Genomic DNA, 229,224 nt, shown 5'->3' on the forward strand with positions numbered 1-229,224 from the left:
ATAGCCGCGGCCCTCGTTGCCGGGGCTGACCCCGTCGCCGATGATGATCGCCGCTGTGCGGGCGTGGTCGCCGATGACGCGGTAGCGCACGTCGTCCTCATGACTGCCCTGCCCGTACCCGCGCGGGGCAACCGCTGCCACACAGTCGATGACCGGGCGCACCAGGTCGGTCTCGTAGACGTTGTCGACACCCTGCAGCAGACACGCGATGCGCTCGACACCCATGCCGGTGTCGATGTTCTGGCGCGGCAGCGGGCCGAGTATCTCGAAGTCGGTCTTGGAGGTCCCCTCGCCGCGCTCGTTCTGCATGAACACGAGATTCCAGATCTCGATGTAGCGGTCCTCGTTGGCCTCCGGGCCGCCTTCGATGCCGTACTCGGGGCCGCGGTCGTAGTAGATCTCCGAGCACGGACCGCAGGGACCGGGGATGCCCATGGACCAGTAGTTGTCGGCCATGCCGCGGCGCTGGATCCGGTCCAGCGGCAGCCCGGCGATGTCCTGCCACAGCCCGATGGCCTCGTCGTCGTCGAGATAGACGGTGGCCCACAGCCTCTCTGGGTCGAAGCCGTAACCACCTTCGGACAGCGGGTTGGTCAACAGCGTCCAGGCAAGCCGGATCGCCTCGCTCTTGAAGTAGTCGCCGAAGGAGAAGTTCCCGGCCATCTGGAAGAACGTGTTGTGCCGGGTGGTGATGCCCACCTCATCGATGTCCGGGGTGCGAATGCACTTCTGGACACTGGTGGCCGTGTTGTACGGCGGCGTGCGCTGCCCCAGGAAGAACGGCACGAACTGGACCATGCCGGCGTTGACGAACAGCAGGTTGGGGTCGTCGAGGATCACCGAAGCGCTCGGTACCTCGGTGTGACCGGCCTTCACGAAGTGGTCCAGGAATCGCTTCCGGATCTCGTGTGTCTGCATGTCGTCCTTGCGTGTAGCTGGGGAATCTGACCGGACCACCCTACCGGTGTGTCCACCTACCGCCGGTATACGCCAAGGTCACCAGGGCCCGCCACCAGGTATCTGCTCCGTCACAATTCACCGAGCTAACCGCGAACAGTCCCTCCACATGGACAGACGGGCTCCGGCTTGCCTCACAGCAATCGCGGTCCGGCTCTAGCCGTACGGAGCGTCGCGGATCGAGCTGTCGACGGCTCCGCCGATCGGCGCGGTTGCCAGCCCGGTGAACGGTCCCAGGAACGGGCTCAACAGGATGCCGGCTCCTGCCTCGGCGGCATTACCGGCGGCACCCGCGCCCACGTCGCGGCCGTACTGCTCCACCCACGGATCAACCGGTGCGGGTAGCGGCGGGCCTGGATCTTCGAGGATTGGCTCGGGGCCCGGTTCGGGTTCCGGGTCTGCCCACACGCCACGGCGGGCGCTGCCATCACAGCGAGCGACGCCAGTAGTCCGCCCGCGGCCACACGCATACGTAACGCCATGCCATTCAGTATGCCGAGTGTGCGATTTGTGTCGGTTTTCTGGCCAGAACCGACAGAATCCGCACACTCGATCAGAACTCAGGGCCTTTTCAGCCCACGCCGGATGATGGCGCGCAACTTGTCCAGCCGCGATCCGATGTCACGCTCGGTGCCGTGATCGGTGGGCTGGTAGTAATCGGTGCCGACCAACTCATCGGGCGGATACTGCTGTGCCACCACCCCGTCGCGGTCGTTATGCGGGTACACGTAGCCGACGGCGTTGCCGAGTTTGGCCGCCCCGCTGTAATGGCCGTCACGCAGATGAGGCGGCACCAGCCCGGCCTTGCCCGCGCGAATGTCACCCATCGCCGCCCCCAATGCCGCGGGCACCGCACCCGACTTGGGCGCGGTTGCGAGGTGAATGGTGGCGTGAGTCAGCGTCAGCTGCGCCTCCGGCATCCCGATCAGCTGGACCGTCTGGGCCGCCGCCACCGCCACCGGCAATGCGGTGGGATCGGCCATCCCGACGTCCTCGCTGGCCAGGATCATCAGTCGCCGGGCGATGAAGCGTGGGTCCTCCCCCGCGATCAGCATCCGCGCCAGATAGTGCAGCGCGGCATCCACGTCTGACCCGCGGATGGATTTGATGAAGGCACTCACCACGTCGTAATGCTGATCGCCGTCGCGGTCGTAGCGCACGGCAGCGCGGTCCACCGACTGCTCCACCACCTCGACGGTCACGGTGCCGCCCGCTCCTCCCGCGGTCTCCGCGGCGACCTCCAGCGCAGTCAGCGCGCGTCGTGCGTCACCCGCGGCGAGTTGCGCCAGCAGGCTCAGCGCCTCGGGATCGACGGCCACCACGCCGCCGAGCCCACGTTCATCGGCGATCGCACGCGTAAGCACTTCCCGAATATCGTTGTCGCCCAATGGCTGCAGCTGAAGGATCAGCGAGCGCGACAGCAGCGGTGCCACCACGAAAAAGGAGGGATTCTCGGTGGTAGCGGCCACCAACAGCACCACCCGGTTCTCCACGGCCGCAAGCAGAGCGTCTTGTTGCGTCTTGGAGAACCGGTGCACCTCGTCGATGAAGAGCACCGTCTGGCGGCCGTGGACGGCCGCGCGGCGTGCATCATCGATGACGGCCCGCACCTCTTTGACGCCGGCGGACAAGGCGGACAACGCCCCGAACCGGCGCCCGGTGGCACCCGAAATCAAGGATGCGAGAGTGGTTTTCCCCGTGCCCGGAGGTCCGTACAGGATGACCGAGGCCGCACCCGAGCCGTCGACAAGGCGGCGCAACGGCGAACCCTGTTTGAGCAGGTGCCCCTGCCCCACCACTTCATCGAGCGTGGCGGGACGCATCCGGACAGCCAGGGGCGCGTTGGGCGGCACCCCGGCATCCGCCGGGGCCGACTCGAAAGCGCCCCCGGGCACGTCGAACAGGCTGTCTGACACGTCTCAGGCTTACCACGTCGGGCCGACGGGTTCAGCCCGCCGGTTGGGTCACGAAATCGATCAGCTCCTCAACACGGCCGATCAGGGCCGGCTCCAGGTCGGTCCAGGTGCGCACCTTGCCGCGGATCCGCCGCCAGGCCTCGGCGATCTCGGTCTGGCTGCCGTGCGGCCAGCCAAGCGCCTGGCAGATGCCGTGTTTCCACTCGATGTCCCGCGGCACGCTGGGCCAGGCATGCAGTCCGATCCGCGCGGGCTTGACCGCCTGCCAGATGTCGACGAACGGATGCCCCACCACCAGGGTGTGCTCGCCATAGGGACCCTTTTGCACCGTTTCGGCGATACGTGACTCCTTCGACCCCTTCACGAGGTGGTCGACCAGAACGCCGAGTCGACGGCCCGGCCCCGGCTGGAATTCCTTCACGATGGCGGCCAAGTCATCCACCCCGCCCAGGTATTCGACGACCACACCTTCAACGCGCAAGTCATGGCCCCACACCTGTTCGACGAGCTCGGCGTCGTGACGACCCTCGACGTAGATCCGGCTGGCCAACGCCGTTCGCGCCTTGAGCCCGTGAACCGCAACCGATCCCGACGCGCTCCGGGTCGCCTTGGTGGGGGTGTGCCGCAACGGCTCCTTGAGAATCACCGGCTTACCGTCGATCAGATATCCGGGACCTACCGGGAAGCCGCGAACACGCCCGTGCCGGTCCTCCAAGTCCATCCGGCCGTACTCGATGCGCACCACCGCGCCCACAAAACCCGTCTGGGCATCCTCCACGACCAAGCCTTTTATCGCCGCGACCTCGGTGGATTGCGGACGCCGCGGAGCGTGCGGGTTGTTGGACAAGATGTCAGTGCCATAGCGATCAGCCACCCGGCGATCGTAGGAATGCGTCGAGATCCCAGCGCGTTACGACGCGCCCGCGTGATTAGACCGTGACCGTAACCGCATGGGTCTGGGTGCGGCGGAGAGCACCAGCAAGTCGTGCGGTGTACACCGTTCAAAGGCAACTTTCGGTGGACATTCTTCATTTGCTGATTCATAGTGCACGAGATGGCTGCGCGTTGGTTCTGGGATCACTGCCAAGCGGTGGAGCTTCTGGTCCTTGCCTTTGCCGCACCAGCTGTTCTGTACCGCGGGTGGCGATGGTGGACAGGTAGACCATCGCTTGCATTAGCGGCAAGTGCAATTTTTGCAGTGTCCATATGGCCGTGGGCGCTGTGCGATATCGAGCCAATATGGGCGGCGTTATCTCCGGAAGCACAGGCCTTTCACGCTGCGGGAGGGATCGGTGTCGTGGCGTCGGCAAGCGCCTGGGTGCTTGTGGTTGAGGCATGCGGTCAGGCCGATCGCTCGATTCGTCGCAAGAAGATCCAGAGACTCGTTGCGGGAGCGACGATTACGTTCGTAGCCGTTGCAGCGTTGACCGTTTCGACGGTATCAACACCGGGAGGGAGTGACTTCTTCACCTACCTGACTGAGCCCCGCCGCGACTCACTCAGCCTCTTAGCAGCCACCCTTATCGGCCACATCTTTGCCGCGGCAGTGTTAGCCCATCTAGCCCTGCTCGCGATGCGACGGATGGACCACACGCCCGCCGGCCAAGGCCTGGGCTTGCTTGGAGCGGCCGGCGGTGCGGTCGCGATTGCGGTCGTAACTCGCGGAATCTGCGCCGAGCTTTTCCAGTGGAATGGATATTCACCTCCGGCATGGTGTGGGCTAACCGTGCAGACGAGCGCCATCACGGCAGGTGCGGTACTTGCCATTTCGGCCTTGACATGGCCCCCCACGGCGCTACGCCGCCAGGTGCGTCACACGCTGCGCCGACTTCAGCCCTTACGTGAAGCATTGATCGAACTGTTCCCCGGGCTGGCTCCGCCGCGGCAGTTCCGGGTAGGCCTAACGGCGGTGCCACCGGAATGGATTGGCCAAATTCAGGATGGACTAAGCCTACTCGCGCAGTACCGCGATCTGCCACGTGAAGCTTCTTCACCACCTGAAAATCGCACGAAACATATTCAGGCAGTTATTGATTGGATCCATGGACAATCGCCATTAGGCATGAGCACCGTATGGCTTCACGCGCCACCACAGCTGACGAACACCGAGTGGATCCAGGCCCTCGCCGATGCATTTATGCCGAGGCACCCAGTTCAATAGCCAAGCGCCAGAACCATTCAGCAGAATATGTCGTCAATGCGACGCCGAGACGAGGGCTCCCCGGCCGCACCCGCTCGTTCCAGACGGCGTAAAACCAGACCCGCGAAACGTTCGGCATCGATTTCCTCATCGGGCCACGCGCGGGTTTCGTCACACGAGCGCTGCAGCATGAAGGCCACCAGATCTATCGAGGCAGCCTCCATGTGCGCTGTCGCGTACTCGGTGATCGCCTGCCCACGGTGACCTAGGACCATATGACCGAGTTCATGAGCAATAGTCCGCTCTCGCGACAACTCCTCTGATCGAACCCTCAGCACGTCCCGGTCCGGGAAAGATAACCACTGCCCAAAAACCCCGACCGGCAACCGCCCGTCCTCGATCGCAATTGGTCTGCCGCGCTGCAGGCCCCACGTCTCGACGAGCGTCATCAGCGAGGATGTGCCTGCCGGCGCAACAGCGAACACTCCATCGACAGCGGTTTTGATTTCTGCGTTTCTCGACCGGCGCGCAAGCACGCCAAAATGGGATATGCCTAAACCCCGCCGACTATGCATCCGCAGAAAATAACAATCCTCGACTCACCCAGCAAGACATGGCATATCCGCTACCTCCATACAGAGGCCCTGAGAACTCAGTCCTCCATGAGAGATTCGCCGCGCAGCGCCGCGATGACGTCGGTGGCATGACCGGCGACAACGGGGTCGCCCACACGCTCAGCGGCCGCATGTAGCGCTACCCATCGCCCCAGCAGCGCGGCATGGCTGGGCGCAGGATTCCCGAAGGCCACAGTGTCGTCGTCGAGATCGACGTCGATGGTGAAGTACTCGTGCGTGGCGAGCCACACCCACATCAGTCGCGCATCCAGGACGCGCCGCGCAAGCGTCTCGTCGTCGGCCAGCCCGGGGGCGATCGACACCACATCGGAGCGCCAGGCTTCGGTCATCGCATCATCGAGCTCGGCGACTTCCTCACGCTCGGCGGCACCGAGAAACTCCGGGTAGACGGTGAGTGCGTGGGCGATGTCCAGCACGATGTCGCGGAATCCGCCCCATTCGTAGTCAAGAATCCGGACACCGTGCTCGGTGACGAGGATATTGTCGGGGGCGACCTCAGAGGGGCTGAAGGCGCGAACGCCGCCCTTTCCGAAAAGCTCAGCTGTTTGCTGTAAACGAGAAATCAGTGCAGGCGACACTTCGAGGGCGTACTCGCTTCTGAGGATCTGCTGCAGTGGGTCGATGGTTTCCGCCCCGCCGATGCGCTGCTGCGACGGGTCGACATCGGTCTTCTTCACATCGATGCGCCTGAGCAGCGCAGCAAAGTCGCCTTCACGCCCCACGGTGGCTACGTGCATCCGCCCCAGGGCTTGCGCCCACGCCATCAGCGCATGGTTGATCGCGGCACGATTACGCTCTGCCAACAGCTCTGACATGGTCGGCGCAGAACCCAGATCGGTAAGCACGATGAGCCGTTCGGCAATCGAGTAGGCAACCAGCTCGGGGCCGGGCCGATGCTTGGCCGTCAAGGAGTTTGCGAACTGATACGACACAACCTCGCGGAGCACGGCGGCCTCGGATCCGCCTTCGGGGACCTGCTTGATCACCATCGACTTGGGCAACGCGAAAGGGTTCTGCACCGCGCGGACCCGAAGGACGATCGCAGGCCCGCTGCCACCGAGATCCTCGGGTTCAGCCAACGTGACGGTTGCCCCCGCGCGCTTGGAGAGCAACTCCTCGGCTGTGGCGATAACCTGCGCGACGGGGTCTGCCAATAGTGTCGTCATTACCGCCTCACCTTACCTCGTCTTTATAAGACTGTGGGGCGGCACACATTCCTCCCGGTATTCACCTCCACGCATTTGCCGATCAACGCGGCGGGTATCGCCCTTGCACGTTCTGACCGATCGGTCTAATTTAAGACCATGCGGTCTGAAGAGACGTTGACGTTCACAGAACGGGCCCGACGAGCACAGATAGTGGCCGGGGCCATCGAAGTGCTCGCCGGTGCCGGCTATCCGCAGACATCGCTGGCGAAAATCGCCGAACACGTGGGGGTGGCCAAGAGCGCGGTGCTCTACCACTTCACATCGAAAACCGAGGTCATCGAATCCGTCATGGTTGAGGTCTTCACCCGGGCGGCCACCACAATCGTGCCTGCCGTACACGCAGAGTCCACCGCGACCGCACGCCTCGCCGCCTACATCAGAGCCAACATCGCGTTCATCGTGAGCAATCGAGTGGCCGCGATAGCCCTATTGGAGATCATCACCGGTTATCGCAGCGCCGAGGGCCTCCGGTTCGACCAGGCCGCGTCCGGCACAGCGCCACCTGCCGAGTTCGCCGCCATGGACCCCGAGGCGATCTTCGTCGACGGCATCGCGACCGGCGAGTTCCAGCAGGTATCACCCCGGTTCATGAAGAACGCCTTACGAGCCGCGTTGGATGGCGCCGTATGGGAGTTGGGCCGCGACGCGAACTACGACGCGATCGGATACGGGGAGCAACTGGTCGACATGTTCACCAAGGCCGTCGGTGCAGCGCGATGACGACGATCGTGATCTCCGCGTATGGCACCCGCGGAGATGTCGCACCGCTGACCGGGCTGGGAACTCGGCTGCGCGACAGCCTGTCTGCGCATGTGGTCATCGCCGCGCAACATCCCTACGCACAGCTGGTGCGCGCCTCCGGCCTGGAATTTCGACCATTGCCTGGCGATACCGAGACAGCAACGCGGGACTCCCAACATGGTCAGGCACTCGTGGACGGCGCCCGGATGCGCCCCTCGGGTGCAGCTCTCGCCGAGATGCGCGCCGGACTTGTGGGCGTCGGCGAGGCGATGGCCAGCACCGCACACGACGCCGATCTCCTGTTGGCAGGGGGCCCCGTGGGCACCCTGCTCGGGTATCACGTCGCCGAGGCCCTGGGCATACCCAGTGCGGGGCTCGCACTCCAACCAGCTTGCCCCACTGCCGAATTTGCACCCCCACCGCTCACCATCCGCTCGTTCGGTGGGTACGGCAATCGGTTGATATGGCGTCTTGCCCAGTCGGGTGAACGGATCTACACCCCACTCATCAACGATTTGCGCCGCCACCTCGGACTGGCCCCGGCGTCGCTGCGTCGATATCACGGGGCCCGCGCCAACAGCTGGCCCATCGTGCACGGATATAGCCGGCATGTCGTCACTCGTCCCCGTGATTGGCGCGCGCACTGGCACCAAACCGGCTACTGGTGGCCCGCCCCTGACGAAACCTGGCTACCGCCAACAGAGCTGGACGAATTCCTGAAGAACGGACACGCACCCGTGTTTTTCGGTTTCGGCAGTACTGCCACGTCCCGGGGGCCCAAACTCTCGGAGATCATTGCCACCGCGACACATACCGCTGGAGTCCGAGCGGTCGTGCAACGCGGATGGGCCGGACTTGCCGGTCTGAGCGATGACGTCCTCACCATCGACGATGTTCCGCACTCCTGGCTGTTTCCGCGGATGGCCGCTGTCGTCCACCACTGTGGCGCCGGTACGGCCGCGGCTGCGCTGCGCGCCGGTGTCCCCTCAGTTCCCGTGCCCGGCATCATGGACCAACCCTTCTGGGCCGCCCGCCTGTCTCAAGCCGGTGCAGCCACCAGTGCGCTACCGCGCGTGTCGCTTCGGGCCGAGGAGCTGTCGGCATCAATTACACAAGCGATCACTGAATCACGGTATCGCCAAGAAGCCCAACGCCTCTCGCGACTGATTAACGATGAGGACGGTATCGGGTCAGCGGTGAAGATCATCGCTGCGATGTTGGACGCCACAACGATGAAAGGTGCACATCATGGCTACTGATCTACTCATGGGCAACGCACTACTGGCCGGAGCGATAACGCTCGCCGGCGGCGCGATCGGCGCCGGTATCGGTGACGGCATGGCTGGTGCACAGCTCATTGCCGGGGTGGCGCGCCAGCCGGAATCTCAGAACCGTTTGTTTACACCATTTTTCATTACCGTGAGCCTCGTGGAAGCCACCTTTTTCATCAACGTGGCGTTCATGGCACTCTTCGTATTTGCCACCCCTGGCGGGTAGTTAGGCGGCAACATCCCCCGCCGCCACGACAATCTCGTGGATCAGCCGCATCTTCTCCAGCACCGGACCGGGCAGCACGAAGGGGTACAGGTCATCGCGCCCCATGGAGCGGTTGACCATGTTGAGCGACCACGCCAGCGGCAGCCACATCTCGATGATGGTGTCGAATCCGCTGGGACCCAGAACCCGGCGATCGAAGGTGCCGCCCGCCGGCGCCAGCGCGAAGGAAGCTGCGGTGTCCAATGTGTCGCGGATATGCAGGTAGTGCGCGAAGGTCTCCGCCCAGTCCTCGGCGGGATGCATGGTGGCATAGGAGGAGACAAAATTGGCCTCCCACCCCTCGGGCACGCCTTGCTGATAGTGGCGATCCAATGCGGCCTGGTAGTCGGCATCCGCATCACCGAACAGTGCACGGAATCTCTCGACATAGTCCGCAGAAACCCCGACGAGCCGGTAGTAGAAGTAATGCCCGATCTCGTGACGGAAATGTCCGAGCAGGGTGCGATACGGCTCATCCATGGAGATGCGAAGCTGCTCGCGATGCACGTCATCACCCTCGGCGAGATCCAGGGTGATCAACCCGTTGTGATGTCCCGTCATTACCGGTTCCTGCTCGCTGGAGAGCAGATCGAAGGCCAGCCCGAACTCGGTATCGACATCACGCCCCGTCACCGGTAGCCGCAGCTCTGCGAGTTCGGCGATGAGCCGGCGTTTAGCCTTCTCCGCCTCCGCGAACGCAGGCAGGGCCGTGCTGTCAGAGTCATTGGGCCGGGTGCGTGTGAGCTCACAGGATGCGCATAACGTGCCCGACGCCGTGCCGTACACCAGCCAATTGCATTCGGCCACATGAAGGTTCGCACACAGGCGGTGATCATCGGAGTCGACGAACCCGGGTCCGTCGTCGTTGGCGATCACCAACAGCGCCTTGTCCTGGAGTGAAAACCCGACGTGACTGCCACAGGACAGGCACACCGAATTTTCGAATGCCAGGTGCTGACCACACTGCGGGCAGATGAAGTCACGCATGCGCGGGGCTCTCCTCACACGGTGCGACGTCCACCGACACTTTGATCGTGCTGCTTTCGGAGTCGGTGTAGATGATGCCGCGCAGCGGCGGTACATCGGCGTAGTCGCGACCCCACGCCACGGTGACGTATCGCTCGTCGGCGACGGTGTCATTCGTCGGGTCGAACGCGACCCATCCGTCGGGCGGAACCCACACCGCCGCCCAGGCATGGGTGGCGTCCGCACCGACGAGGCGGGGCTGCCCCGGCGGCGGATTCGTCGCCAGATAGCCGGAGACGTAACGTGCCGCGAGCCCCTGCGTGCGCAGCGCCGTGACCGCCATGCGCGCAAAATCCTGACAGACGCCTTCCCCCGCGGCTAGCACCTCGCTGACCTTGGTGGAAATGGTGGTCGATCCCGACCGGTACTGGAAATCGCGATAGATCCGGCCCATCAGATCCACGACGGCCTCCCCGAGCGGCCGTCCTGCTGTGAAACTCACTGCGGCGTAGGCCTCTACGTCGTCGGTAATCTCCGGAGGCACCAAATCCAGCACGAACTCGGTGGCCAGCGCTCCCGCCCCCGACGATTCCGCATAGGCCGGACGGGCCAGCTCCCATGCCTGATCCCACCCCGCGCCGGGTGTTGACGGGGCACTGACGTCGACGATGGAGCGGGCCGTCACGCTCAGCTCACGGTGTGGCGTGGTGACGTGGAAGTACGAACTGAGGTTCCCATAGAGGTCTCTACCGGTGGAACTGTCCGAGGGCTCCGGCTCGACGATCAGCTCGTTTGATTCGCAACGCTGCCAATCGGTGTCACGTGGCGTGAGATAGCCACGGCCATAGGAGCTTGTGACGTCGTCGGAGTATTGGTACAGGGTGCGATGCGTCACCTGATACCGGGTGACCGCTGAGCCGCTTGGGCCAAGACCGTCGGTCACGGCAACCTCCGCGTCGTGTCGGGTCCCCACAATGGCTGCATTCCGGTCGGCATGGACAAGTGTGTCCTCGTGACCACGGTGGACAACTCGCGCAATGCCTGATGCACGTTGTCGAGAGTTTCGGCAAGCGTATCGCGCTGCCCATCCTCACCGGCGGCATCCAGATCGGCCGGATCAATCCGCCGCAACTGCGTCACCAGATCCTCCACCAGCCGCTCGGGACGCGAGGTCCCCGAGGCGCTCGGCAGTGACTTGAGGTCGGTGCGCAGCGATTCCACCTGATACAGAAGCGATCTCGGGTTCACAGCATCGAACAGCAGCAGGTCGGCCACCGCCTCCAGGCTGATCTTGCCGCGGGTGCGGCGGCGGTACATCACCGAGGACTCGCAAGCCACCAGCGTGGATTCAGTGACCGACTGCTCGGCCGCGCGGCCGCGGACCGCCGTCAGCGTGGAACGCAACAGCGCCGTCAGGCCGAGGCCACGCTCGATGCGCTTGCCGATATCCATGATCGTCCAGCCGATGTCGTGAACTGTCGACTCCGCCGCCAGGCCTGATAGCGCGAGAAGCCCTGCCAATACTTGCGTTTGGGTGGCGGCGAGCACTGTGTCATCGGCGCGAGTGGAGTTGCCTCCCGAACGCGTGCTGTCGTCGTACTCGGCCGCCGCCGCGGCGATGGCCCGGTCCATGCCACCGAGCACCATCCAGGTGTCGTTGGACATCTGGTCGCGAACCGCGCGGGCGGCCAGGCCGAGGCGCTCCACCGATTGGGCCAGGGAACCGACCCGCTCCTTGTCCACCGTCAGTGACCACAGTTGGGTTCCCAGATCTTCGGATCCGGTGTCGGTGCCGGTGATGTCACCGAGCGCCTTCAGCAGCACCGGGACGCATTCACTGGCCTCCATGAACTGCCGATACCGATACTCGTGGAACCGTTCCCGGGTAACAGACAACAGCCGAACGAGATTCTCGGCACGCTCTCCGTATCGCCCGAGCCAGAACAGATCCGACAACACGCGCGGCGAGCTGACCGCGTCGGCGCCCGCCAATCGCCCGGCGGGCAGATCCAGCGGCGCGACGGTCAGTGCCCGCTCGGTCTGATCGCGATCCGGCTGCTGGACCCAGATATCTTTGGCGGCAAGGCTGTTGAGTGTCGATCCCGAGTACCCGGAAGCAGCGACATAACCGAGACCACCGATCATCGGCGCATACCCGCCGCGCTGCGCGACGGTGAACAGCCGCATGCCGATCGGTGCCGCGGTGAGGGCGCCCGGCCGCAGATAGGTGGGGGCCACCGACAGTTCGGGAAGTTCCTGACCGACCCAGCGCCAGGGTGCCGCCTCGATGCGTGCCCGCAATGTCTCCAGTGTCTCCGAGGACTGCAACGGTCCGGTATAGACCTCGTCCGACACTGTCGATTTGACCAACAGCGTGCCCAGGTTCGCGAGCAGGTGCGAACGCTCCGCATCGATGCCGCCCCACCAGGTCTGGACGCCCGGCAACGCGAGCGGCTCCTCAAGCAGGCGATACGACAACTCCGGCAGGAAACGGGCCAGGCCCGGGTTCTCCAGGATCCCGCTGCCCAGCGAGTTGACGACGGTGACCGCACCCCGGCGCAGCACCTCGACCAGGCCAACAACCCCCAGACGCGAGTCTGCCCGCAAGTCCAGCGGGTCCGAGTAGCCGGCGTCGACACGGCGTAGCACCACATCCACGCGGCGCAGGGTGCCCAGCGATCTCATCCAGAGCTTGCCGTCGCGTACCACCAGATCCGCGGACTCCACCAGCGGAAAACCCAGTACCGACGCGAGGTAGGCCTGGTCGAATGATGTCTCGGAGTGGATGCCTGGGCTGAGCACGACCACCGTCGGATCCTCGACCGATTCGGGGGCGACATCGATGAGCGCCAGGCGCAGCGCCTGCGCGAATGATGAGGTCGGCCTTGGCGCGACCTTCTCGTAGAGATCGGGAGCGGCGTGCGCGACCACGCGGCGATCCGCCATCGCATACCCGGCACCCGAGGGCGCCTGTGTCCAGTCGGCGTTCACCCGGAAGTCGCCAACGCTCGTGCGGCCGATATCGCATCCGAGCAGAAAGAGCTGATGTCTACCGGGCAGGGCGATGCCGTGGGCGGCCCGCACATAACCGGGATGGGCGAAGAGCAGCTGCGGTGGCAACGCGCCGGACCTGATCAGTTCCTGAGGCCCGTACAGGTCGCTGAGAACGGCGTCCAGCAGCGTGGCCCGCTGGGTGAGACCAACCTCCAACACGTTCCAGTCAGCGGGGTCGAGTAATAGCGGGAGCCCATCCAGACGCCACGGCACCGGATGGGTGGGCGCATCGGGCCCGGACGCAGATCCCGCGACGCGCCGGGGATCCATGTAGGTGATGCCGTCGCTGTCGATCAGAGTGCGGACGCGATCCAGCAGACGGTCCAAACCGGGACGGCCGCGTTGCGCGATGGCGTCGGCCAAGTCGGTCCACGCCGGGCGGACGTTCCCGTCGGGCGCCAGGAACTCGTCGTACCCAGCCTGACTGCCCCGCCGGCCGACCTCGAACAGTGCTCCCTGGGCGCGCGCGCTGCGGTACTGCGCGATCAGCGGGTTATCGGTCAACGGGTAGCCGGGTCCGGCGGGAGCCCCCGAAGCAGGTGCTGCCACCGTCGCTACCTTCCTTCCTGTTCCGCTCTCTCACCTGCGCCCCACCGTCCTCGCACGGCGTAAATCCAGGATGCCGGGCGCGACCGCATCGGTGGACATGCGGGCTTGTTTCTCGCGCAAGTCTGACAAATCGACACGACCGGTGGTGTAACCGGTGGCATCGAAACGCCGACCGCGGCGTGCTTCGGCCGCCACCGCATTGACCGGAGGATCGTCATACGCACGGCCGCCCGGGTGCGATACGTGGTACGTACAGCCTCCGCGAGACAGGGCGTTAGCGGTGTCGATGAGCTCGAATCGCAGCGGGTCATCGACGGTGATGCTCGGGTGCAGAGCGCTGGGCGGCTGCCAGGCCCGATAACGGACTCCGGCCACCTGCACATCCGGGTTTGCCGTCGAGAGCAGCGGGATGGGCTGACCGTTGCAGGTGATGACGTACCGGGATCGGTCGGCGCCGATGACCCGCACCTGCACGCGTTCGATGGAGGAATCGACGTAGCGCGCGGTGCCTCCTGCGGTCGCCTCCTCCCCCAGCACCCGCCACGGTTCGATGGCCCCGCGCAGTTCGACCTCGATACCGTCGAACACCGCGGTGCCGATCCGTGGGAACCGGAACTCGGTGAAGGGATCAAGCCAGCTTGTCTCGAAAGCGATGCCGTGTGCGCGCAGATCGGCGGCAACCTGAGCGATGTCGTGAATGATGAAGTGTGGCAACAAGTAACGGCCATGAAGATTTGCACCGTGTCGTATCAGCGGCGCCCGTAGGGGTTGTTCCCAGAACTTGGCGACCAGCGCGCGCACCAACAGAGACTGGACCATCGCCATCTGGAAATGCGGAGGCATCTCGAATCCCCGCAGCTCCAACAGGCCCAGACGCCCGCGCGCACTGTCGGGGCTGTACAGCTTGTCGATGCAGAACTCCGCACGGTGGGTGTTCCCGGTGATGTCGGTGAGCAGGTGCCGCAGCGCCCTGTCCACATGCCACGGCGCGGCGTCCGCAGCACGGTCGGGGCCGGGCGATGTCGTCAATCTCTCGATCTCCGCGAAGGCGATCTCCAACTCGTACAACGCCTCTTCGCGCCCCTCGTCGACACGTGGGGCCTGCGAGGTGGTGCCGACGAATCGTCCCGAGAACAGATACGACAACGCGGGATGATGCTGCCAGTAGGTCAGCAGCGAGACCAGTAGATCGGGCCGCCGCAACAACGGCGACGTCGCCGGGGTCCGGCCCCCCAACGTGATGTGGTTACCCCCTCCGGTCCCGGTGTGGGTGCCGTCGGTGTCGAACGATTCGGTGGTCAGCCGGGCTTTCCGTGCCTCCTCGTACAACACCTCGAGCTGGCGGGACTGCTCGGCGAAGCTGCCGGTGGGTGTCACGTTGACCTCGATGACACCCGGGTCGGGAGTCACGCTCATGGCTTCGAGCCGAGGGTCCGGCGGCGGCCCATACCCTTCGATCACCAGTGGGCAGGTGGCTGCCGCCTCGACGCGGGCGATGAGATCTACGAAATCGTCGAGGCTCTCCAGGGGCGGCAGGAACAGGTACAGCAGCCCGTCGCGGATCTCGGCAACCATGGCTGTGGTGGGTACACCGTCCGCGGGCACGACGGCCGCGGATCCGGATCGCTGTGTATCGAGTTCGGCTGCAGCGCTGAGCGGATCCGCCTCGGTCGGGTGTGGGGCCGGCTTCCAGGAGACGGCGGCCAGTGGGAGCCGCAGACCTGCCGGAGACCGTCCTTCCGTCAGCACGATCCGGCCGCGACGCAGTTGCCAGTCTGCGCTTTCCCAACCGCTGCCGTCCTCACCGCGGTGCAGGGGCAGCAGATGCGCGGCCGGCCGGGTCACCTGTTCGTCCAGGCCTGCCAGCAGCTCCGAACGCCGCTCTTCCGAATCTTCCTGCGGCGCTATGTCATCGGCCGTTGATACCGGATCTCCGGCCGGGCGCCGAACCGACGCGGCCAGTCGGGTCAGCGGATCCTCGTATGCCGCGCGCACCTGACTCTCGGGCAGCCCGAGATCGCCGGCCAGCGCGATCAACAACGCACGGTCGGCACCGTCCGGCGTGGACCATTCCCGGTCCTCGGCCCACGGGTCCGCCAGCAGATCGGGGTCAGACCACAGCGGCTGGCCGTCGCGGCGCCAGTACAAGCCGATCTGCCATCGCGGCAACGGTTCACCCGGGTACCACTTTCCCTGACTGCGCTGCACCAAACCGGTTGGTGCCCAGAGCGATTTCAGGCGGGCAGTCAGATCGGAGGCACGGACCCGCTTCTGGGGTCCGTCGGCCTCGGTGTTCCATTCCTCGGCAACCTGGTCATCGACCGAGACGAAGGTTGGCTCGCCGCCCATCGTCAACCCCACCCCAGCGCTATCAAGCCGGACATCGATCTCCGCACCCAGCGCGGTGACCGCCTCCCACGCCGATGCCGTGTAGGGCAGCGTGACTCGGGGGTCCTCATGCACACGAGTGACCGTGTTGGAGAAATCGAGCGTCGACTCGCACACGTCGGTGGCGCCGGAGATTGCGGCCGATGTCGACGGATGCGGTGTCGCCGAGAGCGGAATGTGCCCTTCCCCCGCGAGCAGCCCCGATGTGGGGTCCAGACCGACCCACCCCGCGCCGGGGATGTAGACCTCAGCCCAGGCGTGCAGATCGGTGAAGTCGGCCACCGGACCGGAAGGCCCGTCGATTGCGGCGATATCCGACGTCAGCTGGACCAGGTACCCGGACACGAAGCGAGCGGCAAGACCCTTCTGCCGCAGAATCGAGACCAGTAACCAGGCAGTGTCACGGCAGGAACCGATACCCACCGCCAGGGTGGTGTCGGGGCTCTGGACCCCGGGCTCCAAGCGCACGGCGTAGCCGACATCCGAGCACAGCGCCTGATTGATGGTGACGAGGTAGTCGATGATGCGTGTGTCGGGCGCCATCGTGAAATTGGCCACCCACGCGCGGGCCAGCTCACCGGGCCCCGAGCCGGGAATCGATTCGTCCACCGGCTTGAGATAAGGCTCGAGATCGGCGGCCAACGCGGGCGGGTAGGCGAAACCGATGTGTTCGGCCCACTCCTCGATGAAGAAGTCGAACGGATTGACCGACTTCAGGTCGGCGATGAGCCCCACGGTGATCGACAATCGACGGGTCCGGTTCGGAAAGACCACGCGGGCAAGGAAATTCCCGAAGGCATCCTGTTGCCAGTTGATGAAGTGATCGTCGGGGGCGATACGCAACGAGTACGCCTCGATCGGTGTCCTGGTATGCGGCGCGGGGCGCAATCGAATCTCGTGCGGATGCACCTGCACGAGTCTGTCGAATGCGTAGCTGGTCCGATGCTCCAGCGCCACCTTGATGCCCATCGGCTGATCCCACCATAACCTGGCCTCACCCGCAGGGCCTGCGAATCGGCACACAACCAACCCGCAGGCCCGCAGAGGCCGCGCAGACGCTCTACCGGTAGCTCATCGGCGACCGCTCTCGGCTAGTGACGTCGCAGTTCAAAGATCGGAATCGCCCGGTCGGTCTTCTCCTGATAGTCCGCGAACACGGGAACCTGCTCAACAACCTTCGGGTACAGCGCATCGCGCTCGCTGAGTGAAAGCTCATGGGCTACCACGTCGTAACCGTCAGTTCCGATGTCGATATGCGCATGCGGATGTGCCCGCAGGTTATGCACCCATGCGGGGTCCTTGTCCGCACCACCGAAGGAACCGACGATGTAGATCTTGCCGTCGATATCGAAGTAGGCCAGCGGATTCAGACGCTCCTTTCCGCTCTTGGCACCGGTGTTGGTCAGCAGCAGGATCGGAACGCCGGCGAATTGACCACCGACCTGTCCACCGTTGGCGCGGAATTCCTGAGTTACGCCGTCATTGAATTCGTTGATCACCGCGGCGGGCTGCTCATTGAAGGGTGTGTCATCAGTCACCTCACCAGAGTGCCACCGCTGCGCCGGGTTCTCAGGTTGCACTGTCAGGATGACTGGATGACGTTGGCCGCCTCCCGGGAACGACGCTGGTTCGGCTCGACCGAGGTCTTGGTGGTGGCTCTGATCCTGATGGCCCTGGCTGCCAGCCGGTTACGCGGGATCGTCGACGCCAACGAGAAGCTGGCCACCGCCGGAACGGTGTTCTGCGGGGTGTTCGTCCAGGCCATCCCCTTCCTTGCACTCGGCGTGATCGTGAGCGGGCTCGTCGCGACGTTCGTCACCCCGGAACGTCTGGCGCGCTGGCTGCCGAACCGGTCCGTTGCCGCGGTGGCGGTGGCGGGAGTCAGTGGCGCCGCGCTGCCCGGCTGCGAATGCGGATCGGTGCCGGTGGCACGCCGGCTGTACGGGCCGGGATCGGTCGGTGCCGCCGCACTGACCTTCATGTTGTCGGCGCCGGCGATCAACCCGGTAGTACTGGTCGCTACCGCGGTCGCGTTCCCCGGCCAGCCGAAGATGGTGCTGGCCCGTGCGGTGGCCTCACTGCTCACCGCGATGATCATGGGGATGGTGTGGTCGCGGTGGGGGCGGGACAGCTGGGTCACCCGCAAGCTGCCCACGGCCCACGCCGGATCCGGCTCCCGCTGGACGACATTCACCGAGGCGGCCCGCCACGACTTTCTACAGGCGGCCTCGTACCTGGCGATCGGGGCGGTGGCCGCGGCGGCCTTGCACGTGCTGGTACCGGCCTGGGTTTTCGAGCATCTGGCGGGCAACCTTGTCGTCGGTGTGGTGACCATGGCGCTGATGGCCGTGGTGCTGGCGTTGTGCTCGGAAGCCGACGCCTTCGTCGCCGCCAGCATCACGATGATGCCGCTGATCCCACGCTTGGTGTTCCTCGTGGTCGGACCGGCTGTCGATGTGAAGCTGATCGCGATGCAGTCGGGGATGTTCGGGCGCGCGTTCGCCGCCCGGTTCGCACCGGTGACATTCGTGGTGGCCACCGCCGTCGCGACAGCCGTCGGACTGGCTGTGCTGGGAACCTCATGAGGCGCGATACGGAGAACACCCTGCTGATCCTGTTGGGGGTCAGTGTGGCCATGATCGCGGTGACCGGAACCTTCACGCGCTACGTCAAACCCGGGCTGCTGCCGTGGCTCGCCTGTTCGGCGGTCATCGTGATCGGACTGGGTCTGGCCGCGATCATCCGCGACGTGCGCCGCGGCCACACCGAGCATGACCACAACCACGAGGGTCACGGAGACCACAGCCACAAGCACGGCGCCACATGGTTTCTGGTGTTACCAATCGTCCTGCTGATCTTCATCGTGCCGCCGGCCCTGAGCGCTCGATCCATCGCGCCGGCCAACATCTCCGCCTCGGCCAACACGCCCCGGCGAGCATTTCCCCCACTGCCACCCGGCGACGCACCGTCGGTACCGCTGCCAGAGATTCTGATGCGCATCGCCGCAGGGTCCTCGGACACGTTGAGCGGACGCACAATCACTGTTACTGGCTTCACCTTCAAGGACGGTGAACGCACCGACCTGGCCAAGATAGTCATCGTCTGTTGTGCCGCCGACGCCCAGTTGGCCCGGTTGCACATGACAGGACCCGCTGCCGCATCGGCATCAGCGCTTCCCGAGAACACCTGGATCTCGGTGACCGGCACCGTACCCGGCGGACAGAGCTATCGCGGCCCGTCGTCGATTCCGGCGATCGAGGTCGCAGGCATCACCCGCACCGACCCGCCCAAGAGCACCTACTGAACGGAGTCACGTTGCGGTACAAGGCATACCTGTTCGATGTGCAGGGCACGCTGCTGGACTTCTTTGAGCCGGTGTCGCACGCGGTTGCCGAGTACGACCCCGACATCGACGCCGCCGCCTTCACCCGTGCCTGGCGCGCTGACTATTTCGACCGCGTCGCCAACCTGGCACAGTCCGTCAATGGCTGGACGCGGGTACAGGATCTGTACGCACACGGCTTTGCCGATGTCTGTGAGAGCTTCGGACTGCGGCGCCCCGACTCTGCGACTGCCGAGGTAGTCGCATCGGGCTGGCAGCGCCTCGTTCCCTGGCCGGACGTACCCATCGGACTGTCTGGTCTGCGTTCGCGGGCCGTTATCGCCACGCTGTCCAACACCGACATGGCCACCATGGTCAATCTGTTCAAACGCCTGGGCATTTCGTGGGATGCGGTGCTCACCGCAGAGGTGTTCGGCAGCTTCAAACCGGACCCGATGGTCTACCGGCGCGCGCTCCGTTACCTCGGGGTGGAGCCCCACGAGGCCGCGATGGTGGCCGCGCATCCGTACGACCTGCGTGCCGCACAAGAGATCGGCATGGGTACCGTCTTCGTCTCGCGGCCTTACGAGTACGGAGATCCCGCGCTGGCTCACGACGACCCCGACCGGGAATTCGATCAGCGGGTCACCGATATCGGCGCTATCGCCTAGCGCAACCTCCGCGGCCGCACCAGCAGTACCAGTACCCCGGCCAGGACGATGCCGAAGAGGTTGACCGCCAGTTGCAAAGCGGACAGCCCCGCGATCTCCCATTCCCCCACGGTCGCTGCCACCACTGCGAAACCCGCAGCGGGCACGGTGGTCACCGAGATGAAGACACCCACCAGCGCGGCCGATTTCGCGGACATCAACGACAGCATGCCGGCCGCACCCGCCAGCAGCGCGACCACCAATGAGAACGGCCCCACCTGGAAGATGAAGTCGACCTGCTGCAGTTCACGCACACTCTTCAAGGTCACCCACCCTGCACCCTCGGCGGCCAGCGCCCCGACGGCAGTCACCGCCATTGCCACCGGGAATCCCACCACCAACGCCAGCAGCGAACGCCGGGCAAGCGACCATTTCCGGCGCACAATCGAAACTGCCAGCGCGGCAAGCGGACCGAACTCCGGACCGACCACCATGGCACCGACGATGGTGACCGGCGAATCAGTAACCACGCCGACCGCGGCGATCAGGCAGGCCAGACACAAGAAGGCCAGAAAGGTCAGATTGAGGGTGGATTCCTCGCGGGTGCGCCCAATCAGCTCATCCCAGATGACTGCGTCGGCGGGGTCGCCTTCGGCGTCGTCCTCGGCCTCGTAGGCGGTCTGCGAGATCACCGTATCGAGCACTTCGGCGGTGATCGATCCCCGCTTGTCGATATCGACTGCCTTGAGCCCGTTGAGCACGTCGTTGGCCGTCTCCCGAGCCACATCGGCGGTGATCACGTCACCCGCCGGGCTGATCGCCGCGCCGGTCACCCGCACGATGTGCGCGACTCCCGCTGTGGTGGCGAGGAACTCCACCACCTGATCGGAGAGATCAGCAGGTGCGATGACCCGAACGTGCAGCACGTGCGCTACGCGTCCGGCGTAGTCGGCTTGTCCGCCTTCTCAGGTTTGGCGTCCTTCTCGGGTTTGGCGTCGATGCCCGATTCCTTGCGCTGGGCTGCCGTGATCGGCGCCGGAGCATCCGTGAGCGGATCGACACCGCCACCGGACTTCGGGAAGGCGATGACTTCGCGGATCGAGGGTGTACCCGCCAGCAATGCGGTCACCCGGTCCCACCCGAAGGCGATGCCGCCGTGCGGGGGTGCACCGAACGCGAAGGCGTCCAACAGGAAGCCGAACTTGTCCTGCGCCTCTTCATTGCTGATGCCCATCACCTTGAACACGCGTTCCTGCACGTCGCGGCGATGGATACGAATCGATCCGCCACCGATTTCGTGTCCGTTGCACACGATGTCGTAGGCGTAGGCGAGGGCTGTTCCCGGATCGGTGTCGAAGGTGTTCTCCGACTCCGGCTTCGGCGAGGTGAAGGCGTGGTGTACGGCGGTCCAGGCACCCGAACCGACAGCCACATCACCGGCCGCCGTCGCCTCGTCGGCAGGCTCGAACAGTGGGGCGTCGACCACCCAGGTAAATGCCCAGGCGTCCGGGTCGATCAATCCGAGACGCTGCGCGACCTCGCCACGCACCGAGCCCAACAACGCGCGCGAGGACTTGACCCCGCCTGCAGAGAAGAAGATGCAGTCGCCGGGTTTGGCGCCGACGTGGGCCGCTAATCCGTCGCGTTCGCCGTCGGTCAAGTTCTTGGCGACGGGACCGCCGAGGGTGCCGTCCTCCCCCACCAGCACGTAGGCCAGACCCTTGTGCCCGCGCTGCTTGGCGAACTCCTGCCAGCCGTCCAGGGTGCGGCGCGGTTGATCTGCGCCGCCGGGCATCACCACCGCACCCACATAGGGCGCCTGGAATACCCGGAAGCTGGTGTCGGAGAAGTACTCCGTGCATTCCACCAGCTCCAGTCCGAATCGCAGATCCGGCTTGTCGCTGCCATAGCGGCGCATTGCTTCGGCGTACGTGATGCGGGCGATCGGGGTCGGCACGTGATAGCCGATCAGATCCCACAGCGCGACCAGAATCTCCTCCGCCAGGGTGATGATGTCGTCCTGGTCCACGAAGCTCATCTCGATATCGAGCTGGGTGAACTCGGGCTGACGGTCCGCCCGGAAGTCCTCATCCCGGTAACAGCGCGCGATCTGGTAGTACCGCTCCATACCCGCGACCATCAGCAACTGCTTGAACAACTGCGGGCTCTGCGGCAGCGCGTAGAAACTACCCGGCTGCAGACGCGCCGGCACCAGGAAATCGCGCGCACCCTCAGGCGTCGACCGCGTCAGCGTCGGGGTTTCCACCTCCACGAAATCATGGCGTGCCAGCACACTTCGTGCCGAAGCGTTTGCCTTGGAGCGCAACCTGATTGCGTTACCCGGCCCCTCGCGGCGCAGATCCAGGTAGCGATACTTCAGGCGTGCCTCCTCACCTGCGGTCTCGTCCAGCTGGAACGGCAGCGGCGCACTTTCGTTGAGCACGATCAGTTCGGCGGCGTTGACCTCGATCTGGCCGGTCGGAATCTCGGCATTGGCATTGCCCTCTGGCCGGACCTCGACCACACCGGTGACCTCGACACAGAATTCGGCGCGCAAACGATGCGCCTGTTCGAGCACCGCGTCGTCACGGAACACCACCTGAGATACGCCGGAGGCATCACGCAGGTCGATGAAGATGACGCCGCCGTGGTCGCGCCGTCGAGCCACCCAGCCGGCAAGCGTCACACGCTGCCCGGCGTCCGACTCCCGCAACGTCCCCGCGTCGTGAGTGCGCAGCACAAAAGATCCCTTCGACAGTGCTTGTTCTACAAGAGGCCAGTATTAGACGTTTGAGCCTAGCGGCCCGCGTTCGTTGCCCTGTCGGGTGCGCCGTGTCGAGGCTCAGTGCACCTGGGCCCAGGCGATCCGGCGCACCGAGTCGGGATCTTCGATGGTGACGTCGGAGCGAGACCGGATGATTCGGGTGCGTCTGCCGTCCGCGCCGTAGAGCGGCCAGTCGTCGGGGCTGCCCCCGGTGGCGAAATCCAGCCACGCTCGCTGCATGCGGCGCCCGACCGAGGGCATCATCCGTGCGCCCAGTGGGCTCAGCAGCATCCCGACGAAGGAACCGTAGCTGTGGTGGACATGCACGATTTCGCTGCCGTGGGTGGCCCCGAGACCCAGGAGCCGGAGGCCCCATGCCGTGTGGTCGAACCTGTACATGTAAGTGTCGACAAAGGCGCTGTAGGCATCGGCGAAGGCCCACATGGGCGCGGCGAACATGGCATCGGAGCCCACCGCCACCAGCGCCGAACGGCTCGGGTACTGCGGGTACGCGGCAATGATCGCGTCTTGATACTCCGGGCCTATCCGGTTGAAGTAACCGTTGACGGTCGGCTCGGTGGTGGGCAGCATCGGCGGTTTTACGCGCGCGAACATCGACGCCTCGTGGCTGTTTGACCCGATGATGAGCGGCACCTGATGCACCTCGCCGCGTCGCGCAGCCTCAACCGGGTGATGCGGCAGCAGATCGGTGCCGTGCGTCAGTCCGTAGCCCAGGACAGGAGTCTCGGTCGCGCTCTCGATCTGCAACTTGGCCGCACCCCGGCGCAGCTCCCGTTGCGGCAAGACCTTGAGCCGACTGGGATCGGTCACATCGAGCAGTTCGAGATACCGATGTGCACGCCGATCCCGCAGGGCCTTGTCGGCAATCAGCGGCAATGCCGGGCTCTGCGCGATGGCACGGCCGAACAGACCCCCTGCTGCCGGAGTCGCCAGCAGTGCCAGCACCGACGTCGCCCCGGCCGACTCGCCGAAGATCGTGACGCGGTCAGGGTCACCGCCGAACGCCGCGATGTTGTCACGCACCCACGTCAGCGCCGCGATTTGATCACGCAGCGCCAGGTTGTCGTCGAAACCTTCACCCAGGGCACTGAGTTCCAGCCCGCCCAGGGCTCCGATCCGGTAGGTGACGTTGACGACCACGACGTTGCCGTTGGCCGCGAGCCGCGCCCCGCTGTAGAGCTCCAGCTGTCCGGCGCCGAAAACGAAGGCTCCCCCCGGAATCCACACCATGACAGGCAGGTTTGCGTGGATGTCCGGTGACCAGACCGTAACCGTCAGGCAGTCTTCGCCGCGAACCTTGGGGTCGTCCCGGCCTGCGCCCACGAACGATTTTCCTTGCGGAGGCAATGGCGCGTGCTCGATGGCGTCACGTACGCCGTCCCAGGGTTCCAAGGGGACAGGTGCTAGGAATCGGAGCTGCTCGACCGGCTGACGCGCGTACGGCACCCCGCGCCAGACCGAGACACCGCCTTCGGTGGTTCCGCGCAGGTCCCCCAACGGCGTGCGCACGACTGTCGGCAGGGCGACGTCAACGGCCACGCATCGAATCGTAATGCGGAAGAGCGCTCCAGAGCCGATGGCCCCGCCGGAAAGTCCCGGACCCGACATGAACTCTTCGCCATGTAGCGGTACGTGCGTCTGTGGAGTATGCAAAGGTATCGGCAGCCGGCAGCAGTCAATAGCTGAGTGGCAGAGCTACGACACGGGAGTGACAGACCAATGACCTTCAACGAAGGCATGCAGATCGACACCAGCACCACCTCGGGTGGCGGCATGGGGCGCGGCCCCAAGATGGCCATCGGCGGCGGCGTCGGCGGGTTGCTGATCGCGGTGGTGGTGTTGCTGCTCGGCGGCGACCCGAGCCAGGTTCTGCAACAACAAGGCCAGCAGCAGGCAGGCCCCGCGCAGGAACAGACGCAGGACTTCAGCCACTGCAAGACCGGCGCCGACGCGAACAAGTCGTTGGACTGCCGCATCATCGCCACCGGGAACTCGGTGGATGCCGTGTGGACGCAGATTCTCGGACCCAAGTACCCGCGGCCGGGCGTGAAGCTGTTCAGCGGTCAGGTGAACACCGGATGCGGCGCCGCCTCCACGGAGGTCGGGCCCTTCTACTGCCCCGCCGACCAAACCGCGTACTTCGATACCAGCTTTTTCCAGGTGCTGGTGGACCAGTTCGGCTCCAGTGGTGGCCCGTTGGCCCAGGAGTACGTGGTGGCGCACGAGTTCGGGCATCACGTACAGAACCTGTTCGGCGTGCTGGGTAAGAACCACCGTTGCGCCGAGGGGCAAGCAGGTGGCGGCGTGTGCACCGAGCTGCAGGCCGACTGCTACGCCGGCGTCTGGGCAAAGCATGCCTCGACCACCGTCCAGGAAGGCAGCGGCGTTCCGTTCCTGAAACCCTTGACGGAGCAAGACATTCGGGATGCATTGTCGGCAGCGTCCTCCGTGGGCGATGACCGGATCCAGAAGCGGGCCACGGGGCGGGTCAACCCCGAGGCGTGGTCGCACGGCTCATCCGAGCAGCGTCAGCGGTGGTTTACCCAGGGGTACAACACCGGCGACTTCCGCACCTGCGACACCTTCAACGCCGACAACCTGAACTAGGCCCGGCACCCGGCGATCAGAACAGTGTGGGCTCCAGCGCGGGCGTCAATTTAACTGGCCTCGTAGGGGTTTCCTCACGATGCGACGCCAGCCCGTGCTTACTCACCAATGGCCCCACACGCTCACGCAGCCACGCCCGGTACTCGGCGGGTACGTACGCGCCCTTGCGGTACAGCTCCCGGTATCGACCGACGAGCTCGGGGTGCGCTTGCGATACCCATGACATGAACCAGCCGCGTGTCGTCCCGCGCAAGTGCAGAGGAAACACGGTGACACCGGCGGCACCGGCATCCGCGATGCGGCCCAATAGGTCGTCGAGATGCTCCACCGTGTCGGTGAGGAACGGAAGCACCGGCGCCACCATCACGTGCGGTTCAAACCCGGCCTCACGCGCCGCGGCGATCAGCGACAGCCTCGCCTGCGGTGTCGGCACCCCCGGTTCAACTGCCTGGTGCAACGTCTCATCGCCGATGGCCAGCGATATTCCCAGACTCACCGGGACCTGCTGGGCAGCCTCGGCAAGCAGCGGCAGATCCCGGCGCAACAAAGTGCCCTTGGTGAGGATCGACACCGGAGTTCCCGAGTCTGCCAGCGCTGCAATAACTCCCGGCATCAGCCCATAGCGCCCCTCGGCCCGTTGATAGGGATCGGTGTTGGTACCCAGTGCGACCGTCTCACGATTCCAGGACTTGCGCCCCAGTTCCTTCCTGAGCACCGGCACCAGATTGGTCTTCACGACGATCTGACTGTCAAAGTCAGCACCGCTGTCAAACTCCAGATATTCGTGGGTCGGACGCGCGAAACAGTAGCGACAGGCATGCGCGCATCCACGAAACGCGTTGACAGTAAATCGAAACGGCAGCATCGATACCGCGGGCACCTTGTTGAGCGCGGACTTACACAACACCTCATGAAAGGTGATGCCCTCAAAATCGGGCGTACGGACGCTGCGCACCAAGCCAATACGTTCTAAGCCAGGGAGTGCACCGTCGTCGGCCGCCAGCGTCTGACCGTCCCACCGCATACCCCTATGCGAACATATGTTCGATACCCCTGTCAATCCCCTGGCCGTGTCGGAACACAAAACTAGGCTGGGTTTCATGAAGCAGCAGTTGCACTTTGTCACCATTGCCGCAACGGATCTGGATGCGACCCGACGTTTCTATGGCGCGTTGGAGTGGACTCCACTGCTCGACGTGAAGGGCGAAATCATCTTCTACCAGTCAGCACCCGGGCAGCTGCTGGGCTTTTTCCTGGCAGACAAGTTCAACGAGGATCTCGCCACACCCGGTGACCATTCGCGAGTCTCCGGAATCACCCTGGCCCACAACGTCGATTCTCCCGAGGACGTCACCGCGCTCTCCGGCATCATGGCGGCCGCCGGCGGCACGGTTCTCAAACCGCCGCAGCCTGGGCAATTCGGCGGGGTGTTCCACGCCCACATTCAGGACCCCAACGGGCTGATCTGGGAAATCGCCCATAACCCCGGCTGGCGGATAGGCCCGGACGGCACCGTGCACCTCGGGGGCTGAGTGCCCAGATGCACTCCAGATGGTGCCCTGGTTGACTGACAGCGTGACGGATACCGCAACCGAGCTCTTGTTCTCCTATGGCACCCTGCAGCAGGCCGAGGTCCAGCGCACCACGTTCGGGCAGGAACTGGACGGCCATGCCGATGCCATCGTGGGATTCGATCTGGACTACGTGACCATCACCGACCCGCATGTCATCGCGACCAGCGGCAGCGACCGCCACCCCATCCTGCGACCGTCGGCTGATTCCGCCGCGCAGGTCCCTGGCACGGTCTTCTCGATCACCGCAGAGCAGCTGGCGGCCGCCGACGAGTACGAAGTCGATGACTACCAACGCATTTCGGTGCCGTTGCGCTCGGGCGCGACGGCCTGGGTCTACGTATTCGCCGGCTAGCGGGTTACCACTTTCGCAGCGAGCAGGTGACGGCGGTTTCGCCATCGGCCTGGGTGGCCAGGGCACCATCCACGTACACCTCACAGTGGAAGACAGGTGCGCCGGTAACGGCCTTGGCCGCCGCGCTCGCACTCACATATGCCCACTGAGTCGGATCGTTCAACGTGGTCTCCACGACGAATGGAGCATCGGGTGCGATGCGGGTCGATGCGCGCACCAGATACTTGCTCGACTCCGAGTCATACGCCGATGCGCTCGGCGGCTCGTTCTGCAGCACAAGGGTCTGCGACAGGAAGTCACGATCGGAGCTGATCACATATTTCACCTGGTGTGGTGCCGCCTCCGCCATCGGGGCCATGGCCATCGACGCCAGCGTCAACGTTGCGGTGCTGGCCGTGGCGAGCAGAGCTGCAGTGATACGTCCCATACGTGTCATATCCGCGATGCTAGCCGCGCCGTTACTTCGTCGACAATCGAACCGATCGGCACGGGCTGCTGAACTCCGTCCGCCAGCGTCTTGAGCTCGATGTTTCCCTCACCGATTTCCCGGTCCCCGGCGACCAGCGCAATCGAGGCTCCAGAGCGATCGGCACCGCGCATCGCTCCCTTGAGCCCGCGGTCGCCGTACGCGATATCGGTGCGGATACCCGCGGTGCGCAGTTGCGCCGCCACCTTCACGAGCGCTGATTTCGCGTCCTGCCCGAGGGGCACGCAGAACACCTCGCAGCGACCGCTATCGCCCACCGTCACACCCTCGGCCTGCAGGGCGAGCAGGGTTCTGTCCACACCGAGCCCAAATCCGATACCCGACAACGACTGTCCACCAAGCTGCGCCATCAGTCCGTCATAGCGTCCACCGCCACCGATCCCGGATTGCGCACCGAGGCCGTCATGCACGAACTCGAAAGTGGTCTTGGTGTAGTAGTCAAGGCCGCGCACCAGCCGGGGGTTCACCACGTATTGCACGCCCAGCGCATCCAGATGGCCCAGAACCTGATCGAAATGTGCCTTGGACTCCTCGGAGAGATGGTCGAGCATGAGTGGCGCATCGGCCGTCATCTCGCGCACCTCGGGGCGTTTGTCGTCGAGCACCCGAATCGGGTTGATACGGGCCCGCTCTCGCGTCGCCTCATCCAGATCCAAGCCAAAGAGAAATTCCTGCAACAGCTCTCGGTACTGCGGGCGGCAGGAGGCGTCGCCCAGCGAGCTGATCTCCAACCGGAAGCCGGTCAGGCCCAGAGAGCGGTACCCGGCGTCGGCGATGGCGATCACCTCAGCGTCCAGGGCCGGATCGTCCACGCCGATGGCTTCCACGCCGACCTGCTGCAGCTGACGGTAGCGACCGGCCTGCGGTCGCTCATAGCGGAAAAAGGGACCGGCGTAACGCAGTTTCATCGGAAGCTGGCCACGATCCAGGCCATGCTCGATGACCGCACGCATCACCGAGGCCGTGCCCTCCGGGCGTAAGGTCACCGACCGATCACCGCGGTCGGCGAAGGTGTACATCTCCTTGCTCACCACATCGGTGGACTCGCCCACTCCACGCGCAAACAGCCCGGTGTCCTCGAACACGGGCAGCTCGATGTAGCCGTACCCGGCCAGCCGCGCCTGCTCCAGTAGCCCGTCACGGACAGCCAGGAACTGCGCGGAGTCCGGCGGCACATAATCCGGGATGCCCTTGGGGGCGCTAAAAGTCTTCTCGCTCACTGGATTCCCTCGAGGAAAGGATTGGCGCGACGCTCGTCGCCGATGCTGGTGGCGTTGCCGTGCCCCGGCAACACGACGGTGGAGTCGTCGCGGGTCAGCAACTTGGCCGCAATGGAATCAAGCAGCTGCTGATGGTTCCCACCGGGCAGATCGGTGCGCCCGATCGACATCTGGAAGAGGGTGTCTCCGCTGAAGACCACGTCGATGGGCCCGTTGTCACTGTCGACCTCGATGCCGAACACCACCGAGCCACGGGTGTGCCCTGGCGTGTGGTCGACGGTGAGTGTGATCCCGGCGAGCTCGAGCTTGTCCCCGTCACCGATCTCGACGAGTTCCTTGGGCTCGGTGAACTCCATGCCCTGGATGAACTGAGCCAGCCCCGGACCGATGCCGGCGAGCGGGTCGGCGAGCATCACGCGGTCGTCGGGGTGGATGTAAACGGGAATCCCGTACTCATCGGCGAGCGGCTGCGCGGTCCAGGTGTGATCCAGATGCCCATGGGTGAGCAGCACCGCCTCAGGGGTGAGGTCGCGCTCGGCGAGGATCTCCTTGACGCCAGGGATCGCCTCCTGGCCGGGGTCGACGATGACGGCGGGGCCGCCCTCGTGGGGCGCCACGATATAGCAGTTCGTGGCGAACATGCCCGCGGGAAAACCGGTGATCAGCACCCGACCAGCTTAGGCGGCGGGTCCTGCCCCATCTCTCAGGTGTGGCTGGCACACTCTCTGGCGACCCAAATTCTTCAACGGAAGCCCTAAAGGAGAACCCGGTGCCGACCAACGAGCAGCGACGCCAGACTGCCAAGCGCAAGCTGGAGCGACAGCTGGAGAACCGTGCAGAGCGCGCCCGTAAGCAGCGGATCTGGGCGATCAGCGGTGCCGCGGTCGTCGCCGTCGTCGTGGCCGTGGCCATCACCGCGTGGCTGGCCATCAGCAAGAGCGATAAGACCGATGCGGCTCTGGACACCTCCACCACCCCGGTCTCCACGGTCGACGCGCCACCAACCTCTTCGTTGCCGACGCCCGATGAACCGCCCGTCACCGGGCCCGCGCTTCCGAAGTTCGTACCCTCCGCGGAGGTGGGCGCCAACTGCCAGTACCGGCCGGCAGATGCGCCCGCCAAGACCATCGAGAAGCAGATGCCACGGTCCGGCAAGATCCCAACCGATCCGCCGACCCTCACCGCCAGCATGAAGACCAGCCAGGGCAATATCGGCCTGGTTCTGGACAACGCCAAGGCTCCGTGCACGGTGAACAGCTTCGCCAGCCTGGCGCAGGGCGGCTACTTCGACAACACCATCTGCCACCGGATCACCAGCGGCGGGTTGTCGGTACTGCAGTGTGGCGACCCCAAGGGCACCGGTTCGGGCGGCCCGGGATACGAGTTCGACAACGAGTATCCGACCACTGCGTACAAGGCCGATGATCCAGCCGCCCAGCAAGCCGTTGTCTATCCAGCCGGCACGTTGGCGATGGCCAATGCGGGGCCAGGGACCAACGGCAGCCAGTTCTTCATGGTCTACAAGGATTCGAAGCTGCCACCGCAGTACACGGTGTTCGGCACCATCGATAAGACCGGGATGGACACCCTCGCCAAGATCGCCAAGAACGGGATCAAGCCCGGGCCACGTGGCGCGGGCGATGGCGCACCCGCGCAAGAAGTGAAGATCATCGATTTGCAGCTCGACTGACATGATCTCGCGTCGCGCAGCACTCGTAGGTGGATTGTCGGCAGTTGCTCTGGCGGCTGTTGGTTGTTCACGAAGCACCGAAAGCCGAACCTCGCCATCCGAACTCGCCTCCCTCGAAAAGGATTTCGGTGGACGCGTCGGCGTGTTCGCGCTGGATACCGGTTCGGGCGCCACCCTGGGCCACCGGGCAGATGAACGCTTCCTGATGTGCTCCACCGTGAAGACCTTCATCGTGTCGGCCATCCTGCACCGCCGCCTGAGCGAACCGGGGCTGCTGGACAAGCGGATTCAGTACGCACAGTCCGACCTCATGGAGTGGGCACCGATCACGTCCCAGCATGTGGCCGAGGGCATGACCGTCTCGGAACTGTGCGATGCAACCCTGCGCTACAGCGACAACACCGGCGCCAACCTGTTGATCGCGCAGCTCGGTGGTCCGAAGCAGACGGAGAAATTCGTTCGGAGCCTGGGCGACAACGTCTCTCGCATGGATCGCACCGAAGATCAGCTGAACATCCCGGACGGCGATCTGGACACCTCGACCCCGCAGCAGCTGGTGACCAATCTGCGCAGGCTGGTGCTCGACGAGGGGCTGGATGCGCAGGGCCGTGATCTGCTCACCGACTGGTTGAAGCGCAACACCACCGGCGACCAGTCGATTCGGGCGGGAGTCCCGACGGGATGGACGGTCGGCGACAAGACCGGCAGCGGATTCAAAGGTGAGACCAATGACATCGCGGTGATCTGGCCAACCGGCCGTGCGCCGATTGTCGTCGCCGTGCTGACGGTTCCCGACGATCCGAAGTCCACCCAGGGCAAGCCGACCATCGCCGCGGCCACCCGCATCGCGCTCAAGGCATTCGGCGCCTAGCCGTCTGGCGCGCCGATAACGGGCGTTAGGCGGCCGACGTCACCCGATAGACGTCATAGACGCCCTCGACGTTGCGCACCACGTTGAGAACGTGGCCCAGATGCTTGGGGTCGCCCATCTCAAAGGTGAAGCGGCTGATGGCCACGCGATCATTCGAAGTGGTCACCGAGGCCGACAGGATGTTCACCCGTTCGTCGGCCAGGGCGCGGGTGACATCGGAGAGCAACCGGTGCCGGTCCAGCGCCTCCACCTGGATGGCGACCAGGAAGACCGAGGACGCCGACGGCGCCCAATTCACTTCGATGATCCTTTCCGACTGCTGCTGCAGAGATTCGGCGTTGGTGCAGTCGGTACGGTGCACGCTGACTCCCCCGCCGCGCGTGACGAATCCGAGGATCTGATCCCCGGGCACCGGGGTGCAGCATTTCGCGAGCTTGGTCAGCACACCCGGTGCGCCCGGCACAGCCACGCCCACATCGTCGGAACGCCGCTGGCGAATGGGCATGGTCGACGGTGTGGACCGTTCGGCCAGTTCCTCTTCGGCACTGTCCACACCACCGAGCTGAGCGACCAGTCGCTGCACGACATGCCGCGCCGACACATGCCCCTCGCCCACCGCGGTGTAGAGCTGCGAGGTGTCCTGGTAGCGCAGCTCGCGGGCCAGCGAGGCCATACCCTCGCCATTGACCAAGCGCTGCAACGGAAGTCCACCACGGCGCACCTCGCGCGCGATCGCGTCCTTACCGGCCTCGAGCGCCTCTTCGCGGCGCTCCTTGGCGAACCACTGCCGGATCTTCGCCTTCGCGCGCGGCGACACCACAAAGGTCTGCCAGTCGCGTGAGGGACCGGCGTTTGCGGCCTTGGAGGTGAAGACCTCCACCACTTCCCCGTTTTCGAGCTTGCGCTCCAGCGCCACCAGCCGTCCGTTGACCCGGGCACCGATGCAGCGATGCCCCACCTCGGTGTGCACCGCGTACGCGAAGTCGACGGGGGTCGATCCGGCGGGCAAGGTGATGACATCGCCCTTGGGGGTGAAGACGAATATCTCCTGCACCGCCAGGTCGTAACGCAACGATTCCAGGAACTCGCCCGGGTCGGCGGCCTCACGCTGCCAGTCGAGCAGCTGACGCATCCACGCCATATCGTCGATCTCGGCCGCCGCATGTGACTGCGGTACCGCGTTGCGGCCCTTGGCTTCCTTGTACCGCCAGTGCGCGGCAATGCCGTACTCGGCGGTGCGGTGCATATCGCGGGTACGGATCTGCACCTCCAGCGGCTTGCCCTCGGGGCCCACGACAGTGGTGTGCAAGGACTGGTAAACACCGAAACGCGGCTGGGCGATGTAATCCTTGAACCGGCCCGCCATCGGCTGCCACAGGGAGTGCACCACACCGACCGCGGCGTAACAGTCACGAATCTCGTCGCACAGAATCCGCACACCCACCAGGTCGTGGATATCGTCGAAGTCACGGCCCTTGACGATCATCTTCTGATAGATCGACCAGTAATGCTTGGGTCGCCCCTCAACGGTGGCACTGATTCGCGAACCATTGAGCGTGGCAACGATTTCCGCGCGTACCTTGGCCAGATAGGTGTCGCGCGACGGTGCCCGGTCGGCGACCAGCCGCACGATCTCCTCGTACTTCTTGGGATGCAGAATCGCGAAGGACAGATCTTCGAGCTCCCACTTGACCGTGGCCATACCCAGGCGATGCGCCAGTGGTGCAATGACTTCGAGCGTCTCGCGGGCCTTGCGCGCCTGCTTCTCCGGCGGCAGGAACCGCATGGTGCGCATGTTGTGCAGCCGGTCGGCGACCTTGATCACCAGCACTCGAGGGTCACGTGCCATCGCGATGATCATCTTGCGGATGGTTTCGCCCTCGGCCGCGTTGCCCAGCACCACTTTGTCGAGCTTGGTCACGCCGTCGACCAGGTGCGCGACTTCGGTGCCGAATTCGGTGGTCAGCTGCTCCAGGCTGTAGCCGGTGTCCTCGACGGTGTCATGCAGGATCGCGGCAACCAGCGTGGTGGTGTCCATCCCCAGCTCCGCCAGGATGTTGGCCACGGCGATCGGGTGGGTGATGTACGGATCGCCCGACTTGCGGAACTGTTCGGCGTGCCGACTCTCTGCCACCTCGTACGCGCGCTGCAGCACCGAACGGTCGGCCTTGGGGTAGAACTCGCGATGGACGGCGAGCAGCGGTTCCAGAACCGGGCTGACGGCGCCACGCTGGGCTGTCATCCGGCGGGCCAGCCGGGCCCGCACCCGGCGCGAAGCACTCATGGTGCCGCTGACCCGCAGCGAATCCGAGGTCGGTGTGGCTGGATCGCTCACGACAGGCAGGGATTCGACCGCGACCTGATTCTCGCTGGGCGCTTGCTCGTCAGCCACGGTTCACCTCCTACCGCCTAGATTAACGCTCAGATCACACGGAGCGCAGTTAATGGCAGCGGCGCCACGACCGCACGGCCGCCCAGACCCGCGAGTTCCAGAACAACACCGGCGCTGACAACCTCTGCTCCGGCGGCACTCAACAGCTTCACCGTCGCGGCGAGCGTGCCCCCGGTGGCCAGCACATCATCGATGATCGCCACGCGGTGGCCGGTCAGGTCCACCCCGTCAGCGGGAATCTCCAGCGCCGCGGTGCCGTACTCGAGTTCATAGGTCTGAGAATGCACCGGCGGCGGCAACTTTCCGGCCTTGCGCACCGCCAGGACGCCCACCCCGAGGCGGATCGCCACGGCCGCGCCGAGCAGGAAGCCCCGGGCGTCGATACCGGCGATGAGCGTGGCACCCGAGGCCGCCCGCGCCAACGCATCGGTGACCTGTGAGAGGCCATCGGCGTCGGCGAACAACGGCGTCAGATCCTTGAACTGGACCCCGGGCTCGGGGAAGTCGGCGACCTTCCGGGTCAGCCCGTCGATGAGCGCCGTCACGGCGTCGGCCGAGGTCACGCCGGCAACACCCAACGGTCCATGTTCCAGCCGGTGCCCCACCGGGTGACGCTCGGGGTGGCGGCGTACATCGTCTTGGGTGCGATCAGTACGCGCGGCTGCCGGTACAGCGGCAGCGTCGGCAGGTCATTCCACAGAATCGCCGAGGCATCGGCGAGCAGCCTGCTCTGATCCCGGGCGTTGGTGGTCACCGCCAAGGCAGCGATGATGCCGTCGATCTGGCCGTTGGCATAGTTCGCCGGGTTCTTCCCCTCGCGGGAACGCAGGGCGTACGCATCCATGAGCCACGAACCCGTCGATCCACTTCCGGGGGCTCCGCCGATGGAGCTGAGCAGCGCATCAATCTGGTTGTTCCGCAACGACTGTGGGGTGATCTCGGGCGAGCTGACGTCCTGCACGGTGATTCCGGCGGGTTCGCAGGCCTGCGCCATGGCGGAGACGATGGCCGCGCGGCGCGGGTTGGGCGCCTGGTATCCCACCCGGACCGTCAGCGGACGATTGGCCGCGGCAGCGCGGGCCGCGACGGGGTCCGAACGCATGAACCGTCCCGCTTCGGCGGCGGCCTCCACCGAGGCGAACGAGTCCCCGATGCTGGTATCCAGTCGCGCATTCATCACCGGCACCCCGGCGATTCCCGCGATGGCATCGCGCGGCGTGCACAGCGCAACCGCGCGGCGCAGATCGGGTGCTCCGACCGATCCCCCGGCGCCGAAGATGAGTTGTTCCACACCGGAACCGGGCTCCTCGGTACGCGCGAACCCGTCAGGCGCGGTGAGCGTCCCGGCCGATCCGGCAGCGACGTCGACAACCTCGAGATCACCGTCGGACAGCCGCTTTTGCACGTCGATCCCGCTGGGCCACATCGTGACCCGCTTGGTTACCGGCGGGCTCCCCCACCACTTGTCGTTGGCGACAAGCACAACCGAACCATCGTCGTTGTATCCGTCGAGCTTGTAGGGCCCCGACGAGGGGAACTTCGAGAGGTCCAGATCGGAGCCCAGATTCCACTGGTTGTTCCAGAACTCGGCGATCTTCTGCAGTGTCGGAACGTCATTGGCGGAGATGGCGCCGATCAGGTCCACGCCCCCGCCGAGCTTGTCGGCGATCACATGCCACGGCAACATCGTGGTGGCAGCGAACAGCTGGGTCCAGTCGGTGAAGGCTCGATCCGGCGCGAAGGTCACCCGGGCGGTCTTCTGCCCGGGCTTGCAATCCACCGTGGAGATGTCGGCGTATCCCGCCGTGCTTGCCGCATCGAAGTCGGGCAGCCTGCCGGATTGCGCGAACCAGGACAGCACCATGTCTTCACAGGTCACCGGCTTGCCGTCGGAGTAGACGGCCTTTTCGTTGATGGTGTAGTCGAGCACCAGCGGAATGCGGCCGACGACCTCGACGCTGCCGAAGTCGTGGTCAGCGATCACCTGACCGTCAGGTCCGTGAAAGCCGAACCCGGTGAGCACTCGATTGAAGGCCTGTGCCCCCGCCGAGGCATTCCCCGCGACACTGTTGACGTTGTACGTCGTCAGGCGGCCATCGACGGCGTAGTCGAGCGTTTTCGCCGCCGAGGTCCAACACGAGGTCAGCAACCCCGCCGCCAGTAGCACCGTGGTCGCGATGGCGCCGATTCGAGCGATCCGTCTTGCCCCGGTCCGTGCTGGACTCCGTGAATCCATCAGTGCCGCCGTACGTTCCGCTTACCTTGAGGGCGGGCGCCGGGCCTGGGTTTCGCGGGTCGCACCGTGGTTGTCGAGGTGTCGGAGGTTGCCGATGCCGCTGCCTTGACCGTCTTGGTTCCCGAGCCGGTATCGGCCAGGGGCGCGGCGTCCGGCTTGCGGCGGCTCAGCACCTTCTTGGTGTGGCTGGCCACCAGCTCGGTGCGCTCACGCAATGCCACCAACAGTGGGGTCGCGAAGAAGATGGACGAATACGTGCCCACCAGGATGCCGACAAGCTGAACCAGCGCAAGGTCTTTCAGCGTGCCCACACCCAGCAGCCAGATGGCCACCACGATGAGCGAGAGCACCGGGATCACCGAGATGAGGCTGGTGTTGATGGAACGCATGAAGGTCTGGTTCACGGCCAGGTTGGCGTGTTCGGCGAAGGTGCGCCGCGACGTGTGCTGGAATCCGTGCGTGTTTTCCTCGACCTTGTCGAACACGATCACGGTGTCGTACAAGGAGAATCCGAGGATCGTGAGCAGACCGATCACCGTCGCCGGGGTGACCTCGAAGCCCACCAGCGAGTACACACCCGCGGTGACCAGCAGGTCGAACACCAGCGCGGCCAGTGCGGCGATGGCCATGTAGCGCTCGTAACGTACGGCGATGTAGATACCGGAGAGCACCAGGAACACACCCAGCGCCCACAGCGCCTTGTTGGTGATCTGTCCGCCCCACGTCTCCGATACTGCCGAATCGCTGATGGCGTTGATGGACGGCTTGCCGTCAGATCCCTTGGGCGCGAACCGGTCGAAGAGCGCCTTGAGGAGCTTTGCCGATTCCTCGTTATCGAGTGTCTCGGTGCGAATCTGAATCGAGGCCGAGTCACCGGTTCCGGTGACGACGATCGATTCGGCGTCGCGGCCCAATGTCTGACTGAAGACGTCCTCGGTCTGCTGGACGGTGGCCTGGCCCTTCGGGAATGACACCTTGGTGCCGCCCTCGAAGTCGATACCGAAGACGAATCCCTTGATCGCAATCGACAAGATCGCGACCACCATAAATGCGCCACTGATCGCGAACCACAGGGTGCGCTTGCCCACGACGTCGACGGCACCGGTTCCGGTGTACAGCCGATAGAAGAAGCCGTGTTCTGGTGCCGCAGTGGTGGTTTCCACCGCACTGGACTTAGCGTCCGTTGCGGTGGCCTTGTCCGTGCCGTCCACGACGTCCTTTTCGGTCCCGTTGCCGTTGCTCACGGTGTCGTTGCTGGTGCTCATGCGTGTGCCGCCGCCTTACGTTCGCGGGCAATCTGCTGGACCGCACCGAGCCCGTTGTACACGGGCTTGGACAGGGTCGCGGACTTGGAGGACAGGTAGACAAGCGGCCACGTCACCAGGAACACCACCACGACGTCCAGGATGGTGGTGAGGCCCAGGGTGAACGCGAAGCCCTTCACCTGCCCGATGGCCAGCGCGTAGAGCACCACGGCGGCCAGCAGGGTCACCGCGTTACCCGACAGGATCGTCTTACGGGCACGAGCCCAACCGCGCGGCACCGCCGAACGGTAGGAACGGCCTTCTCGTATCTCATCTTTGATGCGCTCGAAGAACACCACGAAGGAGTCCGCGGTGGTGCCGATGCCGATGATCAAACCGGCGATGCCGGCCAGGTCCAGGGTGTACGAGATGTACCGGCCCAGCAGGACCAGGATGGCGAACACCATGGCACCGGAGGCGACCAGGGACAGCGCGGTCAGGATGCCGAGCACGCGGTAATAGATCAGTGAGTACAGCAGCACAATCGCCAATCCGATGGCGCCCGCGATGAGACCGGCCTTGAGCGAGGTCAATCCGAGTGTGGCTGAAACGGTTTCGGCATCGGAGGATTCAAACGACAGTGGCAGTGAGCCGTACTTGAGCGCCGCGGCGAGCTGCTTGGCCGAGTCCGACGTGAACTGCCCGCTGATTTCGGTCTTGCCGCCCGGGATGGGTTCGCGGATGGCCGGAGCACTGATCACCTTGGAGTCCAACGTGAATGCCGTTTGGGTGCCCTGCTGCCAATGCGCAGAGGTGTAGTCCGCCCAGATCTTCGCGCCGGTGGGCTTGAATTCCATGCTCACCACATAGATACCGCGCTGCTGGTCGAGTCCGGAACTGGCGTCCTTGATCTCTTCCCCGCTGATGATCGACTTGTCCAGCAGGTAGGCAGCCTTGCCACCCTGGCTGTCGTCACCGCAGGTGACCAACGGAAGGTTCGGATCGTCGTTGCCCGCGAGCGGGTCATCGGGGTCGAAGCAGCGCGAGGACTGGACCTGCAGGGCAAGCATCTGGATCCGCGGATCCTCGCTCTGCCTGATCTGCTTCTCGAAGTCGATCAGCTGCTTGCGTTCCTCGCCGCTACCCGGCTTGGGCGGCAGATCGGCGGGAGGAGCCGCCGGAGACGTTGTGGCATTCGGCGTCGCGGGCTGCGTCGCCGGTGCGGGCGGCGGAGGTGGCGGCATCGTGGTGGTTTGCGCCGGATACGGACGAGGCTGCGGTTTCGGTGACGGCGCCGCGGGTGCGGGCTTGCCACCGCCGGGCTCCGGTGGTGTCGCCTCCTGGCCGGCGCCGCCCGGCTGACCGCCCTGTGGGGCCCCGGGCTGGGGATTCTCCCTGGGCTGCGCCGGCACCATCTGAATGACGGGCCGGATGTAGAGCTTGGCAGTCTGACCGAGGTTGCGGGCCTCGCTGCCGTCGTTACCCGGCACGGTGATGACGAGGTTGTCGCCATCGATGATGACCTCGGACCCGGAGACGCCGAGTCCGTTGACGCGCGCATTGATGATCTGCTGCGCCTGTGTCAGTGCTTCCTTGGTCGGCTTGGAACCGTCAGGGGTGCGCGCCGTCAGCGTGACGCGGGTTCCGCCCTGCAGATCGATACCGAGCTTGGGCTTGGCGTGCTTGTCGCCGGTCAGGAAGACCAGCAGGTAAGCGCCAATCAGCAACACCAGGAAGGCAGCTAGATAACGCGCGGGGTGCACAGGGGCCGATGGCGAGGCCACGTGTCCGGTCTCCTTGCTTGTCGAGGGCGGGTCGGGAGGCTTTCAGGGGTGAGTAACGGCGGAGCCGTTACTCCTTGGTCAGCTCGACCCCGGAGCTCTCGACGTCGCGCGATGCCTCGCCAGCGGCGTCCTCGGCCTCATCGACGATCTTGTCGCGGATCGCAAGCTTCATCCAGCGCGTCACGACACCCGGCGCGATCTCCAGGTCCACGGTGTCGTCGGTGACGGCGGCGATGGTGCCCTGCAGGCCGGAGGTGGTGTGCACCCGGTCACCGATCGCCAGGGACTCGTGCAGCTCGATGGTGGCGTCCAGAGCTTTGCGCTGCCGCCGGTTCGCGAAGAAGAGGAACGCGCCCATAACGAGGATGAGCGGCAAAAAGACGATGATCGATTCCATGGCGGCTTTCGGGATTCTTTCCGTTGGGTCTTCACGAGGTCAGGCAGGGTCTGCGTGAAACAAGCACGCGACAAGTCACCAGTGTGCCATCCGACTCTGTGGAATTGACGCGAACCCCGGACCTGCGCGTCCTGGACTCAAGCGTCCTCTCAATCGAACAGCCCGGCCTGCCCCAGCACTTGCGGCGGCGGGGTGAGACCCAGATGCGTCCACGCCAACGCCGTGGCCACCCGCCCGCGCGGCGTTCGCGCGAGCATCCCGGCGCGCACCAGGAACGGCTCGCATACCTCTTCGACGGTGGTCGACTCCTCCCCGACGGCCACCGCCAGGGTCGACAGGCCCACCGGCCCGCCGCCGAAGCTGCGGGTCAGCGCGGAAAGCACGGCCCGGTCCAGGCGATCCAGCCCGAGTTCGTCCACGTCGTAGACCTCTAGAGCGGACTTCGCGACGTCCACGGTGATGACGCCGTCGGCACGCACTTCCGCATAGTCACGGACCCGGCGCAACAATCGGTTGGCGATGCGCGGGGTGCCGCGCGAACGCCGGGCAATCTCCACGCCCGCGTCGGCTCCCAGCTCAATGCCGAGGATTCCGGCCGATCGGGCGAGCACGAGTTCGAGCTGTTCGGACTCGTAGAAGTCCATGTGCGCCGTGAATCCGAAGCGATCACGTAGCGGCCCGGTCAGCGACCCCGAACGGGTTGTCGCGCCGACCAACGTGAAGGGCGCCACCTCCAGGGGAATGGACGTCGCACCGGGGCCCTTGCCGACAACGATATCGACCCGGAAGTCCTCCATGGCCAGGTACAGCATTTCCTCGGCGGGCCGGGCGATGCGGTGAATCTCGTCGATGAAGAGCACATCGTTTTCGACCAGATTGCTCAGCATCGCCGCTAGGTCACCCGCCCGCTCCAGCGCCGGGCCCGAGGTCACCCGTAGCGACGAGCCCAGCTCGGCGGCGATGATCATCGCCAGCGAGGTCTTCCCCAGCCCGGGCGGTCCGGACAGCAGGATGTGATCGGGAGTACCGCCGCGATTTTTCGCACCGGACAGCACCAGATCCAGCTGCTCACGCACCCGCGGCTGGCCGATGAACTCCCGCAGCGACTTGGGCCGAAGTCCGGCGTCGATATCGTTCTCCCCGACGGTGAGCGCACCGGACATCTCGGGACCGGCATCGAAGTCGTCCTCCGCGCCATCAAACTCGTCGAAGCGGCTCATCGTGTCTTACCCAGCAACGTCAGCGCCGACCGCAGCACGGTCGAGGTGTCTCCCTCGGAATTGTCTTGAGCCAGAACGGTATCGGTGGCCTGTTCGGCTTGTTTGGCGGCGAATCCGAGGCCGATGAGGGCCTCGACGACCTGGGTGCGCACCAACGATGCGGTACCCCGGCCCAGCTCGGTGGTGCCACCGGGAGCCGCCGCCACCTTCTCGCGCAGCTCCAGCACCATGCGCTCGGCGCCACGCTTGCCGATCCCCGGCACCCGGGTCAGCGCATTGACATCACCATCGGCCAGCGCCTGGCGCAGGGCCGACGCGTCGTAGACCGCGAGCGTGGCCATCGCGATCTTGGGCCCCACGCCGGAGACACCGAGCAGCGTCAGGAACAGGTCGCGGGCATCGGTATCGGTGAAGCCGTACAACGTCATGGAGTCCTCGCGCACGATCATCGCCGTGATCAGCCGCACCTGGGCGCCGCGCCGAAGCGTCGACAGCGTGGCCGGGGTGGCGTTGACGCGGTATCCGACTCCGGCGGCCTCGATCACCACATGATCGAGCGCGATGTCGATGACCTCACCATTGACCGAAGCAATCATCGGGCTACCGCCTTCATCCGGGCCGCGAAGGCTTTCCGCTGCTCTTCGGCGGCGGCCTCCGCTTTCGCCATTCTCGCCAGCATGGGCGCACGCCAGCAGTGACAGATTGCCAGGGCCAGGGCGTCGGCCGCGTCGGCGGGCTTCGGCGCCGTCTGCAACTGCAGGATGCGCGTGATCATTGCGGTCACCTGGGATTTATCTGCCCGGCCATTGCCGGTGACGGCCGCCTTGACCTCCGACGGGGTATGGAAATACACCTCGATGCCCCGCTTTGCGGCACTGAGCGCGACTATTCCGCCTGCTTGGGCGGTACCCATCACGGTCGACACGTTCTGCTGAGCGAAGACGCGCTCGATGGCCACCACGTCGGGACGGTGGGTGTCCATCCAATGCTCGACGACCTCACTGATCGCCAAAAGCCGTTGCGGTAGAGGCTGATTGGCCGGAGTGCGCACGACGTCGACATCCAGGGCCACCACCTTGCGACCCGAGGAGGCCTCGACCATGGACAGACCACACCGGGTGAGCCCCGGGTCGACTCCCATCACTCGCACGCGCCAGCCCTCTCGCCGTAGAACAGTTGTTCGATAGCATATCGAGAGAGGTCACCCATTCGGCATAGCAACACGCGAGGGCTCTGCAAATGTCAACATCCGTTGGCCTAAGCTCAGCGCATGTCTACCGAACCTCGGCGATCGGACGCCACTCGCGCGGCCATCCTCGAGGCCGCCCAGGAACACTTCGCGGGCGTCGGCTACGAGAAGGCAACCATACGGGCCATCGCCGCAACCGCGGGCATCGACCCGTCCCTGGTCATGCGGTACTACGGCAACAAGGCCAAACTGTTCACCGCCGCGGCCAACTTCGACATACATTTTCCCGAGGAACTAGCCGAGATTCCGCGTGATCAGCTCGGAGCGAGCTTGGTCCAGCACTTCCTTACCCAATGGGAAGCCGACGACACCATGGTCGCGTTGCTGCGGGCCGCGGTGTCCCACGAGTCCGCACGGGCGCGCATGGAGGAGATTTTCAGCTGCCAGATGGTTCCGGTCATCGAGTCGTTGACCGCGGATCGGGCGATGGAACGCGCGGCGCTGATCGGTACCCAAATGATCGGCCTGGCGATGTGCCGTTACGTCATCCGGCTCGGCAACGTACCCGCGATGACGCACGAACAGATCATCGAACTCATCGCGCCGACCATCCAGGCTTACCTGGATTGCGACTGCGATTGCGAGGCGCCTTAACGCGCGCTCTCGGGCTGCGTCCACGGGCTCAGCCGTGGCACCCACCGCGGTACGTGCTGTGCGTACTCCGCATAGTCGCGGCCGAACCGCCGCAGCAGGCCGCGCTCTTCGACCAGCGGGAAGTAGATCGCGTTGACGGCCACGAAAACGGCCGCGTAGATCAGCAATCCCATGGAGTTCACCGCCAGCGCCTCACCCAACAGGATGGCGATGACGCCGGTGATCATGGGGTTACGCATGTGGCGATACGGGCCAAGCACGACGAGACGTACCGGAGGATCGAAGGGCGCCAAGGAGCCCTTGCCGATCTGATGGAAGAGCATGACGGTGCGCGTCACCAGGAACAGGCCGGCGGCCACCAGCAGGGTCCCGATCACCGTCGCCGTCATCGACATCTGATCCGACATCCACGACGGCACCTGCACGCCGGATCCGTAGAGGATCACCAACGGAATCAGAACCGTCACAGTGACCGGCAGCGCGAGAACCGCGCGCGCAGTGCGCCACAGGGTTGTCGTTTCAGGCGCCGGGGCGACTGTTTGTGTGGCCATGACCGGCCTCCCCTCACTCGTCGATGTCTTATATGTACGCCAGCTTGACATTCAAGTCAACAGATGTTGACCAACAGTTGTTGACGTCACAGTAACGCCGTGCAGTGACATTTGATTCCCGGCCACCGGCACGATTCGGAGCCGCCATCTGGGTCCGATTACTGTCGTCGGAGTGTCTGTCGGAAAACTGCCCAGCGAGAAAACGGTTCAGTGGTGGCCTCCCCTCGGCGTGATCTTGATGCTGATACTCGGGTTCTCCGTCGGGAAAGGCTCAACGCCGTTCGACAGGTGGTTTTTCGATGCGACCCAGGTCGCGTTCGGGGTGCAGCCACGCTGGCTGCTGTTCTTCACCGATTGGGTGTTCCTGGTTCCGGTGCTCGTGGTGTGCGTCGGGTTCGAGCTGTATCGGCGGCGGTGGCGGGTCGCGACAGTTGTCCTCGTCTGCCCCTTCATCGCGAACTGGACCACCCAGGCCACCAAGATGCTTGTCGGGCGCGAGAAGGGCGGATACCTCGCGTATCCCAGCGGCCACACCACCTTCGTGGTGGCCGTGACGGGGATGCTGGTGCTGGTCGCCGGCGGAGCCCTCTGGGCGTACATCGCGGCCGCGATTGTCAGCATGCTCGGACTACTCGGGCAGGTCGCCTGCGGGTATCACTACTTCACCGACACCATCGGTGCCGTCCTGGTCACCACCGCGGTCGTGACACTGGCGTTTTGGGCTGCCGGAGCAACGGAAAAGACGCCGGTGAGCGTCGACAGCTAGCCGTCAGAGGGTCGCGCGGAGGGCACGCTCAGCCCTCGTCGAGCTCGGCCAGCACCTCGTCCGACAGGTCCACGTTGGTGTAGACGTTCTGCACGTCGTCGCTGTCTTCCAGTGCGTCGACCAGCTTGAACACCTTGCGGGCGGTGTCGACATCGACCGGCACGCTCATCGACGGCTGGAAGCTGGCCTCCGCCGACTCGTAGTCGATCCCGGCCTCTTGCAGTGACTGACGGACCGCGATCAAGTCGGTGGGCTCGGAGATGACTTCGAAGGTATCGCCCAGGTCGTTGACCTCCTCGGCGCCCGCCTCCAGCACGGCCGTGAGCACGTCGTCCTCGGACAGACCGTTCTTCTCCAGCGTCACAACACCCTTGCGAGAGAACAGGTACGACACCGATCCCGGATCGGCCATGCTGCCACCGTTGCGGGTCATCGCGACCCGAACCTCACCGGCAGCGCGGTTGCGGTTGTCACTCAGGCACTCGATAAGCACCGCGACGCCGTTGGGGCCATAGCCCTCGTACATGATGGTCTGCCAGTCGGCGCCACCGGCTTCCTCGCCGGCACCGCGCTTGCGGGCGCGCTCGATGTTGTCGTTGGGCACCGAGGTCTTCTTGGCCTTCTGGATGGCGTCATAGAGCGTCGGGTTGCCAGCCGGGTCTCCGCCACCGGTACGCGCGGCGACCTCGATGTTCTTGATCAGCTTGGCGAACTCTTTGCCACGGCGCGCGTCTTTGACGGCCTTCTGATGCTTGGTGGTGGCCCACTTGGAATGGCCGCTCATGTACCCCTGTACTACTTTCTCTAGGTTCTGTCGCACTTCTGCGCTGCCCGAGTGTACTCGCGCACCTAGGGTGAATCACATGACTGTCCTGGTAGCCGACCCGATTGTCGACACTGTCCTGGACCGATACGCGTCAACCGTCGGAGACAGCCTCACCGATTACCGCAATCACCTGTACCGGGGCATGAACTACCAGCTCCGCCTTCTCGGCATGACGCAGGCGCCGCCCGAGATCGCGCTGGCGTGGGCGACGCACGATATCGGCATCTGGACGGCGGGGACCTGGGACTATCTGGATCCCTCGGTGGCACTCGCCGAGCAGCTGGCACCGGAGTTCGGTATCACCGACATCGATCGTCTCAAGGCAATGGTGGCCGACCACCACAAGCTCAGGTCGGCCGACGATCTGTGGGTCGAGACCTTCCGGCTGGGCGATCGGATCGATGCTTTCCGCGGCCTGTACGCCTGGACCGGACTGGAACGCGCCGACGTGCGCGAGGTGGTCGAGGCACTGCCCTACGGCGGTTTTCACGGATTTTTGTTGCGAACCGCCGGAAAGTGGACGCTTAAGCACCCGTCACGCCCGATGCCCATGCTGCGCTGGTAACCGCCGCGTCGAGCGCATACCGCACGCCGAGAAATCGAGCAGAATCGCTGCGCCTGGTATGCGCTCGGCGTCAGGCCCCGCGCACCATGTCGACGAACAGCTGGTGCACTCGCCGGTCCCCGGTGACCTCGGGGTGAAACGACGTCGCCAACGCGCTGCCCTGCCGCACCGCGACCGGATGCCCTTGCGCGGTGGCCAGCACCTCGACATCGGTGCCGACCCGCTCCACCCACGGCGCCCTGATGAACACCGCGTGCAGCCCACCATCGAGCCCCACGAAATCCAGATCACCCTCGAATGAGTCCACCTGGCGCCCGAACGCATTGCGCCGCACCGTCATATCGATCGCGCCCAGCGCCACCGCATCCGGGCGGGTATCGAGTATCTCGCTGGCCAGCAGGATCATGCCCGCGCAGGATCCGTAAACCGGCAGACCACCACGCAGACGCTCGGTGAGCGGGTCCAGCAGTTCGAACACGCGCAGCAAGTTGCTCATGGTGGTCGACTCTCCGCCGGGAATGACCAGCCCGTCTATCTTGGAGAGTTCCTCGGGACGGCGCACGCCAAGCGCGTCCGCACCCGAATCTTCCAGAGCAGCAACATGTTCCCTGACATCACCCTGTAATGCCAGCACGCCGATCAACGGGCTCACGCCATGTTCCCCTTGGCGATCGACGCCTCGTCAGGGTTGCGCTCGTACCGGGTCAGCCCCTCCTGCACCACCGCCGCGACCATCCGGCCCTCGCGATCGAAAATCCGGCCCTGAGTCAGCGCCCGTCCGTATCCGGCTGACGGCGACGTCTCGTCGTACAACAGCCATTCATCGGCACGGAATGGACGCAGGAACCACAGCGCATGATCCAGGGATGCGGTCTGCAGTACCGCGTCCCGGTGCGGCACCTTGGAAGAACTCAGCAGCGTCAGATCGCTCATGTAGGCCAGCGCGCAGATGTGCAGCACCGGATCATCCGGAAGCTGCTTGCGGCAGCGGAACCACACCCGCTGCTGCGCGGCCAGCCGCGGGTTCCGGTCCATCAGCTCGTCGGGGACGATCCGGATGTCCCATTCGGCGAACTGCCGGAAGAGATCGTGGCTGAACGACCCCTCCGCATCCTGCACATCGGGCAGGTCCTCGGGCGCCGGGACGGGCGGCATCAGATCCTGATGCTCGATGCCGGTGTCCAGCGTCTGGAAGGAGGCCGACATGCTGAAGATCGCCTGCCCGTCCTGGATCGCGGTGACCCGGCGGGTGCTGAACGAGCGGCCGTCGCGTACCCGATCAACGAGAAACACCGTGGGCTCGTTGGGATTTCCGGGCCGCAGGAAGTATCCGTGCAGGGAATGCACCAGGTACTGAGGCTCGACGGTGCGGACGGCCGAGACCAACGATTGCCCCGCAACCTGGCCACCGAAGGTGCGGCGCAGGCTGCTCGGGGTCACGTTGCCTCGGAAGATGTCCTTTTCGAGCTGCTCGAGCGTCAGGATCTCTTCGATATCGGCCATCAGATGGTTTTACCAGCCGCGCTCGGCGAGCCGATGCGGCTGCGCGATGTCCTCCACATTGATGCCGACCATCGCTTCACCCAGTCCGCGCGACACCTTGGCCAGCACGTCCGGGTCGTCGTAGAAGGTGGTGGCCTTCACGATCGCCGCGGCGCGCTGCTCGGGGTTGCCGGACTTGAAGATTCCGGATCCGACGAACACGCCCTCGGCGCCCAGCTGCATCATCATCGCGGCATCGGCCGGGGTGGCGATGCCGCCAGCGGTGAACAGCGTGACCGGCAGCTTGCCGGCGCGCGCGACCTCGACCACAAGGTCATACGGCGCCTGCAGTTCCTTTGCGGCAACGTACAACTCGTCCTCGGACAGCGAGGTGAGCCGACGGATCTCGCCACCGATCTTGCGCATGTGCGTCGTCGCGTTGGACACGTCGCCGGTACCGGCCTCACCCTTGGAACGGATCATGGCCGCACCCTCGGTGATGCGGCGCAGCGCCTCGCCCAGGTTGGTGGCACCGCACACGAACGGCACGGTGAACTTCCACTTGTCGATGTGGTTGGTGTAGTCGGCCGGGGTCAGCACTTCCGACTCGTCGATGTAGTCCACGCCCAGGCTCTGCAGGATCTGCGCCTCGACGAAGTGCCCGATGCGGGCCTTGGCCATGACGGGGATGCTGACGGTGCTGATGATGCCGTCGATCATGTCCGGGTCGCTCATGCGGGATACGCCGCCCTGCGCGCGAATGTCCGCGGGCACGCGCTCCAGCGCCATGACAGCGACAGCACCGGCATCTTCGGCGATCTTCGCCTGTTCCGGCGTAACGACGTCCATGATGACGCCGCCCTTGAGCATCTCGGCCATGCCGCGCTTGACGCGCGCAGTGCCGGTTCCGGTCTCGGGGGACGTTCCGTTGGTCGTGCTAGTCAACTGAGGGCTCCTGGATGTCGGTTTCTAGCACCAGTCTAATGCGGCCACACCAGCGATTTTGTCCCGGGAGGTGCGGTGACCGGCCTCACCCGATGAGGATCGGGTCGCGGCGCCCACCGGCGGCCACCGCATCCGCGGCAGTGGCGGCCTCTCCGAGCAGCTCTCCCAGCTGATTCGGGAACACCTGCTCCCCCGAGGCCGCGAGTGCGGCGATCTCCTCGGCGTCGCACCAGCGGTGCCCGGTGATGTAGCGCTGCTCCAAATTGGTGCGGCCGTCCGTGGCCGGTTCGAACCTCTTGGTCCGGTGCACGAAGAACAATTCCTCGGAGCGGATGGTGGTTCCGTTGAAGTCGAAGACAGCCACCCGACGCCACAGCGGGCCCACCAGGCGCCCGGAGGGAACCGATAAGCCGGTCTCCTCGACCAGCTCGCGCACCGCGCCGTCGCACAGCTTCTCCCCCGGCAACGTCTGTCCACCCACGGTGAACCACCAATGCACCGCCGGGCTGGGTGCTGCGGGATCGAAGCCGCGCAGCAGCAGCACCCGGCCATCCTCATCGAGCAGGATGATCCGCGCCGAGGTGCGGAAGTTGGCCAGGGCCGGGTCTTCGGTGCCCGCGCCCTGGCGGTCGATGATCTCGAAATACGTTGGCATCGGTGCGGTTCCGCCCAGACGCAACCAGCGCACCGGTCGGCGCACCCGCAGGGCCAGAGTGTCGCGTACTGCGTCGTTGTGGAAGCGCCGCGCGATCAGCACCCGCGTTTCGGCGTCCGCGAGCTCGGCCACCAGCGCGGGGCGCAGCCGCTCGGAGTCGACGGTGGACAACGCTGAGGCCAGCTGGTTCTCCGCATACTCACGCCGGTCACGTTCGGCCCGCTCGGCTTTCGCGGCGAGTTTGATCAGTTGGTCGTCCTTGAGCGCATCTCCGACCGCCCGTGCGACGACGGCGCGGCGTGCCAGCGCGGCATCGAGGGCCTGCCAGGACAGGTCGCTGCGCACGTGCAGTCGGTCCAGCCGGTTGGCCACAAGATAGGCCCACAGCAGGCCCAGCGCGACCAGCGTGCCGATGAGGGCGATGACGATGACGGTCAACGCCGAGAAGGTCACCAACTGTCGACCTTCACACGCGCACCGGACGCGGTGACGGTCTCGTAGACGAGCATGATCTGCTGCGCGACCACCGACCAGTCGTACCGCTGCACTGCCTCGGTGCCTGCCGTCACCAGCTTCGCGCGCCCCTCGTCGTCGCCGAGCACGTCGATGATGGCCGCCGCCAAGGCATCCGCATCACCGGTGGGTGTCAACCGGCCTGCCGAGCCGTCCAGGAGCACACGGCGGAAGGCGTCCAGCGAGCTGGCGACTACTGCGGTACCCGCCGCCATCGCCTCCACCAACACGATGCCGAAGCTCTCGCCGCCGATGTTGGGGGCGCAGTAGACGTCGGCGCTGCGCATGGCCGAGGCCTTGGTGGCATCGTCCACCTGCCCCAGGAAGCGCAGATGCTTAGCCAATGGCCCTGCCTGCGTGCGCAGTTCGGCCTCATCTCCCCGACCGACGATCAGGATCTCCACATCGGAGAAACTGGCCGCGATCTTCGGCAGCGCCCCCATCAACACGTCCATACCTTTGCGTGGCTCGTCATAGCGGCCCAGGAAAAGCACCGTCTTACCTGCCCGCGGGTAGCCCTCCAGCATCGGCGCCCCGGAAAAGGACCGGACATCGACGCCGTTGGGAATCTCGACCGCGTCAGATCCGAGTGCTTCCATCTGCCAGCGCCGGGCCAACTCCGAGACAGCGATCCGACCGACGATCTTTTCGTGCCACGGGCGCAGCACCGCCTGAAAGACGCTCAGCGTCAACGACTTCGTGGTAGACGTGTGGAAAGTGGCGACGATCGGGCCCTCGGCCACCATGAGCGCCAGCATGGACAGACTCGGCGCGTTCGGTTCATGCAGGTGCAACACATCGAAGTCGCCGTCGACCAGCCAGCGCCGGGTCTTGGCATAGGTGGCTGGGCCGAACCGCAGCCGCGCCACCGAGCCGTTGTACGGAATCGGGACGGCCTTGCCGCCGGACACCACGAACTCGGGTAGCTCAACGTCCGACGAGGACGGTGCGAGCAGGCTGACGTGGTGTCCGCGGTCCCTCATGACCTCCGCCAGCTGCACCACATGGGACTGGACGCCACCCGGTACATCAAAGGAGTACGGGCAGACCATCCCGATGCGCATTACGCCTGCCCACCAACGGGATCAGTCTCCCGGGGGGCTGCCCGACCATCAGTGTCCGATTCCGGGGCGGGCGCGGGATGGTTCTCCGGCGCCGGTTGGACCGGCGAGGTCCGCAACCTAGTTCGACGCTCTTCGGACAGGTCGTCAAGCCACAGCGGCTGCAACATATGCCAATCCGCGGGGCGCTCGGCGATATTGGTGGCGAACTCATCGGCGAGCGCCTGGATGACGACCGCGACATCGCCCGATGACGTATCGATGGGCGCCTGGATCCGCACGCCCCATTGACCGTGCGGCTCGAACCAGCAGTGTGCCGGCAGCAGGCGTGCTCCGGTGTCGATCGCCAACCGGGCCGGGCCCGCGGGCATCCGAGCTTCTGCGCCGAAGAAGTCGACGGGGACACCACTGCGGCTCAGATCGCGATCGGCCATGAGACAGACGACGCGGTTTTCCCGCAGCCGCGTTGCCAGCGTCTCGTACGGCCCGGTGGAGTCGCCGCTGGATGCGAGCACCTCGAAGCCCAGGGTTTCCCGGTAGTCCAGGAAGCGGCGGTACAGCGACTCGGGTTTGAGACGCTCGGCCACTGTGGTGAAGGTCCCGTAGGTTTGGGCCAGCCACACCCCCGCCATGTCCCAGTTTCCGCTGTGCGGCAGGGCGATGATCGTGCCCCGTCCCTGGGCCTGCGACTCATCGAGATTCCGGCGACCGAACAGGGAACTGTCCAGGCGAGCGGCCAGGCGCTCCATGTTGTGCGACGGCAGCCGGAATGCTTCACGCCAGTACCGGGCGTAGGAACGCATCGAGTCGATCATCAGCCGGTCGGGCACCTCGCGCGGATGCACGCCAAGCACGCGGGCCAGGTTCTTGCGCAGCTGTTCGGGTCCACCGTTGCGGGCACCCACCATGGCACCGACATCGAATATGGCGCGGGCGAGCAGATCTGGCGTCATCTGCGTCAGATTCCAGCCGGCGGCATACCCCCAGTCAGCAGCACGTTCGCCCCACACACTCATGACTGATTCGTCTCCGCGGTGTCCTGTCCGGCATCGGAATTGGGCAGCAGATCAAGTGCGCCGGGAGATGTGCGCACCGCATGCATGCGCTGCGCCACCGTCACCAGGCTCGCGATCGCGAGCACCCACATCGCCACATGCAGCGGCTCCGGTAACCCGAACCCGCCGCTGAAGATCGCTCCGGCAAGCACGATGATGAGCCGTTCCGGACGCTCGATCAGCCCGCCGTCGGCACGCAGCCCGGAGGCCTCGGCCCGCGCCTTCACGTACGAGATCACCTGCGAGGTGATCATGCAGATCAGTGTGGCCACGACCAAAGACGTTGATCCCCAACCGAATGCCGCCCACCACAGCAGTCCGGCGAACACCGCGCCATCGGCCACACGATCACATGTGGCATCCAGCACCGCGCCGAATCTGGTGCCACCACCACGGGCTCGCGCCATCGCTCCATCGAGCATGTCGAACATGGTGAACAGCCAGACCGCCATGCCACCCCAGAACAGGTGGCCCGTCGGGAACAGGGTGAGCGCGGCGACGACCGTCGCCGCGGTCCCGAAGATGGTGACGGTGTCCGGGGTGAATCCGGCGCGCAGCACCGCGCCGGCAAGCGGGTTGATGATCTTCGCGAACGTCTCCCGGGACAAGAAGCCGCTCATGGCAGCTGCTCCCAGGCGCTGGCGAGTAGCTGGCGGGTGTCCCGCAGGAGCTGCGGCAGCACCTTGGAGTCGCCGATGATGGTGATGAAGTTGGCGTCGCCGCCCCAGCGCGGCACCACGTGCTGATGCAAATGTTCGGCCAGCGATCCACCTGCCGCCGTGCCCAGGTTGAGTCCCACGTTGAAACCGTGCGGGCGTGACACCTTTTTGATCACCCGAATCGCCTTCTGGGTGAACGCCATCAGCTCGCGACTCTCATTCTCGGTGAGGTCCTCGAGCTCGGCGACCTGCCGATACGGCACCACCATGAGATGTCCCGGGTTGTACGGGTACAGGTTGAGCACCGCGTACACGTGCTCCCCGCGCGCCACCACCAGACCGTCTTCGTCGGCCATCTCGGGAATGTCGGTGAACGGAGCGGACTCCGCCCCACTCGACTTCACCGCCTCCACCAGATAGGTCATCCGGTGCGGAGTCCAGAGCCGCTGCAGGTGATCGGGGTCGCCCACTCCCCGGTCGGTGATGGTCGAGTCCTCGTCAGTCACGGGTCCCCAGCTTCATCAGTTCGGCGGTCGGAGAAACGTTCTCGTGTCTGTTCACCCAATCGATGATGGCGGCCACGGCCTCATCACGGGGCACTCCGTTCACCTGGGTACGGTCGCGGAAGCGGAAGCTCACCGCACCCGCCTCCACGTCACGATCGCCGGCCAGCAGCAGGAACGGCACGCGCTGGTTGGTGTGGTTGACGATCTTCTTGTTCATGCGGTCATCGCTGACATCGATCTCGGCCCGAATGCCCTGCGATTTGAGCTGCGAGACAATGTCGCTCAGGTACGGCGCGTGGGCGTCGGCAATCGGGATACCGACGGCCTGCACAGGCGATAGCCAGGCCGGGAAGGCGCCCGCGTAGTGCTCGGTGAGCACACCGAAGAACCGCTCGATAGACCCGAACAGTGCGCGGTGGATGAGCACCGGACGCTGACGAGTTCCGTCGGCAGCGGTGTACTCCAGTTCGAATCGCTCCGGCATGTTGAAGTCGAGCTGGATGGTCGACATCTGCCAGGACCGGCCTAGCGCGTCCTTGGCCTGTACCGAGATCTTGGGACCGTAGAACGCCGCGCCACCCGGATCCGGGACCAGCTGCAGCCCGGAGTCGAGCGCCACCTGCTCCAGGGTCTTGGTCGCTTGCTCCCAGTCCTCATCGGATCCAACGAATTTCGTCTCGTCCTTGGTCGACAGCTCCAGGTAGAAGTCGTCGAGCCCGTAATCGGACAACAGATCCAGCACGAACCGCAGCAGCGACGTCAGCTCTTCGTGCATCTGCTCGCGGGTGGTGTAGATGTGCGCGTCGTCCTGCGTCATGCCCCGCACCCGGGTCAGACCGTGCACCACACCGGATTTCTCGTATCGGTACACCGATCCGAATTCGAAGAGCCGCAACGGCAATTCACGGTATGAACGGCCCCGCGCCCGGTAGATCAGGTGGTGCATCGGGCAGTTCATGGGCTTGAGGTAGTAGTTCTGCCCCGGCTTGCGCACGGTGCCGTCGTCATTGAGTTCGGCGTCGATGTGCATGGGAGGGAACATGCCGTCGGAGTACCAGTCCAGGTGCCCGGAGGTCTGGTACAGGTTTTCCTTCGTGATGTGCGGAGTGTTGACGAATTCGTACCCGGCGGCGGTGTGCTTGGCGCGCGAGTAGTCCTCCAGCTCCTTGCGGATGATGCCACCCTTGGGGTGGAAAACCGGCAGACCGGAACCGATTTCGTCGGGGAAGCTGAACAGATCGAGCTCCACACCGAGCTTGCGGTGGTCGCGCCGCAGCGCCTCTTCCAGCAGTTCGAGGTGCTTGTCGAGCGCTTCCTGCGACTCCCAGGCGGTGCCGTAGACGCGCTGCATGCTGGCGTTGGCCTGATTACCGCGCCAGTAGGCGGCCGAGCTGCGGGTGAGCCGGAAAGCCGGGATGTGTTTGGTGGTGGGAATGTGCGGGCCACGGCACAGGTCGAACCATTCCCGTTCCCCGGTGCGAGGATTCAGGTTGTCGTAGGCGGACAGCTCGTCGCCACCTACCTCCATCACCTCCGGGTCGTCGGCGCCCGACTTATCGGAGACAAGCTCCAGCTTGAACGGCTCATTGGCCAATTCCGCCTGCGCCTCCTCCACCGAGCCGTACACCCGGCGTGAAAAGCGTTGCCCCTCCTTGATGATCTGCTTCATCTTCTTTTCGAGGGCAGCCAGGTCCTCAGGCGTGAAGGCGTGATCGATCCCGAAGTCGTAGTAGAAGCCATCGGTGATCGGCGGACCGATACCAAGCTTGGCCTTCGGGAAGAGGTCCTGCACTGCCTGCGCCAGCACGTGGGCGGCCGAGTGCCGGATGACGCTGCGCCCATCCTCGGTGTTGGCGGCGACCGGCTCTACTTCGGTGTCGACCTCAGGAGTCCAGGACAGATCCTTCAACGCACCGTCCACCCGGACGACGACGATGGCGTCCTCGCCCTTGCCCGGCAGACCTGCCTCGCGCACCGCAGTCCCCGCCGTCGTCCCGGCCGGCACCCGGATAGGGGGCACAGGGGAAGACGGGTTGGGCGCAGTCATCAGCAGTTCTCCACTTCAGAGACGGGGGGTTTGCGAACTCATGCTATCGGTCCACACCAGCGCCTTCCCAGCCGATGGGCACCGAGAGCACTCAGGCCGATCGTGCCCGGAAGGTATTCCGGTAAGCGAGCGGGGAGACCCCGGTGAGCCGGCGGAACTGCTCCCGGAAATTCGCAGGTGAACCGAACCCCACCTCGCGCCCGATCCACTCCACGGAGTCCGCCGAACATTCCAGCAGCTGCTGGGCATGACGGACCCGCACGCCGGTGAGCCACTGCATCGGCGTCTGTCCCGTTTCGGCCCGAAACCGCCGGTTGAGGCTGCGCACGCTGGTGGATGCCTGGACCGCGAGGTCCTCCAGAGAAAGTTCTCGATGGGCGTTGTGCTCGATCCACGCCAGCATCTCACCGAGGCCGGCCTCGGTGCGCTGACGGTTCCTGATGACGTATTGAGCTTGACCGCCGTCTCGGTGCAGCGGCGCGACGGCCACCCGGGCCGCCTCGGCAGCGACCGCCGTGCCGTGATCGCACGTGACCATGTGCAAACACAGATCGAGCCCGGCCGAAGCCCCGGCGGAGGTGAGCACCTGGCCCTCGTCCACGTACAGCACATCGGCGTCCAGGCGTACGTCCGGATACATCTGCCGAAACAGGTCAGCGGCGAGCCAGTGTGTGGTGGCACGCTTGCCGTCCAGAATTCCGGCCTCGGCGAGCGTGAAGGCTCCGGCGCAGATGGAAGCGATGCGCGCACCGCGGGCGTGCGCGGCCTGCAGTGCCTCGATGACGCCGTCGGGCGTGGGCGCGGTCACGTCGTTGCGCGCGGGCACCACGATCGTGTCGGCGTTCGAAAGAGCCTCAAGCCCAAGATCTGTGGCGATACCGAACGGTCCGGCAGAGACGACGGGCGCCGTGCCGCACACCCGCACCCGGTACGGACGAGTGCCGTCGGCGAGGTGCACGCGGCGAAACACCTCCACAGCGGTCGCCAGGTCGAACCCGATGGTGTCGGGAAGGGCGAGGACGAGTACCGAGTGAGGCTCGCCCGAACAGCCCGCCGGAACGGAATGCATACGGCGAGCGTAACTCGTTGTTGGCAATATCTCGTTGGATACTGTCTATCTGGCCACTTCTGCCGCCGTGATCGGTCGACAACCATGGCAATCATGCAGATAGCGATCCTGGCGTACCCGGGCATGACGGCGCTCGACGCGATAGGCCCCTACGAAATGCTGAGGGGGCTGCCCGATGCCGAGTTTCGATTCGTCTGGCACGAGCCGGGGCCGATAGTGACCGATAGCGGTGTCCTGGTGGTCGGCGCCACGCATTCCTTCCATGAGACCCCGGCACCGGACATCGTCCTGATCGGCGGCTCGATACCGGCCACCATGACCACCGCCGCCGACGACGGCGTTCTCACCTGGCTGCGGAAGGTTCACCTGGGCACGACGTGGACCGCATCGGTGTGTAGCGGGTCGCTCATTCTCGGTGCCGCCGGGATCTTGCGGGGAAAGGACGCCACCTGCCATTGGGCCGGGCAGCGGGTGCTCACGACCTTTGGGGCCAATCCCCAGCGGGACAAGCGAATCGTCCGTGACGGCAAGGTGATTACCGCCGCAGGGGTGTCCGCAGGGCTCGATCTTGGTCTGTGGCTCGTCGGCGAGATCGCCGGACAGCCGCGCGCCGAGGCCACTCAGCTGTGCATCGAGTACGACCCGCGGCCACCGTTCGATACCGGCCACATCAGCAAGGCCTCGACCCGCAACAAGGCAGATGCGGTGCTGATGATGAAGGGCATGATCTCGGCACGCGATGCCGGCGCGGAGGTCGTGGCGGGCTCGAAGGTGCTGTGGGCGACCGTCATCGACCGGGTGCGGCGGAGGTCAGCCGCCAAACCCTAGCGGGCTCTTCAGCCAGTGCGCCTCGATTCCGGCCAGCGCGGCGACCCAGCCGACCGCACCCAACACCCACAGCGTGACCACCACCAACGCCGCGGTGAACAGCACCCCGATCCCCCGCAACCACTGAGGTTGAGTGGAAAACCAGGCCATGAACCTGTCGTACCGGGCCCTGACTGCGTGGAGAAGCTTTCTTGCCCAAGAGAACTCGGAGGCAAGAATCGCCAGGCCGAGGAAGACGATCGCCCAGCCGGGCCCCGGATAGGGGATCGCAATGATGCCCGCACCCAGCACTGCCAGACCGATGATCGCAACCGCCATGCGGTAGAAGACGTTCAATGCCGGACGGTCCCGCACCCCGTCGCGCCATCGGGCCCACCGACGGGTACGGCCGCTCACGGCTGACCGGGATTGAGCTTCACAAAGAGAGCGTCGGCCTCGGCGAGCACATCGTCGCCGTCGAGCAATCTGCTGGTCAGGTACACCTTGCGGCCCTCGACGCGGTCCAGGGTGCAGTCGAACTGCAGCTCCTTCTCGATCGGCGTGACCTTGCGGTAGTTGATGTTCAGGTACGCAGTACGCAGCTTGCGCAGGTCCGTGAGCAGCATCGTGCCGGTGCCGATGATCGTGTCGAAGAGCAGGCCGAGACATCCGCCATGCACCGCCCCGTTTCGGCCCAGGTGGTAGCGCCCGAAAGTGGCTGTGCCGGTGAGCACTCCGTTGTCGAAGCTATCGATTGTCATCGGGACCAGCAGGATGTTTCCACGCAGCGGAAGATCGGTGCGACGGCCCGAGGGCGAGTCCCACTCCGAAACCTCGTACGGGTCCAGCAGCTCGTTCATGGCCTCGAGCTGGTTGGCCAGGCTGGTGATCACCTCATCGGGTGGCAGGGCGGCGCGAGCGCGATCCTGCAGAGTCCGCAGCGCATCGATGAAACGGCCGTAGTCGGGGCCGCCCTTGAGGGTGGGATCGGGCGGATTGAACCCGCCACCCTCATGCGCTGTTACTGCTTCCTCGGTGGTCATACTCCCCTACGTTATTGGGGTGGATATTGCACGGCTGAGCCAGCTCCCGTTCACCTACTCCGAGATCGGCGCAACGGCCACCGAGTTACCCTCCGGATATCACCATGTGCGCGAATCTCGGCAGATCGGAGCGGGTAGGGCGCGGTTCGACGAGGCTGCCGCAAGCCTCATGCGATTCGGTATCCAACGTGGGATCGGGCTGCCCGTACAGACGTCGGCACCGGAGGCCGCCGTCGGCGTGAACGTGATGACGCGGCTATGGCCGTTCTGGGCGCTGTGCCGCATCGTGTACGTGGTGGACGAGCCGAATCGGCGCGGTTTCGCATACGGCACGCTTCGAGGACACCCGGAAACCGGCGAAGAGGTCTTCATTGTGCGCTTTGATCCATCCAATGGCGTTGTCTCCGTAGAGATAACCGCATTCTCCAGGCCGTCGTACTGGTGGGTCCGGGTGGGCAATCTGGTGGTCAAGCAGCTACAACGTGTGGTAACTCAGCGCTACCTGCACGCACTGTGAGCGACGCGCGATCGGTTGCTGCACACATAACCCTCCCCCGGTAACCTACATGTTAGCTGGGTGACGGATACAGCTACTTCACTGGCGTGTCTAATAAGCGGGCGTGTCTCGGGCATTTAGCGCCGAAAGACAAAAAGGCGCATTTTTCAGCAAAGCTTCCGAGCATTCGAATCGTTATGATGTGTAACCTTTTGTTCAACTTCGATTCATGCGTTTTTAGGAGCTCTGAACCTCATGGTTTCCCTGCCCGCTGGCATCGCGCTGTTCGCCGGAGCCCTGGGCGCCCCGGCCGCGATGTTCATCGCCCCGGTGGCGGCTGCAGACCTCCCGGTGTGTTCGGCCGGCGAGACGCCGTACAACCACAGCTGCCGGACCGCGTGCGCGGGCGGCGCACCGCGCGTCGGCGGGGCCTGCACCCAGCCCGGCACCAACCTGTACGACCGAGGATTTCACGAGCCCACCCATGAGGGCGCCAACCCTCGCACTCCACTGGGCACCAACCCGCAGGTCCCCTACGGGACGAACACCACAACCGTTCTGCAATAAACGATTTCGGGACGGTGCCCACCGTGCTACGGCGACCAGTTCGCCAGGACTGCGTCCATATCGCCATCTCCGGGCCCTGGCAGATGACGCGCGCCCGGAAACCGATGAGCAGGTTCGGTATACGTGCCCGCGTCAACAAGCCTGGCGATGTTGGATCGATAGATGTCGTCAACCTCGGCATGGCGCCCCGGTTCCCGGTGCAGCCACAGGTTGGCCGGGTGGATCGGCCGGTCGTACATGCGCCGGAACAGTTCTGTCCGAATATCCTTGAGCCAATTTGAGTTCAAATTCATGGCGCGGAACTGGCGCAGAGCCTCGACATCCACCGGCGCCGCGACAATCGCGTTCGCTCCCGAGGACGCCTGCCCGATCACGTGTCCGTAGTAGTCGACAATGTGACCGTTGCCGCCTGCGATGTCGACCGGATGCTCGGCGGCGGGTGTGGAGTAGACGGGTCCGGAGTTGGGGCACACCATGTACAGGCCGTTGAAGTGCGCGTGCGCTCTGTTCTGCAGCAACCAGGTACCACCGGCGTCCGAACCGGCCGCCGTCATCGGCACCGCCTCGCTGGGCCGATACACCACCTCTGCGCCGTTGAATGCCAAGGCCCGCACGGCTTCCGGATACTCACCGTCGCTGCAACACAGCGTGCCGATAGCGCCGATGTCCGGGGTACGCAGCACTGGATAGAAGGCATCGATCCCGTCGCCGAACAGCTGCACCCATCGGTCGTACACGTCATGCGGGGTGCACGAGTGCTCACGGCACCAGACGTGATTCTTGGCCGCTCGGTGCACGATCTCACCATCGGGCGCGATCACCACCATGACGTTGAAGAATCGGTCTGCGATGATCTCGGGCCAGCGAGCCTTGCACTGCACGATGATGTACGTCTCATACGTCCGCGCCAGCGCAGCCAGGCGATCTGTCTCCGGCCCCGGAATGTCGATGAAAAGCTCACGAGCACTGCGGATATGCGGAAGGTTGAAGACCTCGTCGGTAAAGCCGGTCAGCGCGCCCTCGGCGAGGGCGACCAGCTTCACCGGCAGGTTGATGCCGACAATCGAGACCGCGGCATGGATGGCCTCCTCGATGTTGTCCAGGTTGCGCGCGATGTCGTCTCGCCTACCGATGCCGTGGACAATGGTCGACAACCCGACCGCCATGTACGGGGCGACCGGCGTACGTTGGGCCGTCTCGGTCATTGCACACCGCACCAACGCATCGCGGCCAGTGCGTAGGCCTTGGTGGCACAGACTATTTCGTCGATCGCACAGCGCTCGTCCACCGCGTGTGCCATGGCCAACGCACCCGGGCCCATGCCGACAGCAGGAATCCCCGCAGCGGTGAACCAGGTGAGATCGGTTGCCGTGGGGAATGGTTGGACCTCCGGGGGCCCGCTGAATGTGGACCCGGCGGCAGCCTCTTCGCGTGCGGCGATCACGGTTTGGCAGAACGGGTCACACTTGTCCGTTCGCCCGCCCGGATAGTGCATCGGCCATTCGATGCGCGGAGGTTCGCGCCGCAGCCAGGGATCTGCCGTGACGACGGCGGCCACCGTCTCGAGGATCTCGGCCTGAATTTCGGCCAGGCTGGCCGCGGGCGGATAGAAGACCGCGTAGTCCAGCACGGTTTCGTCGGGGATGAAGGCGACGTTGCGGCCACTGCGGGCACCCCCGTCGATCACGTCCAGACCGATGGTGAACTGCCCGCGCTCAAAGAGCGGGTCGGTGCGTGTCTGCTCCCACTGGATCTCCAGCCCGCACAGCGCCGCGTGAATCGACAGTGCCGCATCAATGGCGCTGACCGCAACGGGTTCGGCGTCTGGAGCACTGGCCGCTTGGGCGCGCATCAGGGAACGCGCCGACGCATGACCGGAGCGGCCGCTGACGGTGATGCGCATGACGAGCACGCCGGGGGTGGCCGGCATGACGGTCAGAGGACGTCGCGCCCCGGTGGGTTCGGCGATGATCGCGCCGTCGGCGGTGTAGCCGCGGGCAAGCACGGCCGAGGTGCCCAGGTGATGTTCGAAGTTCTCTTCGCCGACCACGCCCTGCAGGATCAGGTCACCCCGCAGTTGCACACCTGATTCCCGTAATGCCTTGGCGGCAAAGGCCTGTGCCACCAATCCGCTCTTCATGTCCACGGAGCCACGTCCCCAAACGTGGGTTTCATCATGAAATCCCGAGAACGGATCGTGGGTCCATTCGTCGGAGTCGTTGGCGGGCACGACGTCGAGGTGGCCGTTGAAGATCAGCGATCGCCCTCCCCCGCTCCCCCGAAGCACACCGACCACGTTGTCTCGTCCGGTCACCTCGCCGAACAGCTCCGTTTCGGCTCCGCCCTGCCGGTGGACGCCGGCCAGTAGACGCGCCACATCGGATTCGCCGCCCACCAGGTCGTCATAGTCCTGGTCGGGGTAGGTCGGATTCACGCTGCGCAGCGCGATGGCGTGGGTAAGTGTGTCGAGCAGCTCATCGCGAAGATCATCGACACGGTCGAGTACTTTGTCTGCCGCGCTCACGAGTGCACCACCTGCGATTGTGCGGCCGGCGACGTCAACTCGCCACTGTCGTATACCGTCTGGCCGCCGAGGTAGGTCCGCAGCACCCGCGTGCCGCGTAGCTCGTCGAGCGGACAGGTCAGTGGATCTCGGTCGGCGATGATCACGTCCGCATAGTTGCCCGGTGTCAGTGCACCGATTTCGGGCCAGCCCAGCACCGCGGCTGCACCCGTGGTCCACATCTTCAGCGCCTCGAGCCTCGAGATCTTCTGGTCGGGCCCGTCGTTGTGATGGTCGCTGCCCGCGAAACGGTGCGTCTGGGCCAGCTCGATCTGCTCCCACGGATTCTTCGGCCCCCAGTCCGAACCGCCGGCCAGATCCAGCCCGGTGTCGATCAACCGCTGCAGCGGCTCCAGGTCTTGCCACACATGCCGGCCGATGCGCTCGCCATACATGGCGCCCTTTCCCCACGCGAAGCCCGCGCTGGTGGTCACCTGAAATCCCAGATCCGCGTATCGCTGGGCCTGCTTGGGTGTGATGGTCATGGCGTGCTGCAGAATCCAGCGCTTGTCACGGAAGTCGTACTCCCGCACAACACGTTCGGCGATATCGAGGAAATCGTCGTGCTCCCGGAACGCACCCAAACACAGATTCGCACGGATCCCCTCGGCAGCACAGAACCGCACAAATGCTTCCTCCTTGTCCAGCGACAAGAAGCGCTTGCCCCGTGTCGGGCGCCCGAAGGGGTCGGCGCACGGTTCGTAGGTCGCGAAGTATCCCGAGAAGCATGGGCCGCCCGGACTCATCGTGAGCCCGTTGAGGCGCAGCATGTCGTCCTCCAGATCGAGTGCCTGGCCGGCGAGTTCGCGCAGTCTGGCGGTGAATTCGTGCTGTGGTAGCGGGTCAAACGGATAGAAGATGACGGACTCGACATCTAGAGTCGCCAGCACCCGCATGCTCAGCGCGTTGGTCGCACGTAAATGCCGGTACAGCGCCACGTGTTCGGGTTCCATGGCGTGCCCCTCGTACACGCTGGTAATTCCTTGTGCGGTATAGCGACTCATTTCCGCGAGGGTTCCGGCGACGGCGTTCTCCAGGCTCGGGCGCGGCAGCTTGGTCAGGATCTGCCCCCAGAAGGGGTCGTAGGTGTAGTAGTTGGTGACCGGTCCGCGCAGGATCCCGGTCAGATCACCGGCCTCGTTCTTCTCGATCTCGACGTCACATACCCGGTCCGGGATGAGTGCGCTCAGACCTACGGTGCGCAGGCCAGCGCTGTTGAAGGCCACCACGTTCGGCATGCGCGGCGCCCAGGCCTGAATCAGCACGGGATGCGCGTCGGTGGCGGTGTCCAGGATCCATCGGTCGGGCAGATGCCGCTCGGCCAGGTCGCGCTCCGAACGGCGAATGAAGTAGTGCGGCTCGCCCACCGGGGTACACATGATCCATTCACCCGGCTCGGTTTCCGCGGCCTTCGCGCGGATTCTGGCCACGATGTCCGCGTGATCGACCGCGTCGGTGAGATCTACGAGTCCACCGGAGAGCATCCCGAAATGCATGACATGCGGGTGGGTGTCGACCAGACCGGGCAGTACTACGGCGCCTTGGGCATCGACGCGGTGCGCAGCGGCTCCGGCCACATCGTCCATCTCCCGCCGGTCTCCCACGGCGACAACGCGCCCGTCCGAAAGCACCAGCGCGTCGGCCTCGGGGATGGCCGGGTCGAAGGTGCGCACCAGTGCGCCGGTGATGAGTGTGTTGGTCATTGAGGCCTCCCGCCGTTCGTCGATGGGCGCCACCGTATCTCTTATTTTCTCCAAATGGAGAAGTTTAAGGAAATGTGCGCCAGTACGATGACGCCCATGACGTCTCCGGTGCGCGAGCCACGCATGGCCCGGGGCGCTGCCCGCCGAGAGTCGCTTTTGGATGCCGCGATCCGTCTACTGGCACGTGAGGGTGCGCGCGCGGTGACTCACCGTGCGGTTGCCGCCGAGGCGGGGACAACTCATGGGATCGCCCGCTACTACTTCGGCACCCTCGATCAGCTCCTGGACGAAGCGCTGCGGCGCTTGGCCACCCGGCAGATCGAAGAAGTGCGGGCGCTGTTCACCGAGCTGCCCGACGCGAAGATCTCCGAACGCATCGACCGGCTGTCCCGCTATGTCACCGAGACTCTGTCCGACGACCGCGACGCGGCAATCGCCCGCTACGAATTCTTCCTCGAGGTCGCTCGCCGCCCCAGCCTGCGGGCCACCCTTGACGAATGGGGCACCACCCAGCGCGCCGCCTTCGCCCAGGAGCTGCGCGGAGCCGGCGTGAGCGATCCGGAGGCAGATGCCGCCGACCTGCTCACCGCCGTCAACGGACTGGTTCTTGAGCAGCTCGCGCTGCCCATCGACGACTTCGAGACCTCGCGTCTGCGCCCCGCCATCGCGCGGTTTTTTCCGGCACATTGACGCCGTGCGGGAATGAAATCATCGGCGCAGAGGTAGCTACCACACATGGAACTTCATGACGCCGCGCGCGCACTCATCGGGGCGGGTGCTGATGCCACGCTCGTCACCATCAATCCCGACGGCACTCCACAGGTGTCCGTGGTGTGGGTAGCCGTGCAATCCACGCCCGAGGGCGACGAGCTGGTGGCCGCTCATCTGTCCGGCAATTACAAGAAGCTGCGCAACATCCGGCGCGATCCCCACGTCGCCGTGACCATCCTGGCGCCCAGCCAGCCCGGACAGCAGCGCGAGTACCTGTCCGTGACCGGTTCGGCTCGGGTCGTAGAAGGCGGCGCACCCGAGCTGCTCAGTCAGCTCGCGATCGCCCTGCTGGGCTCCGACGAGCACTTCCCGCCGCCCGGCTCTCCCGAGGGGTACCTCACCCGCATCCGTGTCGAGTCGGTTGGCGGCCACGGCCCCTGGGCACCGCAACCCTGATATCAGTCGCGGATGATGCCCTTGGTGCGCATCAAGAAGTCCGCGAGAAATCCGTCGTGCGGAACGTCGAAAGCCGCATACGACGTGAGATGCCTGCCGCTGTACACGTTGGCGACCGTCGGCTCGTTGAGCAGATCATCGATCAGCTCCTCGTCCTTGGTAATCGCGTTGATCACCAAGGAATGCCGCAGCGGGGCAAGGCCGTCGGCGCGTGTCCACGGCGAGACCCACACGCATGGGAACGCCAGCTCCGTGTTGAGTGGGCCGATGTCTGGTCGCGCCAGCAGGTGTACTGCCGGTCGCAGTACCGCCGAGCCGTCACCGAGATCTGCGACCACCTGGTCGGCGCCCAGCAGCGCTGTGGTGCCGACAGATACGGCCGCCAGGTGCTCGGCATAGCGCCTGGCCGCCGCTATGGGCTGAGCTGGTAGCGCAGCGCGTTCGTCGGTGATCGGAAGCGCCGGGATCGTCGCCAGCCTGGCGGTGATCGCTTCGGCCAGGGGTCGCGGATCACCTTCGTAGAGAACGGCGGTGGCGTTGGTGCAGGCCATCCCGCCCTGCCCGCTGATCGACTCGACGATGACGTCAAGGTAGTCGCGCCAGTCCTGTTCGGCAGTGATCAGGATCTTGGTGCGGCCCGGCCCGTTCGTCAGCACCGTCGGGTCGTCGGCATAGCCGTCAACGACGTCTTGGCCGCCGTAGACGACGGCAAGGTCGGCGGCGGTGATGATCTCGGCCGCGCCCGCATGGTCAGTGGGTAGATAGAGGGCATCTTCGGGCCGAAATCCGGCCTGGCGTAGTGCATTGGCAAGCCGGTGTCCGGTGAAGGGTTCGCGCCGCGATGGACGGATGGCCACCCGGTAACCCAGCGCCAGCGCCTGCGCCCACGTGCTGTGCACACCAGGGCTGTTCCCGGACGCGTGCACGGCGAGCACCTCGCCGCGGCGCGCCCACACCGCGCTTCCTCGCCGGGTGCGCTCGTCGCGCCAGTCGATGGCGGCGCCCATCGGGCGGGCAGGCGCCACCGAATCGGCCGCGACCCGTACCGCGTCGGCGACACCACGGGCACTGGCCCGTGCAATCGCGATCGGTAGCCCCGACACCCGGCTGACCACCTCGACGTATTGCTCGAAGCCGAGGCCGCCGAGCTGCGCGTCGACGAAGATCGCGGCAGCGTCTGCCAGCGCGGCGTTACACCGATCGTGTGGGAGGGGCTTGACCGTGCGTTGCGCCTGAATGCTGCGGCTCACATACAGCGGGGGCGCGATGCTCAGCTCGGCGACCGGCGCTCCGGTCACATCGGTGATCACCTCACGGTTTCGGGTGCGGTACTCGCCACCGGGGCCAAGGGCGTCAAGCGCGATCACGATCAGTAAACGCCCTCGATCACCGGCTCGCCCTCAAAGTTGGCGACCGGGACCACTTCACTGACGGAATCACCAATCTGATTGTCCGGGCCATTCATTCGAATCGCAGTGTCGCGTTCGAGGTTGTTCGGAATGAACATGCCCTTGCTGATGTGATTCATCACCACCTGGCCGCGCTCACCGTAGGGCACACACTCCCCCGTATCGGGATCGATCACCCAGAACACCACGTAGGGTGAGCGCGGGTCGAAGACGAAGGCGTCCCCGTCAACGCGAGTCCTTGCCTGGGACAAGATCATTGTGCTGCCGAAGGCCATCGCGATCTCGGCGGTCGGGAAGATCTCGCGGAGCAGATCGAGAGTGTCCAGGTCTACGTGGGCGCCGCTGATCAGTATGTAGCGGATCTTCTGGTTGACCAGGTCCACCATGGCGTCGTCGCGGGCGATGGCGCCCAGCAGCGGCAGGCTGGTGTGCAGGTTGGCGACCCGCTGGGTCTGCAGCACGAACCTGGCCTGCTCCAGGACGTGCTCGACATACCCAGACACTTCGGCGGTGGCGTTGCGTGCGGAGAGTTTCTTGACCCACCGTGGGTCGAGGTCCACCGCATAGAACACCGAACCGAGCCGCTCGCTGACCGCACGCGAGAAATGACCGACCCCGTGCGGGCCACTGGGCATGAGGAACAACAGACCCTGCCCTGCCACGAAGCCGCCGGCGGTGAAGTCCTCGACCTGCCATTGCGTGACCTGCTCAACCCAATCGGGTAGTTGCGCTGTGCGTTTGGGTGCACCGGTGGTGCCACCGGATTCGAAGATCTTGGGCACCGGCGCCGGGGTTCCGTAGCCGCGCGGGATGAGGTCCTCGACGGGTGCATCACGCAGCTCGTTGACCAGGTTCGGGAACAGCCGAAGGTCCTCGAAAACCTTTACGTCGGTCAACGGGTCGAAGTTCAGGGTCTGCGCGGTGCGCAACCAGAACGCCGACCCGGTGTCCTCGCCGAAATGCCAGGCGATCGCGGCACGCAGGTAGGCCTCGGGATCTGGGACGGGCCCGGTTCGCGGGACGTCCAACAGCGAGAGGTCGATCTCAGCCATGCGGCCATCCTGGCGCAGGAAACGCGATCCTAGAAGGAGTTCCACCGCCGTTCGTGGCGCGTTAACCCTGCCGGATCGCTGTGGGGCTGTCTACTAGCGGACTTTCGCCGCCGTCCGATCGTCGATTTCGCGGCGCAGTTCTGGCCCCGACCACTTCTCACCGGATGCGGTTGCCTGGTGGATCAGGCTGACGAGCGCGGCGTTGACGGGCGCACTGACGCCGAGCTTCTTGGCAAGCTCGACTACTTCCCCGTTGATGTAGTCGATTTCGGTCGGCCTGCCACGGGTGAGGTCGTCCAGCATGGACGAGCGCGCCTGAGGGTCAATCTCGACCATCTGCCGGGCTACCCGGGCGAACACGGCGTCCGGCATCCGCAGCACCCAGGGCATGAACGCGAGCGGCGCCGCAAGAGGACTGACCACTGCCTGGCCACTGCGGCGCAGCAGCCCCAGTGCTTCGCGTTGCGCAGCGGCCAGCACTAGACGGTAGTGTCGCTGTCCCAGTTCGGCTTTCAGCGGCAAGCCCGAGAGTGCGTTGACCGCATTGTTGAGGTTGACCACGAGCTTTCCCCACTGCACCGCCGACATGTCCTCACGCACGGCGGTAGGCAATCCGCTCTCGGTCAGTGCCTGTGCCAGGGACTCCGCACCCGTAGAGATCGACAACTTTCCCTGTGTGCCCTGATGAAAGTGCGCTGGCCCGACCTGCGCGACGTTGAAGCCGACCATTCCGGTGATCACGCGGTGTTGCGTGACGTATCGCGATATCTCGGTGGGGTTGCGTATCCCGTTCTGCAGACTGACCACCACAGCTCCGGGGCGGAGCCGGTCGGCCAGCGACGCCGCCATCTCCGCGGTCGCGGCCGATTTCACCGTCACCAGCACTACATCGGCGGCGTGCACCGCATCGATGTCTTCGGAGAACACGCATTTGTCTCCGGGAATCGTCGCCGACCAACCCAGATAGTCCGAAAGAGCGAGACCACGCTCGGTGATCGACTCGCCTAGGGCGGCGCGGCCGATGTACACCAAGTCATGCCCGGCGGCCTGCAGCCTGCCGCCCACATAACAGCCGATGCTTCCGGCTCCCGCGACAGCGATTCTCATTGGGCTCCAACCTCAACGCTCTGCGCGGTCGCGCGGGCACGGTCCCAATAGTACGGATTGTGCGAGTTGATGACCTCCACGTCGTCGCGCGTGGCCAGCTCACGTAGCTGTTGCGCGTTGTACAGCCGCGAGGTGGCATCAGCCTGCACCAGACTCTGAAACACCTTGAACACCAAGGGGCATCGTGGATCTGTGAGCATTTCATCGGGGTGCATGAAGGCATCACCCGCGTGTACGAGCCACCGCGGGCGCCCGATGCCACCGGTGTCGATCACCACGCCGACATGCCCGCGGCTATGCCCCGGAAGCGGAATGATCGCGATCTCCTCCGGCAGACCGTGGAGTTGCCGCACGGCGCGGAAGCCGAACCACTGATCGCCACCAATCGAATACTCGGACCAGCGGTCACCTTCTCTACGTCCCATGAGTTCGGGCTGCCCGCTGTAGCGCACCTTGTCATGAAGTGTCAGCTGCGCGCGTATGGATTCTGCTTCGATGGCGTGCACATGCAAACGTGCGTTGGGAAAGTCGTCGACTCCGCCGACGTGATCGTGGTCGTGATGGGTGAGCACGATGTCGGTGACATCGGCAGGGTCATAACCGAGTGCCTGCACCTGGCGCACCGCTGCCTCCGATTCGGCGAACCGAGGGTTGAGCAGAAGCTTGAGGGGACGGCCGATCCTGGCCACCGGATCGGCGATATCGCGCAGGCCGAATCCGGTGTCGACAAGCAGCAGCCGCGTTTCGGTGTCGACGAGCAGACAATGGCAAATCAGCCGGCCGCGCTGCCAGGGTGCTCCAGCGCCTTCCATGAGCCGTTTCCCGACGGGCGTCATCGTGCCACAGTTCAGGTGATGAATGCGCATGGTCAATCCTCTGTCCCGGAAAGCTTCGCGAGCGCATCTATCTCCACCAGCAGCCCGGGCGGGAGCCCACCGAAAAGGGTGGTCCGCGCCGGGTAGGGCTTGCTGATGGTGTCCTCGAAGGCCTTGTTCAGCTCGGCGAATCCTTCTGGTGCGTGAAGGAATACCCGCAGCATCAGCACATCGCCGAAATCGGCTCCGGCCGCATTCAAGATCGCCTCGATGTTGCGCAATGTCTGGACGGTCTGCGCGTAGACGGTCTCTCCGGCCAGGGAACGGGTCTGGGCATTGATCCCCACTTGCCCGGACACCTGCAGGGTGTCACCAATGCGTACGGCTTGCGAGTAGGCGCCGACGGGATCTGGCGCCGCGTTGGTTTCGATCTGAGCCTTGGCCATCCGAACTCCTTTGCTACCAATGAATGAGAGGGTTATGGGGTGGGCCCGCTCGCGGACGGACCGGGGAGGGTTTCTTTCAGGACGCGCCGGGCATTGCCGCCGAGAACCCCGGCTGCCCCGGGCGCATCGAAGCCGGTGCGCAACAGTGCGTCGATCAGCGACGGAAATCCGGTGGGCCCGTCGAACCCCGGGACATACCTGGGTATGCCGTTCATATCCGTTCCAATGCAGAGGTGCTCGGGGCCGACCAGCTCTGCCAGGTGCGAGGCGTGCCGCGCGAACTCATCCAGGTCTCGCATGCCGACGCCGCGAAACCCCATCGGCCACAATCCGATCAGGCCGCCGGTGGCGGATATCGCACGCGCCTCCTCGTCGCTGATGTAGCGCGGAAATTCATGGACCGCCAATGCGCCGGTGTGCGAACTGACCACCGGTGCGGACGTCTGATCGCAGACCGCCAAGGTGGTAGCCGCGTCGGCGTGCGCCAGATCTATCAGCATGCCCAGCCGGTTGGCTTCTGCGACAACCTCTTTACCGAGGGCGGTCAGGCCCGAGGAGTATCGGCCGGCCCGCACTGCCCGGCTGCCCCTGCTCCCGGTCACCGACGTACCGATCGTTCCGAGGGCGTTGTCCGCGTAGTGCACCAGACCCAGCACCCGCACTCCCATGCGGTGAAGGTCGATCAGCCGATCCGGTTGTGCTCCCACGACATCGGCGCCTTCGACACCGAGCATGACTGTGGCGGTGTCTCCTGCTTCGATCTGCTCTACGGTCTCCACCACCGCGATACCCGCCGCGGAGGCCTCGGCCCGGGCCAGCTCCAGCTGGGCCTTCACGCCATTCCATGGCGAGCGCAGTCGCCATGCGGTACCCAGCAATGCGTCCCCGACCGCGGTGACGATAGCGAGGTTCACCTTGCCCTTGGGCAACTGCGACAGCGGTTCGGACTGCATGTCTATTGTCTTGGCGCCCAATGTGCGCAGCCACCGCGGCACAATGCTCAGGCCGTGGGTGTGCATGTCGATGGTCAGCGCGGTGTCGTTGAGCTTCCTGGCTTGCTCGACCGTGGTGCTCATATCGGGCGCCCCTCGATTCCGGGCATCATCGCAGGGCCTCGGGGGCCGTTTTGATCACGTCGTCCCAGAGCGGCTGGAACTGGAACCATCCGGCGACGGGGGTGCCGATCTGGTTGTAGACCGAGACGGCGGTGTCATGGTCGATCGATCGCGGTTCACCAGCGGCCATGGCGAGCAGCTGCGCCTGGCAGGAGCGTTCCATCGTGATGAACCACCAGGCGGCCTCCGCCACCGAGTGGCCCACGGTAAGCAGCCCGTGATTCTGCAAGATCACTGCCTTGGTGGACCCGAGCGCGGATCCGATCGCCCGGCCTTCTTCGAGGTCGCTGACCACGCCGCGGTAGTCGGTGTACACCGCGTGGTCTTCGTAGAAGGCGCATGCATCCTGCGTGATGGGCAGTAGCGGCTGCCCCAGCGATGAGAACGCCTTGCCATGTATCGAGTGCGCGTGCGCCGCCGCGATCACATCGGGCCTGGCCTTGTGCACCTCGGAGTGAATGCAGAACGCCGCCCTGTTCACCGGCCGGCTGCCGGTGATCACGTTGCCGTCGTGATCGACCTGGATCAGGTCGGACACGGTGATGTGACGGAAGTTCATGCCGAAGGGGTTCACCCAGAACGTGTCGGGGAACTCCGGGTCCCGGACGGTGATGTGCCCGGCCACCCCTTCGGAGAAGCCGAATGCCCCGAATATCCGGAATGCCGCTGCCAACTCGCGCAGTCGGCGATCACGCTCCTGCTCGACCGTCGCTGCCGGTGCCGGACTCATCGGGACGGCATCGGCGGAGCCGACCATGTACGCGGACAACCCTTCGTCCACCACAACATCTCCGGAGGTCATGTACCCACCTTTCAATACATATCTGTATCTGATGATCACAAGCTACCCCCGCTGCAGAAAACCCGTCAAGAGGAGCAGCATCCGAAGATGCTGAAGCGAATAGTGTTTGAATACAGATTAACCAGATGGCCGACCATTACGAATCGCCCTACCGCCATCTCGCAGGTTCTCCAGCTGTTTTGCGTGCGCTCACTGTAGGATACATATCTGTATCGACAATATGTTTCACGGATCACACCACGGAAGGGGCGCCCATGACGACCGGTTCGACGCGCCGACGCGAACAGACCCGCGCCCGCCTGATGGAGGCCGCACTCGATGTGTTCGCCGACCGCGGATTCCATGGCGCCAGCATCGAGAACATCTGCGAAAAGGCAGGATTCACCCGAGGCGCGTTCTACTCGAACTTCACGGGTAAGGATGAACTCTTCTTTACCTTGTTCGATGCCAGCAGCGACCAGCTGATCGCCGCGCTGCGGGCAGCGCTGGATAAATGCCGCACGAGTCCCGACCCCATCAGCACCTTCATCGCCACTATCGACGACAAGGGGCCTGCGCAACGCCGCTGGTATCTCATCAGCATGGAGTTCACGTTGTACGCGATCCGTGAGCCCAGCGCCGCGGCGGTGCTGGCCGAGCACGACGCACGGCTGCGGCGCGAGGCCGCCGGCATCATCAACGAACTGATGACGATCGCGAAGCGGGAACTGGTCATCGATGCCGAGCTCATTGCCCGGCTTGCCACCGCGCTGCGTGAAGGTGTGGCCGCACAGTTCTACGTCGAACCTGAGCTGGCCGAGACGCGCATGCTGGAACGCCTGGCCTTCCCCGCCATGCTGCGCGCGTTCTCTCAGCCCGCAGGGTCGATAGCCGGTATCGAATAGCGGTGCCGCTTAACCGGTGACGTCCCAGACCTCAAGCCGGTTGCCGCCCTGCCGCTTGGCGGAGTACATCGCATGATCGGCATCGGCGACCAATTGCCCAATGAGGTTGTCCGGAGCGGTATTCGACGTGGGCGATGGGCAGCTGGCAAGCCCGACACTCACCGTCACCGTGACCATGCCATCTAGCGATTCCGAACCGGCCCGGATCTGCTCGGCGACCTCTCGCGCCTGCGAGGCAGGCCCGAGTAGTGCGACGCAGAACTCCTCGCCGCCAACACGCCCAACTACGGCGCCGCTGCCCGAAATCGCCTTGATGTGGGAGCCCACATCGGCGATCACCTGATCGCCGACACCGTGCCCAAAACGATCGTTGATCTGTTTGAACCGGTCGATGTCGATCATGATCACGCTCAGCTCAGATCGATCAGCTCGTGCCGCCTGGGCCAGGGTCATCGACTGATCATCGAATCCTCGCCGGTTGTGCAGGCCGGTGAGCGGGTCGATACCGGCCGCCCTGGCATCGCTGGTGAGCGCCAGCTGTGCGAAGTGGATGATCGGCGGCACCCCGACCAGCAGCGTCGCGGTGACCACCGAATCCGCCATGGCCACGGCCCAACCCTGCTGCAGGTCAATAGCGATCGCAAGGAAGGTCAGTGTGGCCAGAGATGCAAGCAAGTACAGAACGATGAGCCGGGCGCCATGGAAGGAACATATGTAGATCGCCATCAGAGATAGGGAGATAAGGCCGTGCATGCCGGTGCCCCTGTCGGAGTCCGCGAAGCAGGCTATGCACACGGAGGCAACCGAAGTAACCGAAAAGACCACAGATTCGGATTCCTTCGGCAGCGGCCCTAACCACCAGCGCAGCATCCAGAAAAATGCGAGCAGGCTCGCCAGAATGTCGAGCCATCGCCATACACCAGTGCGCGGCCCCATCGGCGAAAACTCCATCGCCAGTGGGATGAGGGCCAGTGCGCCGGCACATCCGCCGACGGCAGCACGCAGCGCCACACGCATGGAGCGCGTCGAGAAGTAGCCCATCATCTGGTCGTAGCGTGACGGCGAGCTCCACCACCGTGATAGGTCACCGAGAGGCAACGCGCTCGTGACTCCTCCGGTGCCGGTGAACGCACCCATGTATCCCCTATCGTGCTTCAGTTCATCTCGACCGAAGCAAGTATGGCAACACACGATCCCCAGAGTGGCAAGACTGCCCTCACGTGAAGACGATCTGCCGTGATGGCGGCCGTGCACCCACATGTCGTACATGCCACAAACCGTTGTAAATCCGGCCGGTCTACTGAAAACCTTTTCCGGAGCTAATCAATAGGCCGGGCAATGCCGGCACGAAGGAGCACACGAACTCACTATGGTCTCGATTCCGGTCTCGGCGAGGAACTTGTTCGCCCTCACTCTCGGCGACGGGGTGCGCCCACCCACACCAACCAGCCATGTTGCCCTGTTCGACGAACCACACCGCCAGTTGCGCCGTTACGGCACTGACGATCCGCGCGAGTCCAGCGCTGTCCCAGTCCTGTTGATTCCGCCGCTGGCAGCGTCGGCGACATGCTACGACCTAGCACCGGGTCAATCACTGGTGGCGCACCTACTCGAGCAGGGTCGCACGCCCTACGTCGTCGACTACGGTGAGATCGGCTGGGCAGATAGACATCTGGGCCTGGAGGCCTTCTTCGCCGACATCATTCCGCAGGCCATCGAGCGCGTCCTCATCGATTCCGGCAAGGCGCAGCTGGACCTGATTGGGTGGAGCCTGGGCGGCACCCTGAGCCTTTTAACCGCCGCGGCCGACCGCGGGTTGCCGATCCGCTCGATCGTCGCCATCGGCACCCCGTTGGACTACGGACAAATCCCGGGGTATCCCGAGGCACGCCGAATCACCAAACGCACCAACGGCTATGCCGTCACCACGGTGCTACGAGCGCTCGGCGGCATTCCCGCACCAGTGGTGCAGGCCGCCTACCGCGCCACCTCATGGGACCGAGAAATCAAGCGGCCCTGGTTCCTCCTGAACAATCTGGACAACACCGAAGCGTTGGCCAAGGCCGAAGTGATCGACCGATTCCAGGACGCCTTCCCCGGTTACCCAGGACGGGCCGTCTCGCAGATGTGGGGACGATTCATCTATCACGATGAGATCGCCGCTGGCGTGGTCAATGTGGCCGGTCACACCCTCGATCTGACGGCTCTGACGTTGCCGATCCAGCTGTTCGGCAGCCACCGTGATGCCATCGCACCGTGGGAGTGTGTGCATCACGGCGTGACGATGCTCAAGTCTGCGGACGTTCGATTCACCACGGTGGAGGCAAGTCACCTCGGACTGGTGGCGCTGTCGGCCGGTGTCAACGAGACGTGGCCAGCCATCGATGAGTTCTTGGCCGAACTGGACGGGCGCGAGTAAGTCGCTGATCTCGTCTGTCTGTACTTCTTCTGTGGTCCCGGCTGGGTTCGAACCAGCGACCCCTCGCGTGTGAGGCGAGTGCTCTTCCACTGAGCTACGAGACCGCATGTTGATCGTTGATGGCTGATCAACCGAGGTGAAAGGCTAGCACGAGACGCCGGAAACACCGCAGTCCGGCCGCCGACGGGCCGCGCACGCAAGGGATTTGTGAATAAACCTTCCGTTCGACTACTGTTTCAACTCGCACCGGGTGACGATCTCATCCGTTGCGCGCGGATGTAGCGCAGTTGGTAGCGCATCACCTTGCCAAGGTGAGGGTCGCGGGTTCGAATCCCGTCATCCGCTCGAAGGGGTAGACAGGCATCCCTAGCGGTGGAGTGGCCGAGTGGTGAGGCAACGGCCTGCAAAGCCGTGCACACGGGTTCGATTCCCGTCTCCACCTCCATAAAGACCCGCGCGATTAGCTCAGCGGGAGAGCGCTTCCCTGACACGGAAGAGGTCACTGGTTCAATCCCAGTATCGCGCACCACGATCGATGCAGGTCAGAGGCAATTTCGACAGCCAGACCAAGTGCTTGCACCACATACGCACCACATCGCACTGTTGTGCACCACTACCCCGCACCACTTCGTCGTAGGGTTCGGGGACTGTCATACCCCTGGCTTAGCCTGAGCTGATGATTGCTAGTAACACGGCGATATGCGCCTACAAGCCGGTTCCCGTTGTGGACCGCATGACCGACAAGAAGGACCGGCGTACCCCGTTCCTCATCCCCCGCAGTACTGAACTCAACGGGCCGCACATGATTGCAGCCCTCAGTGAGTTGATGTGCGAGCCGAACGGACATGGTCCGGCATACAGGAATGAGCTTCGTCGGATCTACTTCGACTACTACGACCTGCCACAGACCACCGAGACAGCCGCAGAGTTTGACGCAGCACTCGATAGTGCTGTCGAGATGGGTCTCATGTGGCGCATCAACCCCAACCCCGAAGAGTATGCGGACCTATTCGTCTCTGGCCTCTACAAGAGAACGTCTCTCAACAGATAGTTCATCCCCGCTCAACTCAATCCGGGCATCACTAGATACTGCCGTTGTAGTGTCAGTGCGTAACCAGATGGAGGGCTGGATATGGACCGCAACATCCTGCGTGTCGACCCCACCGAGCTTCGGTACTCAGCGGGTCGCATGAAGTCCACGGCAGCAGATCTCGACACCGCTCACGGTGAGGTGCACAGCAAGATCGGTGAGCTGATCACTCAGTTCGGTGAGTCCGCCACAGCCTCGGCTCTTCGGGAGAAGCTGGCCGACTGGGAGGCCGAGACCAGAGCACACCGCAACGAGGTGATCCGGATGCAGGGCAACTATCTCTTGTGCGCTGACCGCTACGAGCAGACGGACACCCTGTAGATGTCCTACCTACTGATGCTTGCTCAGATCCGGCGCATGCCGCCGTTGATCGGGTACCTGCAAGACGCCCTTCACGAGAGGGCATCGGGGTCCGCGAATTCAGCCGATGAGATCGCCGCGATACGCAAGTCGGCCACCTGGGAGGGAAAGGGCGGCGATGCGGCCATGAACGCTCTGGGCCGGTCCATCCTGAGCTTCGACACGGCGCAGTCCGATGACCGGCGCTTGGCCCTGGCCGCTGATGAGGTCCACTCACGAGCACTGGCTCTCGTGCAGAAGATTGACGACCTGTCTCAGGAAGCCAAGGCTGCCTGGTTCACCCTCAATGAGGAAGAGAACCGGATGGTGGCGGGTCTGGATACCCGCAAGATGGATGAAGACGAACGGCGCGAGTACATCGACAAGCACGCTGAGCTACAGGCCAAACTGGAGGCCATCCGCCGTGAAGGTGAAGAGGTGGATCTCGATTTCGGTCGTCTGATCGCCACTGCTACCGGCACCACCGATGCCAGCTCTGGGCTGACCCCGATCGCCCAGGACGGCAAGACGGTGATCCAGAGCCCTCCCCCGGAAGGTGTCTTGGAGCGCACGGGGTATTGGGTGATCGATCCCGGCCTTGGTGCGGACACACCAACTCAGGCAGCCAACGCGATTGCGCCCTACTCGCATCCGACCGATCCCAACTTCAAGCTCAACACCGGACCCACCTCGGACTGGGGATACCCCGCCCGCAACTGGTCATCCAAGCCCTTGGCCGAATACATGCAGAGCTATCGATTCCGTATCACCGGAACCGAATTCACCGGGCAGACCAAAATGATCAAGATGGATGGCAAGTGGTACCAAGCCGAATGGCAGAACTACAAGTACGAAGTGCGGGTCAACCAGAACATCACCGTCAACCCAGACTCCTCCCCCATCAAAGAGATGCCGTTGGTCAATCAGCCGTGGAAACCCATCTCTCAGGCGGGCATCGTGGACATCTCACACATGTTGCCTAACACCAAGATCTGGCTGCCGGATTCCTGCGGTGGGAAGGTCACTCTGGTTGACGGCAATGTCGTCGGCCCCCGATTCAAGATGCCTCCGGTGATGTATGCGCCGCATTCGTAACATCGCCATAGCCGTCCTGGCGCTCCTGGTGGTCGCTGGGGGCGTGTTCTGGTACGTCCAGAGCCGGACACCCGCCAAGAGTGACTGTGACATCGCTGCCGACATGATGGCCTACCGCAAGACCACGGGCGACGAGATCAGCGCCGTCAAGGACAAAGCCGACGACATGGACGACCCCAACGGGTACATCCTCAAGAAGTACGACGCATGGCAGAGCCAGGTCCCCGCGTACATCGATCAGATCAAGACCCCGGACATCAAGGCTCGGGCACAGGCGGTTTCAGATGCCGATGGCCCACTCATCGCGTGGCACAAGGGATTGATGGCCAATCCCCCGGACTTCTCCGACCCCGCGTGGCAGGCCAGCAACGACGCCAACCTCAAGCAGATCAGCGACCGCATCGACAAGGCCACCAAGGATTTACGCCAGGTGTGCCCCAACGCGGGCCGCTGATGAGTGCGCAGGCCAACATCAGTGAGGTAGCGGAGTCCCGCTCCTGGAGACTGGCTGAGCGCTCAGAACGCACGGGCACTCTCGGCGCATTGGATCAGTGGGACAAGGACGGCAACTCGGTGCGGGTTTTCTACAGCGCCAGGGGTGCTGTTCGCACCGGATGGGTCCGCGAGGGTAACCAGGACTTCGTACGCATCAATGGACAGCACAAGGAAGAGAAGATAATTCGCTATCTCAAGACCGGATTTCTGAGTTAGCCCTGCCCTATTCGTGCTCGCTCGGGTCTTGGTCTTCGGTTTCCGACTGTCTTCGGTCGCGTTGTTGTTCGCGCCATAGGCTGATCAGCATCGGGATGTAGACGACGGCACCGAGTGTGTAGATGATGTAGCGGATTTGTTGGCGCAGTGGAAATTCGGTGTCCCACCATGAGGCCAGTACGATCTGCCACAGCACGAGTGCCAGTGCAACGCTTTTGACGAAGAAGACTCTGCCGATCCGGTTTGTCCATGGTCGCGAACGCAGCCCGTAGAGGACGGTGAACGCGGTGACGAATACTGCCTCGAAGATCAGTGAGAGGTTGGCGCCGAGCCGGTAGTCGATGCCAAACCACACATCGGAGATGAACACTCCGACAATCGTGAACAGTCCGGTCAGATAAACCCATCTCATCAGCTCCCCCTTTGCATCGAGGCTAGAAACAATCTCGGGACCTTCCCTAGTAGGTGGAGGGGATTCCGTTGCTGGAGTGGGGTTCTCAGAGGCCCTCAAGGCACGTTCTTCGGGGGTTTCTGGGAATTTGTGGTTTTCCCATTTCCCCAGGTCTGTGGCGGTTGTACTTCTTTCTACTCCATTGGTCTCTGTCCTCGTGCCTCCTCTCTCTCCTTTCTTTCCGGGCTCTGGGATGGGCCTCTGTAGCTCTTTGCGGGTCTCCGGGTCCCTGATGGTCTCGACCAAGAGAGCTCGGAAGCCTTCCTCTGAGTCCCTGTGCCTACGCGACTTGTCCTTCATGACTCTCGCCAGGCGTCCTGCCATCGAGACCGGAACGATGAAGGAGTCGTGCTCGACCAGTGGCGTGATCCCGGTCTGTGTCTGGATCTCCAGTGCGATGGCTACCGCTGCGTCGCTATCAATCTTCTGGAAGCGTGCTCCCGCATCGGAGCAGAGCAGGGAGCGGATCGGCTTGTGCTTGTGCTTGAGTGCTGCCAGCAGCTTCTTGGCGTATGGGTTCAGCTGCGCGCCGCTGTTGGTCAGCTCTGGGTTCAGCTCCCTGAGTTGTGGGTCTTCCTTGAGTTTCTTGACGAATGCCCTCACCGCCGCAACTTCGTGCTTCGCATTGAAGGCCGTGTTGAGCAGAATTTTTCCGTGCTGCCTTGGGAAGCCGGGGACCTCGTAGGGATCGGTCAGGGGGCATTCCCTCCTGACCTCCCGATAAGCCAGGACTACATGGATGGCCTTAAAATCGATCTCCACCACGGGCTCATAGGTGTCACCCACCTTGACCTGTAGCAGCTGGCGCCACTCCTTCTTTGAGTTCTGGTAGGACGCACCAGCGTGGTACAGGCGACCGCCACGGGTGAAGTCCAAGTTGAAGATTCGGCGCATCGGGGGGACCTTGTAGGGCTTGCCGTTGACATCGATGATGTCCAGATCGGCGTATCCAGCGTTGAGCCGCTCTACCTGACGACGCCAACGACGGGTCGTGGTGGTCTCCGTGTAGTCGATCGGACGAGCGTTCTTGTCTCGCAGGACGAGAAGTTCCTTCACGTCGTGCCACGGGCGCTCTGCATCTGCCGGAACCAGATCGATCAGTAGGTCGTTCAGCTTCTGGGTGGGGCGGATTGTGGTCTGGCGTCCCGGACCACCGACGCAGTGGTAGCCCAGCTCTTGGTCGAGGAACCCTTCGGCGACAAGCGCATCGACACCGGGGACCACCAGGTAATGGCTCTCGTGCTTGGAGTCATCCTTGTAGCGTGCTGGGCGTGCGTAGTACGTCTGAGCGCGAGAGATGCGGGTTGAGTGGCCACGCTTGGCAGCGCAAACCGCAGACAAAGCAACGACGGCTCGGGCCACTTCCTTCTTGGCCGTGGTTTCGGGGAAGCTGGGGGCAAGCCGCTGAGCAGCCTGGTCTACCAGCTGCCGATCCAGCAGCCAGTCCACGTGTTCCTGGCCAGATTCAAAAAGCATGCCACCCAAGAGGTTCGGGAAATGTGATTCCGTGCTAGGCTTCATCTATCAGCTTTCTTGCTGGTATGTCTGGGTAGACATCTGGAGCCCCCCGGTTCGCCGGGGGGTTTCTCTATTTCTGGGTTCAACTCTACCTCTTTGACCAGCGATTCTGCTGAATCGTCCTGCCCTGCAATATCTTTAAAGCCCGCTTACGTGAAAAGGTTCTTCCACCAAGGCTTATGAGAAATAAGAGGAGCAGGGTGGTGCTCCTTGTTGTGGAGATGACGGGCTGCTGCCCATAGACAGGCACTCACCGTGGGGTACCTACTCAGCTCGGCGAGGTTCCACATTAAGGTCCATGCGTCGCGGTCGTCGTCATGCATCGGTGATGCTGTCGGGTGCACCGCGAACGGGCCACACATCAGCACATTCCCGAAACACAGCATGGCGAATGAGCCAGAGCCTTCACGGACTGCGCACGGGTCCCAGACCAGGCTTTCGATCTCCTCGCCGCACTCATCGCAGTTCATCGCTGACCCCTCACACGCTCACGGTGGCAAGCACGGCAGCCACGTTTCCGAGGTGCGTTCGGCGCCCGGTAGATGTTGTCCTCGGTGAACTCGTGACCGCGCAGACAATGGGTCAGCGCCGCCTCGTAGTGACTACCATTTGCTACAGAGTCCATCTGATTATCAGAAATTGTTCCGTATCTGAGGTTTTCCAGACGGTTATCACTAGGGTCGTCATTGCTGTGCAGCACCAGCATCCCCTCAGGCCTGGGACCCACGAACGCCGCCAAAACGGCGTGGTGGACCTTCACCTTCTGTCCATCAAGGACGCATCGAGGGTAGGGCGTCGATGTCGCGTCCAAGACCAGCAGCTTGCCGGTGCGCATCGAGAGCACCTTGCCAGTTCTTGAGACGGCGTACCTGGGGTGCCCTGGGATCGGTCGCCACCAATCGTGAACTTGCTCCATGTTGACCTCCTGATCAGCGGGGAGGCGTAGTTGCCTCCTCACTTTTTCTTGATGGCCACGGCGAGAAATACAGTGCGGGCGTGGGACTAAAAATTTCTCTATAGGTTTTGAGTAGCCACGACCCAGGAGGAATCCATGCCCGACGTGCTGTCACCACTGATCCGTCTCGCCACCGCTATCCATGCTCAACGGGGTGTGTACGCGCTGTTGGTGGGCTCTGGCGTATCCCGAGCAGCTGAGATCCCGACCGGCTGGGACATCCAGAAAGATCTGGTACGCAAAGCTGCCGCTGCCATGAACTCCGATGAAGAGCTAGCCCGGACGAACCCTCAGGAGTGGTGGAGCCAATATGGGGGCGGTAGCGAGTTCGGCTACTCGTCGGTCCTAGCCGCACTCACGGACTCATCAGCGGCCCGCCAGGGCCTACTAGAGCCCTACTTCTTTCCATCTGCTGACGATGGCCACAAGCGGCCCACGGCAGCACATCACGCCATCGCACAGCTGGTGAAGCAGGGCTACATCCGGGTGGTGCTGACGACGAATTTCGACAACCTATTGGAGCAGGCATTCCAGAGCGAAGGCGTAGCTGTCCAGACCGTCAACCGGGCCGAGCAGATTCCGACGTCCAAACCGTTGGCTCAGGCTGCGGCAACCATCATCAAAATCAATGGTGACTGGACGGACCTGCAATTCCGCAACACCGAGGCGGAGCTTGAGGCATACCCCCAGGAATGGGAGGAACTTCTCCGCCAAGTATTCGCCGAATACGGACTGTTGATCTCCGGATGGTCGGCGGACTGGGACAGGCGACTTGTCCAGCTACTAGAGTCAACGCCCCGCCGCTACGGCCTCTATTGGGATCAGCGCTCAAGCAAGGGCCAGGTGGCCCAGAACCTCCTAGAACGCCTCGGTGGACACGTAGTCGAGGCACCCGACGCAGATGTGCTCTTCGGTGAGCTGGCGGCGAGTGTGGCTGCTATCGCCCAACTGGCCGAGCCACCGTTGACGACCGCAGTCGCGGTACAGCGTCTCAAGCAGGTCATTGCCGATCCGACACGAAGCCCTGAGCTGACCGACCTCATCGAGGGCCGGACCGAGACCGTGGCCGACTACGTGGCGACCATGCGCGAGGACCCGAGCCCTGTCGAATACGCGGATCTTCTTAAGCAGACGGTCCAGGAGACCATCCCGCTGCTGCCGCTGTTAATCAACGGTGTACGGCTCGACACCACGGGCCAGCACAATCACCTCTGGACCAGCACCGTGCAAACCCTGCTTGATGTCCGGGGTGTCGCACTGTACGAGCATCTTGAGTCGCTCCAGCACCTACCGGCCCTGCTCGCCTTGCGCGTCATGTGTATCGCCGCCCTGGACCGCAATCGCAACGATGTCTTTGTCGGACTGCTCACCGAGCCACGATGGCGCGCACCGCACCAAGACACCACCCCACGTCCGAGTGCATGCGCACTGCATATGAACACCGTGCTCTCGGACCACGAAATCAACAAGATCATCCATGGGAAGTCCAAGTTTCCCGTCAGCGCCTATCTCGCCGACACGTTGCGAGAATTGTTTAACCAGAACCGAGTACGGTCACCGCGCTATGAAACCCTATGTGAGGATGTGGAATACCGAACCGGATTCATTCAGTACCTCAAGAACCCCGATCACTCTCACAACATCGGCGAATTCGTGGGCACAGCACTCCAGCGGGCAAGTCAACGATCCCAGGCGCAATGGCGCTTCAATGATGAGCTTGGGCGACGACCTGGGGAGGACGCCTGGAACACCCTCCTGGACAACGGCGAGCTGGGCGAAGAACTCGATGCGTATGACCTCAGGCTTAAAGAAATCGCACAGCGAGCCCAACACCCCAGCGGGTGGTGGCACGACAGCTCACTGTTGCGGTAGTCCCTTGTGTCAATGAGTTTAATTAAGGGTCCTTACGTGACTATAGGTTTCTATCTGCACTTCTACAGGTTCGAGAAGTCGAATGCCTCTCTGTGACAACTACTTTCGTCAGCACAGAGGGTATGTACGGGGTAGCTTGGGTAGGTAAGGCACAACCCGAAGGACTCCCATGGCACGCACACCCAGCCCGGCGAAGGGCCTCTTGTCGATCGCTCAGGTCGCGGCTCGTCAGGGAGTGGCCGCGAAGACCGTGCGGCGATGGATTGCCGAGGGGCGTCTACCGGCACAGCGCGTGGGACCGAAGCTCATCCGCATCGCAGAGAGCGACCTGGAGCGCGTAGAGCGTGCCTGCGGCCCCATCAAGGACCCGGTGAGCCAGGCCGTAGAGGCACTGACAGCGCGCCCATTGACGGACGATGAGATCACCCGCTTGACGGAGCTGCTCAGGGGGCCTTCTGCGTGAGAGCGCTCATTGCCGCTGCGATCTGTTGATCTCTCCCTTGCGCGGCATGCTGGTATCGCATTGCCGCTCCCACGGTGCTATGCCCAAGGCGCGACATCAATTCCGCCAACGTAGCGCCCGCCTGAGCGGCCAGCACAGCGCCCGAATGTCTGAGGTCGTGCCAACGGAGATCGGGCCGTCCTGCCTTCTCCCGAGCCCTGTAGAAATGCCTGTAGAGCGTGGAGGGCTGAAGGTGTCCGCCACCAAGAGCCGGGAACAACAGCGCGTCCGGTTTCTCGCCGACGAACTTGTCAAGGTGGTCCACGAGGGCGGGAACGATGTGCGGCGGCACAGCCACATCCCGAACACCGGCCTCGCTCTTGGGATCGCCCACGATGAAGCCCCCGCCGACACGAGCAGCACCACGCCTGATCTTCAGGACGGCTTCCAGTTCCTTGGTCACCACAACGTCTTGACGTCTCAACTCGATCAGCTCGCCGAAGCGGGGCTGGCACCACGCGGCCAACGGGACCATGAGCCGGTAGCGCTCAGGCATCTCATCCGTGATGGTCTCCAGCTGCTCCAGGGTCGCCGGTTCCGGCTTGACCTTGCGCGTGGTACTACCACCGCCACGGATCAAACATGGGTTCGCATCGATGATTCGGTCACGTGTGCGTGCGGTCTCCATGATCGCCCGCAAGAGGCTGTAGGCATGACTGCGCAACGTCGGTCTGTCCTTGAGCGTCTTGGCGTACCAACTGTCCACCGATTCCATCGTGATGTCACGAACAGGCTTGGCCCCGAACACCGGCAAGAGATGGTCATCGAGCAGACCCCGGTAGTGCTCCACAGTGCGCGGCCTGAGTGCACGGCCCTTTACCGTCCGGGATTCAAGCCACCGTGCCGCGTACTCGTCAAAGCGTTCGGCTGCTGCCCTCTTCTGCTTGGCCGCATCACGCTTCTGTTCAACACTGGCCGGGGGCGACCACAATTCACGGTCAATCTCACGCCTGCGATCGGTAAGCCACGCTTCGGCATCCAGCTTGAGCGCGAACGTCATTGGGGCGTCGTACAGCATGCCATCGGGTCCGGTGTAGCTGGCCTTCCAACGGCCAGAACGGAATTGACGCAGCCGCCCGAAAGTTCGCCGGACGGACCTGGCTGGGGTCTTCTTTTTGGGTGCCATGACCCCGGTCAGCCCTGCACCACTTTGCACCACATATGCACCACATCAGTGTACCCCAGTGGGTATTTGAGTACACTTAAGGGCACATGATGATTTGTATATATAAGCTGGTAAGAACGATAAAATCCCAAGTAGGACACGCACTCAGCAAACTGGGTGGATACGGATTCAATCCCAGTATCGCGCACCAAAGTTTTTTCTGCAGGCCAGAAGGCTGCACAGCGCGCATCCCATGCGCCACCACGCTGGCGATTCAACAGACAGTTGAAGCGCTTTCGCCGGGCCTGGCAGATAGCTGTACACGTGGGTGATCAGATGTAAAAATGCGCACGTGACTGAGGATGCCTCTGTGGCACAGGCCCGCACACTCCTGGCATCGCTCTACGAGCATGTCAGTGAAGTGTCACAAAACATGGCCAAGACCGAGCACCTCATCCGACATACCGCGAAGCACAGCGCAACCCACCGGCATCACCACCGCCGGGCGGCCGCGATGCGCAGAGACCTCTATGAGGCCCACCGCCTCATAGACGGCATACATCACCGGTACCCCACTACGCGAGACGCGCGGTAGCCCCCTCAGCCGTCACGGCACTCGACGAACTCGCCGTCGCCAACTCCGCGCGGGCACGTCGTTCCACCAATAGCGGCACAAACTCACGCACCCGGCAGTCGACGAACTGTGCGTGTGCACCCTGCACCACAGCCGAGACGTGTTCGGGCGACAACCACGAGTACATCGCTATCAGCCGCTGCTGGACCGCCGCCACTAATGCCTGCTCACTCATTCCAGACATGGCATAAGCGTGAGCCACCACACCTGGCCCGTCAACCGGTAGTTCAGATGCCCTTAACCACAGAGCGCCAGCCTCGTCGCTGGGTTGATCTGAGAACAGTTCGCCGTCAGGTATTCATTTCTCATTGCATCGGGGTGAAGTAGGCATTCACTTTTTCACCCTATCGGTAGCTGAAACATAAAGAATCTAGAGATTTTTGCGGCTTGACCATCTGTCTTTTCCGCACTAGAAATTGCTGGTGCAAGCGCTACGAGTGCAGCTGACTGGCCTGTTCATCGCGGGCGGCTTGTTGGCCGGGTGTGTGGTTCCCGGCGCCGCGAATGTGGGTCAAGGACACGTTGGTTCCGCCGCCGAGATCCTGCCCGATGATGCCCAGATGTCTTCACTTTTGGCGCTCCGGCTCCATTCGGATGCGCGCGTCGAAAGGCTCGATCTCGCGGCAGCCAATGCCCACAGCGCGGATACCCGCACAAGTTCTGTCGAGTGCCTCGGTGTTGCCTCACCCAGCTGGGGCACCACATTCGCCGAAGCTCCCATACGTCAGGCGATACAGCAGCAATGGTCCACACGCTGGAAAATTCGGGGAACTGGTTCGGGAACGACGATAGAGATCCAGATTGTTGAGCTGGATTCCCCGGGCAGTGCCCGAACCTGGTTCACCACCCTGGAGGCCAACTGGCGGCATTGCCAGGACAAGCCGTTCACCACACAAGGTACCGGGACCGTTGCGGTAACCAATGTCGAAATCAAAAATGTTGCACAGGATCGTATTTCATCAGATCTTGTGCAGGCGATTGTCACCGAATCGACCGGACCGCAGCATCTGGCGCCACGCCAAACACAGCGAGCTGCCATACAGACATCGCAGTACATCATCGACGTATCGGTGCGCGGACGCAACGACGCCACGAGTGACAAAGCCCAATCCGTGGCCCGCCTGGTGAAAGCCAACGCCACCGCGTAAGCCCCCTCCTGCGCTCGTTTCTGCCACCACATCCGGACTCATCGCGACACTCGCGACGTAAGGATCGTGTAAATCGAATAGTCCTGCGGGCACCGAAACACCTTGCTGTTCAGCGATTTCAGCAAGTTCACAGCGACTTTGTGAGCAGCGTCATAGATGCTGAATTCAACTGACAGTTCTACAGTTTCAACTGTCACAAGGACGTGTCGCTCCCGGGTATCAATTCCACTGCTCCTTCAGCCGCAGAGTGATTGGAGTCCGTCATGCAACCATGCACTGTCCCGAAAGTTCGTTTCCACAATGGTGTGGACATCCCCCAGCTCGGGCTCGGCGTCGCCGCAATCCCCGATGCCGAAGCGGAAACCATTGTCCGGCAAGCACTTGAAGCCGGATACCGACATATCGACACCGCCACCAGATATGGCAATGAGCGAGGAGTCGGTCTGGGCATCGCTCGCTCAGGCATACCCCGCGAAGACGTCTTCATCACCACGAAGTTGTGGGTGGACGACTTCTGTGATGTGGCAGGCGCTTTCGCGCGCAGCCTCGACATGCTCGGCACCGACTACGTGGATCTGTTCCTGATCCATTGGCCTGCACCGGATCACGGGCAGTACGTGACCGCCTGGCAGCAGATCGTGCAGCTCTATTTGTCCGGCGGCATCCGCGCCATCGGAGTATCCAATTTCGAGCCCGAGCACGTTCACGCCATCGTCGATGCGACCGGCGTGCTACCGGTGATCAACCAGGTGGAGTTACATCCGTACTTCCAGCAGCGAAAGTTGCGGCAGTTCAACTCCGATCGGGAAATCGTCACCGAAGCATGGAGCCCCTTGGCTCAGGGAATCGGCGCCACCGAGGACTCCCCACTGGCTGCGCTGGCCGCAAAACACAACAAGACCCCCGCGCAGCTGATCCTGCGTTGGCATATCGAACTGGGACACGTGGTGATCCCCAAGACCTGCTCGCAGAGCCGGCTGGCGGAGAATCTGCAGATCTTCGATTTCAGTTTGTCCCCAGAGGATCTCGACGTGTTCGTTCAGTTCGACAAACCAAACGGCCGGCTGGGGACACATCCCAACGAGGGATTCTCGGCGCACCATTCCGCGCGGAGTAGATGGCACCGGGAGCAACTGGCCAGGCGCGCCGCCTAGCCTGTAGTCGTCACCGGTGGGCGATTAGCGGATACCTATGCGGACGCTTCCGGCAGCGACGAGTTCGGTATTGTTTGCGGCCAGCGATCCATCCGGTAGACGGAGTGTGTCCTCAAGCCCTATTCGTGCGCCAACCCCTCGCGCCGCTGCGAGGTCGAGTATGGGCCATGCCGACGAGTCCTCACCGTGCAGCAGCACATCGAGGGCGCCGCCCACACGAACCTGTGCCAGCATGCGCACTGCTTGCTCTTCTACTTCGCTGCCGGCGACCCCGCCCGGAAGCTCCAGCAATACACGAAAGCACTCCCGGCGAAGCGGCGAGCCCGACCACAATAGGGCGGCCGCCTCGTTCCACAGTCCTGCCTCAACACCGATCCCGCGCGCCAGCAGCGTCTCGGCGACCTCGACCGCACCGTCCTCATGCCAGTTCACCGAGGCGAAGTCCGGTAGCTCGGTCCACGCGTCAATAGCCGCGCAGCGCGCGGCGGGATCGGGCAGGGCCCAGGCGCCCGTAGTGACACCGACGGGAAGACCCGGACACCGCGCACGGATGGCGGCAACGACAGGATCGACCGTACTGGCAAGCAGGGAGTCGAATCCGTTGGCGTCCTTGGCATGAACGTGAACCGCTGCTGCACCTGCATCACGGCATGCCGCAGCATCCTCCGCGATCTCGGTTGGTGTGCAAGGGATCGCGGGGTGCTGATCCTTGCGTCGCACCCCGTTCAGGCATGCCTTTAGGTACACCGTCTGCATCCCCTTACCGGTGGATCGGTCCTTCGGTGTCACTCAGAGCCCGCCCAGATCCTCCCGAGGTTTCCGCAATGATTTGCGCTGCAATGGATATCGCGGTCTCTTCGGGTGTGCGGGCATTGAGGTCCAGGCCCAGCGGGCTGCGCAAGCGCCGCAACTGATCGTCGGTGACGCCTTCCTCACGCAGGCGGGCCGCCCGCTCGGTGTGGGTGCGGCGCGAGCCCAGCGCGCCGACGAATGCCACCGATGCTGTCGTCAGCGCCGCCGCCAGCATCGGCACATCGAACTTCGGATCGTGGGTGAGCACGCACACCACGGTGCGCCCGTCGACGCGCCCGGCCGCCACCTCGGCGCGCAGGTATCGGTGCGGCCAGTCGACCACCACCTCGTGGGCGTGCGGAAACTGCGCCGGTGTCGCGAACACTTCACGCGCATCGACGACCGTCACACGGTAACCCAGTTGGGTTCCCGTGTGGCTCAACGCCCGTACAAAGGCGTTGGCCCCTGCCAGGATCATCCGCGGCGGTGCTCCGAACGCCTGCACAAACACCCGTGGCCGCGCCGATTGATCGGGCTCACAGCGATCGGCACCCGCCACCGCGCTGCGCCCCGCCCGCACCAACGACGCGATGGTGCCGTCGATCTGCGGCCACGGCGCCGACTCACCCGGCCGCACCAGAGCCCAATCAGGAATTCCCGACAGTGTGCTCACCAACGCCACCGGCTCCCCCGCTTCGATCAGCGCACGCAGCCGACGTAGCAGCGGCAGTTTGTCGGAGTCCACACTTTCGGTGACGACTTCGATCTCACCACCGCAGGTGAGTCCGGGAGCAATACCGTCGTCGACACCGAACCGCTCACTCACACACAGCCCCGTCGCCAGCACGTCACGCGCGGTCTCGATGACCGCAGCCTCCACGCATCCACCGGACAGCGATCCGATGACCGCCGAATCGGCCGTCACGAGCATCGCTGCACCGGGTTCACGCGGAGTCGCACCGCTGACCTCCACGACGCGTGCCAGGGCGACAGCGCCACCGCCCTCGAGCAGGCAGATCAGATCACCGAGCACGTTCTTCATGAGGACCCTCCCGCCACAGATGCGTTGATGGCCTGCCACACGCGTGCCGCGTTCATCGGCAGGCGGTGCATCCGAACCCCAACGGCGTCACGGATCGCGTTGGCCAGTGCGGGGGCCACCGGGTTGTACGGGGACTCACTCATCGACTTGGCTCCCAGCGGCCCCAACGCGTCATAGGTGTCGGCGAAGTAGACCTCGGTATCGGGCAGATCCACCAGTCGCGGAATGTGATAGTTGCGCAGCGCCGTGGTGCTGACAAAGCCGTCCTGCACCAGGATCTCTTCGTAGAGCGCAGAACCGATGGCCTGCGCCACACCACCTTCCACCTGGCCACGGCACTGCTGCGGGTTGATGACCACCCCCGCGTCGGCGGTCTGTATCGATTGCAGGATGCGCACGGTGCCCGTTCCCGGATGCACGCCGACGCGGAATGCCTGGACGTTGAAGGCGACCGATCGGGGCGTGCCCTCATGGCGGCCCAGCGCGGCTAACGGCTCCGGTGCCGAGCCCGCGATATCGACCAGCCCCAGCAGCTCTCGGCCGATTCGCACGCCGTCGGGTCCCAACACGCACTGCGATTCCGGTACCGCCAACTTCGCCGCGGCAAACCGGATAATCTTGTCGCGCAACAGCTCTGCCGCTCGGTGCACGGCCAGGCCTGCGACGGTGGTGCCGGCCGAGCCGAAGGCACCGGTGTCGTGGCCCACCCCGTCGGTATCGGCCTGGTGAATGTCGACCTGGCCCGGTGCACATCCCAGCACCGCAGCCGCGAGCTGCGCGTGCACAGTGGTGGTGCCGTTGCCGAATTCGGCGGAACCCACGGTAATCCGGTAGCGCCCTTGCTCTTCCAGCTCGGCGCGCGCATCGGCCACATGCCCACGCGGCGGCACCGTCGCGATCATGGCGATGGCCATGCCCTCCCCGACCTTCCACTCCGCAGACAGGGCCGAGCCGTTATGGGCCGGATCGGCACCGCCGCGAGCCAGCGCGTCCTGCGCGAGGTCCAGACACTGATCCAGCCCGTAGCTGCCGAACTCCAGGTCGTCTTCCTCCACTTCCCAGCTGACAAACGGGTCTCCCGGGACGATGGCGTTGCGGCGACGGAACTCGAACGGGTCGATGCCGAGTTCACGTGCCAGCTCATCAAGGGCCGATTCGATACCGAACAGCACCTGCCCCAGCCCGTAGCCACGGAACGCACCGGACGGAATGTTGTTGGTGTACACGGCCTGCGCGTCGACGCGTTTGTTGGCACAGCGGTATTGGGCCATCGACTCATTACAGCCATGGAACATCACCCCGACGCTGTGGTTGCCGTAGGCCCCGGCATCGGAGAGCACGTCGACGGCCAGGGCGGTTAGCACCCCGTCGGGTCCGGCCGCGGCGGTCACGTTCACCCGCATGGGGTGACGGCACGGCGCGATGGTGAATTGGTCGGTGCGGCTGAACTCATAGACCGCGGGTGCCCCGGTGACACGCACCGCCAGTAGCACCAAGTCTTCGGTGAGCATCTCCTGTTTGGCGCCGAACCCGCCACCGACGCGCGGTGCGAACACCCGAACCTGTTCGCGTGCAAGGCCGAAAACATGACACAGCTCGTCGCGCACCAGGAACGGGACCTGACTACTGGTGCGCAGCACATAACGCCCGCGCTCGTCCTGCCAGCCCACCGCGCCGTGGGTTTCCAGGTGCACGTGCTGCACACGCGCCGTCTGCCAGCTGCCGCTGACCACCGCCCCCGATTCCCTGGCCCGGGTCACCGCGGCCTCGACATCACCGACCTCACCGTGCACCTCGGCGACCAGATTGCGTGCAGGGTCGGCGATCCTGGCGCCGGGCCCCTTATCCCCATGCACCATGTGTGCGCCGGGCTGCTGCGCCAGCTCCGGATCGAAGATCGCCGGCAGTACCTCGTACTCGATGTCGATGTGCTCAAGCGCCCGGTGCGCGATGGTCGGCGAGTCCGCCACCACCGCGGCGACGCGCTGTCCCGCGAACCGCAGTACACGGTCGAAAATCAGTGTGTCGTCGGGGTCGTCGGTGCGCTCGTGATGGCGTGCGGTGGAGAACGGCACACCTGGGTCGTCGCGATAACACAGCACCGCGCGCACCCCCGGCACGTCGCGGGCCTTCTGGGTGTCGATCCGGGTGACACGGGCCGACGGGTGCGGGCTGCCCAGCACCGCGATATGCCCTACCCCGGCGGGCAGCTGGTCCATGGTGTACGGCTCGGTGCCGGTCACCACCTTCGCCGCTGCAGGGGCACTGACGACCCCTTGCGGGGGCGCCGCACCGCAGATGGCGGCGCGAATAGGCCGGTAACCGGTGCACCGACACAGGTTGCCTTTCAACGCATTTCCCAGGTCTTCGGTCTGATCCTCGGTGAGCGTCGCCGCCGTCAACACCATTCCGGCGGTGCAGAATCCGCATTGGAATCCGGCATGGCCGATGAAGCCGCGCTGCATGGGATGCAGGCCCTGCTCGTCCCCGAGGCCACGCACGGTGAGGATCTCGGCATCGGTGACGCGATGTGCGGGCACGATGCACGAGTGTTGCGATGCCCCGTCCACCAGCACCGTGCAGGCACCGCAATCACCTGCGTCGCAACCCTTTTTGACCTCGGTGTGGCCGTGTTCGCGCAGGAAGGTGCGCAGGCACTGCCCGGGTCGGGGGCTGGTGTCGATGATGTGACCGTTGACCTTCACGGGCGGCCTCCGGTCAGCTCGTCAGCGACCTCGCGGGCCAGTTGGGAGGTGACCGCACGCCGCCAGTCGGCGGTGCCGTGAGCATCGGTATGGAACTGCGCGCCCGGGATGGCCGCCGCGGCCCGCGCGACACGTTCCGGTTCAGCGGGAACCCGCAGCACGATTGGCCTACGCGTTGCGGCCGAGACCCCGAGCACGATGTCGCGGCCGTGGAGGCGCCCGGTCACCAATGCACCGGAGCGCCCCAGCACCGAGTACGCGACCTTGCGCAGCGTGGTCCGTTGCGTGAGCGCCGCGGCGGGAAAGATGATGGCACGCAACACATCACCGGGGCGCAATACGGTCGTGTTGATATCGGTCACGAAGTCGATAACGGCGCAGCGTTCGTCGGTTCCGTCGCGGCGCCAGATGAGTAGCTCTGCATCCAGGGCAGCGCACAGCGAGATCATCGCCCCCGCAGGCAGGGCCAGGCAGATGTTGCCGCCGACTGTCGCGGCGCGCCAGATCTTGAAGGAGGCCAGCAGGGCACGCGCGCACTGCCCGAAAAGGACGGTGGCCTGCCATTCGGGTGGATATGTGGCAGTGACCAGTCGTTCGATGCTGCAGGTGGCCGCTACCTGCAGGCCCTCTTCGGTCACCACCAGGTCCGGCCAGCGCATACCGGCGAGGTCGACCAAACGCCGCAACCCCGGCTGCGGCTGACTCATCAGCCACGTGCCGCCCGCCAGCACGCCGTCCTGCGTCCCGAGACCGCCCAGATCAGCGCGGTCCCGCGGAATCAGCACCGAGTCGATGGTGTGCAAATCCATCAGCGCACCCTGCCCATCAATCCATGATGCGCCGCCTGCACCGCGGCCGCGATCTGATCGGTGTCCACCGTCAGCATCTGCCCGTCCCTGACGATGGGTCGGCCGCCCACCCACGAACATTTCACGGGCGGTACCTCACCCAGCACCAATGCGGCCACCGGATCATCGATTCCGCGGTGTCCCAGCGTGCGCAGGTCCCACAACACCAGATCGGCGTACTTACCGACCTCTATAGAACCGATCTCGTCGGCACGGCCCAGGAGGCGGGCCCCTCCCAACGTCGCCAGCTCCAGCGCGGTACGCGTGCTCAGCGCCGTGGGCCCTCCGACCGCGCGGGCGAACAGCAGCGCCTGGTGCGCCTCCTCCAGCATCCGCCCCGACTCATTGGAAGCAGCGCCGTCCACGCCCAGACCCACCGGTACCCCCGCTGCCAGCAGCTCCCGGGTGCGGGCGATTCCGGCGCCCAGGCGCCCGTTGGAGGTCGGGCAGTGCGCGATTCCGGTTCCCGTGCTGGCCAGCCGGGCGACGGCCGCGTCGTCGAAGTGAATACCGTGCGCGAACCACACATCGGGTCCCAGCCAGCCCAGCTCGTCCATGTAGTCCAGGGGGCTGCAGCCAAACCGCTGGGCACAGTAGTCGGTCTCGTCCTGGGTCTCGGCCAGGTGAGTGTGCATACGCACACCGCGCTCGCGGGCCAACACCGCCGTCTGCCGCAACAGCTCGGTTGTCACCGAGAACGGCGAGCAGGGGGCCAGCCCGATGCGCACCATCGATCCCGGTGCCGGGTCATGCCAGCGTTCGACGGCCGCAGCGCTGGCCTCCAGGGCGGTGTCGATCGACTCCACCAGAACATCGGGCGGCAGGCCGCCGGCCGACTGCCCCAGGTCCATCGACCCGCGTGTCGGGTCGAACCGCAGGCCGACCTCCCGCGCCGCCTCGATCTCGGCTTCCAGCAGATCACCTGCGCCCGAAGGGAACACGTAGTGGTGATCGGTGGTGGTGGTACATCCCGACAACGCCAGCCAACTCAACGCACCCTGCGCCGCCACATGCAGACCATCGGCATCGATACCCGCCCACACCGGATACAGGGCGCTAAGCCATTGGAAGAGTGTGTGATCGGCGGCAAGCCCGCGGGTGATCCACTGATAAAGGTGGTGGTGTGTGTTGACCAGCCCGGGTGTGAGCAGACAGCCACGACCATCCACATGTTCGATGCCGGGCAGCGCCTGCCAGGGGTTCTGCTGACCGGCGTGCAGTATCGCGGCGATCAGATTGCCGTCGATGACCACAGTCGCGCTGTCGAGCTCACGACCGTCGCGATCTACGGTGGCCACGAATACATTCTCGATCAACGTAATTGGACTCATCGGCGGGACCTGCCGGTACCCCTTGGGCTGCGGACCTGACGTGCGATGTGCACTATGGTGCGATGGACCCGATTGCCGCCACCGTCTACCGCGGGCATATCTTCCACATCGCGGGCTCCCCCGGTGTCGCCGATGCCGCCGCGCACCTGCAGTCGATCCCCGATGGCGTGCTGGCGGTCAGCTCCGACGGTGTGATCGCGTACTGCGGCACCTATACCGAACTGCCGCAGGCATATTCCGCGTGGCCGGTGCGCGATCATCGCCCCGGTTTCCTGCTCCCAGGCTTCGTCGACACCCACATGCACTTCCCGCAGACCTACTGCACCGATTCCTATGGCGGCGGCCAACTGCTGGAGTGGCTGCAGCGCTGCATCTTTCCGGCAGAGGCCCGTTTGGCCGATCCGGTGCTCGCCCAGCACACCGCCGAAACCTTTTGCCGGCGCCGCATCGCCGTCGGTACCACGGCCGCGATGGTGATGGGCTCGGCATTCCCCGACGCGCAGGCCGCCTTGTTCACGGCGACACGCACCGCGGGCCTGCGGATGGTCAGCGGACGCGGCGTGCAGACCACCGGGCCCGACAGTGCCGCGCCGCTGCTCACCACCACCGAGCGCGCAATCCAGCTCTGTGCCGACGAAATCGAGCGCTGGCATGGCGGCCCGCTCACCGACGTGGCGCTGGTGCCCCGGTTCTCGCTGTCTGTCACGCCCGATACCCTCGCCGCGCTTGGCGAGCTGTACGACGGGGTGCGCGGCAGCGGCGTCTACTTCCATTCGCACCTCAACGAGAACGCCCGGCCCGGCACCGGTGAGGTGGACGTCACTCTCTCCACGTTCGGGGTGAGCAGCTATCTGGATACCTATGACGGTCATTTCCTGCCCGGCTCTCGCAAGGGCGGCTCAACCCTGTTGGGCCGCAGGAGCATCCTGGCGCACGCCGTGCATTGCCAGGATGCCGAACTGGCACGCATGGCCGAAACCGGTTCCGCCATCGCGCATTGCCCTACCTCACAACTGTTCCTGGGCTCCGGGACCATGCCGTGGCGCCGGACCGTCGAGAGCGGAGTCACCATCGCTCTGGGCACCGATGTGGGCGGTGGCGATGAATGGCTGATGACGCGTGTACTGAACGACTGCTTCAAAGTCCATATGTCCGAACCGGCGTCGGCCGCGGTGTCCCTGCATCCCGCCGAGCTGTTGTTCACCGCCACCCTTGCCGGGGCCCGCGCGCTGGACCGCGAGGAAACGTTTGGCAACCTGGACGAAGGCAAGGACGCAGACTTCCTGATCATCGATCCACACCGATGGGAACCGTTAGCCGACACCCTCTTCCGTGGCGTCCGGTCTGACGATGAGCAGTTGGCCACCGAACAGCTGCTGTTCCGGCTGCTGATGGGGCTACGCGAACCGGCCATCAGCTCGGTGCGGGTGCGTGGGCGCGATATCACCGGCTACCTCGACCGCGACTGCTAGACCAGCCAGGCCAGATGCGGGTCCCAGGCCGGCCCGGCCTCCGGAGCGTCGTCGCGGGTCACGATGGCCTGGATGAGCCCGTACGGACGCTCGTCTGCGTGGAAAACCTCATTGGGATTCTCCAGCCCGAACGGTGACAGGTCGTACACGAAGTGGTGCTTGTTGGGTGCCGAGAGCCGAACCTCGGCGATCAGCGGATACGCCTCCAGGATCGCCTTGCCGATCTCGTACAGCGTCTGCTGCAGGGCCAGCGAATGCACGGTGGCGAAGCGCTCCAGAATGATCCGCTTGACCCCCAGATACGTCTCATCCCAGTCGATATCGGTACCGACAAAGCGCCATTTGGCCACCAGCGAGGTGGCCATCACCCGGTCACTGGTGGGCTGCAGGATTGTGTACTTGTCCTCAAGAAAATCGTGAAACTCCGAACCCGTCGACTTCAGCACGACCAGGTCTTTGAGACCACCGATCACCCAGCTCCGCTGCGCCGCACCCACACCGTCAACGGTGATCTCCGCGGTACGCACCTCCTGCCCCTTGCGAACCCAACTGTGGTCATGCTCGCGCCCGTCGACAACGACTCTCTCCCAGGCATATTCGTCGATCTCGATCCGCGCACCGATCACCGGTTCGTACTCGTCCACAAAGTGATGCGCCAAGTCCAGGCCGTATCGCTCGATGGTCTCTATGCCCTTCTCCTTGGCGTAGGCATAGATGGTCTGCTTCTGGCTGTCGGTGGGCAGCACCTTGCGCTGATCGCCGTCTGTGTAGGCCGCGGCGAAATCCCCACGCAGCGCGCTGCCGACGTTGAGGTCCTTGATCTCGTGACGCGGGCTGTCGCGATAGATCCTGACTACCCGATTCTCGGCTTTGCCGTACTGATTGCCTCCGAGGACGATTGCCACTGGTGCGTTTCCTTTCTCAGCTGCCGCGATAGGTGGAGTAGGCGTACGGGCTCAGCAGCAACGGGACATGCAGATGCCCACCACCGTCCGCCTGGAAACTGATGATCACTTCCGGGTAGAAACCCTCGATCCCGTTGTCGGTGAACCAGGTACCGGTGTCGAACACCAGCCGGTACCGCCCAGCGGCCAGCACCGCACCAGTAAGGTCGGCGATCCTGCCGTCGGAATCGGTTGTGCGGCTAGCCAGCTCGGTGCCCGCATCGTCCAGAAGCGTCACCGGCACGCCCCGCGCCGGTCGCCCGGATACCGCGTCCAGCACATGGGTACTCAAACCCGTCACAATCCACCTTCCGTCTCGACGTCATCGGCATGCCTGCCCGCCGGACCCAGCATCCGCTCCAGGCGGCTGCGATTGATCTTTCCCAATTCCATTCTCATCACCCGGCGCTCGTGCTGCGGGTCGTTCTTGAGCCGCTCCTCCAGGATCGCCAGTAGCTCCTCGGCAGGCCTACCATTCGCAAAGACCAGGTACACGTAGCCGAACCGCTCCTCATACTCGGCATTGCATTCCCGCAGACGCTCCAGTACCGCGGCGTCAGCACCGGTGACTCCCGACTGCTCGCGGCGCGACGCCGCATTATCGGCCCGCTCCCCGATCCGTGGGTGCCCGTCGAGCGCCTCGTCCACATCCGCGTCGGTCAGCTCGGCCAAAATCAGATCTGCCCGGTGGTACAGCGCGTCCTCATCGCGGAATGGCCGGCCTGCAGCGACCCGCACTGCCCAGATCCGCGACGCGCAGCACTCGTAGAGCCAGTGGATCGCCTGGCCGTCGCTGAGCTCGTTGAAACTCTCGATCCCCCGCCAATCAACGCGCCGCATGGAAGTCCTCGAAGCGCCCGAAGCGGGCCGTCGTGATGGGGTTGGCGTCGGCCACCAGATCATCGAACCGGTAATTGGCGATCTTGGCGATCTCGATGAGGGCGAACGACCGCTCGCTGGTCGTGGAGTTCTCCATGCGGCTCCACCCATTGCGCAGCACCCGCTCATAGCGCTCGGTCTCGCGCGCGCAGATCACCAGTGGAAAACCGAAATGCTCGCGATAGGCATTGGCCAGGCTCACCACGTTGTTCAGCTCGCCCTCGTCGAGAGTCTGCAAAATGGTGTGGTCGACGGCCGTCATCTCTCCAGCTTCGTCCTCGGCGCCCAAATCGGGGAACGATCTGATCAGTTCAAGCTGTTCCTCGTCACTACCGGTGAGCATCGCCTCCTGGAAAGCGCTGCGTAGATCGTGTGCGTCGGCGAAGGGACGCTGTCGGTAGGCACGATCGACAACCCAGTGCACGTCTTGGACAAGTGCGCCGAAGGTGCGACGGAACTCGTCCAACGTCATCTCGTTGACCTGTGCGAGCCGGATGGCGCCGCCGCCCGCGACCGCAATACCCCGGCTTCCGGTATGGAAGAACAACAGATTCAAGGCGATCGCGGTGATAGCGCCCATGGTGATACCGGTGCTGAACGGGATTTGCAGCAGCCCCGGTACGGCCTGGTCGATTCCCGGGAGCGCGGGAACCGCGATACCGCGCCCGTGGTCCAGGACAGTTGACGGGCCCGAGGACTGAGAGAACTGCACGTACATCCCCATGGCCAGCGAGGTACTGGCGATGATCAGGTTGCGGTGGTCGTTGAAGTCGACCTTTCCCAGTGTCTGGATGCCGACGACGGCCACCGTCGCGAACAAGGTCATCGCGGCCCCGCCCAGTACCGGAGCCGGGATCGACTCCACGATCTTGGCGGTCTTGGGCAGCACACCCAACACCATCATGATCACCCCGGCTGTCGCTACCACCCAACGACTCTTGACCCCGGTGAGGCGCACCAGCCCGACGTTCTCCGAGAACGCCGTGTAGGGGAACGAGTTGAAAGTGCCCCCGATCATGGTGGCAATGCCGTCGGCGCGCACCGTGGCGGCGATATCCGCGCCGCGCACCCGCTTGCCGACGATCTCGGCGGTGGCGAAGACGGCGCCGGTGGATTCGACGGCGGTCACCATCAGCACCACGATCAGCGACACCACCGCAATAACGTCGAAGCGCGGGGCACCGAATGCGAACGGCGAGGTGAAGCCGATCCAGGCCGCCTCACCCACCCGCGTGAAATCGGTGTCACCGGCAATCCAGGCGATGGCGGTACCGGCAACCAGACCCAGCAGCACCGCGATGGTGCTCCAGAAGCCCCGGAAGAACCTCTGCATCAACACGATCAGCACGATGGTGCCTACCGCATACATGAGCCAACGCCCGTTTCCGGGATCATGCGCGGCGACGGGGCTGTGCGGGTTGCGGACGGCGTCACCGATGCCCACCGGCAGCAGCGACACCCCGATGATCGTGATGACCGAGCCGGTCACGATCGGCGGGAAGAAGCGGATGAGACGGGCGAAGAATGGCGCGATGAGAAACGTGAACGCACCCGCCGCGATGACGGCACCGTAGACGGTGAGCAGTCCCACCCTGCCGCCGCCGTGGTCGTTGGCGATCTTGATCACCGGGGCCAGGGTCGCGAAGGTGACTCCTTGGAGCAGCGGCAGCCGCACACCGATCTTCCAGAACCCGACCGCTTGCAGGATCGAGGCAATACCGCAGGTGAACAGGTCTGCGGTGATCAACATGGTCAGCGCCTCGGCGTCCAGGTCGATGGCACGCGCGATGAGCAGCGGCACCAGCACCGCCCCGGCGTAGAACGCGATCACATGCTGGATGCCCAAGGTGACGAGCTTGCCCGCGGCGGGCACCTCATCGACGGGATGGACTCTCCTCATCGCAGAACCTCCCTGCCTCGGTGCGTCCGCGCTTACCTGCCGACCGCCGAAGCGACGCTAGATCGAACGTGTTGCGGCCAGGTTGCCGGATGTCTATATCTTCCCGGCGGCTCGCCACGCTACGTCTCCGCGATCACATCCAATTGTCCTGCGGCAGCGACTATCACCGACTCCAGGCGGTCGTGGTGGGTGGCTGCGACGGCCAGCAGAGCCTCCGTATCGCGCCTTGCCACCGCTGTGATCATCGCCTCATGGTCGGCGTGTAGCCGCAGCTGATCCGACGCGGAAACCGTCCGCATCACCTGGAACGGTTCGGTCAGATTCCAGGTGGCCTCGAACATGTGCAAGAGGCGGTGCATGCCGCAGGGAATCACCAGTGCGCGGTGAAAACACCGGGAATGCAGATGAAATGCACGCGCATCGCCTTCAATGGTTGCCTGTTGCAGCAGCTCGTGTTCGGCCAGCGCTCGATCCAGGTCCTCCGAGGTTGCCAGCGCTGCCGCCTGTGCCAGCGCGGCACGCTCGAGAACGCCTCGGGTGAAATAGATCTCACGAAGTTCCGGCAGCGTGAGCTGAGCCACCCGGTATCCGCCATTGGCCCGATGATTGACAAGTCCTTCGGCGACAAGGGTCTTGAGTGCTTCCCGCACCGGGATCGGGCTGATCTGGTACGTGTCGGCCACCTCGTTGATGGGGATCATCGAGCCCGGTGGCGCGGCACCGTCCAGGATGGCCCGCCGCAGCCCGTCGAGCACGCTCGTCTGGTCATGCCCGGACCGATTGGCACGCAGCTCGTTGATCAGCCTCCGGTAGCGGAACGTACGTGACATTCGCCCTCCATCGCCGTCGTCTCACACCCGATCTTCCCAGCGCTCGCGCCAGGCCGCCATCGCTGGCGACACAGAGTTAACGCGAACGTTTCATGACGCGGTGCACTGTGACAACGCCACACCCCGCACCCTACGCGGGCGACGTACCCTGTGGGCCATGCGGATACGCGTCATCAATCCCAATACCACCGAGGCCATGACGAAGGCCATCGGCGTGGTGGCGGAGTCGGCGGCCTGGCCGGGAACCAGCATCACCGCCGTCAACCCGGCGATGGGGCCGGTATCGATAGAGAGCCATTACGACGAGGCGTTGAGTGTGCCCGGTGTGCTGGCCGAAATCCGCCGTGCCGAAATCGAAGGCGCCGACGGGTATGTACTCGCATGCTTCGGCGATCCCGGCCTCGATGCGGCCCGGGAACTTGCCACCGGTCCGGTGCTCGGTATCGCCGAGGCCGCCATGCACATGGCCACTCACCTGGGCCGGGGGTTCAGTGTGGTCACCACGCTGGAACGCACCGCCGGGCGCGCCTGGGATCTGGCCGAACGCTATGGGATGTCACGTTTCTGCCGGGGCGTGCACGGTTGCGATATCGCGGTGCTCGACTTGGAAACCAATCCCCAGACCAAGGACATTCTCATAGAACTATGCCGCCGCGCGGCCCGCGACGACGGCAGCGAGGTGATCGTGCTGGGCTGCGCGGGAATGGCCGGGCTGTGCCGGGATATCTCGGCGGAGATCGGACTCCCAGTAATCGATGGCGTGGCGGCCGCGGTGAACCTGGTGCAATCGTTGGTGTCGATGGGCCTGCGTAAATCCGGGCACGGCGAGTTCGCCACACCTCCGGTCAAACCCTATGCCGGACTATTGGATTCGTTCGGGTCGATACCGGCGGGGTGAATCCGGCGCCAATGCTCGGCGATGTCGAGTCGTCTGGCGATCCACACCCCCTCATGAGCTTGTACGTGGTCGAGAAACCGCTCGAGCGCAACCGTGCGTGCCGGCCGGCCCACCAGCCGGCAATGTAAACCCACCGACAGCATCTTCGGGCTGCCCGCCTCCCCCTCGGCGTACAGACAATCGAAGGCATCACGCAGATGGGTGAAAAATTGTTCCCCACTGGGGAATCCGGCCGGTGAGGCGAACCGCATGTCATTCGTGTCCAGGGTGTAGGGCACCACCAGGTGATCGATCACACCGCCGTGGGCTGGCACCCGAACCCAGTACGGCAGATCATCGGCGTACGAGTCGGAGTCGTAGGTGAACCCCCCGTGCTCGACCACCAGCTGCCGGGTCTGTGGGGAATCTCGCCCCGTGTACCACCCCAGGGGCGCCGCGCCGGTGAGCTCGCGCACGATCTGAACCGCCTGTGCCATGTGCTCACGTTCGATATCCGGCGACACCAACTGATAGGACTGCCAGCGCAGCCCGTGACAGGCAATCTCGTGCCCAAGCTCACCGAACGCGGCCACCGCCTCCGGATTGCGCTGCAAAGCTCGCGCCACGGCGAAGACGGTCAGCGGCAGGCCACGGCGCTCGAAGACCCTCAAGACGCGCCAGAGACCGGCCCGTGAGCCGTATTCGTACAGCGATTCCATGCTCATGTGCCGGTTGGGGAATGCCTCGGCCGGGACCATCTCCGAGAGAAATGTCTCCGACCCCACCGAGCCATCCAGGACGTTGTTTTCCGCGCCCTCTTCGTAGTTGAGCACGAACTGCACCGCGATCCGCGCCTCGCCGGGCCAGCGCGGATGTGGCGGCGTGCGCCCGTAACCCACCATGTCGCGGGGTGTCGCCTGTCCAGCCTCGTTATGAGCCATCGTGCGCACGATAGTAGGCGGCCCGATTCACCGCATCGAATCACGTTCCGGTGGATCGATTCTGATCCGGGAAAATATTGTTTCCGCGCAACACGGTGGCAACACCGGCCGCTTAGTTTCGGGTGTCACCAGCTTTCCTGGCTGGTCGACATTCGGAGGAGGTTGTGTGAGCGGCACACTCACGGCTGAGGCCATCGCCCCCACCGGCGGACACGGTGCTGCCGGGGAAAGTGTGATCAAGCCCGGCTATGACCCGGCGTTGACCAATGGCGACCTGGCGCCGCTGCGGACTCAGAATTGGACCAGCTACAACTTCTTTGCGTTCTGGATGTCCGACGTACACAGTGTCGGCGGCTACGTCTTCGCGGGAAGTCTTTTCGCGCTGGGAATCTCAGCATCGCAGGTGCTGCTCGCACTGCTGGTCGGCATCGTGGCGGTGTACTGGCTGTGCAACCTGGTGGCGCGCCCTTCCCAACAGACCGGCGTGCCCTACCCGGTGACCACGCGCATCGCGTTCGGAGTGCGCGGCGCCAATCTTCCGGCCGTGATCCGCGGACTCATCGCCGTGGCCTGGTATGGCATTCAAACCTATTTGGCATCAACGGCCTTCGTGCTTCTGGCGGTGAAGTTCGAGCCCTCGCTGGGCCGCTACGCCAATGCCGACGAGTATGGCTTTCTGGGTCTGTCTTTCCTTGGCTGGGGCGGCTTCCTGCTGATGTGGGTACTGCAGGCCGCAGTCTTCTGGAACGGCATGGAGGCGATACGTAAATTCATCGACTTCTGCGGGCCCGCGGTGTATGCGGTGATGCTGGCACTTGCGCTCTATCTCGTCGTCGCGGCCGGTTGGGAAAACGTGCATTTCGGCTTGGCGTCGGGCCCGCCGAAAACGGGGTTCGCCGCAGCGGCGACGGTGCTCAGCGCGATCGCACTGGTGGTGTCGTACTTCTCGGGTCCCATGCTCAATTTCGGTGACTTCTCCCGATATGGCCGCACCTTCGACGAGGTCAAACGCGGCAATTTCCTGGGATTGCCGTTGAACTTCCTGTTCTTCGCCGTGTTGGCGGTGTGCACGGTGTCGGCCGGCGCAACGGTCATCGGACGCGGCGAGGATGGCGCCATCATCACCGACCCGGTGCTGATCGTGGACAAGATCAACAACACCACCGCGGCGGTGCTGGGCGTGCTCACCTTCGCGATCGCCACCATCGGGATCAACATCGTGGCCAACTTCGTCTCGCCCGCTTTCGATTTCTCCAATCTGGCCCCGACACGGATCAGCTGGCGTGCCGGCGGGATGATCGCGGCAGTCGGCTCGATCCTGATCACGCCCTGGAATCTCTACAACAACCCCAACACCATCCACTACACGCTCGACATTCTCGGCGCCGTGATCGGCCCACTCTTCGGAGTCCTGATCGCCGACTTCTATCTGGTGCGGGGCCGCACGGTCATCGTGGACGATCTGTTCACGCTGTCGCCGTCGGGGGCGTATTACTACCGCGGCGGTATCAACCCGGTCGCGGTGACCGCGACGGTGGTCGGTGCCGCGGTGGCCATTGCGACGGTGATCTGGGGCAGCGCGTATCTGGCCGCCTTTACCTGGTTCGTGGGCGCGGGTATCGGTTTCGCCGTCTATCTCCTCGGCATGCGATACACGCCGCGGCATCTGATTTACGGCCGGTAATCGTGGTCGCAACCATCGCCGAGATGCTCGCACGGCACCTCGATCACATCGCCGCGTGCGGCCAGGTACGGCCCGGCTCCCCGGTCGCCCGCCAGCGCGCTCGACAACGGGCCGAAATGATCCGAGCCGATGTACACCGGATGACCCGACCGACCGCCGAATGTCGCGCGGACCAGTGCCGATCGGCGGCGCTCACTGGCGTGCAGCACCGCACCGACCACCTCCGGCCCCACCGATGGCAGGTCCACCAGATGAATGAGTACCCCGGCCACATCTGTGCGCGGGTGCGCAACGTCCAGCACCGCCCGCACCGATTCCGAGACGCCGCCGCGCCACCGCGCGACGTCGATACCTCGTGCGGGCAAAGGTATCTTGGCCGGCGCAGCGCCCTGCGTCACATAGATCTCGTCGCAACCGCCCCGGTCCAGTGCGGCGATGGCCAGTTCGAGCCAGCGCCCATTCTCGGCAAGGATCTTCGGCATGCCGTAGCGGCTTCCGGCACCGGCTGCCAGCACCGCGCCGATGACGAGGCCCGTGGCGGTATCCGGTTGCATACGTCCATCGAACCGCACGGGCGCGCCGTGCGTAATACGGGCTGAATGCCGTGTTCACATCCGATAAACAGGCCGTCGTTACGGTCGCGCACATGTCGACGGCCATCGAGACACCTGCCAGTGAGATGGTGCGCCTGGCGAACAAGCCGCCCTGGTACCGATCACTGTTCGTCCAGCTTCTGGTGGCGATCATCGCGGGCGTACTTATCGGGTGGCTGTGGCCGGAGGCCGGCGCTGATCTGCGCCCCCTGGCGGACGGTTTCATCAAGCTGATCAAGATGCTGATCGCCCCGATCATCTTCTGCACGGTGGTGCTCGGGATCGCCCATGTCGGCGACCTCAAGTCCGTCGGCAGGATCGGCGTCAAGGCCCTGATCTACTTCGAGGCGGTCACCACATTTGCGCTGGTGTTCGGCCTGCTGGTGGGCAATCTCGCCAAACCGGGAGCGGGATTTCACATCGACGCGGGCACCCTGGCGACGGGGGCCGAGGCCATCGCGAAGAAGACCAACAACGGTGAGCTGCCCCATACCGTCGAGTTCCTGCTCGGCATCATCCCCTCCTCGATCGTGTCGGCCTTCGCCGAGAACGCGCTGCTGCAGGTGCTGTTCTTCGCGGTGCTGTTCGGCCTGGCGCTGGCCAAGTTCGGCGAATCGGGGCCACCGGTGGTCCTCGAGTTCATCGACCACCTCAGCCACATCTTCTTCACCATCATCGGGTGGATCATGCGGCTGGCGCCGCTGGGAGCGCTCGGCGCGATGGCCTACATCGTGGGTCAATACGGCATCGGCTCGCTGGGCAGCTACGGCAAGCTCATCGCGGCCTGTTACGCGGCGGCGCTGCTGTTCATCGGAGTCCTGGCGGTGATCGCGCGGATTTTCGCGGGAGTGAATCTCTGGAAATTCGTCGTCTACATCAAGGACGAGCTCTTCCTGGCGCTCGGAACCGCATCCACCGAAGTGGTGCTGCCGCGCATCATGACCAAGCTCAATCACGCAGGCTGCTCCAAGACGACCACCGGCCTGGTCATTCCCACCGGGTACTCCTTCAATCTCGATGGGGCCACCCTGTACCTGTCGATCTGTGTGCTGTTCCTCGCGCAGGCCCTCGGGGTCGACCTGACCCTCGGAGAACAGATCACCGCCGTGCTGGTGCTGATGCTGACGTCCAAAGGCATGGCCGGCGTGCCGGGTTCATCGTTCCTGGCGCTCTCGGCGACCGTCGCGGCGATTGGCCACGGCGCCATCCCGGTGGCCGCCGTGGCGCTACTGCTGGGCGCTGACCGGATCATGGACTCGATGCGCGTGTCGGTGAATCTGCTGGGTAACTGCGTGGCGACCATGGTGGTGGCCAACTGGGAAGGCCAACTCGACAAGGACCGCATGCGCGCGGTTCTTGCCGGTGAACAGGTCGCCGACGAGCCCGAGGAGGAATCCTCAGCTGCACACGCCTGAGCGCCGCCGCAGCGAGTCTGCGAGCATGGGACCCGTGTCAGCGGCTTCTACGTCCCACCCACCAGAGGCCGATGGTCCCGACTGGCTGGCTCCCATCGCAGCGCTGGTGGCCGGTCTGGACGCCGAGCTGGCGTCTGCCTACCCCGATGGCCGCAGCGAACCGCAACCGATCCACACCGCGTACGTCAGCGCGGCGCTGGCCGGCGTGCAGACCCCTGCGCAGTGGGGTGAATCCGCGCTCGAACTCCTCGGGCGCCACGAAGAAGTGCTCGCGGCACTCGACACACAGGGCGTCCTGCCCCGCGTCTCGGAACGGCTTGCCGCCTCCCCCATCCAGGATCTGCGGGTGGACTTCGAGGACGGTTACGGCTGGCGCGAAGACGGCACCGAGGACGCGGACGCACGCAAGGCGGGACGCACCTTGCGCTCACTGTCGATCGAGGCCAATCCTCCTGCGGTACTGGGCATCCGGATCAAGGGTCTGACCTCGCAACACCTGCGGCGCAGCGTACGCACATTGGAACTGGTGCTGGACGGCGCGTCGGGCGTGCCGCGTGGATTCGTCACCACCATCCCGAAATTCCGCGCGCTGGCTCAGGTCGAGGCGGCCCTGCGTTTGTTCGACGAACTCGAGCGGGTACACGGATTACCGCATGGTTCACTGCGTTTCGAGCTTCAGATCGAAAGCCCGCAAGCAGTGCTGGGCGCCGACGGCACCGCCACCCTGGCCAAGGCCATCCATCTTGGGCAGGGGCGCCTCACCGCATTGCATTACGGAACCTATGACTACAGCGCGGCATGCGGGATCGCCGCCGAGCATCAGTCGCTGGAGCATCCCGTGGCCGATCACGCCAAGGCCGTAATGCTCGCCGCCGCCGCGCAGACCGGGGTGTGGGTATGCGACGGCTCCACCCAGGTGATCCCCGACGGCACCCTCGAACAGCAGGCGGCGGCACTCACCAGACATCACCGGCTGGTCACCCGCGCCCTCGAACGCGGCTACTGGCAGGGCTGGGACATGCACCCGGGACATCTGATCACCCGCTGGCTGGCGACCTACGGCTTCCACCGGCGCGCGCTCGCGGTGGCCGGCCCGCGCATCGTCGCCTACCTGCAACGGCAGGGCGGCGGTGTCATCGACGAACCGGCGACGGCGCAGGCCTTGGCCGCCGGGGTTCTGCGCGGTCTGGACTGCGGCGCCTACTCCCCCGACGACGTCGTCGCCATCGCGCCCGGATGCGACCGGGCGGTACTGGACCAACTCGTGCAACGCACCACAACAGGAGATACCGACCAGCAATGACCGGCAATACACCCACCGGGCTGCCAGATTTCACGATGCTGCCCGATCTGGCGCTGCGGCCGCTCGGCGGCGCGGTGATCTGGGCCAACGACGACCTCTTCGCCGAGAAAGAGAACCTGATCAAGCCCGGGCCCGCCGACTACCGGCCCGCGACCTTCGGGCACAAGGGACAGGTGTACGACGGATGGGAGACCCGCCGCCGGCGCGACCCCGCGGGCGAGCCCGGCCACGACTCCGCCATCGTCCGGCTGGGCGTCCCCGGTGTGATCGCGGGCATCGTCGTCGACACCGCATGGTTCAAGGGCAACTACCCGCCGGAGATATCGGTCGATGCCGCCCAGATCGAGGGGTACCCGCCCGCCGACGATATCGCGCGGAATACTCACTGGCACAGCATTATCGGGCGCACCAAGGTCTACGGAGACAGCCGCAACGTCTTCGACGTCCACTCCACACAACGGTGGACACATGTGCGGTTGACCATGCACCCAGACGGCGGAGTCGCCCGATTGCGCGTGCATGGCCATGGCCGGCCCGACCCGCGATTCCTTGACGCCGGGCAGTTCGACCTGGCCGCCATCGAGAACGGCGGTCTGGTGACCGATTGCTCCAACCGCTTCTACAGCTCACCGCAGAATCTGTTGTTCCCCGGCGTTGCCCGGGTGATGGGCGACGGATGGGAAACCGCACGCCGCCGCGACGATGCCAACGACTGGGTGCAGGTGCGGCTCGCCGGCGAAGGGGTACTGCGCCTGGCTGAGATCGACACCTCGTATTTCGTGGGCAACAGTCCCGGTGCGGCGGGGCTGCAAGGCCGGACCGCCCAAGGTGACTGGATTCCGCTGCTGCCACGCACCCCACTACAGCCCGACACCCGGCACCGTTTCCTGCTGGAGAACCAGCAGCCCGTCACCGACGTGCGGCTGGACATCTACCCCGACGGTGGGCTGGCGCGCCTGCGCCTCTTCGGTGACCTCACGGCGGCAGGACGGGCCTCTCTCGAAGACCGTTGACGGTCGCGCCTCGTGCGTCCCGGGGTGGCGCCAATAGACTCCTTCGACGTGACCGAACGAGAGAAGACGGATTCCGCACCCACCAAGGACGCGGGGGCCGCCCTCGACGTGGAGGGCTCAGGTGTCCAACCCCCGGTGTCCGACCGGATACGCAGGGCTTTCTGGTGGCTGGAGCGCTTCGCACCGGCCATCGGATCCCGCTGGGCGGTCGAGCTGTGGTGCACCCCGCCGGTCATCGAATCGAGTCTGCGCATGCCGCCCGGTGTGCCCCCCGGCGAACCGCTGGAGGCCCACTGGGACGGGCACCGTATTGCGGGTGAGTCATGGGGCGAGGGGCCGACGGTCTACCTGGTCCACGGCTGGGGCGGGCAGCGCACGCACCTCGGGATCTTCATCAAGCCTCTGCTGCAGGCCGGTTACCGCGTCATCGCCTTCGACCTGCCCAGCCATAGCGAGTCCGCTGGGGGCGCGCTCGCACCGGGGCGCACCACGCTCATCGAGTGCGCACACGCGGTGGCGGCCGTCATCAAGGAGCACGGGCCCGCCCACGCGGTGGTCGCCCATTCCCTGGGGGCCAACGCGACCACCTTCGCGGCCTCCTATGGCGCATCGGTGGGCCGCTTGGTGTACCTGGCACCGATGGGCGATTTCCCCCTTTACTTGGACCTCTTCGCCGCACGCCACGGCTTCGGCAAGCGGATACGCGCCGGACTGCAGCGCCAGCTCGAGCGCCGCATCGAGATGACACTGCCCGAAACCGAGTTGGTTCGCGTCGCGGCGGCCGCTGGGCATCCGCCGCTGCTGCTGATCCACGACCCCGACGACCCAGACACGCCGTACGCATCGAGCGAGCGGCTGGCGCAGTCATGGCCCGGTGCACGTTTCATGGCGACGAAGGGACTCGGGCGCCTGGCGCACTTCCGGATCCTGCGGCACCGCCCCGCGATCAACGCCGGTCTCGAATTCATCGGCCCCGCGACTGAACAGCAACCAGCCGACGCCTAGAGCATCCCGAGCAGCTCCATATCGGTGACGTACTTGACGATGTTCGGCGCCCCGACCTGAGGAATGTCTCTCTCGGAGCCAATCTTGGCTTCCTGCACAGCGGCACGGAACCGATCGGCTGGGGCGAATGAACCTGTGGTCGGCACGATCGGACTGACCCGCTCGGGATCCTGCACCAGCGTCAGATACATCTGCAGCACCGAGTTTCGCCGGTGCTTCTCGGGCAGTGCGTGCAAGCCTGTCCCGAACCGCTGCAACCAGTCCTGGAAATCGTCGACACGCTCGATGGGGTACCCCGCCTCGATCAACCAGTCGACATACTCGTCGAGACCGATGCCGTCATCATGCGGGTTCATCACGTGATAGGTCTGGAATCCGTCAACCACCTGAACACCCAAGGTGGTGATGGCCTCGGCAACGAATTCCACGGGTAGCCCGTCGAAGTGCGCACGCCTCCGATTGCCTTCAGCGTCAAGGCGATAGAACGACTTGGGCGCCAGGCCGGTGGTCACGATGCTCAGGATCATCTTGCTGAACACATCCGACGAGTTCAGCTGACCCGCATAGGTGGTGTCGGCCAGGATCATGTCGCAGCGGAACACCCCGATCGGCAGTCCACACAGATCATGGGCTTCTCGCAGCAGCACCTCGCCGGCCCACTTACTGCTGCCGTAGCCATTGGCGTACGTGTCCTTGATGACACGCGTGGCACAGATGTCACGGATATCGGCGTCCTCGGTGAAGGCCACCTTTTTGACCGGATCACCCACATTGGCCGTCGACACGAAGGTGAACATCTTCAGCTTCGTGGTGAGGGCCAACCGGATCAGCTCTGCGGTACCGGCCACGTTGGGCCCGAACAACTCGCCATAGGACAGCGCGCCACTGACGACGGCCGCCGAATCGACGATCACGTCAACGCTATCGGCCAGTCGCTGCCAGGTCTGCTCGGTCAAACCGAGGTCTGCTTCACCCTTGTCACCGGCGATGACCTCCAAATGGTCTTCGGCCAGTTCATGGAAGTGCCGCAACAGTTCCGGGTCGCCGCTGTCGAAGATCTGTTCCAGGCGGCGGCGGGCCTCCTCATCGGATGAGGCCCGTACCAAGCAGATCAGCTTGCCGTCGAGCAATTCCAGCTTTTCGAGCCATTGCAGCACCAGGTAGCGACCGAGGAAGCCCGTCGCCCCGGTCAGCAGGACGGTGCGCGCCTCCCCGCTGGGCTTCGGCAATATCGTTGCGGTGCTGAGGGTTTTCGCGTCGATGAACTTGTCCAGCGTCAGGTCCGCGGCACGCACCTCAGCACCGTCAGAGCCGTGCACGGCCACATAGCGCGGGTCACTGGCATGCTTGTCCAGTTGTCCGCTCAGGCTGCTCACCGTGGGGGTGTCGAAGAGCGCGCGCACCGTCAGGTGGGTGTTCATCGACTTGTTGATGGCGGCGATCAGGCGCATGGCCGACAGGGAGTCTCCGCCCAAATCGAAGAACGAGTCGTCGACGCCCACCCGTTCCAGACCGAGCACGTCGGCATACAGGCCGGCCAGGGCTTCCTCGACCGGATTGGACGGGGCCCGGTACTGGGTTTCCTGATACTGCGGCTCCGGCAGCGCACGGGTGTCGAGCTTTCCGTTGACCGTCAACGGCAAAGCGTCGATGACCACAATCGCCGCGGGGACCATGTAGGCCGGTATACGTTCGGCCAGTGCGGCTCGTGCCTGGGCCGGCTCGACGGTCCCGGTGACGTATCCGACGAGTCGCTTATCGCCCGGGCGGTCCTCACGCACGATCACCACTGCCTGCTCGATGCCCTCGAGATCGGCTAGCGCGGTCTGGATCTCGCCGAGCTCGATGCGATAACCGCGGATCTTCACCTGATCATCGGCACGCCCCATGTAGTGCAGTTGCCCGTCGGTACCCCATCGCACCAAATCCCCGGTGCGATACATACGCAGTCCTTCTTGGCCCGCGAATGGGCATGCCACAAAACGCGATGCGGTTAGCCCGGACCGGTGCAGATACCCGGCCCCCAGCCCGTGGCCCGCGATATACAGCTCCCCGACCACCCCTATCGGAACCCGTCGCATCGAGGTGTCCAGCACGAACAGCGCCGCGCCGGCGACCGGCACACCGATCGCCGGTGTGCCGGAGCCAGCGGCCAGGGGCGGACTCACTGTCACGCACAGTGTGGACTCGGTGGGGCCGTAGGCATTGACCATCAACCGTCCGGGCGCCCACCGGTCCACCATCTCCGCAGAGCATGCTTCGGCAGCCACCACCAGGGCCATGCCCTCCAGCGCCTCCGGCGACAGTGCTGCCGCCGCGGACGGCGTTTGGTGCAAGACCGTGACGCGCTCCGTAACCAGGAATTCCTGGAAGTCTTCCGGGACCAACGATTCGGGTACCACCACGAGGCTGCCACCGTGCAGCAGCGGACCCCAGATCTCTTCCACCGAGGCATCAAAGGCATACGAGTACCACTGAGACCACACCTGCCCCGGCCCCGACGGCACACCAAGGTGCTCATACCCCAGGACTTGCGTCACGTTGTGGTGAGTTGTGGCCACGCCCTTGGGGATACCGGTGGTACCCGAGGTGTACACGATGTGCGCGATGTCATCGGGGGCAGGCCCCGCCAGGGCGGTACCGGGCTGGGTGTTCACTGCGGAGTCACTGACATCGATGAGCGGCAGCGTGTACCCGGCCAGACGTGAGCGCAGTGCCGCACTGGTTATCGCAGCGATCGGACGCGCATCGTTGATCATGAATTCGATGCGCGAATCGGGAACTGCCGGAGCGATCGGCAGATACGCCGCCCCGCTCTTGAGTACCGACAGAATCGCGACGATCGCCTCACCACGGCGTTCGGAGAGCAACGCCACGCACTGACCCGGTCCCGCACCGTGCTCAACGAGCAGGTGCGCCAAACGATTCGATTCATCATCGAGCTCGCGGTAGGTCCACGACCGCTGCCCGCATCTCATCGCGATCGCCGCTGGATTGCGGACTACCTGCGCTGCGAACAGTTCCGGTATCGACGTCGGTGTTACCGGAGCAGAGAGCACCGCGCGGTTGCCCAGCTCATCAAGCCGGGCACCTTCGGCGGCATCAAGCACATCCACAGCCGACAACCGCTGCGAAGGATCTGCCGCGACAGCCTCAAGCACCCGCCGCAGCCGTGCCATCAGCGACTGCACACTCTCCACATCGAAGACGTCGGTGCGGAACTCGACCGCACCACCGATCCCGGCGGGTGCGCCGGTGTCGGTGAAACGCTCACCCAGAGAGAACGTCAGGTCCATCCGAGCGGTGTTGGTGTGCACCGGTATCTGCGTGATCCGCAGATCGCCCAGCGCCAATGCCGCGGCATCCTGCCCGGGAAGGTTCTGCCAGGTCAACCCGACCTGAACAAGTGGATGACTACTGCGGGACCGGATGGGGTTGAGCCGCTCCACCAGCACCTCGAAGGGCACGTCCTGGTGTTCGAGCGCACCCAGACTGCGAGCGCGGACCTGTGTCAGCAGATCCGCGAACGTGGGGTCACCGCCGGCATCGACCCGCAGCACCAACGTGTTGACGAAGAAACCGACCAGCTCGTCGAGCGCCGGCTCATCACGCCCGGCGACTGCGAACCCCACCGCCACATCGGAAGTGGCGCCGATCTTGGACAGCAGCACCGCCAGCGCCGCCTGAATCACCATGAAGCTGGTCGCTCCATGCGCACGTGCCAATGCACGCACTCCCTGCTGCAGCTCTTCCGGCCAGTCCAGATCCACACTGGCGCCGCGGTAATCGGCGACGGCTGGGTAGGGCCGGTCGGTGGGCAGCGAGAGATGTTCAGGCATCCCGGCCAGCGCATCCTGCCAATAGGCGACCTGGGTGGCGATGGCGCTCCCGCTGTCTTCGAGATCGCCCAGCTGATCCCGTTGCCACAGCGTGTAATCGGCATACTGCACCGGCAGCGGCGCCCAGTCGGGTGCATGTCCCCCGCACCGGCTGGCATAGGCCACGGTCAGATCGCGCATGAGCGGGGCCACCGACCAGCCGTCGGCGGCGATGTGATGCACCGTGGCCACCAGCACGTGCTCGTCGTCGGACACCGCGAAAAGCTGTGCATACAGCGGTATCTCGGCCGCGAGATCGAACGTGTGACGCGCCACGGCGCCGATCGCGTCATCCAGCTGCGCGGGCAGCCATGCGCTGGCGTCGACCACATCCCAGCCGAATTCCACGCTCGCGGGTGGCAGCACCTGCTGGTACGGCACGCCCTCTTCATCGCGGAACACGGTGCGCAGCGATTCGTGGCGGCTCACTACATCGGACAACGCCGCACCCAATGCGTCCAAGTCCAGCTGCCCGCTCAGCCGCAGCGCGACCGCCATGTTGTACACCGGTGAAGCACCGTGCAATTGGTCAAGGAACCACAACCGCCGCTGCGAGAACGACAGCGGAACGACCGCGGGACGCGGTACCGACACCAACGGCGCGCGGCCGCTCGATTCGGTGCGCAGGCCCGGAGCCAGCTGGGCGATCGTGGGGGTGTCGAAAAGAGCACGCACGGTCAGGTGCGTGTTCATCGACTTGTTGATGGCCGCGATCAAACGCATCGCCGACAGGGAGTCCCCGCCCAGATCGAAGAACGAATCGTCGACGCCCACGCGTACCAGACCGAGCACCTGCGCATAGATATCGGCCAGGATCTCCTCGACCGCGTTGGACGGGGCCCGGCATTGGGTTTCCTGATACTGCGGCTCCGGGAGGGCGCGGGTGTCGAGTTTTCCATTGACCGTCAACGGCAAAGCGTCTACCGCCACGATCGCGGCCGGCACCATGTACGGCGGCAGGCGCTCACCCAGCACCACACGCGCGCCGGCGGTATCGACCAGTCCGGCTACCGACTCAGTGACGTAACCGACCAAACGCTTATCGCCCGGCCGATCCTCGCGCACGATCACCACCGCCTGGTCGACACCTACGACGTCGGCAAGTGCCGCCTGGATCTCGCCGAGTTCGATGCGATAGCCGCGGATCTTGACCTGCGCATCAGCGCGGCCCAGGTACTGCAGGTTTCCATCGGCACGCCACCGCACCAAATCGCCAGTGCGGTACATACGCTGGCCCGGGCCGCCGAAGGGGCACGCCACAAACCGCGAGGCTGTCAACGACGAGCGGCTCACATAACCGAGTCCAAGGCCGAGCCCCGAGACATACAACTCGCCGACCACACCGACCGGCACCGGTCGCAGCCAGGCATCGAGCACAAACAGTGCGGCTCCGGGCACCGGGCCACCGATCGTCGGCGTCCCAGAACCCGCGGCCAACGGCTTGCTGACCGTCACGCACATCGTGGTCTCGGTAGGCCCGTAGGCGTTCGTCATCACTCGCCCTGGTGCCCAACGATCCACCAGCTCGGCCGAACATGCCTCGGCGGCCACCACCAGTGCCACCGAATCGAGTGCCTCCACGGACAGTGCCGACACCGCCGACGGGGTCTGGTGCAGCACGGTGACATGTTCGTCAATCAGCAAGGCCTGGAACTCATCCGGACCGATCGACTCCGGTATGACCAGTAGCCGCGAACCGTGGAACAGCGCACCCCAGATCTCTTCCACCGAGGCATCAAAGGCGTACGAGTACCACTGAGACCACACCTGCCCCGGCCCCGAGGGCAAACCGACGTGCAACGACTCCAACAACTGCGTGACGTTGTGGTGAGTTGTCGCTACTCCCTTGGGAATACCCGTAGTGCCCGAGGTGTAGATGACATGCGCGACGTCGTCAGAGGCGGGCGACGGCAGCGATGCATCGGACTGTTCGCCGATCACCGGGTCATCGACGTCGACGACCACGACATTCTGCGCCGCGAACCGGCTCGCCAATTCGGCAGTGGTGACCACGGCCACCGGCCCCGCATCGCCGATCACGAAATCGATCCGGGCATCGGGCACCGCCGGGTCAATCGGCACGTATGCCGCCCCGGTCTTGAGCACCGCCAAGATTGCGATGATGCCCTGCGCCGAGCGCGGGAACATCACCGCAACGCACCGGCCTGGGCCAGCACCTAAGCCAATCAGATAGTGCGCCAGCCGATTCGAATCCCGATCAACCTCATCGTACGTCCACGACCGGCCTCTGCAGGTCAGCGCGGCCGCATCGGAGGTCCGCGCCACCTGTCCCGCGAACAACGCCGGAATCGACGTCCCCGTCGCCGGGCGGAGCAGCACTGCCCGGTTGCCCATCGCGTCCAGACGTTCACGCTCGTCGGCTCCCAGCACGTCCACCGCGGACAGTCTCTGCGATGGATCGGCGGCCATTGCCGCCAAGACGAGTTCGAGTCGGCGAACCAAGACCTCGGCGCTCTCGGCATCGAACACTTCGGTGTCATGTTCGATGGTCAGCGCCAGTTCCCGACCGGGTGTCACCTGTAGTGCCAGCGGGTAGTGGGTGGCTTCCCGGCTGGAGAACCCCGCGATGGCCAATTCGCCTGTCCCCATGATCGTCTCGAATGCCGCCGGGTCGATCGGGTAGTTCTCGTAGACGAACAAGGTGTCGAAGAGCTGGTCCTGCCCGGTGACGCGGTGAATCTCGGGAAGCGCGACGTGTTGGTGGTCCAGGGTGCGATTGGACAGGCTCTGCAGCTGCTCCAGCAGCCCGGCGGTGGTGGTGGTCGCGGTAATGCGTGCGCGCACCGGGACCGTGTTGATCAACAGGCCCACCATCGATTCCGCGCCTGCCACCTCGGCAGGACGGCCGGAGACGGCGGCCCCGAATGCCACGTCGTGCTGGCCGGTCAACCAGACCAGCAGCTGCGCCCAGCCTGCCTGCAGGACGGTGTTGACGGTGGTGTGATGTGTGCGTGCAAGGTCGGTCAGTGCGCGCGTGGCCGGCTCGGACAGTCGCAGTGCTTGAGTCTCGCGGCGCCCCGATCCCAGCTTGTGCGACGGGCCCACCAGCGCGGGCGTCTCGAACCCGGCCAGCGCGTCCTGCCAAGCGGCGAGTGCGGCGTCATGATCCTGTTCGGTCAGCCATGTCACGAACCTGCGGAACGGGACGGCCGGCGGCAGCGCGTGCCCGCCCAGAGTCGCGAAGACCTCTTGCAACAGGATGGGCAACGACCAACCGTCGAGCACACTGTGGTGGCTGGTGAGCACAAAGCGGTGTTGGTCGTGTCCGATCCGGATCAACGCCACCCGGAACAGGGGCGGGCTGGTCAGATCGCAGACCGCTGCGCGTTCGGCCGCACACACCTGATCGATCTGGTCGTCGATATCGATCCCGCCAAGTTCTATGTACTGCCAAGGGGTTTCAGGATCGGCGGGGATGATCTGCACCGGCGGATCGAACTGTGGGTGGAAGCGGGCCGCGAGGTTGGGATGTCGGGCGATGACCGTATCCACCGCATCGCGCAGCCCCTGCGCATCGAGCGCACCCGCAAGAGTGAGGTCCAGTTGCACCGCATACACATCATCGCTGTTGGCATGGGCGGTGGCATGGAAGAGCAGCCCCTGCTGCAGCGGCGTCAGCGGCAGCACGTCGGCAACTCGGTGCTGGCGCTCCAGCTCGTCGATCTGATGTTGAGTGAGGGATGCGGGCAGGATATCCGTCGGCGTCAATCCCCCTCCGCCGCAACGCACATGTGCGCAGATACCTGTCAGCGCCTCGATCCAGAGCTGGCTCAATCGGCCGATCTGCGCATCGTCCATCGAGGACGCCCAGATCCAGTTGGCCTGCAGACGAGGCTCGGTGCCGGTGCCCGTTTCCCAAACACCCGCGTTCAGGGTCACGGTATGAGCCAATGCCAGCGGCACAGCAGCGGTCACCGCGGCCGCAGCGACGGCGTCGGGGCTCGGCAGCCACAGCTCGCCGCCCTGATCGCCGGCACCGCCCAGCCGCCCCAGGTAGTTGAACCCGATAACCGGTTCTGCCCCAGCGAGATCCACGTCGGGGTTCAGGTATCGCAGCAGACCGTAGGTGATGCCGTCGGGCAGCGCACGCAGTTGCTCCTTGGCTGCCTTGATCACCGCACCCAGCGCGGCATCGCCGGCGCTCACCTGCGCCCAGTCCAGCCTGCCGAGGCTCAGGGCCACCGGGTATTTACTGGTGAACCACCCGACCGTGCGCGACAGATCGACCCGTGCGGCCACACTGGGATCCAGGTCCTCCTGGCGCCCATGGCCTTCCACGTCGATACCGACCGGCGCACCGGTGTTACCCGTCAGCTGCGCGACTGCCAGACCGAACGCGATCAACAAGATGTCGCCCACCCCGGCGTGGAACGCCGCAGGGGCCTCACCCAGCAAGATGCGGGTGGTATCGGCGTCCACAGACACCGACATCGTGTGGGCGGTCGCGTAGGTATCAACCTCCGGCTGCACGGCAGGCAGCAGCGCAGGGGTCGTCTGCACCCTCGTCCACGCCTCGGCATGTCCAGCCACCTCGGTGGTGCGCGCGTGCCGATCGATCAGCGCCGCCCACCGGGCGAAGGACGTGCCAGTCGACGGTAGAGCCACCGGTTGCCCGGCGTGATGCTGAGCCCAACCGATATTGATGTCTTCCAGCAGGATTCGCCAAGACACTCCGTCCACGGCGAGGTGGTGCACAACCAATGCCAGCTGCGCTGTGGAGCGCACCCACAGTGCGCTCAGCATCGTCCCGGTGGCCGGGTTCAGCCGGTCTCGGGCCTGCAACAATGCCTCGTCGGACAAGGCGTCCACGCAACGCAGGCAGTCGCGCGCGTCCACCGCCCCCGCCTCGGGGACTGTCAATGACCACCCATCCGCACCGGTGTCCTCGGCACGCAGCCGCAACATCGCGTGGTGGTCCAGTAGCGCTTGCAGCACCACCGTCACATCGGCTTCGGTCACCGCGGCCGGGACCGACACGACCATTGTCTGATTGAAGTGGCCGGTTTCACCCTGCACGCCCTGCAGCCATCGCAACACCGGCGTCGCGAGCACCTCGCCCACCCCGTCATCGGCCGCATCCTCATCGCCGGTGACCAGGGTGGCCACGCGGGCCAGCCGTGCCACGGTCTGCTCGACGAACACATCGCGCGGTCGGCACAGCACCCCGGCAGCTCGTGCACGCGACACCACCTGCATCGACATGATGCTGTCTCCGCCAAGGTCGAAGAACGAATCGTCCACGCCGACCCGCGGGAGCCCGAGGACCTGTGCATAGATGGCAGCGAGCGTCTGCTCTACCTCGTCTGATGGTGCTCGGTACGCGCCGGCCGTGAGCTCAGGCGCTGGGAGTGCCCGGATGTCGAGCTTGCCGTTGGGGGTGAGCGGAAGCGCATCCAGGACAATGATCGCGGACGGAATCATGTAGGCAGGCAACCGATCACCGAGCGCCGCGCGGGCCTGGGCGGGATCGATGGCGCCGGTGACGTAGCCCACCAGGCGCCGATCGCCGGGACGGTCCTGGCGAACGGTGACCACGGCCTGCTCCACGCCGTCTACATCGGCGAGTACTGCTTGTACTTCGCCGAGTTCGATGCGGTTACCGCGGATCTTGACCTGCTCGTCCGCCCGGCCCATGTACTGCAACGCGCCATCGGCGTTCCAGCGCACCAGGTCCCCCGTGCGATACATCCGCTGCCCGGTCAGACCGTACGGGTTGGCCACGAACCGTTCCGCCGTCAACACCGCGCGGCCCATATAGCCGGATGCGAGTGCCGGACCGGCTAGATACAGCTCGCCCACCACGCCGATGGGCGCCGCGTTCAGCCCCGCGTCCAGCACCAGGGTTTGCATGCCCGGAATCGGGGCACCGATACCCACCGGCTGCCCGGCTGTCGTCGGTGCAGAGGTTGCCCAGATGGTCGCCTCGCTGGGGCCGTACGCGTTGATCAACCGCCGATCCGGTGCCCACGCGTCCACCAGCTCACGCGGGCAGTCCTCACCCGCGGTGACCACCGTACGTACCGCCGACAACCGCGTCCGGTCCAGCGATGACAACACCGTCGGGGTCAACACCGCGGCGGTGACGTGCTGAGTCTGTAAAAACTCAGTCAAGGCGTCTGCGGCGTAGACGTCACGCGGTGCCACCACCAGCGCTGCACCCGCACTCACTGCCCACACCATCTCGAAGACCGAGGCGTCGAATGTCGGCGAGGCCACCATCAGCACCCGCGCATCGCCGCCCAGTTTCAGCAGATCACGTTGTGCTGCAGCAACTCCCGGCAACCCCGCGTGACCAACGGCCACGCCCTTGGGGGTACCGGTGGAGCCCGATGTGAAAATTACGTATGCGGTGTTCTCGGCCCGCAGCGCCGCTGACCGATCGGCATCGGTGATGGGTTCGGACGACTGCCCGGACACGTCGTAGCCATCGATACGCAGCACGGGGCGCGCGCCAGCCCTGGAAACCTCTTCGGTGCCACGGGTCACAACGCACACCGCTGCCACCGAATCCAGCACCGTGGCGATCCGCTCGACCGGATGAGCGCCGTCCACCGGCACGTATACGCCGCCGGCCTTGGCCACGGCCCACCACGCCACCACCAGCTCGGCGCAGCGATCCATCGCCACACCCACCGCACGTTCCGGGCCGACCCCGTTCTCGATCAACACCCGCGCCCACCGCGTCGACCATTCATCGAGTTCGCGGTAGGTCAGCTCCCGGGCGCCGTCGACCACGGCCACTGCATCCGGCCTGCTGGCTGCTGCCGCGGCCAGCAATTGCGGCGCCACCCCAACCTGCGCCTGCGCTCCCGCACCGGACCACTGTGACAGCACCAGATCGTGCTCCCGCTGGTCCAGCAGCGGCAGCTCACTCACCACCACCGTGGGGTCGGCACCCAGCAGACGCCCCAGGAGTGATTCCAAACGGGTTATGTGCCTGTCGATCTCGGCGGTCGTGTACCTGTCGGGGTTCCACGCGAACTGGATGCGTGAGGTGCCACCACCCGGTCGCGGATAGATGTTGATCGCGATGTCTTGGACCGGGAAGGTGGTCAGCACATTGACCACCGCCTCCGACGGCCCGAAGAAGAACACATCCGCGAAATCGAAGACGTTGATGACCTGGCCGAACTCGATGTTGGTGTCGCGGCGACCCGCATCGGCCACCAGCTCCGGCCAGCGCCGGAACTGTTGGTGCCGCAACGCGCCCACGACGGCTTTGGCGACCTGGCCGTCGAGCGCTCCGATGGTGTCCGCGGCATCGACGGTGACGGACAACGGCACCAGGTTGGACACCATGCCACCGCATCTTTTCAGCGCCGCCGTCGTGCGCCCCGATACCGGCAGCGACAGCGAAACATTCTGGCGTCCGGTTGTTTTCGCGATGAAAGTGGCCAGCGTTGCGATGACTCTGGCTACCTCGATCTGGCCAAGTCCGTTCTGCGACAACAGCTCGTCGCAAACCAAATCGCGCACCTGGGGGTGGCGCGGCGTGACCACACGTTCCATGCCCGCAAGGTCGGCCGTCTCCACGGGCTCGGCCAAGACCTTCTTCCAGTACTCGAAATCTGCATCGCTGCGCGCGGACTGCTGATACTTCTGGTCGGCGTCGCGAATCACGGAGAACTCCGAGAAATCGACATCGGTCTGCGGTGCGACCGATCCCGAGTACACATCTGCGATATGCCTCAGCAGATTGTTGGTGGCGTACCCATCCAGGAGAACGTGATGGGTACGCATGTAGAAGTACGACAGATCGTCGGCAATCCGCAATAAGGTGAAGTGCGTGAGCCGTTCACTGAGTAAGTCGATGGGCCGGCGGTATTCCTCGTCCATCCAACGACGAGCGGCAGCGGCAGCATCGGGCTCGGCTCGCAGATCGATGCAATGCATGGTCTGCGGGAACGAACGGTCCACCACAAAGACCGGTTCACCGTCCTCAAGGGCCAGCCGCGCACAGGGAGTGCCGAATCGCGCGGCCATCGATTCGCAGGCGACCATGAGCCTTTCGGCGTCTACGTCATGGTTGATCGTGACAAATCCCGCGAAGTTGTAGGGAACCTCGGGCCGCAGTTGTTGGGCAACCCATATCGACCGTTGCGCGGCTGTCAGGGGTCCGAGAACTTCTGTCTGCGTTCCGTAATTGAGCATGAGGACGACGAACTCCCTACTTGGGCCTGCAAACTGGCGTCTGAAATGTCAGCGTTGAGATGACTTGTCGCGCTGGGCGGACACGTCCTCTACGCGAGTCGTTGGCGCAGGTCCTTCGGCCGGATATCGGGCCAGTGTTCATCGATGTATTCAAGACATGCCGCGCGGCCCGCGTCGCCGTAGACCACGCGCCAGCCCGCCGGCGCATCGGCGAAGGACGGCCACAGACTGTGCTGCTCCTGGTCGTTGACCAGAACGAGAAAACTGCCATTGTCATCGTCAAAGGGGTTGGTTTGCATCGATTTTCCTCATCATCACGATCTGAGCGCGACGGCGCTGCGAGCCTGCCGAGCAGCACCGGTTCTACCGCCTGGGGATCAGGTGTGGCTGTTGAGATATCCCCCGCGCCGGAAGTACTCGTGGCCGCTGTGCTCGTTGCCGTCGGCGTCTCGGATGCGGGTGATCACCAGCCCGCGGTTACCCACGCGGTAGGCATCAGCGCCACACACCACCACCCCGCCTTCTTCTTGCACGATCACCCGCCCCGGCGTACCGCCATAGCGGGCCTCGGAAATCCGCGCCTCCAAAACCTCGATACGCCCGCCCTCATAGAAAGTGAACGCCCGCGGATACGGATCCGACAACGCCCGCACAAACCGCTCCAGATCCTCGGCCGGCCAACCCCAATCAATCGCACTGTCACGCTCAGAACGCTTATGGCAGTACGTGCGCTCCGCCTTGTTCTGCGGCCGCCACAGCGCCTCACCGGACTCCAACGCACCCAGCGCCTCAGCCAAAACCCCCGGAATCAGATCCATCCCCCGCAACACCAACTCGGTGCCGGTATCAGCCGGACCGATCGGCAGGGAACGCTGCACCAAAATGTCACCGGTATCCAAACCGCTATCCATACGATGCACCGTCAACCCGAACTCGGACTCACCACTGATCAACGACCACAAAACAGGCGAGAACCCAGTAAATTTCGGCAGCAACGAATCATGAAAATTCAGCGTGCCATGCGGCGGGAAATCATAGAGCTCCACCGGCATCCGGTTATACCAACTATTGACCACAATGACATCAGGCTCAGCACCCTTAACCAATTCGATGGTTTCAGCATCCACCCGCGTCGCCAAATGCACCGGAATACCGTGCTCACGCGCAAGCTCATCAACCGGCGCCGACCAAATCGCCTTATACGCTTCCTCGCTAGAGGGATGCGTAACCGCCAGCACCACCTCATGCCCCAGATCGATCAACGCCTGCAAAGTCCGGTAACCCCAGACCTGATACCCGAACGACACGACACGCACTACACGACCCCTTAGCTTTTAAGCGCTGGTCAGGGGCTTGAGCCCACAATTGAACACCACTGGCAGATCAGCTTAAGGGTTTTCTCAGGTTATGCAAGCCTTCCCTAAGCCGCGCAAGGACCCTAGCATCCCGTCGCTGGCCGCCCAATTGCCCGCGGGTGAACAAGAAGCGCCGCACACCTCAGGGGTTGATATTTACCACCACTGCCCGCGGTAGAAAAATCGCCGGGATAACGGTGACTACCGCTAATGCGACGGCGACAAGAAATACCGTTGTGTACGCATGTGACAGCAATTGAGATGCATCACCCGCAAAATCTGAATACGAGTTCATCGGCGAGCCACCCGCCATTCCGGCGGCACCGGTTTCGCCACCCGGTACCGCCGTCGGATCCGGCTCAATTCCGCCCCCGACTCGGTTGAACTGAGTGGTCAACAACATTGCCATCAACGCGGCCCCAACCGAACCCCCTACCTGGTCATTGACACTCAACAGCGTGGTACCCCGCGCCACCCGCGCAGGTGCCAGCGACTGGACGCACGCCGCTGAAAGCGGCGTCGATGTGCAGCCAACACCCATGCCCATGATCAGTAATCCGATCAGCAATATCGCCGAGTGGGCCTCGGGCCGCGCAACTCCGTACGTGAATACCCCCAGGCCCACCGCGATCAGGGGCAGCCCGATCAAGACGATCGTGCCCGGACCGCGCTTGTCCATGAACACCCCTGCCAGGGGCACGGTCAGTACGAGACCGATTCCCATGGCCACCATGGACATCCCCGACTGCATCGGCGTCTGATGCAGAGCCACCTGAAAGTAGCTCGGCACAAGCAACCCGGCCCCCACAAATGTGGCGGCGAAGGCGAACTGGGTGATGTTGGCCCACCGCACCACCGGGTTTTCGAACAGCCCCAGGTCGATGAGCGGGTGGGACGCACGGTTTCTGGTGTGCACCACGAAGGCGAAAATCAATGCGGCGCCGATAGCTATAGGTAGCAGGACATGCGGGTCGGCGAGGCTGTCGCGCCCGGGTATCGCCAACATGCCGGCAAGCAACGTGGCCACGCCAGGCGAGAGCAACAGCGCGCCGACGACGTCGAGTTTCTCGGAAGGCTCGGGACGGTCTTTCGGGAACATGAGCGCCGCCAACAGAAAAGCGCTCAATCCGATCGGCAGATTGATCAGGAAGATCCATTCCCAGCCATAGGTGCCGATCAGCCATCCTCCCAGGATCGGCCCACCGATCGGGCCGAGCAAGAAGGGAACAGCCCCTATCGCGATAACGCGGCCAAGACGTTTCGGGCCCGCTTCTCGGGTCAGGATCATGAAGCTCAACGGCATCAACATGCCGCCGCCAACTCCCTGGATTACACGGAAGATGATGAGCAGCAATATATTCGGCGCTACTGCGCACAGCAGCGAGCCAACCGTGAACACCAGGACCGCGCCCAGGAACAGCCGCTTGGTGCCGTATCTGTCGGCTGCCCAGCCACTCATCGGGATCACCGTCGCGAAGGCAAGCATGTAGCCAGCGATGGTCCAGGAGACCATGGCCTGACTGGCCCCGAATTGGGTGACGAACGTGCGTTGGGCGACGGTGACAGCCGTGCTGTCCAAGAAGGCCATCACACTGGCCAGACCGCATATGCCGGCGATCCGGAGCAGCGAGGCATCCAGCTTGTCGGGATGGGCGGGCGCGTCTACATCTGGCCGCTCGGCAGGCCCGCTCGGCGCACCGAGGGTCGTAGGCACGCTGTCCATAAGTCGGCGAGTATATCGACGCGGCGGACTCAGTTGGGGTCTACCGCCAGCGCGCCCGATACCACTTCGGCAGGGATATCCGCCCTCCTGCCACCACCGGAATACCAACGGTAGTAATCGCTCTGCACCCGGCTGACGATCCCGGGCAGAATTCGGTACGAATCCCGGTACAAGATGCCCAGCGGGTTGTTCACCTCGCGGCTCCGCCGCCGGATCGCATCGACGACCATGTCGACGCCCTCCTCCAAAGTCAGCGACGCGTATTGACTCCAGTCGGTCGGAGCGATCATGTCCGTCGTGACAAGCGGTAGGTGGATGTTGGTGACCCGCACTCCGTCGGCCCGGCTTTCGATGCCCGCGATGCGCAGCACCGCGTCCATGGCCGCCTTCGATCCGACATAAGCGGAGAATTCGGGGAGGTTACCCAGCACGCCGATCGACGAGCTGTGCACGATATGCCCTGAGCCACGGGCGCGCATGCCCGGCATCAGGCGCAGCACCAGGCCCACACCGCCGAGGTAGTTGATCGCTACCGTCCGCTCGTAGTCGTGCAGCCGGTGTTCGGACTCCGCGAGCGACCGCATGATCGACCGCCCGGCATTCAGCACCAAGATATCCGGCGCCCCAAAGCGTTCCAGCACCTCGGTGGCCACCGCTCCCGCGCCCTCGCCCGTCGACAAATCGCCGGATACGGCGTAGGCGGCCCCGCCTCGTGCGGTGATTCCCCGCACGACGGCGTCGAGCTCGTCGGCCCGGCGTGCGGTGACAATCGCAATCCCCCCGGCCTCTGCGACCCTTTCCGCCAGTCGCCGCCCGATCCCGCTGGAGGCGCCGGTGATCAACACCGTCCGGCCGCTCACACGCTCGGTCAGCGAGGGCGTCCACGGGTAGCTGACCCTGACCGGCTTAGTAAGAACATTGATCACATGCCTGACCGCCCGCATCGGGTCTCCCATAACTCGTGTGCTGCTGACTGTTTCGCGTTACGCCAAGAGACCGCGGCGTTTCGGCCCATGGCAATGATCATGTTGACATCGTCCGTTGTCAAGATTGCCTCCGCCTGGCCAGTTTCGGCATCCCGCCGTCGCATTGTTTGCTATCGTTTCCGATAGGTGCTAGCCCTAGGGGTCGTATGCGATTCAGCGCGACAGTCTTTCTCCTCGCGGCACTCCTGTGCGCCTGCGTGTCCCCCAGTAGCTCAGCCCGGCACGACCAATGGTCCTCACTCGTGGCGATGCTCGCCGACCAGCAGAAGGCCCTGCACGAGAAGGACCCTGTGTACGGCCTTCCTGGCCCGCTCCAGCCGGCAGCACGCAAGGACATCCGCGCACGGGAACGCCAGCGGGGCCTGTATCTCGACGCCGATCACCGGGAACTGCTCCAGATTTCCGACGGCCTGCGCTTCTTCTGCGGCTTCGATGACTTGTTCTCATTCGCGGACTCGATGCCCGGCTCGAAGAACTGGGAAGGCATGAAGGCGTACATCGAGGGCGCGTCGCTGACTCCCGAATACTTCGGTGCCCACTCCTTCAACCAACTGATTCCCGTCCTCGGCACTGAGGACGATTACGTCATGACTATCGCCGTTGCCCACTCATACTTCAGCGACGAACCCGGCACCGTCTTCGAACTTGGCGGTGACGGCCCCAACGGGATCGGCCAATACCCGACGTTGATGGACGCAGTGAGAAGTAAGTCGGAGTGGTACCAGAAAGAGCTGCGGAGCATGAACGAATAGGACGGCGGGAACCAAAACGAATGCGCAATCGTCTGACCTAACAAGAAGCACATCCGGGGGGACACATGACATCGGCACCGGCGATGCCTGCGCGGCATCCGCTAACAGCTGCTGCTTATCCTGATCTCGCCGGTTCAGCGCGCACAACAAGGTAACCAGATAGGTTGAATGTCATGTCCGATCTGCCCACTCGCACCTATATCGAGTTTCCCGGAATTAGCACCCGCGCCTGGGAGCACCCTGCGGACCGGGCCGCTCTGCAAACATTGCGCAGTCTCAAGGGCTTCGACACCGTCCTCAAGGCGCTGGCCGCACTGTTGCGCGAACGCCAGCATCGGCTGATGTACCTGGCCACCGCCATCCGCGTCGACGACCGTCAGTTCAGCTCGCTCAACGACACCCTCAATGATTGCGCCCGCATCCTCGACGCCCCCGAAATCCCCGAGCTGTACGTCATTCAAGGGCCGTACGCCAACGCGTTCACCATCGGGATGGACCGGCCGTTCATCGTGCTCACCTCCGGCCTGCTGGACCTGATGAATGAACAGGAGCTGCGCTTCGTCGTCGGCCACGAACTCGGGCACGCACTGTCCGGGCATGCCGTCTATCGCACGATGCTGCTGCACCTGATGCGGCTGGCCGGGAATCTCGGCTGGATGCCGATCGGCGGGTGGGCGCTGCGCGCCGTCGTCGCCGCGCTCATGGAATGGCAGCGCAAGTCCGAACTCTCCGGCGACCGCGCCGGAATGCTCTGCGGGCAGGACGTGGATACCGCCATCCGCGTGGAGATGAAGCTGGCCGGCGGATCACGCCTCGACGAGATGGATACGCAACGCTTCCTGGCGCAGGCCGCCGAGTACGAGCGCACCGGGGACATGCGTGACGGCGTGCTCAAATTGCTGAACCTGGAATTGCAATCGCACCCCTTCTCGGTGCTGCGGGCCGCCGAACTGAGCAAGTGGATCGACCGCGGCGAATACGGCGCGATACTCGGCGGAAACTACCCGCGGCGCGAAGACGACGCACAGTCCGATTTGGGTTCTGATTTCCGTTCCGCGGCAAGGTCATACAAAGACAATTTCGATTCCTCGACCGATCCGCTGATCTCCGCACTGCGCAACTTCGGGTCCACCCTTGACGGCGTCGTGAATGTCGTCGGACAAGGGGTCACCGATGTCGCCAGCGACGTGCGCCGCCGATTTTCGGAGTGGCGCAACAACTCCGACGACGAGCCACGCGATGGCGACTCCTGACCCCGGGCATCAACCGTGAACGACCCGAGCTACCTGAACTTTTTCGTGGAGCGAGCCGCATCTGATGCGGCGGTGGTGGCGGCCTGCACCAGGGCAAGCGGATGTGCACTGGAGTCAGACGGCAATACCATCGATGACCCGCAGGGATACGTGCAGATCACCGAGTACACGGATGGATTCAGGATGGGGCTGTGCATCATCGCGGCGCCCGACGTGCCGGTGACTCGGTCTCACGAGGCGGTGGCGCAGGCCATCGCTCGTGAACTACGTCAGCGGGTGCTCTTCGACATCGAGGATCCCAGCACCGCTTCGGGTGAACGATGGATCCTGGCGATGCCCGATGGCGCGGTCTCGACAGTCGACATCGTGGAGTACGAGGACGGTGTCGGCCTCGCTTGACCGCAGTGGCGCCGCCGGTTATTCGGTGGCCGATACCGTTCGCCACCCCATAGGCTCCAGACCTCATGACATCGACCCACGACCCCTACGTGCTGCGCGCGACCATGCGCGCAGATCTCTCCGTAGCGATGAAGACCCGCGACAGCCTGGCCGTCAGCGCACTGCGGACGGCGATCGCCGCGATCGACAACGCCGAGTCGGTGGACGGTGCCACACAGACAGTGCAGAACAACACTCATATCGCCGGCGCGGCAAGCGGTCTCGGATCAGCGGAGGCGGCCCGTAGGGTCCTGTCCCCCGCGGATGTTCGCGCGATTCTGCACGCACAGATCGAAGACCGGTCCACCGAAGCCGCACGCTACGAGATGCTCGGCCAGGCCGGGGCAGCGGAGCAGCTGCGCGAGGAAGCCGCCGTTATCGCCGGCTATCTGTAGCCGGTGCGTAGCGCCTGGCAATGCCGTCGCACAGGATCTCGACACCCTTGACGATCACTTCGCGCGGATTGGTCACCTGCGGCAGGTCACCCACCCCCACCAGCGCGGCCAGTCGCGGGGACTCCGGCACACCGACGTTGCCATCGATCAGCTCCGACAAACCCGAAAAGTCCGTACGGGCGCCCGGGGAGACAAGCTGCCCGCCAACCGCGCCCAGGCCGACACCCTGCGAATAGCTCCACACCTGAAACGCCAATTCCGCCGCCTCGGGCACGGGGACCCCGAGGTGGCTGAAGGTCTCCAGCAACCAATCGAAACACACCAGAGTTTCGGGTTGCATGCCGTTGCGCGGCACCGCGTACGCCAACAGCACCCAGGGGTGAGTGCTGTACAGATTGAAGTCGTACTCGACTGCGACGCGTACCCGTGTACGCCAGTCCGGGTCGCCCATCATCTCTTGGGGATAGGCGAATCGCCGGGTGACCTCAGCGGTCATCTCGACCAGCAGCGCATCCTTGTCGGCCACGTGACGGTACAGCGACATCGCCCCCACCCCGAGGGCATCGGCGATCTTGCGCATGGAGACACCGGCCAAGCCATGCGAGTCGGCGATCGTAATAGCCTGGGAAACAATCGATTCCAGCGTTAGACGCGGATCGGTCACGGCACTCCTGTCATAACTCGATTGACCACCTTCGCCAATTTGCGTACAGTGTACCCAGTCTACTGCGTACGCCGTACGCACACAAATATCATCCGGAGCGATACCCCATGACCAGCTGCAAGAGCACAGCGACCGAAAACGCGACGCCTGAAGGCGCCCGCGCTGGACGCCGTACCTGGTTCGGGCTCGCGACCCTGCTACTACCGGTCTTCCTGGTCTCCATGGATGTCTCGGTGCTGTTCCTGGCGATGCCACGGCTGTCCGAGTCACTCAACCCGACCGCGGCCGAGCAGCTCTGGATCCTGGACGTGTACGGATTCCTGCTCGCAGGTCTGCTGATCACCATGGGCAATCTGGGTGACCGGTGGGGCCGGCGGCGCCTCATGCTGTGGGGGGCGACACTTTTTGGTCTCGCATCGGTGATCGCGGCGTTCGCACCCACACCGCTGACCCTGATCGCGGCCCGCGCCCTGATGGGTATCGGCGGAGCCACCCTGCTGCCTGCCAGCCTGGCGCTCATCGGTGTCATGTTCCCCAATGCGCGCCAGAAGGCGCTCGCGGTCGGCATCTGGGCCGCAGCGTTCTCCTTCGGTGCGGCGGTCGGCCCCGTCATCGGCGGCCTGCTGTTGCATCACTACTGGTGGGGCTCGGTGTTCCTCATCAACGTCCCGGTACTGATCGTGCTGTTGCTCACCGCGAACGCACTCATCCCCGAATACCGAAACCCGGTGCTGGAGCCGTTCGACCTCGCCGGCGTCGCACTGTCCATGGTCGGCATCATGACCTTTGTCTACGCCGTGAAAGCCATGGCCACACATGGCTTTTCGCCTGCGGTGGCGATCACCGGAGCTATCGGCGTACTGACGCTCGCGGCATTCGTCCGCCAGCAGATGCGGAATCCTCATCCGCTGTTGGCACTCGACTTGTTCCGCAATCGGACCTTCACCGTGGCAATCGTCGGCACCATCGCCGCGATGGCCACCTTCGGTGCGACCACCTACCTCACCGGGCTCTACCTGCAGTCGGTGCTCGGTTTCGACGTGCTGGCCGCCGCGTTCCTGGGACTGCCGATGGCGCTGACCGTCGCCTACTTCTCGATGGACGCCGCACGCATCGAGCGGCTACTCGGTGAGCGTTGGACATTCGTGACGTCTCTGCTGGCCATGGCCGTGGGCAACGCGGTACTGCTCGCGCTGGGCCCCCATGGGCCGGTCGGCGTCTACATCGCGGCAACGGTGATCGTCGGCGCCGGAGCCGGCGTCATGTTCACCTTCGTTTCGGCGGTGGCGCTGAACGCCGCCCCAACCGAGCGCGCCGGGCAGGCCACGGGCATCTCGGAGATGAGCTTTGAACTCGGGACCGCCTTCGGGCTCGCGCTGTTCGGCGCCCTCGCCTCGGCGATATTCGCCGCACGCACCCACATGCACGAGACACTCGGGCAGGCCATGGCGCGCGCCAAGGATCTCGGCGGCGAGGCCGGCGCCACCGCGGCCGAACTCGCCAGAACCGGATGGACGGACGGAATCCATGCGGTCGCCGGGGTGTCGACGCTGCTCCTGGTCGCCACCGCACTCGCGGCGGCCCTCGTGATGCGTCACACGGACACCTGATCGGGAACCTTCGGCGCCCCGGGCTCGTAGAACACATATGACCCGCGAGATCCGAGACATCGACTCCACCAATGAAGCCGTTGCCCACCGCGTGATCGCCACGGCATTCGCAGAGGATCCCGTGGTCCGATGGGTGAACTCCGACCCCCGACGAGACGTGGCCATCTTCCGTGGCATCTCACTGGCGCTGCACGGCTCCGGTCAGGGCGAGTACCTGCTCTACGAAGACGGCGTGGCGGTCGGAGCCGCCCATTGGGACCCTCCGAGCTGGGAGCCACCCGCCGCACAGCGGATGCGGGCCATCCCGCTGCTACTCGGAGCGATCCGGCTGGGCGTGGTGCGTGGTGTTGCCCTCGCGCGCGCCGCTGCCGCCGTCCGTCCCACACACCCGCACTGGTATCTGGCGACCATCGGCGCCGCCATCCCCGGCAAAGGCATTGGGTCCGAACTCCTCAAACACCAGATCGACCAGCTCGAGGGGCCCGCGTATCTGGAGAGCTCGAACATCCGCAACAACCCGCTCTACGAACGCTTCGGATTCAAGGTCGTTGATGAGATCAAACCGGTGTCCGACGGCCCCACCCTGTGGGCGATGTACCGAGACTGATTGCGTCCCAACATCGCTGACGGCAGACATGCAGTACTACTGAGAATCGGTAACGACCATGACTACCCTGGCGATGGAATACCTAGAGTTCGGTATCTATTAGTGCTGATAGTTGTCCCTGCCCGACGTGACAGGGACGCCGGTAGTGCAGAGGGTTGACATGACGATTGTTCCGCCTCCCGTCGAGGACACGGCGATGCGGGCTTGGGAGAACCCCGAGGAACATCCCGAACCGGACGACCGGTGGGGCAAGTACGTGCCCGGCGAACCACAGCTGCGCGCGGCAGCCTTCGGGACACTGATCGGCCTGCTGGTCGCGGTGCTTATGGGCGCGGCCTACGGCGCCGAGCCCGGCGATTCACTGTGGGCGTTGAACAAAACCGTCTTCACCGGCCACTCCCAAGACGTCGCGATACGTGCCGTGGTCGCCCCACTCAAGAACGCTCAGGACATCCTGAGCACCGGCAAGCAACCCTCGCCCGATCAACTCACCGAGGCCCGGACCTCGCTCAACGAGGCCAAACAGGGATTGGAGTACATCTCCGCCTCCAATGAGCGCACCACTCTGCAGAACCTCTATCTGCAACTGACGCAGCAGCTACGCCAGTACACCCCCGAACAGGCCCAGCAGCTTCCCGCGCTGCCCGCGCCTCCGGAGGTGAACACCGACGCGAATCTGGCCGCCAACGTGGGACCCGCCGCACCGGCATCATCGCCGCCGAGTTGGGGATATGCGGCCGCAGCGAGCGCACCCGTTCCCAATGCGCCGCAGTCTTACTCCACTCCGCCACCTCCCGGGATTCCGGTCGATCCCGTCGCCGACTGGCCGGCTCCCGTCGCCCCACCCCTGACGCCCAACCTGCTCGATCTGGGCGGCTACGACCCGTCGTGGTCGCTGCTGTACGGATACAACGTCCTGGACTGGTTCAACTGGGGGCTATCCGGCTTCAACCGATACGGATACGACTTCATGGGGTTCGACCGTTGGGGTTATGACCGGTGGGGCTATGACCGGTGGGGCTATGACCGAGCGGGCTACAACTGGGATGGCTACAACTGGTCGGGCTACAACCGTGACGGTCGCGATCGTGACGGGCGCAACGAGTGGGGCCAGTTCCGCGACGACGACCCCCGTGACCAGGCTTGGTACGACAGGTACCACCCGTATCGGCAGTACTACGACTGGAAATTCCAGAACACCAACCCGGTGTACAGCCGCAATCTCTGGGACCAGTCCCATGGAATCAACCCCGCTGAGTACCGCGATTGGAATCTCAATCGCGGCTGGGACAACCCCTTGGAGCGTGACTGGTCGCCCGTTGCCCGCATCACCGATCGCCCGGCACTGGCCGAGCCCGTGGTGAACCTCGATGCGTCCCTGGCGCAATTCCTGACCGAGGACAAGTCCGCCCGCCCGTCGCAAGATCTCATCAAGGACCTCTCGACCAAGTCGGTCCGAAACTTCAGTAAGGAGCTCGCAGCCCCGGCTCCGGCTCCCGAGAAGTCACCGACATCGACATCGCCCGACGACGTAAAGCCTTCCGCTCCACCGGTACTGACGGTGCCCGCACCTACCGCACCACCCAAGCTGGTGCCCGAGGACTTCACTCCCCCGTCGCTGCCTACGGTCCCGCCCTTGACTCCTGCACCCTCCTCGGAGCCGCGTGCAACCTCCGGTACGACGAGCCCGGCCCCCTCGACCGAACCGTCACACGAACCGACGCCGACGTCGGGGCCTCCGGGCGGCGCCACGACCAGTGCACCGGCCCCCTCCACCACATCTGTGGCTCCGGCGCCCACCACCCCGAAGGACGAGACCTCCGCACCGTCGAGCACGCAGGCCACTCCGACCCACGAGGCACCGGCGACTTCTACGCCACACCAAACCGTCTCGACACCGCAACCATCGGCGACGGCCGAACCGTCCGCCGCGCCTGAGCCCACCAAGCAACGCAGCACGCCGACGTACGAAGCTCCATCGTCCGAGGCACCTGCCCCGCGGACGACAGAGCCCGCCCCGCAGCCAACCGCCGAGGCGCCGGCGAAGCAGACACCCGTCGAGCGCGAAACACAGCCGTCGCGCGCATCGGCCCCAGAAACCGTGGCACCCACCCGCGAAGCGCCCACACGGGAGGCACCGACCTACAGCACCCCGACGCAAGCACCCAGTGCGGGCGCCGGCAGCGGTGGCGGATACGGCGGTGGCAGTAGTAGTGGCAGCGGTAGTGGTGGTGGCCACCACTAGCGAGAGCCCCATCGCGACCCAAGTAAGGGTACCCTTAGTTCATGCCTACGACATGGATGGACACCGTGGTACGCCAGGTGCGCCGGGTTGGCGACTTTCCGTTTCCGCACCAGGCGGCATTCATTCTCGACAATCCGATTCATCGCAAGTTCGTCAATCCGGCAGCCGTGGCCGAGCGGCTGGCACTACGGGGCGACGAACGAGTGCTGGAGATCGGCCCCGGTCCGGGGATCTTCAGTGTGCAGATCGCCCCGCGACTCCCCGCCGGCCATCTCGACCTGTTCGACGTACAGCCCGAAATGCTCGACAAGGTCAAACACAAACTCGACCGGGCCGGGTACCGGAACGCGGAATTTCACTCGGGCGATGCCAGCAATGGACTTCCTTTCCCAGACAAGTCTTTTGACGTTGCGTTTCTCGCCAGCGTGATCGGCGAAGTCCCCGACAAGACGGCGTGCATCCGCTCACTGCACAAGGCACTCAAACCCGGCGGGCGGCTGATCTTCCAGGAAATCTTCCTCGACCCCGATCGCCTCGGCATCTCCGAGCTGCGGGCCCTGGCCGAACCAGAGGGCTTCGACTTCGCCTCGGCTACCGGAAGCCGGTGGCGCGACATCGTGGAGTTCACCCGTACCGCGCGCTAGGCAGTCGCCTCCGCACGCTTCCCTGGCAGCAACCACCATCCGCGCCACCATGCCACCTTCCCTGGCAGGTAGCGCACGGTCATGCCACGCATCGCACACTTCCTGCGCAACCGCCTCACGGTCAACTCATCTGACGAGTTTGCGCCCTCGACGATGGCGGACGATTGTGAGGAATACCATATCTGGATATATCGTTAGTTTAGGTAATCTACTTTTTAGACTTCCTAAGAACACCCTGTTGATGTGAGGCTGCCCATGACCGTGAACAACGACACCGACCCGCAGCTGGAGCAGCTGACCCGGCGTATCGAGAATCTGCGCGAGAGTGATCCCCAGTTCCGCGACACCCTGCCCGACCCCGCAGTAACCCAGCAGGTGTTGCGCCCAGGCCTACACCTCTCCGAGGCCATCGCAACCCTGATGACCGGATATGCCGCGCGCCCCGCACTGGGCGAGCGGGCACGTGAATTGGTCACCGACCATGACGGCCGGACCATCCAGCGTCTGCTCCCCCGTTTCGAAACCACCACATACGGTGAATTATGGTCCCGGACAACATCTGTCGCCGCGTCGTGGCACCATGACCCAGCCCACCCGGTCAAGGGCGGCGATCTGGTGGCGACCCTCGGATTCACCAGCATCGACTACACCGTGCTGGATCTGGCGATCATGATTCTCGGCGGAGTGGCAGTGCCACTGCAGACCAGCGCGCCGGCTTCACAGTGGACCACCATCCTTGCCGAGGCCGAACCCAACACCCTCGCCGTCAGCGTCGAATTGATCAGCGTGGCACTGGAATCCGTACTCGCGACCCCCTCGATCAAACAGGTCGTGGTATTCGACTACACCCCTGAAATCGATGCGCAACGCGAGGCCTACGAGGCCGCCGGGGCACGGCTTGCGGGAACCGGTATCGCCATCGAAACACTCGATGCGGTGATAGCCCGCGGCTCCGATCTTCCCGCAGCCCCGCTCTACGCGCCATCCCCCGGCGACGATCCGCTGGCACTGCTCATTTACACCTCCGGAAGCACCGGGGCCCCGAAGGGCGCCATGCACAGTGAAAACATCGTGCGCCGCTGGTGGATTCGCGAAGACGTCATGGCTGGCACCGAAAACCTGCCCATGATCGGCCTGAACTTCATGCCGATGAGTCACATCATGGGCCGCGGGACACTTACCTCCACCCTGTCCACCGGTGGCCTCGGCTACTTCGCCGCATCCAGCGACATGTCAACACTTTTCGAAGACATGGAGCTGATTCGTCCCACCGCTCTTGCCCTGGTCCCCCGGGTCTGCGACATGGTCTTCCAGCGGTTCCAGACAGAAGTGGACCGTCGCCTGGCCGGTGATCGCACCGCCGATGCGGATGCGGTGGCCGCGGAGGTCAAGTCCGAGATCCGCAACGGCCTCTTTGGTGGGCGCGTGCTGGCGGTCATGGTGGGCTCGGCGCCACTGTCCGATGAGCTGGGCGAGTTCATCGAGTCCTGCTTCGAACTTCATCTGACCGACGGTTATGGATCCACCGAAGCCGGCATGGTGTTCCGCGATGGAATTGTGCAGCGGCCCCCGGTGATCGAGTACAAGCTCGTCGATGTGCCCGAGCTGGGCTACTTCTCCACCGACCAGCCGCACCCACGGGGCGAGCTGCTGCTGAAGACGGACGGCATGTTCCTCGGGTACTACAAGCGCCCCGAGGTCACCGCGGGCGTCTTCGACGAGAACGGTTTCTACATGACCGGCGATATCGTCACCGAGCTCGCACATGACAACATCCGGATTGTCGATCGCCGCAACAACGTTCTCAAGCTGTCCCAGGGCGAGTTCGTCGCAGTCGCGACCCTGGAAGCCGAGTACGCCAACAGTCCCGTGGTGCATCAGATCTACGTGTACGGCAGCAGCGAGCGGTCCTACCTGCTGGCGGTCGTCGTACCGACACCCCAGGCCGTCGCCGCCGCCAAGGGCGACGAGACGGCACTCAAGGCGACCATCGCCGAATCCCTGCAGGACATCGCCAGAGAGCTGCAGTTGCAGTCCTACGAGATCCCGCGCGACTTCATCATCGAGCCGCAGCCGTTCACCCAGGGCAACGGACTGCTGACCGGTATCGCCAAGCTGGCTCGCCCGAACCTCAAGGCGCACTACGGCGATCGTCTGGAACAGATGTACGCCGACATCGCCGAACAGCAGGCCGCCGAGTTGCGCGAGCTGCACAGCGTCGATCCCGACAAGCCTGCGCTGGAAACAGTACTCAAGGCCGCGCAGGCCTTGCTCGGCGTCTCGTCGGCCGAGCTGGCCGCGGACGCACATTTCACCGATCTGGGTGGCGATTCGCTCTCGGCGCTGTCCTTCTCAGATCTGCTGCGGGACATCTTCGGTGTCGAGGTTCCCGTCGGCGTCATCGTCAGTGCCGCCAACGACCTCGGCAGTGTCGCGCAATTCATTGACGAACAACGTCATTCAGGCGGTACACGTCCCACCGCCGACACGGTGCACGGCGCCGGGCACACCGAGATCCGCGCAGCCGACCTGACCCTGGACAAGTTCATCGACGAGGCCACCCTGCGTGCCGCCCCCGCACTCCCCAGGGCGACCGGGACCCCGCAGACCGTGCTGCTCACCGGCTCGAACGGTTACCTGGGCCACTATCTGGCCCTGGAATGGCTTGAGCGCCTGGACAAAACAGACGGCAAGCTGATCGTCATCGTTCGCGGCAAGGATTCCGACGCCGCCTACCGGCGCCTGGAAGAAGCGTTCGACACCGGCGACGCCGGACTGCTGACGCATTTCCGCGCACTGGCCGACAAGCACCTGGAGGTGCTCGCCGGCGATATCGGTGACCCCAACCTGGGACTGGATGCCGACACCTGGCAACGCCTGGCCGACACGGTCGATGTCATCGTGCATCCGGCGGCTCTGGTGAACCACGTGCTGCCCTACCGGCAGCTGTTCGGCCCCAATGTCGTTGGCACCGCGGAAATCATCAAACTGGCACTGACCACCAAGATCAAACCCGTCACCTACCTGTCGACGGTGGCGGTCGCGGCGTACGTCGATCCGAGCACCTTCGATGAAGAGTCCGACATCCGGCTCATCAGCGCGGTGCGCCCCGTGGACGAGCTGTATGCGAACGGATATGGCAACAGCAAGTGGGCCGGCGAGGTACTACTGCGGGAAGCACACGACCTGTGCGGCCTGCCGGTCGCGGTATTCCGCTCCGACATGATCCTGGCCCACAGCCACTACACCGGCCAGCTCAACGTCCCCGACCAATTCACCCGACTGATCCTGAGCCTGATCGCCACCGGCATCGCACCCGGCTCCTTCTATCAGGCACACGCGACCGCGGAGCGTCCACGCGCCCACTATGACGGGCTACCGGGTGACTTCACCGCCGAGGCGATCACCACGCTGGGCACGCTGGTGCCCGAGGGCCCAGAGGCGTATGTGACCTACGACTGCGTCAATCCGCATTCCGACGGCATCTCGCTGGACAACTTCGTCGACTGGCTCATCGACGCCGGATACCCCATCCAGCGCATCGACAACTACAGCGACTGGTTCGACCGCTTCGACACCGCCATCCGCGGCCTGCCCGAAAAGCAAAAGCAGCACTCCCTGCTGCCACTACTGCACGCGTTCGAGCAGCCCTCCGGTGCCGAAGACCACGGCGTTGTTCCGGCCAAGCGTTTCCAACACGCGGTGCAAGCCGCCGGAATCGGTCCGGTCGGGCAAGACGGCACCACGGACATTCCGCATCTGTCGCAGCAGTTAATCGTCAAGTACGCCACGGACCTGGAACAGCTCGGGCTCCTGTAGGTCCAGGTGAGCCCGCGCACTTACAGAATCCAGGGTTTCGTAAGCTGCCCGATATGACGATCGAAGCCACCGCTGCCAATACCAAGGAAGCACGTCGTCAGCGGTTGGTTGACCGTGTCAGACAGCTCTTCACCGAGGATCCACAGTTCCGGGCCGCCAAACCCGATACTGCGGTAGACGCCGCGGTCGCCGCGCCCGGTCTGCGACTCGCTCAGGTAGTCGCCACCATCATGGACGGATACGCCGACCGGCCGGCCCTCGGACACCGGGTTCAGGAACTCATCACCGATGAGACAGGTCGGTCGACACTTCGTCCCCTGCCCGAGTTCGAGACCATCACCTACGGGGAACTGTGGGGCATGGCCCGCGCGCTGGCCTCGGCGTGGCATCACGACCCGAGCACTCCGGTGCGCGCGGGCGACTTCGTCGCGATGCTCGGCTTCACGAGCGTCGACTACACCGCGGTCGATCTCGCGTGCATCCATCTTGGCGCGGTGGCGGTACCGCTACAGACCAGCGCGGCCGCATCGAACTGGACCGCAATCCTTGCCGAATCAGAACCTTCGGTACTGGCGGTGAGCGCCGAGTTATTGGATGCGGCAATAGAATCAGCGCTCGTCACGCCGTCGCTGCGGCATGTCACGGTCTTCGATTACCACCCCGGTGTCGATGCGCAGCGCGACAGTGTCGAGTCGGCGCAACACCGGATAGCCGAGGCCGGCCTGCCGATCTCGGTCGAGGTGATGTCTGCGGTGATCGGGCACGGTCGTGCCCTTCCGGAGGCGCCGCTGTTCGCCGCCGAAGACGGCACCGACCCGTTGGCGCTGGTGATCTATACCTCTGGAAGCACGGGCACCCCCAAGGGTGCGACGTACACCGAAAAGATGGTCGCCAAACCATGGCTAAGGGCCGACACCCTGAGTTCCAAGGCCGAGATTCCGTTGATCAATCTCAACTTCATGCCGATGAGCCATGTGATGGGACGCGGCAGCCTGGTCACGGCCCTGGCCTGTGGTGGTCTGGCGTACTTCGCGGCATCCAGCGATATGTCCACCCTGTTCGAAGACATCACCCTCACCCGGCCCACCGTGGTGACTCTCGTTCCCCGCGTGTGCGACATGCTCTTTCAGCGCTACCGCAACGAAGTCGAACGCCGTGCGGGACTGGACTCCGCGGCCGACCTGGCCGCCCTCGATGCCGAAGTCAAGAGTGATATCCGTGAAAACCTTTTCGGAGGACGCGTTTTGACAATCGTCTGCGGATCGGCACCACTATCCGAAGAACTGGCGGCATTCATCGAATCCTGCCTGGACGCCCGCATCACCGACGGCTACGGCTCCACCGAGGCCGGGGTCATCGTCCGGAACGGACGCATCCAGCGTCCCCCCGTCATCGACTACAAGCTGGTCGATGTGCCCGAGCTGGGCTACTTCTCCACCGACAAGCCGCACCCGCGAGGTGAGCTGCTGGTGAAGGCCGAGTCCGTGTTCGGCGGCTATTTCAAGCGCCCCGACGTCACAGCCGATGTGTTCGACCCGGACGGTTACTACAAGACCGGGGATATTGTCGCCGAGCTGGAACCCGACAAGATCCAGATCGTCGACCGGCGCAACAACGTGATCAAGCTTTCCCAAGGCGAGTTCGTCGCGATCGCCAACCTCGAAGCCGAGTACGCCAACAGTCCACTGGTGCAACAGATTTGTGTCTACGGAAGTAGCGAGCGATCCTACCTGCTGGCCGTCGTGGTACCTACCGCCGAGGCCTTCGAGCAAAGTCATGGAGATGACGAACTACTCAAACGCCTGATTGCCGAGTCGCTACAGCAGGTCGCCCGCGAAGCCGAGCTGCAACCGTACGAAGTACCGCGCGACTTCCTGGTGGAGACCGAACCGTTCACCGCCGCCAACGGCCTCTTGACCGGTATCGCCAAGCTGGCCCGGCCGAAGTTGCACGAGAAGTACGGCGCCCGCCTGGAACAGCTGTATTCCGATATCGCGAGTGCCCAGGCGCTCGAACTACAAGCCCTTCACGCCGCCGGACACGAGGGCAAGCCGGTCCTTGAGACCGTGCAACGTGCGGTCACAGCACTGCTGGGCCTATCCGTAGCCGAGGTGGGCCCGGACTCGCACTTCATCGATCTCGGCGGCGATTCTCTTTCGGCGCTGTCCTTCTCAGATCTACTGCGGGACATCTTCGGTGTCGAGGTCCCCGTCGGAGTCATCGTCAGTGCCGCCAACGATGTGGCGGCCATCGCGAACATCATCGAAAGGCACCGCGACTCGGGATCACTCCGGCCCACCGCCGACACGGTGCACGGCGCCGGGCACACCGAGATCCGCGCCGCCGACCTGACCCTGGACAAGTTCATCGACGAGGCCACCCTGCGTGCCGCCCCCGCACTCCCCAGGGCGACCGGAACCCCACAGACCGTGCTGCTCACCGGAGCCAATGGCTATCTAGGACGGTTCCTGGCCCTGGAATGGCTCGAGCGCCTGGACAAAACAGACGGCAAGCTCATCGCTGTCATCCGCGGCAAGGACTCCGATGCCGCCTACCGGCGCCTGGAGGAAGCATTCGATAGTGGCGACGCCGGACTGCTGACGCATTTCCGCGCACTGGCCGACAAGCACCTGGAGGTGCTCGCCGGCGATATCGGTGACCCGAACCTGGGACTGGATGCCGACACCTGGCAACGCCTGGCCGACACGGTCGACGTCATCGTGCACCCGGCGGCCCTGGTGAACCACGTGCTCCCCTACAACCAGCTGTTCGGCCCCAATGTCGTTGGCACCGCGGAAATCATCAAACTGGCACTGACCACCAAGATCAAACCCGTCACCTACCTGTCCACCGTCGCCGTGGCGATCTCGGTGGACCCCAAGGTGTTCGACGAGGACTCCGACATCCGCACCATCAGTGCGATCAGGCCCATCGACGACGGATACGCCAACGGATACGGCAATGCCAAGTGGGCCGGCGAGGTCCTGCTGCGGGAGGCGCACGACCTGTGCGGCCTGCCGGTCGCGGTATTCCGCTCCGACATGATCCTGGCCCACAGCCACTACACCGGCCAGCTCAACGTCCCCGACCAATTCACCCGACTAATCCTCAGCCTCATCGCCACCGGCATCGCACCCGGCTCCTTCTATCAGCCACAGGCGACGGGCGATCGCCCACTTGCCCACTATGACGGGCTACCCGCCGATTTCACGGCATCGGCGATCACCTTCCTCGGCATCGCGGTCGCCGCGTCGGAAAGCTTCCACACGTACGACTCGGTGAACCCACACTCCGACGGCATCTCGCTGGACAACTTCGTCGACTGGCTCATCGACGCCGGATACCCCATCCAGCGCATCGACAACTACAGCGACTGGTTCGACCGCTTCGACACCGCCATCCGCGGCCTGCCCGAAAAGCAAAAGCAGCACTCCCTGCTGCCACTACTGCACGCGTACCGGTATCCGCAGCACGCACACAACGGTGCATTCCTCCCCGCCATTAGATTCCGCGAGGGAGTTCAGTCCACCCAGAACACCGACATTCCCCACCTCACCCGGGATCTCATCGTCAAGTACGCCACGGATCTGCGGCAGCTCGGACTGCTGTAGACGCACGAATTTCTGTGCGCCGCTTTCAATTCCGGTTCGATACCGCCGAAAGCCCGGATCCAGAATGAACCGCGGTGTTAGGGTCCCGCCATGGGACAGTGGTCACGCGACGAGCTGCAGAGCATGTTCGACCATCACCTTCGGGTGGTCGATGAGATCGGCCCCAAGGGCGAGTGGGCCAAGTACGCGGATCTTTTCGCCGAGGACGCCAGTTACATCGAACCGACCTATGGCACCTTCGAGGGCCGGGAGGCCATCCGCGAGTCCATGGTCAAGACCATGTCGGAGTTCCCCGGGGCTGAGATGCCGCACTACTTCTCCAACTGGCATGTCGTCGACGAGGAACACGGCTGGGTCATCTGTGAGCTGGTCAACCGGATGAGAGACCCCGGCGACGGAAGTATCTGGGAAGCAACGAATATCAGCATCTTTCGCTACGCCGGCGACAACCAGTGGGCCAACGAGGAAGATGTCTACAACCCGATGCAGTTCATGACAGCGATCCAGGGTTACGTGCAGCGCAGCAGCGAGCTGGGTTCGTTGTCCCCCGCCGCCCAGACCTTCGGGAAGAACATGGGCTGGCTCGGCTAGCTCGTGGCCAGGAACCTGCCCGCCTTGACCGTACTGCCGAAGCCGTCTACGAACGTGCCGTAGGAGTACACCCGCTGGCCACCGACAACCGTGGCCGCGATCGCCTTGTCGTTGCGGCACACCTGCCGGGACACTCCGAACTCCTCCATGTACTGTTCGTGGTAATCCTCCAGCGAATCATCAAGGCCCGCAGGATCAATCACCGCGATATCGGCGGTGTCGCCGATACGCAGGCGCCCGGCGTCCAGTCCATACCATTCACCGAGTTCGCCGGTAAGCCGATGCACCGCGGCTTCCAGCGGCATGAACGGAGCACCCGCCTCTCGGGCCTCTTTGACACGCTTGAGTAACCGCAGCCCCGCGTTGTAAAAGGACATGTTGCGCAGGTGCGCGCCGGAGTCGTTGTTACCCAGCTGGAAATAGCGGTATTTGATGGCCTCGTTGAGCACATCGGTTCGGTCATTGGCGATCGTGGTGTGCCAGCGCACCTTTCCGGGGTACTCAGACACCAGGTCCAGGAAGGCGTCGACCGGCTGCACCCCGCGCGCGTCGGCCACCTGACCGAACGACTTGCCCACCACAGATTCATCGGGGCACCCGACGATCTCGGTGTCGTACATGTCGCGGTTCCAGGCCACCACTCCGTATTTCTGGGCCATCTCCTTGCGGAACCGGCGACGATATCCCTCATCCTTGATCAGGTCGACCCGCTGGAGCTGATCACGAATATCCAATGCCGCCGTACCCGAGGCGAACTCCTCAAAGATCACCAAATCCATACCGTCGGAATACAGATGGAAAGGCACCGCCAGGAGCTGGAAGTTCACCTGGGAGCGCAGCAGCGGGTTGAGGCCACCGGTGGCCGCCTTGAGAAGCTTGATCACCGACCTGTTGCTCTTCAGATCGAAGGCCGCCAGCAGCGTGGTCTTGAGCGAACGACGCCACGGGCGCGCACCGCTGAGGAGGAAGTGCATGACGGTCTCGGGGCGCTTCTCCACGTCGAGATTCGACTGCACCACGGCGCCGCGCCGGCGCACCACGTCATACAGTGCCCCGTACTCGCGCCAGGTCGCGTAGGTAGACGGCAATTGCCGACCGGCAAACCGGGTGCCCTCCAGCTTGGAGAAGCGCAGCCGGTCGGTGGACAGGCCGACGAAACCCGCGTCGAGCGCATCGGTCACCATCGTGCGCATCCGCGCCAGTTCCTCGGATGTGGGACGCTCGTCGTAATCGGTTGCCCGCGCAAGTCCCATCACCGCGGCACGGATATCAGAGTGTCCGATCAGCGTTGCGACATTGGCGCCCAACGGAAGTGACTCGATGAACGTGCGGTAGCCGCGCGGCCCGTCCCAATCCTTGTGCTCCTTGAGCGCCGAGTGAACCGCGTCCCACGGCAGGGCCTCCACCCGGGCGAATAGATCTGCGACATCCTCGGGATCGGCGTACACCGCGGACATGGAGCAGTTGCCGTAGATGACAGAGGTGACACCGTGCCGCACCGACTCGCCCAGTCCCGGACTGACCAGCACCTCGGCGTCATAGTGGGTGTGCACGTCGACCATGCCGGGAATGACCCACTTGCCGCTGGCATCGATGACCTCGCCGGCCTCGGCGCTCGAAAGATCTGGTGCCATGGCCACCACTTTGCCGCCGCGTACCCCGACGTCCAGCACTTGGCCAGGCGCACCCGTCCCGTCGAACACCAGGCCCCCGCGCACCAGCAGGTCAAATGTCGCCATAGTCGATCCACCTCATCCGATCAGCAGATCCTCAGCTTATCCCTGCTGATTCATGCCCACCCGCGAAGGCCCGGCTGCGCCTTCGCGGGTGCGCCACAACGCGCGAGGTCCTTGCTCACGCATCGAAGAAGATGTGCACCCGATCGGATTCCGGGAGCGTCTGGCACGCCAGCGTGAACCCCTCGGCCACCTCGCTGTCGATGAGAGACTCGTTCATCAGCATCCGCGTCTTGCCCGATCGCACCGAGCACATGCAGGTGGCGCAGGCGGATTCGCGACACACGTACGGCGCGTCGATGCCCGCATCCAGCAACACGTCGAGCAGCTTCTTACCCGGCGGCCAGTCCAGAACGTGTGTACTGCCGTAGATTTCGACCTCCAGGACGGTGCTCCCGGCGACATCGCTACTGGCGACTCGGATGGCTTCGGCCGTCACTGGCCCACCGCGCGACGGCCCGGCAGTCGATCATTCAGCTCACCCTCGGAACCGAAAAGGATTCCCTGCCACTTTTCGAGCAGCTCCTCGGTATCCACATCGTCCGGATGGAATCCAGGCCGCATGTATTCGGCGATATCCCGCATCAAGCCCTTGACCAGCGGGCCGCGGTAGACATCGATGGTCTGCCGCAGCACCGCCAACGGCTTCCATCCACTCGGATCGGTGAGGATCGATGCCAGAACGGCCAGCGTCATCAAGGGCAGCGTGCCCGCCCAGATCAGTGACATCACACCGATGCGTACCGACTCCGGGCCACCCACCGAGCGATACACGTCGAAGGCGACCGACTTATGCTCCATCTCCTCCATGGCGTGCCAGTTCAGCAGGTGGTGAATCTCTTCGGACATCGGAATCTCTTGTAGCTCAGCACTGGAAAGCACCCGCTGAGCCAATACCGCCGTGTAGTGCTCGGCGGCCGCCGTCATGGCCAGATGCGCGATTTTGGGTGCGCGTTTCTCCAGCGCGATGAGGAACTTCTCGCGCCGGCTGCCCTCCTCGAAATTCATGATCCGGACCAAGGGGTAGCCCATATCGATGATCTTCTCGTTGAGCTTGCGATGTTCACGGCCGTGCATGGCCTCCTGCCCGATGAAGCCCGCGACCCGCTTCTTCAACACCGGGTCGGTGATCTGATCGGCGTAGTTGCGCACGGACCTGATGAAGGATTCCTCGCCGGGAGGAAATGCGCCGGAAAGCAGCGAAACCAAGTGACTGAAGACGATGTCGCCCTCGACATAGTGCTTCTTCATGGGAACCGGCTCACCGAACCGGAAGTTCATCCGGCGCACCTTGGGCAGCTCGCGTGCCGCGACACCTCGCCGGCCCTGCTCGACAACAGCCATGACGGAACTCCTTCCTGAGACGTCTCCATTGACGTCTGACCTGGCGATTCACGATAGTACTCTGAGTACTACTGGTAGTATCCATATCGCACCGCGTGAGCACAATAGGCAGCAGACGTGTGTCGTCCGAACCGGCGAACTACGGGCCTGGCACACGTACCATCACTGGTGATGAGAGGCGTGGAGAGTGTGAGTACAGCCATCGCGTCGAAAGTCGGCCCCGGCGCCGCGCGGCGTGGCGACCGCCGCAAGGTTGCCCGAGAAGAGTTGTTAGACGCCGCTTTTCGCGCCATCGACGCGACCGGCTCCACCGTCAGCATGGACGATATCGCCCGCGAGGCCGGAGTCGCCAAACCCAAGCTGTATCGGTACTTCGAGGACAAGGCCGATCTGCACAGCGCCGTACTGGAACGCGTGCAGGACATGGTGTGGAACGCGGCCATGGACCGGATCAATCTGATGACCGACTCGGCTCGCGAGTTGGTTGAGCATGGTGCCAACGAGTACGCCCGAATGATCTCCGATCACCCGAACGTGTTGCGCTTCATCGTGCATGGCCACTTCGTCAATTCCAGTGACGGCACCGAGCGTCTGGTGGAGACCGCGCAGCAGATGACGCACGACATCGCGGAGATACTGTCGAACGCGATCGACGACGAGACGGTGGACATCGACGATGCCGACCTGGCGGTCACCTCTGCCGCGGGCGCCATCGGCACCGCCACCGAATGGTTCCTGGGCCCCAATCAGCAACGTGCCGAACCAATGCCTATCGAGAGGTTCGTGGAGTACCTGACCACCGTGCTGTCCGGACTGGCCGCCTCCATCGCCGAGTTCAACGGCCTGACGCTTGATCCGGACCAGCCGCTACATCTGGCATTCACCAGCACACGCGGGGGCACCGAATGACCGACGGGGTACCCCTGGCACGCATCACCCGGGGCCGGGCACTGGGCAAGCTGGCGGCCGGGCAGGCGGTGCGTACCGCAAGCAATCGCATCTCCATGATCGGGCGATCCGCAGAGGCGCGCGCGCTGCTCGCGGAACGATCCACCCTGCAGGCAGCCGATCAGCTCGTAACCGTGCTGGGCAGCCTCAAAGGTTCGGCGATGAAGCTCGGCCAGCTGCTTTCGATGCTCGAAGTGGACATGGTGCCGGAGGCCCATCGGGAACGCTTCCGGCAGAAGCTGGCCCGGCTGCGCGATCAGGCTCCGCGTGAACCGTTCACGGTGATGTTGCCGATCATCGAGTCCAATCTGGGCAAGCTCGGCAAGAGCTTCCGCGATTTCGACGAGACTCCGGTCGCCGCGGCGTCCATCGGCCAGGTATACCGGGCAGTGCTGCACGACGGCCGCGAGGTCGCGGTCAAGGTCAAGTACCCCGGCGTGGACGACGCGGTACGCGCAGACATGCAAAATCTCGCACTCTTTACCAAGTTCTGGCGCAAAGCGGTACCGACACTGTCGAATTCGGCCTTCATGGAAGAGATCTCCATGAACTTGGAAAGCGAACTCGATTACCTGCGAGAGGCACGCACACAGCACGAGATCGCCGAACGCTATCGCGGACACCCCTTCATCGTGATCCCCGACTGTGTCTCCGAAATGTGCACATCACAGGTTCTCGTGACGGAGTTCCTGGACGGCCAGTCGTTCCCTGTCATGCAGACGCTCCCCGACGACGAGCGCAACCGGATCGGTGAGCTGATTTTCCGGTTCTATATCGGATCGCTGTTCCAGGACAACGACTTCTGTGGCGACCCGCACCCGGGGAACATCCTGCGGGCGGCCAACGGCACCCTGGGATTTGTGGACTTCGGCTTGTACAACCGGATGAACCCCGAACACGTTGACTTCGAACGACACATCATGCGCGCCGCCACCGAGGGCCGCGCCGAGGACATGTATCAGGCGATGGTGGCGCGCGGGATCATCGACCCGCATGCAGACGTCAGCCCTCAGGACTGTCTGGAGTACTGCCACGCGGCTTCGGGGTGGAACCTCGTCGACGAGGAGATGACCATTACCCCGGAAATCGCCTCCAGCGCAATGATTCTCGCCGTCGACCCGCGTTCCGGCGAGTTCTCCGGAATGCGCCGCCAAAACCTGCCTCCCGAGCACATCTTCTCGCGCCGTGCGGATTTCTACACCTTCGGCGTACTCGGACAGCTCAATGTCACCGGCAACTGGCATCGCATCGCCCGCGAATGGATCTACGGTGAGCCACCCGCCACGGAGATCGGAACCGCCATCGCCAAGTGGCGCGCCGCGCGCTAGTCGTCCGCAAGCTGTACGTCGTCGTTGCCGTCACGCAGGGAATCAATCATGCTCTTCAGAATCCGGAGCGCACCTGACTGCTCGGCCTCGGATAATCCGGCCAGCATTCTGATCTCCACAGACCGGACCGCGACCGTCGCCTTCTCCAGACTTCGGCGGCCGCGGGGCGTGAGCCGCGCCGGAAGGACCTTTCCGACTGGCGCCTCCGCCGGCCTGGTCACATAACCCTCACGTTCCAGGTTCTGGAGCAGCACGTTCATCGACTGTCGTGTCACGAACGCGCCGCGCGCGAGCTCGGAGTTCGACAGACCTGGTCGTTGCGCCAGCAGCTCAAGGCAGGAGTAGTGCGTCACGGTCATCCCGAGTGGCCGCAGCACCTCCTCCATGGCGGCACGCAGGACGCTGGATGCCTCTTTCAGGAGGTAGCCCAGTGACGTTTCCAGATCGACACCGTCTTGACTCATGTCAGCATTCTGACATAGATTGTTTTATGTCAGTAAACTGACATAAAACACGAAGGAGCATCATTATGCCCGTCACCGGACCCGATTTCATCTCACTGCAGGCCCGCGATCTCAACTCTTCACAGGCGTTCTATGAGCAGTACCTGGGCCTTGTACGCTCGCAGACAGGGCCTCCCCATGCCATCGTCTTCGAGACGAAGCCGATCGCCTTCGCACTCCGCGACATCATGGCCGGCACAGATCTCGCATCCGCTGCACAGCCTGGCATCGGTGCCGCAATCTGGTTGCACGCCACTGACGTCCAGGCCATTCACGATGCCCTGACCGCCGACGGTCACTCCATCGTTTCCGAACCGATTGACGGCCCCTTCGGTCGGACATTCACCTTCGCCGACCCTGACGGCTATCACATCACTCTTCACGACCGAGCCTAGTCAGCCAGCAATCCGTCGATCGCGCGGCCGAACATCCACTGCCCGCCCATCTTCGCCAATCGGTCGAAGACCCGGGGCAGACCTCGAATGTTCACATCCTCGGTCCAGATCACGCGTGCACCACTGCTCTGGGCATGTACCTCGATCTCGGCCCACCCCAGGATAAGGCTCCCCGTCTTCTCCAATCGGCAACGGCCGGGACTCCCCGAGCGCGGCGGCTCCCATCGGGTAACTGTCATCGGGTCGTCAAAACCTATGGCCCCTAACCCTGTTCGCCCCACAAATGTGGTGCCGACCCGCGCCGGCGGATCGCTCGTCACCGACACCGTTGTCAGCGGGATGTGCTCGCTATGCCGCGGCCAGTCGGTGATACGCGCGAACGCTTCGGCGACGGGCAGCGCGGTGGTGCGCTCTATTCGGAGAAGGGCCATAAGCCGAACAACTTCGAGGTCGCCTTCTGTCCGCGCAACGCAATGATGGTGTCCGCCAAAGTTTCTCCCGGATCGCGGTAGGTTATCCCAAGTTCACGCTCGCTGGGCGAGTCGTCAGACGCGGGCATCTGTGTGTAGTACTGCATGCCTGCCTCGGTCATCGGGGTGCCCAGCGGCACATACCGGCCGAGCTGATCCATTACCGTTCCCGCCACACGCAGCACGGAATCAGGCACCGGAACGGCCAGCACCGTGCTGCCCGCCGCCTCGGTCAACAGATTCACCAGCTCATCCACCTCCAGCCGATGGCCGCCGGCGGTATAGCGCCGTGGGCCGTGCCCGGTCTCCAACAGAGCGGCGTGCAACGCGGCCAGGTCTCGGACGTCGACCACCAACCATGCCGCACTGCGTCCCGGGACCGACCTCATCAACAGGGCCCAGCGCACGCCCTCGGCCGCCTCACCGAACTGGTCCCCGGCGGGAGGTCCGAGCACCATGCCCGGGTAGGTGATGGTCACCGGTGCGCCAGCGGCCTGCAGTTCGCGCACATAGAGCTCGACCCGCGCCTTGGACTGCCCGTATCCGTCGCTGCCTCCCGCCGCGGGCAGGTCGGCCTCGAACGTCCGCAGGCCGGGCCGGAACAGCGCGGTGATGCTCGAAACATGCACTATCGGATCCAGACCACGGTCAACAGCCGTGCCAAGAACGTTCTGGGTGCCCTCGAGATTGATGGCCATCATCCGATCGGCCTCGGGGGGATCGGTGCTGACCATGGCCGCGCTGTGCAGCACCGCATCGCACCCGTCGAGCGCGGTCTCGACCGACTCCCGGTCGGTGATATCGCCGACGGTGTAGTCGGATACGTCGACCCCCAGCGTCGCCACCGTGGTGTGCAACCGGGCTTCCTTACGCACCAGAAAACGGACCTGATGCCCGGCATCTGCGATAGCCTTCGCCGTCCATCCGCCCACGAATCCGGTACCGCCCGTGACCAATACGCGCATCCTCACGTCCCTCCGGCTTGGCGGACCGCTCCAATCAGGACATGGTAGGTCGTCGGCGACCTCTTACCGGGCGAATACGGAAGAGCCATGTGGCACCGTCCCCGGTACGGCGTGTGCCAAGATCGCTGGGTGCGTCTACGCCCCGCCCTCCAGCTCCTCGCCGTCCTCGCCGCCATCGCCATGGCCTGGGCACCGACCGCGACTGCGCAACCCGAGCGCGTGGCGCCCATCGGGCACATCGGCGAGACACTGCATTTCGATTACGGCACCATCGGCGCCGACGTCACCGTGCACAACATCGAACCCACCGGTATTCCTGCCGGAATGGCTCCCCCGCGCGGCATCATCTGGAAGGCGTACGTCACCATCCGGCCGACCAAGGTGCCCAACGCGTACGCGTTGCTGATGGCACTCAAGCTGGGCGGCATCTCACCGGAGACCGGCGATGCCTACGAGCCCCAGCGCACCGATGAGCCTGATGATCTGAACTACGCGCTGCGCAACGCCCCGCAGGGGTCGACCGTGAGCGGAGCGGTGTACTGGGATGTCTACCGCGGGCCGGTGCGCCACATCGTGCTGCGGTCGGCTCAAACCCAGGTTCACCTGGCCCAGTGGGACCTCTGAGACATCGCGCGCGAGCTACTCAGCGGGGCTGGAACAGGTAATTCCGGAAGGTCTCGGTGACCTTGTCCACGGGCCGCCAGGAGTCGGCGCTCCACACCGACATCCGGTAATCCCGCGCCGTGAACCACGCGACAATGTCCTCGGCGGTGCGCCCGAACCGCTCCATGTGGCGATCTTCGACCTCCAGCATCATTGCCGGCCGGGTGCGCTCAAGGGTCTTCTCGCCGCTGACCAGAACGTCGAGTTCGGCGCCCTCGACATCGATCTTCACGAAATCGATCCGCTTGATGCTCAGCCGGTCACAGAACCCGTCGAACGTCTCGGTGTCGACAACCACCCGGATGTGCTCATCGAACTCGGCGTTTGAGCCCAGCCCGTCGGCCCCGGCGTCGACGAAGGACCGGCCGGTGATGGGCTTGCCGTTGCGCAGCGGAACGCTCATGACCTGTTCACCAGGATTGGTACCCAGCGCCACGGCGTGCCGGCGCACGTTCTGCGCACTGCGCAGCCCCAGGGCCGCCGACGAGGTGGCGTGGGCGAACCGCAGCGGCTCCAGGCTGTACACCAGACCGTCGGCACCCACCAGACGCGCCAGCTCCGCTGTATAGAAACCGGCAGCCGCACCCACGTCCAGGCACACATCCCCGGGCTTGACCACCTGTGCGATACCCACCAGCTCGGTTTCCACCCAGGGTGTGGTGCGGGCGAGTGTGCGCAGGCCCTGCCCCACCACGGCGTCACGAATCTCGCCGAAGGCCGTCACGCGCCGCGTCATATGGTGCTCCTCAGGGTTGGTCATCAACATGGGTCGCAGTCTCGGAACCGCGCCAAGTATAGGTAGCGTGCCGGTCATGCCGATTCAGGTCAGCACCGCGACGGCTGCCGACAGCGCAGAAGTCGCGGCCGTCGCCGCCCGCACCTTCCCACTCGCATGTCCACCCTCCTCAACGCCGGAGGACATCGCGGCATTCATCGCGGCCAACCTCAGCACGAGCAACTTCGACAAGTACATCCGAGAGCACCGGGTACTGGCAGCACGTGAGAACGACGTCATCATCGGGTACGCGATGCTCGTGGACGGCGTCGCCGAGGATCCCGACGTGCAGCGGGCCGTCACCCTGCGGCCCGCGATGCAGCTCTCCAAGATGTATGTGCTGCCCGAATTCCATCAGGCCGGGGTGGCGGGCGCGCTGATGGACGCGGCCCTTGCCGAAGCCGCCGCGCGCGGCGCGACGGGAGTCTGGCTGGGCGTCAACCAGGAAAATGAACGCGCGCAGCGCTTTTACGCCAAGCACGGCTTCAACCGCAGCGGCACCAAAACATTCCAGGTGGGCGAGCGTCTGGAGAACGACTACGTGATGCAGCGGGTCATAGAGAACTCGGTAGCGGCGCCGCGCTGAGCGCCAGCAGCCGTGAGGTGGCGCGCAAGTATTTCTTGCGGAAACCGCCGGCCACCATCTCGTCATCGAAGATCGTGTCCAGCTTCGCCCCCGAGGCCTCGACCGGAATGCCCGCGTCGTACAGACGATCCGTCAGGGCAACGATCCGCAGCGCCACCGCCTGATCGTGCACCTGCTCCACGCCCGCGATGAACACCGCTGTCACCCCTTCGATCAGCGTCAGATACCGCGACGGATGCATGCTCGCCAAGTGCCGGCATAGATCGTCGAACTGGTCGAAGGTAGCGCCATCGATGGATGCCGCCAGCCCACGAAGCTCGTCATCGGTGTGCGGCTCGGGAGCCGGTGGTAGGTCGCGGTGCCGGTAATCGGGCCCCTCGACCCGCACGGTGTTGAAGATCGCCGACAGCGTGTTGATCTCGCGCAGGAAGTCCTGTGCCGCGAAGCGACCCTCACCGAGCTGCTCGGGCAGCGTGTTGGAGGTCGCGGCAATCGACACTCCGCGCGCCACCAGCTCCGAGAGCAGCCGCGACACCAGCGTGGTGTTGCCTGGGTCATCCAGCTCGAACTCGTCGATGCACACCACCGTGTAGTCCGACAGCAGCTCGATGCACTCCAGGAAGCCGAAGACTCCTGCTACCTGCGTCAATTCTCCGAAGCTCGCGAACGCCTTGGGGCCGGGAACGGTGTGATAGATCGATGCCAAGAGGTGCGTCTTACCGACACCGAACCCGCCGTCGAGATAGATCCCGACCCCGGGCAGTACCTCGCGCTTGCCGAACAGCTTCTTCTTACCCGCACGGCGGGTCGTCGCCTCCTGAGCGAAAGCGCGGCACGATTCCACCGCCGCGGCCTGCGTCGGCTCGTTGGGGTCGGGCCGGTACGAGTCGAAACTCACCGAAGTGAACGTCGGAGGCGGCACCAGCTGGGCAATCAGCCGCTCGTTGGAGACGGTGGGGTGCCGGTCAGCAAGGTGCTGGAGGGTCAATGCGGCACCGGATTGCGGATCAGTCACACGGGCAGCGTAACGGCGTGTTGAGATCTCTTTGTGGCCGACAGTGACGGTGAAGAGGCGATTCGGGGCCCGGCTGGGATACAGCTCACACAGCTGACCACCGGCACACCCGCGGATCCCAGCGAGCTGGCCGACCTGTACGACTACCCCGAAGGCAATGCACTTTGCTTGCGCGCCAACATGATTGGCAGCCTGGACGGCGCGGCGACGGTCACCGGATTGTCCGGCGGACTTGGCGGCGACGGCGATCGCGCGGTGTTCGCGGCCATGCGCGCCAACGCCGATGTGATTCTCGTCGGGGCGGGCACCGTGCGGGCCGAGCGCTATCACGGCGCGCATCTGCCGGTCGGGCTGCGCCAGCGCCGCCAGGCCCGCGGACAGGGTGAGGTTCCGGTGATTGCCGTGGTCACGGGGTCGGGAACGGTGGACCCAAGCACTCCCCTGTTCACCGAGTCGGAGGTCGCGCCCATCGTGGTGACCACAGCGGCCGGGGCAGCGAACGTCGCCTCACGCGTGTCCGATGCGCAGGTCCTCGTCGCCGAGCATGCCGGGAAGGTCGATCTGCGCGCCGCGTTGGCAGAGCTGCACCGTCGCGGCCTGTCCCGGGTGCTGTGTGAGGGCGGCCCGTCATTGCTCGGCACCCTGCTCGCGGCCGATCTCGTCGACGAGCTTTGTCTGACGGTGGCGCCCACCACGGTCGGCGGCGGTGGGGCCCGGATCGTGTCCAGCCCCACCGAAGTACTCACGTCATGGCGGCGGGTGTTGCTGCTCGCGGATGCGGACGGTTACCTCTTCACGCGGCACGTCCGGGCTTGAGGAACATTCACCCGATACTGTGGTCGGCATGCGTGCACGGCTGACGGGGGCGATGGCGGTTGCCGTGATACTGGCTGGGTGTGCTCCCGGCCCCTCGGCGGGACCGCATTTCGCCATGGACGAGGGCCACGGAAATGTCGGCCCCGCCACCACAGCACCGCCGGACGGCCCGCCGTCCATCGACAAACCGAAGGTCGACCTGTCCTGGCAGGACTGCACCCGTGAGGTGCTCGGCAGCGCCAACATCACCACGTCGCCGACATTCACGCTCGAATGCGCCGAGTACAAGGCCCCGCTGGATCCGATCAACGGCGCACCGGGCAGCGTGACCCTGGGCGCGGTGCGTGCCAAGACCTCGCAGACACCTGCCGACGCGGGCCCGCTGGTGTTCACCACCGGCTCGGATCTCCCCTCCTCGGTGCAGCTGGCGACATGGCTCAATGGCCCCGGTGCACAGGTGCTCAAGCAACGTCCCGTCGTCGCGGTCGATCGCCGCGGTATCGGACGATCCGACGCCATCACGTGCCGTGACACCTGGGATCTGCGGGATATGCGGGACCTGGCGCAAAACCGTGGCGGAGACGATCCGGTAGCGAGCCTGGGCAAGATCGTCGAGACGGCGACCACCAACTGCACCGACACCATCTCCCCCGGCGACTCCGCCTACAACGACGCGCACGCCGCAGAAGACCTGGAGGCGCTCCGCGCCCAATGGGATGTGCCCAACCTGGCGCTCCTCGGCATCGGCAGTGGTGCCCGAGTCGCACTGGCGTACGCGGGATCCCATCCCAACAAGGTCGCCCGGCTGATGCTCGACTCGCCGGTGGCCGCCGACATCACCGCCGAGGCCGCCGCCGAGCAGCGACTCAAGGGCCAGCAATCCGCATTCGACGCATTCGCGGCCCAGTGTGTGGCGAACAACTGCCCACTGGGACCCGATCCCGCGGGTGCCGTCGGCGACCTGCTGAACCGCGCTCAGAACGGCGGACTGCCGTGGTCGCGGGCGACGGTTGTCAGGGCGATCACCACCGCGCTGGCATATCCGGTCGGCGACGGCACCGCCGTCGTGCAGAACCTCGCGAATGCGCTGAACGCGGCGCGCGGCCCCGATAGCGGCGCGCTCACCCCGCTGGTGGACCGGGCCAACGCACTGCGCGATTCCGACGGGCAGTTCGTGAACTCGTGCAGTGACTCGCTGGCACGGCCCACCCCCGACCGGGTACGCGAGCTGGTGGTGGCCTGGGGTAAGCAGTACCCGCTGTTCGGGCGCACGTCCGCCCTCGAACTGGTGAACTGCCTGCAATGGCCCAGCGGATCCAAGCCGAACCCTCCGCAGGACCTGAAGATCAACGTGCTCATCCTGGGCGGGCAACACGACCCGATCTCCGGCAGCGAGGGCGTCTCGGCGACCGCCGCGGTAATCATCAACGCCAAGGCGGCCAGCAAGCGCGTCATGTGGCAGGGCATCGGCCACGGCGCGATTGTCTACACCGGATGCGCGCAGCCGCCCGCCCTGGCATATCTCAACGACGGAAAGCTCCCCGAGACCGACACGTTCTGCCCGGCCTAGTCGTACTTGCCGGAACTGCACTGGGCGCTCAAGGTACGGTGCCTGCGTGGTGTCAGTCGATACGTTCATTTCGGGCTTCAAGAACTCGTTGAAACCTCCGACCGCACCGCCATCGGTCGCGACGATCCTGCGGTCGGTGCTGTGGCCCGTCGCGATCATGTCGATCATTCACCGCGCCTACGTGCTGGGCACCAACGGCTACATCACCGACGACTTCGGGCCGGTGTACCGCGCCGTCATCGCCTTCAAACGGCATCAGCCGGTGTACAACGAGAACTTCAGCTACGTCGATCCGCACTACATCTACCCACCCGGCGGCACACTGCTGCTCTCCCCGTTCGGGTATCTGCCCGTTGACGCGTCGCGGTACTGGTTCATCAGCATCAACGCCGTCGCCATCGTGATCGCGGCCTACTTCCTGCTGCGGCTGTTCAACTTCACACTGGCCTCGGTGGCCGCGCCCGCGCTGCTACTGGCCATGTTCTGCACCGAGAGTGTCACCAACACACTGGTTTTCACCAACATCAACGGTGTGATGCTGCTGCTTGAGGTGCTGTTCTTCCGCTGGATGCTCAATGGGAACGCGAAGTCCGATTGGCTGGCCGGTGTCGCGATCGGGCTGACGCTGGTGATCAAGCCGCTGCTGTTACCGCTGCTGTTGTTGCCGCTACTCAACCGGCAGTGGCGGGTGTTCGTGGCCGCTTTCGGCATCCCCGCGTTCTTCAACGCGGTCGCCATGTTCGGCCCGCACAAGGTCAGGATCGTCGACGGCTGGGACTACTTGCGGCGCACGGTGAAATACCTGGGCGAAACCCGCGATTACTTCAACAGCTCCATCGCCGGAAACGCCGTGTACTACGGCCTTCCCGCACCATTGACCGCCGTGCTGCGCATCGCGTTCCTACTGATCGCCCTGGTGAGTGTGTGGTTGCTGTACAAGTACTACCGCCGCCGCGACCCCCGGTTCTGGGCGCTGACCACCGGTGGTGTGGTGCTGACGGCCTCGTTCCTGCTGCTGGGGCTGGGCCAGGGCTACTACTCGATGGCGCTGTTCCCGTTCGTGATGACGATCGTGCTGCCCAACTCGGTGTTGCGGAACTGGCCGGCATGGCTGGCGATCTACGGGTTCTTCTCCATGGACCGCTGGCTACTGGTGCACTGGCCCACCACGGGCCGCGCCCTGGAGTATCTGAAGATCACCTACGGATGGTGCCTGCTGCTAATCGTCGTGATGATGGTGCTGGTGCTTCGGTACCGGGATGCCAAGGCCGCTGGCACACTGGATAGTGGGCTGGATCCAGACTGGATGAGCGCGGCGATAGGCACTAAGGAGTCAGCGGACGATGACGACATCGAACGACCCGAAGGTGAATCTGACCGACGAGCAGTGGCGGGAGCGACTGACTCCTGACGAGTTCGCGGTGCTGCGCCGCGCCGGCACCGAACGCCCTTTCGTCGGTGAATACACTGACACCAAGACCGAGGGCGTGTACGCCTGCCGAGCATGCGGGGCCGAACTGTTCCGCAGTACCGAGAAGTTCGAATCCCATTGCGGCTGGCCGTCTTTCTTCGACCCGGCCAACTCGGACGCGGTAATCCTGAAGCCGGACAAGTCGCTGGGCATGCGCCGCGTCGAGGTGCTGTGCGCCAACTGCCACAGCCACCTGGGGCACGTGTTCGAGGGCGAGGGATATCCCACGCCCACCGATCAGCGCTACTGCATTAACTCGATCTCCCTACGCCTGCAGACCGCCGAAACCTAGGTTGTGGCGGTTTCGTCTCGCACAAATTCGCCATAACCTCGGTCTCGGCGAAATGGCCTAGGGAAGCCGGGCGACGAGTTCCTCGGCGGAGACCCGCGGGCCGGTGAAGAACGGCGTCTCCTCGCGCACGTGCAACCGGGCCTCGGTGGCACGCAAATCGCGCATCAGGTCGACGATGCGATACAGCTCGGGTGCCTCGAAGGCCAGCAGCCATTCGTAGTCGCCGAGCGCGAAGGCGGGCACGGTGTTGGCACGCACATCCTTGTAGGCACGCGCGGCGATACCGTGATCGGCGAGCATCTTGCGCCGCTCCTCATCGGGCAACAGGTACCAATCGTAAGAGCGCACAAAGGGATACACGCAGATGTAGGCGCCGGGCTCCTCCCCCGCGAGAAACGCCGGGATGTGGCTCTTGTTGAACTCGGCCGGACGGTGCAGGGCCGCATTGCTCCACACCGGGGTGCTGGCCCGGCCCAGGGCGGTGGTGCGACGGAAATCGCTGTACAGCGCCTGCAGCTTCTCGATGGACTCGGCGTGCGACCAGATCATGAAGTCGGCGTCGGCGCGCAGGCCTGCCACGTCGTAGATGCCGCGAACCACGACACCATCGTCCTCATGCCGTTTGATCAGGGTGGCCACCTCGTCGGCGGCACCGTCGCGGTCCTCGCCCAACCCTCCTTCGCGCACCTGGAACACCGAGAACATCAGGTAGCGAATGGTCGAGTTGAGGGTGTCGAAATCGAGGCTAGCCATGCCCCCATCGTGCCACGCTGTCCTGTGCCGCTCGAGAGGCGGAGGACACACAAGCCGGTACTCCAATTCCGTCCAGGTACGAGCCAGCCACGGCGATCCCCGGCGGCAACCCGCCGCGGATGGCGTCAGCGACGTCAGCGTGGCCGGGTCCGTACTGCGGCATGGCGTCGATCCAGCGGGCCAGCGCCGTATCGATGGGCGTCACCGACGCGCCCAGCACGGTTTCGAGGTCGGTGACGGCCCAGTGCAGCAGCTGCTCGTCGGTGGTGGCTCGCGCCACGGTGTCGCCGAAACGCCCGTAGGACAAACGCACCACCTGGGTGCTTCGTCCGCGCATCCCCCATTTGCCGGTCGAGAACGTCAAGGCCTTGGTGTGTAGGGCTTCTCCGGATGCGACGAGCACGCCGGAGTTGGCCGGAATGGGGGCGCCGCCGGGCAACGTCAGTGCCACGACCACCGAGGACGCCACCGGGACGGCGCGCGCAGCCTCCGCCGATTCGGGTGCCACCGCATCGAGGATGTCCGCGGCGCGAGGCGCGGGCACCGCGACAACGACCACGTCCGCGTGCTCGGATGCGCCGTCGCCGGTGACCGCCCAACTCTCACCGTCACGCGCGATGCCGGTCACCGCGAGCCGCCGGTGTTCGGCGCGGGCGCGGCGCCAGAGTTCTTCCACCAGCACCGTGTAGCCGCCGTCGATGGCACCGAAGATGCCGGCGGCCGATATCGGCGGCAATGCTTGCCGGGCGGCGACCAGCAGGCTGCCGGCCCCCTCGTCGAGGGCCCGGGCTATCCCGGGCGCGGCGGTCCGCAGGCCGGTCGTCGCGGCCGAACCCGCGTACACCCCACCGAGCAGGGGGTCGACGAGCCGCGCGACCACCTGCGGCCCGAATCGCAGCGAGACCAGGTCGGCAACGGTGGGATCGGCGCCCACGGTCCAGTGCATATCGCGCTCAGGCTCGCTGTCGATGCGCGCCACGGTCTCCTCGTCGACGAGGCCGACCACCGAAGACCCCGAGGCCGGGATGCCGTTCACCGTTCGCGCGGGCAGCGGGTGCAGACTGCCGCCGGCGTAGATGAGCGGCCGCGCACCGGTGGTGTCGATCCTGCGGTCGGCCAGTCCCAGTTCATCCAGGAGATCCAGTACCTCGGGGCGCCGGGTGATGAATGCCTCGGCGCCGATGTCGACTCGATGCTCACCCAGGGTGATGGTGCGAAGGATTCCACCCAGCTGCTCGGCGGGGTCGTACACGGTGATGCGCGGACCATCGCCGAGTTCGCACCGCAGCCGATATGCCGCCGTCAACCCCGAAATACCGCCCCCCACAACGGCAATGGAGGGTGAGGACGACCGTGCCGCTGAGGTCACAACGAATGCACCAGCGCCACCGCATCGGTGAGGACTACCGGATCGGTATCCGGCAGCACGCCGTGTCCCAGATTGAAGATATGTCCCGCGGCACCGTCAGCCACTGCCTGGCGGCCCTCGGCGACAATCCGGCGCACCTCACGCTCCACCACCGGCCACCCGGCCAGCAGTACTGCTGGATCGAGATTGCCCTGCAAGGCTTTTCCAGCGCCGACCCGACCCGCCGCCACATCCAGCGGGGTGCGCCAGTCCACACCGACCACGGTAGCGCCGGCCTCTCCCATGGCGCCCAATAGCTCGGCGGTGCCCACTCCGAAGTGCGTCATGGGTACGCCCTCATGCGCGAATTCATCGAAAATCCTTGTGCTGTGCGGCAACACAGCTGAACGGTAGTCAGCCAGCGATAACGCACCGGCCCACGAGTCGAACAGTTGCAGCGCGTCCACACCGGCGTCGAGCTGTGCACGCAGGAAGGCGATGGTGACATCGGTCAACGCGGTCATCAAGGCATGCCAGGTCTGCGGGTCGCCCTGCAGCAGCGCCTTGGTGCGCTGATGGTGACGACTCGGGCCGCCCTCGACCAGATAGGAGGCCAGCGTGAAGGGGGCACCGGCAAAACCGATCAGTGGCGTCGCGCCCAGCTCGGCGACCAGCAGTCGCACGGCATCACTGACGGCCTCGACCTGTCCGGGCTCCAGGCGCGGCAGCTTCGCCACATCGGCGGTGGTGCGCACCGGGTTGGCGATCACGGGCCCCACATCCGGAACGATGTCCAGATCGATACCGGCCGCCTTGAGCGGGACCACGATGTCGGAGAACAAGATGGCGGCATCAACCTGGTGCCGGCGGATCGGCTGGAGCGTGATCTCGCAAACCAGTTCAGGATTAAAACAAGCGTCCAGCATGGCGTGGTCGGCGCGCACCGCGCGGTACTCGGGCAGCGAACGCCCGGCCTGCCGCATGAACCACACCGGGGGGCGGCTGGGGGCCCTTCCGGCGGCAGCCGCCAGATAGGGAGAAAGCGGCAGCTCACGACGGGTTTTTGCCTGCGTCGCGCGATCTTCATTCAATCCGGTCATCACTGCCCATGCTGCCATGGCAACCTTGCACGGCGCGCCTGCGGGAGCATGTCGGCCCAGCGCGCTACCGTCCATTGCTGTGACGTCTGCCGAACCAGCCCCGTTCCGCGCGGCGGTCGACGCGATGAACTCCGTGACCGTGCGTCCGGAGATCGAGCTGGGCACTATTCGTCCCCCGCAACGATTGGCTCCGTTCAGCTATGCGCTCGGCGCGGAAATCAAGCACCTCGACACCGATAACGTGCCCGAACAATCCGAAGGTGATGCGTTTGGCAGGCTAATCCTGCTGCACGACCCGGAGGGTGATGAGGCGTGGAACGGCACGATGCGGCTGGTCGCCTACATCCAGGCCGATCTGGACGCCACCGAGGCCGTGGACCCGTTGCTACCGGAAGTTGCGTGGAGCTGGCTCGTGGATGCCCTGAACACCCGCACCACGGATCTGACGGCGTTGGGTGGAACCGTGACCGCAACCACCTCGGTCCGTTACGGCGATATCGCCGGCCCGGGGCGCGCCCATCAGTTGGAGCTGCGGGCGTCCTGGACCGCCACCGGTACCGATATCGAAACCCACGTCGAGGCATTCTGCGAGGTGCTGGAGCATGCGGCGGGCCTGCCACCGGTAGGTGTGACCGACCTGGGGTCGCGCCACCGCGCTTAGCGCCTACGCTGCTGACTCAGATATGGACAACGACTCCGAGCTTCCCGAACCGACACCACTGCTTCGCCCCGCCGAAGGGGTGCCGCCAATCACCGCGTCAACGGATGAGATCCGTATGGCGGCTAAACGTTTAGCATCCGGGACGGGCGCATTTGCGGTCGACGCGGAGCGGGCCTCGGGATTCCGGTACTCCAACCGGGCCTACCTGATCCAGATTCGCCGCCGCGGAGCCGGAACCGTGCTGCTGGATCCGACCAACGTTCCGGACGCACTCGGGCCAATCGTCGAGGTGCTGGGTGCCGACGAGTGGATCTTGCACGCCGCCGACCAGGATCTGCCCTGCCTGGCCGAACTGGAAATGCGACCGCCGTCGCTCTATGACACCGAATTAGCCGGGCGGCTGGCCGGTTTCGAGAAGGTGAACCTGGCCGCGATGGTCCATCGACTGCTGGGACTGGGTCTGGCCAAGGGACATGGCGCCGCCGACTGGTCTAAACGTCCGCTACCGGACGATTGGCTCAACTATGCGGCGCTGGACGTCGAGGTGCTCGTCGAGCTACGCGAGAAGATCGCCGAAGTTCTGGCCGAACAAGACAAGACCGAGTGGGCCCGGCAGGAATTCGAGTACCTGGCGCACACACCGGCCTCGGCGACCCGACGGGACAACTGGCGTCGCACCTCCGGAATCCACAAGGTTCGCAAGCCCGGACAGTTGGCGGCGGTACGCGAATTATGGCTCAGCCGTGACGAACTGGCCCGGGCACGCGATGTGGCCCCTGGACGTACGCTGCCCGATTCGGCAATCGTGGAAGCTGCCATGGCAGATCCGAAGACACGCAACGAACTGATCGCTCTCCCGGTCTTCGGCGGCCCCCGGCAGAAACAGCAGGCCGACCGATGGCTCGCAGCGCTGGCGAAGGCACGCAACGCAGACGCCCCGCCGCCGGTCAATGAACCCACCACCGGGCCACCGCCGGTATCGCGGTGGTCGCGACGCAAGCCCGAGGCCTACGCCCGCCTGGAAGCCGCGCGCACGGCCCTGTCGGCGCTCTCCGAGCAGATCTCGGTACCCGTGGAAAACATCGTCACCCCGGAAATCGTGCGGCGGCTCTGCTGGGACTGGGACGGCAACGGAGACGTCGAGGAACTACTCGCCGGCCACGGCGCCCGCCCATGGCAGCGGGAACTGACCGTGCCGATACTGACCGAAGCGCTGACCGACTGAGCGCGCCGAAGGGCGGGACTCAGAGTTAGTCGACCTGCTGCGTGGCCGGGTTCACGGTGCTCTCCCCGATCTCGCGGCTCATCGCGGCCACCCAACCGGTGATCTTGCGGGCAATGTGCTGATCGGTCAAACCGAGCTGCTCAAGGACCTGCCCGCGCGATGCGTGATCCAGGAACTGTTGCGGCACACCAATATTGCGGGCCGGAATATCCACATCGGCATCCTGCATCGCCGCGGTCACCGCGCTACCCGCTCCGCCGTGCACGCCACTGTCTTCCAGCGTCACCACCAACCGGTGCTGGCGAGCCAGCTCGATCACATGACCGGGCACCGGAAGCACCCAGCGCGGATCGACGACGGTCACGCCGATCCCCTGCTTGCCGAGCCTCTCGGCCGTCGCCAACGCTGTCGAGGCGAACGAACCGACCGCCACCAACAGCACATCGGCGTGCAATCCGCTGAGCGGCCGCGCCAATATGTCGACACCATCGCGCCGCTCGACCGCCGGGATATCCTCCCCGACTTCGCCTTTCGGGAACCGCAGCGCGGTCGGTCCGTCATCGACCGCCAGCGCCTCGGTCAGCTCCTCACGCAGCCGCGACGCATCACGCGGCGCCGCGACCCGCATGCCGGGCACCACGTTCAGGATCGACAGGTCCCACATGCCGTTGTGGCTGGCCCCGTCGCTTCCCGTGATACCGGCCCGGTCCAGTACGAACGTCACCGGAAGCTTGTGCAGCGCAACGTCCATCATCACCTGATCGAACGCGCGGTTCAGGAAGGTGGAGTAGATCGCGACCACAGGGTGCAGACCGCCCATCGCGAGCCCGGCCGCGGAGGTGACGGCGTGCTGCTCGGCGATACCGACGTCGAACAGCCGATCGGGAAAACGCTCGCCGAACTTGCTGAGCCCGGTCGGGCCCGGCATGGCCGCGGTGATCGCCACGATGTTGCGATGTTCGCTCGCCACCTCGATGAGTGAGTCGGAGAACACCGATGTCCAGCCCGGCGCCGACGCCTTGATGGAGCGGCCGGTTTTCGGGTCGATGATGCCGGTGGAGTGCATCTGCTCGGCCTCGTCGTCCTCGGCCGGCGCGTACCCCATCCCCTTGCGGGTGATCACGTGCACGATGACCGGGCCACCGTATCCACGGGCGCGGCGCAACGCGTCCTCCACCGCCTGCTCGTCGTGGCCATCAACGGGTCCAACGTATTTGATGCCCAGATCGGTGAACATCACCTGCGGTGACACCGCGTCCTTGACCCCGACCTTGAGGCTGTGCATCAACGCATACGCCAGCGGTCCGACCACCGGCATACCGCGCAGCAGCTTCTTGCTCTCGTCGAGCACCTTCTCGTACGAGGGGGTGAGCCGCAGCCCCGCCAGGTGCGAAGCGAGCCCACCGATGGTCGGCGCATAGCTGCGCCCGTTGTCGTTGACGACGATGATGATGCGCCGATGCGCGGCGGCGGCGATGTTGTTCAGGGCCTCCCAGCACATGCCGCCGGTGAGCGCGCCGTCGCCGACCACCGCGACCACATGTCGGCGGCGCTGGCCGGTCAGTTCGAATGCCTTCGCGAGTCCATCGGCGTACGACAGCGCGGTCGAGGCGTGGCTGGATTCCACCCAGTCGTGCTCGCTTTCGGCACGCGATGGATATCCGGACAAGCCGTCCTTCTGCCGCAGCGTGTCGAAGTCGCCAGAACGCCCGGTGAGGATCTTGTGCACGTACGCCTGATGACCGGTGTCGAAGACAATCGGGTCATACGGGGACTCGAAGACGCGATGCAGGGCCAGAGTCAACTCGACGACGCCCAGGTTGGGTCCAAGGTGGCCGCCGGTCGCGGCGACCTTATGGATCAGGAACTCGCGGATCTCGTCGGCGAGTAAGTCCAGCTCTCGCTTCGAGAGACCCTGCAGGTCACCCGGTCCTCTGATGTCGTCAAGCATCAGGTCAGTCTACGCAGCGATTCAGATTCGGTCGCTTGGAGCGGAGCCAAAAACATCGGGTACTCCATCGTGATCTGCGTCAAGGGTCTCCTTGGCCTCGATCCGCCGATACGCGCGGTTACGCAGCCGCAGCACCACGGAGGCGACTGCCGCCGAGGTCAACGATCCGGCTAATACACCGACCTTGACGTGCTCGGCAGCCGACCCGGTGCCGAACGCCAGTTCGCCGATGAGCAGGGACACCGTAAATCCGATGCCCGCGAGCAGCGCCACGCCGGCGATGTCGAGCCAGCTGAGGTCGTCGTCGAGACTCGCGCGCGTGAACCGCGCCAGCAGGTAGGTGGTGAGGAAGATGCCAATAGGTTTACCCACCACCAGGCCCAGCACCACGCCCAGCGCCACCGGATCTCGCAGCGCCTGCCATAGCCCGGCGAAGCCGCCCAGGGTGACACCCGCGGCAAAGAATGCGAACACCGGCACCGCCACACCCGCGGACACCGGTCGCATCCGATGCTCGAATCGCTCGGCCATCCCATGTACATCGGTACGGCCATCACGCCTGAGGACAGGAACGGTGAATCCCAAGAGCACACCCGCCACCGTCGCGTGCACCCCCGAGGCGTGTACCAGCGCCCAGGTCGCCAGCGCCAGCGGTACCAGCAGCCACCATTCCCGGCGACGGCGCTGCACCGCCACCGCGAACAGCGCGAGCGGGACGAGCGCCAGGCCCAGCGGCGCCCAATGCAGCTCATCGGTGTAGAACACCGCGATCACGATGACGGCCAGCAGGTCGTCAACCACCGCCAGGGTGAGCAAGAAGGTGCGCAGCGCCGAGGGCAGATGGGTAGAAATCACGGCGAGCACAGCGAGCGCGAAGGCGATATCGGTGGCGGTCGGTATCGCCCAGCCACGCATGGCCTCTCCACCGCCCGGTGCGTTGACCGCCAGGTAGATGGCGGCCGGAACGAGCATGCCGCCGACCGCCGCGACGATCGGCAAGGCCGCTCGTCCCGGGTCGCGTAGATCGCCCGCCACGAACTCGCGTTTGAGTTCGACCCCCACGACGAAGAAGAAAATGGCCAACAGCCCGTCGGTCGCCCAGCCCGCCAGGGTGAGATTCAGGTGCAAACGCTCCGGCCCGACCGTGATGGCCCCCAGCCGGTAGTACCAGGAGCTCCACGGCGAGTTGGCCCACAGCAGTGCGGTCACCGCGGCCACCACCAGCAGCACACCGCCGACGGTTTCCTTGCGCAGGATCTCCGCGGCCCGAGAGGACTCCGCCCACGATCCGCGGGTGAAGACGCGTTGGCGCAGGCGCATGGCTCGGTGTCCGTTCCTTGTGGCAGGGCAAAGTACCGCCGACCAGACTTCCCGGCACACCTAGCGACCTACTTTATAAGATCTTTACACCTGCCGCTGTCTCATCGGGTGAGCAGCGCAAAGCTTTCGATGTGGTGCGTCAGCGGGAAAGCATCGAACAGCCGCAACTCACGCACCTGATATCCACGCTCCAGGTACAAGCCCACATCGCGGGCGAATGCCGCTGCCTCACAACCGATATGGATAACCCTGGGTATGCCCGCCTCAGCAATTCGCCCGATGACGTCACGGCCGGCGCCCGCCCGGGGCGGGTCCAGCACCGCGACATCGGCCTTACCCAGGTCACGCAGGGCGTGGCGTACCGATCCGCAGATCATGCTGACCTGTCGCAGATCTCCCAAGGCGTTCTTGGCGCTGCGGAATGCCGGCCGGGAGGTGTCGACGCTGACCACACGCCCCTTGGTTCCCACTGCTTCGCCCAGTGCCGCGGCGAAAACCCCGACGCCACCGTACAAATCCCAAGCGCTCATGCCCGGTTCAAGCTCGGCCCATTCCGAGACCAGCTGGCTGTAGGTGTTCGCCGCGTCGCGGTGCGCCTGCCAGAAAGCCGTCACCGGCACCAACCAGTGCCGGTCCCCCACTTTCTGAACCGCGACGTCTTCACCCTCGACCACCGAACGTGCACGCAGAACATGCCGGCGCCCCTGATCGTCCATCACCGCGTGCAGCGGCCCCTCCGCACCGAGAGCCGGTTCGTCGAGCCCGTCGAGCAACCCCGGCACAACCTGGGCACAGCGCAGGTCGGTCACCAGCTCGTCGCTGTGATACCGGTGAAAACCGGGCTGGCCCAGGGCATTCACATCCAACCGCACCCGAGTCCGCCACCCGGTGGAATCTCCATCTCCCAGCTGTTCGGCCACGCCTTGCCACTCGTACTTGCCCAGGCGCGCCAGCTGCTGGCTCACCACATCGCCCTTGAGTTCACGCAGATACGCCGGGTCGACGAAAGACAAGTCACAGCAACCAGATTCGCCACTACCGTGCGCGATGGGACATATCGGGTCGATGCGGTGCGGTGACGGGTCGAGGACCTCAATGGCGGCGCCATGCCAGAAGCTGGCTTGCCGATCATCGGTGATCTGGACACGTACCCGCTCGCCCGGTAACGCGTATCTGACGAAGATGACGCGCCCGTCGTGCCGGGCCACCACGCTGCCCCCGTTAGCAGGCCCGCCGGTCTGGACTTCGAGAATTTCGCCGATTGCCATCTAGGAGTCGAACCCTCGCCGCGAGTCGCCGGGTGCGGACTGCCTGTCGAGTTCGCGGCGACGTTCGGACGAGTCAAGCTGCCACGGAACGGATGTCACCATGACATTGGGGACGAACAGCAAGCGGCCCTTGAGTCGCAGCGCACTTTGGTTATGCAGCACCTGCTCCCACCAGTGTCCCACCACATACTCGGGAATGAAGATGCAGACAACCGTGCGCGGCGCTTCCTTGCTGATGCGCTTGACGTAGTCCAGGATCGGCCGGGTGATTTCGCGGTACGGGGACGCGATCACTTTCAGCGGGGTGCTGATATCGCTTGTCTCCCAATCCCTGACAAGCTCCCGGGTATCTCGGTCATCGACGCTGACGGTGACCGCTTCCAGTGCGTCGGGACGAGTGGCCCGCGCGTAGGCCAGGGCGCGCAGCGTCGGCTGATGCACCTTGGAGACGAGGACGACGGCATGGGTGCGGCTGGGCAGCACCACCTCACCCTCGTGATTGTCCAGCTCGCGCGCCACCGTGTTGTAGTGCTTGTGGATCATCTTCATGAGCACGAACAGCAGACCCATCGCCAGGATGGCGATCCATGCTCCGGCAAGGAATTTGGTGACCAGGACAACCAGCAGTACCGCCCCGGTCATGATGAAACCGATGGTGTTGATGATGCGCGAGCGGATCATCTTGCCGCGCACCGCCGGGTCGGTCTCGGTCTTGAGCAACCGGGTCCAGTGCCGCACCATGCCAATTTGGCTGAGCGTGAAGGACACGAAGACACCGACGATGTAGAGCTGGATGAGGGCGGTCACCTCGGCCTTGAACGCCACCACGAACAGGATGGCGACGGCCGACAAGAAGATGATGCCGTTGGAGAACGCCAACCGGTCACCGCGCGTGTGCAGCTGGCGCGGCAGGTAACGGTCCTGCGCCAGAATCGATCCGAGCACCGGGAAACCGTTGAATGCGGTGTTGGCGGCCAGCACCAAGATGAGCGCCGTCACCACGGTGATGAACAAGAAGCCGATCCGGAAGTCACCGAACACCGCCTCGGCCAGCTGGGCGACCAGGGTCTTCTGATGGTAGTTGGCGGGCGCACCCACCAATTGCGTGGCGGGGTCCTCGGCGATCTTGGCTCCGGTGCGCTCGGCCAGCAGGATGATGCCCATAAACAGGGTGATGGCGATGCCGCCGAGGAGCAACAGCGTCGTGGCCGCGTTGCGTGACTTGGGTTTCCGGAAGGCGGGCACGCCATTGCTGATCGCTTCCACACCCGTCAATGCCGCGCAACCCGACGAGAAAGCCCGCGCGACAAGGAAGACCAGCGCGAAGCCCAGGATGCCGCTGCCTTCGCCATGCATCTCAAAGGAGGCCGACTCCGCCTTTAGCGGGGTGCCGAGTACGTAAATCTGGAACAGCCCCCAGCCCAACATGAGGTACATGCTGACCATGAAGGCGTACGTGGGAATCGCGAACGCGGCGCCTGATTCGCGGACTCCGCGCAGATTCATCGACATCAGGATCACGATGGCGACCACCGCGAAAGTGACCTTGTGCTGCGCGACAAGCGGAATGGCCGAACCGATGTTCGACATCGCCGAGGACATGGAAACGGCAACGGTCAACACGTAATCCACCAGTAGGGCGCTGCCGACTGTCAGGCCCGCGGTAGGCCCGAGATTGGTGGTGACCACCTCATAGTCACCACCACCGGACGGGTAGGCGTGCACGTTCTGCCGGTAACTCGCCACCACCACCATCATGACGGCGGCGACCGCGAGCCCGATCCACGGCGTCATCGCATAGGCGGACATCCCCGCGACCGACAGCACCAGGAAGATTTCCTCGGGCGCGTACGCCACCGAGGACAGCGCGTCGGAGGCGAAAACCGGTAGCGCGATGCGCTTCGGCAGCAGGGTATGGCCAAGGCTGTCGCTACGAAACGGTCGGCCGATTACCAGGCGCCGAGCCGCCGTCGACAGCTTGGAAAGCGTAGACACGAACGCCAACATTAGGCCACGCGAGCAATCGCGGTACGGTCTCACTTGACATCGCTGTGTCGGGTGCCGTGACGCGGCGTTCAGTATTGCGACTGGTGCTAAGACGAACGCCTACCCAGAAAGGTCTTCCGGTGCGAGTAGTGGTGATGGGCTGCGGGCGCGTAGGCGCCGCGCTGGCCGGAGGCCTGGCCAGAATCGGCCACGAGGTGGCGATCATCGACAAGGAAGCCTCCGCATTCAACCGGCTCAGCCCCGAATTCACCGGCGAACGCATCGTCGGCATGGGTTTTGATCGCGACGTTCTATTACGGGCAGGGATCGAGCGGGCACAGGCCTTCGCCGCGGTCTCCTCCGGTGACAACTCGAACATCATCTCGGCCCGGGCGGCCCGTGAGACCTTCGGTGTCGAGCGTGTGGTGGCCCGTATCTACGACGCCAAGCGTGCCGCCGTCTACGAGCGGCTGGGCATCCCCACCGTCGCCACCGTGCCGTGGACGACCGATCGTCTGCTGCACGCCCTCACCAGGGAAAGCGACACCACCAAGTGGCGTGATCCGTCCGGTTCGGTCGTGGTCACCGAACTAGCTCTGCACGAAGAATGGATCGGTAAGCGCATCACGGCGCTGGAGACTGCCACCGGTGCGCGCGCGGCCTTCATCATCCGGTTTGGCACGGGCCTGCTTCCCGACGCCAAGACGGTCATCCAGGACAGCGACGAGGTATACGTCTCTGCGGTGTCGGGACGGGCCGCCGAGGCGATGGCGATCGCGGCGCAGCCACCGGGCGAAGATGCCGACGACGACCACGGGGGTGCCCGATGAAGGTCGCTATCGGAGGCGCAGGGGCCGTCGGGCGCTCGATAGCGCGTGAGCTCATCGAGAGCCGGCATGAGGTCACCCTGCTGGAACGTAACCCCGAGCACATCGACCCCGAGGCGGTACCCGAGGCACATTGGCGGCTCGGTGACGCCTGCGAGATCAGCCTGCTGGAAGCCGAAGAGCTGCACACCTTTGATGTGGTCATCGCCGCGACCGGTGACGACAAGGCCAATCTGGTGCTGAGCCTGCTCGCCAAGACCGAGTTCGCGGTACCGCGCGTCGTGGCCCGCGTGAACGATCCACGCAACGAGTGGCTCTTCGACGATGCCTGGGGCGTCGATGTCGCGGTGTCCACCCCGCGCATGCTGGCCTCCCTGGTCGAGGAGGCCGTCGCCGTGGGTGACGTGGTGCGCCTCATGGAGTTCCGGCGCGGACAGGCCAATCTGGTGGAGATCACCCTCCCCGATGACACCCCGTGGGCCGGTAAGCCGGTGCGAAAACTGGAACTCCCCCGCGACGCGGTCCTGGTCGCGATTCTGCGCGGGTCACGGGTCATTCCGGTACAGCCCGACGAGCCCCTCGAAGGCGGCGATGAGCTGATCCTAGTCGCCACCGCGGATATCGAGGACGAGCTCCACCGCGTCGTACTCGGTTAGGGACTGCTCGGGGATTCGTCGAGCGCGTTGTCGGTGTGACGGCGCACATAACGGATCACAAGCAGCGTGATCAATGCGCCGACGGCCGTCAGAGGCCAGCCCATCGCGATCTTGGTGCCGCCCAGCCAGGCCGTGTTACCCGCCAGGTACAGCCACTGCTGCACCACAAATCGGGTGGCGAACAACACGATCCAGGACACAGTGGCGATATCGAAGGCCATCACGATCCGCCGGTTGGCGCGCCACGACATGTCGCTGCCGGTCGCCCAGCTGTACGCATAGCCGACGATCGGTCGGCGAATGATGACCGACACCAGAAAGACGGTGCCCCAGAAGAAGTTGGCCCAGATCCCAATGAGGAAGTAGCCCTTTGCTTCTCCGAGCAGGTAGGCGATCAGCGCGCTGATACCAACGCTGATGAACCCGGAGAACGCCGGTTGCAGTGACTCGCGCCGGATCAGGCGCCAGATCAGGATCAGGGTGGCCGCGACTAGGGCCGAGACGATCGCGGGCATCAGCGAGGAGACGCTGACCGCGACAACGAAAACGATGACCGGAATCGACGAGTAGACGATTCCCTGCCAACCCCCGGCCTGATGCCACATTTCGTGCAGCGGCGAGCTTCCCGGCTCCTCGGGCTTGGTCCCGGGCACGCTGATCCTCAGATGCGGGCCCTCGTGCGCGTCGGAATCAGCCGAGCCTTCCTCAGGCTCGTGCGATGGGGTCTCCGGCACTTAGCGCTGAATCTCGTAGTACGGGTTGTGAATCACCTTGCCGCCGTTCTCGAGCTTGCCGAGCCGGCCCCGCACCAGCAGGGTGCGGCCCGACTCGATACCCGGAATGCGGCGCTGGCCCAGCCAGACCAGCGTCACGGTGTCGGTGCCGTCGAACAGCTCGGCCTTTACGCCGGCCACGCAGCCCTTGGAGTTGGTTTCCACCGTGCGCAACGTCCCACACATGGTGACCTCTTGGCCACGCTGACAATCGATGACGCGCTGAGCACCGGTGGCGGCGGCGTCGTCACCGATTTTCTCGGCGTCTACTTGCTCCAGGTCCTCTGTCAGCCGACGAGTTAGTCGACGCAGATAACCGCCTGTGGTAGCCACTTCTCGTCCTGGCCTCTCAACATGCCCGATCGTGTGATCGCTCGTGGAGCCGCTTTGGCGCAAGCAGCTCATCGGTGCAACCGCCACGGTAGACCTTTGCACGCCCCGATGCCAGGCGGCCCCCGGGGTGTCCCGCACACCGGGCAAGATCAGGTGCGTGACGCCCATCAACGGTATTGCCGCACGCGGCCTATCCCCCGAACTTGAGGGCCACACGGCGGTTCTCATGCCCGGCACCGGCTCCGACGACGACTTCATCACCCGGGCGTTCGGCCCCGCGCTCAGCGATGCGGGTGCTGCCCTGATCGCGGTACGTCCGGAGCCGAATGACCTGGTCAACGGCTACCTGCGGGTACTTGATCGGGCAGCCCGCAAAGGCCCGATCGTTGTCGGCGGGATGTCCATCGGCACCGCCGTGGCCCTGACGTGGGCGTTGCAGAACCCGGGGGCCACGGTGGCGGTGCTGGCGGCGATGCCCGCGTGGACGGGCAAGCCGGAAAACTCGCCTGCTTCGGTGTCCGCCAGGGTCACCTCGGAATCGCTGCGCGCCGACGGGTTGGCGGCGGTGACAGCCGCAATGCAGGCCAGCAGCCCCGCCTGGCTGGGCGCTGAGCTCGCCCGTTCATGGGCCGCCCAGTGGCCCGGCCTGCCCAACGCCATGGATGCGGTGTCGGGCTTTGTGAACCCGACTGCCGACGACATCCGCGGATTGGCCGTGCCGCTGGCGGTGGCGGCGGCCACCGATGATCCGATACATCCCCTCGCGGTCGGCCAGGACTGGGCCTCCTGGGCACCGCGCGGCGCACTGCGCACGTTCACCCTCGATCAGCTGGGCGCGGACCCGTCCCGCCTGGGGCAGGCCTGCGTCGGTGCGCTGAGCGATATTTGAGTCAGAGTCCTCGTGCCGACGGGTCGGCCGTGGCCTCGATCTTGAGCACCAGGCCGTCGCGCACCGTCAAGGTGACGACCGCGAAGAGTCTGCGCTGCATGAAGGCCAGCAGAACTGGTTGCCCGAACGGCCCACCCACCAGGGTGGCGCCATGACCCAGGTACATGAGCAGATTCGTGGCGACATCGGTGCGTCCGTGGTTGACCTGCGGCGCCGGTGCGGGGTCTCCGATGATGGTGCCGACCCCCCAGACGCTGGAATCCAGCACCCCCATCAGTCCGGACAGATCGCCGTTGGCGCAGGCGGTCACGAACTTTTCGATCAGTTCCCGGTGCTCGGCACGGGTGACATCACCTGATCCGGGCGCGCCGGGCAAGCTGACGGCACGTGCCCACCGGGCGGCCCACCGTGGACGCGATCTCCTCGAACGGGACTCCGAATACGTCATGCAAGACGAACGCGACCCGCTCGCCGGGACTGAGCGCTCGTAATACCTCCCAGAGGGCGCCTCGTACCTCGTCGTCCAGAGTGACCCTGTCGACCGGATCTGCGGTCACCGAAAAATACAGCGGTGCACCGGATTCCACTATCGATGTGATGCCTGTCTGCTCGCGGCGCATACGTGCCGAACGCAGCTGGTCCAGGCACAACCGACCGGTCACCACCGATAACCACGCGCGCGGCTCGTCGATCTGCGTCTCATCCGCGCGGGCCAGCCGCACGAACGCCTCCTGGACGCAGTCCTCGGCATCGCCGATGTCTCCGAGCATCTGATAGGCGAGATTCACCAGGTAGGGGTAATGCTCGCGCCAGGCCGCAGCCACCAGCGCGTCGTGCGTCGACGAGGAACTCATGTCACTACGACGATTCCGTGGCCCCGAAAGTTACCGATCCCGCCAGTAACTTTCCGCGCTTGCGTCCCGTCGTACTCATGTGGCCGCTTTGGCCGAAACATGCAGAGCCATCCGAACCTCCCGAATTGGAGTATCCGACATGACAATTCTCGTCACCGGCGCAACAGGCAATGTGGGGCGCCCCCTGGTGGACCTACTGGCAAGGGCTGGCGCCGAGGTGCGCGCGGTCACCCGCCACCCCGAGCACGCGGATTTCTCGCCGCAGGTGAAATCCATCGAGTCGGCGCGCGCCGGTATCAGCGGTGCCACCGCCGTCTTCCTGAATTCCCGGGCACTTGGGGAAGATCTCGCCGATTTTGTGGATCAGGCTGTACGCGAGGGAGTTACCCGCCTGGTTGCCCTCTCGGCGATCAACTGCGACGACGACTTCTCCCGGCAACCGTCACGGTTCCGTGGCGACCGAAACAAGGAGGTGGAGCAGTACGCCATCGACTCCGGAGTGGAGTGGGTGAGCTTGCGCCCAACCATTTTTGCGTCGAATTTTCTTGGGATGTGGGCGGGCCAGCTCGCAGCGGGCAACGTGGTGCGCGGGCCGCATGCGTCCGCCTCAAGTGCCCCGATCGCGGACCGCGACATCTCCGAGATCGCGGCCCACGCGCTGCTCACGGACGACCTCGTCGGGCAGCGCATTTCGCTGACCGGTCCGCAGGCATTCACCAACACCGACCTCGTCGCGTTACTCGGGGATGTTCTGCATCGGCCGTTGGAGTACCTACAGGTTTCCGACGATCTCGTGCGTCAGCACTTCACGGGTCTGGGGTTTGCGACCGAGTTCGCCGACGCGTATTTGGCGATGCAGGCCGCCACGGTCACGGTGCCGGCGGTGGTCACGCAGGAGGTGAACCGGATACTCGGGCGTCCCGCAGAGACCTTCGCGGCCTGGGCCGACAGATTCCGGGCCGAGTTCACGCACACCGAGTCCGCACCGCGGAACCGGTGACAACCATGACCAGCATCCCGCCGCGGTGGCTCAAACCGATGAACAAGGTGGTGCGGGCATTTCACCGCATCGGCATCCCGACCGGCCCGGCGATGGTGCTGACCGTGCCCGGCCGCACGACGGGCCGTCCCCGTCCCACACCCATCACACCGTTCGAGATGGACGGTCACCTCTACGCGGTCGGGGGCTATCCGGGCTCGGATTGGCCGCGTAATGCCGCTGCGGCCGGCTCAGGAACCCTCACCCGGCGACACCGTGTCCAGCACGTCAGGATCATCAGCGTGCCGACCGAGACAGCGCGGCGTGCGCTGCGGGTATTCGCCGTAAAGGTTCCCGTGGGCGTGCGGTTCGCGAAAAACGCCGGACTGGTGCGCCACGGAACTCCGGATGAGTTCGAGGCGCTGGCCGGAACGCTGTCGGTGTTCCGGTTCGATCCCGACTAGCCGCCGGTGATCGTGGACCGCAGCTGCTGCATGGCAGATCCCGAGACGCTGCGGCGGGCCGCCGGCGTTGGATCGTCTTGCGGTGCGGGCTCCTGAGCGCCGGACTCGGCTTCAGCCTGAGCCATCGCCTGTGCCTGCGCCGCCTGCAGCTGCTCCAGCATCGGTTCGGGCAGCGCGACCGGCAGCGGGGTCCGCACGGGGTACGGGCTGTCATCGCGACGGACGACGGTATCGGCCACCGCGTCGCGGGCCTCCTGCGCCAGTGCGTCGAAGGTCTCGGCGGGACCCTGCAGCACGCAGCGGATCATCCACCGGTATCCGTCGACGCCGATGAAGCGCACGGAGCCTCCTTCGGCGACTCCGACGACCTCACGGCCCCACGGACCGTCCGCGATGGAGACCTCGGCGGCCTCCTTGCGGAGCGATTCAGCCAACTCGCCCGCGATCTCGCGCCACAGGCCAGCGGATTTCGGTGCGGCGTACGCGGCCACCGAATAGCGCCCGTTGGGCGTGAGCACGAAAACCGCGCCGGGAGTGCCCGCGGCGGTCAGTTCGACCTGAATCTGGCCGGCCTCGGGCACCGGGATGAGTACCGAACCCAGGTCCAGGCGTCCGACTCCGGCGTCCTCAGGGCTGTCGAAATCCTCGATCTCGTATGGGCCGTCCAACGATTCGTCCGACCCCGAAGAGGCGTCGGCTGAATCGTCCAGGTCGTTGAGACCACCACTGCGGTGTAATGCCATCACAAACTCGCATGTCCGCCGCTGGACCCGTGCCCACCCGTGCCGCGGGTGGTCACCGCCAGACCGGCCTCGTCAAAAGAATCCACTTCAACCAGCTCCGGTAACTCGACCTGCTGAACCAGCAACTGGGCGATCCGGTCGCCACGGGCAATGACGATCGGGGCCTCGGGGTCCAGGTTGATCAGGCTGAGCTTCACCTCGCCACGGTACCCGGCGTCGATTGTGCCGGGGCTGTTAACGATCGAAAGACCCACGCGCGCAGCCAGACCCGAGCGGGGGTGCACCAACCCGACCATCCCCGATGGGATAGCCACGGCGATACCGGTACCCACCAGCGCCCGGCGGCCGGGTTCGATCACCAGGTCTTCGGCGCTATAGAGATCTACTCCCGCATCATCGGCATGCGCGCGGGAGGGCAGAGGCAGTTCGCGGTCCAGGCGAACGATGGCCAATCTCGTAGGTGTGGGCACGATCGCCCAGACTACCCTTGGCCGCGTGACGGACTCCCCCAGCGACGCGCCACCCATCCGCTACTCCGAGCGGCTCTGGGTTCCATGGTGGTGGGCGCTGCCCGGCTTCGGCGCGGCAACGCTGCTCGCGCTGGAGATCAACCAGAGCATGCGGCAGCTGCCCAACTGGGTGCCGTACCCAATCCTGTTCGCAATTGTCGCGGGAGTCCTGTTGTGGTTCAGCAGGATCCGCGTAGAGGTGACGACCGGCACGGACGGCGCACCAGAGTTGCGCGCGGGCTCGGCCCACTTACCGGTCAGCGTCATCGCCAAGTCGGCGGCTATCCCGGCCAGCGCGAAAAGTGCGGCGCTCGGCCGCCAACTCGATCCCGCGGCCTTTGTCGTGCACCGCGCATGGATCGGCCCGCTGGTTTTGGTGGTGCTCGACGATGCCGACGATCCCACCCCCTACTGGCTGGTGAGCAGCCGCCACCCCGATCGGGTACTGGCGGCCCTGCGGAGCTAGTACGCGGCTGGGCCGCGACTAGCGCCGAACCTCAGGCCGCGCAGTCGGTGCAGATCAGCTGGCCGTTCTTCTCACTGGCCAGCCGGCTGCGGTGGTGCACCAGGAAGCAGCTCGAACACGTGAACTCGTCGGCCTGCTTCGGGATGACCCGAACCGAAAGTTCCTCGCCGGACAGGTCGGCACCTGGTAGCTCGAACGATTCGGCGGTTTCCGCCTCATCGACATCGACCACCGCCGACTGTGCTTCGTTACGACGAGCCTTGAGCTCCTCTAACGAGTCCTCTGACACATCGTCGGCGTCGGATCGCCTCGGAGCGTCGTAGTCGGTAGCCATGCGTCCATCCCCTTATCAACATCTCGTCATCAAGCTTCTGCATAGGCGCAGCAAGGCTTTGTACCAGGCTGAAACGGACATCACAAACTATTAGTGCCCGGATCTCGTCGGTTCCTTGTGTGATTTGCATCACATGGTAGTGGACGCCCAGTCTATTTCGTCGTCTGTCGCCGGGAAGTCCGCTGGCCTAGAGTGCCATCCGTGGTCGCAGACATCACCGAGGGCACCTCGGTAGACAAGTACGGGCGCCCGTTCCGCCGCCGGAACTATTTGCCAGCCCTATGCGTGGGGATAGCGCTCCTGGTCGTCACCGTGTTCGTCTGGGCCTCGGCGCTCACCCGGGAGGCGCCGGTCAAAGAGGCGACGGCATGTAACCCGCCCGCCCAGCAGACCGAACCCGGATCCGGAACCATCGGTAAGCCGGTGTCGCGGTCCTCGCTGTCAGGAACCAGCCCCGCCATGCTCAACGACGTCAAGGCGCGTGTCCTCAACGCCAACGGCCAGGCCGGTCAGGCCGGGGACGTATCCGCCACGCTGCGCGACCTGGGATTCCCCTCACTGACCGCCGACAACGACCCGTTCTACCCCAGCGGATCCCGCCTGAACTGCGTCGGGCAGATCCGCTTCGGGGAGTCCGGGTACGCCAACGCGCTGACGCTCTCGCTGGTCGCGCCCTGTGTGGAGTTCATCGAAGACAACCGATCCGACAATTCGGTGGATCTCGCCCTTGGCAGTGAGTTCACCGAGCTTGCCTCAGGCAATGCGGTCACCTCGGCGCTCAACAGCCTCAAATCCGGTAACCAGGCCAACTCTGATTTCATCCTCAAGGCCCGGCAGAGCACCTGTTAGCCGGGAATCGGCGTCATCGCGCCGATATCGGTGAGGAGATGACCGAACTCCTCGGCGATTCCGGGGGCCGCGGCCGAGATGAGCGCGCCGTCGGCGCTCACCGCATCCTTGCCCGGCAACACCAGTACGGCACCGGCCTCGCGTGCGATGAGGGCGCCTCCCGCCCAGTCCCACGGCCCCAGCCCATGTTCGTATTGGGCATCGACGCGCCCCTCGGCCACCGCACACAGATCCAGTGCTGCCGACCCGATCCGCCGCACGTCACGCACCTTGGGCAACACCTGCGCGACCAGCTGCGCCTGACGTTCCCGCCGCACCGCCGAATAGGCGAAGCCCGTGGCCACCAGCGCAAGCCGCGTCTCCCGGATCGGATTGCACTCCAACGGCCACTGCAGGCCATTGGCCTCACGCACGGTGGCACCGTGGCCTGACGCCGCCGAGAAGACGCGATCGGCCGCGATATCGGCCACCGCAGCCGCCACCGTCACTCCGTCGACCTGTGCGGCCACCGACACGGCGTAGGCAGGAATGCCGTAAACGAAGTTCACCGTGCCGTCGATCGGATCGATCACCCAGCGCACGTGCCCCGCGCCAGCCTCCGGCGACGAACCGCCGGTCTCGCCGTCCTCTTCCCCCAGGATGGAGTCATCGGGGCGCAACGCCGATAGCCGGCGACGCACCAGCCGTTCGCAGTCGGTGTCCACCAGGGTCACCGGATCGGTGTCGGAGGTCTTGGTCCGTACGGACGTCGCCCAATCGGCGCTTCCACGACGATGCCGCACGAATTCGGCGGCCTCCGAGGCCAGCCGTACCGCCACCGAACGCAGCGCTCCCGCTTCGATTCCCACGCGTCTATCGCAGCACAGGCGCGAGCAACACGCGCGGCGTCCCCCGGGGCATTAGGGTGTCACTCGCATTCCGTGCATTCCGGCTGTGTTCGCGGCCCGCTCCGCGAACCAGGCAGACCCAGAACCAAGGAGCGCCGATGACCGCCACCGAATCCGGACTGGCCGCACCCGCGACGGGGGCCGGCACGTCCGAGCAGCGCGGTTTCGGAATCGACGTCGGCGGCAGCGGTATCAAAGGCGCGATCGTGGACCTGACAACCGGCGAGATGATCGGCGAGCGGGTGAAGTACCCGACTCCTCAGCCCGCCACGCCGAAGGCTGTCGCCGAGACCATCGCCACAGTCGTGCGTGATTTCTCGTGGACCGGACCCGTCGGTGTGACCTACCCGGGTGTGATCGTGCATGGTGAGGCACGTACCGCCGCGAACGTCGACAAATCGTGGCTGGGCGTCAACGTCCACGACATCATCAGCGCCGAATTGGGTGGCCAAACCGTTGCCGTGCTCAATGACGCCGATGCCGCCGGGCTCGCCGAGGATCGGTACGGCGCGGGCAAGGATCAGTCGGGCGTCGTCGTGCTCTTGACGTTCGGAACCGGGATCGGATCCGCGGTCCTGCACAATGGAGTCCTGTTGCCCAACACCGAGTTCGGACACATCGAGGTCGGCGGCATGGAGGCCGAGCATCGTGCCGCGTCGTCGGTCAAGGAAAAGAACGACTGGAGCTACAAGCAGTGGGCGCCCGAGGTCACCAAGGTCTTGGAGGCGGTGGAGAACGCACTGTGGCCCGACCTGTTCATCGTGGGTGGGGGTATTAGCCGCAAGGCCGACAAATGGGTGCCGCTGCTGACCAATCGCACCCCGGTGGTGGCGGCTGCTCTGCAGAACACGGCGGGAATCGTCGGCGCGGCGATGGCCGCACACGCTGGCGTTTCACCTTAGCTTTTTCACAGGTTCTGCGGTGTTGTCGTTACAATGGCAGACAGCGATGTAACACCTAGCCGCACGCGGGTCCCCCACGTTCGCGGCGAACATCAAGCAGACAGCCGAATTCTCGATTTTGCATGCCCATGCTCGTCGACGAAGCAGCCAGGAAAGGGCGTCAGTGGCAGCCACGAAAGCAGCAGCTCCGGAAACCGAAGCGGCCAAGAAGGCACCGGTGAAGGCTGCCGTCAAGGCACCGGCCAAGAAGGCACCGGCCAAGAAGGCGCCCGCTAAGGCTGCGACCAAGGCCCCCGCCAAGAAGGCCGCGCCCGCGAAGAAGGCCCCCGCCAAGAAGGCGCCGGCCAAGAAGGCCGCGGCCAAGGCAGTCGATCCCTCCCTCGAACCGCAGGGCAGCCCCGAGGACGCCGACATCGAGCCTGGCGAGGATCTGGACCCCGACCTCGCCGACGACGTGGACATCGAGGCCGACCTCGCCGAGGTTGCCGCCGATCCCGATCCCGAGCCCGAGGCTGAGGCCGAAGGTGACGAGCCCTCCGAGAAGGACAAGGCCTCAGGCGATTTCGTCTGGGACGAGGAAGAGTCCGAGGCGCTGCGCCAGGCCCGTAAGGACGCCGAGCTCACCGCTTCCGCGGACTCGGTGCGCGCCTACCTCAAGCAGATCGGCAAGGTGGCCCTGCTCAACGCCGAAGAGGAAGTTGAGCTGGCCAAGCGGATCGAGGCAGGCCTTTACGCGACTCAGATCGTCACCGAGCTGGCCGAAAAGGGCGAGAAGCTTCCGGCCGCACAGCGCCGTGACATGTCCTGGATCTGCCGTGACGGCGATCGCGCCAAGAACCATCTGCTGGAGGCCAACCTGCGTCTGGTGGTCTCGCTGGCCAAGCGCTACACCGGCCGCGGCATGGCGTTCCTGGACCTCATCCAGGAAGGCAACCTGGGTCTGATCCGCGCGGTCGAGAAGTTCGACTACACAAAGGGTTACAAGTTCTCGACGTACGCGACCTGGTGGATCCGTCAGGCCATCACCCGCGCGATGGCCGACCAGGCCCGCACCATCCGTATCCCGGTGCACATGGTCGAGGTCATCAATAAGCTCGGCCGCATCCAGCGTGAGCTGCTGCAGGACCTGGGCCGCGAGCCCACGCCCGAAGAGCTGGCCAAGGAAATGGACATCACGCCGGAGAAGGTGCTGGAGATCCAGCAGTACGCGCGTGAGCCCATCTCGCTGGACCAGACCATCGGCGACGAGGGTGACTCGCAGCTCGGCGACTTCATCGAGGATTCCGAAGCCGTGGTCGCGGTGGACGCGGTGTCCTTCACCCTGCTGCAGGATCAGCTGCAGTCGGTACTGGAGACGCTTTCCGAGCGTGAGGCCGGCGTGGTGCGTCTGCGGTTCGGTCTGACCGACGGCCAGCCGCGCACGCTCGACGAGATCGGGCAGGTGTACGGGGTGACCCGTGAGCGCATCCGGCAGATCGAGTCCAAGACCATGTCGAAGCTGCGCCATCCGAGCCGTTCACAGGTGCTGCGCGACTACCTGGACTAAGCCTTTTCCGCTCCGCGCGGGGACAAGACCTGCGGGTATCACAGCGGGTTGACAGGACAGGCACAGGTTTCGATCACGGTAAGAACAACCGGCGAATTCGAAACCTGTCACCTCTACTGTCGAAACTCCTGCTAGACGCACAAATACCCGCCAGGAGCACCTCCCGTGATCAAACTTCTCATCTTTACCCTTGTGGGTCTTGGCGCCCAGATCGTCGACGGGACGCTCGGGATGGCGTTCGGGGTCACGGCCACGACCCTGCTGGTATTCACCGGGGTCGGTGCTGCCCATGCGAGCGCCGCCGTACATTTCGCGGAGGTCGCCACCACCCTCGCCTCGGGTGTTTCCCACTGGCGATTCGGCAATGTCGACAAGCGAGTCCTGTTGCGGCTGGGCGTACCCGGTGGCATCGGCGCGTTCCTCGGTGCGACCGTGCTGTCACGGTTGTCCACGGAATCCGCGGCCCCGATCACGGCGGGGATTCTGCTGGCCATCGGCGTCTACCTCATCTACCGATTCAGCACCAACCCGCCGCGTGGAAACTACGCGCCGACAACGCCGTTCTCGGCGAGGTTCCTGGCCCCGCTGGGCCTGTTCGGCGGATTTATCGACGCCTCCGGTGGCGGCGGCTGGGGGCCCATCACCACAAGCACCTTGCTCACTAGCGGAAAGGCCGCACCTCGCACGGTGATCGGCTCGGTGAGCGCATCGGAATTCATCGTTGCCGTCTCGGCGAGCATCGGCTTCCTGTTCGGCCTCGGCTCTGAATTCTTCAACAACCTGATCGTGATCGCCGGGCTGGCCCTGGGCGGTGTGATCGCCGCGCCCATCGCGGCCTGGCTCGTCTCGCGCGTCAACTCGGTGGTGCTCGGCACCGCGGTCGGCGGCATCCTGGTGCTCACCAACGCCCGCACCCTACTGCGGTACTTCGATACTCCGGACTCGGTACGTACGCCCATCTACCTGGCGATCGTCATCGCCTGGGTGGCACTGGTCGCGTACACATGGCGCAAGGCCACACTGACCCCCGCCGAAGCCTCGGGAGATCTCAGCGAGATCGCAGCGAGCGCCGAACCCCAAGGGGCGCTGGCAGACACGCCCGGCGAGGACATCGCTCCCGCACCGAAGTAGCACAGCCGACAGCCAGGCCTGCACAGATCGAAGCGCGAATGGAGTAGCCCGCTACGCATGCCGAGCGGCCCCGCTCAGCCACAGCATGGTGCCACCCCGGTGACAGTCATCGGGCTGGAATCGAAGGACACACCATGACCGCAACACTCGAGAAGGAAGTGACCGCGCCGGCTCCCCTGGACGGCGAGGTCGCCGACCGGCGCAGCAAATTTCGCAAGCTGACCGCCGAGACCGCCAAGGACCCATATGCAGAACGGGCGTTCCTGGCATCGAAGCTGGCTGTGCTGCAATCACATCCGAAGCTTTCGGCGGCCACCCGCCGCGAGGCCGAGGAAACACTGGCCGAGGCTGCCGGGGTGGCGGACATCGCCGAACTGGCCGCGGGGATAACTCCGCCCCCGGGCGGTGTCGGCTACGGCATGTTCTACACGAACAGCTTTCGCACCCGCTTCGCCCGCGGTACCTCGTTCTACTACGAGATCGTCTGCCCACACCAGCCCGGCGGGAACGTGGCCGACTACCTGTATCTGACCGCCACCAACCGGGCACAAAAGGGTGTCGAGGCGTTCGTCTCCTATCACGCGCAGGACATCGCCCGCTTCAAGGTGTTCGACTGGGCACGCTCGGATCACTGGCAGACCGACATTCCGTTCGCGAACCTGACGGCATACCTGCGCAGCACCTCGTCGCACGGCTGGGGTCTACAGACCCTGCTCGTCTGGAATCAATCGTTCGAAATCGCACCGAACCGGTGGCGCAACGAGGTGCTGCTGCACAACCGTGCGGCAAACCGCTGGGATCTGGTGTACCGCTTCGACTATCAATCCACGACCGCCGAACAGACCTCCGGATGGGTGGGCAGCTGGGGACCGATCGTCGAGACGTTCCAGAACAGCTACACCAACACCCGCTGGCTCGGATTCCTCAACACGATGCTGGTGGGCCGCGATGCCGCCGGAACCTGGGGCCAATGGGCGCTGCTGCGCGCGGCCGACTCGACGATTCGCAATGACGGACATGGATTCTCGCCACTGTTCCTGGACCCGAATTACTCTTTCGTGGTCAAGAGTTGATCGAGCAGGAGCAGCCGATCATGAGTGATAACGGATCGCCTCCCCCGACCGGTACCGGCCCCATCGCCGACCGTCGGCAGGAGTTCGAAGAACTCAGCCGCCGGCACCGGGAGAGGGTGGATGAGCGCGCGTTCATCGAGCACAAGATCGAGATCGTCACGAGCGATCCCGATCTCAGCGCCGAGGAAAAGGCTGCCGCGATCGCGGAGCTGCGGCGCGCGCTGGAATGACGGTCGCGACACCCCACGGCGCGGACCCACCGGCGGCGACAACCTGTCGGTGGGTCCGGCCATACTGGGCAGCGTGAGCACTGTCGGCCATTGCTTCTTCGACACCGCCATTGGCGCCTGCGCCATCGCGTGGAGCGACAACGGCATCGTCGCGTTACAGCTGCCCGAGCACGACGATGCGGCCACCCTGGCCAGGATCCGGCGTCCACCGGGAAGCGAACTGGCGCCGCCGCCCTTCGTGGCCGAAGCGATCGACGGCCTGAAGCGTGTCCTTGCCGGTGAGGACGACGATCTGCAATGGGTTCAACTGGACCTTGACGGCATCACCGATTTCGATCGCGAGGTCTACGCGGTGACAAGGGCCATCGGCCCCGGCTCGACCCGCAGCTACGGTGAGGTGGCAGCAGCCGTCGGTGCACCGGGCGCAGCGCAGGCCGTCGGACAGTCATTGGGCCGCAATCCGATTCCGCTACTGGTCCCCTGCCACCGCGTGCTGGCCGCCGATCACAGCCTGCATGGCTTCTCCGCCTACGGCGGTGTCGTCACCAAGCGAGAACTGCTCAGACTCGAGCACACCCCGGGTTTCGACGACCCGACACTGTTCTGACGCGAAAGCCACCCTGCGGGTCTACGCTCTAGCGCATCAAGCTCCAGCCAAACGCATCGGGAGACCTCATGACCGGTTTGTATGTAGCTGCACTTCTCATCGGTATCGCCGCGGGCCTGCGCGCGATGACGCCACTTGCCGTACTGAGCTGGGCAGCATTCGCCAAATGTCTTCTGGTGGAGGGTACCTGGGCATCATTCTTGGCAAGCCTGATCGTCGCCGTCATCGCCACGGTGCTGGCCGTCGGCGAGATCGTCAACGACAAGCTACCCAAGACGCCGAGCCGCAAGGCGCCGCCCGCGTTCGCGGCACGGGTGGTGCTGGGCGCCTTCTACGGGGCGGTGTTCGGCACCCTGGCGGGCGGCACCTCTCCCGGGCTCATCATCGGTCTGGTGCTCGGCGTCATTGGTGCGGTGCTCGGCACCCTCGGCGGCGCCTGGGCTCGGGGCAAGCTGGCCGAGTCCTTCGGTAAAGACCTGCCCGCCGCCCTGACCGAGGATGCGATCACGGTTGCGGCGGCCGTGGCGATCACCCTGGTGCTTGCCACGTGAGTACACATTTTGACGCCGTCGTCGTGGGCGCCGGCCAGGCCGGCCCGTCCTTGGCCGCCCGCTTACGCGGCGCGGGGATGACGGTCGCGATCGTGGAACGCCACCTGTTCGGAGGCACCTGCGTGAACACCGGCTGTCGTCCCACCAAGGCGCTCGTCGCCAGCGCACATGCCGCCCATATGGCACGTGATGCCGCGCGGTGGGGCGTCGTCGTCGACGGCACGGTGAGCATGGACATGGCCCGGGTGCGCGAACGCAAGGATTCGGTGATCCTGCCGTCCCGTAATGGCGGTGAGAAGTGGCTCAAGGACCTGGGCTGCACGGTCTATCACGAGCACGCACGCTTCATCTCCCCCACCGAGCTCGCCGTCGGCGACGAAATCGTCTCCGCCGACAAGGTGTTTCTGAATGTCGGCGGGCGGGCGGTCGTGCCGGACTGGCCCGGTGTCGACAATGTGCCGCTGTTGACCAACAGCTCACTCATCGAATACGACGGCATCCCCGAACATCTCGTCGTCATCGGCGGCAGCTATGTCGGGCTGGAATTCGCGCAGATCTATCGCCGGTTCGGCAGCCAGGTCACCGTGGTGCATCGCGGACCACGGCTCGTCGAACGCGAAGATCCCGACGCCTCGGCGATCATCCAAGAAGTCCTGGAACGTGAAGGAATCTCCTTCCGGCTCAACGCCTCCTGCATCAGCCTGTCCCGCACAGACGACGGAGTCGGGGTCGGTGTCGACTGCACACAGGGTGCGCCCGAAGTGCACGGCTCTCACGTACTTGTCGCGGTTGGGCGCCGGCCCAACACCGATGACTTGGGCCTGGAGAACGCCGGCGTGGCCACCGACGACCGTGGATACATCACGGTCGACGACCAGCTGCGCACCAACGTGCCGGGCATCTGGGCCCTGGGCGACTGTAACGGCCGTGGGGCGTTCACACACACCTCATACAACGACTTCGAGATCGTGGCCGCGAATCTGCTCGACGACGATCCGCGACGAGTCACCGACCGGCTGCCCTGCTATGCCCTGTACACCGATCCGCCGCTGGGCCGCGTCGGCATGACCGAGACGCAGGCGCGCGCTTCGGGACGCTCCGTGCTGGTCGGGCGCAAGCCGATGAGTCAGGTTGGACGGGCCCTAGAAAAGGGCGAAACCGATGGCTATATGCAGGTTTTGGTCGACGCCGACACCGATCTCATCCTGGGCGCAACCATCCTCGGGGTGGGCGGCGACGAGGTGGTGCACTGCCTGCTCGACACCATGCAATACGGGGTACCCGCGCGACAACTTCAGCGCACCGTGCACATCCATCCCACTGTGGCGGAGTTCTTGCCGACGATTCTGGGTGATCTCCAACCGCTCGCTTGATCTCAAGTGAACATGAGGCCATAGCGTGGCGTCATGAAGATTCGCGATGTACAGATCACCGCCACCGACGTAGCCTCGGCCGCACGTTTCTATGCCGAAACCCTGGAATTGCCGGTGCAACTCGACGAGAACCGCGCCACCGTCCGCATCGGGAGCAGCGCCCTGACGATGGTTCCGGGTAGGGCATATCACGGCGCGCATCACATCGCCTTCACAATCCCTGCGGGGAGTCTGCCTGCCGCCAAGGAGTGGCTCTCGGCGCGGGTCCCCTTACAGACCGACAACCAATGGCATGACGAATTCGACTGCGCGCCCCATTGGCAGGCCCGCAGCATCTACTTCGCCGGCCCCGACAACGCCGTCCTCGAACTCATCGAACGCAACATCCTGGACAACCGCATCGATCGTCCATTCGGTGTCGGCGATATCCGTTCACTCAGCGAGGTCGGCTTCGGGGTATCCGATGTGCTGGAGACTCAGCGGCTCCTGCGCGACAAACTGGGTCTGCTGCCGTTCGGTGAGCCCGCGCCGGGCTTCGGCCCGGTGGGCGATCATGACGGCCTGTTCATCCTGGTGCCCTCCGATGTCACGTGGCGCCCCGAGAATCGGCTCCCACCTGCCGCCGCGCCCACCGTGGTCACCGCAGATGTACCCACCGCGCTGGAGATCGGCGAGCATTATCTGATTCAACCGCTAGGAGCGTGAATCGCGCCAGGCCAGTGGGGCATCGAGTACCGAGAGGTCGTAATCGTTGTCGGCATCGATGCCCACGGTGAACAGCCTTGCACCCACCTCGGCATAGGCGTCGGCCTCTGCGGCCGTCAACCCGCGTGCGGGATCCAAACCCCAGCTGGTCGAGCGTTCGATTTCGTTGTGGTCACGCCCGATTCGTTCGGCCTCGGCGATCAGGATGTCGTTCTTTCGGCGGTAGGTGTCCACATCGGCGAACGCGTGCCAGATATGGGCGTGCCGGGCCACCAGCGGAATGGTGCGCTTCTCTCCCCCGCCACCTATCAAGATCGGGATGGGACGTACGGGCGACGGCAGCAACTGACCCAACCGGTTCTCGATGCGTTCCAGGCTCTCCTCGAACAGATCGAATCGAGAACCCGCCGTGCCGAACTCATATCCGTAGGTGGTGTAGTCCCTTTCGTACCAGCCGGCGCCGACCCCGAGAATCAGCCGGCCATCGCTGATGTGATCGACGGTGCGGGCCATATCGGCCAGCAGATCGGGATTGCGGTAGCCCACTCCCGTCACGAGCAGCCCGATCTCCGCCCGCGAGGTGACCTCTGCCCACGACCCCAGGGCGGTCCAGCCCTCGAAATTGTTGACGTCGGGCTGCACCTCGTCCAGCACCACTCCCTCGCTGCTGAGGGTGCCTGCGGGCCAATGGAAGTGGTCATAGCCGAAGATGACGTCCACTCCCTTGTCTTCGGCGCGCAGCACGGCGTCGCGCCACTGCTTGTAGTTCTGCGCCTTTGCGGGCCGCAGCTGAATTCCGATGCGTATGCGTCCGGTCACATCGCAGTGCAATTAATCGATCGCCGCCGGTATTCCCCGCCGCTTACGCTGCCGCCATGGAACGCGTGAACATTTCGTCAGGCGGCGAATGGGAAGCAGCGGTCGGCTACTCGCGCGCGGTCCGGGTCGGCTCGCACGTCGCCGTCGCCGGCACCACGGCGGCGCGTGAGGGCCAAGCGCCTGTCGGCGGTGACGACATCGCCGAACAGACCCGCGAGGCGCTGCGCCGAATCGAGTCGGCACTTAGCCAAGCGGGCGCCACCCTGGGCGATGTCATACGCACCCGCATCTTCGTCACCGATATCGGGCGGTGGCGTGAGGTCGGTTTGGCCCACGGCGAGTTTTTCGGCGATATCCGCCCGGCAGCCACCATGGTCGAGGTGTCAGCGCTCATCGATCCGGCGCTGCTGGTCGAGATCGAGGCCGATGCCATCACATTAAATTGGTCAGACCACTAGACCTCTTACCAATCGCGGTGCTACCGTGACGGCATGGCACTGCAGCCGATCGCCCGGCAGTCGATACCCGATGAGATATTCAGCCAGCTCGCGGCGCAGGTCCTCACCGGTGACCGCACCCCGGGTGACACGCTGCCCAGCGAGCGCGCCCTCGCCGAAGCCCTCGGGGTGTCTCGCACCGCGGTCCGCGAAGCGCTGGGCCGGTTGGAGCGCTCGGGCCTGATTCACATCCGTCAGGGCGGGTCCACGGTGATCCGGGATTACCGCAGCGACGCCGGATTCGACGTGCTGCCACTACTGCTCGCCTACGGCGGCGATGTGGATCGCCGCACACTGGCAAGCGTCATCGAGGCCCGGGCCATCATCGGCCCCCAGGTGGCGCGCCTGGCCGCTCAACGATCTCACCAGGATCCCGGTGTCGCAGATCGGCTGCGCGCAATGACCGCCGACCTGGAAGCGGAAAACGATCCGCTACAACGCATGTGGCAAGCGCTCGGGTTCTGGGAGCTAGTCATCGACACCGCCGACTCGATTGCCTTCCGGCTGGTGTTCAACACCATGCGCGACTCGTATGTGCGGGCGCTGGACGTGCTCGTCAACGTGATGGCCGCCGAAGTCGGCGACATCGGCCACTACCGCACGCTCGCCGATGCCATCGCCACGCAAGATGCAGACGCCGCGCAAGAGGCTGCCGTTGCCATGCTTGCCTTGGGCACCAAGGCATTTGACGAACTCCTGGAGCAACTCATGGACGAATCGGAGAACCAGAAATGACCCGTGCCGCACGTAAGTCGATGACTCTGCGCGATGCCCTTGTCGAATTCGTCAAGCACCCCACCCCATGGATGCTTGTCGTATGGGCCGCCGCTCTACTGGGCGCCCGACTCTCCGTCGGTGGCTGGACAATTGCCGATGCCATTACACCCGTTGTGCTGGTAGCGATCTCGCCCATCGCCGAGTGGCTGATCCACGTCGGGATCCTGCATTGGCGCCCGCGCTCGGTGGGTCCGGTGAAAATCGACTCGCGGCTCGCCCGTGATCACCGCCTGCATCATCAGGATCCGCGGGACATCCCGCTGGTGTTCATTCCCTGGCCGAGTCTGGTCGTGGTGATCATCGGATTGACTCTGGCCGCGCTCTTTGCGTTCCCGCGCACGGGACTTGGGCTCACCTTCGCACTCACGGTGGCGTTGTTCCTGGTGTTCTACGAGTGGACGCACTACCTCGTCCATACCGACTACAAACCGCGTCACGCGATCTATCGGGCGGTCTGGCGAAACCACCGGTACCACCACTTCAAGAATGAGAACTACTGGTTTACCGTCACCAGCTCGGGAACCGCCGATCGACTGCTCGGAACCTATCCTGATCCACAACAGGTGCAGTCTTCACCGACGGTACGAAATCTGCACGCGTCCAGCATTACTGGCTAGCTCCCGGCGTCCGGGCCGTAGCTGGCACCCGAGTAGCCGGTCTGTTGATGATCCGGGGCATCCGGGTGATTTCGCGGTCGGCTACCCGAATTGGTCACCACCAGGAATCCCAGCCCAACTACCAGCAGCACTGCCACCGTCGCTATGACGATGACAGCGGTCATCATGCCTCGGCCCGCTCCGGCCGTAATGCGAAGTAACGCAGCTTCTTTCCAAAGGCGATCTGAAGTTCCCGCCGCCCGCCGCGACGCACGAGCGCGATCCGGCGAAGACCCTCGGCAACCTCGCGATCCATCATCCAGTCGCGCAGACGCGGCAGCTCGTAGCTGTATGTGCGGAACTCTTTGGCGTCACACAGCACGCAGCACCGCATGGAGTGCAGGCGCGCGTACTGCTCGAATTCGTACTCCCAGTTGGGCAGTTCAGCGAGCCACGGCACCGCATTGGCGACATCGAAACGCCGCTTGCTGCGCAGCTGCACACCGGCGGTCAGCGCCGTGTACTCGTCGAAACCCGACGGGGCATTGCCGGCAAGCAGGTCCGACAGCACCGACAGTTGCCGACGCCGCAAGACCTCGCGGTTGTCAAGCATGAACAACACCGGCCTTGATCGCCTGGCGGACCACCGAAAGGTCAGCGCTCACGCTGGCTTCGTCGATCGACCCATCACGCTCGATCAGCACGCCCAGGCCGCGGCCCGAGGTGAGCACCACGAGCTCGGTGAGCAGATCCGCCACCGGATCGATGATGGTGTCGGAGTGGGTGTCCCAGTACAGGTCGCCCTCGAACCGGCCACCGGCGATGTGCACGTACGCGACACGCTCGATCGGGAAACGGCGCAGCATCGCAACAGGGTCGGTGCCCGAGGCCACCGCTGTCGCATACAGGTTGGGTACGTCGAGCACCAGCCAACAGCCGGTGCGCCGGGACAGTTCCCGCAGGTAGTCGGGCTCGCTCAGCTCGTTCTCGGGCCACTGCAAGGTGGTGGCCACATTCTCCAGCGCCAACGGCACACCGAGGTCGTCTTGCACTCGGGAAACGTTGTCCACCAACACATCCAAAGCCAATGTGGTGCGCGGCGGAGCCACCAGGTGCCCCGCCTCGAGCACCCCGTGCTGGCCCCCACTTTCGAAGCCTGCCCGCACGAACGCCACATGCTCGCTGACCATCGGAGCATTCAGTTCCGCGGCCAGGGCGGCCAGGTGCTTGACGCGCTTGGCGTCAGGCAGATCGGCTCCGGCAAGACCCAATGACACACCGTGCGGCACGACGATGGTGCCCGCCTCACGAAGGCGCATCAGTTCGAGAGGCAGCGCTCCCGGACGAAAGTTCTCGGCGACGATCTCGGTGAAGGCGAGGCTCAGAGCATCGTCCGTGACGGCACCCTGGTTGAACATCGCAGCAAGCTCTGGACGCCACGAGGCGCCAACCGCGGGCTCATCGGCCAGCACGGTCTTAAGCGGGTGATTTGAAGAGGCCACCGCGGTTACCCCCTTATCTCAAGACCGGCGAACTACGCCAGTCTAGCTACCACGTTGATAGCTTAGGAAGTGCTTAGGTGCCAGCGGCTCAAAAAAGCCATCCGATCCCGGCCGGAAGTTCGCCACGGACGTAACTGCGGCGATCGGCAGCGGTCCGTACAGATGAGGGAACAGCATCGATTCGGGGTCGCTAGGCACGCCCGGTTCCCAACGTACCGGAGAGTCCAGCAGATTCAGGGCAACAGACAATGCGACCAGATCACACCTTCCGCGATACAAGCGGTTGGCCGGAAGGTGAACCTGGTACGGCTCGGAGAGGTGAATAAATCCCGTTTCGCCCAGTGACGTGGGCCGATGCTCCCCCTGTTCACCCGCCAACGCCCACTCTTCGTCGGAACAGATGTGAACGAGTTCGGGTTCACCCGGCGGCATCGACTGCATCACACCAGCCTGCCTCAACCCTGTAACACCCTCGACGTGAGCCGCGACACACCGGACACACGCGGGGAACAACCGAAACCCCCCAAACGTCTGACAAAGTACATACATAGGCGCCGAGCGGTTCACCGGACCGCAAAGCTCAGGAGAGATACGGAGGAGCCATGAACGCAACTCTGACCAGTCCAGAGCTGACGAAGGCTGACCGCTGCGATCGTTGCGGTGCGGCTGCTCGAGTCCGCGCCACACTCCCGTCGGGAGCGCAGCTGCTCTTTTGCCAGCACCACGCTAACGAGCACTCCGAGAAGCTGAGCGCGATGTCGGCGGTGCTGTACATCAGCGGTCCGGACGAGGATTAGTCACCGCGGTTTCACCCCCGGTAAGTACTGCTGACCATCCCATCAGGAATGCTGGTGTGGCCATGAGTGATAAGCCACGCCATTTCTCGTTCGGTCGAGACGTCTTGCACGTAATGCGCCGCACGGCCGTAAAGAGTTGGGACGACTCGATTTTCGCGCAGTCGGCGCAGGCCGCCTTCTGGCAGGTGTTATCACTACCGCCGCTTCTTTTGGGGATCCTGGGGAGCCTGACGTTCGTCGGGCCGCTGTTCGGACCGGACACGCTGCCCGAGATCCAGGAGCGAATCCTGCGGGTGGCCAACAGTGTTTTCAGCAAGAGCGTGGTCACCGAGATCATCGAGCCCACCATCGTCGACATCATGCGCGACGGGCGCGGTGAGGTGGTGTCCATCGGATTCGTCATCTCACTGTGGGCAGGGTCCTCGGCGATATCTAGCTTTGTGGACTCCGTGGTGGAGGCGCACGACCAGACACCCCTGCGCCATCCCGTGCGCCAGCGGTTCTTTGCGCTGGGCCTGTACGTCGCCGCGCTGGCGATGGCGGTGGTGACCTTGCCGGTCATCGCCCTCGGACCCAAGCGGATCGCCGAGGTGGTACCCGACTCGTGGAATGCGGTGCTGCGTTACGGCTACTTCCCGCTCTTCGGCATCGCACTGGTGTCCCTGGTGACGCTGCTGTACCGGGTATCCCTACCGCGGCCGCTTCCCTCGCACCGACTATGGATCGGTGCGCTGTTGGCGGTGACGTTCTTCGTGATCGCCAGCCTGGGGCTGCGGTTCTACCTGAATTGGATCACCCGCACCGGATACACCTACGGCGCCCTCGCGACCCCCATCGCGTTCTTGCTGTTCGCGTTCATGCTGGGATTCGCGATCGTGCTGGGCGCCGAGCTGAATGCCGCGATCGAGGAGAACTGGCCGGCCGGGGCCACCCACGCCCGGCAGCTGCGGGAATGGCTGAGCCCCCAAAACGGCGAGAACACCGCCGCGAGCAGCCCCGATGAGGCGGCTCCGGAGAAAGCCCCCGAAGGCTGCTAGTCCTTCTTCATCATTTCGTAGATGCGCTTGCAGTCGGGGCACACCGGTGAGCCGGGCTTGGCTGACTTGGTGACCGGAAAAACCTCGCCGCACAGGGCGACCACATGGTTTCCCATGACCGCGCTCTCCACGATCTTGTCCTTCTTGACGTAGTGAAAGACCTTCGGCCTGTCACTGTCGGTGCTCTCGTCGACGGTGGTGTCCGGACGCTCGAGCGTCTGCGTGTCCATTCCTACATTGTGACATCCTGGAGATATGAGAAAAGAGCTGTCGTTCGATGACGACGGCCACCCTGTACTCATCACAGCGGCCGCGGTCTCGGTCGAAGAACAACACCGCGCCCGGGTACGCCGCTATTTGACGCTGATGGCGTTCCGGATCCCGGCACTACTGGGCGCCGCCTGGGCCTACAGCGTGTGGCACAACGGATGGATCTCGCTGGCGATCTTGGCGGCATCGATCCCACTGCCCTGGATGGCGGTGCTCATCGCCAACGACCGTCCTGCCCGCAAGGCCGAGGAACCGCGGCGATACGGGCCCCAGGAACATCGGCACTCGCTGTTTCCCACGGCGGAACGCCGAGCGATTGATCCCGCGCCTCCGCCGCAACCGCGCACCCCGCCGGAAGGCTCCGCTGGCCCGTCTTAGGGACAGCTATGTCAATTCTCAGGACATTCTCAGCTGCTAACTCGAAATCCGCAGGTCAATGACGGCGCCATTTGGGAACCTCAGGAACTTTCTGGGCCACCCGGGCGTTGCAACTCATGAGACCTACGGATCAACTAGGAGGCAGCGATGGCAAACGCCACGACCCGTCCGGCCCGTACTACTGAGTCCGACGATCTGGACACCCAAAGTCCAGCCGCCGACCTCGTGCGGGTGTACTTGAACGGCATCGGCAAGACTGCTCTGCTCACGGCAGAGGACGAAGTCGAGCTGGCCAAACGGATCGAGGCGGGGCTGTACGCCCAGCACCTTCTGGACACCAAGAAACGCCTCGGCGAGGCCCGCAAGAAGGATCTGGCAGCCATCGTGCGGGAAGGTAGCGCCGCGCGCAGCCACCTGCTGGAGGCCAACCTGCGGCTGGTGGTGTCGCTGGCCAAGCGCTACACCGGACGCGGAATGCCGCTGCTGGACCTCATCCAGGAGGGCAACCTGGGCTTGATCCGCGCCATGGAGAAGTTCGACTACGCCAAGGGGTTCAAGTTCTCGACCTACGCCACCTGGTGGATCCGTCAGGCCATCACCCGCGGCATGGCCGATCAGAGCCGCACCATCCGCCTGCCAGTGCACCTGGTGGAGCAGGTGAACAAGCTGGCTCGCATCAAGCGTGAGCTGCACCAGCGGCTTGGCCGCGAGGCCAGCGACGAGGAACTGGCCGAGGAGTCCGGCATTCCCGTGGAGAAGATCGGGGATCTGCTGGACCACAGCCGGGATCCGGTAAGTCTGGACATGCCGGTTGGTACCGACGAGGAAGCGCCTCTTGGCGACTTCATCGAGGACACCGAGGCCATGTCGGCGGAGAACGCCGTCATCGCCGAACTACTGCACTCGGACGTGCGCAGCGTGCTGGCCACTCTCGACGAGCGTGAGCAGCAAGTCATCCGGCTCCGGTACGGACTCGATGACGGACAGGCCCGCACACTCGACCAGATCGGCAAGCTGTTCGGACTGTCTCGCGAGCGGGTGCGTCAGATCGAGCGTGAAGTCATGACGAAGCTGCGCCACGGCGACCGCGCAGAACGCCTGCGTTCGTACGCGAGCTAGTTGACCTACTACCCTGCCCTCGGGGCGCTGCGTTCTGGAAGCGCAGCGCCCCGATTTGCGTTGTAGATCGGTAGACTAAGCACGACCGTAAGGGGCGAGTGGTGAACGATCTTGTCGATACGACAGAGATGTATCTGCGAACGATCTACGACCTTGAAGAAGAGGGCGTGGTGCCGCTGCGTGCCCGCATTGCCGAAAGGCTCGAGCAGAGCGGCCCGACCGTGAGCCAGACGGTGGCGCGGATGGAGCGCGACGGCCTGCTGAACGTCGCCGGCGACCGCCACCTGGAACTCACCGACAAGGGCCGCGCACTGGCGGTCTCGGTGATGCGCAAGCACCGGCTGGCCGAATGCCTGCTGGTCGATGTGATCGGGCTGCCGTGGGAAGACGTGCATGCCGAGGCCTGCCGTTGGGAACATGTGATGAGCGAGGATGTCGAGCGTCGTCTGCTCACGATCCTCAACAACCCGACCACGTCCCCGTTCGGTAACCCGATTCCCGGCCTGTCCGAGTTGGGTGTGCCCGCCGACAGGTCCGAGAATGCCAGCGCCGTGCGACTCACCGAGATTCAGTCAGGGTCCCAGGTCGCGGTGGTGGTACGCAGGCTGGCCGAACACGTGCAGGCCGATACCGATCTGCTGTCGCGCCTCAAGGACGCCGGTGTGGTGCCGAATGCGCGCGTCACCGTGGAGTCCTCCCCCGATGGCGTCATCATCATCATTCCGGGGCATGAGAGCGTCGAGCTGCCGCACGAGATGGCGCACGCCGTCATGGTGGAGAAGGTCTAGCCCACACCTCGGACTTGCCTAGGCGGCAGGCTGATTCCCAGCTCGTGAGCCAGCCGGAAGCCGGTATCGGCCAGGGCACGAATCTCATCGGGGCGCATACCGGAGTGCAGCGCTGACATCAGGAGCTGCCCCAGACGATGGTCCGGCCGGGCCGTCAGCGCGGCATCCAGCGCGACACCAGCCAGTGGACCGTCGCCGCGCACATAGGCACTAAATCCCAATAACACCAACGCTTCCGCACGCCAGGGGTCAGGGAGCAATCGGCTCAGCGCCAGCCACAGCCGTTCCACATCGTCGGACAGCGCACCGACAGCCAACGCACACAACGTGTCTCGAACCCGCACGACCGTCAGGGAGCGAGCCATCGCCAGCAGCTCACGGTTGGACAGTGAATGGAATTCCGCTGTTCGGCACGCCGCCCGCATCACTCGATTCACGGCACGCCGGTCTGCCACGGCGCCGTCGCCTTGTCCCTGAGACGGCCGCCGCAAGGAGACGGCCAGCGCGCAGGTACGCGCGGTGTCGGAGGGCGCGATCAGCGCCACGAGATCCTCCCTACGGCGATGCACCGTCCTGCCGGCCAAAACCGCCGCCGCGGTCAGCGGAGAGCACTCGGGATCGTCGACGGGCCCGCCCGCGCCGCATCCGTCGTAACACCGCCACCAGCCCTGGGGCCCGACGCGGTCTACCGTGTGGCCGGCAATTAACGAAATACCCTGACGTTCTAAATGTTTGGCTAGCCGCCGGATGATGTCACCGGCCTCGTGCTCGTCCATGTCCGCACTGATGACCACTGCGATCACCGCATCGGCCGGCCCCGGGCTCAACACCTCGGCCAGCACCTCGAATGCCGCGTAGTCGGTGCCGTCCAGGTCATGAAGGTCCCTGCGCAGTATCGCTTCGATGAGCCCACCGGCGAGTGTGACCACGACAAGGGAATCTTCCGGGATGAACCCCAACATCGCCGGTAGTGCGGCGATCAGGGCAGAGGGCCGATTCAATCGAAAGTCGGGACGACCGAGCGGTCCGGGAATCAGTGATGTCATGTCCGCACCGTGACAGCCGGGGCCGTCAACCCCGCGACAGCGACCTCGCGTTGTGCCAGCGCCGCCGGGAACCTGTGGATGCCGCCGCGATTGTGGACAACGTACCCAGGGCCACCGCCGAAAACAGGGCCGTCATTGCCGATCGGGTAGCATCAAGGCGTCGGTAATCTTGCCGACCCTCAGGGCAGACCACTCGCTGGATGTTGGGCTTACCGCCTCACCTCGATCCCGTCGCCTCCTCTGAGACTTCTCAGAGGATTCCATGTCGTCACTCACAAGCGGTACCCCCTTTCTCGGTGCCTCCGAACGCAGCGAAGGCATCGTTCCGGCGGCTCCCTTCCCAATGCCTGTTGGCTCCACCGCGATCGTCTACTGCGAGGGACAATTCGGTGAGCAGGACGGCAAGACCGCCAACGGCCTAGTGCGGCACTCGGAGAAGTACGAGATCCTCAGTGTCATCGACAGCCTCCGGGCCGGAGTCGATGCCGGAAAACTCCTCGACGGCACGGCGAACGGTATCCCGGTGCTGGCATCGCTGGCCGAGTCCGTCGCTCACGCAGGCCGCGTACCCGACTACCTGATCTGTGGGCTGGCGCCTGCCGACGGCCTACTGTCGAACGAGCAGCGGCTCGTACTGCTAGACGGCATCGCCCGCGGGATGCACATCATCAACGGCCTGCACGAGTTCCTCAACGACGATGCCGAATTCGTAGCAGCAGCTGTGATCGCCCGAGTCACCATCACCGATGTACGCCAACCGAAGTCCAAGCGCGACCTACACCTGTTCTCCGGCCGGATCTTCGACGTCAACTGCCCAAGAATCGCGATCCTGGGTACGGACGGGGCGATCGGGAAACGCACCACCGCCACCTTGCTGGTCCAAGCATTGAATGCACGCGGCATCAGGGCGGTCATGGTCGGCACCGGTCAGACCACCCTGATCCAGGGCGGGAAGTACGGCGTGGCGCTGGACGCGCTGGTCCCCCAGTTCTGCTCGGGTGAAGTCGAGCACCAGGTCGTCGCCGCGTCCGAGGGTGAAGACCCTGACGTGATCGTGGTCGAGGGCCAGGGCGCGCTGAGCCACCCCGCGTACATCACGTCGGCCCACATCCTGCGGGGCAGCCGCCCGGCCGGCGTGATCGTGCAGCACGCACCAAAACGTAAGGTGCTCGGCGACTTCCCCATGGTGCCGATGCCGACCGCAGCCAGCGAGATCGCACTGATCGAGGCGTTCGCCGATACTCGCGTCATCGGGGTCACGATCAACCACGAGGAAATGACCGGCGACGAGCTGAACGATGCGATCTCCGAGCATCATTCGGAGCTCGGCCTCCCGGTTACCGACCCGCTGACACGCCCCGCTTCGGAGCTGGTCGAGATGGTGCTGTCGGCTTTCCCTGTCCTCGCTGGGAAAGCCAACGCGACCACCCCAGTGTGACACTTCGGCTCGAGACCGATCTCGACAAGGTCGAGCAGAACACGCGGATCCTGGTTGATCGGCTTACCGGGGTGGGCATCCGGGTCACCGGCATCACCAAGGCAGTGTTGGGCTCGCCGGGTGTCGGTGCGGCGATGCTGCGCGGCGGCGCCCACGGACTCGGTGACTCACGGATACCGAACCTCGCTCGGCTGGCCGGCCTCGACTGCCTACCGCTACGCACGTTGATCCGCTCACCCATGCTCAGCCAAGTGGCACAGATCGTTGACATCGCCGATGTCAGTCTGAACACCGACGCCGTCGTCCTGGCTGCGCTCGATAAGGCCGCGTCCCAACAGAACCGGGTACATGCCGTCGTGCTCATGGTTGAACTGGGCGACCTGCGTGAGGGCATCGCGCTGGACGACGCCCCCGAAGCTGCGCGGGCCGTTCTTGGCCACTCCTCGTTGCGGCTCGCCGGGCTCGGTGCCAACCTCGCTTGTCAGAGCGGCGTCGTGCCCGACGACCGGAACATGGGCATCCTTACGGAGCTCGCGAACCACATCGAGGCACTGCACGGGATCTCGCTCGAGGTTGTCTCAGGCGGCAACTCTGCGAACCTGAACTGGGCGCTGCACACACACGACGTCGGCCGGATCGACGAACTCCGGCTCGGTGAAGCCATTCTTCTCGGCGTCGACCCGCTGTACCGAACACCGATCCCCGGCCTGCACACGAATGCCTTCACCTTGAGTGCAGAAGTCATCGAGGTCGCGATGAAACCCGCTCAACCCTGGGGGCATCGTGCTCAGGCGGCATTCGGCGAAGCACCGGCCCGCACCGGCAGTGCGACTGTGCGCCAGGCAATCCTGGCCCTCGGCCGCCAGGACGTGGACCCGGATGGCCTGCAGCCACCCGAGGGCATCATGGTCCTCGGGATGAGCAGCGACCATCTGGTGGTCGACCTCGGTGATCACCAGGCGGTTGTCGGAGACGAGATCGCCTTCGGTATCGGCTACGGCACGCTCGTGCGGGCGATGACATCGCCCTTCGTCGCCAAGATCGAACATCTGGGCCGTTCCATCGCACCCCACGGGATACGGTCACTCCGGTAGCCGGATGTCAGTGGAAGCTGTCGTGCACCTTGAGTACAGCCGCGGTGAAGGCCTGATCCAGGAGCACCGCATCGGGCTCGGTGCCCTGAAAAGTCATGTAGGTGGCCTGGATTCGAATATCGGCAATCTGCGCGATGAGCGACAGGGTCGTTTGTGTACCGTTGCCTGCCCCGGACGGCGACACCGTTTGGTTGACCGCCACCGAATCATCGGCGTTGATGGGCGGAGCCACGGCCTGAGAGGCCGTCACCGTGCTCGTGACCTGGTCCGGGTCGGTGAAGGTATACGAAGTACAGCGCTCCAGTTGGGTCTTGTAGGTGGCAAGCGGTTGCGGCACGCGAAGTACTGCCACCGTGATGGTCGAATTGTCGGACTCGTTGGTACCCGCCGCCACCGCCGCGTCCTGCGGCACCGCCGGAACGGGTTCCGGTGTGCATGTGGTGGGGGCGACGGTAGCCGCATCGGGCACGCCCCGGATGTCGCGCAGCGCCAGACCGGCGGCACCAGGATCCAGCGTGGTGGCTGGATATTGATGCGGGAAGTCCGTCGGCGCCAGCAGGAGCGCCCCCACCGGGCCCGCCGGTGCCCGCAGGGGCGCGGTGGTGGTGGTCAACGGAGACGATGCGCCAGCGGATGACTCTATGGGCGTTCCGTCGATTGCCCGCGTGCATGCGGGCGATGTCGCGGCGCAGCATCCAGCCACAACCATCGTCGCTACCAGCCGCGATGCCGTCACGGTCACATGCTGCCATCGGCACGGCCCGGGCCCCCGGAGGCGCGCGCGAGATTCGGTAGGGACAACTGTTCATGTCACCGTGACACGGACGGCATGCACGGTTAGACGAATCGGCGTATTGAGTAAACCCATGACCAACGGTCTTCGCGCAAGCGGCTCATCCACGGCAGCAGAAACCCCCACCTACGACCTGGTCGTCATCGGATCGGGCCCCGGCGGCCAGAAAGCCGCCATCGCCGCGGCCAAGCTGGGCAAGTCGGTGGCCGTGGTCGAACGCGACAACATGCTCGGCGGTGTTTGCACCAACACGGGAACCATTCCGTCCAAGACACTGCGTGAGGCCGTCCTCTACCTGACCGGCATGAACCAGCGCGAGCTCTACGGCGCGAGCTACCGAGTCAAAGCCAACATCACTCCCGAAGATCTGCTGGCCCGCACCGAACACGTCATCCGTAAGGAAATCGAGGTGGTGCGTTCCCAGCTCCTGCGCAATCGGATCGACCTGATCAGCGGCATCGGACGGTTCGCCGATGAGCACACCGTCGTAGTGGAAGAGCCCTCCCGGGGCGAGCGCACCACACTGCATGCCGAGTACGTCGTGCTGGCCACCGGCACCAAGCCCGCCCGGCCCGCCGGTGTGGCGTTCGACGAACGCCGCGTCCTGGATTCGGACGGCATCCTGGATCTGCGCTTCATCCCCGGATCCATGGTGGTGGTCGGTGCGGGCGTCATCGGAATCGAGTACGCCTCCATGTTCGCCGCCCTGGGCACCAAGGTGACCGTGGTGGAGAAACGCGACTCGATGCTGGACTTCTGCGATCCCGAAGTCGTTGAGGCCCTTCGCTTTCACCTGCGCGACTTGGCCGTGACCTTCCGTTTCGGCGAGGAGGTCACCGCCGTCGACGTCAATGATTCGGGCACCATGACCACATTGGCCAGCGGCAAACAGATCCCCGCCGACACCGTGATGTACTCCGCGGGACGACAGGGGCAGACAGATCAGCTCGACCTCGCCCGGGCCGGGCTGGAGGCCGACAACCGAGGCCGGATCTGGGTTGACGCGAACTTTCAGACCAAGGTCGACCACATCTACGCGGTGGGTGATGTGATCGGCTTCCCCGCGCTGGCGGCCACGTCGATGGATCAGGGCCGCCTCGCGGCCTACCACGCGTTTGGCGAGCCCTCCAAAGGCATGACCGATCTGCAACCGATCGGCATCTACTCGATCCCCGAAGTGTCCTATGTGGGCGCCACCGAGGTTGAACTCACCAAGAACTCGATTCCCTACGAGGTGGGCGTCTCGCGTTATCGCGAGCTGGCGCGCGGTCAGATCGCCGGAGATTCCTACGGAATGCTCAAGCTGCTGGTCTCCACCGAGGACCTCAGGCTGCTCGGCGTGCACATCTTCGGCTCCGATGCCACCGACCTGGTCCACATCGGACAGGCGGTGATGGGCTGCGGCGGCACCGTCGAATACCTGGTCGACGCGGTTTTCAACTACCCGACGTTCTCCGAGGCCTACAAGGTCGCCGCACTCGACGTGATGAACAAGATCCGCGCGCTCAACCAGTTCAAGGCCTGAAGGATTTCGCGCTGGGCGAATGCCGCCCGCATCCGGAATTTGCATCCCGCCTGGGCCGTTGAGGCCATAGGTACATTCGCCGTTTGCCTGCCGGTAAGGGACACTGGTGGGACGAGGACGCGAAGGGAGGCGAATCATGACAAGCAGTAACGACGGGGAACAGCAGCCGTACAGACCCGATCAGAGTGGCATGTACGAGCTGGAATTCCCGGGCCCACAGCTGGCATCCGCCGATGGGCGCGGTCCGGTTCTGGTGCATGCGTTGCAGGGCTTCTCCGACTCCGGTCACGCCGTGAAGCTGGCGGCCGCCCATCTGCGTGACACGCTCGAAAGCGAGTTGGTCGCGTCATTCGCCATCGACGATCTGCTCGACTACCGGTCTCGCCGTCCGGTGATGACGTTCAAGAGCGATCACTTCACCGAGTACGCCACGCCCGAACTCAACCTGTATGCGCTCAAAGACACCAAGGGCACACCGTTCCTGCTGCTGGCCGGGCTTGAGCCAGATCTGAAGTGGGAGCGTTTCGTCACCGCGATCCGGCTGCTGGCCGATCAACTCGGCGTACGCAAGACCATTGGACTGGGCGCGATTCCGATGGCGGTACCGCATACCCGCCCGATCACCCTGACCGCACACGGAAACGACCGCAAGACCCTCGATGAGCACCCGGGCTGGATCGATGAGGTCCAGGTCCCGGGCAGCGCCTCCAACCTGCTGGAGTTCCGTCTGGCCCAGCACGGCCACGATGTGGTCGGCTTCGCCGTCCACGTTCCCCATTACCTGGCACAGACCGACTACCCAGAGGCCTCGCAACGCCTGCTGGAAGAAGTCGCCAGGACCGGCGATCTGGATCTGGATCTGCAGGCGCTTACCGAGGCAGCCGGCAAGGTGCGCAACCAGATCAACGAGCAGGTGGAAGGCAGCGAAGAGGTCGCTCAGGTGGTCCAGGCGCTGGAACGCCAGTACGACGCCTTCGTCGCGGCGCAGGAGAATCGCTCGTTGCTGGCACGGGACGAGGAGCTTCCCAGCGGTGACGAACTGGCCGGAGAGTTCGAGCGTTTCCTCGCTGAACAGGCCAAGTTCGGCGAGGATCCGTCCGGCGATGGGCCTGTTCTCTAAGCCTGTTGTCCGCTCGCCGCGCCAAATTTGCGGCGAAGGGTCAAAATACTTGACATGAATCCTCCGCCGCGGCTCCTGCATCCAGTGCCGGATACTGAGCACACCGAGGGTGCCGATGTCGGCGACAATGCCGAATCGGCCACCGACGCATCGACGCGTCCGCGGATGGCGTTCCGCACCATCCACGGGTACCGGCGCGCCTTTCGAATCGCGGGATCGGGACCCGCACTTCTGCTCATCCACGGTATCGGCGACAACTCTGCGACATGGGACAGCGTGCACGCGCAGCTCGCCGAGCATTTCACTGTGATCGCCCCGGATCTGCTGGGGCACGGCCAGTCGGATAAACCACGCGCCGACTACTCGGTGGCGGCCTACGCCAATGGCATGCGGGACTTGCTGGCTGTGCTGGACATCGAGAAGGTCACCGTCGTCGGGCATTCGCTGGGCGGCGGCGTTGCGATGCAGTTCACCTACCAGTTCCCCCACCTGGTGGAGCGCCTAATCCTGGTCGCGCCGGGCGGGGTGACCAAAGACGTCAACATCGTATTGCGTTGTGCGTCAATGCCCGTCATCGGAGATGCGATCGGCCTGCTCAGGCTACCGCTGGCCATGCCGATGATCCGGCTGACCGGCGCAATAGCCGGCGCGACGTTGGGACGGGCCGGAATGGGCCGCGACATCCCCGACGTCCTGCGGGTTCTCGCCGACCTGCCCGAGCCCCGGGCCTCGGCCGCGTTCACCCGGACGCTGCGCGCCGTGGTTGATTGGCGCGGCCAGGTGGTCACCATGCTCGACCGATGTTATTTGACCGAGTCCGTTCCCGTGCAGCTGATTTGGGGTAGCGACGACCTGGTGATCCCGGTTAGCCACGGCCATTTCGCCCATGCGGCGATGCCCGGCTCGACACTAGAGATCTTCGAGCACTCCGGGCATTTCCCCTTCCACGACGACCCTGATCGATTCATCAGCATCGTGCGCCAATTCATCGACTCCACCGAGCCCGCCGAATACGACGAGAATGAGTTGCGCCGACTGTTACGCACCGGCATCACCGAGCACACGATCAGTGGGGCCGCACGGACCCGGATGGCGGTGCTCGATGCCATGGGCACCGACGAGCGCAGCGCCACCTAACCACGAGAGCTCAAGCGGTACCGAAGGATTGCGCAGTTCACGGGGTATCCCGGTGCGCGGCGCGCGCGAGACGTAGAGTCGACGCATGAGTGTTGATGTCGCGGTTGTCCGCGTATTCACCGATGAGACAGGCAACTTCGGCAATCCCCTAGGGATCGTCAATGGCGCCGACGTTCCAGCGTCGGCACGCCAGGAGGTCGCTACCCGGCTGGGTTTCAGCGAAACAGTTTTCGTCGATCTTCCCGCCGAAGGATCCAACACCGCACATCTGCGGATCTTCACCCCGGCCGCCGAGCTGCCCTTCGCTGGACATCCGACCGTCGGATTGGCGTGGTGGCTGCGCGAACGCGGAACACCGGTCAACACCCTGCAGGTTCCCGCAGGCGTGCTCCAGGTGAGCTACGACGACCGCACGTGGATACGCGCTCGGTCCGAGTGGTCACCCGAGACCGATTTCCACGAGCTGGACTCTCCCAGCGATGTGGATGCTGCCGATCCTTCCGACTACGCCGACGAACTACTGCATTGCGTCTGGGCGTGGCAGGACCGCAATACGAGTCTGGTGCGATCGCGGGTATTCGCGTTCGACCTGGGTGTCAACGAGGACGAAGCAACCGGGTCAGTAGCTGCGCGGATGACCGATCTGCTGAGCCGTGATCTGATCGTCAATCAGGGCAAGGGTTCACAGATTCTCACGCAATGGAGCCCGGAGGGCTGGGTGACGATCGGTGGCCATGTCGTCGCCGATCAATCATTGACGTTGGACTAGCGACGCGCGACACCGCCACCTGGGTCTAGGACCCTGTCGGTGCGTCCCGGTGCGCGCGCAAAGCGGCGATCTCGCGTTCGAAGTCCTCGGCGGAGCTGAATCCGCGGTACACCGAGGCAAAACGCAGGTATGCGACCTCGTCCAGGTCGCGGAGTGGACCAAGGATGGCCAGGCCCACCTCATTGCTGGGAATTTCCGGGGATCCGGCGGCCCTGACGGCATCCTCGACTTGCTGAGCAAGCAGATTCAGCGCGTCGTCATCGACGTCGCGGCCCTGGCAGGCACGGCGTACGCCCTTGATGACCTTGTCGCGGCTGAACGGCTCGGTGACACCGCTGCGCTTCACAACGGCGAGCACAGCGGTCTCCACGGTGGTGAAACGACGGCCGCACTCCGGGCACGATCGACGTCGCCGTATCGCCTGACCCTCATCCGCCTCACGGGAATCGACCACGCGCGAGTCTGGATGCCGGCAGAACGGACAGTGCATTACTGCTCCTTCGCCGGTTCTGGACTCCAAGTCGTTGGGCTGGGTGAGCTGACGCACAGCGCAACGCGCCCAGACCGGTGTCGAGGATACCCGTGCTCCCGCACGTTCGAAGGTCACGCCCGTTCGCCGATCAGCCGACCGGAGAAACCAGCGTCTGACCGGCTTGCACTGTCGCCGAGTCGAGTTCATTGAGTTCACGGATCTTGGACACCACCGCCGAACGCGGCGCGCCCGGTGCGACACGCGAGGCCACATCGGCCAGGGTCTCTCCCGGAGCGACCTGGACAACCGCCACACGGTCCGGCACGTCAACTCCCCCGATCCCGGCAGCGCTGACCTGGCCGAGCATCAACAGCCACATGGTCGCCACGGCAGCACCCACCGAGACAACGATGGTGGCCTTAAGGCTCACCGGGCTACGACGGTGCACCCGATGTGGCGCCGACGAGACTCGGATGCCGTTACCCCGGTACGCAACCGGCCGTCCGGAAGGCCTCCGGTAGGCGACGGTGCGCACCGGCAGTGCCCGGCGCTGGGTCAGCGGGTACTGGGCGCTGTACGCACGCGCCTGCGGGGCGCACTCGCGTGATGCGTGCTCGGCGGTGCGAAGACGCGGCGTGGTGAGAACGTTTGTACTCATCGGTATGCCCTTCCTGTCCTGTCGATCGGTAAGCCCGTTCGCTCTTATGTTCGAATGTACTCGATCATGTGTTCGATGTCCGAACATGTGATCGATTTGTAGCATCCGCCACCGACAAGTGGTCCTGACCAGCGACGACGCTCCAGATAGTCGGACCGCCGACCGTCATTGGCGACACGCATCGAACACATGTTTGATAAATGTCGTCGACAGGTCTAGATTCGGGCCCATGAGCGATACACCCAGCAAGGGACCCGCCACCGGTTCACTGACCGAGCGCCAGCGGACCATCCTGGAGGTCATCCGCGCATCGGTGAATGAACGGGGCTACCCCCCGAGCATCCGCGAAATTGGAGACGCCGTCGGGCTTACCTCGACGTCGTCGGTCGCCCATCAACTACGCACCCTCGAACAGAAGGGCTTCCTGCGGCGTGATCCGAACCGTCCACGCGCCGTTGATGTTCGGGGTATCGATGACGCTCATACCCCGTCTGCCACTACCGATATGGTGGGTTCGGGCGATCTGCCGGAGCCCACGTTCGTGCCCGTGCTGGGGCGGATCGCCGCCGGTGGTCCGATCCTGGCTGAGGAGGCCGTTGAGGATGTGTTCCCGCTCCCCCGCGAACTTGTCGGCGAGGGATCGCTGTTCTTGCTCAAGGTCGTCGGCGAATCGATGATCGACGCCGCGATCTGCGATGGCGACTGGGTGGTGGTCCGCCAGCAGAACGTCGCCGACAACGGTGACATCGTGGCGGCGATGATCGATGGTGAGGCGACCGTCAAAACATTCAAGCGGACGACGGGTCAGGTGTGGCTGATGCCGCACAACCCGCTTTTCGAGCCCATCCCCGGTAACGACGCAGCCATCCTCGGCAAGGTCGTCACCGTCATCCGCAAGGTCTAGGCCGACCCGGGCGGCGGCCCGGGCGCAGAAGCATCGTCGGCGGACGTTAAGAAGAGCTGGAAGTGCGCCACGTCGTGCCAGCTACCCAGCTTGTAACCGATGCGCCGGTACAGCGCCACCTGTTCGAATCCCATTGCCCGGTGTAGTTTTTCGCTCGCCAGATTAGGCACCACGACAACGGCGAGCACCGTGCGATAGCCGAGAGAGCGCAAACGCTCCAACAGCGCCGCGTACAACTGGCGACCCGCTCCTCGCTGCCGGCGCGCACCGTCTACATACACACTCACCTCGCAAGCCCACTGATAGGCCGTGCGGGACTTCCATGGCACCGCATAGGCGTACCCGAGAATCTCACCGGCATCCTCGGCGACTAGCCAGGCATGGCGGTGGGCCGCCGTCTGGATGCGTTCGGCAAGAACGACATCCGACGGCGGCACCTCCTCGAACGAAATAGCCGTCTCGGTGACATACGGCGCATAGATCGCCGCGCACGCGGCCGCGTCGGCGGCCGTGGCGTCACGAATACGCATCCGCGACTAGAGCGAACGCCCGATGATCTCCTTCATGATCTCGGTGGTTCCGCCGTAGATCGTCTGGATACGAGAGTCCATGTAGGCACGCGCCACCGGGTATTCCCGCATGAAGCCATAACCGCCGTGCAACTGCAGGCAGCGGTCGATCAGGTGAACCTGCTTCTCGGTGCTGTACCACTTGGCCATCGCGGCCTGCTCGACGCTCAGTTCTTTCTTGTTGAGCAGCGTGATGAATTCGTCGACCATGATTCGGATCATGGTCGCGTCGGTGGCCAGCTCGGCCAGCACAAAGCGGCTGTTCTGGAAGCTCTTGATCGGCTTGCCGAACGCCTTGCGCTCGGATGTGTACTCGATGGTCGCCTCGAGCATGGTTTCCATCGCCGCAGCCGCGACGACCGCAATCGACATGCGTTCCTGCGGCAGGTTCTGCATGAGGTAGATGAAGCCCTGGCCCTCTTCGCCCAGCAGGTTGGCGGCAGGCACGCGAACGTCGGTGAAGGACAGCTCGGCGGTGTCCTGGGCGTCCAGACCCATCTTGTCGAGCTTGCGGCCGCGCTCAAAGCCCTCCATGCCGCGCTCGACGACGATCAGGCTGAAGCCCAGCGCACCCTTTTCGGGGTCGGTCTGTGCGACCACGATCACCAGGTCGGCGTTGATGCCGTTGGTGATGAAGGTCTTCGCGCCATTGAGAATGTAATGATCGCCGTCCTTGACCGCGCGGGTCTTGATGCCCTGCAAGTCGCTGCCAGTACCCGGCTCGGTCATGGCGATGGCGCTGATCAGCTCGCCGGAACAGAATCCCGGGAACCAGCGTGCCTTCTGCTCGTCGTTGGCCAGATCCCGGAAGTACGGGCCCGCGACATCGTTGTGCAGCGTGAAACCGATACCCGACTGACGGGCCTTGGTGATCTCTTCACCGATGATCGCGTTGTAGCGGAAATCCACGAGCCCGCCACCACCGAACTCCTCGGGCATATCGGTACCCAAAAAGCCCTGCTTGCCGGCCTCGACCCACAGCGAGCGGTCGACGATCTTGTTCTCGTCCCACTCCTCGCGGTAAGGCTCTGCATGCCGTTCCAGGAAGGTCTTGAACGACTCGCGGAACAGTTCGTGCTCGGGTTCGAAGATGGTGCGTTTGAACTTAACGGCGCCGGCCATGATCACCTTCCGGTTTGGATTTACGTACTTGGCAGAATGTATACCAACCCACTGGTCGGTTGGTACTCGCCTACCCGGTTTCGACGGACAGAAAGCCTAGGCTGATTGAGGTGACCAGGCTGGCGCTTTCACATACCCACTGGGGTGCATTCACGCCCGAGGTCCGCGACGGCGAAGTGATCGGTGTCACGCCCATCCCGACGGATCTGGACCCCTCCCCGCTGCTGCAGAACATTCCCGGTTCGATCCGCCACCAGGCCCGGGTTACCGCACCGTCCGTGCGGCGCGGCTGGCTGCGGGACGGGCCCGGCCCCAGTACTGCCCGCGGCTCGGACGAGTACGTGGAGGTGTCCTGGGATGAGCTCACCGAACTACTGGCCGATGAACTGCGACGCATCGTCGACACCCACGGCAATGAAGCCATCTACGGCGGCTCGTACGGTTGGGCCAGCGCGGGACGATTCCATCACGCTCAGAGTCAGGTGCACCGGTTCCTGAAACTGCTCGGCGGGTATACCTTTTCGCGCCATTCCTACAGCCTGGGCGCCACCGGCGTCATCATGCCGCACGTCGTCGGCACCCACGATGGGCTCTTCAAGAGGTCGACGTCATGGGATGTCATCGTCGAGAACACCGACCTGTTGGTGTCATTCGGCGGAATCGCCTTGAAGAACACCGGTGTCAACCATGGCGGCACCACCGCACATCCGGCTCGTGCCGCCCTCGACAAGTTCCGCGCCCGCGGTGGCCGCATCGTCTCGTTCAGTCCGTTGCGCGATGACATCGACGGCGAATGCGAATGGCATGCGCCCGTTCCCGGGACCGATGTTGCGGTGATGCTCGCGCTGGCCCACGTGCTGGCTGTGGAAGGGCTCGCAGACCTGACCTTCCTGAACGCCTATTGCACCGGCTACGAGCGGTTCGAACGCTATCTGCTGGGCCTCGACGACGGTGTGCCCAAGAGCCCGGAATGGGCCGCGGGCATCAGCGAGCTGGAGGCCGATGAGCTGCGTGCACTGGCACGGCGCATGGCCGCCGGACGCACCCTGGTCACGGTCAGCTGGTCGCTACAGCGAGTACGCCACGGCGAGCAGGCGCCCTGGATGGGGCTCACCCTGGCCGCCATGCTCGGTCAGATCGGTGTTCCCGGAGGCGGTTTCGGCCACGGTTATGGCTCGATGAACGAGGCCGGACTCGCCCCGATCAGCTGCCCACTGCCCACCTTCCCGCAGGGGCCAAACCCGGTGACGACATTCATTCCGGTGGCAGCCATCAGCGAGCTGCTGCTGCGGCCCGGTGAGACGCTGGCCTACAACGGTCAAACGCTCACGCTGCCGGACATCAAATGCGTCTACTGGGCGGGCGGTAACCCGTTCCACCATCATCAGAACCTGCCGCGGCTGCGCCGCGGCCTGGCGCGCGTCGACACCGTCGTGGTGCACGATCCGGTGTGGACGGCAATGGCCAAGCACGCCGATATCGTGGTGCCGTCCACCACCAGCCTGGAACGCGACGACTTCTCCGGGAGCCGCAATGACCCACTGCTGGTGGCCATGAAGGCCGCAGCGCCGCCGTACGCCAACTCTCGCGACGACTACACGACGTTCTCGGCTCTGGCCGACAGGCTCGGATTCGGCGGGCAATTCACGGAGGGACGCACCGCCGCACAGTGGCTTCGCCACCTGTACACCGAATGGGCCGGGGCCCGGGACTTCCCGGTGCCATCCTTCGACGAGTTCTGGGAGCGCGGCTACCTGCAGCTGCCCACCGATCCGGGCCTGACGCTGCTGTCCGATTTCCGCGAGAACCCGGACACGCACCCGCTGCACACCCCGAGCGGGCGCATCGAGATCTTCTCGGAAACCATCGACAGATTCGGATACGCCGACTGCGGTGGCCACCCACAGTGGTACGAGCCCACCGAATGGCTGAACGGAGAACGCGCCCAAAGCTTCCCGCTACACCTCATCGCCAACCAGCCCCGCACGCGGCTGCACAGCCAGCTCGATTTCGGTGGCACCAGCCAACGCTCGAAGGTTCAGGGGCGCGAACCCATCCGCATACACCCGGCCGACGCCACCGAACGCGGTATCGCCGATGGTGACGTGGTGCGGGTGTTCAACGACCGGGGCACCTGCCTGGCGGGCGCTGTTCTCGATGAGGGCCTGCGGCGCTACGTGGTGCAGCTGTCCACCGGGGCATGGTTCGATCCGATCGATCCGGCCGACCCCGATTCGCCCTGCGCACACGGCAACCCGAACGTGCTCACCGACGACGCGGGCACCTCGTCGCTGGCTCAGGGCTGCACCGGCCAGCACGTGCTCGTGCAGATCGAACGGTTCGAGGGCACACCGCCGCCCGTGCGCGCGTACATCCCGCCACGTCTTGTCGAGCGCGACTAGAGCCGCTACTTCAGTTCCAGCAGGCTGGCGGCCAGCGCCTGCGGCACTCTCGCGATCACCCGTGTGCCGGCCGCGAGGTGCTCGGTGGACTGCACATGCCCGTCGGTATGAATCCGGGCCACCAGATCACCACGCTCATAAGGGACCACCACGTCGACGGGCACATCGCCACGGGGCACCGTCTCGGCGAGCGCCTCGCGCAGCTTGGCAATGCCGTCGCCGGTGTGCGCCGACACGAACAGCGCTTTGGGTAGCGCACGACGCAACTGCGCCAGGGCAAGATCACTGGCCGCGTCGATCTTGTTGATCACCAACAGCTCCGGTGCCGCCGACGAATCGTGATCCGCGACGACGTCGCTGATGACCGCACGCACCGCTTCGATCTGGGCCAGCGGCGCTACGTCCGAGCCGTCCACCACATGGACAAGCAGGTCGGCGTCGGCCACCTCCTCCAGAGTGGACCGGAAGGCCTCGACCAACTGGGTGGGCAGGTGCCGCACGAAACCGACGGTGTCCGTGATGACGAATTCGCGTCCGTCGTCGAACGTTCCGCGGCGGGTTGTCGGTTCGAGTGTTGCGAACAGCGCGTCCTGGACCAGCACCCCGGCTCCGGTGATCGCGTTCAGCAGGCTCGACTTACCGGCATTGGTGTAACCGACAATGGCGATCGAGGGCACATCGCTTTCGAGCCGACGGCTGCGCTTGGTGTCACGCACCTTCTTCATGTCGCGGATCTCGCGACGCAGCTTGGACATGCGCTCACGGATCCGGCGCCGATCGGTCTCGATCTTCGTCTCACCGGGGCCGCGGGTACCCACGCCGCCACCGGCACCTCCGGCGCGACCACCGGCCTGACGAGACATGGATTCACCCCAGCCGCGCAGTCGCGGCAGCATGTATTCCATCTGTGCCAAAGACACCTGGGCCTTGCCTTCGCGGCTGGTGGCGTGTTGGGCGAAGATATCCAGAATCAGCGCGGTGCGATCGATGACCTTGACCTTCACCGCTTTCTCCAGGGCCACCAGCTGCGCCGGGCTGAGCTCGCCGTCGCAGATCACGGTGTCGGCACCGGTGGCCAGCACGATCTCCCGTAGCTCTATCGCCTTGCCAGAGCCGATATACGTTGCCGGATCAGGCTTTTGGCGACGTTGAATCAAACCTTCGAGCACCTCGGATCCTGCGGTTTCGGCCAGCGCGGCGAGTTCGGCCATGCTGGCGTCGGCCTCCTGGGAGGTCCCGTCGGTCCAGACGCCCACCAGCACAACCCGTTCCAGGCGCAGCTGCCGGTACTCGACCTCGGTGACATCGGCAAGTTCGGTGGAGAGCCCCGCCACACGTTTGAGTGCCGCACGGTCTTCGAGGGCGAGTTCGCCATCGGTGGGTGTCTGATAGGTCGTCGAATTCATGTCTCTGCTGTCTGCTCTTCGCGCGAGTCGCTCGTCGCGCACCGATGCTCCCACCGGTGGCTCATCGATCGCATCCGAATTATCCGCAGGAGCCAATGCCGCCCCACCATTCGTCGGAAATCTCACCGTCGGCCAACAGCATCGAAGGCCCACGCAGAAAACTGGACTCGGCGGTGACTGTCACCCGGACCTGTCCGCCCGGGATGTTGACGACGATCTCGCCGGTCGACTGCCCGAGGTGGCGCAGCGCCGCATAGGCGGCCGCCACGGTTCCCGTTCCGCAGGAACGTGTCTCACCGACCCCGCGCTCGTGGACCCGCATGTGCACCGCACCGACGGCAGCGTCCGTGCCGTTCACGGGGGCGGTGAGCACCTCGATGTTCACCCCGTCGGGAAACAGGACCTCGTCAAAGCTGACCTGGGCACCCACGTCGAGTATGCGGAGATCCTCAACGGTCAGATCCGGGTCCACACACGCCAGATGCGGATTGCCCACGTCGATGGCGAGGCCGGAGAACCGCCGACCGCCAACACTTGCCTCGCCGGCGCCGAATTCCTTCACCGGCCCCATATCGACGGTCACATCGGCCGTGAGCTGGCTCCACGAGTTGATACGCACCGGCCGGGGCCCGGCCAGGGATGCGACCACGAACTCGTCCCGGTGTTCCAGCCCCACCGAACGCAGATAGTGCGCGAACACCCGCACACCGTTACCGCACATCTCCGCGATGGAACCGTCCGCATTGCGGTAGTCCATGAACCAGTCTTCGCTGCTCACTCCGGCAGGCTTCTCCTCCAGCACCCCACCCTCGAGGGCAGCGCCCACGGTGGTCACGCGCAGCACGCCATCGGCGCCCAGGCCGCGTTGCCGATCGCATAACGCCTGGACGGCGGCCACCGTCAGATCCCGCTTGGTGTGGATGTCGGGCAACACCACGAAGTCGTTCTGGGTGCCGTGGCCCTTGGTGAACTTCACGTATTCGAGGATAGGCGCCACCGCGACTCAATTTCGCCGCAGAGTGCCGCTGCATCGCCGCCGTCGCCCGCGAGCCATATGATGCGGTGATCGCGACCGAACCACGATCTCTGACGACGCACGTAGCGCCGGGTGCCGATGAATGTCAGTTCCCGCGCCTGCGACAGGTCATCGGAGCCTCCTCCGGCGTCCAAAGCCGCGATCACCTGGGCATATCCGATGGCCCGTGACGCGGTCACGCCCTCGCGTAATCCGGCGTCCAGCAGCTGCTCGACCTCCGCGACAAACCCCTGCTCGAACATCAGGTCGGTGCGCCGCGCGATCCGCTCATCGAGTTTCGAGGTCTCCCAGTCCAATCCGACGATCAGGGTGTCCCAGCGCGGGGCCCCGATGGTGGGTGCCGACGCCGCGAACGGCTGCCCGGTGAGCTCGATCACCTCCAGTGCCCGCACCGTGCGGCGCCCGTCGGTGGGCAAGATGATGGCTGCCGCCGCCGGATCGCGCACGGCAAGTTCGGCGTGCAGCGCGGCGACTCCGATCTCCGCCAGCCGCTGCTCCCAGCGGGCCCGCACCTGCGCATCGGTGGCCGGAAACGCCCAATCATCAAGCAACGCTTGGATGTACATCATCGATCCGCCGACGATCACGGGCACGCGCCCGCTCGCCAACAAAGTGTCGATGGCCGCGACGGCCTCCTGCTGATAGGTCGCGACGGTGGCGGTCTCAGTCACCTCGAGCACATCGAGCATGTGATGGGGAATTCCCCGGCGGTCGGCCGTAGGCACCTTGGCCGTACCGATATCCATGCCGCGGTACAGCTGCATCGCGTCGGCGTTGACGATCTCGCCACCCAGTCGCTCGGCGATATCCAATGCGAGTGCCGACTTGCCTGTAGCCGTGGGGCCGATGACCGCGATGGGCCGCATCACGACACCTGCCAGGTGCCCGCGAAGTACCCGACCCCGTACGGGGAGCCCTGGTAGAGACACTGAGTCTGGACCTGATCGGACCCCACCAATCCGCCAAGCACCTGGTAGACGGAGCCCCCGGTGATGACATCCGATCCGCGGCGCAACGCGGCCGCGTCCCCCTGGGTGAGCGCATCGACAAGGTCCTGCTGCGCGGCACCGGACTCGGGCCGGTATCCCCCGGGCGCCTTGTCGGTGAGGGTGTTGGCGCCGTCGGCGATGACGAGCACACCCGGAGGCGTCGGCATCGCGCGGATCTCGTCGCGCAATGCCCGCCCGACGGCGGCGCCATCCGTGCCCGAGACCAGTCGCGCCTCCACCGCGGCGGCTGGCACCTGCGCGCGCAGCCATCCGGCGATGAGCACCGGCAGTGGGAGTTGGGTGGGTCCGGAGATCGTCGAAGACAGCGAAACACGCACGTCAACCCCGTATCCGGCGAATGTGCCCGATACTTCGCTGCCATACCGTCCGTCCCCCGCCCCAATGGCTATCCATTGTGTGGGCAGACTTCGCACCGCGGTGATGGCGGCCTCGCGCAGCTCGGCGGTTTCCTGGGCAGCCTCTCCGCCCAGCTCGGGCACCAGCAGCGGGGTCGACGGGCAGATCGCTATCGAAAGAGCCACGGCGTTAGGAAACCTTCGGGGTCGTCGGTGGCGTATTTCCGGTCGTTTCACTGACCCGCGCCTGCAGGACCGCCTCGCTGCGCGCCAGTGCCGCCGTCGCAGCAACCATGGTCGCCACTGCGAACACGAGCATCATGGCGCCAAAGGTATTGGTGCGAAACGATTCACCTAATACCAAGATGCCCAGCAACGAGGCGACCACGGGCTCGGTCACCGTCATCGTGGGTAGCGAGGCCACCAAGGTCCCGGCGTGGAAGGCGGACTGCTGGAGCGCCACCCCGGTAATACCGACCGCCGCCAGCGCGTAGCTTTCCGGGTTGATCAACAGGCTGACGATGCCGTGGCCAAGCGAATCGACAACACCTTTGGTGAGAACGGCCATCAGCCCCCACATGATCCCCGACGCCACCGCCAGCAGCACCGCCCGGCGCGGCCCGGGCCACCGCCGGGCGCCCTCCAGACACAGCAGCGTGACGGGTCCGATGACGGCGGCAACCTGCATCCACAACTGCGGTGTGGCATGTGGCATGCCGGCCACCGGGTTGCCCACCGACACCACCACGGAGATGGCGCCGGCAAGCAGAATCGCGGCTCCCCACTGGTATCCGGTGACCCTGCGTTTGGCCCACCGCGACTCGATGACCAGCGCGAACAGCAACGAGGAAACCATGATCGTCTGCACCAGCACAACCGAGCCCACACCGAGCGCGGCAGCCTGCAGCCCGAAGCCCACCAGGCTGATCAGCGTGCCCAGCCACCAGGGCCAATGCCGCAACAAGGTGGTGATGGGACCCAATGCGCCGATATCATCGGCGGGCACGGCGTGGGCGGTGCGCTGGTGGATGACATCGCCGAACGCGACAGCCGCGGCGGCTCCGACGGCGAGTGCCGACGCGATATCCGCCTGGGACATCGCGGCCTCCTTGCGGAATCATCTGGCATATGTTCGCCCGTGCGGCGATGACACCTGTTTGAATGAACGGTGTAGTGAGCTTAGGGCGCCGTGTTGCGCGGCAACAATTGTAGGAAGAGGTTTCATGTCCGATCAGACCCAGCCGGAACTCTCAACACAGCAAGAGAGCGTTGCCCCCGTCCCCCGGCCGGGGCCGAAACCTCATCCGATGCCGCGGCGTCCCGCGGCATCGGCGCCCGCCCCTGCCGCTCACCACGGTGACCCGCACAAGTTCGGCCGCGTAGATGACGACGGCACCGTCTGGCTGATCACCTCCGCCGGCGAGCGTCAGATCGGGTCGTGGCAGGCCGGGGATGCCGACGCGGCGTACTCGCATTTCGGCCGACGATTCGAAGACCTGGAGACGGAGATCCAGCTGCTGGAACTGCGGCTGGGCTCGGGTTCCGGCGATGCACGCAAGATCAAGACCGCTGCCGAGCACTTGGCACAGACCCTGCCCACCGCCGCTGTCCTCGGCGATGTGGACTCACTCTCGGCACGGCTGTCGGCGCTCGTGGAGTCCGCAGATACCCAGGCGGCAGCGGCACGCGCACAGCGCGACGAGGCGCGTTCAGCGAGCATCTCCCGCAAGGAGGAGCTTGCCGCCGAAGCCGAGGAACTGGCGACCAACTCCACCCAGTGGAAGGCTGCCGGCGACCGGATCCGCGCCATTCTCGACGAGTGGAAATCCATCCACGGCGTCGACCGCAAGACCGACGACGCCCTGTGGAAGCGGTACTCGACGGCACGCGAGACGTTCAACCGCAGGCGCGGCGCACACTTCGCCGAGCTCGATCGCGAACGCGCCGGGGCACGGGAGAAGAAGGAAGACCTGTGCAAGCAGGCCGAGGCACTCTCGGACTCCACCGACTGGGGTGCCACCGCGGCCGCGTTCCGGAACCTGCTGAATGACTGGAAGGCCGCAGGGCGGGCTCCACGGGAGACCGACGACAACCTGTGGCACCGTTTCAAGGCTGCTCAGGACAAGTTCTTCTCGGCGCGCAATGCCGAGTCCGCCTCCCGTGATGCCGAATTCGTGGCCAATGCCGACGCCAAGCGCGCGTTGCTGGTCGAGGCCGAGAAGATCGATCCGGAGACCGATGTGGATGCTGCCCGGGCGGCGCTTCGGGCCATCGGTGACAAATGGGATGCCATCGGAAAGGTGCCGCGCGAGCAGCAGACCGATCTGGAACGGCGGCTGCGCGCGGTGGAGAAGAAGGTGCGCGAAGCCGGCGAGTCCGGCTGGGGTGACCCGGAGGCAGAAGCCCGTGCCGAGCAGTTCCGTGATCGCGCACGCCAATTCGAGGAGCAGGCCGCCAAGGCGGAGGCTGCGGGCAAAGCCAAGGATGCCGAGAAGGCCCGTGCCAGCGCCAAACAGTGGCAGGAATGGGCCGATGCGGCGGTGGCCGCGGTCAAGAGCCGCTCGCGCTAGTTACTGCGCGCCCTCGTCGTCCTCGAAAGCGTCATCGAGGAAGGTGCGCTGATCGCGTTTGGCGGCCTCGCGGCGCTGCTGCTCGGCCGCCAGCTGCACGGCGGTACGCGACCACACCACACGCGCCCAGTGGAAGGTCAACAGGATGACGGCGATCCAGGCGACCACCAAACCGATGCCCGGCCCGGGATGTCCGGCTCCGGCGGTCTGACGGGTCCAAATCGCAAGCATGCCAATCACACTGGCGACAAACGAGCCTGCCAGTGCGATCCAGGACAGCACCCAGCGGCGTGTCAGTAGTGCCAGCATGGAAAACCCGACACCGAAGACCATGGCAAGCCAGACGAAGATCCTGGACGGCACCCGCACCGATTCCTGGTCTGCGATCGCGCCGTTGACCAGGACGTCGAACCCTCTGGCGTGTCCGGTATGCGGCAGTACGAAGGTCAGCAGCAAGGCAAAGACCAGGACGGCCACCACCATGGCGCGGGCGCCCGGATCGATCTCACCGGCGACCTTCTTCTCGGCCGCATCGATGTCTCTGCGGAACTCCTCGAATTCGGCGTCGTCTTTTCCGGATTCCGCGTCACTCATAGCCCGCACCCTGCAACCTCAATCTGCTCTGCCGCCTTCGGGACTCCGATGGCCGGCATGCCCAAGCCAATTCCCGATGTGGACGGCTTCTTGCCGGTTTCGTGTGCATCACCCGCCTGGGTGCGCCGATGACTGAGCACTCCCCCGTCGGCGATCAGGTGATGCGGTGCCGCGCCGGTCACGTCGACGGTGATGACGTCTCCGGGACGCAGTTCCCCATCGATGTGCCCCTGCGGCCGGAAGTGCACCAGCCGGCCGTCGCGGGCGCGCCCGCTCATCCGCGCGGTCTCACCGTCCTTGCGCCCTTCCCCGGTGGCGATCAGCACCTCGATCTGTCGACCGATCTGCTTTTGATTCTCTTCCAGCGTGATGGACTCCTGTAACAGGATGAGCCGGTCATAGCGTTCCTGCACAACGGCTTTCGGGAGCTGGTCGGGAAGATCTGCAGCAGGGGTGCCGGGCCTGATCGAGTACTGGAACGTGAACGCGCTAGAAAAACGTGCCCGCCGCACGACCTCAAGTGTCTGCTCGAAGTCTTCTTCGGTCTCCCCGGGGAAGCCGACGATGATGTCGGTGGTGATCGCGGCGTCCGGCATGACCGCACGCACCTTGTCGATGATCGACAGGAAGCGCTCGGATCGGTATGAACGGCGCATGGCCTTCAGGACGCGGTCTGAACCGGACTGCAGCGGCATATGCAGCTGCGGACACACATTGCGTGTCTGCGCCATGGCTTCGATGACATCGTCGGTGAATTCAGCCGGATGTGGTGAGGTGAAACGCACCCGTTCCAGCCCCTCGATGCGGCCACAGGCACGCAGCAGGTCGGCGAAAGCGCCACGATCACGGGCGATGTCGGGATCGGCGAAGTTGATGCCGTAGGCGTTGACGTTCTGCCCGAGCAGCGTCACTTCCAGCACACCCTGGTCCACCAGAGCCTGCACCTCGGCGAGGATGTCACCGGGACGACGATCGATCTCCTTGCCGCGCAACGAGGGCACGATGCAGAAGGTGCAGGTGTTGTTGCAGCCCACCGAGATCGACACCCAGGCCGCATAGGCCGATTCGCGTGTCGCGGGCAGCGCGGACGGAAAGTGCTCAAGGGCCTCGACGATCTCAACCTGGGCCTCGTTGTTGTGGCGCGCGCGTTCCAGCAGCGTGGGCAACGAACCGATGTTGTGGGTGCCGAAGACGACGTCGACCCACGGCGCCTTCTTGAGCATGCCCTCGCGATCCTTCTGCGCGAGGCAGCCGCCGACAGCGATCTGCATGTTCGGGTTGGCGGCCTTACGGGGCGCCAGGTGGCTGATGTTTCCGTACAGCTTGTTGTCGGCGTTCTCGCGTACCGCGCAGGTGTTGAAGATGACGATGTCGGCGTCGGTGCCGTCGGGGGCCTTGACGTATCCGGCCGCATCCAGGAGGCCCGACACCCGCTCGGAGTCGTGCACATTCATCTGGCAGCCGTAGGTGCGGACCTGGTACGTCCGGACCGCCGATTGATCGGAAGTCACAGTACTGGTCACGGACTTATGGTACGTGCCCGCGTTCAGGTCGTTTCTCGCGCCGACGAGCGGCGGTTCCGCCACCGCGGCGTCATCGCACCCCGCGCTCCGGAACATGCCAGCCCTGCCACCAATCGTCGATGCTGCAGACGGCGTTCACACCTATCCACATCCACCAGCCGGCCCATATCCACGACTCCGGCTGCCCGGGCGCGGCGAATGCTTCGAGAACACCGAGCACGACGATCATCACGATCAGTGCGGCGACGACCGCGAAGGAGATATCTCGCCGAGGCTGGGGCCGCTCGAGAATCTCGCTGTCGCGCAGATGCCGCCCCGCATCGACGGTCACCTGCCTCGATGGTGTGACCAAACGCATTAGCGAGCTGGGCAGCAGAAACAATCCGCAGACCAGCCCGAAACTCGCCGCGATCCAGCCCCAGGTCGTTGCCCCGTTGATCACCGCGACCGGAAAAGACGCTATGAACAGAACAGATGCGAGGACTCTTGCGAACGCCTTGATTCGCGGGCCTTCGACGGAAGACCGCCGTCGCGTCCGCATGACCCCAGTATTGCAGATGTTTGCTGACGCCGGTCAGGCGAGGTGCCGGATCGCGGACCGTCCGATTCGCGGACCCCTGCGTTCCACGCTGCAAAAGTGTGGGGAACCCGTATTGTCTGACCATGCCGGTGAGCACCGACACCTCAACGAGCGGGGAAAACGCCCCCGCAACAAGCATCCCGATGATCTCCCTTGAGCATGTCGACAAGCACTTCGGCGACTTGCACGTCCTCAAGGACATCACCCTGAAAATCCCACGCGGTCAGGTCGTCGTCATCCTCGGGCCTTCCGGCTCGGGCAAGTCGACCTTGTGTCGCACCATCAATCGTCTCGAACCCATCGACGCCGGCACCATCCGAATCGACGGCAAGGCCCTTCCCGAAGAGGGACGCGCGCTGGCCAACCTGCGCGCGGAGGTAGGGATGGTCTTCCAGTCCTTCAACCTCTTCTCACACAAGACAATTCTCGACAACGTGACGCTCGCGCCCATGAAGGTGCGCAAGAAGGACAAGGAATCCGCGCGCCAGCACGCCATCGAGCTGCTGGAACGCGTGGGCATCGCCAGCCAGAAGGACAAGTACCCCGCACAGCTGTCCGGCGGGCAGCAGCAACGCGTCGCGATCGCCAGATCGCTGGCCATGGGCCCCAAGGTCATGCTGTTCGATGAGCCCACCTCCGCGCTGGACCCCGAGATGGTCAACGAGGTTCTCGATGTCATGGTGTCGCTGGCCAAAGAGGGCATGACCATGCTGGTGGTGACCCATGAAATGGGATTCGCCCGCAAGGCCGCAGACCGCATCATCTTCATGGCCGACGGTGCCATCGTCGAAGACACGGACCCGGAAAGCTTCTTCACCAATCCCAAGTCCGAACGCGCCAAGGACTTCCTCGGAAAGATCCTCGGCCATTGATCGGCCGCTTACGCGAAGAAGCTCAAGCACTGATGCGACGGCACACCGCGCTGGTGGCGGCAGTTGCCTTGGTGACCACCCTCGTCAGTTCCTGCGGCAGTACCGAGCCACGTCAGCTGCTTGGATCGATCCGGGGCGGAACCGTCATCCTCGGTACGAAATTCGATCAGCCCGGGGTGGGCTTGCAGCACCCCGACAAAAAGATGAGCGGATTCGACGTCAAGATCTCCGAGTACGTCGTCAACGCCATCGCCGACGAACTCGGTGTCAAGCACCCGGCCATCCGCTGGTATGAGACGCCGTCGGCGCAGCGCGAGCAGCTCATCGACAACGGCACGGTGGACATGATCGCGGGGAGTTACTCGATCAACTACAGCCGCGCGCAGAAGGTGTCGTTCGCGGGCCCCTACCTCATTACCTACCAAGGGCTCCTGGTACGCAAGGCCGATGATTCTCTGACCACATTGGATGACCTCAACCGGGGCAAGAAGCTGTGTTCGGTGTCCGGATCGACGCCCGCACAGAACGTCAAGAATCTGCTGACCGGCACACAGCTGCAGGAGTTCGATTCGTACTCCTCGTGCGTAGAAGCATTGCGGCGGGGCAAGGTCGATGCACTCACCACCGACGAGACCATCCTGGCCGGGTACGCCAAGCGGTACGAAGGTGAGTTCAAGCTGATTCAGATGAACTACGAGCTGAGCAAGCCGTTGTGCATCGGGAAACCCAAGAAACAGAAGAAAAACGGTGACCCGTTCTCCAGGGAGGTGTACGGGATCGGTCTAGCCAAAGGCGATACCGCAGCCATCGAGGCCATCGACCGCGCACTCGACAAGATGATCGCCAGCGGAACCTGGGATGCCGATCTGCGGGAAGCTCTCGGCGACAGCACTATCGATGATTGGGAGAAGCGCGCCACCGGCGGCACCTACGCGCTGCGGCCCGATCCCTCACCGGCTGCGGTCGAGAAGATCACCGGTGTGAAGCCCGTCGCCGACAAGGCGTGTGAGGCCGCATGAACGCGCTGTGGGCGAACATGGGGCCGCAGCTATGGCCGGCGTTCTGGACGACGCTCAAGCTGACATTCTTTTCTGCGATAGGCGCCCTGGTGTGGGGCACACTGCTGGCCGAATGCCGGGTCTCACCGGTGCCGATCATGCGAATCTTCGGCACCTGGTACGTCAACCTGGTCCGCAATACCCCGCTGACCCTGATCATCTTGTTCTGTTCGGTGGGGCTATACCAGAACCTCGGCATCGCGCTGGCGCCCGAGAACTCCAACTTCATCAAGAACAACAACTTCTGGCTGTCTGTTCTCGGCTTCTCTTTGTACACGGCAACTTTCGTATGCGAGACGCTGCGCTCCGGCTTCAACACCGTTCCGTTGGGCCAGGCCGAGGCAGCCCGGTCCCTCGGATTGCCGTTCTGGAAGGTCTTGACGCTCATCGTGTTACCGCAGGCCATGCGGTCGGTCCTGGCCCCCATGGGCAGCGTGCTGATCGCGCTGGTGAAGAACACCTCGATCGCCTCGGCGATCGGGGTGGCCGAGGCGGCCCTGCTGATGCGGTCGGAGATCGAGCTGTTCGCCGATCAGATCGTCTGGATCTTCCTCATCATCGCGGCGGGATACATGGTGATCACGTTGACGATCGGACTGACCTTCGGATACTTCGCGAAGCGATTGGCGGTGAAGCGATGACCGGCAGCGCCACCGTCATGTACGACGCACCCGGCCCAAAGGCCAGGGCGGTCAATCGGATCATCGCCGTCGTGTTCACCGCGCTGGTGGTCGCCGTCGGCGCGTGGGTGATCTGGACACTTATCGCCAATGAGCAGCTGACCGCCGAAAAGTGGTCGCCCTTCCTGCAGCCCGACACGTGGACGACCTACATCCTGCCCGGCCTGGTGGGCACCATCAGCGCGGCGGCGCTGTCGATCATTTTCGCGCTGGTCCTCGGCGCGGTGCTCGGCATCGGCCGGCTCTCCGAGCACCGGACGGTGCGCTGGATTTCCAGCGCCCTCGTCGAGTTCTTCCGGGCGATCCCCGTGCTCATTCTGATGGTGTTCTCGTACTACCTGTACGGGCAGCAGGCAGTGTTCCCGTCCGAATACCTGGCGTTCGCTGCCGTGGTGACGGGGCTGTCCCTCTACAACGGCTCGGTCATCGCCGAGATCCTGCGCTCGGGCATTCAATCGCTTCCCAAGGGGCAGTCCGAGGCCGCGGTGGCGCTGGGCATGCGCAAGTCGCAGATGATGCGACTGATCCTGCTCCCTCAATCGATCGCCGCAATGCTGCCCGCACTGATCTCTCAGATGGTCATCGCGCTGAAAGACTCCGCGCTGGGCTATGCCTTCGGTTACATCGAGGTGGTGCGTTCGGGCATCCGGTCGGCGTCGTACTACGGAAACTATCTGCCGGCGCTCGTCGTGGTGGCGATCATCATGATCATCATCAACTTCGCGCTCTCGTCGCTGGCCACCAACATCGAGCGGCAGCTGCGTGAAGGCCGAAAGAAGAAGAGCCTCTTAGAGGTTCCGCACGCACAGCCCGAGCCGGGATTGGTCACCAAGGACCTGTTGGAGACCCGCGGCGTGGATCCCGCTCATCAGGATCTACGCCGGGATTACGGGGAGTGACTACCGGATCGGCAGTGGCGACTCGTCACCAGCCGGGCGCGGACCGAAGATGCGACGTTCCGTCTCGGCGATCGGGGTGTCGTTGATGCTGGCCTCTCGCCGTGACATCAGCCCTTCGGCGGTGAACTCCCACAACTCGTTGCCATAGCTGCGCCACCACTGCCCGGCCTCGTCGTGCCATTCGTATTGAAAGCGCACCGCCATCCGGTTCTCCCGGAATCCCCACAGCTCCTTGCGCAGCGCGTACCCGTTCTCCCTGGCCCATTTGCGGGTCAGGAAGGCGACGATTTCAGCGTGTCCGGTGATGAACTCGTCGCGGTTTCGCCATACCGAATCTTCGGTGTAGGCGGTGGCGACGATCTCGGGATCACGTGTGTTCCAGGCATTCTCGGCGGCCCTGACTTTCTGGTGAGCAGATTCGATGTCGAACGGCGGCAGCGGTGGACGCATGATGTGTCTTTCTTTGTCAGAGAGGTGGGTTGGCGGGCGAGGGATCGGGTTCACCCCACCGTAAGGGGCTGGAGTTGGCGGTATCAACGACCTCGTCGATGGTGAAGTCGACGGAGCACTGAGCACCGGGGGCGAAGGTGCCCTCATCCCAGTTGAGGCGTGCGGTTCCCGTGAGCTGCAGGGTTGATCCGTTGCGCCAGTTCGGGATCAGCAGACCGCACCGGGGATCGACGTGCAGGTTCCCCAGCGTCATGAACATGGAGTTGCCGAGGTAATCGGGCCACCGCAGCTCGTGTGGTGAGAGCACCCGCAGGAACCCTGAATTGCCCCCTCGGTGTGATGCGTCGGCATTGCCTTCCTTATCGGCGGTGCCGATGATGAAGGTATCCGTTGCAGAGATCAATTGCTGCTGTTCGTCGTTCAGGGCAGTCGCGTGGCGCGGCTCTCCGGGCAGCCCCGGACCGATCCCAAGTACATCGCGTCGCGCGATGTACTTGGGGCAGTTCGAATACACCTGATCGGTGGTGACGATAAGACCCCGCCCCGACGGCGCGGCGGTGCCGTTCACACGCATCCGGCGCCGGCGCTGCGGCTGCAACGCGATCATGCCGATCTTGCGCTCCGATTGCAGTGGCTCGGCCAGCGGGTCGCCGGGGTCCGGCACACCGTCAATCGCGATGGTCTGGGCATCGGTGGCATGCGCGAAACCCGGTGGCCCGACGATCTGGCTCGCCCACATCCGGCCAGCGTCATCGCGTGCCGACACGAAGACCAGGGGCTGAGCGGCCAGAAAGGTCGCCGCAACCTCCGGTATCTGCGCCGAAATGATCCGCCCGACTCGAATAGCGCTGTCGTACTGCCCCATTCGGCGCTGTACGGCAAGCTCGCCGAAGTGGTACGTCATCTCAGAAGAATCCGCATGTCGGCGCGTCGCCGGCTGGCGCCGCATGCTGCTCGACGCCCGCCGACGCGAATACCTCGAGACGAATCCCATCGGGGTCGGTGAAGAAGATTCCACCCGAGGATGCGCCCTCCTGGTGCGCCACCACGCCCTCATGCACGAAAATCGTCGACAGTTCCTTCAAGACCGCCTCCACCTCACGCACCTGCTGCACCGAATCCACTTGGAACGACAAATGGTGCAAGCCCGGTGTGGCCGCCGAGAATTCCCCGTTGCTTTGCTCCCAGAGGGTGAGCACGGGTCCGTCATCAAATCCGAGGAAGGCGAACCGCCGTGGGCCGTCCTCGTTGGCCGCAAGTTGCTCGAATCCGAACGCCTGTCGATAGAACGCGACCGACCGCTCCAGATCACTGACGTTCAATCCGATATGACCGGTGGCCACACGAGGCGCGATGACAGTGCCCATAAGAGATCCTCTCTAGCCAATAAAATTGCTTTACCGGTTAGACCGTAAGTGCGAAGCACCCCCAGTGTCAACCACCTATCAAGTTTTATCGGTTAGAATTCATGCGACACACTCCCCCAGAGAGGAGGCGGCTAGCCTCAGGCCATGTCCGATCCACGTCCCCATCTCGGCGAACCGCTCGCACTGGACCTGTTGAACAGCCGGTGGATGAGCGGCGACGGACTGCAGGATCTGCTCAGCACTCTTGATGGCGTACGAATCTGGCTGCGTACCAACAATCTTCATGATCGATGCACCGCCAACGAGAAGACCCAGGAGGCGTTGCTCTTTGCGCGCGACGCCATTTATCACGCGGTGAAGGATGATCAGGGCGACGAGATCAACGCGGTGCTCTCCCACGGCGCGATCCGCCGCTCACTGACTCCCGACGGGCCGGTGAACACCGCCGAGGTGCCCGAATCGCATTGGCTTCCGGGTTGGCTGGCGGCCGACAACCTATTGACCCTGCTATCCGACTCCCCCGATCGGATCAAGCAATGCGCTCACCCACACTGCGTTCTGTTCTTCTATGACACATCCAAGAACGGCGCACGCCGGTGGCATTCCATGGCGACCTGCGGAAACAGGGCGAAGGCCGCACGGCATTACGCCAAGAACACCTAAATAGCCTTCACAGCTGCATCACAGGACCGATTCTTACTCAACTATCACAATCGGAGTATTACGTAACAGGTATCACTTCGTTACCATAACCCTCATGCGAAACATCGTATTGGCCGTTGGCGTGTCCGCCGTTTTCGGAGCGGCGTGCGCAGGGGCTGCACTCACGGGTGCGCCGGTGGCCTACGGAGCTCCGTTGAACTTCGATTGCCTGCAGGTCGCGACACCGGTTGGAATGAATCTCACCTGCGTGAACCCGACTCCGTTCACCATGGACGCGCACTTCAAGGGGAACTGTGGTCCGCTCCCCATGCTCAATGAAGACACCGAGATCGGCCCATTCAAGACGATCTCCCGCCAGGTCCCGTGCCTGCCGGGCGTGCAGTCGCCGTCGGCCGAAGCGTCGATGAGCATGAGATCCAACGCGCCAGACGAAGGCAACCCACCGCCCGAGGCCCCGGCACGTCCATTCGGTCTATAAGCAGTCTGCGCGCGCCACTAGCCGACGTCGCGTCGGTCTTGTTCGGAAGCAAGGGCGTTCTTCACCACGTCATAGGCCATGGATTGGCCATATCCGCGGCGCGCCAGCATGGCGACCAATCGCCGCGCGGCTTTGATACCCCCGTCGTCGAGATTTTCTGACCGGAGTTTTTTGGCGACAAGCTGTGCCGCACGTGACCGCTCGGCGTCCCCGTCGATCTGCGCAAGGGCCGCGGCCGCATTCTCGGCCGACACTCCCTTGGTCCGAAGCTCCGCGGCCAAGGCACGCTTGCCTTTTCCTGCGTAGGTATGCCGGGACTGCACCCATTGAGTGGCAAAGTCGGCGTCATTGATCAGGCCGGCGGTCGCCAACCGTTGCATGATTCGCGTGGAAACCTCATCGGGGTACCCGCGCCGAGTGAGCCTTTCGGTCAACTCGGCGCGGGTACGCGCGCGACTTGTCAACAGGCGAAGGCAATATGACCACGCCTGCTCGTCCCGCGAGTCAACCGGTTCACGCGTCGGGGCTTCGGGGACCGACGCGACCCGGGCTCGCAGTTCGTCTAGGGATTCCCTGGAACGAGAATCAGAAATCGACTGGGGCCGGGACGACTTCGTCATCGGTCAGCACCGCTCCGATACCAAGCTTTTCCTTGATCTTCTTCTCGATCTCGTTGGCGACATCGACGTTCTCCAACAGGAAGTTGCGGGCATTTTCCTTGCCCTGACCCAACTGCTCACCCTCGTAGGTGAACCAGGAACCGGACTTGCGGATGAAGCCCTGCTCCACGCCCATGTCGATGAGCGACCCCTCCTTGGAGATGCCCTTGCCGTAGAGGATGTCGAACTCGGCCTGCTTGAACGGCGGCGACACCTTGTTCTTGACCACCTTGACGCGAGTGCGGTTACCCACCGCATCGGTGCCGTCCTTGAGGGTCTCGATACGGCGCACATCAAGACGCACCGACGAGTAGAACTTCAAAGCCTTACCACCGGTGGTGGTTTCGGGCGAACCAAACATCACACCGATCTTCTCGCGGAGCTGGTTGATGAAGATCGCGGTGGTACCCGAGTTGTTGAGTGCACCGGTCATCTTGCGCAGGGCCTGGCTCATCAGACGAGCCTGCAGACCGACATGGCTGTCACCCATCTCACCCTCGATTTCGGCACGAGGCACCAAGGCCGCCACCGAGTCGATCACGATAAGAGAGATGGCGCCTGAACGCACCAGCATGTCGGCGATTTCCAGAGCCTGCTCACCGGTATCCGGCTGAGAGACGAGCAGCGAGTCGGTATCGACACCGAGCTTCTTGGCGTATTCGGGGTCGAGCGCATGCTCGGCGTCGATGAACGCAGCGATACCGCCGGCGGCTTGCGCGTTGGCGACCGCGTGCAGCGCGACGGTGGTCTTACCCGAGGATTCCGGCCCATAAATCTCGACCACGCGGCCACGAGGCAGGCCACCGATACCAAGCGCCACATCCAGCGCGATGGATCCGGTCGGGATCACGGAGATGGGCTGACGCACCTCGTCACCCAGCCGCATGACCGAGCCCTTACCGAAGCTCTTGTCGATTTGTGCGAGCGCGAGTTCAAGCGCCTTCTCTCGATCCGGTGCCTGCGCCATGGTGTTCTCCATTTCGTCTCGGTGTTCGAAGATCGGTCCGATTCGGTGGCCGATCGGTTGAGGTGGACGCTAACCGACCCCACCGACAAGCGATCTACCTGCACGGATCGTCTCTTCGACTGCAATCAGAGTAAGGCGAACATCTGTTCGAATCAAGCAGGCGCGCCGATGCGGCGTGTCATCGAGCCGTCACCACTGATCGCGTGGGACATCGAAATCGGCACATAGCGCCCGCCACACATCCCGCGGCTCCACCCCATCTTCGACCGCCTGCGACGCCGTCCGTCCACCCAGGGCGGTCAACACATGGTCGACCAGTACCGACGAGCCGTAGACCCGACCGAATCGACCGGTAACAAGCTCATGAAACTCCGTCAGACGCACACGGTCACCTTAGGGCCGCCACCACGTCCTGGCACACCCGTACCGGATCTGTGACGTCCGCGGCACCGGCAGCAGCCCGGCGTGCTGCCTCGGTGTAGCGCTGCTCACCCAGCACCTTGCCGATCGCCGCCGACATAGCCTCGCAGGTCAGCGGTCGCACCAGCTCAGCACTACCTTGCCGCACAACACGATTCGCCAACTCCCACTGGTCGCCGCCGCCAGGAACAACCACCGCAGGCACCCCGGCCAGCAATGCCTTGCTCAGAAAGCCATGTCCCCCACCGCAAATGGCCAAATCGGCACCGGCGAGCAAAAGATCCTGACGCGCCAGCCCGGCAATCGCCCACGAAGGCAGGCCCGACGCAGGCGGATCCAGCGCGGACACAACCACGCGCGCGCCCACTGAATCCAAAGCCCGTACCGCCAGTTCGGTCATCCCTTCAGCTCCGGTGAAGGCCGTCGACGGTGCGATCACCACCACCGGTCCCGTACCCAACGGCGGCTGCAGCGCAGCGTCGGTGGGCTCCCAATGCAGGGGGCCCACCAGGACCGCCTCATCCGGCCAATCGGGACGCGGCACTTCCAGCGCGGGCAATGTCGCGATCAGCCGTCGGACGGGTCCGGGGTCGCGGGCGGGCAATCCGATCTCTACCCGCGCCTGCGAGCGCTGCCGCAAGCCTTCATCGATCGACCTTTGCGTCAACCGACGCATCAACCCGTCACGCAGCCTGCCACGCAAGCCCTCACCAGGAGCCAGCCCACTTCCCAATGGCGGCAATCCTTTTGACGGCAGGTACAGCGGATGCGGGTTGAGTTCCACCCACGGCACACCGAGCAACTCACCGGCCATGCCTCCGCAGGCGGTGATCACATCGGAAACGATGAGATCCGGCGCCAGTTGCCCCAACTGATCGAGATTGGCCAACGCCATATGGGCCGCCCGCTGATGGATCTTGGCGCCCGCGTCTGCGTCGTCATCGGCAACCCGGGGCTGCAGTCCCAGAAGCTCTACCGACTCGAGTCCGGCGGCACGGGCCTGATCGAGCCAGCGCGTTCCCGTCAACAACACGGGGTCGTGCCCGGCCGCCCCGAATTTCAGGCACAACGCGATGGCGGGAAAGGCATGCCCGGGATCCGGACCGGCGACCACGGCAACACGCACCGCCCTACCCTGCCACAGCGATTCGGGCTAGGTTGAAACGCATGACTGACGCCACGCTGGCTCCTTCCACGTTGACTCCAGCCGAGACCGTCACCCGATTCCTGGAATCCCTGCAAACCGAGGACATCGACTTCGCGGGATCGGTGCTGGCCGAGGACCTCGTCTATCAGAATGTAGGTCTGCCCACCATCTATGGCCGGCGCGCGACTCTCAAGGTCTTCGAACCACTCACCAAGCCGCAGTTCGGATTCGAAGTACAAATCCACCGCACCACCACCAACGGGAACAGTGTGATGAACGAGCGCCACGACGCCATCGTCATCGGACCACTTCGTCTGCAGTTCTGGGTATGCGGAGTCTTCGAGGTGTCGGACGACGGAAAGATCACCCTGTGGCGCGACTACTTCGACATGTTCGACATGTTCAAGGCCACGGTGCGCGGCCTGGTCGGCATCGCCATCCCCGCCCTGCGGCCGCGCTTCTAAGTCTGGTTCAGCCCCCTATCCAAAGCCTTCGACAGCCGCTAGCGTCGGGCGCATGACGGACACTCTCACCACCATCAACCCCACGGAGATCGTCGAGGGTCTCTGGGACGCCATGCGGCTCGGCGATCTGGCGTCCATCGACACCGTCCTGGATGAGAACGTCAGCTGGGAAAACGTCGGCTTGCCTGCGATTCGCGGGCGATCGTCGGTGATGCGTGCCTTGTCCGGGCTCAACCTCCCCGGCGTTGGTTTCGATGTGAAGATTCACCGGATCACCGCCACCGGCAATACGGTGATGACCGAGCGCACCGACGTCCTCATCGTCGGTCGCCTGCACGTCGGATTCTGGGTCTGCGGAGTGTTCGAAGTGACGCCGCGCGGCACCATCGCCCTGTGGCGCGACTATGCGGATGTCCTGAACATCACGGTCGGCTTCGCGCGCGGCCTGCTCGGTATCGCCATTCCCGCACTGCGACCGACTCTGGCGCACTGAGATTATCTAACATAAATTAGTCTCATGGTTACCGCGGGATCGCCCACCAGACTGGACCCCGGAGCGATTGTCACCCGATTTCTCGAGGCCGTACAGAACGACGACATCGACTTCGCACGAGACGTATTGGACGAGAACATCGTCTATCAGAATGTCGGGCTCCCCACCATCCGCGGCAAACAGGCTGTACTTCGATTGTTCGGGGCGCTGGAGAACACGTCGTTCGGTTTCGAGGTCGATGTTCAGCGCACCACCACCAACGGCTACACCGTGATGAACGAGCGCTACGACGCCCTCAGCTTCGGCCCCTTACGCACACAGTTCTGGGTGTGCGGTGTCTTCGAGGTGAGCGAGCGCGGCACCATCACCCTGTGGCGCGATTACTTCGACTTCGCGGCGGTATCTCGCGCTTTCCTGCGGGGCCTCATCGGCATCGTGGTGCCGTCGCTGCGGGCGCGGTTCTGAAAACCGTCGTACGAATCCGCTGACCGGACCTGGGGTCACACCCCGATATCTGATCACGCCCCTTCTCCCCCACGACGGTGCTCGCTAGCGTTGGCTGATGACCGACATTCTGGCAAGAACCGACCCCACTGCCGCCGTCGAAACCCTTTGGAGCGCTGCCAGTCTAGGCGATTTGGCGGTGCTCGAGTCCGTCCTCGCCGACCATGTCCGATGGGAGAATGTGGGCCTGCCCGCCGTGCGTGGGCGCAAGGCTGTGTTGCGCGTGTTATCCGCCGTGAACTGGCCCGGGGCAGGATTTGGCGTCAAGATTCACCGAATCACCGCCACCGGAAACACCGTGATGACCGAGCGCACCGACGTGATCATCGTGGGCCCGCTACACATCGGATTCTGGGTCGTCGGAGTCACCGAGCACTCGGATGATGGAAAGATCACGCTCTGGCGTGACTACGGCGACGTTCTCAACGTGACTCTCGGTTTCCTGAGGGGCCTGCTGGGGATAGTTTTCCCGTCTGTACGTCCGCGGCTCTAGGGCAGCC

At 64.6% G+C, this 229,224-nt stretch carries 224 protein-coding genes, 4 tRNA genes and 4 pseudogenes (2 of these 232 cut by a window edge); 106 read left to right on the forward strand and 126 right to left on the reverse strand.

The genetic code is table 11. From position 1 onward, the window contains the following. From alaS to RHO23_RS09540, 4 genes and pseudogenes are all read right to left on the reverse strand, one after another. Nucleotides 1-918: the 5' portion of an alanine--tRNA ligase gene (gene alaS, locus RHO23_RS09525; RefSeq protein WP_423488974.1), read on the reverse strand. Its footprint begins 1,770 nt before the window's first position; only the first 918 of its 2,688 coding nucleotides appear in the window; it begins with the start codon at nt 916-918; its stop codon lies off the left edge, out of view. A gap of 195 nt (nt 919-1,113) precedes the next feature. Then, nucleotides 1,114-1,439 (reverse strand): annotated as a pseudogene (locus RHO23_RS09530) (hypothetical protein). Nucleotides 1,440-1,517: 78 nt separating this feature from the next. Beyond that, entirely contained in the window at nt 1,518-2,873 is a 1,356-nt protein-coding gene (locus tag RHO23_RS09535) for a replication-associated recombination protein A (protein WP_423488975.1), read from the reverse strand. A 31-nt stretch (nt 2,874-2,904) separates the two neighbouring features. After that, nucleotides 2,905-3,747, reverse strand: coding sequence for a DUF3097 domain-containing protein (locus tag RHO23_RS09540; RefSeq protein WP_057965975.1), 843 nt, complete (start codon nt 3,745-3,747; stop codon nt 2,905-2,907). 180 nt (nt 3,748-3,927) lie between these two features. On the opposite strand from RHO23_RS09540, the gene RHO23_RS09545 reads away from it, so the two are divergent. Further along, nucleotides 3,928-5,034 (forward strand): hypothetical protein, encoded by a 1,107-nt coding sequence (locus RHO23_RS09545; RefSeq protein WP_423488976.1) that lies wholly within the window; start codon nt 3,928-3,930, stop codon nt 5,032-5,034. Nucleotides 5,035-5,051: 17 nt separating this feature from the next. Here RHO23_RS09545 and RHO23_RS09550 read toward each other — a convergent pair whose 3' ends face one another. Then, nucleotides 5,052-5,288: a hypothetical protein gene (locus RHO23_RS09550; protein ID WP_423488977.1), complete on the reverse strand. Its 237-nt coding sequence runs from the start codon at nt 5,286-5,288 to the stop codon at nt 5,052-5,054. Between the two features lie 377 nt (nt 5,289-5,665). Continuing rightward, nucleotides 5,666-6,814: a kinase gene (locus RHO23_RS09555; protein ID WP_070941091.1), complete on the reverse strand. Its 1,149-nt coding sequence runs from the start codon at nt 6,812-6,814 to the stop codon at nt 5,666-5,668. A gap of 138 nt (nt 6,815-6,952) precedes the next feature. Here RHO23_RS09555 and RHO23_RS09560 point away from each other — a divergent pair, with 138 nt between their 5' ends. The 3 genes from RHO23_RS09560 to RHO23_RS09570 are packed head-to-tail and all read left to right on the forward strand — an operon-like array spanning nt 6,953 to nt 9,094. Then, nucleotides 6,953-7,576 carry a TetR/AcrR family transcriptional regulator gene (locus RHO23_RS09560; RefSeq protein WP_070941092.1) on the forward strand — a complete coding sequence of 208 codons (624 nt, stop codon included), beginning with the start codon at nt 6,953-6,955 and terminating at the stop codon, nt 7,574-7,576. Continuing rightward, nucleotides 7,573-8,856, forward strand: a complete 1,284-nt coding sequence (locus RHO23_RS09565; RefSeq protein ID WP_423488978.1) for a glycosyltransferase — start codon at nt 7,573-7,575, stop codon at nt 8,854-8,856. Before RHO23_RS09560 ends, RHO23_RS09565 begins: the two co-directional genes overlap by 4 nt. Then, on the forward strand, nt 8,846-9,094 hold the full coding sequence (locus RHO23_RS09570; RefSeq protein WP_046253928.1) for a F0F1 ATP synthase subunit C: 249 nt from the start codon (nt 8,846-8,848) through the stop codon (nt 9,092-9,094). The genes RHO23_RS09565 and RHO23_RS09570 overlap by 11 nt, the downstream gene beginning before the upstream one ends. Here the strand turns inward: RHO23_RS09570 and RHO23_RS09575 are convergent, their stop codons facing one another. The 5 genes from RHO23_RS09575 to RHO23_RS09595 form a co-directional block, all read right to left on the reverse strand. Further along, nucleotides 9,095-10,120 (reverse strand): zinc-binding metallopeptidase family protein, encoded by a 1,026-nt coding sequence (locus RHO23_RS09575; RefSeq protein WP_423488979.1) that lies wholly within the window; start codon nt 10,118-10,120, stop codon nt 9,095-9,097. Continuing rightward, a complete protein-coding gene (locus tag RHO23_RS09580) occupies nt 10,113-11,042 on the reverse strand; it encodes a transglutaminase family protein (RefSeq protein WP_423488980.1) in 930 nt (309 codons plus the stop codon). Before RHO23_RS09580 ends, RHO23_RS09575 begins: the two co-directional genes overlap by 8 nt. Further along, a complete protein-coding gene (locus RHO23_RS09585) occupies nt 11,039-13,642 on the reverse strand; it encodes a circularly permuted type 2 ATP-grasp protein (RefSeq protein WP_423489201.1) in 2,604 nt (867 codons plus the stop codon). The genes RHO23_RS09580 and RHO23_RS09585 overlap by 4 nt, the downstream gene beginning before the upstream one ends. Nucleotides 13,643-13,732: 90 nt before the next feature. After that, nucleotides 13,733-17,059 (reverse strand): DUF2126 domain-containing protein, encoded by a 3,327-nt coding sequence (locus RHO23_RS09590; protein WP_423488981.1) that lies wholly within the window; start codon nt 17,057-17,059, stop codon nt 13,733-13,735. A 122-nt stretch (nt 17,060-17,181) separates the two neighbouring features. Continuing rightward, on the reverse strand, nt 17,182-17,628 hold the full coding sequence (locus tag RHO23_RS09595; RefSeq protein WP_030093583.1) for a nitroreductase family deazaflavin-dependent oxidoreductase: 447 nt from the start codon (nt 17,626-17,628) through the stop codon (nt 17,182-17,184). A gap of 57 nt (nt 17,629-17,685) precedes the next feature. Here RHO23_RS09595 and RHO23_RS09600 point away from each other — a divergent pair, with 57 nt between their 5' ends. The 3 genes from RHO23_RS09600 to RHO23_RS09610 are packed head-to-tail and all read left to right on the forward strand — an operon-like array spanning nt 17,686 to nt 20,083. Beyond that, on the forward strand, nt 17,686-18,675 hold the full coding sequence (locus RHO23_RS09600; protein ID WP_423488982.1) for a permease: 990 nt from the start codon (nt 17,686-17,688) through the stop codon (nt 18,673-18,675). After that, nucleotides 18,672-19,394, forward strand: a complete 723-nt coding sequence (locus RHO23_RS09605; protein ID WP_057967942.1) for a TIGR03943 family putative permease subunit — start codon at nt 18,672-18,674, stop codon at nt 19,392-19,394. The genes RHO23_RS09600 and RHO23_RS09605 overlap by 4 nt, the downstream gene beginning before the upstream one ends. 11 nt (nt 19,395-19,405) lie before the next feature. After that, the gene (locus RHO23_RS09610; protein WP_423488983.1) at nt 19,406-20,083 is read left to right on the forward strand and encodes a haloacid dehalogenase type II; all 678 of its coding nucleotides are present in this window, start codon (nt 19,406-19,408) and stop codon (nt 20,081-20,083) included. Here RHO23_RS09610 and RHO23_RS09615 read toward each other — a convergent pair. From RHO23_RS09615 to RHO23_RS09625, 3 genes are all read right to left on the reverse strand, one after another. Continuing rightward, nucleotides 20,080-20,988, reverse strand: a complete 909-nt coding sequence (locus tag RHO23_RS09615) for a DUF389 domain-containing protein (RefSeq protein WP_064409005.1) — start codon at nt 20,986-20,988, stop codon at nt 20,080-20,082. The two genes, RHO23_RS09610 and RHO23_RS09615, sit on opposite strands and share 4 nt — an antisense overlap. A 5-nt stretch (nt 20,989-20,993) precedes the next feature. Further along, the gene (gene aspS / locus RHO23_RS09620; protein WP_064409006.1) at nt 20,994-22,802 is read right to left on the reverse strand and encodes an aspartate--tRNA ligase; all 1,809 of its coding nucleotides are present in this window, start codon (nt 22,800-22,802) and stop codon (nt 20,994-20,996) included. Between the two features lie 102 nt (nt 22,803-22,904). Further along, on the reverse strand, nt 22,905-24,455 hold the full coding sequence (locus RHO23_RS09625; RefSeq protein WP_227465346.1) for a carboxylesterase/lipase family protein: 1,551 nt from the start codon (nt 24,453-24,455) through the stop codon (nt 22,905-22,907). Nucleotides 24,456-24,566: 111 nt separating this feature from the next. Between RHO23_RS09625 and ypfJ the strand changes: the two genes are divergently transcribed. Beyond that, nucleotides 24,567-25,454, forward strand: coding sequence for a KPN_02809 family neutral zinc metallopeptidase (ypfJ, locus tag RHO23_RS09630; protein WP_046253938.1), 888 nt, complete (start codon nt 24,567-24,569; stop codon nt 25,452-25,454). A 16-nt stretch (nt 25,455-25,470) separates the two neighbouring features. Here ypfJ and RHO23_RS09635 read toward each other — a convergent pair whose 3' ends face one another. Then, nucleotides 25,471-26,478, reverse strand: coding sequence for an Rv2578c family radical SAM protein (locus tag RHO23_RS09635; RefSeq protein ID WP_423488984.1), 1,008 nt, complete (start codon nt 26,476-26,478; stop codon nt 25,471-25,473). A gap of 76 nt (nt 26,479-26,554) precedes the next feature. Between RHO23_RS09635 and RHO23_RS09640 the strand changes: the two genes are divergently transcribed. Together RHO23_RS09640 and RHO23_RS09645 are read left to right on the forward strand one after the other, a co-directional pair. Next, entirely contained in the window at nt 26,555-26,986 is a 432-nt protein-coding gene (locus RHO23_RS09640; RefSeq protein ID WP_423488985.1) for a VOC family protein, read from the forward strand. Nucleotides 26,987-27,029: 43 nt separating this feature from the next. After that, nucleotides 27,030-27,380, forward strand: a complete 351-nt coding sequence (locus RHO23_RS09645) for a gamma-glutamylcyclotransferase family protein (protein ID WP_057966045.1) — start codon at nt 27,030-27,032, stop codon at nt 27,378-27,380. 4 nt (nt 27,381-27,384) lie between these two features. Here RHO23_RS09645 and RHO23_RS09650 read toward each other — a convergent pair whose 3' ends face one another. From RHO23_RS09650 to RHO23_RS09660, 3 genes are read right to left on the reverse strand one after another with little or no spacing between them, the layout of a single operon-like run. Then, a complete protein-coding gene (locus RHO23_RS09650) occupies nt 27,385-27,807 on the reverse strand; it encodes a hypothetical protein (protein ID WP_030093601.1) in 423 nt (140 codons plus the stop codon). Between the two features lie 5 nt (nt 27,808-27,812). Further along, nucleotides 27,813-29,087: a histidine--tRNA ligase gene (gene hisS / locus RHO23_RS09655; protein WP_030093602.1), complete on the reverse strand. Its 1,275-nt coding sequence runs from the start codon at nt 29,085-29,087 to the stop codon at nt 27,813-27,815. Further along, nucleotides 29,084-29,755, reverse strand: coding sequence for an MBL fold metallo-hydrolase (locus RHO23_RS09660; RefSeq protein ID WP_046253942.1), 672 nt, complete (start codon nt 29,753-29,755; stop codon nt 29,084-29,086). Before RHO23_RS09660 ends, hisS begins: the two co-directional genes overlap by 4 nt. A gap of 101 nt (nt 29,756-29,856) precedes the next feature. Between RHO23_RS09660 and RHO23_RS09665 the strand changes: the two genes are divergently transcribed. Together RHO23_RS09665 and blaMAB are read left to right on the forward strand one after the other, a co-directional pair. Beyond that, nucleotides 29,857-30,777, forward strand: coding sequence for a peptidylprolyl isomerase (locus RHO23_RS09665; protein ID WP_030093604.1), 921 nt, complete (start codon nt 29,857-29,859; stop codon nt 30,775-30,777). 1 nt (nt 30,778) lies between these two features. Further along, complete coding sequence (blaMAB, locus tag RHO23_RS09670) at nt 30,779-31,648, forward strand: MAB family class A beta-lactamase (RefSeq protein WP_423488986.1); 870 nt, start codon at nt 30,779-30,781, stop codon at nt 31,646-31,648. A gap of 25 nt (nt 31,649-31,673) precedes the next feature. Here blaMAB and RHO23_RS09675 read toward each other — a convergent pair whose 3' ends face one another. The 9 genes from RHO23_RS09675 to ruvC form a co-directional block, all read right to left on the reverse strand. Beyond that, nucleotides 31,674-34,040, reverse strand: coding sequence for a RelA/SpoT family protein (locus RHO23_RS09675; RefSeq protein ID WP_030093606.1), 2,367 nt, complete (start codon nt 34,038-34,040; stop codon nt 31,674-31,676). Between the two features lie 29 nt (nt 34,041-34,069). After that, nucleotides 34,070-34,603, reverse strand: coding sequence for an adenine phosphoribosyltransferase (locus RHO23_RS09680; protein WP_030093607.1), 534 nt, complete (start codon nt 34,601-34,603; stop codon nt 34,070-34,072). After that, nucleotides 34,600-36,276 carry an ABC transporter substrate-binding protein gene (locus RHO23_RS09685; RefSeq protein ID WP_423488987.1) on the reverse strand — a complete coding sequence of 559 codons (1,677 nt, stop codon included), beginning with the start codon at nt 36,274-36,276 and terminating at the stop codon, nt 34,600-34,602. Before RHO23_RS09685 ends, RHO23_RS09680 begins: the two co-directional genes overlap by 4 nt. Beyond that, nucleotides 36,276-37,520 (reverse strand): protein translocase subunit SecF, encoded by a 1,245-nt coding sequence (secF, locus tag RHO23_RS09690; protein ID WP_423489202.1) that lies wholly within the window; start codon nt 37,518-37,520, stop codon nt 36,276-36,278. The genes RHO23_RS09685 and secF overlap by 1 nt, the downstream gene beginning before the upstream one ends. Nucleotides 37,521-37,537: 17 nt before the next feature. Further along, nucleotides 37,538-39,304 carry a protein translocase subunit SecD gene (gene secD / locus RHO23_RS09695; protein WP_070917523.1) on the reverse strand — a complete coding sequence of 589 codons (1,767 nt, stop codon included), beginning with the start codon at nt 39,302-39,304 and terminating at the stop codon, nt 37,538-37,540. Nucleotides 39,305-39,371: 67 nt separating this feature from the next. After that, complete coding sequence (gene yajC, locus RHO23_RS09700) at nt 39,372-39,701, reverse strand: preprotein translocase subunit YajC (RefSeq protein WP_423488988.1); 330 nt, start codon at nt 39,699-39,701, stop codon at nt 39,372-39,374. A 149-nt stretch (nt 39,702-39,850) separates the two neighbouring features. Further along, nucleotides 39,851-40,921: a Holliday junction branch migration DNA helicase RuvB gene (gene ruvB, locus RHO23_RS09705; protein WP_423488989.1), complete on the reverse strand. Its 1,071-nt coding sequence runs from the start codon at nt 40,919-40,921 to the stop codon at nt 39,851-39,853. Next, the gene (gene ruvA / locus RHO23_RS09710) at nt 40,918-41,517 is read right to left on the reverse strand and encodes a Holliday junction branch migration protein RuvA (RefSeq protein WP_046253950.1); all 600 of its coding nucleotides are present in this window, start codon (nt 41,515-41,517) and stop codon (nt 40,918-40,920) included. Before ruvA ends, ruvB begins: the two co-directional genes overlap by 4 nt. Then, a complete protein-coding gene (gene ruvC / locus RHO23_RS09715) occupies nt 41,514-42,071 on the reverse strand; it encodes a crossover junction endodeoxyribonuclease RuvC (protein ID WP_044103943.1) in 558 nt (185 codons plus the stop codon). The genes ruvA and ruvC overlap by 4 nt, the downstream gene beginning before the upstream one ends. Nucleotides 42,072-42,191: 120 nt before the next feature. Between ruvC and RHO23_RS09720 the strand changes: the two genes are divergently transcribed. Continuing rightward, nucleotides 42,192-42,764, forward strand: a complete 573-nt coding sequence (locus RHO23_RS09720; RefSeq protein ID WP_030093615.1) for a TetR/AcrR family transcriptional regulator — start codon at nt 42,192-42,194, stop codon at nt 42,762-42,764. Nucleotides 42,765-42,853: 89 nt separating this feature from the next. On the opposite strand, the pseudogene RHO23_RS09725 reads toward RHO23_RS09720, so the two are convergent. Next, nucleotides 42,854-43,315: pseudogene (locus RHO23_RS09725) on the reverse strand (methyltransferase family protein); the annotation flags it as partial. A 172-nt stretch (nt 43,316-43,487) separates the two neighbouring features. Here RHO23_RS09725 and RHO23_RS09730 point away from each other — a divergent pair. Next, entirely contained in the window at nt 43,488-44,081 is a 594-nt protein-coding gene (locus RHO23_RS09730; RefSeq protein WP_234798206.1) for a phosphatase PAP2 family protein, read from the forward strand. Nucleotides 44,082-44,109: 28 nt separating this feature from the next. Here the strand turns inward: RHO23_RS09730 and RHO23_RS09735 are convergent, their stop codons facing one another. Beyond that, nucleotides 44,110-44,865, reverse strand: a complete 756-nt coding sequence (locus tag RHO23_RS09735; RefSeq protein ID WP_064409015.1) for a YebC/PmpR family DNA-binding transcriptional regulator — start codon at nt 44,863-44,865, stop codon at nt 44,110-44,112. Between the two features lie 79 nt (nt 44,866-44,944). On the opposite strand from RHO23_RS09735, the gene RHO23_RS09740 reads away from it, so the two are divergent. After that, nucleotides 44,945-45,472, forward strand: a complete 528-nt coding sequence (locus tag RHO23_RS09740) for a hypothetical protein (RefSeq protein ID WP_057965990.1) — start codon at nt 44,945-44,947, stop codon at nt 45,470-45,472. Nucleotides 45,473-45,542: 70 nt separating this feature from the next. Here RHO23_RS09740 and pdxT read toward each other — a convergent pair whose 3' ends face one another. The 10 genes from pdxT to RHO23_RS09790 all read right to left on the reverse strand — a co-directional run bounded on the left by pdxT (nt 45,543) and on the right by RHO23_RS09790 (nt 55,464). Further along, nucleotides 45,543-46,112 carry a pyridoxal 5'-phosphate synthase glutaminase subunit PdxT gene (gene pdxT / locus RHO23_RS09745; protein WP_064410340.1) on the reverse strand — a complete coding sequence of 190 codons (570 nt, stop codon included), beginning with the start codon at nt 46,110-46,112 and terminating at the stop codon, nt 45,543-45,545. Nucleotides 46,113-46,120: 8 nt separating this feature from the next. Then, nucleotides 46,121-46,975: an acyl-CoA thioesterase gene (locus tag RHO23_RS09750; protein WP_030093621.1), complete on the reverse strand. Its 855-nt coding sequence runs from the start codon at nt 46,973-46,975 to the stop codon at nt 46,121-46,123. Between the two features lie 9 nt (nt 46,976-46,984). Next, on the reverse strand, nt 46,985-47,899 hold the full coding sequence (pdxS, locus tag RHO23_RS09755) for a pyridoxal 5'-phosphate synthase lyase subunit PdxS (RefSeq protein ID WP_030093622.1): 915 nt from the start codon (nt 47,897-47,899) through the stop codon (nt 46,985-46,987). 85 nt (nt 47,900-47,984) lie between these two features. Further along, complete coding sequence (locus tag RHO23_RS09760) at nt 47,985-49,007, reverse strand: NUDIX hydrolase (RefSeq protein WP_030093623.1); 1,023 nt, start codon at nt 49,005-49,007, stop codon at nt 47,985-47,987. After that, nucleotides 49,004-50,131 carry a glycosyltransferase family 4 protein gene (locus RHO23_RS09765; protein WP_030093624.1) on the reverse strand — a complete coding sequence of 376 codons (1,128 nt, stop codon included), beginning with the start codon at nt 50,129-50,131 and terminating at the stop codon, nt 49,004-49,006. Before RHO23_RS09765 ends, RHO23_RS09760 begins: the two co-directional genes overlap by 4 nt. Next, complete coding sequence (locus tag RHO23_RS09770) at nt 50,131-51,144, reverse strand: phosphatidylinositol mannoside acyltransferase (protein ID WP_423488990.1); 1,014 nt, start codon at nt 51,142-51,144, stop codon at nt 50,131-50,133. Before RHO23_RS09770 ends, RHO23_RS09765 begins: the two co-directional genes overlap by 1 nt. Continuing rightward, complete coding sequence (gene pgsA, locus RHO23_RS09775) at nt 51,141-51,803, reverse strand: phosphatidylinositol phosphate synthase (RefSeq protein ID WP_064409017.1); 663 nt, start codon at nt 51,801-51,803, stop codon at nt 51,141-51,143. Before pgsA ends, RHO23_RS09770 begins: the two co-directional genes overlap by 4 nt. After that, nucleotides 51,800-52,348 (reverse strand): HIT family protein, encoded by a 549-nt coding sequence (locus RHO23_RS09780; RefSeq protein ID WP_030093627.1) that lies wholly within the window; start codon nt 52,346-52,348, stop codon nt 51,800-51,802. The genes pgsA and RHO23_RS09780 overlap by 4 nt, the downstream gene beginning before the upstream one ends. Further along, on the reverse strand, nt 52,341-54,395 hold the full coding sequence (gene thrS, locus RHO23_RS09785) for a threonine--tRNA ligase (RefSeq protein ID WP_423488991.1): 2,055 nt from the start codon (nt 54,393-54,395) through the stop codon (nt 52,341-52,343). The genes RHO23_RS09780 and thrS overlap by 8 nt, the downstream gene beginning before the upstream one ends. Before the next feature lie 91 nt (nt 54,396-54,486). Next, nucleotides 54,487-55,464: a GlxA family transcriptional regulator gene (locus RHO23_RS09790; RefSeq protein WP_423488992.1), complete on the reverse strand. Its 978-nt coding sequence runs from the start codon at nt 55,462-55,464 to the stop codon at nt 54,487-54,489. Between the two features lie 93 nt (nt 55,465-55,557). Between RHO23_RS09790 and RHO23_RS09795 the strand changes: the two genes are divergently transcribed. After that, on the forward strand, nt 55,558-56,292 hold the full coding sequence (locus RHO23_RS09795; RefSeq protein WP_423488993.1) for a DJ-1/PfpI family protein: 735 nt from the start codon (nt 55,558-55,560) through the stop codon (nt 56,290-56,292). Here the strand turns inward: RHO23_RS09795 and RHO23_RS09800 are convergent. Continuing rightward, nucleotides 56,275-56,688 (reverse strand): TIGR02611 family protein, encoded by a 414-nt coding sequence (locus tag RHO23_RS09800; protein WP_423488994.1) that lies wholly within the window; start codon nt 56,686-56,688, stop codon nt 56,275-56,277. The two genes, RHO23_RS09795 and RHO23_RS09800, sit on opposite strands and share 18 nt — an antisense overlap. After that, nucleotides 56,685-57,314, reverse strand: coding sequence for a PaaI family thioesterase (locus tag RHO23_RS09805; RefSeq protein WP_064409020.1), 630 nt, complete (start codon nt 57,312-57,314; stop codon nt 56,685-56,687). Before RHO23_RS09805 ends, RHO23_RS09800 begins: the two co-directional genes overlap by 4 nt. Nucleotides 57,315-57,333: 19 nt before the next feature. Here RHO23_RS09805 and RHO23_RS09810 point away from each other — a divergent pair, with 19 nt between their 5' ends. Together RHO23_RS09810 and RHO23_RS09815 are read left to right on the forward strand one after the other, a co-directional pair. Then, complete coding sequence (locus tag RHO23_RS09810) at nt 57,334-57,831, forward strand: DUF1990 family protein (protein WP_423488995.1); 498 nt, start codon at nt 57,334-57,336, stop codon at nt 57,829-57,831. A 234-nt stretch (nt 57,832-58,065) separates the two neighbouring features. Beyond that, complete coding sequence (locus tag RHO23_RS09815; RefSeq protein WP_423488996.1) at nt 58,066-58,377, forward strand: hypothetical protein; 312 nt, start codon at nt 58,066-58,068, stop codon at nt 58,375-58,377. A gap of 26 nt (nt 58,378-58,403) precedes the next feature. Here RHO23_RS09815 and RHO23_RS09820 read toward each other — a convergent pair whose 3' ends face one another. From RHO23_RS09820 to RHO23_RS09835, 4 genes and pseudogenes are all read right to left on the reverse strand, one after another. After that, a complete protein-coding gene (locus RHO23_RS09820) occupies nt 58,404-58,586 on the reverse strand; it encodes a hypothetical protein (RefSeq protein WP_030093635.1) in 183 nt (60 codons plus the stop codon). 147 nt (nt 58,587-58,733) lie between these two features. Then, nucleotides 58,734-59,582 (reverse strand): annotated as a pseudogene (locus RHO23_RS09825) (nitrilase-related carbon-nitrogen hydrolase); the annotation flags it as partial. Continuing rightward, the gene (locus RHO23_RS09830) at nt 59,579-60,901 is read right to left on the reverse strand and encodes a M20/M25/M40 family metallo-hydrolase (protein ID WP_423488997.1); all 1,323 of its coding nucleotides are present in this window, start codon (nt 60,899-60,901) and stop codon (nt 59,579-59,581) included. The gene RHO23_RS09830 and the pseudogene RHO23_RS09825, both read right to left, overlap by 4 nt. Further along, the gene (locus tag RHO23_RS09835; RefSeq protein WP_423488998.1) at nt 60,898-62,643 is read right to left on the reverse strand and encodes an amidohydrolase; all 1,746 of its coding nucleotides are present in this window, start codon (nt 62,641-62,643) and stop codon (nt 60,898-60,900) included. The genes RHO23_RS09830 and RHO23_RS09835 overlap by 4 nt, the downstream gene beginning before the upstream one ends. Nucleotides 62,644-62,739: 96 nt before the next feature. Between RHO23_RS09835 and RHO23_RS09840 the strand changes: the two genes are divergently transcribed. Together RHO23_RS09840 and RHO23_RS09845 are read left to right on the forward strand one after the other, a co-directional pair. Then, the gene (locus tag RHO23_RS09840; protein ID WP_164687557.1) at nt 62,740-63,333 is read left to right on the forward strand and encodes a TetR/AcrR family transcriptional regulator; all 594 of its coding nucleotides are present in this window, start codon (nt 62,740-62,742) and stop codon (nt 63,331-63,333) included. Between the two features lie 45 nt (nt 63,334-63,378). Next, nucleotides 63,379-63,810, forward strand: coding sequence for a PPOX class F420-dependent oxidoreductase (locus RHO23_RS09845; protein WP_064409027.1), 432 nt, complete (start codon nt 63,379-63,381; stop codon nt 63,808-63,810). Nucleotides 63,811-63,812: 2 nt separating this feature from the next. On the opposite strand, the gene RHO23_RS09850 is transcribed toward RHO23_RS09845, so the two are convergent. The 7 genes from RHO23_RS09850 to RHO23_RS09880 form a co-directional block, all read right to left on the reverse strand. After that, nucleotides 63,813-65,177: an aldehyde dehydrogenase family protein gene (locus RHO23_RS09850; RefSeq protein WP_423488999.1), complete on the reverse strand. Its 1,365-nt coding sequence runs from the start codon at nt 65,175-65,177 to the stop codon at nt 63,813-63,815. Nucleotides 65,178-65,179: 2 nt separating this feature from the next. Beyond that, nucleotides 65,180-66,271: a phenazine antibiotic biosynthesis protein gene (locus RHO23_RS09855; protein WP_423489000.1), complete on the reverse strand. Its 1,092-nt coding sequence runs from the start codon at nt 66,269-66,271 to the stop codon at nt 65,180-65,182. 93 nt (nt 66,272-66,364) lie between these two features. Further along, nucleotides 66,365-67,378 (reverse strand): 2-dehydropantoate 2-reductase, encoded by a 1,014-nt coding sequence (locus RHO23_RS09860; protein ID WP_070941118.1) that lies wholly within the window; start codon nt 67,376-67,378, stop codon nt 66,365-66,367. Then, nucleotides 67,375-68,214 carry an MBL fold metallo-hydrolase gene (locus RHO23_RS09865; RefSeq protein WP_423489001.1) on the reverse strand — a complete coding sequence of 280 codons (840 nt, stop codon included), beginning with the start codon at nt 68,212-68,214 and terminating at the stop codon, nt 67,375-67,377. The genes RHO23_RS09860 and RHO23_RS09865 overlap by 4 nt, the downstream gene beginning before the upstream one ends. 32 nt (nt 68,215-68,246) lie before the next feature. Continuing rightward, nucleotides 68,247-68,639, reverse strand: a complete 393-nt coding sequence (locus tag RHO23_RS09870; protein WP_070941120.1) for a RidA family protein — start codon at nt 68,637-68,639, stop codon at nt 68,247-68,249. A 32-nt stretch (nt 68,640-68,671) separates the two neighbouring features. Beyond that, entirely contained in the window at nt 68,672-69,715 is a 1,044-nt protein-coding gene (locus RHO23_RS09875) for a dipeptidase (RefSeq protein WP_070941121.1), read from the reverse strand. A gap of 25 nt (nt 69,716-69,740) precedes the next feature. Then, nucleotides 69,741-70,556 carry a class II aldolase/adducin family protein gene (locus RHO23_RS09880; protein WP_070917509.1) on the reverse strand — a complete coding sequence of 272 codons (816 nt, stop codon included), beginning with the start codon at nt 70,554-70,556 and terminating at the stop codon, nt 69,741-69,743. Between the two features lie 254 nt (nt 70,557-70,810). Between RHO23_RS09880 and RHO23_RS09885 the strand changes: the two genes are divergently transcribed. Further along, nucleotides 70,811-71,440 (forward strand): TetR/AcrR family transcriptional regulator, encoded by a 630-nt coding sequence (locus RHO23_RS09885; RefSeq protein ID WP_064409035.1) that lies wholly within the window; start codon nt 70,811-70,813, stop codon nt 71,438-71,440. A 9-nt stretch (nt 71,441-71,449) separates the two neighbouring features. Here RHO23_RS09885 and RHO23_RS09890 read toward each other — a convergent pair whose 3' ends face one another. After that, the gene (locus tag RHO23_RS09890) at nt 71,450-72,577 is read right to left on the reverse strand and encodes a GGDEF domain-containing protein (protein ID WP_070917507.1); all 1,128 of its coding nucleotides are present in this window, start codon (nt 72,575-72,577) and stop codon (nt 71,450-71,452) included. 232 nt (nt 72,578-72,809) lie between these two features. Between RHO23_RS09890 and RHO23_RS09895 the strand changes: the two genes are divergently transcribed. Next, nucleotides 72,810-73,859 (forward strand): alpha/beta fold hydrolase, encoded by a 1,050-nt coding sequence (locus RHO23_RS09895; protein ID WP_064409037.1) that lies wholly within the window; start codon nt 72,810-72,812, stop codon nt 73,857-73,859. Between the two features lie 32 nt (nt 73,860-73,891). Here the strand turns inward: RHO23_RS09895 and RHO23_RS09900 are convergent. Then, a tRNA-Val gene (locus tag RHO23_RS09900) sits at nt 73,892-73,963 on the reverse strand. A gap of 168 nt (nt 73,964-74,131) precedes the next feature. On the opposite strand from RHO23_RS09900, the gene RHO23_RS09905 reads away from it, so the two are divergent. The 8 genes from RHO23_RS09905 to RHO23_RS09940 all read left to right on the forward strand — a co-directional run bounded on the left by RHO23_RS09905 (nt 74,132) and on the right by RHO23_RS09940 (nt 77,094). Next, nucleotides 74,132-74,204, forward strand: a tRNA-Gly gene (locus RHO23_RS09905). Nucleotides 74,205-74,230: 26 nt separating this feature from the next. After that, nucleotides 74,231-74,304 (forward strand) — tRNA-Cys (locus RHO23_RS09910). Between the two features lie 9 nt (nt 74,305-74,313). Beyond that, nucleotides 74,314-74,388 (forward strand) — tRNA-Val (locus RHO23_RS09915). A 147-nt stretch (nt 74,389-74,535) separates the two neighbouring features. Next, on the forward strand, nt 74,536-74,910 hold the full coding sequence (locus RHO23_RS09920) for a hypothetical protein (RefSeq protein ID WP_423489002.1): 375 nt from the start codon (nt 74,536-74,538) through the stop codon (nt 74,908-74,910). A gap of 81 nt (nt 74,911-74,991) precedes the next feature. Next, nucleotides 74,992-75,270 carry a WXG100 family type VII secretion target gene (locus tag RHO23_RS09925; protein WP_423489003.1) on the forward strand — a complete coding sequence of 93 codons (279 nt, stop codon included), beginning with the start codon at nt 74,992-74,994 and terminating at the stop codon, nt 75,268-75,270. Beyond that, nucleotides 75,271-76,383 carry a hypothetical protein gene (locus RHO23_RS09930; RefSeq protein ID WP_423489004.1) on the forward strand — a complete coding sequence of 371 codons (1,113 nt, stop codon included), beginning with the start codon at nt 75,271-75,273 and terminating at the stop codon, nt 76,381-76,383. It abuts the gene before it with no gap. Beyond that, on the forward strand, nt 76,367-76,837 hold the full coding sequence (locus RHO23_RS09935; RefSeq protein WP_423489005.1) for a hypothetical protein: 471 nt from the start codon (nt 76,367-76,369) through the stop codon (nt 76,835-76,837). The genes RHO23_RS09930 and RHO23_RS09935 overlap by 17 nt, the downstream gene beginning before the upstream one ends. Next, nucleotides 76,816-77,094, forward strand: a complete 279-nt coding sequence (locus tag RHO23_RS09940; RefSeq protein ID WP_423489006.1) for a hypothetical protein — start codon at nt 76,816-76,818, stop codon at nt 77,092-77,094. Before RHO23_RS09935 ends, RHO23_RS09940 begins: the two co-directional genes overlap by 22 nt. Before the next feature lie 7 nt (nt 77,095-77,101). On the opposite strand, the gene RHO23_RS09945 is transcribed toward RHO23_RS09940, so the two are convergent. Further along, nucleotides 77,102-78,994, reverse strand: a complete 1,893-nt coding sequence (locus RHO23_RS09945) for a putative phage holin (protein WP_423489007.1) — start codon at nt 78,992-78,994, stop codon at nt 77,102-77,104. 535 nt (nt 78,995-79,529) lie between these two features. Next, nucleotides 79,530-79,898 carry an HNH endonuclease signature motif containing protein gene (locus tag RHO23_RS09950; protein ID WP_423489008.1) on the reverse strand — a complete coding sequence of 123 codons (369 nt, stop codon included), beginning with the start codon at nt 79,896-79,898 and terminating at the stop codon, nt 79,530-79,532. 216 nt (nt 79,899-80,114) lie between these two features. Here RHO23_RS09950 and RHO23_RS09955 point away from each other — a divergent pair, with 216 nt between their 5' ends. Together RHO23_RS09955 and RHO23_RS09960 are read left to right on the forward strand one after the other, a co-directional pair. Further along, complete coding sequence (locus tag RHO23_RS09955) at nt 80,115-81,890, forward strand: SIR2 family protein (RefSeq protein ID WP_423489009.1); 1,776 nt, start codon at nt 80,115-80,117, stop codon at nt 81,888-81,890. A 169-nt stretch (nt 81,891-82,059) separates the two neighbouring features. Further along, entirely contained in the window at nt 82,060-82,353 is a 294-nt protein-coding gene (locus tag RHO23_RS09960; protein WP_423489010.1) for a helix-turn-helix domain-containing protein, read from the forward strand. Here RHO23_RS09960 and RHO23_RS09965 read toward each other — a convergent pair. Both RHO23_RS09965 and RHO23_RS09970 read right to left on the reverse strand, forming a co-directional pair. Next, nucleotides 82,334-83,518, reverse strand: a complete 1,185-nt coding sequence (locus tag RHO23_RS09965; RefSeq protein ID WP_423489011.1) for a tyrosine-type recombinase/integrase — start codon at nt 83,516-83,518, stop codon at nt 82,334-82,336. The genes RHO23_RS09960 and RHO23_RS09965 overlap by 20 nt on opposite strands. A 554-nt stretch (nt 83,519-84,072) precedes the next feature. Beyond that, nucleotides 84,073-84,315 (reverse strand): three-helix bundle dimerization domain-containing protein, encoded by a 243-nt coding sequence (locus tag RHO23_RS09970; protein ID WP_064409039.1) that lies wholly within the window; start codon nt 84,313-84,315, stop codon nt 84,073-84,075. Nucleotides 84,316-84,553: 238 nt separating this feature from the next. Between RHO23_RS09970 and RHO23_RS09975 the strand changes: the two genes are divergently transcribed. Then, on the forward strand, nt 84,554-85,279 hold the full coding sequence (locus RHO23_RS09975; protein WP_131822570.1) for a sensor domain-containing protein: 726 nt from the start codon (nt 84,554-84,556) through the stop codon (nt 85,277-85,279). Nucleotides 85,280-85,542: 263 nt separating this feature from the next. After that, nucleotides 85,543-86,433: an aldo/keto reductase gene (locus RHO23_RS09980; RefSeq protein ID WP_423489012.1), complete on the forward strand. Its 891-nt coding sequence runs from the start codon at nt 85,543-85,545 to the stop codon at nt 86,431-86,433. A gap of 24 nt (nt 86,434-86,457) precedes the next feature. On the opposite strand, the gene RHO23_RS09985 is transcribed toward RHO23_RS09980, so the two are convergent. The 5 genes from RHO23_RS09985 to RHO23_RS10005 are packed head-to-tail and all read right to left on the reverse strand — an operon-like array spanning nt 86,458 to nt 93,136. Beyond that, nucleotides 86,458-87,180 (reverse strand): 3-keto-5-aminohexanoate cleavage protein, encoded by a 723-nt coding sequence (locus RHO23_RS09985; RefSeq protein WP_070920169.1) that lies wholly within the window; start codon nt 87,178-87,180, stop codon nt 86,458-86,460. Nucleotides 87,181-87,193: 13 nt separating this feature from the next. After that, nucleotides 87,194-88,267: an XdhC family protein gene (locus RHO23_RS09990; protein WP_423489013.1), complete on the reverse strand. Its 1,074-nt coding sequence runs from the start codon at nt 88,265-88,267 to the stop codon at nt 87,194-87,196. Further along, entirely contained in the window at nt 88,264-90,972 is a 2,709-nt protein-coding gene (locus RHO23_RS09995) for a molybdopterin-dependent oxidoreductase (protein WP_423489014.1), read from the reverse strand. Before RHO23_RS09995 ends, RHO23_RS09990 begins: the two co-directional genes overlap by 4 nt. Continuing rightward, nucleotides 90,969-91,781 carry an FAD binding domain-containing protein gene (locus RHO23_RS10000; RefSeq protein WP_423489015.1) on the reverse strand — a complete coding sequence of 271 codons (813 nt, stop codon included), beginning with the start codon at nt 91,779-91,781 and terminating at the stop codon, nt 90,969-90,971. Before RHO23_RS10000 ends, RHO23_RS09995 begins: the two co-directional genes overlap by 4 nt. Next, nucleotides 91,781-93,136 (reverse strand): 8-oxoguanine deaminase, encoded by a 1,356-nt coding sequence (locus RHO23_RS10005; RefSeq protein ID WP_234797242.1) that lies wholly within the window; start codon nt 93,134-93,136, stop codon nt 91,781-91,783. The genes RHO23_RS10000 and RHO23_RS10005 overlap by 1 nt, the downstream gene beginning before the upstream one ends. A 77-nt stretch (nt 93,137-93,213) precedes the next feature. On the opposite strand from RHO23_RS10005, the gene RHO23_RS10010 reads away from it, so the two are divergent. Further along, nucleotides 93,214-94,623, forward strand: coding sequence for an amidohydrolase family protein (locus RHO23_RS10010; protein ID WP_070920103.1), 1,410 nt, complete (start codon nt 93,214-93,216; stop codon nt 94,621-94,623). Here the strand turns inward: RHO23_RS10010 and pucL are convergent. The 5 genes from pucL to RHO23_RS10035 all read right to left on the reverse strand — a co-directional run bounded on the left by pucL (nt 94,620) and on the right by RHO23_RS10035 (nt 99,176). Then, on the reverse strand, nt 94,620-95,528 hold the full coding sequence (pucL, locus tag RHO23_RS10015; protein WP_423489016.1) for a factor-independent urate hydroxylase: 909 nt from the start codon (nt 95,526-95,528) through the stop codon (nt 94,620-94,622). The genes RHO23_RS10010 and pucL overlap by 4 nt on opposite strands. A 16-nt stretch (nt 95,529-95,544) precedes the next feature. Further along, on the reverse strand, nt 95,545-95,868 hold the full coding sequence (uraH, locus tag RHO23_RS10020) for a hydroxyisourate hydrolase (RefSeq protein WP_070941130.1): 324 nt from the start codon (nt 95,866-95,868) through the stop codon (nt 95,545-95,547). Then, entirely contained in the window at nt 95,865-96,407 is a 543-nt protein-coding gene (gene uraD / locus RHO23_RS10025; RefSeq protein ID WP_070941131.1) for a 2-oxo-4-hydroxy-4-carboxy-5-ureidoimidazoline decarboxylase, read from the reverse strand. Before uraD ends, uraH begins: the two co-directional genes overlap by 4 nt. Next, on the reverse strand, nt 96,394-98,346 hold the full coding sequence (locus RHO23_RS10030; protein WP_070941132.1) for a solute carrier family 23 protein: 1,953 nt from the start codon (nt 98,344-98,346) through the stop codon (nt 96,394-96,396). Before RHO23_RS10030 ends, uraD begins: the two co-directional genes overlap by 14 nt. Nucleotides 98,347-98,465: 119 nt before the next feature. Continuing rightward, nucleotides 98,466-99,176 carry a GntR family transcriptional regulator gene (locus tag RHO23_RS10035; protein ID WP_423489017.1) on the reverse strand — a complete coding sequence of 237 codons (711 nt, stop codon included), beginning with the start codon at nt 99,174-99,176 and terminating at the stop codon, nt 98,466-98,468. A 157-nt stretch (nt 99,177-99,333) separates the two neighbouring features. On the opposite strand from RHO23_RS10035, the gene RHO23_RS10040 reads away from it, so the two are divergent. Continuing rightward, the gene (locus RHO23_RS10040) at nt 99,334-100,074 is read left to right on the forward strand and encodes an aspartate/glutamate racemase family protein (protein ID WP_070920106.1); all 741 of its coding nucleotides are present in this window, start codon (nt 99,334-99,336) and stop codon (nt 100,072-100,074) included. Here the strand turns inward: RHO23_RS10040 and puuE are convergent. Further along, nucleotides 100,029-100,955, reverse strand: a complete 927-nt coding sequence (gene puuE, locus RHO23_RS10045; RefSeq protein ID WP_423489203.1) for an allantoinase PuuE — start codon at nt 100,953-100,955, stop codon at nt 100,029-100,031. The two genes, RHO23_RS10040 and puuE, sit on opposite strands and share 46 nt — an antisense overlap. A gap of 40 nt (nt 100,956-100,995) precedes the next feature. Between puuE and RHO23_RS10050 the strand changes: the two genes are divergently transcribed. Then, nucleotides 100,996-102,678: an NCS1 family nucleobase:cation symporter-1 gene (locus RHO23_RS10050; protein WP_046254003.1), complete on the forward strand. Its 1,683-nt coding sequence runs from the start codon at nt 100,996-100,998 to the stop codon at nt 102,676-102,678. Here the strand turns inward: RHO23_RS10050 and RHO23_RS10055 are convergent. After that, nucleotides 102,666-103,232, reverse strand: a complete 567-nt coding sequence (locus RHO23_RS10055; RefSeq protein WP_423489018.1) for a nucleotidyltransferase family protein — start codon at nt 103,230-103,232, stop codon at nt 102,666-102,668. The two genes, RHO23_RS10050 and RHO23_RS10055, sit on opposite strands and share 13 nt — an antisense overlap. A 92-nt stretch (nt 103,233-103,324) precedes the next feature. On the opposite strand from RHO23_RS10055, the gene dctA reads away from it, so the two are divergent. The 4 genes from dctA to RHO23_RS10075 are packed head-to-tail and all read left to right on the forward strand — an operon-like array spanning nt 103,325 to nt 108,007. Further along, complete coding sequence (gene dctA, locus RHO23_RS10060) at nt 103,325-104,686, forward strand: C4-dicarboxylate transporter DctA (RefSeq protein WP_423489019.1); 1,362 nt, start codon at nt 103,325-103,327, stop codon at nt 104,684-104,686. 25 nt (nt 104,687-104,711) lie between these two features. Beyond that, complete coding sequence (locus RHO23_RS10065; protein WP_423489020.1) at nt 104,712-105,989, forward strand: DUF6986 family protein; 1,278 nt, start codon at nt 104,712-104,714, stop codon at nt 105,987-105,989. Continuing rightward, the gene (gene alc, locus RHO23_RS10070; protein WP_030093726.1) at nt 105,986-107,002 is read left to right on the forward strand and encodes an allantoicase; all 1,017 of its coding nucleotides are present in this window, start codon (nt 105,986-105,988) and stop codon (nt 107,000-107,002) included. The genes RHO23_RS10065 and alc overlap by 4 nt, the downstream gene beginning before the upstream one ends. A gap of 48 nt (nt 107,003-107,050) precedes the next feature. Further along, a complete protein-coding gene (locus RHO23_RS10075; protein WP_044104036.1) occupies nt 107,051-108,007 on the forward strand; it encodes an alpha/beta fold hydrolase in 957 nt (318 codons plus the stop codon). Here RHO23_RS10075 and RHO23_RS10080 read toward each other — a convergent pair. The 5 genes from RHO23_RS10080 to RHO23_RS10100 form a co-directional block, all read right to left on the reverse strand. Further along, nucleotides 108,004-120,057 (reverse strand): amino acid adenylation domain-containing protein, encoded by a 12,054-nt coding sequence (locus RHO23_RS10080; protein WP_423489021.1) that lies wholly within the window; start codon nt 120,055-120,057, stop codon nt 108,004-108,006. The genes RHO23_RS10075 and RHO23_RS10080 overlap by 4 nt on opposite strands. Before the next feature lie 89 nt (nt 120,058-120,146). Next, nucleotides 120,147-120,356, reverse strand: coding sequence for an MbtH family protein (locus RHO23_RS10085; protein ID WP_030093729.1), 210 nt, complete (start codon nt 120,354-120,356; stop codon nt 120,147-120,149). A gap of 78 nt (nt 120,357-120,434) precedes the next feature. Further along, nucleotides 120,435-121,373 (reverse strand): methionyl-tRNA formyltransferase, encoded by a 939-nt coding sequence (locus RHO23_RS10090; protein WP_346419896.1) that lies wholly within the window; start codon nt 121,371-121,373, stop codon nt 120,435-120,437. Nucleotides 121,374-121,554: 181 nt separating this feature from the next. After that, complete coding sequence (locus RHO23_RS10095; protein ID WP_423489022.1) at nt 121,555-123,135, reverse strand: DHA2 family efflux MFS transporter permease subunit; 1,581 nt, start codon at nt 123,133-123,135, stop codon at nt 121,555-121,557. A 29-nt stretch (nt 123,136-123,164) separates the two neighbouring features. Then, nucleotides 123,165-124,079 carry an SDR family NAD(P)-dependent oxidoreductase gene (locus RHO23_RS10100; RefSeq protein WP_423489023.1) on the reverse strand — a complete coding sequence of 305 codons (915 nt, stop codon included), beginning with the start codon at nt 124,077-124,079 and terminating at the stop codon, nt 123,165-123,167. A 284-nt stretch (nt 124,080-124,363) separates the two neighbouring features. Here RHO23_RS10100 and RHO23_RS10105 point away from each other — a divergent pair, with 284 nt between their 5' ends. From RHO23_RS10105 to RHO23_RS10120, 4 genes are all read left to right on the forward strand, one after another. Continuing rightward, nucleotides 124,364-124,873, forward strand: a complete 510-nt coding sequence (locus tag RHO23_RS10105; protein ID WP_423489024.1) for an SMI1/KNR4 family protein — start codon at nt 124,364-124,366, stop codon at nt 124,871-124,873. 173 nt (nt 124,874-125,046) lie between these two features. Continuing rightward, on the forward strand, nt 125,047-126,126 hold the full coding sequence (locus tag RHO23_RS10110) for a M48 family metallopeptidase (protein WP_070917439.1): 1,080 nt from the start codon (nt 125,047-125,049) through the stop codon (nt 126,124-126,126). Between the two features lie 15 nt (nt 126,127-126,141). Then, nucleotides 126,142-126,525 (forward strand): hypothetical protein, encoded by a 384-nt coding sequence (locus RHO23_RS10115; RefSeq protein WP_070948927.1) that lies wholly within the window; start codon nt 126,142-126,144, stop codon nt 126,523-126,525. A 65-nt stretch (nt 126,526-126,590) separates the two neighbouring features. After that, the gene (locus RHO23_RS10120; protein WP_070948928.1) at nt 126,591-126,959 is read left to right on the forward strand and encodes a hypothetical protein; all 369 of its coding nucleotides are present in this window, start codon (nt 126,591-126,593) and stop codon (nt 126,957-126,959) included. On the opposite strand, the gene RHO23_RS10125 is transcribed toward RHO23_RS10120, so the two are convergent. Further along, a complete protein-coding gene (locus RHO23_RS10125; RefSeq protein ID WP_423489025.1) occupies nt 126,940-127,623 on the reverse strand; it encodes a TetR/AcrR family transcriptional regulator in 684 nt (227 codons plus the stop codon). The genes RHO23_RS10120 and RHO23_RS10125 overlap by 20 nt on opposite strands. Nucleotides 127,624-127,730: 107 nt before the next feature. Here RHO23_RS10125 and RHO23_RS10130 point away from each other — a divergent pair, with 107 nt between their 5' ends. The 7 genes from RHO23_RS10130 (at nt 127,731) to RHO23_RS10160 (ending at nt 140,750) form a co-directional block, all read left to right on the forward strand. Next, a complete protein-coding gene (locus RHO23_RS10130) occupies nt 127,731-129,233 on the forward strand; it encodes an MFS transporter (protein ID WP_070917437.1) in 1,503 nt (500 codons plus the stop codon). Nucleotides 129,234-129,270: 37 nt separating this feature from the next. Beyond that, nucleotides 129,271-129,840 carry a GNAT family N-acetyltransferase gene (locus RHO23_RS10135; protein WP_030093739.1) on the forward strand — a complete coding sequence of 190 codons (570 nt, stop codon included), beginning with the start codon at nt 129,271-129,273 and terminating at the stop codon, nt 129,838-129,840. A 160-nt stretch (nt 129,841-130,000) separates the two neighbouring features. Further along, the gene (locus RHO23_RS10140) at nt 130,001-132,085 is read left to right on the forward strand and encodes a hypothetical protein (RefSeq protein ID WP_423489026.1); all 2,085 of its coding nucleotides are present in this window, start codon (nt 130,001-130,003) and stop codon (nt 132,083-132,085) included. Nucleotides 132,086-132,141: 56 nt separating this feature from the next. After that, a complete protein-coding gene (locus tag RHO23_RS10145) occupies nt 132,142-132,729 on the forward strand; it encodes a class I SAM-dependent methyltransferase (protein WP_064409062.1) in 588 nt (195 codons plus the stop codon). A 255-nt stretch (nt 132,730-132,984) separates the two neighbouring features. Further along, nucleotides 132,985-136,548, forward strand: a complete 3,564-nt coding sequence (gene car, locus RHO23_RS10150) for a carboxylic acid reductase (RefSeq protein ID WP_423489204.1) — start codon at nt 132,985-132,987, stop codon at nt 136,546-136,548. A 53-nt stretch (nt 136,549-136,601) separates the two neighbouring features. After that, entirely contained in the window at nt 136,602-140,159 is a 3,558-nt protein-coding gene (gene car / locus RHO23_RS10155; protein WP_423489027.1) for a carboxylic acid reductase, read from the forward strand. A gap of 90 nt (nt 140,160-140,249) precedes the next feature. Next, the gene (locus RHO23_RS10160; protein WP_064409065.1) at nt 140,250-140,750 is read left to right on the forward strand and encodes a nuclear transport factor 2 family protein; all 501 of its coding nucleotides are present in this window, start codon (nt 140,250-140,252) and stop codon (nt 140,748-140,750) included. Here RHO23_RS10160 and RHO23_RS10165 read toward each other — a convergent pair. From RHO23_RS10165 to RHO23_RS10175, 3 genes are all read right to left on the reverse strand, one after another. Next, complete coding sequence (locus RHO23_RS10165) at nt 140,747-142,489, reverse strand: N-acyl-D-amino-acid deacylase family protein (RefSeq protein ID WP_030093745.1); 1,743 nt, start codon at nt 142,487-142,489, stop codon at nt 140,747-140,749. The genes RHO23_RS10160 and RHO23_RS10165 overlap by 4 nt on opposite strands. 115 nt (nt 142,490-142,604) lie before the next feature. Further along, nucleotides 142,605-142,925 (reverse strand): 2Fe-2S iron-sulfur cluster-binding protein, encoded by a 321-nt coding sequence (locus RHO23_RS10170; RefSeq protein WP_030093746.1) that lies wholly within the window; start codon nt 142,923-142,925, stop codon nt 142,605-142,607. Continuing rightward, nucleotides 142,922-143,830, reverse strand: coding sequence for a metal-dependent hydrolase (locus tag RHO23_RS10175; RefSeq protein ID WP_030093747.1), 909 nt, complete (start codon nt 143,828-143,830; stop codon nt 142,922-142,924). The genes RHO23_RS10170 and RHO23_RS10175 overlap by 4 nt, the downstream gene beginning before the upstream one ends. Before the next feature lie 180 nt (nt 143,831-144,010). Between RHO23_RS10175 and RHO23_RS10180 the strand changes: the two genes are divergently transcribed. Continuing rightward, complete coding sequence (locus RHO23_RS10180; RefSeq protein WP_217340328.1) at nt 144,011-144,739, forward strand: TetR/AcrR family transcriptional regulator; 729 nt, start codon at nt 144,011-144,013, stop codon at nt 144,737-144,739. After that, nucleotides 144,736-146,106 (forward strand): ABC1 kinase family protein, encoded by a 1,371-nt coding sequence (locus tag RHO23_RS10185; RefSeq protein WP_030093749.1) that lies wholly within the window; start codon nt 144,736-144,738, stop codon nt 146,104-146,106. Before RHO23_RS10180 ends, RHO23_RS10185 begins: the two co-directional genes overlap by 4 nt. On the opposite strand, the gene RHO23_RS10190 is transcribed toward RHO23_RS10185, so the two are convergent. Further along, nucleotides 146,103-146,570, reverse strand: a complete 468-nt coding sequence (locus RHO23_RS10190) for a MarR family winged helix-turn-helix transcriptional regulator (RefSeq protein WP_030093750.1) — start codon at nt 146,568-146,570, stop codon at nt 146,103-146,105. The genes RHO23_RS10185 and RHO23_RS10190 overlap by 4 nt on opposite strands. Nucleotides 146,571-146,635: 65 nt before the next feature. Between RHO23_RS10190 and RHO23_RS10195 the strand changes: the two genes are divergently transcribed. After that, nucleotides 146,636-147,004 carry a VOC family protein gene (locus tag RHO23_RS10195; RefSeq protein WP_030093751.1) on the forward strand — a complete coding sequence of 123 codons (369 nt, stop codon included), beginning with the start codon at nt 146,636-146,638 and terminating at the stop codon, nt 147,002-147,004. On the opposite strand, the gene RHO23_RS10200 is transcribed toward RHO23_RS10195, so the two are convergent. Then, complete coding sequence (locus tag RHO23_RS10200) at nt 147,001-147,435, reverse strand: SRPBCC family protein (protein ID WP_423489028.1); 435 nt, start codon at nt 147,433-147,435, stop codon at nt 147,001-147,003. The two genes, RHO23_RS10195 and RHO23_RS10200, sit on opposite strands and share 4 nt — an antisense overlap. After that, nucleotides 147,417-148,439 (reverse strand): SDR family NAD(P)-dependent oxidoreductase, encoded by a 1,023-nt coding sequence (locus RHO23_RS10205; protein ID WP_423489029.1) that lies wholly within the window; start codon nt 148,437-148,439, stop codon nt 147,417-147,419. The genes RHO23_RS10200 and RHO23_RS10205 overlap by 19 nt, the downstream gene beginning before the upstream one ends. A 129-nt stretch (nt 148,440-148,568) precedes the next feature. Between RHO23_RS10205 and RHO23_RS10210 the strand changes: the two genes are divergently transcribed. Next, on the forward strand, nt 148,569-149,063 hold the full coding sequence (locus RHO23_RS10210) for a DUF1942 domain-containing protein (RefSeq protein WP_030093754.1): 495 nt from the start codon (nt 148,569-148,571) through the stop codon (nt 149,061-149,063). A gap of 19 nt (nt 149,064-149,082) precedes the next feature. On the opposite strand, the gene RHO23_RS10215 is transcribed toward RHO23_RS10210, so the two are convergent. Then, complete coding sequence (locus RHO23_RS10215) at nt 149,083-149,838, reverse strand: FkbM family methyltransferase (RefSeq protein WP_030093755.1); 756 nt, start codon at nt 149,836-149,838, stop codon at nt 149,083-149,085. A 76-nt stretch (nt 149,839-149,914) separates the two neighbouring features. On the opposite strand from RHO23_RS10215, the gene RHO23_RS10220 reads away from it, so the two are divergent. Beyond that, entirely contained in the window at nt 149,915-150,463 is a 549-nt protein-coding gene (locus RHO23_RS10220; protein WP_423489030.1) for a GNAT family N-acetyltransferase, read from the forward strand. Here the strand turns inward: RHO23_RS10220 and zapE are convergent. Then, nucleotides 150,432-151,478, reverse strand: coding sequence for a cell division protein ZapE (zapE, locus tag RHO23_RS10225; protein WP_030093757.1), 1,047 nt, complete (start codon nt 151,476-151,478; stop codon nt 150,432-150,434). The genes RHO23_RS10220 and zapE overlap by 32 nt on opposite strands. 33 nt (nt 151,479-151,511) lie before the next feature. Here zapE and RHO23_RS10230 point away from each other — a divergent pair, with 33 nt between their 5' ends. The 4 genes from RHO23_RS10230 to msrB are packed head-to-tail and all read left to right on the forward strand — an operon-like array spanning nt 151,512 to nt 155,627. Next, nucleotides 151,512-152,294 carry a pyrimidine reductase family protein gene (locus tag RHO23_RS10230; RefSeq protein ID WP_423489031.1) on the forward strand — a complete coding sequence of 261 codons (783 nt, stop codon included), beginning with the start codon at nt 151,512-151,514 and terminating at the stop codon, nt 152,292-152,294. Between the two features lie 28 nt (nt 152,295-152,322). Beyond that, the gene (locus RHO23_RS10235; RefSeq protein WP_046255845.1) at nt 152,323-153,864 is read left to right on the forward strand and encodes an alpha/beta hydrolase; all 1,542 of its coding nucleotides are present in this window, start codon (nt 152,323-152,325) and stop codon (nt 153,862-153,864) included. A 46-nt stretch (nt 153,865-153,910) separates the two neighbouring features. Continuing rightward, nucleotides 153,911-155,275 carry a glycosyltransferase family 87 protein gene (locus tag RHO23_RS10240; RefSeq protein ID WP_423489032.1) on the forward strand — a complete coding sequence of 455 codons (1,365 nt, stop codon included), beginning with the start codon at nt 153,911-153,913 and terminating at the stop codon, nt 155,273-155,275. Next, nucleotides 155,232-155,627, forward strand: coding sequence for a peptide-methionine (R)-S-oxide reductase MsrB (msrB, locus tag RHO23_RS10245; protein ID WP_030093761.1), 396 nt, complete (start codon nt 155,232-155,234; stop codon nt 155,625-155,627). The genes RHO23_RS10240 and msrB overlap by 44 nt, the downstream gene beginning before the upstream one ends. A gap of 57 nt (nt 155,628-155,684) precedes the next feature. Here the strand turns inward: msrB and hemQ are convergent, their stop codons facing one another. The 3 genes from hemQ to hemE are packed head-to-tail and all read right to left on the reverse strand — an operon-like array spanning nt 155,685 to nt 158,846. Beyond that, on the reverse strand, nt 155,685-156,380 hold the full coding sequence (hemQ, locus tag RHO23_RS10250) for a hydrogen peroxide-dependent heme synthase (RefSeq protein WP_030093762.1): 696 nt from the start codon (nt 156,378-156,380) through the stop codon (nt 155,685-155,687). Continuing rightward, nucleotides 156,373-157,707, reverse strand: coding sequence for a protoporphyrinogen oxidase (locus RHO23_RS10255; protein ID WP_423489205.1), 1,335 nt, complete (start codon nt 157,705-157,707; stop codon nt 156,373-156,375). Before RHO23_RS10255 ends, hemQ begins: the two co-directional genes overlap by 8 nt. Nucleotides 157,708-157,745: 38 nt before the next feature. Further along, nucleotides 157,746-158,846, reverse strand: coding sequence for a uroporphyrinogen decarboxylase (gene hemE, locus RHO23_RS10260; RefSeq protein ID WP_193601825.1), 1,101 nt, complete (start codon nt 158,844-158,846; stop codon nt 157,746-157,748). 106 nt (nt 158,847-158,952) lie between these two features. Here hemE and RHO23_RS10265 point away from each other — a divergent pair, with 106 nt between their 5' ends. Next, nucleotides 158,953-159,489, forward strand: coding sequence for a DUF3000 domain-containing protein (locus RHO23_RS10265; protein WP_030093765.1), 537 nt, complete (start codon nt 158,953-158,955; stop codon nt 159,487-159,489). Nucleotides 159,490-159,511: 22 nt separating this feature from the next. After that, nucleotides 159,512-160,714, forward strand: coding sequence for an HRDC domain-containing protein (locus RHO23_RS10270; RefSeq protein WP_423489033.1), 1,203 nt, complete (start codon nt 159,512-159,514; stop codon nt 160,712-160,714). 25 nt (nt 160,715-160,739) lie between these two features. On the opposite strand, the gene dxs is transcribed toward RHO23_RS10270, so the two are convergent. The 4 genes from dxs to RHO23_RS10290 all read right to left on the reverse strand — a co-directional run bounded on the left by dxs (nt 160,740) and on the right by RHO23_RS10290 (nt 167,248). Next, entirely contained in the window at nt 160,740-162,665 is a 1,926-nt protein-coding gene (dxs, locus tag RHO23_RS10275) for a 1-deoxy-D-xylulose-5-phosphate synthase (RefSeq protein ID WP_030093767.1), read from the reverse strand. Between the two features lie 21 nt (nt 162,666-162,686). Next, complete coding sequence (gene nhaA, locus RHO23_RS10280) at nt 162,687-163,985, reverse strand: Na+/H+ antiporter NhaA (RefSeq protein WP_217340288.1); 1,299 nt, start codon at nt 163,983-163,985, stop codon at nt 162,687-162,689. Nucleotides 163,986-164,086: 101 nt separating this feature from the next. Further along, nucleotides 164,087-165,253, reverse strand: a complete 1,167-nt coding sequence (locus RHO23_RS10285; protein WP_423489034.1) for a class I SAM-dependent RNA methyltransferase — start codon at nt 165,251-165,253, stop codon at nt 164,087-164,089. After that, a complete protein-coding gene (locus RHO23_RS10290) occupies nt 165,254-167,248 on the reverse strand; it encodes an APC family permease (protein WP_030093770.1) in 1,995 nt (664 codons plus the stop codon). Nucleotides 167,249-167,379: 131 nt separating this feature from the next. Here RHO23_RS10290 and RHO23_RS10295 point away from each other — a divergent pair, with 131 nt between their 5' ends. Continuing rightward, on the forward strand, nt 167,380-168,069 hold the full coding sequence (locus RHO23_RS10295) for a potassium channel family protein (protein WP_030093771.1): 690 nt from the start codon (nt 167,380-167,382) through the stop codon (nt 168,067-168,069). After that, entirely contained in the window at nt 168,066-168,722 is a 657-nt protein-coding gene (locus RHO23_RS10300) for a potassium channel family protein (protein WP_030093772.1), read from the forward strand. Before RHO23_RS10295 ends, RHO23_RS10300 begins: the two co-directional genes overlap by 4 nt. Here RHO23_RS10300 and RHO23_RS10305 read toward each other — a convergent pair. Beyond that, entirely contained in the window at nt 168,719-169,456 is a 738-nt protein-coding gene (locus tag RHO23_RS10305; RefSeq protein ID WP_423489035.1) for a DUF3159 domain-containing protein, read from the reverse strand. The two genes, RHO23_RS10300 and RHO23_RS10305, sit on opposite strands and share 4 nt — an antisense overlap. Beyond that, a complete protein-coding gene (locus RHO23_RS10310; protein WP_030093774.1) occupies nt 169,457-169,828 on the reverse strand; it encodes an OB-fold nucleic acid binding domain-containing protein in 372 nt (123 codons plus the stop codon). 226 nt (nt 169,829-170,054) lie between these two features. On the opposite strand from RHO23_RS10310, the gene RHO23_RS10315 reads away from it, so the two are divergent. Next, nucleotides 170,055-170,717 carry an alpha/beta hydrolase gene (locus tag RHO23_RS10315; protein WP_423489206.1) on the forward strand — a complete coding sequence of 221 codons (663 nt, stop codon included), beginning with the start codon at nt 170,055-170,057 and terminating at the stop codon, nt 170,715-170,717. A 1-nt stretch (nt 170,718) separates the two neighbouring features. On the opposite strand, the pseudogene sigI reads toward RHO23_RS10315, so the two are convergent. Next, nucleotides 170,719-171,571: pseudogene (sigI, locus tag RHO23_RS10320) on the reverse strand (RNA polymerase sigma factor SigI). Nucleotides 171,572-171,710: 139 nt separating this feature from the next. Here sigI and RHO23_RS10325 point away from each other — a divergent pair. Then, entirely contained in the window at nt 171,711-172,571 is an 861-nt protein-coding gene (locus RHO23_RS10325) for an SDR family oxidoreductase (protein ID WP_423489036.1), read from the forward strand. A 38-nt stretch (nt 172,572-172,609) separates the two neighbouring features. Further along, complete coding sequence (locus RHO23_RS10330) at nt 172,610-173,014, forward strand: nitroreductase/quinone reductase family protein (protein ID WP_081349599.1); 405 nt, start codon at nt 172,610-172,612, stop codon at nt 173,012-173,014. Here the strand turns inward: RHO23_RS10330 and RHO23_RS10335 are convergent. Further along, nucleotides 173,011-173,757 (reverse strand): DUF3710 domain-containing protein, encoded by a 747-nt coding sequence (locus RHO23_RS10335; protein WP_030093779.1) that lies wholly within the window; start codon nt 173,755-173,757, stop codon nt 173,011-173,013. The genes RHO23_RS10330 and RHO23_RS10335 overlap by 4 nt on opposite strands. Then, nucleotides 173,757-174,227 (reverse strand): dUTP diphosphatase, encoded by a 471-nt coding sequence (dut, locus tag RHO23_RS10340; protein WP_164514086.1) that lies wholly within the window; start codon nt 174,225-174,227, stop codon nt 173,757-173,759. Before dut ends, RHO23_RS10335 begins: the two co-directional genes overlap by 1 nt. Here dut and RHO23_RS10345 point away from each other — a divergent pair. Further along, nucleotides 174,220-174,732 carry a DUF3093 domain-containing protein gene (locus RHO23_RS10345; RefSeq protein WP_081343335.1) on the forward strand — a complete coding sequence of 171 codons (513 nt, stop codon included), beginning with the start codon at nt 174,220-174,222 and terminating at the stop codon, nt 174,730-174,732. The two genes, dut and RHO23_RS10345, sit on opposite strands and share 8 nt — an antisense overlap. A 31-nt stretch (nt 174,733-174,763) precedes the next feature. Here the strand turns inward: RHO23_RS10345 and RHO23_RS10350 are convergent, their stop codons facing one another. Beyond that, complete coding sequence (locus tag RHO23_RS10350) at nt 174,764-175,066, reverse strand: DUF4193 domain-containing protein (protein ID WP_005057245.1); 303 nt, start codon at nt 175,064-175,066, stop codon at nt 174,764-174,766. A 201-nt stretch (nt 175,067-175,267) separates the two neighbouring features. On the opposite strand from RHO23_RS10350, the gene cei reads away from it, so the two are divergent. Continuing rightward, the gene (gene cei / locus RHO23_RS10355; RefSeq protein ID WP_070943043.1) at nt 175,268-175,915 is read left to right on the forward strand and encodes an envelope integrity protein Cei; all 648 of its coding nucleotides are present in this window, start codon (nt 175,268-175,270) and stop codon (nt 175,913-175,915) included. On the opposite strand, the gene RHO23_RS10360 is transcribed toward cei, so the two are convergent. Beyond that, the gene (locus RHO23_RS10360) at nt 175,912-176,742 is read right to left on the reverse strand and encodes an inositol monophosphatase family protein (RefSeq protein ID WP_423489207.1); all 831 of its coding nucleotides are present in this window, start codon (nt 176,740-176,742) and stop codon (nt 175,912-175,914) included. The two genes, cei and RHO23_RS10360, sit on opposite strands and share 4 nt — an antisense overlap. 158 nt (nt 176,743-176,900) lie before the next feature. Between RHO23_RS10360 and ppgK the strand changes: the two genes are divergently transcribed. From ppgK to RHO23_RS10405, 9 genes are all read left to right on the forward strand, one after another. Next, nucleotides 176,901-177,704, forward strand: coding sequence for a polyphosphate--glucose phosphotransferase (gene ppgK / locus RHO23_RS10365; protein WP_030093784.1), 804 nt, complete (start codon nt 176,901-176,903; stop codon nt 177,702-177,704). A gap of 91 nt (nt 177,705-177,795) precedes the next feature. Beyond that, nucleotides 177,796-179,250 (forward strand): RNA polymerase sigma factor, encoded by a 1,455-nt coding sequence (locus tag RHO23_RS10370; RefSeq protein WP_193601899.1) that lies wholly within the window; start codon nt 177,796-177,798, stop codon nt 179,248-179,250. Nucleotides 179,251-179,415: 165 nt separating this feature from the next. Beyond that, on the forward strand, nt 179,416-180,381 hold the full coding sequence (locus RHO23_RS10375) for a sulfite exporter TauE/SafE family protein (RefSeq protein ID WP_057966087.1): 966 nt from the start codon (nt 179,416-179,418) through the stop codon (nt 180,379-180,381). 134 nt (nt 180,382-180,515) lie between these two features. Continuing rightward, nucleotides 180,516-181,454 (forward strand): hypothetical protein, encoded by a 939-nt coding sequence (locus RHO23_RS10380; protein ID WP_030093787.1) that lies wholly within the window; start codon nt 180,516-180,518, stop codon nt 181,452-181,454. A 20-nt stretch (nt 181,455-181,474) separates the two neighbouring features. Continuing rightward, nucleotides 181,475-181,684: a hypothetical protein gene (locus RHO23_RS10385; protein WP_423489037.1), complete on the forward strand. Its 210-nt coding sequence runs from the start codon at nt 181,475-181,477 to the stop codon at nt 181,682-181,684. A 49-nt stretch (nt 181,685-181,733) separates the two neighbouring features. Next, entirely contained in the window at nt 181,734-182,291 is a 558-nt protein-coding gene (locus RHO23_RS10390; protein WP_070921581.1) for a methylated-DNA--[protein]-cysteine S-methyltransferase, read from the forward strand. Between the two features lie 68 nt (nt 182,292-182,359). Next, the gene (locus RHO23_RS10395; protein ID WP_217340296.1) at nt 182,360-182,842 is read left to right on the forward strand and encodes a DUF4126 domain-containing protein; all 483 of its coding nucleotides are present in this window, start codon (nt 182,360-182,362) and stop codon (nt 182,840-182,842) included. Beyond that, complete coding sequence (locus RHO23_RS10400) at nt 182,839-184,215, forward strand: FAD-containing oxidoreductase (protein ID WP_423489038.1); 1,377 nt, start codon at nt 182,839-182,841, stop codon at nt 184,213-184,215. The genes RHO23_RS10395 and RHO23_RS10400 overlap by 4 nt, the downstream gene beginning before the upstream one ends. Before the next feature lie 33 nt (nt 184,216-184,248). Further along, complete coding sequence (locus RHO23_RS10405) at nt 184,249-184,920, forward strand: VOC family protein (RefSeq protein WP_423489039.1); 672 nt, start codon at nt 184,249-184,251, stop codon at nt 184,918-184,920. Here the strand turns inward: RHO23_RS10405 and RHO23_RS10410 are convergent. Continuing rightward, complete coding sequence (locus RHO23_RS10410; RefSeq protein ID WP_046254056.1) at nt 184,909-185,739, reverse strand: LLM class F420-dependent oxidoreductase; 831 nt, start codon at nt 185,737-185,739, stop codon at nt 184,909-184,911. The two genes, RHO23_RS10405 and RHO23_RS10410, sit on opposite strands and share 12 nt — an antisense overlap. Nucleotides 185,740-185,795: 56 nt before the next feature. Between RHO23_RS10410 and RHO23_RS10415 the strand changes: the two genes are divergently transcribed. From RHO23_RS10415 to RHO23_RS10425, 3 genes are read left to right on the forward strand one after another with little or no spacing between them, the layout of a single operon-like run. Next, nucleotides 185,796-186,197 carry a RidA family protein gene (locus RHO23_RS10415; RefSeq protein ID WP_030093794.1) on the forward strand — a complete coding sequence of 134 codons (402 nt, stop codon included), beginning with the start codon at nt 185,796-185,798 and terminating at the stop codon, nt 186,195-186,197. 33 nt (nt 186,198-186,230) lie between these two features. Further along, nucleotides 186,231-186,971 carry a FadR/GntR family transcriptional regulator gene (locus RHO23_RS10420; protein ID WP_057966737.1) on the forward strand — a complete coding sequence of 247 codons (741 nt, stop codon included), beginning with the start codon at nt 186,231-186,233 and terminating at the stop codon, nt 186,969-186,971. After that, on the forward strand, nt 186,968-187,630 hold the full coding sequence (locus tag RHO23_RS10425) for a sterol desaturase family protein (protein WP_057966738.1): 663 nt from the start codon (nt 186,968-186,970) through the stop codon (nt 187,628-187,630). The genes RHO23_RS10420 and RHO23_RS10425 overlap by 4 nt, the downstream gene beginning before the upstream one ends. Here the strand turns inward: RHO23_RS10425 and RHO23_RS10430 are convergent. From RHO23_RS10430 to RHO23_RS10445, 4 genes are read right to left on the reverse strand one after another with little or no spacing between them, the layout of a single operon-like run. Next, entirely contained in the window at nt 187,627-187,797 is a 171-nt protein-coding gene (locus tag RHO23_RS10430) for a hypothetical protein (RefSeq protein WP_157858390.1), read from the reverse strand. The two genes, RHO23_RS10425 and RHO23_RS10430, sit on opposite strands and share 4 nt — an antisense overlap. Next, nucleotides 187,794-188,222 (reverse strand): hypothetical protein, encoded by a 429-nt coding sequence (locus tag RHO23_RS10435; protein ID WP_030093797.1) that lies wholly within the window; start codon nt 188,220-188,222, stop codon nt 187,794-187,796. Before RHO23_RS10435 ends, RHO23_RS10430 begins: the two co-directional genes overlap by 4 nt. Continuing rightward, the gene (locus tag RHO23_RS10440) at nt 188,215-189,111 is read right to left on the reverse strand and encodes a DUF692 family multinuclear iron-containing protein (RefSeq protein WP_064409084.1); all 897 of its coding nucleotides are present in this window, start codon (nt 189,109-189,111) and stop codon (nt 188,215-188,217) included. The genes RHO23_RS10435 and RHO23_RS10440 overlap by 8 nt, the downstream gene beginning before the upstream one ends. Nucleotides 189,112-189,153: 42 nt before the next feature. Further along, complete coding sequence (locus RHO23_RS10445; RefSeq protein ID WP_423489040.1) at nt 189,154-189,552, reverse strand: DUF952 domain-containing protein; 399 nt, start codon at nt 189,550-189,552, stop codon at nt 189,154-189,156. A gap of 161 nt (nt 189,553-189,713) precedes the next feature. On the opposite strand from RHO23_RS10445, the gene RHO23_RS10450 reads away from it, so the two are divergent. Together RHO23_RS10450 and RHO23_RS10455 are read left to right on the forward strand one after the other, a co-directional pair. Next, the gene (locus tag RHO23_RS10450; RefSeq protein WP_030093800.1) at nt 189,714-189,908 is read left to right on the forward strand and encodes a DUF7455 domain-containing protein; all 195 of its coding nucleotides are present in this window, start codon (nt 189,714-189,716) and stop codon (nt 189,906-189,908) included. Nucleotides 189,909-189,970: 62 nt separating this feature from the next. Further along, nucleotides 189,971-190,945 (forward strand): YihY/virulence factor BrkB family protein, encoded by a 975-nt coding sequence (locus RHO23_RS10455; protein ID WP_423489041.1) that lies wholly within the window; start codon nt 189,971-189,973, stop codon nt 190,943-190,945. Here the strand turns inward: RHO23_RS10455 and RHO23_RS10460 are convergent. Further along, nucleotides 190,942-191,175, reverse strand: coding sequence for a DUF3039 domain-containing protein (locus tag RHO23_RS10460; protein ID WP_030093802.1), 234 nt, complete (start codon nt 191,173-191,175; stop codon nt 190,942-190,944). The genes RHO23_RS10455 and RHO23_RS10460 overlap by 4 nt on opposite strands. Before the next feature lie 25 nt (nt 191,176-191,200). On the opposite strand from RHO23_RS10460, the gene RHO23_RS10465 reads away from it, so the two are divergent. From RHO23_RS10465 to RHO23_RS10475, 3 genes are all read left to right on the forward strand, one after another. Then, a complete protein-coding gene (locus RHO23_RS10465; protein ID WP_030093803.1) occupies nt 191,201-191,593 on the forward strand; it encodes a DUF3099 domain-containing protein in 393 nt (130 codons plus the stop codon). A gap of 147 nt (nt 191,594-191,740) precedes the next feature. Beyond that, entirely contained in the window at nt 191,741-192,712 is a 972-nt protein-coding gene (locus RHO23_RS10470; RefSeq protein WP_046254064.1) for a sigma-70 family RNA polymerase sigma factor, read from the forward strand. A gap of 101 nt (nt 192,713-192,813) precedes the next feature. After that, entirely contained in the window at nt 192,814-193,500 is a 687-nt protein-coding gene (locus RHO23_RS10475) for a metal-dependent transcriptional regulator (protein WP_057966189.1), read from the forward strand. On the opposite strand, the gene RHO23_RS10480 is transcribed toward RHO23_RS10475, so the two are convergent. Then, complete coding sequence (locus RHO23_RS10480; RefSeq protein ID WP_064409085.1) at nt 193,497-194,546, reverse strand: DUF4192 domain-containing protein; 1,050 nt, start codon at nt 194,544-194,546, stop codon at nt 193,497-193,499. The genes RHO23_RS10475 and RHO23_RS10480 overlap by 4 nt on opposite strands. A gap of 262 nt (nt 194,547-194,808) precedes the next feature. Between RHO23_RS10480 and RHO23_RS10485 the strand changes: the two genes are divergently transcribed. Next, complete coding sequence (locus tag RHO23_RS10485) at nt 194,809-195,984, forward strand: DUF1611 domain-containing protein (protein ID WP_423489042.1); 1,176 nt, start codon at nt 194,809-194,811, stop codon at nt 195,982-195,984. Further along, complete coding sequence (locus RHO23_RS10490) at nt 195,981-197,078, forward strand: alanine/ornithine racemase family PLP-dependent enzyme (RefSeq protein WP_064409086.1); 1,098 nt, start codon at nt 195,981-195,983, stop codon at nt 197,076-197,078. The genes RHO23_RS10485 and RHO23_RS10490 overlap by 4 nt, the downstream gene beginning before the upstream one ends. 7 nt (nt 197,079-197,085) lie before the next feature. Here the strand turns inward: RHO23_RS10490 and RHO23_RS10495 are convergent, their stop codons facing one another. Then, complete coding sequence (locus RHO23_RS10495; protein ID WP_423489043.1) at nt 197,086-197,820, reverse strand: hypothetical protein; 735 nt, start codon at nt 197,818-197,820, stop codon at nt 197,086-197,088. A gap of 124 nt (nt 197,821-197,944) precedes the next feature. Here RHO23_RS10495 and sthA point away from each other — a divergent pair, with 124 nt between their 5' ends. From sthA to RHO23_RS10515, 4 genes are all read left to right on the forward strand, one after another. After that, nucleotides 197,945-199,396 (forward strand): Si-specific NAD(P)(+) transhydrogenase, encoded by a 1,452-nt coding sequence (gene sthA, locus RHO23_RS10500; protein WP_064409088.1) that lies wholly within the window; start codon nt 197,945-197,947, stop codon nt 199,394-199,396. Between the two features lie 136 nt (nt 199,397-199,532). Continuing rightward, nucleotides 199,533-200,516, forward strand: coding sequence for a proteasome assembly chaperone family protein (locus RHO23_RS10505; RefSeq protein WP_046254069.1), 984 nt, complete (start codon nt 199,533-199,535; stop codon nt 200,514-200,516). 54 nt (nt 200,517-200,570) lie between these two features. After that, nucleotides 200,571-201,653, forward strand: coding sequence for an alpha/beta fold hydrolase (locus tag RHO23_RS10510; RefSeq protein ID WP_078285429.1), 1,083 nt, complete (start codon nt 200,571-200,573; stop codon nt 201,651-201,653). Nucleotides 201,654-201,738: 85 nt separating this feature from the next. After that, complete coding sequence (locus tag RHO23_RS10515) at nt 201,739-202,422, forward strand: PhzF family phenazine biosynthesis protein (RefSeq protein WP_057968336.1); 684 nt, start codon at nt 201,739-201,741, stop codon at nt 202,420-202,422. Nucleotides 202,423-202,447: 25 nt separating this feature from the next. On the opposite strand, the gene nrdR is transcribed toward RHO23_RS10515, so the two are convergent. Both nrdR and RHO23_RS10525 read right to left on the reverse strand, forming a co-directional pair. Then, a complete protein-coding gene (gene nrdR / locus RHO23_RS10520; protein ID WP_030093814.1) occupies nt 202,448-202,912 on the reverse strand; it encodes a transcriptional regulator NrdR in 465 nt (154 codons plus the stop codon). Nucleotides 202,913-203,042: 130 nt separating this feature from the next. Then, complete coding sequence (locus tag RHO23_RS10525; RefSeq protein ID WP_057966103.1) at nt 203,043-203,552, reverse strand: LysM peptidoglycan-binding domain-containing protein; 510 nt, start codon at nt 203,550-203,552, stop codon at nt 203,043-203,045. Between the two features lie 229 nt (nt 203,553-203,781). On the opposite strand from RHO23_RS10525, the gene lexA reads away from it, so the two are divergent. Next, on the forward strand, nt 203,782-204,456 hold the full coding sequence (gene lexA, locus RHO23_RS10530; RefSeq protein WP_423489044.1) for a transcriptional repressor LexA: 675 nt from the start codon (nt 203,782-203,784) through the stop codon (nt 204,454-204,456). Here lexA and RHO23_RS10535 read toward each other — a convergent pair. Together RHO23_RS10535 and RHO23_RS10540 are read right to left on the reverse strand one after the other, a co-directional pair. Continuing rightward, nucleotides 204,453-204,986, reverse strand: coding sequence for a GNAT family N-acetyltransferase (locus tag RHO23_RS10535; RefSeq protein ID WP_423489045.1), 534 nt, complete (start codon nt 204,984-204,986; stop codon nt 204,453-204,455). The genes lexA and RHO23_RS10535 overlap by 4 nt on opposite strands. Nucleotides 204,987-204,992: 6 nt before the next feature. After that, the gene (locus RHO23_RS10540; protein WP_030093818.1) at nt 204,993-206,147 is read right to left on the reverse strand and encodes an acyl-CoA dehydrogenase family protein; all 1,155 of its coding nucleotides are present in this window, start codon (nt 206,145-206,147) and stop codon (nt 204,993-204,995) included. A gap of 110 nt (nt 206,148-206,257) precedes the next feature. On the opposite strand from RHO23_RS10540, the gene RHO23_RS10545 reads away from it, so the two are divergent. Next, nucleotides 206,258-208,549, forward strand: coding sequence for a molybdopterin-dependent oxidoreductase (locus RHO23_RS10545; protein ID WP_423489046.1), 2,292 nt, complete (start codon nt 206,258-206,260; stop codon nt 208,547-208,549). Between the two features lie 5 nt (nt 208,550-208,554). Here RHO23_RS10545 and hflX read toward each other — a convergent pair whose 3' ends face one another. From hflX to RHO23_RS10570, 5 genes are all read right to left on the reverse strand, one after another. Next, complete coding sequence (gene hflX / locus RHO23_RS10550) at nt 208,555-209,955, reverse strand: GTPase HflX (RefSeq protein WP_030093820.1); 1,401 nt, start codon at nt 209,953-209,955, stop codon at nt 208,555-208,557. A gap of 79 nt (nt 209,956-210,034) precedes the next feature. Next, nucleotides 210,035-210,931 (reverse strand): diaminopimelate epimerase, encoded by an 897-nt coding sequence (gene dapF, locus RHO23_RS10555; RefSeq protein ID WP_030093821.1) that lies wholly within the window; start codon nt 210,929-210,931, stop codon nt 210,035-210,037. Further along, nucleotides 210,928-211,857: a tRNA (adenosine(37)-N6)-dimethylallyltransferase MiaA gene (miaA, locus tag RHO23_RS10560; protein WP_423489047.1), complete on the reverse strand. Its 930-nt coding sequence runs from the start codon at nt 211,855-211,857 to the stop codon at nt 210,928-210,930. The genes dapF and miaA overlap by 4 nt, the downstream gene beginning before the upstream one ends. Further along, nucleotides 211,857-212,522, reverse strand: a complete 666-nt coding sequence (locus RHO23_RS10565) for a hypothetical protein (RefSeq protein ID WP_423489048.1) — start codon at nt 212,520-212,522, stop codon at nt 211,857-211,859. The genes miaA and RHO23_RS10565 overlap by 1 nt, the downstream gene beginning before the upstream one ends. A gap of 4 nt (nt 212,523-212,526) precedes the next feature. Continuing rightward, nucleotides 212,527-213,435, reverse strand: a complete 909-nt coding sequence (locus RHO23_RS10570) for a DMT family transporter (protein ID WP_423489049.1) — start codon at nt 213,433-213,435, stop codon at nt 212,527-212,529. 124 nt (nt 213,436-213,559) lie between these two features. On the opposite strand from RHO23_RS10570, the gene RHO23_RS10575 reads away from it, so the two are divergent. Further along, on the forward strand, nt 213,560-214,906 hold the full coding sequence (locus RHO23_RS10575; RefSeq protein WP_081346374.1) for a DUF349 domain-containing protein: 1,347 nt from the start codon (nt 213,560-213,562) through the stop codon (nt 214,904-214,906). Here the strand turns inward: RHO23_RS10575 and RHO23_RS10580 are convergent, their stop codons facing one another. From RHO23_RS10580 to RHO23_RS10590, 3 genes are all read right to left on the reverse strand, one after another. Next, nucleotides 214,907-215,500 carry a hypothetical protein gene (locus tag RHO23_RS10580; protein ID WP_064409095.1) on the reverse strand — a complete coding sequence of 198 codons (594 nt, stop codon included), beginning with the start codon at nt 215,498-215,500 and terminating at the stop codon, nt 214,907-214,909. Further along, nucleotides 215,497-217,023, reverse strand: coding sequence for a tRNA (N6-isopentenyl adenosine(37)-C2)-methylthiotransferase MiaB (gene miaB, locus RHO23_RS10585; RefSeq protein ID WP_264922710.1), 1,527 nt, complete (start codon nt 217,021-217,023; stop codon nt 215,497-215,499). The genes RHO23_RS10580 and miaB overlap by 4 nt, the downstream gene beginning before the upstream one ends. Nucleotides 217,024-217,093: 70 nt before the next feature. Next, nucleotides 217,094-217,564: a hypothetical protein gene (locus tag RHO23_RS10590; RefSeq protein ID WP_070921561.1), complete on the reverse strand. Its 471-nt coding sequence runs from the start codon at nt 217,562-217,564 to the stop codon at nt 217,094-217,096. Nucleotides 217,565-217,746: 182 nt separating this feature from the next. Here RHO23_RS10590 and gluA point away from each other — a divergent pair, with 182 nt between their 5' ends. Genes gluA through RHO23_RS10610 form a run of 4 tightly spaced genes read left to right on the forward strand, consistent with a single transcriptional unit; the run spans nt 217,747 to nt 221,112 of the window. Next, nucleotides 217,747-218,475, forward strand: coding sequence for a glutamate ABC transporter ATP-binding protein GluA (gene gluA / locus RHO23_RS10595; RefSeq protein ID WP_264922761.1), 729 nt, complete (start codon nt 217,747-217,749; stop codon nt 218,473-218,475). Continuing rightward, a complete protein-coding gene (locus RHO23_RS10600) occupies nt 218,475-219,494 on the forward strand; it encodes a glutamate ABC transporter substrate-binding protein (protein WP_030093829.1) in 1,020 nt (339 codons plus the stop codon). Before gluA ends, RHO23_RS10600 begins: the two co-directional genes overlap by 1 nt. Continuing rightward, nucleotides 219,491-220,174, forward strand: a complete 684-nt coding sequence (locus RHO23_RS10605; protein WP_057966112.1) for an amino acid ABC transporter permease — start codon at nt 219,491-219,493, stop codon at nt 220,172-220,174. The genes RHO23_RS10600 and RHO23_RS10605 overlap by 4 nt, the downstream gene beginning before the upstream one ends. Beyond that, nucleotides 220,171-221,112, forward strand: a complete 942-nt coding sequence (locus tag RHO23_RS10610) for an amino acid ABC transporter permease (protein WP_078313547.1) — start codon at nt 220,171-220,173, stop codon at nt 221,110-221,112. The genes RHO23_RS10605 and RHO23_RS10610 overlap by 4 nt, the downstream gene beginning before the upstream one ends. Here the strand turns inward: RHO23_RS10610 and RHO23_RS10615 are convergent, their stop codons facing one another. The 3 genes from RHO23_RS10615 to RHO23_RS10625 are packed head-to-tail and all read right to left on the reverse strand — an operon-like array spanning nt 221,113 to nt 222,929. Then, entirely contained in the window at nt 221,113-221,565 is a 453-nt protein-coding gene (locus RHO23_RS10615) for a nuclear transport factor 2 family protein (RefSeq protein ID WP_030093832.1), read from the reverse strand. Nucleotides 221,566-221,578: 13 nt separating this feature from the next. Then, the gene (locus RHO23_RS10620) at nt 221,579-222,466 is read right to left on the reverse strand and encodes a pyridoxamine 5'-phosphate oxidase family protein (RefSeq protein WP_264922711.1); all 888 of its coding nucleotides are present in this window, start codon (nt 222,464-222,466) and stop codon (nt 221,579-221,581) included. A gap of 1 nt (nt 222,467) precedes the next feature. Beyond that, nucleotides 222,468-222,929, reverse strand: coding sequence for a VOC family protein (locus RHO23_RS10625; RefSeq protein WP_264922712.1), 462 nt, complete (start codon nt 222,927-222,929; stop codon nt 222,468-222,470). A gap of 144 nt (nt 222,930-223,073) precedes the next feature. On the opposite strand from RHO23_RS10625, the gene RHO23_RS10630 reads away from it, so the two are divergent. Together RHO23_RS10630 and RHO23_RS10635 are read left to right on the forward strand one after the other, a co-directional pair. After that, nucleotides 223,074-223,592: a CGNR zinc finger domain-containing protein gene (locus RHO23_RS10630; RefSeq protein ID WP_423489050.1), complete on the forward strand. Its 519-nt coding sequence runs from the start codon at nt 223,074-223,076 to the stop codon at nt 223,590-223,592. Between the two features lie 94 nt (nt 223,593-223,686). Continuing rightward, the gene (locus tag RHO23_RS10635) at nt 223,687-224,070 is read left to right on the forward strand and encodes a hypothetical protein (protein WP_046254088.1); all 384 of its coding nucleotides are present in this window, start codon (nt 223,687-223,689) and stop codon (nt 224,068-224,070) included. A gap of 17 nt (nt 224,071-224,087) precedes the next feature. Here the strand turns inward: RHO23_RS10635 and recX are convergent, their stop codons facing one another. The 4 genes from recX to RHO23_RS10655 form a co-directional block, all read right to left on the reverse strand. Continuing rightward, a complete protein-coding gene (recX, locus tag RHO23_RS10640) occupies nt 224,088-224,690 on the reverse strand; it encodes a recombination regulator RecX (protein ID WP_075874261.1) in 603 nt (200 codons plus the stop codon). After that, a complete protein-coding gene (recA, locus tag RHO23_RS10645) occupies nt 224,656-225,696 on the reverse strand; it encodes a recombinase RecA (RefSeq protein WP_046255862.1) in 1,041 nt (346 codons plus the stop codon). Before recA ends, recX begins: the two co-directional genes overlap by 35 nt. Nucleotides 225,697-225,885: 189 nt before the next feature. Continuing rightward, complete coding sequence (locus RHO23_RS10650) at nt 225,886-226,080, reverse strand: DUF3046 domain-containing protein (RefSeq protein ID WP_030093842.1); 195 nt, start codon at nt 226,078-226,080, stop codon at nt 225,886-225,888. 4 nt (nt 226,081-226,084) lie between these two features. Beyond that, a complete protein-coding gene (locus tag RHO23_RS10655; protein WP_423489051.1) occupies nt 226,085-227,242 on the reverse strand; it encodes a glycosyltransferase in 1,158 nt (385 codons plus the stop codon). A gap of 41 nt (nt 227,243-227,283) precedes the next feature. On the opposite strand from RHO23_RS10655, the gene RHO23_RS10660 reads away from it, so the two are divergent. The 4 genes from RHO23_RS10660 (at nt 227,284) to RHO23_RS10675 (ending at nt 229,217) form a co-directional block, all read left to right on the forward strand. Further along, on the forward strand, nt 227,284-227,727 hold the full coding sequence (locus RHO23_RS10660; protein ID WP_030093844.1) for a limonene-1,2-epoxide hydrolase family protein: 444 nt from the start codon (nt 227,284-227,286) through the stop codon (nt 227,725-227,727). A gap of 52 nt (nt 227,728-227,779) precedes the next feature. Next, the gene (locus RHO23_RS10665) at nt 227,780-228,220 is read left to right on the forward strand and encodes a limonene-1,2-epoxide hydrolase family protein (protein ID WP_046254092.1); all 441 of its coding nucleotides are present in this window, start codon (nt 227,780-227,782) and stop codon (nt 228,218-228,220) included. Nucleotides 228,221-228,244: 24 nt separating this feature from the next. Beyond that, nucleotides 228,245-228,685, forward strand: coding sequence for a limonene-1,2-epoxide hydrolase family protein (locus RHO23_RS10670; protein WP_044103969.1), 441 nt, complete (start codon nt 228,245-228,247; stop codon nt 228,683-228,685). A 97-nt stretch (nt 228,686-228,782) separates the two neighbouring features. Further along, nucleotides 228,783-229,217, forward strand: coding sequence for a limonene-1,2-epoxide hydrolase family protein (locus tag RHO23_RS10675; RefSeq protein WP_423489052.1), 435 nt, complete (start codon nt 228,783-228,785; stop codon nt 229,215-229,217). Here the strand turns inward: RHO23_RS10675 and RHO23_RS10680 are convergent. Beyond that, nucleotides 229,214-229,224: the 3' portion of a hypothetical protein gene (locus RHO23_RS10680; protein ID WP_044103970.1), read on the reverse strand. 157 nt of this gene lie beyond the right edge of the window; the window shows 11 of its 168 coding nt (coding positions 158-168); the start codon falls outside the window, past its right edge — the gene reads right to left on this strand; it ends in the stop codon at nt 229,214-229,216. The two genes, RHO23_RS10675 and RHO23_RS10680, sit on opposite strands and share 4 nt — an antisense overlap.

The sequence above is a fragment of the Mycobacteroides sp. PCS013 genome (genome assembly GCF_049532645.1).
GTDB classification, from domain to species: domain Bacteria; phylum Actinomycetota; class Actinomycetes; order Mycobacteriales; family Mycobacteriaceae; genus Mycobacterium; species Mycobacterium gwanakae.

Coding starts and splice junctions, on each gene's coding strand:
- RHO23_RS09545 (WP_423488976.1), top strand. CDS start 3,928: ATGGCTGCGCGTTGGTTCTGGGATCACTGCCAAGCGGTGGAGCTTCTG.
- RHO23_RS09550 (WP_423488977.1), bottom strand. CDS start 5,288: ATGGTCCTAGGTCACCGTGGGCAGGCGATCACCGAGTACGCGACAGCG.
- RHO23_RS09555 (WP_070941091.1), bottom strand. CDS start 6,814: ATGACGACACTATTGGCAGACCCCGTCGCGCAGGTTATCGCCACAGCC.
- RHO23_RS09560 (WP_070941092.1), top strand. CDS start 6,953: ATGCGGTCTGAAGAGACGTTGACGTTCACAGAACGGGCCCGACGAGCA.
- RHO23_RS09565 (WP_423488978.1), top strand. CDS start 7,573: ATGACGACGATCGTGATCTCCGCGTATGGCACCCGCGGAGATGTCGCA.
- RHO23_RS09570 (WP_046253928.1), top strand. CDS start 8,846: ATGGCTACTGATCTACTCATGGGCAACGCACTACTGGCCGGAGCGATA.
- RHO23_RS09575 (WP_423488979.1), bottom strand. CDS start 10,120: ATGCGTGACTTCATCTGCCCGCAGTGTGGTCAGCACCTGGCATTCGAA.
- RHO23_RS09590 (WP_423488981.1), bottom strand. CDS start 17,059: ATGGGCATCAAGGTGGCGCTGGAGCATCGGACCAGCTACGCATTCGAC.
- RHO23_RS09600 (WP_423488982.1), top strand. CDS start 17,686: ATGACGTTGGCCGCCTCCCGGGAACGACGCTGGTTCGGCTCGACCGAG.
- RHO23_RS09605 (WP_057967942.1), top strand. CDS start 18,672: ATGAGGCGCGATACGGAGAACACCCTGCTGATCCTGTTGGGGGTCAGT.
- RHO23_RS09625 (WP_227465346.1), bottom strand. CDS start 24,455: ATGTCGGGTCCGGGACTTTCCGGCGGGGCCATCGGCTCTGGAGCGCTC.
- ypfJ (WP_046253938.1), top strand. CDS start 24,567: ATGACCTTCAACGAAGGCATGCAGATCGACACCAGCACCACCTCGGGT.
- RHO23_RS09635 (WP_423488984.1), bottom strand. CDS start 26,478: ATGCGGTGGGACGGTCAGACGCTGGCGGCCGACGACGGTGCACTCCCT.
- RHO23_RS09640 (WP_423488985.1), top strand. CDS start 26,555: ATGAAGCAGCAGTTGCACTTTGTCACCATTGCCGCAACGGATCTGGAT.
- RHO23_RS09650 (WP_030093601.1), bottom strand. CDS start 27,807: ATGGGACGTATCACTGCAGCTCTGCTCGCCACGGCCAGCACCGCAACG.
- blaMAB (WP_423488986.1), top strand. CDS start 30,779: ATGATCTCGCGTCGCGCAGCACTCGTAGGTGGATTGTCGGCAGTTGCT.
- RHO23_RS09685 (WP_423488987.1), bottom strand. CDS start 36,276: ATGGATTCACGGAGTCCAGCACGGACCGGGGCAAGACGGATCGCTCGA.
- yajC (WP_423488988.1), bottom strand. CDS start 39,701: ATGGAATCGATCATCGTCTTTTTGCCGCTCATCCTCGTTATGGGCGCG.
- ruvB (WP_423488989.1), bottom strand. CDS start 40,921: ATGAGCCGCTTCGACGAGTTTGATGGCGCGGAGGACGACTTCGATGCC.
- ruvA (WP_046253950.1), bottom strand. CDS start 41,517: ATGATTGCTTCGGTCAATGGTGAGGTCATCGACATCGCGCTCGATCAT.
- RHO23_RS09720 (WP_030093615.1), top strand. CDS start 42,192: ATGTCTACCGAACCTCGGCGATCGGACGCCACTCGCGCGGCCATCCTC.
- RHO23_RS09735 (WP_064409015.1), bottom strand. CDS start 44,865: ATGAGCGGCCATTCCAAGTGGGCCACCACCAAGCATCAGAAGGCCGTC.
- RHO23_RS09740 (WP_057965990.1), top strand. CDS start 44,945: ATGACTGTCCTGGTAGCCGACCCGATTGTCGACACTGTCCTGGACCGA.
- RHO23_RS09750 (WP_030093621.1), bottom strand. CDS start 46,975: ATGGCCGATATCGAAGAGATCCTGACGCTCGAGCAGCTCGAAAAGGAC.
- RHO23_RS09765 (WP_030093624.1), bottom strand. CDS start 50,131: ATGCGCATCGGGATGGTCTGCCCGTACTCCTTTGATGTACCGGGTGGC.
- RHO23_RS09770 (WP_423488990.1), bottom strand. CDS start 51,144: ATGAGTGTGTGGGGCGAACGTGCTGCTGACTGGGGGTATGCCGCCGGC.
- pgsA (WP_064409017.1), bottom strand. CDS start 51,803: ATGAGCGGCTTCTTGTCCCGGGAGACGTTCGCGAAGATCATCAACCCG.
- thrS (WP_423488991.1), bottom strand. CDS start 54,395: ATGACTGCGCCCAACCCGTCTTCCCCTGTGCCCCCTATCCGGGTGCCG.
- RHO23_RS09790 (WP_423488992.1), bottom strand. CDS start 55,464: ATGCATTCCGTTCCGGCGGGCTGTTCGGGCGAGCCTCACTCGGTACTC.
- RHO23_RS09795 (WP_423488993.1), top strand. CDS start 55,558: ATGCAGATAGCGATCCTGGCGTACCCGGGCATGACGGCGCTCGACGCG.
- RHO23_RS09805 (WP_064409020.1), bottom strand. CDS start 57,314: ATGACCACCGAGGAAGCAGTAACAGCGCATGAGGGTGGCGGGTTCAAT.
- RHO23_RS09815 (WP_423488996.1), top strand. CDS start 58,066: ATGGTTTCCCTGCCCGCTGGCATCGCGCTGTTCGCCGGAGCCCTGGGC.
- RHO23_RS09835 (WP_423488998.1), bottom strand. CDS start 62,643: ATGACCAACACACTCATCACCGGCGCACTGGTGCGCACCTTCGACCCG.
- RHO23_RS09840 (WP_164687557.1), top strand. CDS start 62,740: ATGACGTCTCCGGTGCGCGAGCCACGCATGGCCCGGGGCGCTGCCCGC.
- RHO23_RS09845 (WP_064409027.1), top strand. CDS start 63,379: ATGGAACTTCATGACGCCGCGCGCGCACTCATCGGGGCGGGTGCTGAT.
- RHO23_RS09855 (WP_423489000.1), bottom strand. CDS start 66,271: ATGGCTGAGATCGACCTCTCGCTGTTGGACGTCCCGCGAACCGGGCCC.
- RHO23_RS09860 (WP_070941118.1), bottom strand. CDS start 67,378: ATGAGAATCGCTGTCGCGGGAGCCGGAAGCATCGGCTGTTATGTGGGC.
- RHO23_RS09865 (WP_423489001.1), bottom strand. CDS start 68,214: ATGACGCCCGTCGGGAAACGGCTCATGGAAGGCGCTGGAGCACCCTGG.
- RHO23_RS09870 (WP_070941120.1), bottom strand. CDS start 68,639: ATGGCCAAGGCTCAGATCGAAACCAACGCGGCGCCAGATCCCGTCGGC.
- RHO23_RS09875 (WP_070941121.1), bottom strand. CDS start 69,715: ATGAGCACCACGGTCGAGCAAGCCAGGAAGCTCAACGACACCGCGCTG.
- RHO23_RS09880 (WP_070917509.1), bottom strand. CDS start 70,556: ATGACCTCCGGAGATGTTGTGGTGGACGAAGGGTTGTCCGCGTACATG.
- RHO23_RS09885 (WP_064409035.1), top strand. CDS start 70,811: ATGACGACCGGTTCGACGCGCCGACGCGAACAGACCCGCGCCCGCCTG.
- RHO23_RS09890 (WP_070917507.1), bottom strand. CDS start 72,577: ATGGGTGCGTTCACCGGCACCGGAGGAGTCACGAGCGCGTTGCCTCTC.
- RHO23_RS09895 (WP_064409037.1), top strand. CDS start 72,810: ATGGTCTCGATTCCGGTCTCGGCGAGGAACTTGTTCGCCCTCACTCTC.
- RHO23_RS09920 (WP_423489002.1), top strand. CDS start 74,536: ATGATTGCTAGTAACACGGCGATATGCGCCTACAAGCCGGTTCCCGTT.
- RHO23_RS09925 (WP_423489003.1), top strand. CDS start 74,992: ATGGACCGCAACATCCTGCGTGTCGACCCCACCGAGCTTCGGTACTCA.
- RHO23_RS09930 (WP_423489004.1), top strand. CDS start 75,271: ATGTCCTACCTACTGATGCTTGCTCAGATCCGGCGCATGCCGCCGTTG.
- RHO23_RS09935 (WP_423489005.1), top strand. CDS start 76,367: ATGCGCCGCATTCGTAACATCGCCATAGCCGTCCTGGCGCTCCTGGTG.
- RHO23_RS09950 (WP_423489008.1), bottom strand. CDS start 79,898: ATGCGCACCGGCAAGCTGCTGGTCTTGGACGCGACATCGACGCCCTAC.
- RHO23_RS09955 (WP_423489009.1), top strand. CDS start 80,115: ATGCCCGACGTGCTGTCACCACTGATCCGTCTCGCCACCGCTATCCAT.
- RHO23_RS09960 (WP_423489010.1), top strand. CDS start 82,060: ATGGCACGCACACCCAGCCCGGCGAAGGGCCTCTTGTCGATCGCTCAG.
- RHO23_RS09965 (WP_423489011.1), bottom strand. CDS start 83,518: ATGGCACCCAAAAAGAAGACCCCAGCCAGGTCCGTCCGGCGAACTTTC.
- RHO23_RS09970 (WP_064409039.1), bottom strand. CDS start 84,315: ATGTCTGGAATGAGTGAGCAGGCATTAGTGGCGGCGGTCCAGCAGCGG.
- RHO23_RS09980 (WP_423489012.1), top strand. CDS start 85,543: ATGCAACCATGCACTGTCCCGAAAGTTCGTTTCCACAATGGTGTGGAC.
- RHO23_RS09990 (WP_423489013.1), bottom strand. CDS start 88,267: ATGAAGAACGTGCTCGGTGATCTGATCTGCCTGCTCGAGGGCGGTGGC.
- RHO23_RS10000 (WP_423489015.1), bottom strand. CDS start 91,781: ATGGATTTGCACACCATCGACTCGGTGCTGATTCCGCGGGACCGCGCT.
- RHO23_RS10010 (WP_070920103.1), top strand. CDS start 93,214: ATGGACCCGATTGCCGCCACCGTCTACCGCGGGCATATCTTCCACATC.
- uraD (WP_070941131.1), bottom strand. CDS start 96,407: ATGCGGCGCGTTGATTGGCGGGGGATCGAGAGTTTCAACGAGCTCAGC.
- RHO23_RS10030 (WP_070941132.1), bottom strand. CDS start 98,346: ATGAGGAGAGTCCATCCCGTCGATGAGGTGCCCGCCGCGGGCAAGCTC.
- RHO23_RS10035 (WP_423489017.1), bottom strand. CDS start 99,176: ATGTCACGTACGTTCCGCTACCGGAGGCTGATCAACGAGCTGCGTGCC.
- RHO23_RS10040 (WP_070920106.1), top strand. CDS start 99,334: ATGCGGATACGCGTCATCAATCCCAATACCACCGAGGCCATGACGAAG.
- puuE (WP_423489203.1), bottom strand. CDS start 100,955: ATGGTGGGTTACGGGCGCACGCCGCCACATCCGCGCTGGCCCGGCGAG.
- RHO23_RS10055 (WP_423489018.1), bottom strand. CDS start 103,232: ATGCAACCGGATACCGCCACGGGCCTCGTCATCGGCGCGGTGCTGGCA.
- dctA (WP_423489019.1), top strand. CDS start 103,325: ATGTCGACGGCCATCGAGACACCTGCCAGTGAGATGGTGCGCCTGGCG.
- RHO23_RS10065 (WP_423489020.1), top strand. CDS start 104,712: ATGGGACCCGTGTCAGCGGCTTCTACGTCCCACCCACCAGAGGCCGAT.
- alc (WP_030093726.1), top strand. CDS start 105,986: ATGACCGGCAATACACCCACCGGGCTGCCAGATTTCACGATGCTGCCC.
- RHO23_RS10080 (WP_423489021.1), bottom strand. CDS start 120,057: ATGCTCAATTACGGAACGCAGACAGAAGTTCTCGGACCCCTGACAGCC.
- RHO23_RS10085 (WP_030093729.1), bottom strand. CDS start 120,356: ATGCAAACCAACCCCTTTGACGATGACAATGGCAGTTTTCTCGTTCTG.
- RHO23_RS10095 (WP_423489022.1), bottom strand. CDS start 123,135: ATGGACAGCGTGCCTACGACCCTCGGTGCGCCGAGCGGGCCTGCCGAG.
- RHO23_RS10100 (WP_423489023.1), bottom strand. CDS start 124,079: ATGCGGGCGGTCAGGCATGTGATCAATGTTCTTACTAAGCCGGTCAGG.
- RHO23_RS10110 (WP_070917439.1), top strand. CDS start 125,047: ATGTCCGATCTGCCCACTCGCACCTATATCGAGTTTCCCGGAATTAGC.
- RHO23_RS10120 (WP_070948928.1), top strand. CDS start 126,591: ATGACATCGACCCACGACCCCTACGTGCTGCGCGCGACCATGCGCGCA.
- RHO23_RS10130 (WP_070917437.1), top strand. CDS start 127,731: ATGACCAGCTGCAAGAGCACAGCGACCGAAAACGCGACGCCTGAAGGC.
- RHO23_RS10135 (WP_030093739.1), top strand. CDS start 129,271: ATGACCCGCGAGATCCGAGACATCGACTCCACCAATGAAGCCGTTGCC.
- RHO23_RS10140 (WP_423489026.1), top strand. CDS start 130,001: ATGACGATTGTTCCGCCTCCCGTCGAGGACACGGCGATGCGGGCTTGG.
- RHO23_RS10145 (WP_064409062.1), top strand. CDS start 132,142: ATGGACACCGTGGTACGCCAGGTGCGCCGGGTTGGCGACTTTCCGTTT.
- car (WP_423489204.1), top strand. CDS start 132,985: ATGACCGTGAACAACGACACCGACCCGCAGCTGGAGCAGCTGACCCGG.
- car (WP_423489027.1), top strand. CDS start 136,602: ATGACGATCGAAGCCACCGCTGCCAATACCAAGGAAGCACGTCGTCAG.
- RHO23_RS10160 (WP_064409065.1), top strand. CDS start 140,250: ATGGGACAGTGGTCACGCGACGAGCTGCAGAGCATGTTCGACCATCAC.
- RHO23_RS10165 (WP_030093745.1), bottom strand. CDS start 142,489: ATGGCGACATTTGACCTGCTGGTGCGCGGGGGCCTGGTGTTCGACGGG.
- RHO23_RS10175 (WP_030093747.1), bottom strand. CDS start 143,830: ATGGCTGTTGTCGAGCAGGGCCGGCGAGGTGTCGCGGCACGCGAGCTG.
- RHO23_RS10185 (WP_030093749.1), top strand. CDS start 144,736: ATGACCGACGGGGTACCCCTGGCACGCATCACCCGGGGCCGGGCACTG.
- RHO23_RS10190 (WP_030093750.1), bottom strand. CDS start 146,570: ATGAGTCAAGACGGTGTCGATCTGGAAACGTCACTGGGCTACCTCCTG.
- RHO23_RS10195 (WP_030093751.1), top strand. CDS start 146,636: ATGCCCGTCACCGGACCCGATTTCATCTCACTGCAGGCCCGCGATCTC.
- RHO23_RS10200 (WP_423489028.1), bottom strand. CDS start 147,435: ATGGCCCTTCTCCGAATAGAGCGCACCACCGCGCTGCCCGTCGCCGAA.
- RHO23_RS10205 (WP_423489029.1), bottom strand. CDS start 148,439: ATGCGCGTATTGGTCACGGGCGGTACCGGATTCGTGGGCGGATGGACG.
- RHO23_RS10215 (WP_030093755.1), bottom strand. CDS start 149,838: ATGACGCGGCGCGTGACGGCCTTCGGCGAGATTCGTGACGCCGTGGTG.
- RHO23_RS10220 (WP_423489030.1), top strand. CDS start 149,915: ATGCCGATTCAGGTCAGCACCGCGACGGCTGCCGACAGCGCAGAAGTC.
- RHO23_RS10235 (WP_046255845.1), top strand. CDS start 152,323: ATGCGTGCACGGCTGACGGGGGCGATGGCGGTTGCCGTGATACTGGCT.
- hemQ (WP_030093762.1), bottom strand. CDS start 156,380: ATGGCTAGCCTCGATTTCGACACCCTCAACTCGACCATTCGCTACCTG.
- hemE (WP_193601825.1), bottom strand. CDS start 158,846: ATGGCAGCATGGGCAGTGATGACCGGATTGAATGAAGATCGCGCGACG.
- RHO23_RS10265 (WP_030093765.1), top strand. CDS start 158,953: ATGAACTCCGTGACCGTGCGTCCGGAGATCGAGCTGGGCACTATTCGT.
- RHO23_RS10270 (WP_423489033.1), top strand. CDS start 159,512: ATGGACAACGACTCCGAGCTTCCCGAACCGACACCACTGCTTCGCCCC.
- dxs (WP_030093767.1), bottom strand. CDS start 162,665: ATGCTTGACGACATCAGAGGACCGGGTGACCTGCAGGGTCTCTCGAAG.
- nhaA (WP_217340288.1), bottom strand. CDS start 163,985: ATGCGCCTGCGCCAACGCGTCTTCACCCGCGGATCGTGGGCGGAGTCC.
- RHO23_RS10285 (WP_423489034.1), bottom strand. CDS start 165,253: ATGGCAATCGGCGAAATTCTCGAAGTCCAGACCGGCGGGCCTGCTAAC.
- RHO23_RS10300 (WP_030093772.1), top strand. CDS start 168,066: ATGAAGGTCGCTATCGGAGGCGCAGGGGCCGTCGGGCGCTCGATAGCG.
- RHO23_RS10315 (WP_423489206.1), top strand. CDS start 170,055: ATGCCCGGCACCGGCTCCGACGACGACTTCATCACCCGGGCGTTCGGC.
- RHO23_RS10325 (WP_423489036.1), top strand. CDS start 171,711: ATGACAATTCTCGTCACCGGCGCAACAGGCAATGTGGGGCGCCCCCTG.
- RHO23_RS10330 (WP_081349599.1), top strand. CDS start 172,610: ATGAACAAGGTGGTGCGGGCATTTCACCGCATCGGCATCCCGACCGGC.
- RHO23_RS10335 (WP_030093779.1), bottom strand. CDS start 173,757: ATGGCATTACACCGCAGTGGTGGTCTCAACGACCTGGACGATTCAGCC.
- RHO23_RS10350 (WP_005057245.1), bottom strand. CDS start 175,066: ATGGCTACCGACTACGACGCTCCGAGGCGATCCGACGCCGACGATGTG.
- ppgK (WP_030093784.1), top strand. CDS start 176,901: ATGACCGCCACCGAATCCGGACTGGCCGCACCCGCGACGGGGGCCGGC.
- RHO23_RS10380 (WP_030093787.1), top strand. CDS start 180,516: ATGACCGCAACACTCGAGAAGGAAGTGACCGCGCCGGCTCCCCTGGAC.
- RHO23_RS10385 (WP_423489037.1), top strand. CDS start 181,475: ATGAGTGATAACGGATCGCCTCCCCCGACCGGTACCGGCCCCATCGCC.
- RHO23_RS10395 (WP_217340296.1), top strand. CDS start 182,360: ATGACCGGTTTGTATGTAGCTGCACTTCTCATCGGTATCGCCGCGGGC.
- RHO23_RS10405 (WP_423489039.1), top strand. CDS start 184,249: ATGAAGATTCGCGATGTACAGATCACCGCCACCGACGTAGCCTCGGCC.
- RHO23_RS10415 (WP_030093794.1), top strand. CDS start 185,796: ATGGAACGCGTGAACATTTCGTCAGGCGGCGAATGGGAAGCAGCGGTC.
- RHO23_RS10420 (WP_057966737.1), top strand. CDS start 186,231: ATGGCACTGCAGCCGATCGCCCGGCAGTCGATACCCGATGAGATATTC.
- RHO23_RS10425 (WP_057966738.1), top strand. CDS start 186,968: ATGACCCGTGCCGCACGTAAGTCGATGACTCTGCGCGATGCCCTTGTC.
- RHO23_RS10430 (WP_157858390.1), bottom strand. CDS start 187,797: ATGATGACCGCTGTCATCGTCATAGCGACGGTGGCAGTGCTGCTGGTA.
- RHO23_RS10435 (WP_030093797.1), bottom strand. CDS start 188,222: ATGCTTGACAACCGCGAGGTCTTGCGGCGTCGGCAACTGTCGGTGCTG.
- RHO23_RS10445 (WP_423489040.1), bottom strand. CDS start 189,552: ATGCAGTCGATGCCGCCGGGTGAACCCGAACTCGTTCACATCTGTTCC.
- RHO23_RS10450 (WP_030093800.1), top strand. CDS start 189,714: ATGAACGCAACTCTGACCAGTCCAGAGCTGACGAAGGCTGACCGCTGC.
- RHO23_RS10455 (WP_423489041.1), top strand. CDS start 189,971: ATGAGTGATAAGCCACGCCATTTCTCGTTCGGTCGAGACGTCTTGCAC.
- RHO23_RS10460 (WP_030093802.1), bottom strand. CDS start 191,175: ATGGACACGCAGACGCTCGAGCGTCCGGACACCACCGTCGACGAGAGC.
- RHO23_RS10465 (WP_030093803.1), top strand. CDS start 191,201: ATGAGAAAAGAGCTGTCGTTCGATGACGACGGCCACCCTGTACTCATC.
- RHO23_RS10470 (WP_046254064.1), top strand. CDS start 191,741: ATGGCAAACGCCACGACCCGTCCGGCCCGTACTACTGAGTCCGACGAT.
- RHO23_RS10480 (WP_064409085.1), bottom strand. CDS start 194,546: ATGACATCACTGATTCCCGGACCGCTCGGTCGTCCCGACTTTCGATTG.
- RHO23_RS10485 (WP_423489042.1), top strand. CDS start 194,809: ATGTCGTCACTCACAAGCGGTACCCCCTTTCTCGGTGCCTCCGAACGC.
- sthA (WP_064409088.1), top strand. CDS start 197,945: ATGACCAACGGTCTTCGCGCAAGCGGCTCATCCACGGCAGCAGAAACC.
- RHO23_RS10505 (WP_046254069.1), top strand. CDS start 199,533: ATGACAAGCAGTAACGACGGGGAACAGCAGCCGTACAGACCCGATCAG.
- RHO23_RS10510 (WP_078285429.1), top strand. CDS start 200,571: ATGAATCCTCCGCCGCGGCTCCTGCATCCAGTGCCGGATACTGAGCAC.
- RHO23_RS10515 (WP_057968336.1), top strand. CDS start 201,739: ATGAGTGTTGATGTCGCGGTTGTCCGCGTATTCACCGATGAGACAGGC.
- nrdR (WP_030093814.1), bottom strand. CDS start 202,912: ATGCACTGTCCGTTCTGCCGGCATCCAGACTCGCGCGTGGTCGATTCC.
- RHO23_RS10525 (WP_057966103.1), bottom strand. CDS start 203,552: ATGAGTACAAACGTTCTCACCACGCCGCGTCTTCGCACCGCCGAGCAC.
- lexA (WP_423489044.1), top strand. CDS start 203,782: ATGAGCGATACACCCAGCAAGGGACCCGCCACCGGTTCACTGACCGAG.
- RHO23_RS10535 (WP_423489045.1), bottom strand. CDS start 204,986: ATGCGTATTCGTGACGCCACGGCCGCCGACGCGGCCGCGTGCGCGGCG.
- RHO23_RS10540 (WP_030093818.1), bottom strand. CDS start 206,147: ATGGCCGGCGCCGTTAAGTTCAAACGCACCATCTTCGAACCCGAGCAC.
- hflX (WP_030093820.1), bottom strand. CDS start 209,955: ATGAATTCGACGACCTATCAGACACCCACCGATGGCGAACTCGCCCTC.
- miaA (WP_423489047.1), bottom strand. CDS start 211,857: ATGCGGCCCATCGCGGTCATCGGCCCCACGGCTACAGGCAAGTCGGCA.
- RHO23_RS10570 (WP_423489049.1), bottom strand. CDS start 213,435: ATGTCCCAGGCGGATATCGCGTCGGCACTCGCCGTCGGAGCCGCCGCG.
- RHO23_RS10575 (WP_081346374.1), top strand. CDS start 213,560: ATGTCCGATCAGACCCAGCCGGAACTCTCAACACAGCAAGAGAGCGTT.
- RHO23_RS10580 (WP_064409095.1), bottom strand. CDS start 215,500: ATGAGTGACGCGGAATCCGGAAAAGACGACGCCGAATTCGAGGAGTTC.
- RHO23_RS10590 (WP_070921561.1), bottom strand. CDS start 217,564: ATGCGGACGCGACGGCGGTCTTCCGTCGAAGGCCCGCGAATCAAGGCG.
- gluA (WP_264922761.1), top strand. CDS start 217,747: ATGATCTCCCTTGAGCATGTCGACAAGCACTTCGGCGACTTGCACGTC.
- RHO23_RS10605 (WP_057966112.1), top strand. CDS start 219,491: ATGAACGCGCTGTGGGCGAACATGGGGCCGCAGCTATGGCCGGCGTTC.
- RHO23_RS10610 (WP_078313547.1), top strand. CDS start 220,171: ATGACCGGCAGCGCCACCGTCATGTACGACGCACCCGGCCCAAAGGCC.
- RHO23_RS10620 (WP_264922711.1), bottom strand. CDS start 222,466: ATGACGTACCACTTCGGCGAGCTTGCCGTACAGCGCCGAATGGGGCAG.
- RHO23_RS10625 (WP_264922712.1), bottom strand. CDS start 222,929: ATGGGCACTGTCATCGCGCCTCGTGTGGCCACCGGTCATATCGGATTG.
- RHO23_RS10630 (WP_423489050.1), top strand. CDS start 223,074: ATGTCCGATCCACGTCCCCATCTCGGCGAACCGCTCGCACTGGACCTG.
- RHO23_RS10635 (WP_046254088.1), top strand. CDS start 223,687: ATGCGAAACATCGTATTGGCCGTTGGCGTGTCCGCCGTTTTCGGAGCG.
- recX (WP_075874261.1), bottom strand. CDS start 224,690: ATGACGAAGTCGTCCCGGCCCCAGTCGATTTCTGATTCTCGTTCCAGG.
- recA (WP_046255862.1), bottom strand. CDS start 225,696: ATGGCGCAGGCACCGGATCGAGAGAAGGCGCTTGAACTCGCGCTCGCA.
- RHO23_RS10660 (WP_030093844.1), top strand. CDS start 227,284: ATGACTGACGCCACGCTGGCTCCTTCCACGTTGACTCCAGCCGAGACC.
- RHO23_RS10665 (WP_046254092.1), top strand. CDS start 227,780: ATGACGGACACTCTCACCACCATCAACCCCACGGAGATCGTCGAGGGT.
- RHO23_RS10670 (WP_044103969.1), top strand. CDS start 228,245: ATGGTTACCGCGGGATCGCCCACCAGACTGGACCCCGGAGCGATTGTC.
- RHO23_RS10675 (WP_423489052.1), top strand. CDS start 228,783: ATGACCGACATTCTGGCAAGAACCGACCCCACTGCCGCCGTCGAAACC.